Raw genomic sequence first — 226,188 nt, forward strand, 5'->3', positions numbered from 1 at the left:
ACGCGGCCGCGCTCTCCGCGACACGCGCGCTGCTCGATCTCGCCGTGACGCACGAAAAGTCCCCGTTCCACGGCATGGACCGGAATCAGGTGCGCTACGAACGCGGCGACGTCGTGGGCCCCAAGCGGCGGATCGCTTTCGGCACCTTGCTCGGCATCACGGATCGCGCCGGGATCGACGCCACCGAAACCTCGGCGCTCGGGCCGGAACGCGAGCGGTTCGCCTTCACCTCCTTCGGCGCGCACTTCTGCGAAGTGGCGGTCAATCGCTGGACCGGGGAACCCCGCGTGCGCCGCGTGACGACGGTCATCGACGCCGGCACCATCGTCAACGAGAAGACCGCGCGGAGCCAGATCGTCGGCGGCGTCATCTTCGGCGTCGGCCAGGCCTTCCTCGAGAACACCCACGTCGAACCGGATACCGGCCGCATCGCCAACGCGAACCTCGCCGACTACCTCGTCCCGGTCGGCGCCGACATCCCGCCGATCGACGTTCGCTTCCTCGACCATCCCGACACCGTCTTCAACCCCCTCGGTGTCCGCGGGATCGGCGAGCTGGGCACCGTCGGTATCGCCGCCGCCCTCGGCAACGCCGTTCACCACGCCACCGGCCGCCGCGTCCGCGATCTCCCCATCACCCTCGACAAGATCTTCGACGCCTGACCGTCTGAATGCCTTAGGGTTCTTCGGGTGATGGACGTTATCGAGCTGCGGCAGTACACCCTTCGGCCGGGACAGCGCGAGGTGTTGATCGAGCTGTTCGACCGGGAGTTCGTCGAGACCCAGGAAGCCACCGGGATGCGTGTCCTCGGGCAGTTCCGCGACCTCGACCGCCCGGACCATTTCGTGTGGCTGCGGGGTTTCCCCGGCATGCCCGCGAGGTTCCAGGCCCTGACGAGCTTCTACACCGGTCCGACCTGGAAGGCCAACTCGGCGGCGGCCAACGCCACCATGATCGACACGGACGACGTACTGCTGCTGCGGCCGGTCCGCCAGGGCGTGTTGCCCGGCCTCGACCCGGTAGTCCGGGACACGCCCGCTTCGTCCTTGGTAACGGCCACGATCCACTATCTTCCTTCGCCGCCAGACGAAGAGTTCGTCCGGTTCTTCGACGAGACCGTTCTCCCCTTGCTGGCGAAGGCCGGCGCGACACCGCTCGCCTTGCTGCGGACGGAGTACGCGGAGAACGACTTCACCGGTCTGCCGGTCCGCACGGGTGAGCACGTGCTCGTCGTGCTCGCGTCGTTCCCCGGGCAGGACGCCTACGCCGAGCGCATCGACCGGCTGGCCGCGCTCCCCGAGTGGCGGGACGACGTCGAGCCCCGTCTCCCGGAACGGGTCGAGCGGCTGATGCTCACCCCCACCGACCGGTCGATGCTCCGCTGAGCTCCGAGGAGAGCCTGCTGACCAGGCCGGGCAATTCGGTGCCCGATGCGCGGGCCGCGAGCGCCCGCAGGGTCAGGCATTCCTCGCGATACCAAGCGAGGCCGGCCCCGCGGTTCGCCGCGAGGCGGGCAAGCTGGTCGCGCACCGCGCCTTCGTAGTACCCGAGGACGCGGTGCGTCGCGGCGCGTTCCTCGTCCGCCGTGACGTACTCGCCGCGCGCGAAGAGCCGCACGAGCCCCGGCACCCGGTACCGGTCCATCCGCAGCGTCTCGACGAGTCCGGCGTCGACGAGCCGCTCCGCGGCGGATTCGGCCGAGGCGACGGGAATGTCGAGCGCGGCGGCGAGTACGGCCGTCGAGACGACCGGCAGGTCCAGCACCCCGAGCCTGCCGAGGACGCGCGTCGGCAGCGGATCGGCGGAGTGCCGCAGCAAACGGACGCCGGCCCGCAACGCGGCGTGGACGCTGAGCCCGTCGCAGGTCAGCTGTTCCAACCGGCGCCGGGGATCGCTCAACCGCGAAACGAACTCACCGACCGTCCACTCCGGACGCCGCGCGAGCCGGGTGGCGGCGGCCCGCAAGGCGAGCGGCAGATGGTCGCAGAGCCCGGCGAGCCGGACGGTGGCGGCGAGGTCGGCGTCCACCCGGGCGGCGCCGGCATAACGGCGGATCAGCGCCGTCGCGGCCGTCGCCGGGAGCCTGCCGAGGCGAAGCAGCCCCGCCCCGTCCACCGCGGTGGAGGCCGGGCGGCTCGTCAGGATCACCGCGCAGCCCGGCGCGGTGGGCAGCAGATGCCGGATCTGAGCGGAGTCGGCGACGTCGTCGAGGACGAGGACCGCCCGTCGATCGGCCAGCACGGTCCGCAGCAGCGCGCCCGCCCTGTCCCCCTCCGGCGGGATGTCCGCGGCCGGTACACCCAGCGCGGCGAGCAGCCGCCCGACCGCGTCCGCCGGTGACGCCGGACCGTGCGCCGCGGACGCTCCGAGCCCCAGATACACCTGACCGTCCGGAAAGGACCCGGTCATCCGGTGTGCGGCGTGCACCGCCAACGCGGTCTTGCCGGTACCCGCCATACCGTGCACCGCGCAGCGCTGCTCCCCGCTCGCCAGCCGGCTGGTGATCCAGGCCAGCTCCCGCTCCCGGCCGATGAACGCGGGCACGTCGGGAGGCAGGGTGCGCGGCACGGCAGGCCGCAGGATCGCGGTCGCGGGTGTCGCGCGCCGCGGCGTCTCCAGCAGCAGCGGGTCGTCACGCAGGATCCGGCCCTGCAGCTCCCGCAGCGGTTTGCTCGGCTCGACACCGAGCTCCTCGACCAGCAGGCCGCGCAGATCCCGGTACGCGCCAAGGGCTTCGGCCTGCTGGCCCGAGCGATACAGCGCGACCATCAATTGCGCGTGCAGCCGTTCGCGCAACGGGAACTGCGAGACCATCAGCTTCAGTTCGGGCAGCAGCGTCTCGTGTCCGCCGAGCCCGATTTCGGCCTCGATCCGCGCTTCCACCACGGCCAGGCGTGCTTCCTCCAGCCGCGCGGACTCGGCGAGGACGGACGGGACCATGGCCACATCCGCCATCGGCGTGCCGCGCCACATCCCGAGCCCTTCGGTCAGTGTGCCGACCGCGGCGGACAGATCACCTTCGGCGAGGCTCTTCCGGCCCGCCGTCACGAGCTTCTCGTACTCGTCGACGTCGGTCGCGCCCGCGGGCAGCACGAGCCGATAACCGGGTGCCCTCGTGCTCAGCATCCGGCCTCCCGGATCGCCGAGGCCGTTGCGCAGCCGCCAGACGTAGCCCGCCAGCAGACCGGCCGCGCTCGGCGGCGGCCGCTCGCCCCACAGCTCCGCCATGAGCTGATCCGCAGAAACCACGCGGTTGGCGTTGATCAGCAGGACGGCCAGCAGTGCGCGTTGCTTCGGCGCACCGATCGAGGACCACTGCCCGCCGTCGAAGAATTCGAGCGGGCCGAGGTACCGGAACCTGGCCGGTGACGATGACTCGTTCGCTTCGCCGTTAATTGACGACCACCATTCTCCGGTGCTCTACTCGCCCTTCCGGAATACCGAGGGTGAGGTGCAGGATGGACAACGCTGAATCATGGTTGCTGGAGATCCGGCTGTTCAAGGTGAAGCCGGGAACCCGGGCGGAATTCGACCGGATCAGCCGGGAGGGCACCATTCCGCTGATGCGCAGCCTGGGGATCACGGTCCTCGCGCACGGCCCGTCCTTGAACAACGAAAACGGCTATTTCCTGCTTCGCGCCTTTCCGTCCGAGGAAGAGCGGGTCGAACGATCCCAGTTGCTCTACGCCACGGACGAATGGCTGGCGAAATACGACGGCCCGGTCTCGTCGATGATCGACGACTACGACACGTCGGTGTTCGCCGCGGGGCACGACTTGGGCCGGCTCATCCGGTAGGGCGGCCCAGCCCGGCCAGCATGAGCGCCTCGGCGAGGCAGACCCGGGCGAACTCGCCGAGGTGCAGGCTCTCGTTCGGGCCGTGTGCCCGGGTCTGCGGATCCTCCACACCGGTCACCACGATCGTGGCGGCCGGGAACTCCGCCTGGAACGTCGAAACGGCCGGAATCGAGCCGCCGACACCGATCTCGACCGGCGAAACCCCGTCCCACGCGATACGCAACGCAGACCGGACCGTCTCATACCGTGGCCCGGTGGTGTCGATGACGCACGGCGCTCCGCCACCGTCCAGGGAGACCGAGATGGTGGCGCCCCAAGGACAGTAGGCCTCCAGATGCTCCCGGAGCGCGGCGAACGCCTTGACCGGATCGTCGCCGGGAGCCAGCCGGGCGCTGATCTTCGCCCTGGCCACCGGAACCAGCGCGTTGCCCGACTCGAGGACCGACGGCGCGTCGACACCCAGGACCGACAGCGAAGGCCTGGTCCACAACCGATCCGCCAGCGAACCGGTGCCGGTGAACCGGACACCGTCGACCATCCCCGCCTCGACCCGTACTCGCTCGGTGGGAAGCTCCACAGTGGACTCCGGCCCCACGGCGAGGCCCTCCACCGCGACGTCGCCGTCGTCCGTGTGCAGTGTCGACAGCAACCGGACGAGCGTGGTCAGCGCGTCCGGCACGGCACCGCCGAACATTCCACTGTGGACCGGGTCGCGCAGGGTACGCACCTCGACCACGCAGTTGACGATCCCGCGCAGCGAAGTCGTCAGCGCGGGCACCCCGACGTCCCAGTTGGCCGAGTCGGCGATCACGACGACGTCGGCGAGGAGCCTGTCGTGATGCAGCCGGACCAGCTCGGAGAGCGACGCCGAACCGTACTCCTCCTCACCTTCGACGAACACCACCACCCCGACCGGCAGGGCGTCGCCGAGCGCCCGCAGCGCCACGACGTGCGCCATGAGCCCGGCTTTGTCGTCCGCGGCGCCTCGGCCGTAGAGCCGGCCGTCGCGCTCCACCGGCTCGAACGGGTCGCTCTCCCACAGCGCCTCGTCTCCCGGCGGCTGGACGTCGTGATGGGCGTAGAGCAGTACGGTCGGCGCGCCGGGTGGCGCGGGTTTGCGGCCGATGACGGCCGGTTGCCCGCCGGCCCGGACGACGCCGGTCTCCAGTCCGCAGCCGCGCAGCACCGTCGCCACCGCCTCCGCGGAACGGTCCACCTGCGCGTGGTCGAATTCGGGAAAGGCTATTCCGGGAATGCGGACCAGATTCTCAAGATCGGCACGCGCCGGAGCCATTTCCCGTTCGACGGCCGTTCTCAATTCGGCCTCCGTCGGAAGATTGTTCTTCATGAATCGGATCGTACGGCGCGACGGCCGGAAAAAGACCCGGTCAGCTGCGCGGTGAATCGAGCGCCGGGAGGCGGTACTGGGCGGGAACGCGGCTCGAAATGACGTTGTGACGCGGGGGTCGTGAGTGGCAATGATCGTTCTAACAGCATTTTTCACTCACGACCCCCGCCTTGCCCCTCACCAGAACGCCGCAGGCGGCGTTAATCTCGGGCCATGTTGCTCGGTATCGACCACATCGGACTCGTCACCGGAGAACCCGCGGGACTCGTTCCCGCCATGACCGCACTCGGGATGTCCAAACTGGACAGCGGGATCGCCGCCGCCTACCGGGTGGCGTGCGAGTTCTGGCAGCCACCCGGACCCGGCGGCCGCCCCCTGATCGAACTGGTCTCCCCTGCTGGGCCCGGTTCGGCGCTCGACGGCCACCTGGCCAGATCCGGCCCTGGCCTCCACCACATCGCCATCGAGGTCGATCACCTCGAACCGGAGCTCGACCGCCTGCGCGGCGCGGGATTCACCCCGGTCGACCGCGAACCCTGCGCCGGCGCGCGGCCGGGCATGCTGGTCGCCTTCACCTACCTGGCCCGGCCCGCCGGTCTGCTGGTGGAACTGGTCCAGTACCGGGATAGCAGCTCATCGGAGCAACGCGGTGGCCGCCACCCGGCTCGCCGCGACCACGGTCTTCGCAGCGCCACCCGATCCGCCGGTGAAGGTGAACACCCCTGGCACGACCTCGCGTAGTTCGAGACCGGGCGGATCGTGGTAGCAGTCGGACGAAACGGTCGTCCGATGTGGACAGTGCTCGGCGAGTGGATGCCCGAGCAGGCGGCGGGCCTCGCTCGCGACCCGGTCGACGAGCGCGACGTCCGGCCGCGGACCGGCCGGGTCGACGTCCCACCGGTCACCGGGCAGACCGAGCAGGAAGCCCGCGTCGCCCGCCGGGCGGCCCCACATGCCGGTGCCCTCCCACACGAACGTGCCGAGCCCCGCGGGCCCTCCTTCGTAGACGGTGTACTGGATCTGTTTGACGCGCAGCCCTCCGGCAGGCAGCCCGCTCGCCGCCAGCAGGGCGGGCGTCCACGGACCGGCGGCCAGCACGACCGCGTCGTAACCCGCGGTCGCGCCGTCGGCCAATCGCAACGCCGGGGCGGGGTCCACGGTCGCCACCGGCATCCGCCGGACCGTGGCGCCGCGGTCGGTGAGCCAGCCCAGCACGGCGTCCCGCAGCCCGGCGGGCGACACGAATCCCGCGTGCCGTTCGACCACCGCGGTGACCCCGGAAGGCAGGCCGCGGAACGGATATCGGGCGGCCAGCTCGGGCGCGGTGAGCAAGGTCGCCGAACCGGGCAGTGCCTCCTCGATCACCCGGACCGGATCGGCGAGCCCGTCCCCGGAGAGCGCCAGGTACACCGAGCCGACTTCCCGGTAGTCCGACGCCGCCCGTAACGCGGGGTTGGCGCGCAGTTCGGCGAGACCGGTCGCGGCCAGCCGGCCGGCGGGCTCCAGCCGCTCGAAGCCGCGGACCAGCCCGCCGGACGCGCTCGTCGCGTCGCCGTCGGTCGACCGGGCGGTGTACACGTCGATCGTGCTCCGCGGCGCCGCCTGGCGCAGCCGCCAGGCGAGCAGCGCGCCCGCGACGCCCCCGCCGACGATTCCCACCCGCACCGTGACCCCCCTCCCCCGGCTCAGCCGCTGACGCCGGTCCGGGCGGCCACGGCCCGGCGCAGGTCGCCGGTGAAATCCGCGACCCGCCTGCGCAACGGCAGTTCGACGTCGGGGCGGGCGAGCAGTTCGTCGGCCAGCCGCAAGGTCTCCGCCGAGGCGGCGTAGCGCGGGTAGAGGAACCGCACCAGCACGTCGAGGACGAGGTCACCGCGCGACCGGGCGGCCGCGGGCATCTCGGCGAAGAACCGCGGGACGTAGCCGGCGGTCAGCTCGGCCTGTTCCGGTTGCCAGAATCCTTCCGCCAGCGCCCAGAGCCCGTAGCTGGACATCTCGGTGTCGCCGATGATCGCCTCCCACGCCGCCGCCTTGGCAGCCGGATCCGGCCTGGCCGCCCGGCATTTCGCCGCGAACTGCTCGCCGCGGGTGCTGGGATCCGCGGCGTGGGCGGCGGTGATCTCGTCCTCGGAGAGCGCGCCGAGCACGGCGAGCCGGTACCTCGTGCGCCAGGCCAGATCCGCGTCGAGGACGAGCCCCGCCGGCAGCCGGGTGCCGTCGAGCCAGCCACGCAGCTCGTCGACGTCCGTGCTGAACTCGACGAGTCCCCGGCACAGGCACAGCCAGATCTCGTCGGACGGCTCGACCTCGGCGATCCGGTCACGAAGAGCATCGGCGACGGCGGCGAGCGCGGCGGGCCGCCGCTCCGGGTGCAGGAAGCGGTCGGCGACGTCGAAACGAGCCTGCTCCAGCACCTCGACGACGATGGACGGATCCGTTTCGACGGCGAGCATCCCGGTCACCAGTTCGAGGTGCTCCGCGGCCGGGTACACGCCGTCCTGCACCGCCATCAGCAGCGCGCACCACACCATCGCGCGGTTGACCGGGGACAGCTCGGGAAGGAACCCGGGCAGCGCGGCGCGGGAACGATCGTCGAAGCGGATCTTCGCGTAGGTCAGGTCGCCGTCGTTGAGCAGCAGGAAGTCCGGCGCCGGACGGCCCACCAGTTGCGGCAGCGCGGTCCGCGGTCCGTCGATCGTGACCCGGATCGTCGTGGACTCCTCGCCGTAGCAGCCGATGTCCAGGGTGTGCGGCCGCGGCACCGGATGCTCCTCCGGGACGTCTTGGCGGACGGCGGCCGCCGTGATCACCCCGCCGGACACCGTGATCTCCGGGGTCAGCGTGCCGACGTCGCAGGTGGAGAACCACACCCGCGCCCATTCCGTCAGGTCCGTGCCGGCGGCCTCGCTCAACGCGGTGAGGAAGTCGGTGAACGTCGCCGTGCCGTACGCGTGACGGGTGAAGTAAGTACTCAGGCCCGCGCGCAGCGCCGGGGTACCGACCCGGGCAGCCAGCTGACGCAGGACCGACGAGCCCTTGAAGTAGGAGATCCGGTCCAGTTCGAGCAGCACCGTCCGCACGTCCGGTCCGGCCAGGCTCACCGGATGGGTCGACGGCCGCTGATCGGCCACATAGGCCTGGGCCTTGCGCCGGACCGCGAACGTGGTCAGCGGGCCGGAAAACCTCGTCACGTCGCCGGTCACCCGATGGGCCATGTAGTCAGCGAAGGCCTGCCCGAGCCACAGGTCGTCCCACCAGGTGTTGGTGACCAGACCGGCGAGCCACATCAGGGACAGGCCGTGCGCGATCACCACGGCCCTGGTCTCGCGTTCGCTCCGCGGCACCGCGGAGCCGAAGAGGTACAGCTCGCGCAGCAGCACACAACCGGGGTGGTCGAGGGAAAGCACGCTGAACTCGGGTACGAAGACCTGGTCGAACTTTTCGAACGGGTAGGACACGCCGAACAGCCGCCGGTACTCGTCGAGACACTGCCCGGTGATCTCGAAGACCTCCTCGACGTCGGCCTTGAGCCCGTCCGCCAGCGACGCACGGCAATGCAGGCCCAGCGGCACTCCGCCGTGCTCGGCGTGGAACGACTCGTACGGGCCGGCGACCAGCGTCGTCAGATAGGTCGCGAGTGGCGCGGTTTCGGCCAGCCGCCAGTGTCCCGGGCCGAGCCGGGTCGACGGCGCGTTGCCGAGCACCTGCCAGTCGTCGTCGGGAACCGTGACGTCGAAGGTGAAGGGCGCCTTGAGATCGGGCTGGTCGAAGCAGGCGAAGATCCGCGGCGCGTTGTCGATGAACACGTAGGCGTAGAGGTAGACGCGGCCGTCGGCGGGGTCTACGTACCGGTGCAGCCCTTCACATTCCCGCGAGTAGGCCATGTCCGCGACCACGACGAGCTCGTTCTCCCCGGCGAGGCCGTCGAGCGGGAACCGGCCGTCGTCGAGTGCGGCCGGGTCCAGTTCCCGGCCGTTGAGGATCACCGAGCGCAGCTCGCGGGGACGCACGTCGAGGAACGTGGCACCGGGGCTCGCGTCGAAGACGATTCTCGTGGTCGAGCGAAAGGTCTCGTCGCCGGTCGTCAGATCGAGATCCACCCGATACGACCGGATCCGCAGCAATGCGCCGCGCTCTTTCGCTTCGGCCTGCGTCAGACTGGGCATTTCCTCGGCCCTCCAAATAGCTGCATCGCGGCCGCCGAACAGCTCAGGCGGCCGCCGAATAGACAATCACCCGGCCGCCGGACAGCGCATTCCCCGCGCAACCGTGCCGCCCGATCCAGTTGAACACCGCACCGCGCTCGGACGCCGATACGGCGGGGCCGGGGACTCAGTTGAGCACCTAGTTCACCGTCGACCGACGACATACCCTCTGACCAGGAGCGCGGGGAGGGGAAACAGTGATCACGCAGTTCATGAGTTGAACGACGCCGATCCAATGGGGACATTTCAGAGGGGACGCGGCGGTCGTTGATTCGACATCCTCGCACTGCCGTACAAATCGAACTTTCCGGTCCGAGGCGACCTCGCCCGAAAACAGTGAAGAGTCGATATTCGGTAATCGGTTCAGGCGCCCAGGACTCATTGAAGAGTAAGTCGCAGGTTTGCCGTACACAACCCGACGGGGGTGCCCATTGACCGGGCAAGCTGACCACGCCTCGAGCCAGGAACATTCGGCTGATTCGAATGACCAAGACGAACCGTCGACCGGGTATCCGAAGGCGGATCAGGTCACCTACAGCGTCCCGGTGGCCGCGTTGCGGCCGGCGGACTCGCCGCGGCTGATCGGCGAGGACGCCGAGCACATCCGGGTGCTGGCCGAACCGGACCGGGCGCTGCCGCCGATCCTGGTGCACCGGTCGACCATGCGGATCATCGACGGGATGCACCGGCTCGGCGCGGCCCGCCTGCGCGGCCAGAGCACCATCGACGTGGTCTTCTTCGACGGCAGCGAGGAAGACGCGTTCGTGCTGGCGGTCAAGGCCAACGTCGCGCACGGCCTGCCGCTGTCCTACGCGGACCGCGAGGCCGCGGTCGCCCGCATCGTCATCTCCCATCCGGACTGGTCGGATCGCGCCATCGCCGCGGCCGCGGGCCTCGGTCCCCGGACCGTCGCCGCGGTTCGCGGCCGGATCGACGGGTTGCCGCGGACGACCGCCCGGCTCGGTCGCGACGGCAGGGTCCGCCCGCTGGACAGCACCGATGGCCGTCGCGTCGCGAGCCAGCTGATCGCGGCCTTCCCCGACGCGTCGCTGCGCTCGATCGCGCGTGCGGCGGGGATCGCCCCGGCCACCGTCCGTGACGTACGGGAGCGGATCCAGCGCGGCGAGGATCCGGTGCCGCCACGCCGTCCCCGCGCCGTCCGGGAGACCGTGGCCGACCGCCGCGACGCCGGCCCGCCCGCGCACGACCACACCGAGCGTCTCTCGACGAAGGAGCGCAACGCGGTCCTTCGGAACCTGGAACGCGATCCGTCGCTGCGGTTCGCCCAGTCCGGCACCCGGACCCTGCGCTGGCTCGTCCACCGGGTGATCGCCGAGGAGGAGTGGCGCGAACTCGTCGACACCGTCCCGCCACACAGCGTGTACGTCCTCGCCGCATTGGCCCGCCGGTGTGCCAACGAGTGGATCGAGTTCGCGCGACAACTGGAACAGCGGGTCGGCACGCAGAAGTCATAACCCGGATACCGCGAGTGAATACGACCGGTGTTCAACCGGGCACCGGGGACGCAGTTGAACGTCGAGCAGTTGTCGGCGCGCGAGGCGTGCGGCACTATTCCCGGGCACCACGCCTTGTGGCCGAAACAGTTTCGGAAATCGCGCCGCGCCAGACCACGAGAAGTGACCACCATTGCCCGATAACTCCCGTCGTCCTTGAATGGCGTGCGGCGGTTTTCGAATACAGCCGCCCGCGATATCGACTCATGATTTCTCATCGGATGACCGGCTCGGCATGAGGAGAAGAAATGGCAGCACCGCTCGCCGAATTCGGCATCGCCGGCTTCGGTTACGCGTTCGGCGAAGACCAGGACGTCGAACGCACCGCCGGTTCCTACGTCACCGACCCGGAACGCGTCGTCGGCTGGGGTTACCGGACCTTCCACCGTGCCGCGGACGGCGTGACCTCGACCGCGCTGGCGGCGGAGGCGGCAGGCCACGCGCTGGCCAGGGCGTCGGTGGACCCCGAGGACGTCGATCTGGTGGTGGTGGCCAACTCCGAACTGGCGGAGTACCCGTACTGGGACTCCTCCGCGGCGCTGGCGAGGGAGCTGAAGATCCGGGAGCGGCAGACGATGCTGCTGACCGAAGGCTGCGCCTGCGGGGTCACCGGTCTCGGCGCCGTCGCCGGACAGCTGACACTGCAACCGGAACTCGGCACGGTGCTGTTCACCGCCGTCAACCGGGTCAGCGAATTCCACCGCAACCGGATGAACGTCAACAACGCGGTGCACAGCGACGGCGCGGTCTCGGTGGTGCTGCGCCGGGGCCACGACCGCGTCACCTGGCTGGCCACCGAACAGTTCACGGATTCCGACTTCTGCGACTGGTTCCGCACCGACGTCGGCGGCAGTGTCACGCCGGTGCCGCCGCCCGGCTGGTCGAGTGCGACGGCGCCGAGCGGGACCGAACGTGTGCAGGCTCATTTCCGGAAGGATCCCCGGCGGCTCGCGCACTTCAGCGAGCAGCTCAACGCACGGGTCATCGAGGTGATCGACCGGACCTGCCGCCGGGCGGGCGTGCGACGCGCGGATCTCGCGCGGTTCGTCTACATCAACGATCCGGACGGCATCGCCGAACTGGCAGGCCTGATCGATATCCCGCTGGCGAAGACGAACCACGATCTCGCCGCCGAACACGGCCATATGGGAGCGGCCGACCAGTTGATCGCGCTCGGGACCTACCTCGATCGCGGCGAACTGAATTCCGGCGATCTCGTCGCGCTCGCCGGAATCTCCATCGGCATACGCTGGTATTGCACGATTTTCCGAGTCTAGGCAGGGGTCGATGAACGATTTCACGGAATTGCTCGACGGCCTGCGAGCTGCGGTCGACGGCCGGACGGCACCGGCACCGGGGGTGCGCCGGCTCCTCGCGGAGGTCGAGGACCCCGCGACGATGCGCCGCGCGGGCCACGTCCTGGCCGATCTCCCCTCGCTCGCGCCGGATCTCCGCCCGATCAGGGTGACCGTGCTGGCCACCGGCACGATCGGCCCGTTCGAACACCTGCTGCGCGCCGCGATGGTCGCCGTCGGCGCGCAGCCCACCCTGCTCCTCGGCGACTACGGCACGTTCGACCTCACGCTGGCCGCGGGTGAGATCGACGGCTCCCCCGACCTCGTCACGTGCCTGATGGACGAGCGGTACTTCTTGCCGCGCGAGTGGGGCGCCGTAGACACCGAAGGCCTGGCCGCGCACATCGAGGCCCGGTTCGCCGAGTTCCGGGGAGCGATCCTGGCCTGCCTGCGGCGTACGCCGGGCACGTTCGTGCTGCACACCGTGCCGGTCCCGGCCGAGCTGCGCGATTCGCTGATCAGCTGGCGGGCGCGCGCCGCGGCCGCGCGGGCCTGGCACCGGCTCAACGCGGACCTCCTCGGCCTCGCGGAGGAGGACGGCCGGATCACCGTCGTGGACCTGGCGGGCGAACTCGCCGACGTCGCGGTCGCGGCCAGGGACGACCGGCTGCACCGGTACGCCGACCTGCCGTACACCGACGGCGCGCTGCTCACGCTGGCGCGGCGGGTCGCCAGGGTGGCCGCGGCCCGATCCGGGTTGTCCCGCAAGGTGCTCGCCGTCGATCTGGACAACACCCTCTGGGGCGGCGTGCTCGGGGAAGCGGGCGAGGCGGGGCTGCAGCTCGGCGGGTTGTACCCGGGGAACTGCTACCAGGATCTTCAGCGAGCCGTGCGCCGTCTGCGCGAACAAGGCGTCATCCTCGTACTGGCCAGCAAGAACGACGCCGGGCCGGTGGACGAGGTGCTGACCCGCCATCCGGAGATGCTGCTGCGGCCCGACGATTTCGCGGTCCGCGCGGTGAACTGGTCGGCCAAGGCGGACAACCTGCGGCACGCCGCCGAGACGCTCAACCTGGCCGCGAACGCGTTCGTCTTCATGGACGACTCCCCGTTCGAACGCGGGCACGTGGCCGCCGAGCTTCCCGAGATGGCCGTGGTGGCGGCCGACGGAGACCCCGCCCACCTGGTCCGCTCGCTGCTGCGTCCCGGCTGGTTCGACGTACCGGAGCTGACCGACACCGACCTGAAACGTCCGGCGCTGTACCGCTCGCGGGCGTTGCGCACCGGCTTCTCCACCGGGTTCGCCTCCTCGGAGGACTACCTGCACGCGCTGCGGACGCGGCTGATCGCGCATCCGGTCACCACGTTCGAGATCGGCCGGGTCGCCCAGCTTTCCGCCCGCACCAACCAGTTCAACCTGACCGGGATCCGGTTCGACGAGGGCGCCACGACCGCGATGTGCGCCGACCCGGACCGGCTGGTCGCCTCGTTCGCGGTGTCGGACCGGTTCGGCGACGAGGGAATCGTCGGCGCCGCGTGGATCGAGAGCCGCGGGCGGGTGTGGTGGGTGCTGAACCTGGTGCTGAGCTGCCGGGTGTTCGGCCGGGGCATCGAATTCGCGATCGCGGACTGGATCGTGCGACAGGCCCGCGACGCCGGAGCCACCGCGGTGGCCGGCCGCTACGTGCCGAGCGAGCGCAACAAGGTGGCCGACGGCTTCTGGGAGAAGGCCGGCTTCACCCCGTCCGACGAGGACGGCACGTACACCGTGGTGCCCGCCACCGCGCCGACCTGCCTGCCCACCTGGATCGCCTACCCCGGAGACGAGTGATGACCGAACTGGAAGACACGGCGTCCGTCGTGCTGAACACGCTGAGCGAAGTGCTGGGCAAGCCGATCGGCGAACTGCGGGCCCGCGAGGCGCTCGCGACGCACGGCTGGGACAGCCTCTCGTCGCTGGAAGCCCTCTCCCGGCTGGAAAGCAGGCTGGCGGTGACGCTCGATCTGCGCGCCTACCACGCCGCTCACACGGTGACGGCCTTGATCGACCTCGTCGCGGCCGCCGCGACGACCAACGCGGGCGCCGGACGGCGCGGATAACCGGGGAGGATTGCGGTGCGATTTCAAGAAGTAGAGCTGCTGGCGATCGGGGCGGGACCGTCCGGCCTCGCCCTCGGCGTCGCCGTCGAAGAGCTCGCGAAGGCGGAGCTCGCGAAGGACACGCTCATCGTCGAGCAGCAGGACGACGTCGTCTGGCAGCGCGGCATGCTGATCCCGTGGACGCAGAGCCAGGTCTCCTTCCTCAAGGACCTGGTCACCCAGCGGAATCCGCGCAGCGCCTTCAGTTTCGTCAACTACCTGCACTCGGTGGGACGGCTGGACCAGTTCATCAACCTGGGCAGCTTCACGCCGTACCGGATGGAGATCTCCGGATATCTGGGCTGGGTGGCGAAATCATTGCCGAACGTGCGGATCGACTACGGGCGGCGGTGTGTCTCGGTCCGGCCGTTCGGCGTCGCGGACGGGGCCGGCGAGTGGCTGGTCCAGATGGCCGACGGCAGTGCCGTGGTGTGCCGTCATCTGGTGGTCGCGGCCGGGCGGGATCCCTACGTCCCGGACACCTTCTCGTCCATCCCGCGCGAGCTGATGATCCACAGCACCGAATTCGCGGCCAGGATCGGCGAACTCGATCCCGAACGGACGCGCCGGATCGTCGTCGTCGGCGGGGCGCAGAGCGCGGCCGAGATGCTCTGGACGGCACACCAGACGTTCCCCGGGGCGCGGTGCACGATGGTGATGCGCTCGATCGGCCTCAACGCCTACGAGGCGAGCAAGTTCACCAACGAGCTGTACTACCCGTCCTTTGTGGACGAATTCCATTCGGCGCTGCCGGAGGCCAGGGCGCAGCTGCTGCGCGAGATGCACCGGACCAACTACGCCGGGCTCGCCCCGGACATGCTCGACACGCTGTACCGCCAGATGTACATCGAGCGGCTCACCGGCACCGAGCGCATCGAAATGATCCCGATGGTCGACGTGGCGGGCGCCGAGATGGACGGCCGCGAGATCGTGCTCACCCTCGTCGACCGCAAATCCGGACGCCGGTTCACGCAGCGCTGTGACGTGGTGCTGCTCGGCACCGGTTTCACCAAGCGGATGCCGGGGATCGTCAAGGACCTCGCGTCCGCGGTCGGGGTGGACGAGATCACCGTCAACCGCAGCTACCGGATGAGCCTGCCGCCGTCGTTCAGCGGGACCTGCCATCTGCAGGGGGTGAACGAGGCCACCCACGGTATCGCCGATTCGCTGCTCAGCGTGCTGGCCGCGCGGGCGGCGGAGATCGTCACCGATCTGCTCGCCGACCGCCGGATGCCGCCGCTGCCCGCCGTCACCGAAGCCGATGCCCGCCCGCTCGCCGCCACCCAAGGAGCGCAGTGACCATGATGGAGATCCGCAAGTTCGACAGCGCGCGGCTCAAGCCGGACAACGGTCTGGCCGCCACCCGGCTGCTGCCGTGGCCGGAACTGAACGCGCCCTTCGAAGGCTCCTGGTGCGTGGTGCCGCCGGGCGCCGAGTCCGGGGCGCACAGCCACCACGAGTACGAGATCTGGGTCGCCATGGCCGGATCCGCGGAGATCGTCTGCGACGGGCACCGGACGCCGTTCGCCGCCGGGGACATCGTGCATTTCCCGCCCCGTTCGCACCACCAGGTGGTGAACAGCGGATCCGAGGAGTTCCGGATGTACGCGGTCTGGTGGGACAAGGACATGGCCGGGCGGTTCACCACCCGCGACGAGGCCGGCGTGTAGATGTCCACGACCATCGTGGTCGCCGCGACGCCGACGTCCAACGGCGACCTGCACATCGGACATATGGCCGGGCCGTACCTGGCGGGCGACGTGTACGCCCGGTATCTGCGGGCCACCGGCGCCTCGGTGATCTACACGACCTGCACCGACGACAGTCAGAGTTATGTGGTCACCACCGCGCGCCGGACGGGCACCACGCCGCGGGAACTGTGCGCCGGGTCGACCGAGGCGATCGCCCGTTCGCTCTCCGCGATGGGCATCTCGACGACCGGTCTCCCGCCGATCGACGACGTGTACCGGCGCGCGGTGCTCGAGTTCGTCACCGCGCTGTACGACGCGGGCCGGTTCCGGAAGCGGACGGTGCGGCTGCCGGTCGCGACGCGTTCGGGGACCTACCTGTTCGACGGACTGGTCAGCGGAACCTGCCCGGTGTGCCTGGCGGGCAGCAGCGGCGGGGTGTGCGAGGCCTGCGGGCACCCGAACAACTACGACGAGCTGCTCGACCCGCACTCCACAATGGACCCGGACGACCCGGTCGCCTACCGCGACACGGAGATCCTGGTGCTGCCGATGGAGGAGTACCGGGACCGGCTGACCGCCTACTACACCGCTCAGGCGGGACGGTGGCGGCCGCACGCGATGCAGCTCATCGGGGAGTTGCTGGCCAAGCCGCTGCCCGACGTACCCGTGACGATCCCGGCGGCGTGGGGAATTCCCGCGCCGTTCCCGGAGACCCCCGGGCAGATGCTGTACCCATGGATCGAGGCGATGCCCGCGGTCATGTACAGCACCTGGTGGTCGGTCGGCGACACCACGCTGCCGCTCGACGAGCACTGGCGCGCCGAACACGAGGCCGACGTCGTCTACTTCCACGGTTACGACAACGTCTACCACTGGGGCCTGATGGATCTCGTGTTCCTGCTGGCCCACGGCGACCGGTACGTCACGCCGTCGGCCAACGTCTGCAACGAGTTCTACGACCTGGCCGGCGAGAAGTTCTCCACCAGCCGCGACCATCTGATCTGGACCGCCGACCTGCTCGCCGAGGTCCCGCGCGACCTCGTCCGGTTCCATCTGGCGTATACCGCGCCGGAGCTGTCGCGCACCGGTTTCACCCGGGAAGGCCTGCGCGACAACGGGTACCGGCGGCTCAGCACCCCGTGGAACGCGCTGGCGGAGGCGATCTCGGAGACGGCTCGCGGGCTCTCCGGCGCGGTGCCGGTGACCCCGGACGGGCGGCGGCGCGCCGCGGCCATGGTGCAGCGGTTCCGCGGCTGCTACGAGTTGCCCGGCTACAGCATGAACCGGGCCGCCGAAACGGTGCTCACCCACCTGAACCGGCTGCGTGACCTGGCCGCCGGCTCGGCGATCGCCGCCGGCGACCTGATGCTCGAAGCGCGCACGTTGCTGGCCGGCGCCGCCCCGATCCTGATCGACGCGGCCGGCGCGGCGGCCGCGGCCGGGGCCGACCTGTCCCTCACGGCCGAAACGCCCACTTCCGTTCCCGTGTTCCGACTCCCGCGGCTGCCCGAGGAGGCTGGCCATGAAGCTGCTGACCATCGAGACCCGTCAGTACCTGACCTACTACCACTCCCGCTATCGGCAGGTGCAGGCGTTCGGCGTCGATCTGTACGTGATGAACGGTGAAGGGACGGCGGATTTCTGGCCCGCCGACCACTACCGGCTCGTCGGTTCGAAGAAGATCGACGAGATGATCGCCTGTGCCGAGGAATGGCACGCCACCGAGCATTTCGACGGGGTGATCACCTTCTCGGAGGCGGCGGTGATCGCGGTCGCCTCGGTGGCCGAGGCGCTCGGGCTGCCGGGCATCGGCGTCGAGGCGGCACGCAACAGCCGCAACAAACTGCTGATGCGCCAGGCCTATGAACGGGCGGGCGTGCCGATCCCCGCCTTCCGGTACGTCACCGAACTCGACGACGCGCTGGCGGCGGGTGCCGAGTTCGGCTATCCGGTCATCCTCAAGCCCACCCTGGGCGCCGGAAGCCATCTGGTGTACCGGGTGGACGGTCCGCAGGAAATGGCGCGGGACTTCGCGACGGCGAGCGAGGGCCTGCGGAACATGTTCTGGATCAACGCCGAGGCGGACGACGTCGACCTCGGTCCGATCGGGTTGCTCGTCGAGTCCTTTCTGGACGGACCCGAGTACCTGATGGAGGCGCTCGCCTGGGACGACGAGGTCTACCTCGGCTCGGTCGTCGACCGGATCACCGCGGAGGGCCGGAGTTTCGACGACGACGTGCACCACGCGCCGACCTCCCTGCCCGCCGAGGAACTGGCCAGGGTGCACCACGCGGTCAAGGCGGCCGCTCGTGCGCAGGGCTTGCGGCGCAGCGTGATGCACGCCGAAGTGCGCTACCACGAGGGCAAACCGCATCTGCTGGAGATCGCGGCCAGGGTGGGCGGCGGCGGGCTGGACACCATCGCCCGGATCACCGCGGACTACGATCCGATCCGGTCCGTGGTCGACGTCGGCCGGGGTGTCAAACCGCCCGTCCGTCACTACTGGCCGACCGGGACGCATATCACCGCGATGTGCCTGATCTGCGACGGCGGCGTGGTCGAGAGCATCGAGGTTCCGCCCGAGGTGACCGAGTCGGACCGGGTCTTCCTCCAGCAGATCACCGCCCGCCCCGGCGACGTCATCCTCAGGCCGCCCGACGGCAACACCATCTTCGGCTTCCTCGGCACCACCGGAACGTCCAAAGAGGACGCTTTCGGGCTCATGACCGAGCTCGCTGGGAAGATCACCGTCACCTTGGAAGGTGACCGGTGAGAACAGCCCGTCCGCGGCGGTTCCTGATGTGCCCGCCGGAACATTTCGAGGTCAGCTACTCCATCAATCCGTGGATGGAGCCGGACAAACCGACCGACGCGCCGCTGGCGCTCGTGCAATGGGACCGGTTGCGGGCCCGGCTGGTCTCGCTCGGCCACCGGGTCGACGTCGTGCCGCCCCGGCCCGGCCTGCCCGACATGGTGTTCGCCGCCAACGCCGCCACCGTGATCGACGGGCGGGTACTGGCGGCCAGGTACCGCCACCCGCAACGGTCCGGCGAGGAATCCGCGTATCAGGCATGGTTCGCCGAGCACGGCTACCCGGTCCGGCAGGCCGGGTTCGTCAACGAGGGCGAGGGCGACATGCTGCCCACCGGTGCCCGGATCCTCGCCGGCACCGGCTTTCGCACCGACCATCGCGCGCACGCCGAGGCGGCGGACCATTTCGGGCTGCCGGTGGTCACCTTGCACTTGGTCGATCCGTACTTCTACCACCTGGACACGGCGTTGGCGGTGCTCGACCACGAGGAGATCATGTACTACCCCGGCGCCTTCTCGCCGGACAGCCAGGCAGTGCTCCGGGAGCTGTATCCGGACGCGATCCTGGCCGACGAGGCGGACGCCGCCGTCTTCGGCCTCAACGCCATCTCCGACGGCGAGCACGTGCTGCTCCCCCAGTCCGCCGTCCATCTCACCGAAAGCCTGCGGGCGGCCGGTTTCACCCCGATCGCCGTCGACCTGTCCGAACTCCTGAAGGCCGGTGGAGCGGCCAAATGCTGCGCGTTGGAGCTCCGCGAACCCCTCCCCTCCACAGAAAGGCGCCGCGAGTCATCATGATCAACTACGAAGGACGGCGGTTCAGTCCGGTCGCCGTCGACGGCACCGACGACGGCAGCGAGGACCGGGTGGCGGTCTACCGGCAGAACGGCGACCTGATCTGGGGCGAGTTCTCCGGTGGCAAGGCCCGCCACGGTTCATTGACCGGGACCTGCGGCCCCGACGGGAAACTCGACTTCGCGTACTGCATGGTCCTGGAGAGCGGCGAGGTGATCTCCGGTCACTGCACGAGCATCCCGCGGATCCTCGACGACGGCCGGATCCAGCTCGACGAGGTGTGGCAGCGCTACGGCCCGCACCAGTCCGTCGGGGTCTCCCGCCTGCAAGAGATCCGGTGACGGCGATGACCCGCACCAGCGCGATGCCGTCGGTCCGCGAAGGCGAACCCCGCCGCGGCGGCACGGTCACCTGGGCCTGCGCACCCGGCTTCCCGCCGGCGGTGATCTTCCCGTTCACCCCGGCAGAACGCATGGGCATGCGCAACGTCCTGGAGTTCCAGGCCCTCATGTACCGCACCCTGTACTTCTTCGGCAGCGACGGCACACCCGAGGTCGACTACGCCTCGAGCATCGGCGAGCCTCCCGTGTGGAGCGAGGACGGGCTGACCGTCACGGTCAAGGTCAAACCGTGGAAATGGTCCAACGGCGAGACGTTGTGCGCCGACAACGTGTTGTTCTGGGTGAACCTGCTCAAGGTCAAGGGCGAGCGGTACGGCGAATACACCCCCGGCTATTTCCCCGACAACTGTACGGACTACGGCAAGCTGTCCGAGGACACCTGCTACTTCACCTTCGACAAGGTCTACTCCCGGCGCTGGGTCCTGATGAACCAGCTCAGCCTGATCATCCCGCTGCCGAAGGCGTGGGATCGCACCGCGGCGAGCCCGGCGAACGCCTCCGGCGACCTCGCCGACGTCGAGGCGGTCTACGACTACCTGATGGCCGAGCAGGGCGACATCATCGACGAGGGCAACGAGCACCGCACCCGCTGGGCCGACAGTCCTGTGTGGAGTGTCGTGAGCGGGCCGTGGCGGTTGAAGAGCTACACCCTGGACGGGGTCGTGACGTTCGTGCCCAACGAGCACTACTCCGGCCCGAACAAGCCGTATCTCGACGAATTCCGGCAGATCCCGTTCTCCTCCGACGAAGAGGAGTACCGCAGGCTCGAAGACGGGCCGGACGGCGAGGACGCGGTCCAGGTGGGTTACCTGCCGCTGAGCTTCGCCACCGGGCACACCGACGATCCCACCAAGGGCGGCGTCAACCCGTTGGCTGAGCACTACACGATGGTGCCGCAGGTGGCGTACTGCATCCGGTACACCAGCCTGAACTTCAACAACCCCACCGTGGTCGGGAAGATGTTCGCCCAGACCTACCTCCGCCAGGCGCTGCAGTGCACGCTCGACCAGGACGCCGCGGTCCGGGACATCTACCAGGGTTACGCCTACCGCCAGAACGGGCCGATGCCGATGCTCCCGGTGACGGACCTGGTGTCGCCGCCGCAGCGCGGCGGAGCGTGGCCGCTGCCCTTCGATCCCGGGCGAGCCAAGAAACTGCTGACCGAAAACGGCTGGGACACCAGCGTCACGCCCGCGGTGTGCGTCGACCCGGAGCTCGCGGGCGAAGGGATCCCACTCGGTACGAAGCTGAGCTTCCGGTTGCGTTACGTGGAAGGACGCCCGGCGCTGACCCGGCTGATGACCCAGTACAAACGTGACGCCGCAGCCGCGGGTATCGAGCTGCGGCTCGAAGAGGTCTACGGCTCGATCCTGGTCGCGGAGGACGCGCCCTGCTACCCCACCGACGAAACCCCGTGCACCTGGGAGATGTGCTGCTGGAACGGCGGCTGGGTCTACCACCACCCGACCGGCGAGATCCTGTTCAGGACCGACGCGGGCGGCAACTTCGGCCACTACCACGATCCGGTGGCCGACGAGCTGATCGAGCGCACGGTCACCACCGACGATCCGGACGTCCTCTACGAGTACCAGGACTACATCGCCGAGCAGGTGCCGGTCGTCTTCAACCCCAACTTCCCGATCCGGTTGTTCGAGGTAGCCCGCTCCCTGCGCGGCTTCGAACCGGTCAATCCGTTCGGCATGATCAGCCCGGAGAACTGGTACTACGTCGATGACTGACCCCGTCGCCCCCATCAGCGCGCACGCCATGCTGCTGTTCCTGCTCCAGCTGGGACTGCTGCTCGGGCTCGCCTTCGCCCTCGGACGGCTCGCCATCCGGCTGAAGATGCCGGCGGTGGTCGGCGAGCTGACCGCCGGTGTCCTCATCGGACCGTCGGTGCTCGCGCATCTGGCGCCAGGTCTGTCGGGCTGGTTGCTGCCGCGTGACGCCACCCAACTCAATCTGCTCGACGCCGTCGGGCAGCTCGGTGTCCTGCTGCTGGTCGGCATCACCGGCATGCACATGGACCTGAAACTGGTGCGCCGCAAGGGCGGACCAGCCGCCTGGACCAGCGCGGGCGGCTTGCTGGTGCCGCTGGGACTCGGCGTCGGGCTCGGCTTCGTGCTGCCCGCGTCGCTGATCCCGGCGGGGACCGACCGGGCCGTGTTCGCACTGTTCCTCGGCGTGGCCATGGGTGTGAGCGCGATCCCGGTGATCGCGAAGACCCTGCTGGAGATGCGGCTGCTGCATCGCGACATCGGCCAGCTGATCATCAGCGCCGCGGCCGTGGACGACATCGTCGGCTGGCTGCTGCTGTCGGTGGTGTCCGCGCTGGCCGTCACCGGGCTGGTCGCCGGTCAGGTGGCGTTCTCGATCGCCGGTCTGCTGGTGGTCTTGGTCCTCACCGTGGTCGCCGGACGGCCGCTGGTCAACGCGTCGCTGCGTCTGGCGAGCCGTTCGTCAGAGCAGGGGCCGGGTATCGCCACCGTCGTGGTCCTGCTGCTGCTGGCCGCCGCGGGCACCCACGCGATCGGCATGGAACCGGTGCTGGGGACGTTGCTGTGCGGCATCCTGATCGGGTCGTCCAAACACGTCGACCTCGCGCGGCTGGCCCCGTTGCGCACGATCGTGCTGGCCGTGCTCACCCCGATCTACTTCGCCACCGCCGGGCTGCGGATGGATCTCACGGCACTGCGCGACCCCGCCGTGCTCGGCTCGGCCGTACTGGTGCTGGCGGTCGCCGTCATCGGCAAGTTCGCCGGCGCCTACCTCGGGGCCAGGGTGGGCAGGCTCAGCCACTGGGAGGGGCTCGCGCTCGGCAGCGGTCTCAACGCGCGCGGCGTCATCCAGGTGATCGTGGCGATCGTCGGCCTGCGGCTCGGCGTCCTGACCACCGCCACCTACACGATCATCGTGCTGGTGGCGATCGTGACCTCGCTGATGGCGCCGCCGACCCTGCGCCGCGCGGTGGGCCGGATCGCCGTCACGGAGGAGGAACGCGTACGGGAGAAGGGGTTCCATGTCCAGTGAGCGACCACGACTGCTGCTGATCGCGACCGGCTGGCAGGTGTTCCGGGAATACCTGCTGCGGTCGATCGGTACCCGGTTCCGGGTGCACTTGTTCCACACCGCGGAGCCGACCTGGGAACGGGAGTACATCACCGGCTGGACCGTGCTGCCCAGCACGATCGACGGTCTCGCGATGGCCCGCGAGGCGGTCCGGCTGCACGAGGCCGAGCCGTTCGCCGGAGTGCTGTGCTGGGACGAGGGGCGTATCCACGCCACCGCCCACGTCGCCGAAGCGCTCGGGCTGCGGTGCGGCGACCCGGCGATGATCTGGCGGCTCCGGGACAAGGCGCAGACGCGCGCCGCGCTGGCCGAAGCAGGTGTTCCCCAGCCGCGGTCGGTCGCGGTCAGCACCCTCGCGCAGGCGCTGGCCGCGGCGGAAGAGGTGGGCTACCCGGCGATCCTGAAACCGCGCGGCCTCGGTGCGAGCCTCGGTGTGGTCCGGGTCGACAGCCCGGAGCGGCTCCGCGAGATGTTCGCCTTCACCCGCGACACCAAGGCACCCGACCCGGTGGTCTACGCCAGTGACCATCCGGTCCTGGTCGAGCAGTGCGTGACCGGCGAGGAGGTCAGCGTCGACTCGGTCGTCGCGGACGGCAAGGTCACACCGCTCTTCCTCGCCCGCAAGGTGGTCGGTTTCCCGCCCTACGCCGAAGAGATCGGTCACTACGTGGACGCGGACGATCCGCTGCTCACCGACTCCGCGTTCACCTCGATCCTGCAAGCTACGCACACCGCGCTGGGTTTCCGCGACGGCTGGACGCATACCGAGTACATGCTGACCGGGACCGGTCCGAAACTCATCGAGGTCAACGGCAGGCTCGGTGGCGACCTGATCCCCTACCTCGGCGAGCTGGCGACCGGCATCGACCCCGGCGTCCTCGCCGCCGCGGCGGCCTGCGGTCACGAGCTGGACCTCCGGCCCACCCGGCGGCGTGTGGCCGGGATCCGGTTCTGTTACGTCGACCGGGACGACACCACCATCGCGGCGATTCGCTTCGATCCGACGACCCTGCCGCCGAACGTGGATCAAGCGGTCACCATCGCCAAGCCCGGCGCCGTGATGTCCCCTCCGCCGCAAGGGACGGTCTGGGGCCGGGTCGCCTATGTCACCGCGGTCGCCGATTCGATCGCCGAATGCGCGCGGACCCTCGACGCCGCCCAGGCGTCGCTGCGCATCACCACTCCGCCGGTAGGTGTCGGTCGTCACGTGGCGCCGCGCCGGTGACATCCAGGCATCACGGACTAGAGCGTCGGTGCTCAGCACCGCCCCCGGAACCAGCATCGGTCGCCGACCGAAGTGGATAGGGAGCCGCTCGCGCCACGCACTCATGACCACAAGGTGGTGAGGATCGAAGTCGCGGTCCTGCTGGAAGCGATCGATATCGCCAACCCGGCCAGACACGCCAACTCGCGCCTCAGGGAACTGGAACAGCGTCATCTCGACGCGCTGCTGGCTTCAAGTCCAGGCACTCGAAGCCAGCAGTGCGGACGCGTGTCCGATTAGCAGCCTGTAAGCAGGGAGCTGATCGTCTTGTCCATGCGTGGCATCGACTCGCCTGCTCAGCAGCCGCGCAGCGAGCTGATGCGGTCGTTCATGTGGGCGGGCACGTTTCCTCGCCAGTCGACGGAAACACGCCACAGGGTGCCGCGGTAGTCGGCGTCGGTGTAGGTGCACCAGATTCTGTTGGTGCGGTTGTAGACGGAGGAGATCTGGTCATTGAAGTTCTGCCCCTGGAGATTGGCGGAGCCGGTCTGGAAGCGAACCATTCGGCCCTGAGCGTTGGCGTGCTCCCACGCGCAGAACCAGCCGGACGGGCAATCCGAGTAGGCGGTGATCGACACACCACCTTCTTGCGACGCTGGGGCGGCGCCTCCCGTCGTTTCGGCACTTGCCGTTCCGACGAATGCCACGCCGGCGGACAAGGCCGCACCAGCGGCGATCGTGGCGAAGAGTTTCTTCATTTCATCTCCTATTTGTTGTTGGTGCGCCGTCGTCTGTAGCGGCGCGGATTTCCGGTCCTCAGCTCTTGGCCGGGACGACGAACACGTGGCTCATGCCGGCGTCGTGAGTCGTGGTCGACCCGCGTGAGTCGGTCAGGTCTACCGCGGTGCCCTGCACTCCGCCGTCCATGCCGTCTTTCCACTTCACCAGGACGTAGGCGTTGAACCGCTGTTCGCAGTCGGGCCGGACGGTGAAGTCGGGCAGGTGCAGTGGCACGTAATGGTGGTGCACCGAATAGGACATCTGGCGGGTCGTCGTGGTGGCGTTGCTGGTCTGGCAGAGTTTGTCGCCGTTCCACTGGTTGACGAAGAGGGTGAAGGTGGCCATCGAGGCCGGCGGTTTGGTGCAGTCCTTGTCCTTCACCGGGTAGCACGTCTTGTACTCGGTGTCGGCGAAGACACTGAGTTTTGCGAAGCCCGGCGCGAGTGTGAAGTACGGCAACGCGGGCTCACGCGCCACGACCTCGGGGTCCGGCCCGACACGGACAAGGCCACGGGGCGTGGCCCGCTGGGCGGGAAGACCGTTCGCGGTGTTGGCCACGGACGTGTCGGCGAACTCGAGGAATCCGTCGTACAACTGGAACCGGGCGTCGAGTTCCTTGCGCATCGTGGCGGCACGGACGTACGCGGTGCAGGTGACCTTCGTGTCGACACCGGGGTGCACCAGGAAGCGAGTGGTGAGCTGGACGTCCTCCTTCTCCGGCTCCAGGGACGCGCCCTTCTGCAGGATGTTCTGTCCCGTCACGAAGCTCTGTTCACCGCCTGGCCAGGTGCACCGCACCTCGTTGTCGAACAGCGAGCGGTAGGTGGCGGAGTTCGCGCGCATCACCGATCTGACGTAGGCGGTCTGCGTCGCCGACATCTGCAGGTACACGCTGCCCAACTCCTTGACCTCCTGGTCGAACTTCACCGGCTCACCCGGCTTTGTCTCGGGCACCTTCGGCGCGAGCACCTGTTGCGGCGTGAACTTGACATAGGTGGCGTCGCTCGCGGTCGCCGCCGGCGCGAGCACGACAAGCACCACGGCACCGAGAATGAAGGACAGGATTCGCCTCACCGAGGTCTCCTTTCACCAGTGAGAATTTAGCGTGACGAACTATTTCGGCGATAACACATGGCCGCTTCGTTAAGAGGCGAGGTGGAGTTTCGGTGGGTACGGACACTCCTGAAGTGAAACTGATTCACGACCCACCAGGGGTACGGAACAACCATGTCGCGTAACAGGCAGCGGCGGCAAGGCATACCGGAATGTGTGTCGTCCCGGCATGCGTGAAACGGTCCTGAACAGGGGTTTCCCGAAGGGCGCGGGACGGTGCCATACTGGCTTGCGGCACCGGAGACTTGGGGAGGGTCGATGGATGTGTCGAGTGCGCGCAGCGAGCTTGCGCGACTTCTCACTGCACTCAAGGAGCGCAGCGGCCTGAGCTATTCAGAGCTAGGCCGAAAGTCGCATATCAGCAGTTCAACCCTGCATCGATACTGCTCCGGAGTAACAGTTCCACCCGATTACCGGACGATTGCAGCAATCGCCACCGCCTGTGAGGCGACTGACCAAGACCTCACCGATCTGCTACGGCACTGGCAGGTGGCCAACGGCAAAATGACCGCGGAGACACCGGTTTCCTCAGCCGAAACTTCGGACCTGTCCTCCAGCTCTCGCCAGCGACGCCCACGATCACTCGCGGCCGCCGCTGCGATCCTCGTGGCGATCGTGATCCCGTCGAGCACGGCATTCAACGATGCCGACCCCTCAACCCCCGCGCCCGCCGCCGCCCCCGCCGACACCGTCATCCGATACGACTTCACGCCACGTCGCATACTCGCACCGCGGATGCCCAAGGCAATGCCGGGCGAATCCGGGAAGCCCGATCATGAGGTGGTGGCGCTGGGCAGCGTCGAGCTCGAGATGGCGACGACCCAGACCGCGTACGTGGTATCGGTGATGCGCGCAAGCTCGGCGACCCACCTCTCGCTGTTCGACAACGAGGTCCGGTGCAGGTGGCCCGGCGGAGAGCAGAACTTCGTGACCGGGCAGAACATCCTGGAGGAAGGCGCCTCGTCGGAGCGGGAGAAGGAAGAGGTCCAGCTCACCACCCGCTTCCTGCTGCATCCCGGTGTGGCCACCAAAGTCGCCTGCACCGCCTACCTCCGCGCCGCCACCCTCAGGGAAGACCTCGACGCGCAGTTCCGGCTGGACAGCGGGCGGATCGAGGTCGCCGACACGTCCGTCGGCAACACGACCACAGGCGCGCCGGCCCAGGGTGCGGTGCCGCGTGGCCTTCTGCACGTAGGACCGGACCCACGCATGATCGCCCGGGAACCGGTACTCAGGTCCGTCACCTTCGCACCGGGATTCACCCACCTCAGCGTCGTCGCCGACACCCAATACCAGACCTGTTACCCGCAGAAGGGCAAGCACTGCGACACGCTTGACCCGACCGCGTCGAGGGCTACCTTCACGCTGTACGTCACCCAGTGGAAGGGCAACGAGGTCTGCCACAAGAACCGGGCGACCGGGGAACTCCGCGAGATGTCCCACACGGTGCACCGCCACCACGTACCACTGCACCTGCCCGACTTCACCATCCGCGCCGACTGTGACCCCCGGTTCAGCGCCTACGTCATGGTGAAGTGGGTAGACGGGATGGACGGCGCGGTACAGGGCGCCGCGGAAGGCCTGACCGACTCACGCGGATCCACCACAATGCACAACGCCGACATGAGCCACATTTTCATGATCCCCCACAAGGGCTTGCGCTGAGTCTCCGCGGCCCCGCTTCACCAGCGCCGGCAAAACGGAGGGATTCGCACACCCGACGCGGTGAAGCCACGCCTTCCGTACAGGCCGCTCTGGCCAGCGTTCGCGGTCACCCGCGGCAGCGACCTCGGCGCCGAGGTCTGGCTCGGCCCGTCCCAACTCGGGCACGATGCGATCGACGTGAGCCAGCTACCGGCATCGCGAACGCCCTGGGATCCGGCCGAGCACGCCGCACCGCCACCAGGTTCGTGACCCCCGAGCAGTTCCTCGACTGCCTGCCCGTCACGGTGCGGATGAGCATGGTGAAGTCCGCCGTCGTCGACGCGCTGGCGGCCGACGCCGACGGCGTCCTGCTGAGCTTCGAGATGCCCGGGTTCTACCGCGTCCATGTCGCGAACGTGTTCAACCGAGACGTGGCCGTAGACGAAGAGGAGACCACCCTCGTCTACGACGCCTTCACCGCCTCACTCTGCCCTGACCTCCGGGCCCCTTCCCCGGGGACACGGGAAGCGCTAGCCGTACGGGTTCTCCCGCGGACGACCGATCTGCGCCTCGAACATCGGTGCGTTACCCCCGGCGCCGCACCCGAAGCAGTGGGACGTGCCGTATTCCGGGCGGACTCTGAACACCCGCGAACCGCAGAAGGGGCAGTCACCCTGCAACTGGGTGTTCCCGAGCGAGCTCAGCTACACGTACGGCGAGACGGCCTCCACGACGTGGCTGGCTGGTAAGAGTCGGCCTGAGCGGCAACTTACCCGACCTCGATCACCTTGACGTTGGTGATTGCGGCCTGACACGAGGTGCTGGTGTTGCCTTTGAATTTGAGGAAAAGGGTGTCGGTGTACGCCTTGAAGGTACGGAGCACTGCCTTTCGCCAGTGCGCCTTCCCGTCCGCGTCATGTGGCTTGATGTCGGCTGACAGCACGGTTGTTCCGTCGTCGTCGGCGAATTCGACGGTGAAGTCGACGTTCTGGCCGACGCAGTTGCCCCAAGCGTCGGGGCTGTGCTGGAAGCTGAGCCGGTACCAGGCGCCCGGGTCGGGCGTGAGGCGCTGTTGGATACCGCCGCCGGTGAACTCGGGGCCGAGATCCACCGCCTGGTAGCCATTGGGGTGCTGGGCAAAGTCTGCGCTGAGCAGGTCATAGCCGGCGCCGACCTTCTGCCACGGGGCGGCAGGACCGTTGTTGCGCCACGTGACCCCGGACAACGTGGGATTGGTGACGAAGGTCCCGTTCTCCACCAGGTTTTCTTCTGGTGCGGCGGAAGCGGGTGCCGTTTGCACGGTCAACGGGACGGCCAGAAGCATTGCCGTGGCCGCGACGACGATACGACTGCGTATTTTCCTGTGTTCGGTCATGATCGAGTGATAGGTTCCCGTGCCATCACTTAAACGGTTTTCGGTTGCTCGTCCCCTCTGTGTGTGAACGGCTTCGCCCAAAAGTGGTTCGGGAACCCGAATATCGATGAGTAAGTCCCCGGTGTCTGGAGCGGCCAGGAACGCGGGTGCAATGGTTGCCGGAGCTTGATCGTTAGCTGGTTTCGTGGAGCTGCTTCGCGGCATCGCTTGCGGTGAGACGGGTCGGGGATTGGTAGAGGTCGAAGTCTGGACGGTCGGCGCCGAGAGTGCGATGGTGGCCCAGTCGACGGTGGTGAATGCCTTGAGTGGCACATTTGTCGTCTGGCCGGCGAGGCGTCCGGCAAGGTGGGTTGGCGAGTCCGAGGTAGCGGGCCGTGGACAGTGCGGTGAGTTCCCAGACGTTTGATGCTGGCGGCGACAACGCGGACACGCGGAAATTGAGGTGCCAGGACAGGCCGAGCATCCCTACCGTCGGCCCCATGCACCATGGATCCGCCCTGCTGAACGTCATCGATGTCGAAGCCACCTGCTGGGACGGGCAGCCGCCGCCCGGCTCGGTGAACGAGATCATCGAGATTGGTCTCACCGTCGTGGATGTGTCGGCGGGGCGCCGTGTGTCCCGGCATCGTGTCTTGGTCCGGCCTGTCCGGTCGACGGTGAGCGACTTCTGCACTGAACTGACCGGACTGACGCAAGCTGAGGTGGAGCGGGGCGTCTCCTTCGGCGAGGCATGCCGAATCCTCGTCGAGGAGTACGAGGCTGGGGAGCGGCCCTGGGCGAGTTGGGGCGAGTACGACCGTCGGCAATTCGCGCGGCAGAGTCACGCTGACGGGGTGGCCTACCCGTTCGGCTATCCGACTGAGCGCACCCACACCAACGCCAAGGCCGTGTTCGCCGCGGCCTACGGGCTGCGCAAGAAACCCGGCATGGATCGCGCTCTGCAGATCGCCGGACTGCCGCTGGAGGGACGCCATCACCGCGGCGAAGACGACGCGTGGAACATCGCCGCACTCGTCCTCGATCTTGTGGGCCGTGGGGCATGGCCGGTCACGGCCACAATCAACGGAGAGGCTGATACTGCCCCGGTTCTCCGGACATCCCTTGGAAAGCAGCAACTTTCGTAACCGACGTTGTACGGCGCGCTTCGCGTCCGGGCGTTCAGGTGGTTGTCCAGGGTAGCCGTATCGCTTCGATCTCGGAGTCGCTCACCAACGCGTCGACCAGCACCTGCGGGCCGGCGACCTTGGTGGCCCACAGGTCGTAGTCGGTACACAGGCACCACGATTTCGTGGTCCTGCACGCCGGGTCGCTCACTCCCCCGCCTCCTGGATCAGTCCCGTGTTGCGATGATTCCTTACCCGGGCCGACGACCCGGGCAATGGCGGCGGAGACCAAGCGGCGAACTCGCGTGATCGCGTGGACGACACGCGTGACTGGACGGACGACACGCGCATTCCGGGGTCGCCGAAGTCGGCGGAGGCATCAAGGTCGCCGTCGTCCGCGCTCCCGACGGCAACCCAGCCTGATCCACAACCCCACTTCAAAGCCGAGTAGCCCACTCAGCCGATGTCCAACACCGCTTTGCCGTGCAGGCGCCGTTCGAGCAGGGCCGTAACCGCCTCGCCGTAGGAGGTCCACGGCGCCCGCATGCTGATCCCGGGGTCGAGGCGGCCAGCGGCGATCTCGGCGGCGAGCCAGGTCAGGTCCGCGGAGAAGTCTTCGGCCGGGTCGGCGAGCAGGAAGTAGGTGCGGATCGACCGGTCGTGCCGTCCGTCGGTCGGTGTCAACGCTGCGGCGGGGAAAACCGAATCCGCTCCGGACGACCGGCCGACGCTCACCACCGTCCCGCCCGCCTCGACGGCGGCGAACGCGTCCACGAGCTGCTGTCCTCCGACGTTCTCCAGCACCGCGGCCACCGGGCGCTCCACGTGGGCGGGGTCGGCGTGGACCTCGTGCGCTCCCAGCGCCCGCAGGCCGTCCTCCAGCGCGGGATTCCCGCTGATCGCGACGACCTCGGCGCCCGCACGGGCCGCGAGCTGGATCGCGTAACGGCCGACGCCGCCGGAGGCGCCGGTGATCATCACCCGGCGGCCGAGCAGCTGTCCCATGCGGCGCAACACCTGCAACGCGGTCAGCCCGGCGACCGGGATGGTGCTCACCGCGCCGAGGTCGGCGCCGTCCGGCACGACGCCGAGCCGCTTGGCCGGGACCGCCCGCAGCTCCGCCCATCCGGCGGTCTCGCCGAGCGTGACCACCCTGGTCCCGGCCGCGGGACCGGAACCGTCGGCCGCCGGCTCGATCACGACGCCCGCCGCGTCCCAGCCGATCACGGATCCGTCCGGAGTGGACGGATCGATCGCGCCCTTGACCTCGCCGTAGTTGAGGGAAACCGCCTCCACCCGGACCAGCGCCTCGCCGGGCGCGGGTTCCGGATCGGCCACGTCGGCCTGGGACAGATGGGCTTTCGCGGTGTGGTCCACGACTAGTGCGCGCACGATCCGATCTCCTCCGAGTCAAAGTGCCACAGTGTGGCGTTTGCTCCATTGAAGCATATGCTCGCTCGGGGCGGGTCCGCTAGACTTCGGTCCATGACGACCCCCGGGGAGCCCGCGACGCTGCGCGAGCGCAAGAAACTGCGCACTCGCCAAGCCCTGGCGGAGACGGCGATCGTCCTGTTCGGCGAACACGGTTTCGACGCCACCCCGCTCGACGCGCTGCTCGAAGCGGTGGAGGTGTCGAGGCGGACCTTCTTCCGCAACTACCGCTCGAAGGAGGACGTCGCCCTTACCGCCGTCAAGCAGCTCTGGAGCGATTTCCTGGTCACACTGGACGAAACCGGGAAGTCCGGGTCCCTTGTGGACGTTTTCCGGGACGCGCTGCTGACCACGTTGGCCCGTATGGACGACGACTGGTACGAGCGCTTCCCCGCGACGCTCAGGTTGATCGACCAGTCGGCCTCGCTGAACGGCCATTCGCTGCGGCACTGCGCGGAGATCCAGACCGAGGTCGCGCATCGGCTCGGCGATCCGCGCGACCTCGAACTGCGCATGCTCATCGAATTCTGCGTGGCCACCTGGCGGTGCGCGCTGGACGAATGGCTGCCCGACTGCGCTCCCGGCGAGCTGCCGGGCCACGTGCGGCGCGCGTTCTCCGCCATGAACGACAGCTTGCTGCTGCGAGCCTGAGGCCCCGCTCAGCGTACGAGGCCGGATTCCCAGGCCCACACGGCGATTTCCGTGCGGTTGCGCGCGGCGATCTTGCGCTGGATCGAGGCGAGGTGGGTCTTCACCGTCGACAGGGAGATCGTCAGCTCGTCGGTGATCTCGGCATTCGTCCGGCCGCGCGCGATGGCCTTGGCCACGTCGAGTTCGCGCTGGGTCAGCGCGGGCTCGGCACGGCGGGCGCGGCGCCGGGCCGAGGTGGCGGTGAAATGGGCCAGCAGCCGCGTGGTGATCGACGGCGAGACCAGCGCTTCACCGTTCGCGGCCGCGTGCACCGCCTCCACCAGGAGTCCGGGACCGGCGTCCTTCAGGAGAAATCCGCAGGCGCCGGCGCACAACGCCTCGTGGACCAGCTCGTCGAGGTCGAAGGTGGTGACGACCAGGACGCGCAACGGGTCTTCGACGTCAGGGCCCGCCAGCCGCCGCGTGGCGGCGAGGCCGTCGACGAGCGGCATGCGGATGTCCATCAGCGTGACGTCCGGCCGCAACCGCTGGGCCAGCCGGACCGCCTGCTCGCCGTTCTCCGCCTCGCCGACCACTTCCAGCCCCGGCACCCGTTCCAGGATCAACCGGAAACCCGTGCGTACCAAGGCCTGGTCATCGGCCAGCAGGACTCGCACCGTCACCGCGCGGCTCCTCCTTCCGGTGCCGCGGCGGCCGAAACGCCACCCGGCAAAGGCAATTCGGCGAGCACTCGCCAGCCGCGCTCGCCATCCGCCCCGGCGGTCAGCGTGCCGTCGAGCGCCCCGATCCGCTCGGCCATCCCGATCAGGCCGTAGCCGCCGGGCGATCGGCGCACCCGGCCTGGCCGGAGTCCGTCGTTGGCGACCTCGACCCGGAGGTACCGGCGGCCGTCCACCGGCTCGACCCGCACGGTGACACTGCGGGCGTCGGGCGCGTGCCTGCGCGCGTTGTTCAGCGATTCGAGGACGACGCGGTGGACGGTGGACACCGTTTCCGGCGCGACCGCGAGTTCGGCGAGCCCGTCCGCCAGCCGCACCGTGACGCCCTCGTCGTCGCCGACCGCCGCTTCGATGGTCTCCACCAACCCGCCGGCGGTGACCTGCGACGCGAGTTCGGGGCTGCGCAGCATCATGACGAGCCGCCGCACCGCGCCGAGGGCTTCCGCGCCCGCTTGCTCGATCTCCTTGATCAGCTCCTGTTCCGGCCCGTCCGCGAGGATGACGCCGGCGGCTTGCGTACGGACCACGACCCCGGTGATGTGGTGCGCCACCAGATCGTGCAGTTCCCTGGCGAGGGCGAGCCGCTCCCGGTCGCGGGCCGCGGCCAGCGCCGCCTCACGACGGGCTTCGCCGTCCCGCAGCATCAGCCCGACGATGACGCTGCACCCCCACAGCAACGCCCAGACCACCGCGATGGACAACGTCGTGAACGTGTCGGTGAAGCGCAGGACCGGGGCCGCCGCCATGGTCAGTCCCCCGAGCACCGCGAGCACGGCGGCATGCCCGCGCGGCAGCCGGTGGCACGCCGCCCCGACCAGGACAGCCAGCGCCAGCGCCTCGGCGTCACCGCTCGGCGCCGCGGCAGGTTCGAACAGGAAACCGACCGCGCTGCAAGCCAGCGAGAGGACGATCCCCGACGCGGTCAGCGTCGCCGTCCGCGCCGGGAAACGGCGCCGCAGCAACGCCAACGCCCCGAGCACCAGACCGGCCGCGAAGTAGAGGACCTCACCTGCCGGAGCCGGGCCGTCCAGGATCAGGCGGCGCACCAGCTGTTCGATGTTGAGCCCGGCCAGCACCACGATCTCGGCGATCACCAGACCGCGGACAGGAGGCGGAGTGGCGGTCGGAAGCACGCTGCCGTCCTTCCTCGTTCGCTGGTCCGGTGATCATCATGCCTCAGCGGTGCCGGGGACGCCGGATGCGCCGGCGTCCCCGGTGTTTCATCGTGGTTCGGCCGCGCACGCCAGGTCGTGCTTCGGGCGCTGACCCGTCAGCAGGAACGTGGTCGCCGCCGTGTCGGCGCATTTGTTGCCGACGTAGGGATAGACGCCGTGCCCGCCCGCGTCGACGGTGACCATGCGGGCCCGGTCGCCGAACGCGCGCCGCAGTTTCTCGGCACCGGCCAGCGGGGTCGCCGGGTCACGCTGGTTCTGCAGCATCAGCACGGTGGACGGGCCCCGGTCACCGACGCGCACGGGCGGATCGGCGGGCGCGGACCAGAACGCGCACGGCTGGACGTTGGCCCCGGCGGCGCCGAACATCGGATGCCGGAGCCGGTCGATCGCGACGGTGCGCTGATAGGTTCCCACCGAGCCGGGCCAGCGGGAGTCGTTGCAGATCATGTAATAGCGGCCGGAAACCAGGTTCTCCACGCCGGGCACTTCGCCGGGGCCCAGCGGAGGGAGCGGCTGGTCCTTGTCGAGCGCCTGCCAGATCTTGCCCACGAGCGGCATTCCCGCGTCACTGAAGAGGAAACCCCAGGTGAGCATCCGGAACGTCGGGCCGTCGATGTCACGCACCGGGGCCTTGTCCAGCCGCGCGGCGAGGTCGAAGTACTTCGCGGTGACCTGCTCCGGCGTGCTGCCCAGACCGTAGGTGGCCGAGTTGGCCGAGGCGAACTTGGCGAAGTCCGGGAACCGGTCGTCGAAGCCCTGGGCGTACAGCCGGTCGTTCGCGTAGTCCCAGCCGTCCGGGCCCACGTTGCTGTCGAGCATGATCCGGTCGCTGCGCTGCGGGTACAGCGTCGTGTACACGGCGCCGAGGTGGGTGCCCCACGAGTACCCGGCGAAGGAGATCTTCTTCTCTCCCAGCGCGGCCCGGATGCTGTCCATGTCCCGCGCGGTGTTCGCCGTGCTGACGTGCGGCAGCATCCACGCCGACTTCGAGGTGGCGCACTGCCGGGCGATGGCCTTCGACTGCTCGGCCCGCTTCGCCACGTCGGCGGCGTCGCGTGCGTACGGCGGGACGTTGCCCACCGCGCTCTGCTCGGGCGTCAGGTCACAGGTCACCGGCGTGCTGTGCGCCATCCCGCGCGGGTCGAACCCGATCAGGTCGTAGCTGTCGAGGACGGCCGGCGGCAGCTTCGCCGTCCTCAGGTCGGCGGGGAACTTCAGCCCAGCCGACGGACCACCTGGATTGGTGAGCAGCACGCCGCGACGCTGTCCCGGGTTCTTGCTGGCCAGCCGGGAGATCGCGATGTCGATCCGCTTGCCGCCAGGGTCGTCGTAATCGAGTGGGACCTTGATCGTCGAACATTCCAGGCCGGGTGCCGCGGCGTCGGCCGGACACGGCCCCCACTTCACTGTCTCCGGCGACGCCTCCGGTGCCGCCCCGGCCGGTGCCGCCGCCGCGGCGGCCGCCAGGATGGCGATCGCGAGCGCGATGGACCACGTCTTTCTCATCCGAGACCCCTCTTCCGTCTGTTGGCGAATCCCCATCCTGTTCACCACACGGTGAACGCACATCGAGCGCGCGAATGGTTCCTTCATCGCCTTTGGTCGGCCAAAAGGACTAGCCCGAAGGAGCATGGGGCGAGCGAGCAGGCGGGGCGCCGGTACGGAGTGGGTCGGGGTGGTCGTGAGTGGTAAGTGACGTTAGAACGTCACTTACCACTCACGACCCGCTCGCGCTCAGAGCATCGCGTTCACGCCTGTGAGATCCCGGCCGATGAGCAGTTTCTGCACCTGGCTGGTGCCTTCGTAGAGGGTCAGCACGCGGGCGTCGCGCAGGTATTTGCCGACCGGGAACTCGTCGATGAACCCGTAGCCGCCGAAGACCTGGAGGCAGTTGTTGCTGACCCGCACCGCGGCCTCGCTCGCGTGGTACTTCGCGATGGACGCGTCGGTCGCGTAATCCTTGGGCGAGACACCGGAATCGGCGATCCGCGCGACGTGATGGGTGAGCAGGCGGGCGGCCCGGACGTCCACCGCGGACTCGGCGAGCAGCTCCTGCACCAGCTGGAACGACGCGATCGGGCGGCCGAACTGGGTGCGCTCGGTGGAGTACCGCACGGCGGCGTCCACGGCTGCCTGCGCCAGCCCGACGGCGCCGGCGGCGACCGAGACCCGGCCGCGGGACAGCGCGCCCAGCGCGATGCCCAGACCGCGATCCACCTCGCCCAGCCGGGCCGAGTCGGGTACGCGCACGCCGTCGAAGGTCAGCTCCGCGGTGGCCTGGCCGCGCAGGCCGAGTTTTCCGTGGATCTCCCGCGAGGTCAGCCCCGGCGAGTCGGTCGGCACCAGGAACGCGGTGAGGCCACGCTCGCTGGTGCGGGCGAAGGTCAACGCCACCTGCGCCCAGGTTCCGTTGGTGATGAACATCTTTCCGCCGTCGAGGATCCAGTCGCCACCGTCGCGGGTGGCGCGGGTGCTGACCGACGCCGCGTCGGAGCCGGTGCCCGGCTCGGTGAGGGCGAAACAGCCGAGAGCCTCGCCGCTGACGAGACGGGGCAGCCACTGCGCCCGCTGCTCGTCCGTCCCGTGCGTCACGATGGTCTTGGTGACCAGGCCGAGCGACACCGAAACGATCCCGCGCACCGCGGAGTCACCACGCCCGAGTTCTTCCGTCACCAGGACGTAGGACAGCATGTCCGAGTCCACCCCGCCGTAGACCTCGGGGACCATCAAGCCGAGGAAACCCAGTTCTCCCAAGCGTTTCACGATGCCGCGATCGACCTGTTCGGCGCGGTCCCACTCCGCCGCGTGCGGGGCGATCTCGTCGTCGACGAACCGCGCGGCCATGGCGCGGATGTCGCGTTGTGTCTCGGTCAGGCCGAAATCCGGTGAAATCACGGTGTTTCCTTCTCCAGCGGGTAGGCGGGGGCGGTCAGGGGCAGGCCGAGTGCGGCGCGTTCCCGCAGCCAGCGCGTCGGCCGGTAGCGCGGGTCGCCGGTGCTCTCGTGCAGCCGGTCCTGGAGTTCGAGCAGCCGGACGGCCCCGACGCGATCACCCCAGGCGAGCGGTCCGGCCGGGTAGCCGAGCGCGGCCGTGACGGCCAGGTCGATGTCCTCCGGGGTGGCCAGCGAACGCTCCGCGATCGACGCGGCGACCGAGACGATCGACGCGAGCAGGCGCTGGGCGACCGAACCGGCGGTGTCCCGCACCACCGACACCGCTTCCGCGCCCACCGCCAGCACCCCGGCGGCGGCGCGGACCGCCTCCGGGTCCGACGCCGGGGTCACCGCCAGCACCCGGCGGCGAGTGGCCAGCGAAAGCGGATCGCCGCCGAAGGTGCGGGACGCGGGCAGCCCGTGCTCGGCGATCATCGCCGAAACCGTGGTCCCCCAGGTCGGCACGAGCACGACGGCCTCGGGGGTCAGCTCGTCCGACGCCGTCGGCAGCGTCGCGCGCAGCGCATCGGCGTCCGGCCCCGATCCGGCGATCCACAGTGGACACTCAGCGGCGACGACCGGTGTTTCCGTGGGCTCCTCGGCGCCGGGACGGTGGTCGTAGAACCCGCGGCCACTCTTGCGGCCGAACAGCCCGGCCGCCACCCGGTTCGGGGTGAGGAACGACGGCCGGAGCCGGTCGGAATACCGGAACCCGGTCCAGATCGAGTCGATCACGGCGGCCGTCACGTCGAGACCGGTCAGGTCCATCAGCTCGAACGGGCCCATCCGCAGGCCGAGCACGTCACGGGCGATCCGGTCGATGACCACTGGTTCGGCGGCAGAGTCCTCCAGCAGCGCGAACGCCTCGGTGACCAGTCCGCGCCCGGCGTGGTTGACCAGGAAACCGGGGGTGTCGGCGACCGTCACCGCGCGGTGGCCGGACGCGTGCACCAGCTCGGCCAGCACGCCGGGGATGTCGGGGCGCGTGGCCGCTCCCGGGACGACCTCGACGATCTTCATCAACGGCACCGGGTTGAAGAAGTGCAGCCCGGCCAGCCGCGACGGATCGGCCAGGGTGGCGGCGATGCGGGTCACCGGCAGCGAGGACGTGTTCGTCGCGAAGATCGTCGTCGGCGGCAGCACCGCTTCCAGCCCGGTGAACAGCTCCGCCTTGGTGTCCAGATCTTCGCGGACCGCTTCGATCACCAGATCGACGTCGTCACCCGGCGCCGCGACCGCGTCCAACGGCACGAGCCGGGCGCGGACCTGGTCCGCTTCCGTCATACGCCCCTTGACGACCGCGCGATCCAGCAGCTGCCCGACGAAGCCGATCGCCTCGCCGACCGCCTCGCGCCGCGCGTCGGCGAGCTCGACGGTGTGCCCGGCGGTCGCCGCCCACTGCGCGATACCCCGGCCCATCACGCCGGTTCCGATGACCCTGATCCGCATGTCCGCTCCTCAGCGCAGGTAGACGCGACCGGGGTCGACTTCTTCGCGCAGCCGCCGGAGTTCGGCGGCCGCGGGTGGTTCGATGGTGGCCAGATCGGCGGCGACGTCCAGCGGCCACCCGGTGGCCGAGCGCACGTGGTCGGCCGTCACGCCGGGATGGACGGCGACCAGCCGCAGCGGCTCGCCCACCCCCTGCCGCGCGAGGATGCCGAGTTCGGTGATCACCCTGGTGACCCCCGCGCCGAGCGGGCGGATGCCGTCCGCCAGCGCACGGTCCGGGCCAGGCGACGTACAGAAGTCCAGTTCCTCCACAAAGGACCTCGGGTCGTGGCGGCGCATCACCACGAAGACCTCGCCGGAGTTCGCCATCACCTCCATCGCGCCGCCGGGGCCGGGGAGCCGCACCGAGGGTTCGGCCCAGTCGCCGATCACCGACGAGTTCAGGTTCCCCCACCGGTCGATCTGCGCGGCGCCGAGGAAACCGACGTCGATGTGCCCGCCCTGCAACACGTTCCCGAAGAGTGCTGGCATCGACAGCACCGCCTCGGCGCCGGTGATCAGCACGGCGTCGGCGATGGTTTCCGGCAGCTGGGAAGGATGCGCGCCGCAGACCCCGGACTCGTAGACGATCTCCAGGTCCGGCGCGACCGTGAGGTGCGCCAGCGAGGCGGCCAGGGTCGGCAGGCCGATCCCCGCGAACACGGTGCGTTTTCCGGCCAGCTCCCGGGAAGCGACCACCGAGAGCAGCTCGGACGAGGTGGTGTCCTTTGTGGACGTCATCGTGCGTTCTCCCGTCGCTTGCCGTAGTTCACCGGCAGGCTCAGCGCGTCGTCGACGGCGAGGCCCGCCCAGTACCGCTCCCCCAGTTTCGCCACGTATTCCGCGTGGTCCCGGGTGCCGAGCACCCATTCCGCCAGCCATGCCCGCAGGCGTCCGGGATCCGCGCTGATCGCCGACCACCCGCGATAGAAGGCGTTGTCGCGGTCGTAATAGCCCTGCGCGAACGACGGATGCGCGCCACGCGGGCAAGCCACCACGGCGTCGACCGCGTGTGAGGGGATGAGCGTCCGGTTGGGATCGCGGCGGATGACGTCGTCGTCCACTATCTCCTCGACCACCACCACGGCCTTCTTCGCCGCGTACACGGCTTCGGCCTGGATCCCGGTCAGGCCCCAGACCTGGGTGTTGCCCGACCGGTCCGCCCGCTGGGCGTGGACGATGGTCACGTCCGGGTTCACCGGCGGCACCACGTAGACCTGCTCGCCGTCGTCGTAGGGCGAGCGCACCTTGCGGAGGCCGGGGTTGACCGACGGGAGATCGCTGCCGGCGTACGAGCGCACCGGGTAGAACGGCAGCCGCTGCGCGCCGGCCAGGTACCGGCCGATCATGCCGTAGTGGCTGTACTCCTCGAACTCCAGCGGTTCGGGGTCGGCGCGCTCGATCCGCCGCCGCAGTTCGCCGAGCGAGCCCGCCGAGGAGTTGCCGACGAACGACGACACCAGCTTGCGCACGCAGCCGCCCGCGAGCATCTGGTCCACGACGATGTCCGCGGTCATCCGGACCACGGTGAGGTCGCGGCGGCCCTGCCGGATGATCTCGTGCCCGGCGGCGGTCGGGATCAGATGCGTGAACCCTTCGAGCGCGACGGTGTCGCCGTCGTGGACGAAGGCGGCAATGGCCTCGGCCATCGTGGTGGTCTTGTCGGTCACGGGTTCACCGTGCCAGGCGGCATTGTGCAGAGTCCAATACCGAATTAAGGTCAGATTGATATCGAACAATGAATAATCGAGGTGCGACATGGAGTTCCGTCATCTGAACGCCTTCCTGGCGGTGGCCGAGGAACTGCACTTCGGCCGGGCCGCGAAGCGCCTGCAGATGGCCCAGCCGCCGCTGAGTCAGCAGATCCGCCAGCTCGAACGCGAACTCGGGGTCGCCCTGTTCGAACGCAACACCCGGTCGGTACGCCTCACCAGCGCGGGCGAGTCCTTCCTCGCCCCGGCCCGCACCGTGCTCGACGACCTCGACCTGGCCACCCGTGCCGCGAAGGCGGCGGGCCGCGGCGAGTTCGGCCGGGTGACCGTCGGTTTCGCCGGGGCGTCGAGTCACGAGTCGCTGCCGCTGCTGACCAGGGCGGTCCGGGCCGCGCACCCCGGGCTCGAACTGGTGATGCGCGGGCAGACCTACGCCAACGTGGCGCTCGACCGCGTCGCGGACGGCTCGCTGGACCTCGGCTTCGTCCGCCTCCCGGTCACCCAGCCGGGTGTGCGGGCCAGGGTGATCGACGAAGAGGAGCTGATCTGCGCGCTGCCGTCCGATCACCGCCTGGCGGGGCGCGAGCGCATCCCGATCGAGGAACTGGCCTCCGAGGTGTTCGTCAGCTTCCCCGCGAACGCGGGCTCGACGGTCCGCGAGGCCACCGTGAAGGCCTGCGCCGAGGGCGGATTCACTCCGAAGGTGGTCCAGGAGGCGCCGGACTCGTACACGATCCTGGCGCTCGTCGCGGCAGGCGTCGGCGTGACGCTGACCCTGACGTCCTGCCAGCACATCCAGCAGACCGGGCTGGTCTACCGGCGCCTCGAGGGGAAGGCGATGCGCCTGCACGCGGCGCTGGCCTGGCGTGCCGACAACCCGTCCGCCGCGCTGCGGACCGTGCTCGCGGTCGCGCAGAAGGCGCTGCCCACACCCGCGTCCGGCACCGATTGATACGCCGCGGCACTTACTGACTGGCCTATTCAGTATTGGACGTGTCTCGGTGACGGCTGGCATGGTTCCGGCCAGAACAGGGACGTTGGCGCCGGGGGTCGCCGTGCCCGGGAACAACGGCGATCCAAGGAGACGGCATGGGTGCGGCGAATGCGACCGCGAAACGCGCGGGAATCGGGGCGTTCATCGGGTCGACCATCGAGTGGTTCGACTTCTACATCTACGGCACCGCTTCCGCGCTGGTGTTCGACAAGGTCTTCTTCCCCGAACTCGACGGAGCCATCGGCACCCTGGTCGCGTTCGCGACCTTCTGGGTCGGGTTCCTCGCCCGGCCGCTCGGCGGCATCATCTTCGGCCACATCGGTGACCGCCTCGGCCGCAAGAAGACGCTCGTCATCACGCTGCTGCTGATGGGCATCTCGACCACCCTGATCGGCGTGCTGCCCGGCTACGCGACCATCGGGGTCGCCGCGCCGATCCTGCTCGTGGTGATCCGGATGATCCAGGGCATCGGGCTCGGCGGTGAATGGGGCGGGTCCGTGCTCATCGCCTCCGAGCACGCGCCCAAGGGGAAATCGATCCTCTACGGCGCCTTCGCGCAACAGGGTTCGCCGGTGGGCAACACGCTGAGCACGGTCAGCTTCCTCGCGATCAGCCAGCTGCCGGACGCGGCGTTCGTCAGCTGGGGCTGGCGGATCCCGTTCCTGGCCTCGGCGCTGCTGGTCGTGGTCGGGCTGTTCATCCGCCTGAAGGTCACCGAGTCCCCGGCCATGGCGGGGCTGATCGAGGCCAAGAAGGTCGCCAAGCTGCCGTTGACCGAGGTGATCCGCAACCACCCGATGCTGATCGTGCTCGGCATCGGCGCCTGCACCATCGGCCTGTCCGCCACCTACTTCAAGTCCACCTTCGCGCTTTCGTGGGCGACGTCGGACATCGGCTTCAGCCGCAGCTCCTTCCTCACGATCATCCTGGTCGCCAACATCACCCAGATCCTGGTGCAGCCGTGGGGCGCGGTGATCGTCACGAAGATGACCAGCTGGCGCCGCGCGGTGTCGGTGATGCTGCTGCCCGAACTGGTGCTGATGCCGCTGATGTTCCTGCTGATCAGCACCGGGGACTACGCCTCGGCGATGGCCGGCGTCGTCATCGCCACCATCCCGCACTGCCTCTACTACGCCGCGCTCGCGGGCATGCTGGCCAGCCGGTTCCCCGCGCACGTGCGCTACACCGGGATCTCGCTGTGCTACCAGCTGTGCGGCACGCTGCTCGGCGGTACGACACCGATCGTCGGCCAGTTCCTGCTCAACCTCACCGGCTCGATCACCGCCGTGATCGTGTTCGCGGTCTTCCAGGTCCTGCTGACCATGGGCTGCATGCTGGCCCTGCTGAAGCGGCCCAACTACGACGAGCGTGCCGAAGAGCGGACGCCCGACGCCGCGGCGGTGACCCGGTGATCACCGCGAACGGCCTCGAAGAGATCCGGGCGCTGGCCGGACGCGATCTCGGCACGTCGGCCTGGCGGACGGTGACGCAGGACCTCATCGACACCTTCGCCGAGGTTTCCGGTGACCACCAATGGATCCACACCGATCCGGTGCGCGCCGCCGCGGGCCCGTTCGGCAAGACGATCGCCCACGGCTACCTGACGCTGAGCTGGGGTATCCCGATGTTCGCCGAACTGCTGCACGTCACCGGCATGGGCATGGCGTTGAACTACGGGCTCAACAAGGTGCGGTTCCCCGCGCCCGTCCCGGTCGGCAGCCGGGTGCGGCTGCACGCGTCGGTGCAGGAGGTGACGCCCGTGCTGGGGGACGGCGTGCAGATGGTGCGTGCCTTCACTTTCGAGCTCGAAGGTTCGCCCAAACCGGCCTGTGCTGCGGAATCGGTGACGCGCTACTACCTGTGACGCCTGCCGGGCGAAGATCGGCGAGGTGCTTCGGGCGCGTTGCGAAAGCCACTTTCGCAACCTTCAACGTTGCGAAAGTGGCTTTCGCAACGCCCGAAACCGGGAGGCGGGCGAGTCAGGCCCGCGCCACAACGCCATAAATCCGTGAAGGCCTCCTTCCCTACCCTGAAGGTAGCGAAGGAGGCCTTCACGGACAGGCGTCCGACACCCCCGCCAGGTCAGGAAGCGACGGTGTCGAGCAGCCGGTTGAACCGCAGTCTCGTGGCGCGTTCGACGGCGGAAAGCACCCCGGCGACGGTCAGGACGATGGTCCCCCACGTCGGCAGATCGACCGGCGAGACGAACCTGCCGACGTGCTCGGCAACGGCCGGGACCCGGGTGACGGCCTCGGCACCGTGCATGAGGCTGACGACGAGCGCCGCCAGGAGAACGAGGAGGCTCACCACACCGACAAGGGCGCTCGTACGCGGAAACCGCCGCCCGAATCGCGCCCGCAGTCCTTCCTGCGAACGATCGTGCGGCCGCAGCGCGCTTTCGGTGCCGTCGTCGGCGACGAAGTGGATCCGTTTCATCCCGAACGCGCTGGTGGCGACCTCGATGACGCCGCCGGGCACCGGAAACGACGTCGGCAGATTGGACCGATGGACCTGGACACCGTCCCGGTACAGCGCGGCGGGGCTCTTCCCGGACGCGTCTTCGTGCTGCTTCCGGGTTTTCGCCTCGGCCAGGTGCCGGACATCGACCGCGTACACCTGCGTTTCCCCGGACGGCGTCACGAGATCGAGGAAGAGCACCGAGCGGGAAAACAGTTGCCAGAGCCGGTATTCGGGGAGCGCGCTCCCGTCGCCGGGCCTGACTTTCCCGAGCTGCCACTGTCGTTTGAGGTTCTTCATGGTCCTTTCTCTTCCTGTTGGAGCAGGGCGTTCAGCCGCCGCAAGACGTCCAGTTGGGCCGGGTTGTAGAGCTCCGCCAAGCCCCTGACGACCATCGGCACGGCCAGCGCCGCCTGCGTCGTCGCGTCCACCAGGGACGGCTGCGCCTCGATCTGACCGCGCGCGACCGGCAGGAGTTCCTCGGCCACTCGCCGCCTCGTGACTTCGTCGGCGTCGGCCGGTAGCGCGTCCAACTCCGCTTGTGCCGGAGAGCGCGGCACCGCGTGCAGCTCCCGCACCGCCTCCATGGCCTTGGCGTCCAGCACGCGCGAGAAGACCATCAGCATCGAACGCTCCACTTCGGACAGATCGGCGACGTCCCCGTCGAAGCCCGGCGGGAGGTCGACGAGGCTGCGGCGCTCCAGGATCAACGCCAGTTCCTTCCGCATCCGTTGCTGCCGTTCGATGCTCGCCTTCAGTTCGGCGTCCAGCGCGCGTAGCGTCCGCTCCGCGTTCCCCTCCGACTCCTCCATCGCCTCGATGTCGGACAGCGGCACCCCCAGATCGACGAGCCGCCGGATCCGCAGCAGCCGGATCAGATGCGTGACGCGGTACCGCTTGTACCCGTTCGCCCCGCGTTCGGGCTCGTCGAGCAGACCGATCCGGTGGTAGTAGCGGACGGTCTTCAGGGTCGTGCCGGCCAGGTCCGCCAGCTCACGTGTGCTCCAAGCCATCTCCCGAAGTGGACACCATGCCCCTGGGGCACAGTCAAGGAAGATCACCGGATGGCGCCCGCGGCGAACGTCTTTCTTGACCATGCCCCGAGGGCACGGTCTCTACTCGAAACGGACAGACGCCCGACGCGCCACCCGAGGGGAACCATGCGGAGAGCCTTGACCATCGTCGTCGCCGCGACCACGGCCGCGGTGATGTTCGCACCACCAGGACTCGCTCAGACCGGCCTGGAGTGGGGCGAATGTCCCGCCGACGTCGCCAAGCACGGCCTGCGATGCACCACCATCGACGTCCCGCTCGACTACCGGGACCCGGACGGGCAGCGGATCCAGCTCGCGGTCTCCCGCCTGGCGAGCAAGAACCCCGACAAGCGCCGGGGCGTGCTCCTGACCAATCCCGGCGGACCAGGTGGCAGCGGCCTCGACTTCCCGAGCGGGCTCGTCGACCTCAAACTGCCGCAAAGCGTCCTGGACAGCTACGACATCATCGGCTTCGACCCGCGTGGGGTCGGCCGAAGCACCCCGGTCACCTGCGATCTGACCACCGAACAGCAGTACAGGGGCAACATCCCGCCCTACGCGCGCAACGCGGCCGACGTGCTGACACAGGCCCGGAACGCGAAGACCGTCGCCGGGCAGTGCGCCGAGTCCAAGACGGCGAACCTGCTCCCCCACGTGTCGACCGCGGCCACCGCCCGCGACATGGACCGGATCCGCGAGGCGCTGCACGAGGACAAGCTCTCCTTCCTCGGCTACTCCTACGGCACTCATCTCGGCGCGGTCTACACCACGTTGTTCCCCGACCGCGGCGACCGGATCGTGCTCGACAGCAACCTGGGCCCGGGTGGCCTGGACCGGACGGGCAGCAGGCTGTTCGGTCCGGGCATGGAGAAGCGATTCCCGGACTTCGCCGAGTTCGCCGCGGCGCGTCCGGAGTACGACCTGGGCACCAGCCCGGAAGCGGTGACCGCGAAGTACTTCGATCTCGCCGCCCGCCTGGACAAGACGCCGGTGCAAGGCTACGACGGCAACCTGTTCCGGCTGGCGACCTTCGGCTCCCTGTACCGCGACAGCCGGATGCCCGCGCTGGCCGAGCTCTGGAAGGCGCTCGACACGAATCAGCCGCCACCCCCGGCGGCCGCGGCCGAGGCGCAGCCGAATCTGGAGAACGCGGTGGCCAGCCACCTCTACGTCATCTGCAACGACTCCCGCTGGCCGAAGTCGGTGGGCAGCTACCTGCACGACGTCGCCGTCGACCGGAAGCACTACCCGATGTTCGGCGCGTCCGGGGCCAACATCCGCCCGTGTGCCTTCTGGCGGTCCGAGCCCGCCGAACCGCCCGTGCGGGTCGGTGACCAGGGCCCGTCGAACGTGCTGCTGGCACAGAACACCCGCGACCCGGCGACGCCGCAGGCGGGCGCCGAGCAGATGCGGCGCGCCCTCGGTGACCGGGCGCGGATGGTCACCGCCGACCAGGGTGGCCACGGTGCCTACCTGATCGGCGCGAACAAGTGCGCCAACGACACGGTCACCGCGTTCCTCACCACGGGCGAGCGTCCCCAGGACGATCGCGTCTGCGCGGCGGAACCGGCCCGGCACCCTCCTGCGGGCGCCAGCCATTCGAGCGAACCGGTGACGTATGACGTGGTGTCACTGGTCCCGCCGCCCCTCCCGTAAGACCATCGGAAGGCGCCCACTTCCCGTGGGCGGTGTCCAGAACGGGGAGAACAGTGCGGAACGACCTGCTGATCGTCGAGGATCTGCTCTTGCTGCTGCTCGACGACGAGACCGGGACGCCCGCGGCGGCGGGCACGCTGCCGTACACCCTCGGCGGTGCCGTGCTCGCCGAACTCGCCCTGCTCGGCAGGGTCGAGACGGGGAAGCCTTCCGCGTTGAACGGTCCCGAAATCATCGCGGTGGGTGACGGGCCGCTGCCCGATCCGGTGCTCCAGGCCGCGTACGACCGGATCGCCGGAAAATCCCAGCGCGTACAGCCGCTGCTGCTCGCGATCGGCGGAGACCTCTGGAAGACACTGACTGACAGGCTGATCGAACGCGGCCTCATCCGGCGCGAGAAGAAGCGGGTGCTCGGCCTGTTCCCCGTGACCCGCCTGCCCGCGGCCGACACGCGGCACGAAGCGGAACTCCGGGACGAGATCCGTGCCGTGCTGGTGGAGGACAAGACTCCCGACGCGCGCACCGCCGCGGTGACCGCTCTGCTGTCCGCGAGCGGCGCGTTGCCCACGCTCCGGCCGCCCCTCGCGTGGTCGGCGAAGGTCTACAAGCGTGCGAAAGACATCGAGAACGGCAACTGGGGTGCCGAGGCCGTCAACGCCGCCGTGGTGCGGACGGCCGCGGCGATCGCGGTGTCCACGGCCGTCGTGGCGGTCACCGCCACCACCGCCGCGACGTAGCCGGGAGCCGGGTCAGCGCACCAGACGGGCCGCCCGGATCGCGGCGTGGAGAATCTCCAGTGCGCGGCGCACAGGAGGCCCTGAGCTCTCCTGGCCTCTACGGGTCAGTAGCATCTAGAGGTACGTCGTCACCGATTTGGGGATCTATCCCGTGCTTTGTACTACTAACAACCGCTTGGTTTGTCTCGGTGATTCGTTCACCGAGGGTGTCGGCGACGAGGACCCGTCGTCCCCCAACGGCGTCCGCGGCTGGGCCGACCGCGTCGCGGGCACGCTCGCGGCGAACCACGAGGACTTCCGCTACGCCAACCTCGCGATCCGCGGCAAGCTCCTCGGTCAGGTCCTCTCGCAGCAGCTGGGGCCGGCGCTCGCGCTGAACCCGGATCTCGTGACGCTCTACGCCGGCGGCAACGACCTGATGCGGCCGAAGGTCGACATCGACGCCCTCATCGAGGATTACGACGACGCGGTCGGCAAGGTGGTCGCCACCGGGGCGCGGGTCATCCTGTTCACCGGTGTCGACGGGGGCGAAGACGCGTTGTTCCGCAGGATCCGGGGCCGCGTCGCGATCTACAACGAGCACGTCCGCGGGATCGCCGCGCGCCATGGAGCGCTGCTGGTGGACATGTGGGCGATGCGTCAGTTGCGGGACAGGCGACTGTGGGCGCCGGATCGTCTGCACCTGAACTCGTTGGGGCACAACGAGATCGCCATCGCCGTCCTCGACGCGCTCGGCGAGCCGCACAAGCTGACGCCCGCCGCGCTCGGGCCGCGGCCGTCGCTGAGCCCGCAGGCGCGGCGAACCGAAAACCTCCAGTGGGGTAAGGAACACGCCGTCCCGTGGATCAAACGCAGGCTGCGCGGCGAGTCCTCGGGCGACGCGCTCATGCCGAAGCGGCCGACGATGGACCCCTACACCTGACGCGGCCGAAGTCCGTCGAAGAGGATGCAGATCGTCCGGGCCCGGAATTCGGGTCCGGCATGCTCCGCCGCCTTCGCGGTTCCGATGATGACCGCGATCAGTTCTTCGACGCCGAGGTCCTTGCGGACGTCGCCGGTGTCCTGTGCCCGGCGGAGCAGCACGCCGAGCGCGTCCTTCAGGCGGACACCGATGACCGACCCCGCCGACGGCACGCTGACGCCGGCCGCCGACAGGGCTTCGAAGTAGGCGTTCTTGGCGCCGGACATCTCGATCCAGCCGGTCAGGAAGCCGAAGAACGCGGCGCCCGGGTCGGCCGAGTCGGCGGCCACCGTGGCCTCCGCTTCGTCGACGAAGCGGTGCAGGCGCGCGAAGAGCACCGCTTCCAGCAGGGCTTCTTTCGTCGGAAAGTGCCGAAACACCGTACCGACGCCGACGCCTGCTTCGCGGGCGACCTCTTCGGTGGGCGCACTGGTGCCTTTGGCCGTGAAGACGCGCTCCGCGGCCTCCAACACCCGTGTGCGGTTACGGCGGGCATCGGCTCGGAGCGGTTTCTCGTCCGTCACAGCGGGGATCCTAGACCCGTTGTCGAGCGCCTAGTCGGGCATCTCGTCCAACACGCGCGCCAGGGCCTTCGGGACGCCGGTGCGCCAGCCGCCGCCCATGATCCGGCGCGACATCCGTTGGAAGTCGTCGTCCGGGTCGAAGCCCTCGTGACTCAGGAACAGCCGGGTCCCATTGCCCTCCGGCACGAGCCGCCAGGTGACCGTCCACTCCGGACCCCAGCTGATGCTGAGCAGCCGCTCCGGCTCCACGGCCAGCACCTCGCAGGCGACCGGGCCGCCCGCGAAACCCGCGGCGGGAACGGGATCCGCCAGCAGCTCGAACCGGTGTCCCACAACGGGTTTGATGTCGTTCGGCATCCGAAGCCAGCGTTCCAGCAGAGGTGGTTCGGTCAGCGCGCGCCACACCTTGCGCGGCGGATGCGCCAGGAACTGGTCGACGTGAACGGCCGTCGGATCGTCGTCGTTCAGAAGTCCTCCTCGTCCAGCAGGTCGCGCAGGTTCCCCAGCTTGCCGCGCCAGTACCGCTCGTAGGGCGAAAGCCAGTCGGAGACCTCTCGCAGCGGCGCGGCGTCCAGAGAGTAGACGCGATTGCGGCCCTGCCTCTCCTCCCGGACGAGCCCAGCCTCACGGAGCACCCGAAGGTGTTCCGACAGGCTCGGCCGCCGCATGTCGAACCGTTCGGCGATCTCCCCCGCCGCGCGCGGACCGTCGAGGAGGATGCCCAGCACTTCACGCCGGGCCGGATTGGCGAGCGCGGCGAAGACGTCGTCGTTGACCGGCACTAGCGCGGCCAATTCCCGTAGCCCGAAGCTTCGAGCAGCCCCATCGCGTTGCCGTCAGGATCTTTCAGTGACGTCACTCGCCCCCACGGCATCTCCTCGGCGTCACCGACCTCGACGCCTTGGGCGCGGAGCTCCGCGATGTCGGCGTCGACGTCCGTGGTGGTCAGCTGGAAATGCACCCGCGTGTCGTGATCCAGCCCGCCGACCGCGCGATCGACGAGGACGAGCCCGGTGTCCGCCCCCTTGGGGCCGACCATGACGAACGGACCGTGCGGGCCGCTGACGTCGACGAGCAGGTCGAAACCGAGCTTGCCGAGGTAGAAGTCCCGCGCCTCGGTCAGATCGGAGACCGGCACGGTGAGGAACTGGATGCGGTCGATGTTCATGGCCCGACCATACGTAGGAGATTTCCTACATGTCAACTTTCGACGGCCGTACTACCTCGACATAGATCGAGGTCCAGGGTTCGTGACCAGCGCCGCAACGGCTTGAGTTCGCCTATGGACGAACTTTTAGCGTCGTCGTCATGAGCACAGAAACCACCACGCAGTCCCCCATCCGCCTCGCCGTCATCATCGGCAGCGTCCGGCACGAACGCTTCGCCGACGCCATCACCGGCTGGCTGCTGACCGAACTCGCCACGATCGACGGCGTGGAGGTCGATCCGATCGACCTCGCCGACATCGACCTCCCGTTGCAGGGAACGCGGCCCGGCGGCACCGAGACGGTGATCAGCGACAGGCTTCGCGACGCGGACGCCTTCCTCGTCGTCACCCCCGAGTACAACCACAGCTTCCCCGCGGCGCTGAAGAACGCGATCGACTGGCACTTCACCGAATGGGCGTACAAGCCCGTCGCGTTCGTCGGCTACGGCGCGGGATCGGGCGGCATCCGGGCGATCGAGCAACTGCGGTTGATCTTCCCCGAACTGCGCGCCACCACCATCCGCGACGCGGTCCTGCTGAACGCTCCGTGGACCCGCCTCGGCCCGAACGGCTACGAAGGAACCGAAGGCGAACGCGGCGCGCTGGCCGCCACGATGACCGAGTTGGACTGGTGGGCCCGCACCCTGCGCGCCGGACGCGTCGCGGCTCAGGTGAGTGCGTCATGAACCGCCTGACCGGACGGGAGCTGCGCATCGCGGCGGTGATCGCGCTCGGCGGGCTGATGGCCGTTCTCGACACCACGATCGTCGCGGTCGCACTGCCGCGGTTCATGACCACCTTCTCCGCCTCGCTCACCACGATCCAGTGGATCGCGACCGGCTACGCGCTCGGCATGGTCGCGGCGATGCCGCTCGCGGCGACTTTCGCGCAACGGTGGGGAGCACGCCGGGTGTACCTGGCCGCGCTGCTCGTGTTCGCGGTGGCGTCCGTGGCCGCCGGAGCCGCCGGTGATCTGGGCTGGCTGATCGCCGCACGGGTCGCGCAAGGTCTCGCGGGTGGCCTGATCAACCCCTTGGGGATGACCATCGGCTTCGGCGCGGTGGCCCCGGAACGCCGGAGCCGGATGACCACGATCACCGGACTTCCCTTGCTGATCGGGCCGATCCTCGGCCCGATGCTCGGCGGGATCCTGCTCGACGGGCTGTCGTGGCGGGCGCTGTTCTTCATCACCGTTCCGCCCGCCCTGCTCGCCGTCGCGGGAGTGCTCCGCTGGGTGCCCGCCGATATCCCGTCGGCCGAACGCACTCCGATCGACGTCGCCGGCGGTCTGCTGCTCGTCCCCGGTGTCGTCGCGGTGGCGTACGGATTCAGCGAAGAGACGGCCGGTCTCGAGGTCCGGGCGGCGATCGTCGCCGTCGGGCTGGCGCTCATGGCGGTGTTCACGCGCCGTTCGTGGCGTCATCGCGCACCGCTGCTGAACGTCCGGCTCCTGCGCGACCGGACGTTCGGGCGCAACGCCGCCATCCTCGTCCTGTACGCCGGGCCGTACTTCGGTTCGATGCTGCTGATGCCCGCCTACATCCAGGTGATCCGCGGCGACTCGGCCCTGATCAGCGCGGCGATGATGGTGCCGGGCACGATCGGGATGGGCATCGCCATCCAGTTCGCCGCCCGCCTTCTGGAACGCTTCGGCCCGCGGATCGTCGTCGGGACGGGGCTGAGCCTGGCGGTCGCCTCGACCGCGCTGACCGTCCTCGTCCTCGCGCCGGACACGTCGTACACGGTGCTGGCGATCTTGGGCGTGGTCCAAGGTGCGGGCACCGGAGCGATCATGATGCCCACCATCGTGAGCGCGGGCCGCGATCTGCGGGGGCCGGATCTCGCGTCCGGTTCCGCGATCCTCCCGCTGGCCAGCACCATCGCGAGCGCGGTCGGCACCGCGGCGGTGAGCGCGGTGTTCACCGGGCTGATCGCGGGTGCCACCGGAGGACAGGGGCTCGCCGCGGTGCACGGTTCGCCGGCGCTCACCGGGGAGATCGTCGACGCGTATCGTCTGACCCTCGTCGGCGTGCTCGCGGTCATGGTGCTCGCCCTGGTGGTCAGGCTGCAAACCCGGCCCACCATCCCGACAGCGGAACCCACGACGGTACGGAGCGCGGCATGACGACAACGACACTCGGTGCCCACCTGACCATCGGCGAGGTCGCGAGCAAGGCCGGGGTCTCGGCCAACGCCGTCCGGTACTACGAGCGCTACCGCGTCATCACCGCCGAGCGCACCGCGGGCAACGCACGCCGCTTCACGGTCGACGCCATCTGCCGGATCCGGCTCGCGGTCGCCGCCCAGCGGGTCGGGCTCAGCCTCGCCGAAAGCGCGGAGATCCTGGCCGAGATCCCGCCGATGTCCCCCGATCTCGAGCAGTGGTCGCGCGCGGGGCAACGGCTCATCGACGCCGGACAGGCCCGCATCGCCGAACTCGCCTCGGTGGTCGACGAGTACCGGACGCTCGAGTTCCTCAGGAGCTGAACGGTGCGTCGGCGGGATTCGTCCAGCGGAACACCGGACGGTTCTCCAGACCGGGGTAGGCCACGGCCATACCCCGGTCCGGGGACATCGACCACAGCCGCGCGTCCGGCGATGCGGCATGCTTCGCCCAGTCCGAAGACCAGCCGGGGATGTAGCGCTCATAGATACGGCGGATCCGGGCGAGGTCCTTGGCTTCCAGCCTCGCGGGGCCGTTCGTCCGCACTTGCCGGACGTCGTCGGGCGGATCGAACGTCGCGACCATGACGGCGACTTCGCGATGGTCGCGAGCCGCGGCCAGGAACGGTGACGGCAGGCCGTCCGACACCGGGGTGTGGAACCAGAACCTGCCCTCCTCGGCCACGAACCACATCATCGCCAGCGCCGGATTGCCCCGGCCGGTGGTGGTGGCGACGCTGGCAGGCAGGCGCGGCTCGTCGAGAAGCTCTCGTACCGCGAGAATCGGTCGGTCCATGAGGCAAGCCTGCAACCTCGACCGCGATCGAGGTCCAGCGCCCGTGGCCCAAGTCCGTGAAGGCCTCCTTACCTACCCTGAGGGTAGTGAAGGAGGCCTTCACGGACTCGCCGATCTCCCGCAAGAAACACGAAAGAGGGCCGCCCCCAACGGGACGGCCCTCTCTCACGTCGAAGACGCTCAGCGCTGCGGCGGCGGACCACCCTGCGGACCACCGAACGGACCCTGCTGCGGGAACGGCCCACTGCCCGGCCCCTGCGACGGCGGACCCTGGTACGGACCGCCCTGCGGACCCGCGGGCGGCTGCGGCTGCGGCAGCCGCGAAGGCGGCGGGGCCTGCGGAGGCTCCGGAGCGGCCTCCGGCTCCGGAGCCGGAGCGGCCTTCGGGACCTGACGCGGAGCGGGCGGCTCCTGCCGCGGCGTCGCGACACCGAGCGCCGGAACTTCCTTGCGCGCCACGGCTTCCGCGGCCGCGACGGCCTCGGCGACCTTCGGGTCACTGGAGGTGTCGAACCAGCCCTGGACCTCTTCGTCCTCCAGGTCCGGCTTCTCGACCGGGTCTTCCTTCGGCGGCTCGTAGCGGAACACGCCGTCGTCGCCGGGGGCGCCGAGCGCGCGGGCGAAGCCTTCCAGGGCCTTGCCGTAGTCGCTCGGGATCATCCAGACCTTGTTCGCGTCGCCCTGCGCCATCTGCGGCAGGGTCTGCAGGTACTGGTACGCCAGGACCTCGGGCGTCGGGCGCCCGGCCTTGATCGCCGCGAAGACCTTCTCGATGGCCTTCGCCTGCCCCTGCGCCTGCAGGTACCGGGCGGCACGTTCACCCTGCGCCCGCAGGATCCGCGACTGCCGCTCCGCCTCCGCGCTCAGGATCGCGGCCTGCTTGGCACCTTCGGCCGCGAGGATCTGGCTCTGCTTCTGACCTTCCGCGGTCTTGATCGCCGATTCCCGCTGACCTTCGGCGGTCAGGATCATCGCGCGCTTCTCACGGTCGGCGCGCATCTGCTTCTCCATCGAATCCTGGATGGAGGGCGGCGGGTCGATCGCCTTCAGTTCGACACGGGCGACGCGGATGCCCCAGCGGCCGGTGGCTTCGTCGAGCACACCGCGCAGCTGGCTGTTGATCGAGTCACGCGAGGTCAGCGTCTGCTCGAGGCTCATGCCACCGACGACGTTACGCAGTGTCGTGGTGGTCAGCTGCTCGACACCGACGATGTAGTTCGAGATCTCGTAGACCGCGGCCCGCGAGTCGGTGACCTGGAAGTACACGACCGTGTCGATGGACACGGTCAGGTTGTCCTCGGTGATCACGGGCTGCGGCGGGAAGGAGACGACCTGCTCGCGGAGGTCGATCCGCGCCCGCACCTTGTCCAGGAAGGGCACCAGAAACGTCAGGCCGGGAGAAGCCACCGTCCGGAACCGGCCCAGCCGTTCGATCACGGCTGACTGCGCCTGTGGCACCACCATGATCGCCTTGACCACGACGACGACCACGAACAACGCGAGCAGTCCGACGACGATGAACACCACTGTCTCTGACAACTACCTTCCCCTTACGTAGAAACCTGTTGCGGTGCGGCCGTCCGGCTCACAGCTCGGCCGAGACGACCGCCGTGGCGCCCGAGATCTCGACGACCGTCACCGATGTCCCCGGGGCGATCGGTTCCCCTTCGGTCATGCATCGTGCCGACCAGACGTCGCCCGCCAGCTTCACCTGGCCCGCTTCGACGTCCACTGTGGACACTACTACCGCTCGTGCGCCGATCAGCGCGTCGGTGTTGGTCTTGATGTCCGGCCCCGAGAGGAACCGGCGCTTGAGGGTCGGCCGGACGAGCGCGAGCATCCCGACCGAGACGACGGCGAACACCGCGACGTCGATGAACGGGTTGCCGGTCAAGGCGGCCGAGCCCGCCCCGAACAGGGCCCCGACGCCGACCATGAGCAGGAACAGATCACCCGAGAGCAGCTCGGCGATGATCAAGAGGATGCCGGCGATCAGCCAGATGAGAGCGCCTGTCATGCGTTCATGCTCCCAGATCGCGTCGATTCATACCGAGGAAGCGAAACCGACGTGACCGACGCGTGACCTTGAGTGACCTCGCGCAAATCGGTCATTCAGGACTCTTCGCCGGGGTCGGAGACGAAGTCGATGAGCCGTTCCACCGCTCCGATCAGCGGCGTTTCCAAATCGCGGTAGCTGCCGACGGCCGCCAGGATCCGCTGCCAGCCCTCCCACGGCTCGCCCCAGCCCAGCGCTTCGCACACACCCTCTTTCCACTCCGTGCCGCGCGGGATCTTCGGCCAGGCGCGGATACCGACCACCGACGGCTTCACGGCCTCCCAGATGTCGATGTACGGATGCCCGGTGATCAGCACGTTTTCGTCGCGGATGGCGTCGACGATCCGGGACTCCTTGCTGCCCGCGACCAGGTGGTCGACCAGCACGCCGAGCCGCCGTCCTGGGCCGGTGCCGAACTCGTCGATCCGGTCGGACAGCACGTCCACACCATCGAGTGGTTCCACGACCACGCCTTCGACGCGCAGGTCGTGTCCCCAGACCCGCTCCACGAGTTCGGCGTCGTGCTTGCCCTCCACCCAGATCCGCGAATCGCGCGCGACCCGGGCCTTGAGTCCCTGGACCTGCACCGACCCGGACGCGGAGATCCGGCGGACCGGGGTCTTCGGGGCCGCCTTCGCCGGCACCAGCGTGACCGGTTTGCCTTCGAGCAGGAAACCCGCGGGGTTGAGCGGGAACACCCGATGCTTGCCGTGGCAGTCTTCGAGGACGACGTTGCCGTACTCGATCTTCACCACGGCACCGCAGTAGCCGCTGGCGGGGTCTTCGACCACGAGCCCCGGTTCCGCGGGCACCTCGGGGATCTTCCGCTTGCGCGGACCGGACAGCACGTCGTCGTACGAATGGGAGCGCACGGCGCCCGACGCTAGCGGCGCCCGGGGGCGGCGTCTCCCCGCCACGCCGATCAGGCGGCCATCCGCAGCATCGTTTCGACGAACGGGGTCCGCTCACCCCGCTCCAGCGGGCGCATCACGAACAGCGGCGCGAGCGCGACGCACCACGCGCGTACCCGTTCGGCGTCGAAACCCGGCAGATACGGCGCGAGCGCGTCGAAACCGTATTCGAGCGTTCCGCCGTCGCGCATCGGCAACGTGACCCAGTCGGCCAGATCGAACCACGGATCACCGACGCTCGGCCGCGGATCGATCGCGACCGCACCCCTCCCGGGCCCGCCGTCGAGGACGTTGCCCGGATGCAGATCGCCGTGCACGATCGCGAGCCCTCCCCCGCCGGTCGCCAGCGCGAGCGCCCGCCGCCTCGCCCGATCGAGGGTCTCCAGCGAAAGCGTGGCTTCGGCCACCGAACCCCGCAGCCCACGCTCGGCCAGGTCGTACATGAAGACGACACGGTCTTCCAACGTCGAGAACTCCGGCGGCGGAGCCACCGCGTGGATCTGGACCAGCAGATCGCCGACCTCGGCCCACGGGACGTTCGCTCCCGCCTCCAGCAGCTGCGTGCCCGGGTCGATGCCTTCCAGCAGGATCGCCCCGTCGGCGAGTGCGGTGTCCAGCACCTGCACGACGCGCGAGCAGCCGTCCCACGCCCGCAGCGCGGCGGCCTCCGACGCGGCGATCGCGTGATCCGGCGTCAGCTTGAGGACCTTCTTGACTCCGTCGTCCCCGGCACAGATCAGGGTCCGCCCGGTGTTACCTGGTTTCGCGTCGACGACGGTGAGCCCCCACCGCGCCGCCAGCCGCGCCACGAGAGCGGGCACTTCGTCGCACCACGCCGCGACCTCCGCCCCGAACCGCGTGACCAGACGCGCACGCGCCTCGTCGTCGATCAGAACAACGGCCACGGGATGGCACGCCAGTCGTCGCCCGGCTCCGGGAAGACAGCCTCGGCCAGGAGCAGTTCGGTTCGCTCGGCCAGCGCGCGGATCTCGAACCCGGTGAGATGCTCGCCGAGCGCGTCACCGAGTTCGCCGTCCAGCTTCTCGCGCAGGCCACGCAGCTTGCCGATCTCGTCGTCGGTCAGCCGCTCGCCGATCCAGCCCCAGAGCACCGTCCGCAGCTTCGGGTCGGTGTGCAGGCAGATCCCGTGGTCCACGCCGTAGACGCGGCCGTCGGCGCCGGCGAGCACGTGCCCGCCCTTGCGGTCGGTGTTGTTGACCACGATGTCGAGTACGGCCAATTCCCGCATTCCCTGCCGGTTCGCGTGCGCGAGCACCGCGGGTTCGCCGTCACGATCGTGCGCGTGCAGCACGACGCGCCAATCGTCCGGCACGCTGTCCGGGGACCGGACGTCGACCAGTTCCTCGTCGGTGGTCTCGATCCACAGCTGCACCATGCCGGGCCCGAACGGACCGTCGCGCAGCACCGTGGGCGGGATCGCGCCGAGCCCGGAGGCGTCGGCGATCATCGCCGTCGCGACCTCACGGCCGGCGAGCGTCCCGTCCGGGAAGTCCCACAGCGGCCGCTCACCGGAAACCGGCTTGTACACGACGTTGCCGGTGACGCCGTCGAGCTCGATCGTGCAGAACAGCGTGACGTTGGAGGCGTCGACGAGCCTGCCTTCGACGTCGATCTTGCCGCGCGTCACCAGGTCCCGCGAAGTCTCCGTCACCTCGTCAGTCCTCGAGGACGTCGACGTCGCGCCGGTACCCGTTCTGGCGCGGGCAGATGTGGCCCGCCGGGTCGAGCGGTTCCGCGCACAGCGGGCACGGTTTGCGGCCGGCGTTGACCACCCGGTCCGCCCGTTCCGCGAAGGCGCGCGCCGCACCGGGGCTCAGGAAGACGCGGACGGCGTCCGGCCCCTCTTCGGTGTCGTCCAGAACGACCGTTTCGTCCACCTCGCCTTCCGTCATGGCGAGCAGTTCGATGACGACGGCGCTGCTGTCGGCGTCCCAGCCGAGCCCCATCGTGCCGACGCGGAACTCCTCCTCGACCGGGACGGTCAGGGGGTCGACGTCGAGGAGCTCGTCGGGCGCGTCGTCCGGAACGTCCGCGCCGAACCGGCTGGCGACCTCTTCCAGCAGCGAGCTGAGCCTCTCGGCCAAGACCACGACCTGCTGTTTTTCGATCGTCACACTGATCGTGCGGACGTCCTCGGACGCCTGGAGGTAGAACGTGCGGTCGCCGGGCTCACCGACGGTTCCTGCGACGAACCGGTCGGGCTGGCGGAAGACGTGGATTACGCGAGACATGGCACCTTTGACCCTAGGCCACGGCCCCATGATCGGCATCCGCCGCCCCACGGTTCAGCCCAGGGCGAAACCGCTGCGCCCCGAGCCGTCATAGGCAAAGAGCCGAACCTAGGCTTCCCCTGTGGTTGAGATCGCCCCTTACGGCACCTGGACGTCTCCCCTGTCGGCCGCCGACGTCGCGGCCTCGGGAGTCAGCGCGCAATGGCTCGGAACGGCGGGAAACGAGGTCTGGTGGGCCGAAGCGAGAACAGGTGAAGGCGGTCGCGTGACCCTCGTGCGGTCCCGCGCCGACGGCACGGTCGAAGACGTCCTTACCGCTCCCTGGAACGTTCGGAACCGGGTCCACGAGTACGGCGGCCGTCCCTGGCTCGTCCTCGACGACGTCCTGGTCTTCACCCACTGGACGGATCAGCGCGTCTACCGTCGCGACCTGACCACCGGCGAAACGACGCCGCTGACCCCGGAACCGGCGACGCGGCACCAGATCCGCTACAGCGACCTCCGGCCCGGCTTGCCCGGCGAAGTGTGGCTGGTCCGCGAGCGCAGCACCGGCCCTCGCCGCGTCGACATCGCCCGCGACCTCATCGCGGTCCCCCTCGACGGCGGTCCGGAACGCGTGCTGACCGCCAGCCATCACTTCCTCACCGCACCGCAGCTCTCGCCCGACGGGAAACGTGCGGCGTGGCTCGGCTGGAACCATCCCGCGATGCCTTGGGACGGCACCGAACTGTGCGTCGCCGAACTCCGCGAAGACGGGACCTTCGGGCCGCACCGCGTACTCGCCGGCGCGGCCGACGTCTCCGTCTGCCAGGTCGACTGGGAGTCGGCGGACAGCCTGCTGGCCCTGCTCGACCCGCACGGGTGGTGGAACCTGCACCGGATCGGACTCGACGGCGGCATCACCAACCTGGCTCCGGCCGAACAGGAGATCGGCGGTGCGCAGTGGAAACTCGGCGCCCGCTGGTTCACGCCACTCGGAGGCGGCCGCTTCGCCGTCATCGCCTCGGGCAAGCTCGCCGTCCTCGACGAGGCGACGCGGGAACTGACCCCGGTGGCGGCCGCCGCCGACCTGACCGCGTGGTCCACCAACGGGCTGGCCGTCCACGAAGGCTGCGTCGTCGGCGTCGCGGCGGGCCCGAAACGCGAAGCCGCCGTCGTCAAGGTCGATCTCGCCGGTGGGACGGTGACCGAACTGGCTTCGGCACCCGAACCGCCTTCGCCCGACTACCTGTCGACGCCCGTCGAACGGATCTTCAAGACCGACGACGGCGACCGGATCCCGGCCTTCCTCTACCTCCCCGCGAACCCCGACTTCGCCGCGCCGGACGGCGAACTGCCACCGTTGTTCGTGTACCCGCACGGTGGTCCCACCGGCCGCGACAGCGCGGTGCTCGATCACGAGATCGCCTACTTCACCAGCCGCGGGATCGCCGTCGTCACCGTGAACTACGGCGGCTCGACCGGCTACGGCCGCGCCTACCGCGAACGGCTGCGGGAGCAGTGGGGCGTCGTCGACGTCGCCGACTGCGTCACCGTCGCCGAAGCCCTTGCCGCCGAAGGCACCGTCGACGGCGACAGGCTCGCGATCCGCGGCGGAAGCGCGGGCGGCTACACCTCCGCCGCGTCGCTGACCACTACGACGACCTATCGCGCGGGCACCGTCATGTATCCGATCCTCGACCTCACCCAGTGGACCGGTGACGGCGGCGAAACGCACGACTTCGAGTCCCGCTACCTCGACGGGTTGATCGGGCCGCTGCCGGAGACCGAGCAGCGCTACCGCGACCGGTCACCGATCAACAACGCGGGCACTCTCGCCGGTCCCCTGCTGTTCCTGCAGGGGCTGGAGGACGAGATCTGCCCACCCGAGCAGGCGGACCGCTTCGTCGCCGGACTGGCCGGACGCGGCATCGAGCACGCGTACCTGCGGTTCGAGGGCGAACAGCACGGGTTCCGGAAGGCGGAGACGATCGTGGCCGCGCTCGAAGCGGAGTTGTCGTTCTACGGTCAGGTCTTCGGCTTCGAGACACCCGGCGTGCCGAAGCTCCGGCTGAGCCGGTGAGGCCACCGAAGACGCGACCAGGCGACACGATCGCCTTGGTCGCCCCGGCGGGCCCGGTCCCGCCGGACCTCGTCGAGAAGGCGCTGCCGGTGCTCCGCAGCTGGGGCGTCGAGGTCCACGTCGGCGACTGCGTCCGCGCGACCTCCGCCGGTTACCTGTCGGCTTCCGACGAGGACCGGGCCGCCGAGTTCACCCGGGCCTGGCTGGACCCGGGAGTGACCTGCGTCCTCGCCGCCCGCGGCGGCTACGGCTCGCAGCGCATGCTCGACCTGATCGACTGGGCGGCGCTGAAGGCGGCCGGGCCCAAGATGTTCGCCGGGTCGAGCGACGTCACCGCGCTGCACCGGGCGGTGAACGTCCACATGGGACTGGAGACGCTGTTCTCCCCGATGCCCGCGACCACCCTGTTCGACGCGGTGGCCGCCGAACACCTGCGGCTTTCGCTGTTCGAACCGGAAGGCGTCCGGCTGATCACCTCGCCGACGTCGTCGCCACTGGTGCCGGGCGCCGCGACCGGGACGCTCATCGGCGGCAACCTCGCCCTGCTGACGGCCGGTCTCGGCGCGCCGGAACAGGGCTCGGCGCGCGAGTCGATCGTGCTGCTGGAGGACGTCACCGAGAGCCTCTACCGGATCGACCGGATGCTCACCCAGCTGCTGCGTTCCGGCTGGCTCGACGGTGTCCGTGGCATCGTGCTCGGTTCGTGGAAGTCCTGCGGTGATCCCGAGGAGATCCGCGCCCTGATGCTCGACCGGCTCGGGCCGCTCGGCGTGCCCATCGCGTGGGACTTCGGCGTCGGACACGTCCCGGCGTCGCCGACCATCCCTCTCGGAGCACGGGCCACCCTCGACGCCGACGCGGGAACGCTCCAACTTTTGCCATAACGGCAACGGAACTTGCGGTGACGGCCGGACCGAGGGCATCTTGCGGTCATGGATTCGACACAGCAGTTCTGGGAAGACTTCTACCGGGACAAAGACCAGGTCTGGAGCGGGAAGGCGAACCCGATCCTGGTGAACGAGGTCGCCGCCCTCACGCCGGGCACCGCGCTCGACCTCGGCTGCGGCGAGGGCGGTGACGCCATCTGGCTCACCCAGCAGGGCTGGCGCGTCACCGCCGTCGACATCTCCGACGTCGCGCTTCAGCGCGCCGCCGCCCACGCGGCCGAGGCCGGCGCCGAGGGCATCACCTGGGAGCGCCACGACCTGGCGAAATCGTTCCCGGAAGGCCGTTTCGACCTCGTCTCCGCTCAGTTCTTCCACTCCCCTGTCGCGGTCGACGGCGAGCGGGACAAGGCGCTTCGCCGCGCCACCGAGGCGGTCGCACCTGGCGGCACCCTGGTGGTCGCCGGCCACGCGGGCTGGCCGACCTGGATGGACGAGCCGCCGCACAAGGACGTCCGCTTCCCGACGACCGCCGAGGTCCTCGAAGCGCTGGCGTTGGCCGACGGCGAATGGACCGTGGAGCGGCAGGAAGTGATCACGCACGACTTCCCCGGTCCGGAGGGGCAGCACGGAACGCGGTCGGACAACGTGCTCCGCGTGCGCCGCTCGGGCTAGGTACCGTCATGGCATGCGGATGTCGCCTGCCGAAGCCCGGTCACGGTTCGAAGGCGAGCGGATCGCGCGGCTCGCGACGGCCGGCGCGGACGGCGTCCCCCATCTCGTGCCGGTGACGTTCGTCGTCGAAGGCGACTCGGTCGCCTTCGCGATCGATCACAAGCCGAAGAGCACGACGGCGTTGCGGCGACTGAAGAACATCGCGGAGAACCCGGTGGTCAGTTTCCTGACCGACCGCTACGACGAGGACTGGGCCGGGCTGTGGTGGGCCCGGGCGGACGGCGTCGCCCGGGTGCTGACGGATCCCGACGAGCAGGCCCTCCCGGTGCGGCTGCTGCGGGAGAAGTACCCGCAGTACGAAGCGCAGCCTCCTCCGCACGCCGTGGTCACCACGCTCGTCCATTCTTGGAGCGGATGGCGTTCTTCCTGAGCTTCTCTGGCCGTGTTGCCGTTTTACGGCAACACGGCCTTCGCCACGCCGTATAGGTCGTTATACACTTTGGTGGGCAAAGTCCGTGAAGGCCTCCTTGAGGGACTCTGGGTCTCTCAAGGAGGCCTTCACGGAACGCCAGATCGCCTCAGGAGCGCGCGCCAACCCAAGTACTGAAAGTCAGGAGCGAGGAGCCTCAGCCGGCAGGAACTGCTCCACCGGCTTCCCCCGCCAGGCAGCGATGATCCCCAGCGGATCCGGCCGAAGCAGCGAAGCGGCCGCGTACACGCTCGCCGCGACGACACCGGCCATGAACCACCAGTCGTACAGCGCCTGCTCCCCCGTCGGGTAGTAGACCAGCGTCACGAACACCGACACCGCGACGACGACCGCGAGGTTCCGACGACGCCATTCGAAAGCCGACAGGACCACGAAACCCCAGGTCAGGTACCACGGCAGCGAGGGCGGCGGGACGATCGCGCCGGCCAGCAGGACGATCGCCATCCGGTGGATCGCCGGGTAACCGCCGTCGCGCGCCAGCCACCACTGCCAGCCGGCGAAGACGAACAGCCCGACCATCGCGATCGCCCGGAACACCGTGACGAACGGCGAGACCTCGACGTCGATCACCAGGTTCACCAGCGAGTAGAAGATCTCGCCGATCCCGGTCGGGAAGTTCATCCAGTTCGCGATCAGCGTCGGCGCCTTGAGGCCGGTCAGCCAGCCCAGGTTGACCGACCCGAGCGAGAGCCAGGTGCCCGCGACGAACACCGGCAGGAAGATCCCGACCGACGCGGCGCCCGCGCGGAAGAAGTTGACCACCTTCCGGTCGCCGGGAAGGTGGTTCGCCCACACCCAGACCAGGAACGGCAGCGCCCACGCCGCGGTCGGCTTGATCAGCATGCCGATGGTGACCAGGACGATCGCGACGACGTGCTTACGCTCCAACGCGGCCAGCACGCCCACGGTGAGGAAGCCGAGCATCAGCAGGTCGTTGTGCGGGCCGCCGACGAGGTGGATCACCGTCATCGGGCTGGCGATGGCGAGCCACAGGGTGATCGGCAGCTTGCCGCCGAGGTGCTTGACCAGCCGCGGCAGCGACCACAGCATCCCGACCAGGCCGATCATCAGCACCAGCCGGGTCGCGATGACACCGGCGATCATGTCGTTGCCGGTGACCGAGACGATCCCCTTGGCGACCAGCAGGAACAGCGGACCGTACGGCGCGGGCGTGGTCTGCCACAGCGGGTGGACGTTCTGCACGACGTCCGGCAGCACGACCAGCTCGGCCGGGCCGTTGGCATACGGGTCGAGGCCGTTGAGCAACTGCGCGCCCTGCGCGAGGTACGAAAAGACGTCGCGGGTGAACAGCGGCGGCGACACCAGCAGCGGCGCCATCCAGCAGGCGGCGGCGATGACGATCGGACGGCTGCCGATCCGGCCGGCGAGCGCGTAGCGGCCAAGCCGGACCCACGCCCAGATGATCAGCGCGAAACCCGTGTACAGCATCGCGTTGGCGAGGATGCGGCCGTGGCCGTAGCGGATCCACGACAGTGGCCCGTGCCCCAGGATCGGGTCACGGACGAGGATGCCACCGGCGCCGAGCGCCGCCAGCATCAGCAGCGTGCTGCCGATGGTTCCCATCGCGATGGTGCGGTACGGGAACCGGGAAGGCACCCGTAGCCGCTCGCCGAGGGAACCGGCCGAGGGCGTCTGCTGGGGGTCTGTCGTGGTCGCCATTTCGAGATTGGAGGTTACACACCGCGCCTGTGCGAGTGCGCGGCAATGGGGGTTTCCCGCGCGGTTCCACCGGGCAACGCGGCGAGCAGCGACTTCGTGTAGTCGTGCTTCGGATCCAGCAGAACCTCCTCCACCGTGCCGACCTCCACCAGCTCCCCTCGGTACATCACGGCGGCCCGGTCGGCGATGTTCCAGGCCAGCCCGAGGTCGTGGGTGATCACGAGCCCGGCGAGGCCGAGTTCACGCCGCAGGCGCAGCAACAGCGCGAGGATCTCCCCTCGCACCGACGCGTCGAGCGACGCCACCGGTTCGTCCGCCACGATCACGCCGGGGTCCAGCGCGAGCGCGCCCGCGATGACGACCCGCTGCCGCTGCCCGCCGGACAGCTCGTGCGGAAGCCGGTCGAGGAACTTCTCCGCGGGCCGCAGTTCGGCCGCTTCCAGCGCCTTGACGACGATCTCGTGCTCGTTCGCGCCCATTCCGTGGATACGCGGGCCTTCAGCGACGGCCTCGTACACCGTGTGGTTCGGGTTCAGCGCGCTCGTCGGGTCCTGCAACACGAGCTGGACCTGCCGTCGGTACGCCTTGAGCCCGGCGCCACCGAGCGGGACCGGTTTGCCGTCGTAGCGCACCGTTCCGGAATCGGGTTTCTGCAGCCCGAGCAGCGTCCGGGCCAGCGTCGTCTTTCCGGAGCCGGACTGGCCGACGAGCGCGACGATCTCGTCCTTCCGCACCTGCAGGCTCACCCCGGCGACGGCGTCGATGCGCTTGCCGCTGCGGTCGCGGAAGCTGACGCGCAGGTCTTCGGCTTCCAGCAAGGCGGGCTGGTCGGCGCCGCGTTCCGGTTCGGGCGGCAGCGGTGTGCTGGTCGCGGGCGCGAATCGGGACACCGGGTCGCCGACGATCGGGAACGCGGCCGCCAGCGCCTTGCTGTGCTCGTGGTGCGGCGCGCTCATCAACTCGGCGCTCGGCCGCTCCTCGACGATCTCACCGTCGTACATCACCGCGATCCGGCGGCAGGTCGCGGCGAGCACCGACAGGTCGTGACTGATCATGATCAGCCCGATCCCCTGTTCGGCGACGAGCCTGCCCAGCAGGTCGAGCACCTGGGCCTGGACGACGACGTCGAGCGCGGTCGTCGGCTCGTCCGCGATGATCAGCCGCGGCGAGCAGGCCAGCGCCATCGCGATCATGACGCGCTGCTTCTGCCCACCCGACAGTTCGTGCGGGTACGCACCGGCCCGGCCGGGCGGCAGGTCGACCTGTTCGAGCAGTTCCTTGACCTTGGCCTGGATCTCGCCGTCCGACAGCGCCTTGCCGCCGGGCGGGTGCAGCCGGATCGGCTCCGCGATCTGCTCGCCGATCTTCCGCACCGGGTTGAGCGCGTGCATCGCGCCCTGGAACACGACCGAGGCCTCGGCCCAGCGCACCGCGCGCAGCCTGCCCCACTTCATGGCGGTGACGTCTTCGCCGTCCAGCAGGATCTCCCCGCTGACCTTCGCCGAACGCGGGAGCAGCCGCAGCACGCTCATCGCGACCGTCGACTTCCCCGACCCCGACTCCCCCGCGACGCCGAGGGTGTCGCCGGGTTCGAGCACGAGGTCGACCCCGCGGACGGCGGCGACCTCGCCGCTTCCGGTGGCGTACGTGACGCCGAGGTTCTTCAGTTCCAGCAAGGGGCTCATGAGTGCTGTCCCTTCAGGCGCGGGTTCAGCACGGTCTCCAGCGCGCGTCCGACGAGGGTGAAGGCGAGGACGACCACGACGATCGCGAGCCCCGGCGGCAGCAGGTTCCACCAGGCGCCCTTGCTGATCGCACCGTTGTTCAGCGCGGTCTGCAGCATGGCTCCCCACGAGACGGTGTTCGGATTGCCGACACCGAGGAACGCCAGCGTCGCGTCCGCTATGACCGCGTTGCCCACGACGAGCGTGGTGTTGGCCAGCACCAGCGGCATGACGCCGGGTAGGACGTGCTTGCCGACGATGTGCAGGTGACCGCCGCCGAGCGCCTTCGCGCGCTCGATGTACGGACGGCCTTCGATGGTCAATGTCTGCGCGCGGACCAGCCGGGCGGTGCTCGGCCAGGCGGTGACACCGATGGCGACGATCACGGTCATCGCGCCCTGCTCCAGCACCGACGCCAGCGCCACGGCGAGGACGAGCGACGGCAGTACCAGGAAGAAGTCCGTGAACCGCAGCAGCAACCCGGACAGCCAGCCACCGAAATGCGCAGCGGCGATCCCGATGATCGTGCCGATCAGGACCGAGAGGAAGGCCGCCGAGAACCCGACGAGCAGCGAGATCCGCGCGCCCCAGAACGTCATCAGCAGCACCGAGCGGCCGTCGATGTCGGTGCCGAGCCAGAATTCCCCGCTGGGCGGGTTCAGCGAACCGCCGTGAGCCTTGGTGACGTCGAGGCCGGATTCGTCCGAGATCACCGGCGCGAGGATGGCCAGCACGGTGAGGATGCCGAGGAAGGCCAGCCCGAAGACGCCCGCCTTGTTCGTCGTGAACTCGTGCCAGCGCTTGGCCACGGCCTCGCGGCGGCGGCGCCAGACGATCGAACCGGGTTTTTCCGCTGTGGTCATGCCGTCCGCACCCTGGGGTCGAGCACGCGGTAGAGCAACTCCGCGAGCAGGTTCATCAGCACCACCGCACCGGCGAGGGTGACGAAGACTCCTTGCAGGACAGGCAGATCAGGTCCGCGGAGCGCTTCGTAGAGCAATTGCCCGAGCCCCGGCCAGCTGAACACGGCCTCGACCGAGACCGCGCCCGAGACCACCATGCCGAACTGCATGAAGACCAGCGTCACCGTCGGCAGCAGCGCGTTGGGCACGGCGTGCCGTTTGCGCACCAGGTCGTCGCGCAGGCCCTTGGCCCGCGCGGTGGTGAGGTAGTCCGAGTTCATCTCGCCGATCAGCGACGACCGCATGACCAGCATGTACTGCGCGTAGAACACCACCAGCAGGGTCACGCACGGCAGCACCAGATGGTGGAGGACGTCGAGACCTTCGCTGAAGAAGCCGGGCGCGACGTCCGGGGAATGCATGCCCCGGCTGGGAAAGAGCCCGTCGGTCGCCACGAGCAGCATGAGCCCGAGCCAGAACTGCGGAACCGACCACAGGGTCAGCGCGATCCCGGTCTGCGCCTTGTCGAACCCGCTCCCCCGGCGCCAGCCCGCGCGGATGCCGAGCCACAGGCCGAGCGCGACCGCGAGCACCGTCGCGCTGCCGACGAGCAGGATCGTCGGCCACAACCGTTCGCCGATCATGTCGAAGACGGGGCGCCGCTGCAGGTACGAGACGCCCATGTCGCCCTGGAGCAGGCCGACGACGTAATCCCAGAACTGTTGCAGCAGAGGTTTGTCCACGCCCATCTGGGCGCGCAGCTCCGCCATCATCTTCGGATCGGTCGGCCGGTCGCGGACCATGAACCGCACGGGATCACCGGGCAGCGTCCGGAACAGGAAGAACCCCAGCACGACGACGAGCGCGAGACTCGCCAGCGCGCCGCCGATCTTGGAGAGCACGAACCGGGCGGTGCCGGTCCCGCCCCGGCGCTCGTCGGGATCGACGAGCGCCGCGGACTGGTCGAGGGAACTGAGTGCTTCGGTCAACGCTGCTCTTACTCCCGGTCGTCAGCCGACTTGCCGCGCCGCCCGAGCAGCACGCCGCCGCCGACGAGTACCACGAGCACGACCGCGCCGATGCCGATCCACAATCCGGTGTTGCTGCTCTCCTCAGCGCCGGCCGCCGCCGCATCGGCCGGGGTGGCGCCGTAGACGCCCCAGTAGCCGGACTGCTCGAGGATCGCGCCGTCGGGCTGCGGCTGCTTGGTGAACGAGGAGAACTTGTCCGAGCGGTATGCCTCGAGCACGTTGTCGTAGTCCAGGACGACGTCGACGTACTCGCCCGCCAGCACGGCCTGCGCCTGCTTGACGAGCTCGGCGCGCTTGGCCGGGTCGAACTCGGTCAGCTGCTTCTTGTACAGGTCTTCGTAGCGCGGGTCGCAGAAGAACGTCGCAGAGCTGCCGCCGTTGCCCTCCGCGTTCGGGCGGCCGGCGCAAGTGTTCAGGCTCAGCGCGTAATCCGGGTCGGGCGAGGTGCCGTAGCCGGAGATCGCGAGGTCGTAGTTACCCGCCGTGGTGCGGTCGTCCAGTTCGTCGTCGGAGACGAGTTCCTGCTTGACGCCGATGCCGGCGTCCTTGAGCCAGCCGGTGACGAACTGCGCGACACGCTGGTCGAACGGCCGGTTCGCGTGCCCGGCGAGGCGGAACTCCAGCTTCGCGCCGCCGGGGGCGACGCGGATGCCGTCCGCTCCCTTGGCGTAGCCGGCCTGGTCCAGCGTGGCGTTCGCGGCCGCGATGTCGAACTTGGTCTTCTCGGCGTCGGACGGCGTCCAGGTGTAGGCCTTGTAGATCGCCGGCACGACACCGGTCCCGGCCTGGCCGTAGCCGTTCATCACCTTTTCGACGATGGTGTTGGTGTCGATCGCCTGCGCGATCGCCTTGCGGACGCGGAGATCCTTGAGGATCGGGTTCCCGTCACCGATCGGCTTGTCGAGCACGTTCTTGACGCCGAAGTTGATGATGAGCTCGTTGTACCGGCGGCCCGGCGCCTTGTTCGTGGTGATGTTCTTCTCGCCCTTGAGCGCGTCGAACTGCGTCGGCGTGAGGCGGTTGATGACGTCGACCTCGCCCTGCTTCAACGCGTTGACCGCGGCCTCGGCGTCCTTGAACTGCAGCAGCTGCAGCTCGTCGACCTTGGGCGCGCCGCGCCAGTAGTCCTTGTTCGCCTTGAACTTCACGAACTCGTTCTTCTTGTACTCGGTCAGCAGGTACGGCCCGCTGCCGACGCCGACTACGGCCATGTCGTCGGTCGAAGGCGCGTTGAGGTCCTTGATCGGCTCCCAGATGTGCTTGGGCACGATCGGGACGTCGAGTGAGGTCATGCTCGACTGCGGGGCCTTGGTCTTGATGACGAGCGTCTTGTCGTCCGGCGCCGACACCGAGGCGAAGTTGGTGACGTAGCTGCCGTTCGCGGTGCGGGCGTTCTCGTCGTCGAGCATCCGCTGGAAGGTGTACGCGGGGTCCTGCGCGGTGATCGGCTTGCCGTCGGACCACTTCATCCCCTGACGGATGGTGAAGGTCCAGGTGAGCTTGTCGTCCGACGTCTTCCACGACTCCGCGATCCCGCCCGTGGGCTGGGTGTCCTCGGCCGAAGGCAGCGTCAGGAACTCGTAGTTGAACCGGCCGACCTGGGTCGACGCCGCCAGCTGGGCGGTGAAGGGGTTCAGGTGGTCGATGCCGGTCGTGAGCGCCACCCGGAGGACCTTGCCCTGCTGCTGTGCCGCCGCGGCGGGCACGAAAGGCACCGTCGCGACCGCCGAAGCGGCGAGGACGGCGACCACGCGAAGACCGCGCCGTCGCCTCGGAAAACGCTCTGTGCGCACGAAGACCACCCCATCGAAACTCGCTGTAACCCAACCCCCGAGGCGGAAAAGTAACCACATGTCGCGGTAACCGCGCAATGACTCGCCAATACCGATCGTGCACGGCGAATGTCGTCGCGTGGTCGACAGCTACTTTACGTCTCATCGACGTTGCACTGCGTCACCATTTCGGCGCGCGAACCGGCGACACGTGCGGTGTCCTGGGTATTCAAGGGAAGCGGGCTTGCAAAAGTCTTGCGCGCGATGATGCCCAATCGATACGTGCGACGAAGTGCGAGCAAAGCGTTTCGTCCTCTGGATGCGGTCGTTGCACGCGCAAGTACCGCATCCAGAGGACGAAACGCGGGGGCGTCAGCCGACGGAGACCTCACGCCGCCGCGCGGTGGCCGCGGCCGCGTAGAGCCACGCGAACAGCGCCCACATCCCGGCGAAGATGAGCCCGACGGTCACGTACGCGACCGTCCACAGCACCGCGGGCGTCTCCGACTTCCGCTCCCGTTGCAGGAACTCGATCTCGGACATGAACGGGCGCGTGCCGGACGTCGCGTCGATCGACGGCGCGTTCGCGGCCGGGTCGGCGGGCGCGTAGATCGGGGCGAGCCCCATCACCCGGTTCGGGACGTGCACGCGGATCCCGGTCTTCCACTGGCCGAACACCGGCAGCGGCTGGGCCGTGCGGTACACCCCGTCGCCGATCTTCTCCAGCGGCGCGGTGAAGAAATCGCCGCCCTGCCAAGCGAAACCGTTCAGCCATACGGCGTCTTCGGCCAGGTCGGGCCGCGAGATCGTGACGGTCGCGTCGACCCAGCGTGGCGTGCCGCCGCCGTGCGGGTTCGAGATCGGCAGCCCGGTCGCGGCCTCGGTCAGCCGGACGTCCGCGGTGAACCCCGGTTCCGGATCGGCCGGGACGGCGACCGCCGACATCAGCGCGACCGCGCCCAGCGCGCCGACGAGCCCGACCGAATGCCGGGGGCCGGCCGCGGGCACCCGCGTCGCCGTCTCCTCCACTCGCTGGTACTGCCAGACCCCGATGAAAGCGCCCGCGAGCGCCGCGCCGGTCCCGAATAGGACGAACAACGGCAGATGCGCCGTGGGCCAGGGGTTCGGCATCAGCCATCGGGTGAACGCCGCCTCGGCGAGCATCCCGGCCGTCCCCACGAGCAGACCGGCGACGGCGGCGAACGTGTAGCCCTGACGGTTCCGCATCGCGAAGGCGACGACCTCGATGATCACCGCTTCGGCGACGTACGGCAGCAGCGACGCCACGTGCAGGTCGGCGAACAGCGGGATGACGGCGAACGAAGCACGGGAGGTGAGGAAGACCGCGAGGACGATCAGTGCCCCGCCGGGCCCCCAGGAAAGCCGGCCGTAGGTCAGCGTCCAGGCGCCGATCAGGCCGACGAGCACGACCTGCGACAGCATCGGGAACTGCGGGACGCCGAGATCGAACTCCATGAGGAACGCCGAAGCGCCCATCATCCAGGCACCGGCGAGGACGGGGCCGAGCAGGCGCACGACCGGTCCGGTCGCACCGACCTGGCGCGCCTCGCCGAGCAGCAGTTGCAGGCCCAGCACGACGCACACACCGCCGCCGATCATCAGGACATGCGTCGGCCCCCATTCGGTGACGTCCTGGCCGAACAGGCGGTGCCAGACGTCGTCGAGCGGGAAGCCCGCGATGCCGACCAGCCCGGTCGCCATCATCTGGATGGACCCCATCGGCGCCCGCCAGTGCGGGCCGATCTTGAACGTGCGCTTGGGCAGATCCTTCGTCGCCAGGGTCGCGCTGAGCACGCCGCTGGCGAAGATGCCCATCAGTCCGAAGTAGATCGGGTAGTGCGACGGGTTCGCGAGCGGGCCTTCGTCGCGACCGAGTTCCATGTGGATCGGCACGTCCCAGTAGACGCCGATCAGCGCCGACATCCCCGACAGGAAGGCGACGAACATCGGCAGTGCCGCCCAGCGCGGCAGACCGGTGAGCCCGGCCATCCAGTCCGCGACGCGACCGAAGACCGTCCGCTTCCCCGCGCGCTCGCGAAGCACGAAAAGGGCCAAGGGCAGGAAGACCGCCGTGAACATCAGGCCCGCGATGACGATCTGCCCGAATTGCGCTCCGCCGGCAGGCGGGCTCTCCTGAGCCATGAACACCGATCTCGCCTTCCTGCTAACCTGAGTAACTGTTACCTTGGGGTAACACGATAGGTGCAAGGTCCCGGCCGGGCAAGCCGGGGCGTACGACTTGGAGGGACCTCGATGCGGAGGATCGGCGGGATCACCGTGGCCGCACTGTTGGCCGTGACCGGCTGCTCGGGAACGACCGGCCCCGAACCGGCCACCGGCACCCGGACTGTCAAGTTCTCGATCACCGAGGGCAAGCGCACGGCGGGTCCCGAGGAGGTCGCGGTGCGCACCGGCGAGAACGTCGCGCTCGAAGTCACCTCCGACCAGCCGGACGAACTCCACGTCCACGGCTACGACAAGGCGGCCCAGCTCTCCCCCGGAGTCCCGGCGACGGTCGCCTTCACCGCGAACATCGATGGGATCTTCGAGGTGGAACTGCACAAGAGCGGCGCGGCGGTGACCAAGCTCCGGGTGAGCGGATGATCCTGGCGCACGGGCTCGGCGGCCGGTCCGACCTGCCGGTCCCGCTGTGGCTCGCGCTCTACGCGGGAGCCGCGGCCGTCGTGGTCTCGTTCTTCGCGCTCACCGCGCTCTGGAAGAAGCCCAAACTGCGCGGCGCCGACGCCGGGCGGCCTCTTCCCCTTGGCCTGCAACGGTTCATCGACAGCGCGTTCTCGCGGGTCGCGTCGGGCGTGCTCGGGGTGGTGTTGTTCGCAGGGTTCCTGGCGATGGCGTGGGCTGGTCCCGACAGTTCGGCCGACAATCCGGCTCCCGCCTGGTTCTACGTCTGGTTCTGGGTCGGACTGGTTCCGCTTTCACTCCTGTTCGGCCCGGTCTGGCGGCGATTGAATCCACTGAGGACGGTCGCGTCGCTCATCCCGTCCCGGCACCGCGAACTCCCGGACCGGCTCGGCTATCTGCCCGCGATCGTCGGCCTCCTGGCGTTCTTATGGCTGGAACTGGTGTTCCCGCACTCGGATTCGCCTCGCGCGATCGCTCTTTTCGGCACCGTGTATGCCGTTATACACATTGCGCTCGGCGTGGTCTTCAGTCCGCGCTGGTTCGACCGCGGTGACGCTTTCGAGGTCTACGCGCGCCTGATCGCGGCCCTCTCCCCGTTCGGCAGGCGGGCCGATGGACGGCTGGTGGTCCGGAATCCGCTGGACGGCCTGCTCACCATCTCCCCCGCGCCGTGGCTGACCGCGCTGGTGCTGGTGGTGCTCGGCTCGACCGCGTTCGACGGTCTGACCCGACTCCCGTTCTGGACGTCGCTGGACGCCGGCGTCCTCGGCGGCACCGCCGGGCTCGTGGTCTGTATCGCGCTCACCTATGGCGCCTACGCGGGCGCGATCAGCCTGACCAGGCCGTACCTGCGCCGCGGATTCGATCCGTATCCCGCGTTCGCGCCGTCGTTGATCCCGATCATGGTCGGTTACACGGTCGCGCACTACTTCTCGTTCGCCGTGTTCTCGGGGCAGCAGGGCTTCGGCCGCGCGATCGACTACACGGTCGTGTCGACCGGCGTGATCGCGCTGGTGCAGATCGCCGGAATCGTCGCCGGGCACGTGCTGGCCGTAACCTCGGCACATGATCGTTCCGTCGGCGTGCTGCGCGCGAACTACGTCAAGGTGGGCCAGTACCCGATGCTGGCGCTGATGATCGGCTACACCGCGCTCGGGATCGCGCTGGTCTCCGGCTCATGAGCATCGCGGCGCGAGTGGTGATGATGCACCAGGGCGGCTGGGACGAGATCCTGATCTTCGTCGGCCCCGTGGTGATCATCGGGCTGCTCATCTATGTGGCGCGCAAGCAGGTCCCGACTACCCCTGAGGACGACGAAGACTGAGGGGGACGTAGTCACCGCCAGCCAGCGCCGCGATGAGATCAGGGTACGTGGACGCGCTGCCCATGAAGCGTCCTTGGACAACGCGGAGGTAGGCACCGTCCAGGGGAAAGACGACCACGAACTTCGACCCGGCGTTTCCCCGCAGCACCGCTCCCTTTCTCAGGTTGTCGAGGAACTCGATGATGTCGCGTTCGATCTCCTGCGCGAACTCGCGCTGATCGTCCCGCGTCAGGTCGTACAGGTCGGTGTCGATGTCGTAAGTGGCGCACTTGCCGGTCACGGGGTCCAGTGCCTCGAACGCCAGCCCGAGCCATCGGCGCGGCTCGACGTCCACGACGGCACGCCAGCCTGAGCCGCCGAGCTCCCACCTCGATTCCGCGACCTCCACCGCTTGAAGCTCACGCAGGAAAGCGAGGAGCCGTTGACCCGTCTCAAATTCCATGACCGGGTCCGCCGCCGAGAAGCAGCGCCCCGGCCAGCTCGGTGACCTCGTCCCGCGACCGGCCACCGTGGTCCGCGGCCATGAAATGTTTGCCGATGAGGAGCGAGAACGCGAGCAGGCAGCGGGCTTCGACCTCGTCCTCGTCGGTGAAGATCTCGCGCATGAGGGAACGCAGGTAGTCCATCCGCTGGTTGTCGACCCGCCGGAGCCGGTCGGCCACCGCCTCGTCGCGCCGGGCCCAATCACGGACCGCGAGGTCGATCGGCAGCAGACGCTCGCCGGCGAGCAACCCCGCGCGCCGGATCTTCGCCCTGGCGTCGCCGCCTTCGCTCTCGACGCTTTCGAACAGCAGCTCGGTGCTCATCCGTTCCCAGGTGGCGAGCATTTCCTGCAGGAGCGTGCCTCGATCGGCGAAATGCCCGTAGAAGCCGCCCTTGGTGACGCCCAAGGCTTTCGCGAGCACTTCGACGCGGACCGCGTCGGGACCTCCGGCGGCGAGGGCGGTCAACCCCGCGTCGATCCAGGCGCTCGGCGGGGTCCGGGTTTCGGCGGCCATGGGATCACCGTATCTCCCGTCACTCCAGCACCACGAGGACGATATATACGCTACCGTACAGATGGCGGAAGTACTGGGAGGAACTACGACGATGACTGTCGGATTCGTGGTGGCGGCATGAAACTCGCGGAAACGGCCCACACCACCCGCGCGTGGCGGATCCACGAGATCGCCGGGGACTTCGACCTCGAAGACGTCTGGGCGCTCGAAACACCCGGCGGACCGGACGACTTCGGCAAGCTGGTGAAGCAGTTCTCGTCGGGGAACTTCCCGGACGGGTCGCCACTACCCGTCCGGGCGTTGTGGGCGCTGCGCTGGAAGCTCGGCGGACTGCTCGGCCTGGATAAGCGGAGTTCCGGCCTCGACACTCGAGTGGGATCGCTCCGCGGCAAGCTGCCGCGAGAACTCCGGGACACACCTACCGGCCCGGATGAAGACTGGTTGCCGTTCACCCCGCTCTACCGGCTCGAAGACGAGTTCGCCGCCGAAATGGCGAACCGGACCATGCACGGCGTCATGCACATCGCGTGGGTCGAAGACGGGAAGGGCGGATACCGCGGTCAAATGGCGGTGCTGGTCAAACCCAACGGCCTGTTCGGCCGGATGTACATGGGATTCATCAAGCCGTTCCGGTACCTGATCATCTATCCGGCGCTCATGCGGATGATCGCGCGGGAGTGGAAGAGCAACCCCCAGCCCTCGTGAGCGCTAAGAGATAAGTCGAACATGACGGGATTGAACCCTTGCCACGCGCCGGGGGGGGGACCCGACGCGATGTGTCCACAACGGACACCGTGCGCGGACTACGCGTCCGATTGATGTCATGATGTCCATTTCCCGCGCGGGTCGTGAGTGACAAAGAGGGTTAGAACGACAATTGCCACTCACGACCCGCGGGCGATACTGCGCAAAGTGCCCAAATCAGACGCCTTGATCTCGAAAGGTGTCCTTTTTGGACAGCCTGAGGGGCATGCCATGTCAAGGAGGCCTTCACGGACAGTTCAAGAGCGGCGCGTGCTCCGCACCAGCGTCATGTCCTTGTCCCGCACCGGTTCATGGCAGTGCGCGCACACGGTCTCCGGCGCGAGCACCTCACCGCACGAATGCCGCCACACCGTCGGCGGCGGCCCCTCGGTGACATACGCGTCGCCCCACGCCATCAGGTTCAGCAGCACGTGGTTGAGCGCGCGCCCCGCCTCGGTGAGCACGTACTCGTAGCGCGGCGGATGCTCCTCGTAGAGCCGTTTTTCGAGAATCCCCGTCTCGACGAGCTTCCGCAGCCGTGCGGTCAGGATGTCCCGGCTCGCCCCGGTGTTGCGGACGATCTGGTCGAACCGCCGCGCCCCGAAGAACACCTCACGCAGCGCGAGCAGGCTCCACCGCTCCCCGATCACCTCCATCGCGTTGGCGATCGAGCAGTCCCTCGGTCCTTCGGTCATGCGACCAGCGTAAACCCAGTGAGTCTTGATTTCCAACCCACTCGGTGCCACAGTGAGTTGGAGATCCCAACTCACTACTGGAGGCAGCCGTGCACGACGCGGTCATCGTCGACGCCGTCCGTACCCCGATCGGCAAGGGCAAGCCCGGCGGCGCCCTGCACGAGATCCACCCGGTCCAGTTGCTCGCCCACACATTGCGGGCGCTCGTCGAGCGCAACGGACTCGACCCCGAACTGATCGACGACGTCATCGGCGGCGCGGTCGACCAGGTCGGTGAACAGGCCCAGAACGTCACGCGGTGGGCGGCGCTCGCCGCCGGACTGCCGGAATCGGTGCCCGCCACCACCGTCGACCGGCAATGCGGGAGCAGCCAGCAGGCGGTGCACTTCGCCGCGCAAGGGGTGATGGCCGGCGCGTACGACGTCGTCATCGCCTGCGGCGTCGAGTCCATGAGCCGGGTCCCGATGTGGTCCAACGTGCTGCCGGGCACCGATCCGCTCGGCCCGGGCGTCGCGGAGCGCTATCCGGAAGGTCTGGTGCCACAAGGGATCAGCGCCGAACTCATCGCCGCGAAGTGGTCGCTCAGCCGGGAAGCGATGGACGAGTTCGCGCTGTCCTCGCACCGGAAGGCGGCGCGGGCACACGAACTCGGGCGATTCGCGAGCCAGATCGTGCCGATCGAGACGCCGTCGGGCCGGGTGTCCACCGACGAGTCGGTCCGGCCGGGCACCGACCTCGAAACCCTCGCCAAACTGCGCCCGGCGTTCCAGGACGCGGACGTGGCCGCGCGCTTCCCGCAGATCGACTGGTCGGTGACCGCGGGCAACAGCAGCCCGATCAACGACGGCGCCTCGGCCGTACTCATCACCTCCAGCGAGACCGCCGCCCGGCTGGGCCTCCGGCCGCGCGCCCGCCTGCACAGTTTCGCCGTCACCGGATCCGACCCGCTGCTCATGCTCACCGGCGTCATCCCCGCGACGGAGAAGGTGCTGCGGCGCGCCGGGCTGACCCTGGCGGACATCGACCTGTTCGAGATCAACGAGGCCTTCGCCAGTGTCGTGCTGGCGTGGCAGCAGGAAACCGGAGCCGACCCGGCCAAGGTGAACGTCCACGGCGGCGCGATCGCGCTCGGCCATCCGCTCGGCGCGAGCGGGACCCGGCTGATGGGCACGCTGGTCAACGCGCTGCACCACCACGGCGCCCGGTACGGCCTGCAGGCCATGTGCGAAGGCGGCGGCCAGGCCAACGCGACCATCCTGGAGGCGTTGTGACCGACCGGCTCCCCAGGAAACTGAAGGAGCACCCTTCGGTACAGGCGGTGCTCGCGAAACCGCGGGACAAACCGTCGCCGGTGATCGACGCCGCCTGGCTCAAGGAGATCTGCCTCGCCGCCGGAGCCGACGACGCGGCCGCCGTCTCGCTCGACCACCCGGATCTCGTGGGCGAACGCGAGCACGTCCAGCGTGCGCTGCCCGGCACCAAGACCCTCGTCTCGCTCGTGGTGCGGATGAACCGCGACGACGTCCGCTCCCCCGCCCGCAGTGTCGCCAACCAGGAGTTCCATCGGACCGGCGAGATCATCAACGAGGCCGGGCACGCGATCGTCCGGACCCTGCAGGACGCCGGATACCGCGCGATCAACCCGTCGGCGACGTTCCCGATGGAGATGGAGCACTATCCCGGCCGGATCTGGGTCGTCGCGCACAAGACGGTCGCCGTCGCGGCCGGACTCGGTGCTATGGGGCTGCATCGCAACGTCATCCACCCGAAATTCGGCAACTTCGTGCTGCTGGCGACCCTGCTCGTCGACGCCGAAGTGTCCACTTACGGCGAGGCGATCGACTACAACCCTTGCCTGGAGTGCAAGCTGTGCGTCGCCGCCTGCCCGATCGGTGCGATCTCGAAGACGGGCGAGTTCGACTTCCTCGCCTGCTCGACGCACAACTACCGCGAGTTCATGAGCGGCTTCACCGACTGGGCGCAGACCGTGGCCGACAGCGAGGACGCCGCCGACTTCCGGTCCAGGGTGAGTGATTCCGAGAACGTGTCGATGTGGCAGAGCCTCGCGTTCAAACCGAACTACAAGGCCGCGTACTGCATGGCGGTCTGCCCGGCGGGCGAGGACGTGCTCGGGCCTTATCTCGAAGACCGGCGCGGCTTCCTCGGAACCGTGGTGAAACCCTTGCAGGACAAGGTGGAAACGCTGTACGTGCGGGAAGGTTCCCCGGCGAAGGCCTACGCCGAACGCCGCTTCCCCCACAAACCGGTGAAGGAGGTCGACGGCGGCTACCCGCGGCGGTAGGGCCACCCCTACCCCGTGCCCGGGGGCCTGTCCCCTGTCCGGCGCCGTCCGTGTTCCCTAACCTGACGGCAAAGCCTGGGGAGGACCTTCCATGATCGCGACCAAGCTGGCGTTCTCGTCACTCCGCCGCCGTCCCACCGGATTCATCGCGAGCTTCGTCGCGATGTTCTTCGGCGCCACGATCCTGATGACGTTCGCGTCCCTTTTGGACACTCGGACGACCGCCGATCCGGAGACCGCGAAGACCTTGCTGATCATGGCGGGTGTCGTCGGCGGCTGGGGGTTGGTGATCGTGCTGTTCGCGACGCTTTCGACGCTCTCCCTGCTGATCCGGCAGCGTGCTCCGGAGATGGCGTTGCTGAAGAGCGCCGGCTCGACCCCGTCACAGATCGGACGGATGATCGTCGGCGAGGCGGCGGTCCTCGCCGTCCTCGCCGCGGCCACGGCCGTCGTGCCATCGGTCTTCGCCGGGCGGTGGCTGGTCACGCTGCTCGGTGACACGGGCCGCGTACCGGCCGGGCTCGAAGCACGGTTCGGCCCGATCGCGGTGTCCATGGGCACCGGCATCACCCTGCTCGCCGCACTTGCCGCCGCGACGGTCGCCGCACGGCAAGTAGCCCGGCGCGGAGCCATCGAGGCTGTTCGCGAGGCGGGGATCGACACCCGGCCGACCAGCCGGCTCCGGATGATCGGCGCCACGATCGCCCTGGCCGCCGGCCTCGGGTGCGGAGTGCTGACGATGACCGTGTTCACCGGAACGGAACCCGCGTTGATGGCGGTCGCCGGACAGGGCGCGATCCTCGCCGCGATCGGTTTCGCGCTCCTCTCCCCCGCGTTGCTCGGCCCGATCGCCGCGGTGCTGGCCGCTCCGCTGCGGCGCGCGGGCGTCAGCGGTCATCTCACGGCGGCGCACCTGCGGGTCCGGGGCCGTCAGCTGGCCGGGGTGCTGGTGCCGATCATCCTGTTCACCGGTATCGCGACCGGGACGCTGTACATGCAGGCCATCGAGAACTCCGTGGGTACCGCGCCCGCGACGATCGCGGACAGTATCGAGACCCTGAACTACGTCGTAGTCGGCATGATCGCGCTGTTCGCCGCCGTGATGCTGGTGAACACCGTGGTCGCCGCGCTCATCGGACGCCGCCGCGAGTTCGGGCAACAACGGCTCATCGGTTCGACACCATCGCAGGTCCTGCGGCTCGTCGGCACCGAAGGCACCGTCCTGGTGGCGGTCGGCGTCCTGTTCGGCTCGCTCTCCGCCGTCGTCACCGTCGTCCCGTACAGCGTCGCCAGGACCGGGAGCCCGGTGCCGGACGAGACGATCGGGGTCTACCTCGCCGTCGTCGCCCTAGCCGTGGTCTTGACGCTCGGTTCGCATATGGGCGCGGCGGCCAAGGCGATGCGGACCCCGGCGATCCAGGCGGGCACCCGCGGCTGAAGGCCTGTCACATCTGCGTTCCCCCACGCGTCAGGGTTACGACTGAGCGATGAAGGATGGGGACCGTGGACGAACACGACTGGCTGGCGCGGCGTTTCGAAGGGCACCGGACGCATCTGCGGGCGGTGGCGTACCGGATGCTCGGTTCGCTGAGCGAGGCGGACGACGCCGTGCAGGAGGCTTGGCTGCGCCTGAGCCGGTCGGATTCCGGCGAGGTGGACAACCTCGGCGGCTGGCTGACCACCGTCGTCGGCCGGATCTGTCTCGACATGCTGCGCTCGCGCAAGTCCCGGCCGGAAGAGCCGGTGGGCGCCCAGCTGCCCGACCCGATCATCGGCCGTGCGGGCGGGATCGATCCGGAGCACCAGGCGCTGCTGGCGGATTCGGTCGGGCTGGCGCTCCTGGTCGTGCTCGACACGCTGGACCCCGCCGAGCGGCTGGCGTTCGTCCTGCACGACATGTTCGCTCTGCCGTTCGACGAGATCGCGCCGATCGTCGGCCGGTCTTCCGCGGCGACGCGGCAACTCGCCAGCCGCGCGCGCCGTCGTCTGCAGGGTTCGCCGACGGTCCCGGACGCGGATCTGGGCCGTCAGCGGGAAGTCGTCGACGCGTTCTTCGCCGCCGCGCGGGGCGGCGATTTCGACGCCCTCGTTTCGGTGCTCGACCCGGATGTCATCCTGCGCGCCGAGGGCGGCGCGGCTCCGGCGGGGACTTCGCGGTTCGTGCGCGGGGCCGCCAAGATCGCGAGCCAGGCGCTCATGTTCCGGGCCGCGGGCGAGGGCGGGGAGCTGCGGCCAGCGCTGGTCAACGGCGCGGCCGGGATGGTCGTTACCAAGGACGGCGTGCCGACGACGGTCTTCGCGTTCACCGTCGTAGGCGGGAAGATCGCGGCCATCGACATCCTCGCCGACCCGGACCGCCTCGCCACACTGGACTTCGAACCGCTCGGCTGAAGTGTCAGGAAAGGGTCGTTCAAGACGTTTTCCGTCCTGAACGACCCTTTCCTGACGTGCGTGCTGCCGGGGTCAGGAGGTCGGGAAGTTGTCCGCGGTGCGGATGCGGTCCCGGATCCAGACACCGGCGGGCTTCAGCGGAGCCGTGCCGGTGAACGAGCTGCCCGAGCAGGTGCCCGGCTTGAACACAGCGCCCGAACGGCTGTCGTCGGAGAAGTTCCAGTTGGTCCAGCTGATCTTCTTCGACGCCAGGAAGTCCAGGTACTTCTGGGAGTTGGTGAAGTCGTTGCCGCCGTCACCGCTGGCGGTCTGGGTGCCGAACTCGGTCACGAACAGCGGGATCTTGCTCGCGGCGCGGCTCAGCGCGTTGAAGTACTCCGTTTTGTGCGACGCCGCGTAGAAGTGGAACGTGTACATGAAGTTGCTGGCGCGCACCGGGTTGTTGATGATGTCGGTCTCGTTGCGGCCGTCGGAGATGCCGAGCGAGCCCCAGCCGTGGGTGCCCACCAGCACGACGCCGTCGGAATCCTGGGCGTGGATGACCGGGATCATCTGCTCCGCGTAGCTGCGGACGCGGTCCCAGCTGACGTTGTTGGGCTCGTTGGCGATGTCGTAGATGATGTTGGTCTTGTCCTTGTGCCGCTGGGCGATCTCGGTGAAGAACGTCTTGGCGCGGCTGAGGTTCGCGTTCGGGTCGCCCGGCGTGAGCTGGTGCCAGTCGACCAGGGCGTACATCCCGCGTTTGGTGGCCTCTTCGATGTACCCGTGCACCATGTCGGTGAACTTGCGCGGGTTGGTCTCGTAGCCGCCTTCCTGGATGTACATGGAGATCCGGAGGACGTCGGCCTTCCAGTCGTTGGCCAGCGCGTCGAGCGAAGCGGTCTTCACGCACTGGCTGAACCACTGGATCCCGTGGGTGCTCATGCCCCGGAGCTGGATCGGCTTGCCTGCGGAGTTGCAGAGCTGGAGGCCGCAGACCTTCAGCTGTCCGTTGATCGCCGCCGGACTGCCCGGCGGCAGCGCGGCGGCGGCCTGCGTCGCGGGTTCTGCCGCGGTCTCGGTCGCCATCGAGGTGCTCGCGGCGGCGACCGGGGCCAGCAGCCCGGCGGCCAGTGCGGCCGTCACCCGGAGTCGGATCTTGTCCCAGCGCATTCGGCTTCTCCTCTCGCGTCGACGGCACCGACGTTGGCGCGCCGACGGTCAGGGCGGCGGAGTTAAATAGGAAACTTTCCTTACTATTGGAAAGTAAAGGGAAGATTACCCACAGGGTCGACGGACGGTCAAGAGTCGACCACCCACGGTTCCGGCGACCTCGGGCATGCTCGGAGCGTGACGACGATCGTGGCCTTCCACGCCCACCCTGACGACGAAGCCCTGCTGACCGGCGGCACCCTCGCCCGCGCCGCCGCGGACGGCCACCGGGTGGTCCTCGTGGTCGCCACCATCGACATGCGGGGCGCCGACGCGGCCCGCCGGGCCGAGCTCGAAGCGAGCGCGAAGGTGCTGGGCGTCGAACGGGTGATCCATCTCGGCTACGCGGGCAGTGGCCACGGCGCGATCCTCTACCCGGATCCGCCGGGCTGGGTCCGGTTCGTCCGCGCGAGCACCGAGGAAGCGGCGGCGCGGCTCGTGGCGATCCTGCGCGAGGAGAAGGCGTCCGTCCTGCTGAGCTACGACCGCAACGGCGGCTACGGCCACCGCGACCACGTCAAGGTGCACGAGGTCGGCAAACGCGCGGCGGAACTCGTCGGCGACGTCCGGCTGCTGGAGGCGACGATCCCCCGCGACGTCGTCGCACACCTGGTGAGGATCGTGCGCCTGGCGCGGATCCCGTTCCGCTACGACGCCGACGCGCTTCTCCGCGCGTACAGCGCCCGCTCGGAGATCACGCACACCTTCGACGTCCGGCGTTTCGCGCGCCAGAAGCAGGCCGCGATCGCCGCCCATTCCTCGCAGGTGAATGGAAACGGCAGGCTGGCGCCGCTGATGCGGGTCGTGACCCGGCTCCCGGCGCCGCTCTTCGGCCTCGTGTTCAACCGCGAGTGGTACGTCGACGCGACACCGCGCGGCTCACGATCCTGACCGGCGGGCCCGATACGCGGCCGCCTTCACCCGGTTCTGGCAGGCGAGCCCGCAGAACCGCTTGATCTGCGCCTGGCTCGCATCGATGTACACCTGGTCGCAGCGCGGCGCCGCGCACAACCCGACGCGATGCGGGATGTGCTCGCCGAACGCCGCGGCCACCGACACCGCGAGTCCGGCCGCCCACTGCTGGACGAGGTCGGCTTCGGGACCGTGGAAATGCAGATGCCAGGACTGTTCGCCGTGGCGTTGCAGGGAGGGGCGGGCCTTGCTGTCGTCGAGCATCCGGTTGAGCAGGCCCGCCGCCTGGTCGTGCTCCCGCCGGGACAACGACTCGATGATCTCCCGCAGCCGCGCCGCGAGATTCCGCAACCGCTCCGCGGTGAGCAGGTCGATCTGCCCGTTGCCGAGCGTTTCGGTGGCGACACGGACGAGATCATGGCCGCCGAGCGCGGGTTTCGGCCTGCCGTGGACGTGGTCGCCGGTCAACGCGTTGATCAGCGCGACCCCGGTTTCCAACCGCATCGCGTGATGCCCGTCGGGCTCGTCCACCATTCGACCCCTCCCCCGCGCGTCACTGGTTCGCAGGACGCCCGCGGTGACGCTACCAAAGGCGAGCGGCCCCGCAAGGGCGATGAAGTCGTTCGGAGCAACGGAATCCTACGGACGGCGCAGCGCCGGTCCACTATGGACAAAGACGGCCGCCCAGTACATGAAGGCCCCCATCCTTGCGCCTGGGTACAGGAAGGGGGCCTTCATGTACGGCCACTCACCACCGAGGCGGACCGGCGTCCACGATCTTCTGTGAAAGCTCCAGCGGGTCGAGATGCATCAGCGACTCCATCCACCAGGTCATCCCGGCCTGCCCCAGCGCGGGCAGATCGACCTTGATCGGCTCCTCCCACGCCGGGCTCGCGTTGCCTGCCACGGCGACGTCGAAGGGACGGCCCGGTTCCAGCCCGGCGAGCCCGAGCGCGCGGTGGGTCTCGGCGATCTCCTCGGCGGTCGGCGTGTGGTCCTCCGGGTTCGGGAAGATCCCATCGCACAGCGCCGCCCGCCGGACGACACGCGGGTTGTCCGTGGAGCTCGCCACCCAGATCGGGATCGGGAACGGCTCGGGCGGCGCCTCGGCGAGCGCGACCTGGTAGTGCGCGCCGTCGTGGTCGAACCGCTTGCCGGACCAGATCGCGCGGATGACGTCGAGGCCTTCGTCGAACATCGCCGACCGGGTCAGCAGGTCGGTCTGTTCACCGAATCGGCTGAAGTCACCGGATTCGTCCGAACCCAGCCCGGTGCCGAGGATCAGCCGGCCACCGGAAAGGCGGCTGACGGTCGACGCGTGCCGCGCGACCACCCACGGGCGCCGCCGGGCGGGCGGCGTGATCATCGGGCCGAACAACAGCCTGCTGGTCGCGTGCGCGATGGCGCCGAGCGTCGTCCAGGGATCCGCGATGGGCATGGTGTCCGCGACCACGTGGTCCCACAGGAAGAACCCGTCCCAGCCCGCCGCCTCGGCGCGCACGGCGAGGTCGACGAGCACTCCCGGCTCACCGAACGGGCCGAAAGGCGGCAGATAGACGGCATGGCGGACCGTGCTGCCGGTCAAGTCGATCATCTCCCCAACGTCATCGTCGAAGTCCCCGGACGGCCGCTTGTTTACACCGTTCACCCACGTTAACGTCCGGAAGATGGCGGACGACGGTGAACGATCGACGAAGTGGCCGGAGCATCGGAGAAGGTTACGCCGGGTGTTGTCGTCGGTGGTCGCCGTCTCACTATGCGCGACACTTTCCGCCGTGAACGCGTCCGCATCGCAGGATGACGACTGGTCCCGGGACTTCTACTGGGGTGTCGCGTCGTCGGGTTACCAATCCGAGGGCGACGCTCCGGACAGCAACTGGAAGCGGTTCGTGGACCGCTCCGCCGGCAAGGACGGCGTCGACGAGTACCGCGACTCCGTGGACTTCCGGCACCGCTACGCCGACGACATCCGCCTCGCCGCCGGTCTCGGCGTCAACACCTACCGCTTCGGTGTCGAATGGGCTCGCGTCGAACCCGCGCCCGGCCGGTGGGACGAAACCGAGCTGGCCTTCTACGACGAGGTGTTCCGGCAGGTCCGCGCCGCCGGCATGACGCCTATGATCACGCTCAACCACTGGGTCTACCCGGGCTGGGCGCTCGACCAGGGCGGCTGGGCCGAGACGCGGACGGCCGACGCGTGGCTGGAGTTCAGCCGGAAGATCGTCCAGCGCTACGCCGGGCAGGACGTCCTCTGGGTGACGTTCAACGAGCCTCTCATCTTCCTCCGGAACGAACAGAAGGTCGGCGCCCTGGACGCCACGCGGTACTTCGCGGCGCAGTCCAACGTCGTCCAGGCGCACCGCCGGGCCTACGACCTCATCCACGAACTCGACCCGGCCTCGAAGGTCACCAGCAACCAGGCCTACATCACCGGGGTCAACGGGATGGCCGACTGGTTCTTCCTCGACCAGGTCAAGGACAAGCTCGACTTCATCGGCATCGACTACTACTACGGCCTCAGCATCGACAACTGGACGGTGTTCGCCGCCGCCAGCGACAAGTTCTGGGACGTCAAGCTCCAGCCCGAAGGCATCTACTACGCACTGCGCAGCTACCACAATCGCTTCCCGCGCATGCCGCTCTACATCGTCGAGAACGGCATGGCGACCGACAACGGAAAGCTCCGCGACGCGGACTACACGCGCGGCGATCACGTACGCGACACCGTGTACTGGCTCCAACGGGCGAAGGCCGACGGGATGAACCTCATCGGCTACAACTATTGGAGCCTCACCGACAACTACGAATGGGGCAGCTACCGCGCCCGGTTCGGACTGTACACAGTGGACGCCCTGGCCGATCCCGCGCTGATCCGGCGCCCCACGGACGCCGTTCCCGCGTACCAGGATCTGGTGACCGCGGGCGGCGTACCGCAGGGCTTCCGGCTCAAGCGCGAGCCCGGACTCTGCTCGCTCGTGGACGGGCTGAACAGCTGCCTCAACCCGGCCAAGGTGGACGGACCGCTCACGCCGCTGAAGTGACGAGTTCGAGCCGCCTGCCCTCGAATGTCCGCCGCATCCGCCGATCGTGGGTGACGACCACGAGCGCGCCGGAGTACGTCGCGAGCGCCTGCTCCAGCTCCTCGACGAGATCCGGGGAGAGATGGTTGGTCGGCTCGTCGAGCAGCAGCAGGTCGGTCCTGGCCGTCACCAATCCGGCCAGTTCCAGCCTGCGCCGCTGCCCGATGGACAGCTCCCGCACCGGTTTGCGCAGATCCGGCGCCCGGAACAGCCCCAGCGACAGCAACCGCTCGGCCGCCTCGTCCTCGTCGCCGTTTCCGGCGAAGACCGTCAGGACGGTCCGCGCGTCGGCGGCGAGCCCGCCGTTCTGGTGCAGGAACCCGATCCTGCCCGCCCGCTCCGCCGATCCCGTCGACGGCGCGAGCTCACCGGCGAGCACCCGCATCAAGGTCGTCTTGCCCGCCCCGTTGGGACCGGTCACGAGGATCCGTTCGCCGGGCAGCACGCTGAGCGACATCCGCGGCAGACGGCCGTCGACCGACACGTCGTCCGCCTTCACCACGTACTGACCGGCCTCCGTCTCCCCCGCGGCGATCCGCGCGGTGAACCGGAGCGGCTCCGGCGGAGGCGGGACCGGGTTCGTCTCCAGCCGCTGGATCCGCTCGCGGGCCGACCGGATCCGGCTCATCGCCCCGTGCGCCCGGGAACGGGCCCGGAACGCGCCCGCCCCGCTGAAGGCGGCCGGGGCCTTGCGCGGGATCGCCGAGAACCGGTCGATGTTGACGTCCGCCATCCGTTCGTAGCGGGACTTCTCCAGCCGCCACTCCTCGTATTCGCGGACCCATCGGGCCCGCGCGGCCTCCTTCGCCGCGAGGTAACCCGAGTACCCGTCGCCGTGCCGCTGCACGGAACGACGGTCGGCGTCGACCTCGAGGATCGTCGTGGTCACACGGCTGAGGAACGTCCGGTCGTGCGTGATCGCGACGATCCGGCCGCGATGGCCGCGGAGATGGTTCTCCAGCCAGGCGACGGCGTCGTCGTCGAGATCGTTGGTCGGCTCGTCCAGCAACAGCAGTTCGGGCGACGCGGCCAGGGTGGCCGCGAGCACCAGCCGGGAGCGCTGGCCGCCGGACAGGCTCCCCAGCGTGCGGCCGCGATCGAGGCCGGGCTGTCCGAGCCCGTGCAGGGCGACCTCCACCCTGGCGTCGGCCTCGTAACCGCCGCGGGCTTCGTACGCGGTCATGAGGTCGCCGTACGCGGCCAGGTCTTCGGCGGTTTCGAGCGACTTTTCCGCCGTCCGCAGCCGGGATTCGAGCTCCCGGATGTCGGCCAGCGCGAGGTCGATCGCGTCGCCGACCGTGGCGGTGCCGGGCAGGTCCAGCGTCTGCGGGAGATAGCCGACGCCTCCGGGCGCGGTGACGGTCACGGTGCCGTTGTCCGCCCGGTCGCGGCCGGCGATCAGCCTGAGCAGGGTGGACTTGCCCGAGCCGTTGTCGCCGATGACGCCCGCCTTCTCCCCCGGTTTGACGGTGAAGGAGATCTGGTCGAGCACGACGTGGTCGTCGAAGCGTTTGGTGACACCGGAGAGCACGAGTTGTGTTCCGGGATTTCGATGCGGGGTACGCACAGGGGCGTCCTCCTGATTCTCGCGGGGAAGAAGAGCAGACGAGGAAGGACGCGACCCGGCGGAGCGAAGGCTCTACGCCAGGGCCGCGTCGAAGGCGAGAATCACAGAGTGAAGAAAATCCCCATGCCGAAGACGGTAGCGGGAGAACCCGGACGGGCAAAACGAATAAAAGGTTGTGTACGGGTTCACAGAGTGGTCTGTGTCCCCATACCGCGACAGCGGCGCCCCGGTGAACGAGAATCGACGATGGAGGTATTTCGCGGTCTGAGGGAATGGGGTTCCTCGTGCACGGGTCCAGTGGTCCGATCGCCCGCTTCCGGCGACGGCTCTTCCCTGGTCACAATTCGCTGGCCCGTGGCTCCGACCGGTTCGAAGCCCTCCTCCTCAAACTCGTGATCCTCGCGGCGGTGCTCGCCATCCCGGTCGCGGCCGCCGCCGGCTCGGCCAACCACGGCAGGCAGGTCGCCGCGGCCGCCGCCGACTCGACCGGGCGCACACCCACCACCGCGTACCTGCTGGAGGCGGCGCCCGTCCGCATCGTCGACAGCGAGAGCGTCGGGACCGACACCTCCACCACCGAGGCGACCTGGACCGACTCGCGCGGCGCCCGGCACACCGGTGGCGTCCTCGCGGCGCCGGGCAGCCCCGCCGGATCGGCCATGCCGATCTGGATCGACGCCCGCGGTGAACTCACCACCGCCCCGAGGAACGCGTCGACGGCCGTGTTCGATTCCGTGCTCGTCGGCCTGTGGCTCTGGTTCGCGGTGGTCGCCGGACTGGTCCTGGTGCAGCGGGTCGTCCGGCTGGTGCTCGACCGGCAACGGGCAGCGGCCTGGGAGCGCGCTTGGGCGGCCTACCCGCGTTCCGGTTCCTGGCCCTGATCCCGGCGGCGGGGGCAAAGAGCCTCGGCTAGGGTGCCCCGCATGCGCATCATGATCTCGGCGGACATGGAGGGCGCCACCGGCGTCACCTGGACCGACGACGTCATCCCCGGCACCGAGCAGTGGCAACGATTCCGCCGCCTGTTCACCGGCGACGTCAACGCCACCATCGCGGGCCTGTTCGACTCCGGCGCCACCGACGTGCTGGTCAACGAGGCGCATTCCTCGCAACGGAACCTGCTGCTCGAAGACCTCGACGGCCGGGCGCGCATGCTCACCGGCAGGCACAAGCCGCTCTCGATGATGCAAGGGATCGACAGCGGCGTGGACGGCGTCGTCTTCCTCGGCTACCACGCCGGCGCGGGTTTCGACGGCGTCCTGTCCCACACGTACCTGGAGAACCAGATCACTGGCGTGTGGCTCGACGACGTCCCCGCCAGCGAAGGCAGGCTCAACGCGGCGATGGCCGCCGAGTACGGCGTCCCGGTGCTGGTCGTCTCCGGTGACGACAAGGCCTGCGACGACGCGCAGGACTACGCGCCCGAAGCCGAACTGGTCACGGTGAAGGAGTGCGTCAGCCGCTACGCCGCGATCTGCCTGCCGCCCGCCAGGACGGCCGAACTGCTGTCGTCGGCGGCGGCGGACTCGATGAACCGGGCGGGCCGGGTCGAGCGGTACACCACTCCGCACCGGATCGAGGTCGAGTTCGACGCGAGCCATCTCGCGCAGGCCGCGGCGGTGATCCCGACGGTGGAACAGATCGGCGTGCGACGGGTCGGCTTCGACGCGCCGGACATGACCGAAGCGATGAAGGCGTTCAAGATCGTCACGGCGATCGCGGCCGGGGCGGTGCAGGGTATCTATGGCTGAGTTGGATGTAGTCGAGGTCTGTTCGCGGTTGATCCGGTTCGACACCACGAACCGGGGCAACGGGGACTCCGAGGGCGAACGCGAGGCCGCCGAGTACGTGGCATCGCTGCTGTCGGGTCTCGGGATCGACTCGAAGATCATCGAGTCCGCGCCCCGCCGCGCGAACGTGATCGCCCGGGTCCCTGGCACCGATCCGAGCCTGCCCGCGCTGCTCGTGCAGGGGCATCTCGACGTCGTCCCGGCGGACGCCGCCGACTGGTCGGTGGACCCGTTCTCCGGCGAGATCCGCGACGGGTTCCTCTGGGGCCGCGGCGCCGTCGACATGAAGGACTTCTGCGCGATGGTGCTCGCCGCCCTCGCCACCGGAGTCCGGCCACGGCGGGACATCGTCCTGGCGTTCGTGGCCGACGAGGAGGACAAGGGCGAGTACGGCGCGCACTGGCTCGCCGCGGCGCACCGGGACCTGTTCGACGGCTGTGCGGCCGCGATCAGCGAATCGGGCGCGTACACCTACCACGTCCCCGCCGCCGACGGCCGGATCGTGCGGCTCTATCCGGTCGCGACGGCCGAGCGCGGCACCGCGCACCTGCGCCTGACGGCCAAGGGCCGCGCGGGACACGGCTCGCGGCCCAACGACGAGAACGCGGTCACCCGGCTGGTCACCGCGCTCGGCAAGATCGCCGCGCACCGCTGGCCGGTCCAGCTGACCCCGACCGTCCAGGCCTTCCTCGAACGCACCGGGGAAGCGCTCGGCGTCCCGGTCGATCTGTCCGATGTGGACGGAACGATCGCGCGGCTCGGGCCCGCCGGGGCACTCGTGGTGCCGACGGTCCGCAACAGCACGACGCCGACCATGCTCGACGCCGGCTACAAGGTGAACGTGATCCCGACTTCGGCCGAGGCACAGGTGGACGTCCGCGTCCTGCCTGGCGCCGAACCGGAGCTGCTCGCCGAGATCGACGCGATGCTCGGCGAAGGCGTCACCCGCGAGTTCGTCGCGCACCAGCCGCCGGTCCAGGCGCCGGTCGATTCGCCGTGGTTCGACGCGATGGCCGACGCTCTGCGATCGGAGGACCCCGAAGCCGTCGTCGTCCCGTACTGCATGGGCGGCGGAACGGACGCGAAGGCGTTCAGCCCCCTCGGTATCGACTGCTACGGCTTCGCGCCTCTGCTGCTGCCGGAAGGCTTCCCGTACCGGGCGATGGCGCACGGCGTGGACGAGCGGGTCCCGGTGGAGGGACTGCGGTTCGGCACGCGGGTGCTGCGGCACTTCCTGGAGAACTGCTGAGCCACAGCTCGGTACCTGGCCGCTTTGGTCGCCAGTCCGTGAGACCCCCAGCCTGGCGCCTGGGCCCCGGCAAAGTGGTCTATCCACTGGTCAAGCGGGCGGCAGAAGGGCTTGCCAGGTGACCTGACGTCCATGGGGACACTTTCGGGATGATCGTGCCCGATTCGGGCGTTTCACGAGGGGGTCGTGAGTGATAAAGAGCGTTAGAACGCTCTTTATCACTCACGACCCCCTCGAAAACCGCACCTATACGCATCAAACGGACACCTACCTGCCAACTTGTGTCCTTTGTGGACCCCGCCTATGTACGCCACCCCGGGCGACGTCGTCTATTCCTGGTACGTCGAGCGGAACGAGGACACGAACTACTACGTTTGCGGTTGGCTCGACTACGAATGACCACAGGAGGCCGCCGATGAAAACGGTCGCGCGACTCGCCAGGGACGAGCGGGCGGACTTCGCCGCCTTCCTCCGAACGCTGTCCCCTCGCCACTGGGACGCGCCGACCCTGTGTTCGGAGTGGACGGTTCGCGAGGTCGTCGCGCACGTCGTCGACTACGACGCCCAGCGTTTCCGCGATCTCGTCGGCCAGGCCGTCCGCGGCGGGCTGCGGCTGAACCGGATGAACGCCCTCGGCGTCGCGCGAAAGCCGGACAGGACGCCGGAGGAGCTCATCGCGAGGATCGAGCGACACCTCGAACCGCGCGGCCTGACCTCGGCGTTCGGCGGACGGGTGGCGCTGCTCGACGGGCTGCTCCATCACCAGGACATCCGGCGGCCGCTGGGGTTTCCGCGGGAGGTACCGCCGGAAAGGCTGCGTCATGCACTGGCTTTCGCCCGCTACGCGCCGCCGGTCAAGGCGGGCAAGCGCGCACGCGGACTCCGGCTCGTCGCCACGGACCTGGACTGGTCGGCCGGATCCGGGCCGGAGGTGCGCGGCCCCGGCGAGGCGGTCCTGCTGTCGATCGCCGGCCGGGACGTGGCACTGGACGAACTTTCCGGACCCGGCGCGGCGATCCTCGCGTCCAGAATGGACGGTTGAGGCGCGGTCAGCCGACGGCCGCGACGGGCACCGCCGTGGTGGCCATCCGGCGCCGGACCGCGTTGCCGAGCAGCAGCTGGCCGACGGCCGCGGCCAGGCACAGGCCCAGGCAGACGGTCCACAACACGGGCGCGCCCAGTACCAGCAGCTGGGTGCCGCCGAGCGGGGCGACGAACGCGGCGAGGCCCGCCGCCGTGCCGTACGCGCCGTTGTACCGGCCACGCAGATGCGGAGGGGCGAGCTCGGCCACGATGGCCACGCCCACCGACTGGATGACGATCTCGCCGAGGGTCCAGAACACCGCGCACGCCGCGTACGCCGGTGTCGTCGACGCGAAGGCGGTGGCCCCGAAACCCAGGCCCGTCAACAGGATCCCGAACGTGAGCACCCGCGACGGATCCCACCGGCCCAGCCGATGCCCCACCAGCGGCTGCACGACCACGATGACGATCCCGTTCACCGCCATCACCAGCCCGTACCCCGCCGGGGAAAGGCCGTCCTCGCGCATCGCCAGCGGCAACGTGGCCAGGCTCTGCAGGAACACGAACGCGACCACCAGCGAGACCAGCATCAGCCCGGCCATGACCCGGTCGCGCAGCACGATGGTGAAGCCGCCGCGCTCCCTGGGCCCGCCGCCACCGCGGGTCTCCGGCACCGCCCGCCAGACCAGCAGCCCGAACAGCACGCACGTCGCCGCGTCGACCCAGAACAGCGTCGTGAATCCCGCGCGGGCCAACGTGCCGCCCAGCACCATCGCGATCGAGAAGCCGAGGTTGATCGCCCACAGGAGCAGCCCGAAAGCCCGCGTGCGGTCGGCGCCGGGTACCAGATCCGCCACGATCGACTGGGTGGCCGGACGGAACACGTCGAGCGCCAGCCCGAGCAGCAGCGCGGCCACCGCGATCAGTTCGAGCCGTTCGACGTACCCCAGCACCAGCATGAGCGCGCCGGTGGCGAGCATGCCGCCGGTCAGCGTCGCCCGCCTGCCGATGCGATCGGCCAGCATGCCGCCGATCAGCTGCGAGAACACCTGGCCGATGCCGAGCAGCGCCAGCACGGTTCCCGCCGTCGCCACCGAAAGGCCGCGTTCACTGGTCAGGTACAGCGCCAGGAACGGCAGGACCATCGTGCCGAGCCGGTTGACGAGCGTGCCCGTCCACAGCACCCAGAACGATTTCGGCAGGCCGCCGAGCCGGGTCCGCAGGAACCCCGGCGCCGTCATGGTTCGAGCTCGTAGCAGCCCACGCCGTCGAGATACCGCAGCGTGCCGAGATCGCGCTGGACGTACTCCTCGATCTCGTGCATGAACGTGACCACCACCGGGAACGTCGTGTCGTCGACGGTGCGGCGCAATGGTTTTCCCGGCCGGGTCAGCACGAACATCTCGTGGAAACTCTCCAGCCGCTCGATCTCGTCGAGCACCGTGTACCGGCGGAGCGTGCCTTCGACCGGCGAGAGCAGCGCGGACCAGGCGTAATGCCGCCGGATCCGGTAGTCCTCGCCCCACCGTTCGCGGAACCGCTCCGGCCGCAGCACCGCGTCCGCCATCCAGTCCAGCTGCGACTCCCCGATCGCGAGCCGCGCCAGATGCGGCAGGTCGCCGCCCGAGAGGCGGGCCCCCACCTCGATCAGGCGCGGGCCCTGTGGGGTCCGCTTGACCTCGACGTGAGCGGCGCCGTGCCGGATACCGAGCGCGTCGAGCACCGCGAACGCGTAGTTCACCAGTTCGTCGTGGCCCGGCCCGCGCCTCGGCACGATCTGGCAGGCACCGAGCAGGTCGGAGACGCCGTTGATGGCGAAGCGCGAGGTCTTCCAGATGTCGCACACCTGGTGCAGGCCGTCCATGCTGACCGTGTTGATCATGTATTCGGTGCCCGCGAGGTATTCCTGCGCGATGACGAGGTCGTTGTCCTCGGAGAACACGTTCTGGCGGCCGGTGATCGTGCGCAGCGCCTCGACGGATCGCTCCGGAGTGTCGCAAAAGGACACACCGTCGCCGCCGGCGCTGCGGTTCGGTTTGACGACGATCCGCCCGCCCACCCGCCGGTGCCATGCGGCGAGTTCGGCCTCGTCGGAGGTCGAGAGCTGCCGCGCGACGGGCAGGCCCGCCGCGGCGACGGCCTCGCCCATGGCGGCCTTGTCGCGCCTGGCGCGGGAAAGCGCGGTTCCGTTCGACGGCACTCCCAGCGCTTCGCTGAGCTCGTCGGTGAACGCGACGGCGTATTCGCCGCCTGCCACGACCGCGACCGGCCGGTGCGCCGCCAGCGCGTCCACGGTCTTCGCGAGGTCGCCGTCGTGGACGATGTTCTCGCGATAGTTGCTCATGGTGGGTGCGGAATTCCGGTACTGCCCGGGTGCGTCGGGCGCGCTCTGCACGCGCACGCATTCCGCGCCCAGCGCCAAGAACGCCGGCGCGATGTGCCGGGCGGTCTGCGGCAACCCGTGGTCGGCCGTTTCGTAGGTGTCCACGAGCACGACACAGGGCTTCGTCGACAAGAGGTTCACCTCTCAACCGGTGGATCGGAACACCGACGGTCCCAGCACCGCGATCACCGGGCATCTCCACGCTTGCGCTCCCGCGCCGGGCTTCTTCCGGCGGGCGATTCAGCGCACGAATGGAGAGGAAATGACCTTTTCGAAGATGCGACGGTTTTCGGCACCCGCCCCCAGTGCCCCAGAACCGAAGTGAGGTCACATGACGTCGACGTCCACCTTGGAACCTTGGGAGAGAAACGCGGTAAAGCACTCCGACGAGCGGCTGAACGGAGCCCGCGATCCACAGTGGTGGTACACCGGGGTCCGTCCCGAACCCGGCCGCTGCCCTGGCGTGGCCGAATCCGGCGAGATCAGAGCGCTGCCGCTGCCCGACCTCTCCGTCTGCAGTCGCGAAGAGGTGCTGGACTACTTCGACAACGCGTGGACGCTGCACGAGGTCCTCTTCGCCGGGTTGAAGGGCGCGGAAGCGTTCTATCGCCCGCCGGACCACAACCTGCGGCACCCGATGATCTTCTATTACGGGCACACGACCGCGCTGTACGTCAACAAGCTGCGGGTCTCCGGACTGCTGGACGCGCCGATCGACGCCTATCTCGAGCACGTCCTGGAAATGGGCGTCGACGAGAACTCGTGGGACGACATGTCGAAGAACGACATGGTGTGGCCGTCGGTTTCGGAAGTGAAGGACTACCGCGCCGAGGTGTACCGGACGGTCGTCGGCATCATCGAGAGCACCCCGTTCGCCCCGGATCTCGGGCGTCCGGTGACGATGGACGACCAGGCCTGGGCCCTGCTGCTGGCGATCGAGCACGACCGCATCCATCTGGAGACCAGTTCGGTGCTGGTCCGCGAAATGCGGTCGAGCCTGGTCGAACGTCCCGCCGAGTGGCCCGCGCCGTCGCCGCTGCGCCGCACCACCGAGACCGGTAAACCCGAACCTGGTTCCGTGCCCGCCAACGGCACCGTCACCGTGCCCGGCCGCACGGCCCGGCTGGGCAAACCGCAATCCTTCCCGTCCTACGGCTGGGACAGCGCCTACGGTTCACGCCGTCAAGAGCTGCCGGACTTCGAAGCGGCCCGCTGTCTGGTGAGCAACGGCGAGTTCCACGGTTTCGTCGCCGACGGCGGCTACCGGCGGCCGGAGTTGTGGTCGGCGGAAGGTGAGGCGTGGCGTCGTTTCCGCAACACGAAGTGGCCGCGGTTCTGGGTGCCCACCGGGCCGACCGGCCTGCACGCCTTCCGGTTGCGGACGCTGTTCGACGAGATCGACATGCCATGGGACTGGCCGGTGGTGGTGAACTACCACGAGGCCAAGGCCTTCGCCGCCTGGCGGTCCGAAAAGGACGGACGGGAATACCGGCTGCCGACCGAAGCGGAGTACTTCCTGCTGCGCGACCTTCCGGAACGTCCTGGTGTCGCGGACGACGTCGTCATGCGGCTCGACGGCGCACAGCTGCGGGAGACCGGTATCAACCTGGGCCTGGCCTGGGGCTCGGAAGGCCCCGTCGACCACTCGCCGACGACGTCGCAGGGCCTGCACGACGCCGGCGGCAACCTGTGGGCGTGGAGCGAGGACACCTTCAACCCGCTCGAAGGTTTCACCCCGCATCCTTACTACGAGGACTTCTCGGTACCCAGTTACGGCGGTCAGCATCAGCTGATCCTGGGCGGCGCCTACATCAGCACCGGCGAGCTGGGCAGTATCTGGGCGCGGCACTTCTACCGGCCGCATTTCCTGCAGCAGGCGGGAATCCGGCTGGTCGTCGCACCGGAGTCCACTCTGGACGGTGCGGCTCGGGCGGAGCTCGACCAGGCCCTGCTCAGCCAGTACGGCACCGCCGAACAGGTCTTCGGCCGGGCCGGGCATCCGCTGGCCGCGACCGTCGGCCACCCGGACCGGCTGGCCAGGACGTTCTTCGAAGCCGCCGACGAAGCCGGGGTCGAACTGCGGCGGGTCGCCGATCTCGCCACCGCGGCGGGCGGGTTGGCGTTCTCGCTGGCCGGGCGGCCGATCGACGTCGTCGGCCTCGACGACCGGCCGACGTTCGTCGCGACGGCGAAACGGCTGGCCGAGGGCTGGGACGTCGGATACCGGGTGCCGGGGCGCGGGAAGCCGCACGCGCGGCGGCCGTCGATCGCGCCGGACGGCGACGTGTCCTTCACCCTCGCCGAGGCCGGACGCCCGCCCGCCGCGCTCGGCACGTTCGACGGCGTGGTCGTGGCGGACGCCTTCGACCGGCTCGGCGGCACGGCGGGCTACCTGCGCCCACTCGCCGGCTCGGAGACCTTCCTGCGCGCCGGCGGGCTGCTGCTCGTGGCGCTCCCCCGGGCGTCGGCCGTCGAGCTCGCGAACGTCCTCGGCGAGGCGTTCGAGCTGCTGTCGGAAAGCACGGAGCCGAGCCTGACCAAGGCCGACGGCCACCGGTACGAGATCACCGATCTGGAGGTCTCCGTCTGGCGCAAACGCTGATTCAGAGGGCGGTGGAGCGGCTCAGCTCTTCCCAGGCGGCCAGTTCCGCCGCCCTCGCCTCGTGCGTGGCACGCAGCCCGTCGACAGCGTCGTCGCCGAGCGCGAGCCGGAGCGGAGCGTCGTCGCTGTCCAGCACCTTCAGGATCGCGGCGGCGGCCTTCGCCGGGTCGCCGGGCTGCGAACCGTCCATCCCTTCGACGAAATCCCGGATTTCCCCCGTGGACTCGCGATAGGCGTCGATCACCCGGGAGCGGTGCAACCGGCTGCCGCCGAACTCGGTCCGGAAGGCGCCAGGCTCCACGATCAGCACTTTCACGCCGAACGGTGCGACTTCGGCCGCCAAAGACTCCGACATCGCCTCCAGCGCGAACTTCGCCGAGCAGTAAGCCCCGAAACCGGGCGGGCTCTGCTGACCGCCCATCGAGCTCATCTGCACGATCGCACCGCTTTCCCGCGCCCGAAGATGCGGCAAGACCGCTTTCGTCACCTCGACGGCGCCGAAGAACATCACGTCCATCAGCGACCGCAGCTCGGCCATGGTCAGTTCCTCGACCGCGCCGACCGAACCGTGGCCGGCGTTGTTGACCAGGACGTCGATCCGGCCGAACCCGACGAGCGTCGCCTGCACGGCGGCCTCGATCTGTGCCGGGTCGGTGACGTCGAGCGCCGCGGTGCGCACCCGGCCCTGGCCCAGCTCTTCCAATTCGGCCAGCGTCTCCGGACGGCGCGCCGTCGCCATCACGCGGTCACCGGCGTCGAGCGCGGCCAGCACGAGATGCCTGCCGAACCCGGACGAGCAGCCGGTGATCAGCCAGACGCGGCCGTCGGTTTCCTTCGTCATTCCTGTTTCCTCCAGTGAAGTTCCTGCGACCCATCCTGCGAAGGCTGTGCCTGTACCGCCAACACCGGTTTCCTGGTGCGGCTACAGTCGGAGCCTGTGACCCCCGAGTTGCGGCAGTTGCGCTATTTCGTCGCCGTCGCCGAGGACGCGAGCTTCACGAAGGCCGCGCGGCGCCTGCACATCGCCCAGCAGTCCCTTTCGCAGCAGATCACCGTGCTGGAACGGGTTCTCGGCGCGAGACTGCTGCGGCGCGACAGTCGCGGGACCCGGCTCACCGAGATCGGCTCGCTGTTCCTGCCGGAGGCCCGCGCGGTGCTGGCTCGCAACGACGAGGCGCTGGCGGTGCTGGACCGCGCGGTACGCGGCGAACTCGGCACGCTGCATCTCGGCTTCCTCACCACCACGGCCAACTATCTGCTCCCGCCGGTGGTGCGCGCGGTCCGCGAGCGCCTCCCCGATCTCACCCTCACCACCGACGACACCCAGATCGCGCCGCTCGTCGACGGACTCGGCAGCGGCCGTTACGACCTGATCTTCACCCGGCCTCCGCTGATCGAGGGCTTCGAGACCCGCACCCTGATCACCGAGGAGGTCTGCGCCGTCCTCCCGGAGGCACATCGGCTCGCGTCCGCGACCGAGCTGAAGCTCTCGGACCTGGCGGACGAGCCGTGGGTGCTCACGCCACGAAGTTCCTGGGAGCCCTGGCATCGTCGCTACGACGACGAATTCGAAGCCGCGGGTTTCACGCCGCGCGTCGTCCAGCGGGCCGCGACCGTACAAGGACTGCTCGGTCTCGTCGCCGCGGGGATCGGCGTGACCAGACTTGCCCGGTCTTCGCGCAGCCTGCGCCGGAGCGGCGTGGTGTTCGTCCCGCTGACGGGCGACACCGCGCGGACGGTGGTGGCCTGGTCGCCGGAGAACGACAAACCCGCGCTGCCCGGTGTGCTCGACATCGTGACGGAGCTGGCGGCCGGAACGGATCTGACGGAGGCCGGCTGACCGGGCATCGCGACCGTCACACCGCCATGATCACCCTCTCGGGCCACGGGGTCCGTAGAATCCGGTGACGATGCGACGTTTCCGGTGGTGGTGGGGTGCTCTCGCGCTCACGTTCGTGGTGGTTCTCGTCGGGTTCATTGCCTTTACCGGGTCGGAAAGCCGCCCAGGGCAGCCGTCCCCGCGCCAAGGGCCGCCGGGGACGGGGCCGCTGACGGTCGTCTCCATCGGCGACAGCACCGTTTCCGGTGAGGGCGCGGGCGACTACACGCCCGCCACCAACGGGCAGGGCGGCAACTGGTGTCACCGCTCCCCCAACGCCTTCGTCGAGCAGATCAAGATTCCGGACGTCACCGCGCGCGTGAATCTCGCGTGTTCGGGAGCGCCCTCGGAGCAGATCGCCTTGGGCGAGGCCAAGCAGTGGACGGAGCCGTCGCAGGCGCAACAGCTCGCGAATCTGATCAAGGATCACCGGGTCGCCGCGGTGGTGATCGCGGTCGGCGCGAACGACGAGCCGAAGTTCTCCGCTCAGGTCAACGAGTGTTTCAAGGCGTGGTTCTCGCCGCAGAACCCGCCGTGCAGCGCGGCGCTTCGCACCACCTGGAAGTCCAAAGTGGACGCCATGGTGCCGAAGGTGACCAACGCGGTCGCCGACGTCAAGAAGGTGCTGGCGCAGGCGGGTTACGTCCCGGCGGACTACCAGCTCGTGCTGATGTCGTACGCCTCGCCTGTCGGCCCGCAGATCCCGGAGGCGCTGCGCAGCCTGAACGGCTGCCCGTTCCGCACCGAGGATCTGGAGTGGATGCGCCGTGACGGCGTCTCCGTCCTGTCGGACGGGCTCAAACAGGCCTCGAGGGCGACCAGCGCGCGATTCCTCGACCTCTCGCGAGCCGGAGCCGGGCACGAGGCGTGCAGCAGCGAACCGGCGAACGAGTGGTTCAGCAGGCTGACGCTGCAGTTGCGCGACCTCGGCCAGGTCGACCGCGCGAGCCACGCGCTGCAGGAGTCCTTCCACCCCAACGCCAACGGTCACGCGCAGATCGCGAACTGCCTCAACGAGTTCCTCGCCGCGCGCGCGGGCAACGCGTCGTGCCTCTCGGGCCCCGACGGCAAACTGCACGCGGCACCCGAGGTGGTCGCGCGCTAGACGCTAGAGATCGAGCGCGGCGCGCAACGCGATGTCGATGCGCTCCTGGACCTCTTGGTCGATCTCCGCGATCTTCTCGTCGAACCACGGCCGGTACAGGCGCGTGAGGTTCAGCGTGGAGACCCAGTACCGCGCGTCGACGGCGACACCGAGGATGTCCTGCGGATCACGGTCCAGCAGTTCGGTACCGAGCAGCCACGGCCGCTCGGATTCGTTCACCCCGTCCGAGGACAGCAGGACGACGGTGCGCTGCCGTGCCGGTTCGGTCGGGGGGTGGTACGTCCAGACTTCACCCCTGTGCACGCAGATCCTTCTCCGCGGCGGTCAGCTCGGCCTCGTCCGATTCGGCGGACGGTTCGACCGGGGCGCGCTGCGGGGTGTATCCGGTGCGCACGGCCTCCCTGCGGGCCGCTTTGGACAACCACGACGAGACCGAGATCCCGTGTGCCTTCGCGGCCCGCTCGGCGAACTCGAGCGCACCACTGTCGAGTGAGAGAGTGACCTTACGTGTTGCCATACCTTTTATCGTACCAGCGCCGCGCAAGCCCACCCCTCCTCTCGTCTCACAGGGTGGGCGAGCGCCCCTCGAACGGCGTCGACAGCACCACCGTGGTCCGGGTCGAGACCTTGGCGGACTCACGGATCCGGCGGAGCAGATCCTCCAGGCCGAGCGGCGACGCCACCCGGACCAGGAGGATGTACGACTCGTCGCCGGCGACCGAGTAGCAGGACTCGATCTCCTTGATGTGCTCCAGACGCTGCGGATAGTCGTCCGGCGCGGCCGGATCGTTCGGCGTCAGCGAGATCAGTGCCGTGAGCGGCAGGCCGATCTGCTCGCCGTCGAGCCGCGCCGTGTAGCCGAGGATGACCCCGCGCTGCTCCAGACGGCGCACCCGCTGGTGCACCGCCGACACCGAAAGCCCGACCCGTTCGGCCAGATCGGTGAAACTGCGCCGCCCGTCGGCGGCCAGTTCCTGCACGATGGCCTGGTCCAGCGGCTCCAGGGAACCGGTCATGCGTCGAGCACGATCAGGTCGTGCGGACGCTGGTTGACCGATTCGACGCCGTCCTCGGTGACCACGACGATGTCCTCGATACGGGCACCCCAGCGGCCGGGCTGGTAGATGCCGGGCTCGACGCTGAAGGCCATGCCCGGCTCGAGCGGCAGAGCGTTGCCCTTGATGATGTAGGGCTCCTCGTGCACGTCGAGGCCGATGCCGTGACCGGTCCGGTGGATGAAGTACTCGCCGTACCCGGCCTCGGCGATGATGTCGCGCGCGGCGGCGTCGATCGACTCGGCGGTGGCACCGGGGCGGACGGCGTCGACGGCGGCCTTCTGGGCGCGCTGCAGCACGGCGTACGTCTCGGCGACGTCGGCGTCACGCGGCTCGCCGACCGCGTACGTGCGGGTGGAGTCGGAGTTGTAGCCCTCGGCGATCGGGCCGCCGATGTCGACCACGACGACGTCGCCGCGCTCGATCACCCGCTCGGAGACGTCGTGGTGCGGGCTGGCGCCGTTGGGGCCGGAGCCCACGATCACGAAGTCGGCGTGGGTGTGGCCCTCTTCGACGATGGCGGCGGTGATGTCCGCGCCGACCTCGGCCTCGGTACGGCCGGGGCGCAGCCATTCGTGCACGCGGGCGTGCACGCGGTCGATCGCCGCTCCCGCGTCGCGCAGCGCCTGGATCTCGGCCGCGTCCTTGCGCATCCGCAGTTCGCGCACGATCGGTCCGGCCAGCGTCTGGTCGGCGTCGCCGAGCGCGCCGCGGAAGGCGAGCACGTGCAGCGCCGGGGTGAAGTCGCTGACCGCCACGCGGCCGGGCTTGCCCAGCCGGTCGGCGACCAGTTCGTAGGCGTTGTCGCCGTCGACCCAGGTGACGATCTCGATGCCGAGTTCGTCGGCGGGGACGTCGGCGTAGCCGGGGGCTTCCAGCTTCGGCAGCACCAGCGCCGGGACGCCGTCGGCCGGGATCACCAGCGTGGTCAGCCGTTCGAAGGAGCCCCCGGCCTGGCCGATGAGGTAGCGCAGGTCCGAGCCGGGTGCGATCAGCAGGGCGTCGGTGTCGGCGGCGGCCGCCGCGGCGCGGGCCCGGTCGAGGCGGGCGCGGAGGCTGGCGGCGTCGGGGGCTGGGTTGTGAAGGGAACGGCGCGACATGATGGCGAGCCTAGTCGGTCCGCGCCCCTTGGCTCACCGGCCGGTCACCCCCGATCGGGGCGGGATCGTCGAGTCCGCGCCAGACCCGGAAGATCGCCGGGAACGTACCGGCGATCAGGTACAGACCACCGAACACGGCGAGCGCGCCGACGAGCCCGATCCCGTCCAGCAGCAACCCGGCCGCCATCGAACCGAGCGGCATCGCGGCGAGCACGCCGCCCACGAGAAGGCTGAGCACGCGGCCGCGGACGGCTTCGGGAACCCGTTCGTACACCACGGGGAGCAGGATCGGATTGAGCGCGCCCGCCCCGATCCCGGCGACCACCAGACCGGCGAGCAAGACGGCCGGTGCCGGTTCCAGCGCGAGCAAGGCGAATCTCGGCGCGCCTTCGATACCGACGGCGACGATGATCGCCGTCCGCCGCGAAAGGCAGTGGCCCGCCCAGCCGTAGAGCGCCGAGCCGATGAGCGCGCCGACCGCGACCGCCGTGATCATGGCCCCGATCAGCGCGGTGCTGTGCAGGACTTGGTCGCCGTAAGCCGGATACAGGACGCCGAGCAGCCCGAAGTCGAGGCTGTTGGTGAGCATCAGCATGCCGACGATCGCCCGCAGCACCGCGTCGCGTTTGACGTATCCCAGTCCTTCGCGCAGTTGCTTGAGATAGCCGCCCGATGGCGGTCTCGGCGGACCGGCCGCGACCGGGATGAGCGCGAACACCAGCGCCGAGGACAGCATGAGCGTGCCCGCGTCCACGAACAGGACCGGAATGGGCCCGATCAGCGCGATCAACGCGCCGGCGGCGGGTCCGCCCACCATCCTGCCGGTCCTCATCGCCGCCTCGACGGCGCTCGCCGCCCGGCTCACGCGGACATCGCCGAGTTCGGCGACACCGGGAAGCAGGACCTGCTTGGCTGTGTCGGCAGGGCCACGGGAAACACCCATCACGAACGACAACGCGATGAGCCCGGGCAGGCTGAGCCCGGTGGTGGCCGTCGCGAGCGGAATCAGGAGCACCGTCACCGTGGTCAGCAGATCCGCGCCGACGCTGGCCCGGCGCGTGCCGACCCGGTCCACGACCGGCCCGCCCAGCAACGCGGCGACCATCAGGCCCAGCACCTCGGCCGCGGTGACGATGCCGGTCTTGGTGCCGCTCCCGGTGCTCTGCAGGACGAACCAGGGAATCGCGAGCAGCGTCATCATCACCCCGGCCGAGGAGAACCCCGACGCCACGACCAAGGCCCCCAGTGGCATCCGGCTCATGGCGTCTCCGGCCGGGTTTTCCTCGGGAACGCGGCCCAATGCACCCGGACCGGGGTGTCGCCGTCCTTCTCCGGACGGCGGTACCGGCTGATCACCTCGAGGATTTCGTCGCTCAACGCGGCCGCCTCGCCGGGCGTCAGCGGGAGCGACGAGTCGTGGAAGTTAACCTTGTCGATCCAGTCGTCGGCCCAGTCCCGCACTTCGGCCACGAACTGCGATTCGGCGGCGTAACGCCGCTCGATCATCGTATGCGCGTACGCGTTGAGCGGACCGGCCAAGTCGGGATCGTCGATGAAATCCGCGGCGCTCATCCGATCGCCTTCGTGCACCGCTTTCCACCACCTGTCGCGCCTGCTGCCGCGTTCGGTGTCCTCGGCGATCAGCCCGGATTCGGCCAGCTGGCGCAGATGCCAGCTCGTGGTCCCGGAACTCTCCCCCACCCGCTTCGCCAGCCCGGACGCCGTCGCCGGACCGTCCTCTCGCAGCAACTCCAGGATTTCGACCCGCAACGGATGCGACAACGCCCGCAAGATGCGGCCGTCGACCCGCGCGAGATAGCGCTCGGTCTTCCCCATACCAGCCACCCTACGACCGCAGAGCTCTCTTTGCAAAGACTTCTCTGCGATTAGTCCCCAGTATGCGGTGATTCTGGAGTTTGACTTCAACTTAACTCTAAGTTTTACGGTCTGTGCCATGACAACGAACTCGCCTTACCAGCTCGCCGTCGTGATCAGCAGCGTCCGCGAGGGCCGCTTCGCCCCCGTCGTCGCGAGCTGGTTCCTCGACCGCGCCAAACAGCGCGGCGACGTCACCCTGTCCGTCATCGACCTCGCCGAAGCCCCAGGCGACCTCTCCCCCGGCGTCGCCGGCGCGGACGCCGTCGTCGTGATCGTCCCCGAGTACAACCACAGCTACCCCGGCCCGCTCAAGACCGCGCTCGACGCCACCGGCCCCGAATGGCACGGCAAACCGGTCGCCTTCGTTTCCTACGGCGGCATCTCGGGCGGCCTGCGCGCGGTGGAGCACCTGCGCCCGGTCTTCGCCGAGCTCCACGCCGCCACCATCCGCGAGACAGTGAGCTTCCCGTACGCCTGGAACCACTTCGGCCCGGACGGCGCGCACGACGACTTCGAAGGCGCGTCCGCCGCGGCCACCACGCTGCTGGACCAGCTGAACTGGTGGGCCAACGCCCTCCGCGACGCACGCCAGGTGCGGCCCTACGCGGCCTGACGGGGTCCGTGGAGGACTCGGCTGGGGGTCGGGTCCTTCACGGACATCCGGGGCGGAACATGGCAGGCTGTCCGCGTGACCGGACCACTCGCTCTCCTCGATTCCGCGAGCCTTTACTTCCGCTCGTTCTACGCACTGCCCGATTCGATGACCGCCCCGGACGGGACACCGGTCAACGCCGTGCGCGGGTTCACCGACACGATCGCCCGGATCCTCGTCGACCGTCGCCCTTCGCGGCTCGTGGCGTGTCTCGACGCCGACTGGCGGCCGAAGTTCCGCACCGATCTGCTGCCCAGCTACAAGGCGCACCGGGTGGCCGAAGAGGTCCCGGAAGGCAGCGACGTCGAAGAGGTGCCGGACACCCTGACCCCGCAGGTGCCGATCATCCTCGAACTGCTGGAGGCCTTCGGCATCGCGACGGCCGAGGCGGACGGCTACGAGGCCGACGACGTCATCGGCGCCCTCGCGATCCGCGAACAGGAGTCCCCGGTCGAGGTCATCACCGGCGACCGCGACCTGTTCCAGCTGGTGCGTCACGAGCCGACGTCCACTGTGGTCATCTACGTCGGCAAGGGCTGGAACAAGGCCGAAGTCCTCGGCCCGGACGAGATCGCCGAGAAGTACGGGATCCCGGCCGGGAACGCCGGCCCCGGATACGCCGACATGGCCGCGCTCCGCGGCGACCCGTCGGACGGGCTGCCCGGTGTCGCCGGGATCGGCGAGAAGACCGCGGCGAAGCTGATCACCCAGTTCGGTTCGCTGCAGGAGCTGATCGAGGCGTCGAACGCGGGCGACTCGCGGGTTCCGCTCAAGACCCGGCTGCGGCTGACCGACGCCGCGGACTACCTCGCGGTGGCGCCCACCGTCGTCCGGGTCGCCGCCGACGCGCCGGTCGAGCAGTCCCGCCCCGACATCGTCCCGTCCGAGCCCGCCGACCCGGACAAGGTCGCGGAACTCGCGGAACGCTGGAATCTCGGCCGTTCGGTGGAGCGTCTGCTGGCCGCGCTCCCGAAGTCATGAGCAACACCGAGGCCGACCCGGCCGAGCTGCTGTGCTCCGAGCGGCCGGGCGAAGGCGTCACCGTGCTGACCCCGCGCGACGTCCCGCTCGGCGGCCCGCGGGCGATCCGGGTCCGCCGGACACTTCCGCAGCGGCAACGATCGCTGATCGGTGCGTGGTGTTTCGCCGACCACTACGGTCCGCAGGACGTTTCGGCGTCCGGCGGGATGGACGTCGCACCGCATCCGCACACCGGGTTGCAGACCGCGAGCTGGCTGTTCAGCGGCGAGATCGAGCACCGCGACAGCATCGGCACCCACGCCATGGTGCGGCCCGGCGAACTCAACCTGATGACCGCCGGGCACGGTATCGCGCATTCCGAAGTGTCCACACCGGACACTGCGACCCTGCACGGAGTCCAGCTCTGGATCGCGCTGCCGGACGAACATCGCGACACCACACGGGATTTCCGGCACTACGCGCCGCCGCTGCTCGATCTGCCCGGCGCCACGGCGCGGGTGTTCCTGGGCAGCCTCGCCGGGACCACCTCGCCGGTCCCGGCGTTCACTCCCCTGCTGGGCGCCGAACTCACCGTCGAGACCGGCGCGACCTTGGCCCTCGACGTCGATCCGGCCTTCGAACACGGTGTCCTGCAGGACATCGGCTCCGTCACCGTCGCCGGAGTCGCGCTGGACACCGGGGAACTCGCCTACCTCGCGCCCGGCGCCGCGCGGTTGGAGCTGGCGAACCCCGGCACCGAACCGGCTCGGGTGCTCCTGCTCGGCGGGACGCCGTTCACCGAGGAACTCGTCATGTGGTGGAACTTCGTGGGCCGCAGCCACGACGACATCGCCGAGTACCGCGAGGCGTGGCAGGCACAGGCGGACCGGTTCGGCCGGGTGGAGGGCTACCAGGGCGGCACGGCTTGGCTGCCCGCGCCCACGCTGCCGCAGGTGCGGATCAAACCGCGGCGGAATCCGTCCTAGCCCTGTAAGCGGTAAAGCCCGTTAGGGCCGAGGCTGTCTCGGCACCTACTGAATGTGGGTGACTGGCCGCAGGTCCGTGAAGGCCTCCTTCCCTACCCTGAAGGTAGGGAAGGAGGCCTTCACGTACTTCGAGGGCGCGCGTGCCTAGAAGAACGTCCCGCACCACGGCGAGCGCGCGGTGTGGAACAGGGCGTCGGCCCGGGCGACCGCCGCCTCCTCCAGCACCTCGACCCGCCCGGACAGGGCCAGATCGCCGAAGAGACCGTGGCCGAGGTACAGCGACGACAAGGTCGCCACGTCCAGCCGCAGATCCGCCTCGGCGGTCGTGCGTTCCACGCCGTCCGGACCGACGGCGTAGCGGCCGTTGTTGTCCGGAAGCTGCTTGTCGTGCACTTCGAGCACCACGGGTTCGGCTGTGCCGTAGGAGCGCGCCCGCAACGCCGCGAGGACGTCGACGAGCCGCAGCCACAGATCGTCGATGATCTCGGTGGTGTTCACCGCGCGCGGATCGGTGAGCAGTTCGGCGATCGGCTCGTCCAGCGGGCGGCCCCGTCCGGAGACCTCGGAGACCAGGTCGACCGACAGCAGGAAACGCCACAGCCCCGCCCATGCCTGTGGCGTGGCGGCATGGAGTTCACGGACGTCCAGGATCGCCCCACGTTCCGGCGCCTGCCGGTCGCGCGCGTCGATGGTCTGGTAGACGACGAAACCGTCGTCACCGTCGGGTCCACTGTGGACCGCCACCCGGTAGCCGCCGTCCCCCTTCACCACGCGTTCGAAGAAGCCCGGCCACCAAGCCCGCGGCCGGGAGACGAAGCCCGGTCGTGCTCCCTCGAAGCGGTGGTACAGCGCGGGAACGCGCTCCACCGCCTCGTCGGGGGTGATGAACCTGACCTCACCGGTCCGGCCGACGCCGTCCCGAAGCCGGGCGCGCGGGCGTTCGATCGACACGCCCTTGCCGAAGGTCGCCGCGCCGTACCCGAAGCGGCCATAGATGACCGCTTCGGAGGCGTGCAACGCGGCCAGCGGGACACCACGCGCCGCGAAGTCCTCCAGCTGTACGGCCATCATCGTGGTGAGGATCCCGCGGCGGGTCCAGTCGGCACGGACGCCGACACCGTCCACGGCCGCCGTGACCAGCTTCTGTCCACCCGGGACGGTCAGCTCGACGTCGAACGAACTCGCGATTCCCACCGGGGCGCCGTGCTCGTCGAACGCGGCGAATTTGCCCGCGGCGGTCCAGGACGGAGCCATCTTCGCCCAGACCTCGTCCGTGGCGGGCTTGCCGTGCAACGACTCCGACAGGACGTCGAGACAGGCTCGCTGTTCGCCTTCGGCCACGGCACGCACAAGGAATTCGCTCATACCGTGGATCCTGCCGTCCGGACCGGGGAGCCCCAACCGGTTTTTCAGGCGGGGGCGCCGACTTCGTAGCGGCCGTCTTCACCGGTGACGGTGATCGTGACGGTCTTGCCCTCGCCGCCGACCTGCACGGTGCAGGTGAACGTGCTGCCGTCCTCGACCTTCTGGTTCGACGGGCAGAGCACGTCGCCGACCTCTCGCACCTGATAGGTCTCGGTGAGGATCTTCCGCACGTCCGCCTGCATCGTCCTCGGGTCGAAGACCCTGCCCGGAGCGTTGGAGGACGAACCGCCGGAGGTCGCGGGCGCGCTCGACGAAGCTCTCGACGTCGGCGGTACCGTGACGGTCTTCGTCGCCGGCGCGGGCGCCGGGGTGTCCGAACACGCCACCAGCACCGCGAAAGCGGCACCACACAGACCGACCGTCGCGACGGCTCGCCTGCTCAAGCTTCTGCACCCCCACCGGTGTGATCATCCAACGTCAGAAGAAGGTACCGCACCAGGGGTTCACCCGCGTGCCGAACAGCTGGTCCGCTCGCTCCAGTGCGGTCTCCCCGGTCGCGCGGACGCGTCCGGCGAACGCGAGATCCGAGGGACGCCAGCCGCCGAGGTAGACCATCGACAGGGTGTCGGCGTGCAGTTCGAGATCCGCTGGATCGGTGGTCCGGGCGGCGCCGTCCTCGGAGAGGCGATAGCGGCCGGAGTTGTGCTCCAGGAAGGGATCGGTGACCTCGACGACGACCGGCTCGCCCCGGTACGTGCGGGCGCCGAGCATCGTCTCGACGTCGACCAGCCGGAACCAGCCCTCGTCCTGGACCTTGTTCACCGCCACGTCACGCGGGTCCGTGAACAGCAGCTCGACCGGTTCGTCGAGCGGCCGCTTTTCGGCGGTGATGCGGTCGACCAGGTCCACAGAGAGCAGGTAGCGCCACAGCCCGGCGAACGCGTCCGAGTTCGCGTAATGGAAGGAATGGATCTTCAGCCGTGCCGGGTCGCCGAAGTGGGCTCGCTCGACGGTGTAGGTGACGAATCCGTCGGCGCCGTCCGCGCCGGTGTGCACCGCCGTCGTGACCGGCGTTGTCGCCCGCCGCACTTCGCGTTCGTAGCCCGGCCACAGATGCGGGCTGCGCGCGATCATGCCGGGCCGGGTGCGCGGGAGCGCGTCGAAGAGCGAAGGCCATTGCTCGATGGTGCTCTCGAGATCAAGGAGGGAGATCTGCCCACCGGCGGGCACTTCGGGACGGAACCGCGCGCGGCGCTTGTCGATCTCGATCGACTTGGCACGCACCGCGACGCCGTACCCGAACCTGCCGTAGATGGCGCCCTCGGACGCGTGCAGCATCGCCGCGGGAATCCCCCGGGCGGCGAAATCCTCGAACTGGGCACGCATCAGCGCGGTCAGCACGCCACGACGGATGCGATCGGCGCGGACGCCGACCAGGCTGACCGCGGCGAGCGGCGTGGTGCCGCCACCGGGCAGCGTCACCTCCGAGTCGAAGGACCGGAGGGTGCCGATCAGCTCCGAGTCGAACGCACCGAACCCGCGATCCGGCTGCATCGACGGGGCGATGGCCGACCATTCCTCGTCGGTCATCTCCTTGACGTGCAAGGCCCGCCTGAACAGATCCGTCGCGGCCCGTTCCTCGTCGGACCGCAACGGCCGCACTGAAAAGTCGCTCATGACACGATCATGCAGGATCGACCGTGCCCGGCGCCCGCGGTTTACTTGGTGGTGGCGGGTGGCGAGACCTCGTAGTTGCCGGTGTCACCCTTCACGGTGATCGGCACCTCCTGCGGCTTGCCCTCGATCGTGGCGGTGCAGGTGAACTTCACCCCGTCCTTGACCTCCTGTCCGGAGGGGCAGGTGACCGCGCTGATCTCCTTGATCCCGTAGGTCTCGGTGAGCAGCTTCTGCACGTCGGTCTGCATCTGGGTGTTGTTGAAGACCTGGGTGTTGAACCAGCCCGGCGTGACGAACCCGAGGATGCCGACCGCGGCGATGATCACCACGAGCGCGCCGATGCCGATGAAGAGGCCCTTCTTGGACTTCGGCTTGTCCTGCGTCTCGCCCTGGGTGCCCGGGAACTGGCTCTGGCCGTAGTCGTACTGGCCGGGCTGCTGCTGCCCGTACTGGGGCTGCTGCTGCGGGCCGCTCTGCGGGTAGCCCGGCTGCTGCTGGGGCCCGCTCTGCGGATATCCCGGCTGCTGGCCGTATTGCGGTTGCTGGCCCCACTGCGGCTGCTGTTGCTGCGTCTGGGAGGGATCCTGCTGCGGATACCCGGGCTGCTGCTGGGACGGGTCGTACGGCGCGGGCTGCTGACCCCACTGCGGCTGTTGCTGCTGGGTCTGCGACGGGTCGTACTGCGGCTGCTGGCCCCACTGCGGTTGCTGCTGCGGGCCACTTGGCGGTTGAGCGCCGCCCGGCTGTTGGCCGTAGCCCGGCTGCTGCCCCCACTGGGGCTGCTGCTGCGGGTCGTTGCCGCCATACGGCGTGCTCATCGTTCGCCTCCGCCTTTTCCGCCATCGTCACCGGCCGACCTGCATGGCCGTCGTGGGCGATCCAACCACAGGTCGGCGCCCCTGCCCACTGTTCCCGGCCGGTGTCGGGTCAACTCCCCGCGACCGTGCTCACACCGGAGGCGCGTCCGTTCCGCCGGTCAGCCCAACGCCGCACTCACGTGATCGAAGCCGGAACTCGCGTGATCAGAGGCGGAACACCGCGAGTGCGGCCTCCGATCACGCGAGTCACGTCCCTGATCACGCGAGTCACGCCTCCGGTCACGCGCCGCCGGCCGCCACGACTCCGCGGCGCAACGCCTTCACCGCGTCCGAAGCCGCCGCCCCGACCGGATCCGCCTTGCCGAGGACGTCGCGGATCTGGTCGAGCAGGTCGATGACCTGCCGCGACCACCGCACGAAGTCACCGGCCGAGAGCTCCTGGCCGTTCGCTTCGGCGGCGGTGAGCACCTTCTCCAGCGATTCGCCGCGCGCCCATCGGTAGACGGGCCAGGCGAAACCGGCGTCGGGCTCGCGCGTGCGGTCCAGCTTGTGCCGCCGCTCGTCTTCGGTGAGCTCCATCCACAGGCGCGTGGTCGCCTGCCAGGCGTCGACCACCTTGCCCGCGGGCAGACGCGGCTCCCCCGCGGTGTCCCGGCGCGCCTCGAAGACCAGCGTCGAGACGACGGCCGCGAGTTCGGCGGGGGCCAGGCCCTTCCAGACGTCGTGCCGGATGCATTCGGCGGCGAGCAGATCCGACTCGCTGTAGAGCCGGGTGAGCCGCTTGCCGTGTTCGGTGACCCGGTCCTCGCCGTCGCCCTTCGACGCCGGGCCGAGGTAGCCGCGCTCGCCGAGCAGCCGCAGGATGCGATCGAAGGCGCGCGCCAGCGAGTGCGTGGTCGCGGCGACCTTGCGTTCCAGTTGCTCCGTCTCGGCTGTGAGCCGCTGGTACCGCTCGACCCAGCGCAGGTTCGCCTCGCGTTCGGCCAGACCGTGGCATGGATGCGCGCGCAGCGCCCGCCGCAGCGCGGCCAGCTCACCGTCCTCATTGGCTCCGGCGCGGCGCTTTTGCCTGCCGGGCAAGGAGATTCCCGCGTTGCGCAGACTGGAGGCGATGTCGCGCCTTGTCTTGGGCGAGCGGAGCTCGATGTGCTTCGGCAGCTTGATGTTCCCCAGCGCCTCGACCGGCGACGGGAAGTCCGAGACCGACAGTGGTCCGGACCAGCGGTCCTCGGTGACCACGACGGGCCGCGGTTCGCGGATCGGGTCGAGCCCCGGATCGACGACGACCGCGAGCCCGGCGCGCCGTCCCGCCGGCACGGCGATGACATCGCCCTTGCGGAGCTTCTCCAGCGACTCGGCGGTGCCCGCCCGGCGAGCGGAGGTGTTCTGCCGTGAGAGCGCCTTCTCCCGCGCCGAGATCTTCGCCCGCAGCTCGACGTACTCCAGCATCTCGTCGAAATCGCCGGTGATGGCGGAGGTGTAGCCCCGCAGGGCCTCCTTGTTCCGCTCGATCCGCCGCGCCGTCCCGACCACCGACCGGTCGGCCTGGAACTGCGCGAACGACTGTTCCAGCAGGTCACGGGCCGCATCGGCGCCGACCTGGGCGACCAGGTTCACCGCCATGTTGTACCCGGGCCGGAACGACGACCGCAGCGGATACGTCCTGGTCGAGGCCAGGCCGCCGACCTGCTTCGGGTCGATCCCCGGCTGCCAGACGACGACCGCGTGGCCTTCGACGTCGATCCCGCGCCGCCCGGCCCGCCCGGTGAGCTGGGTGTACTCCCCCGGTGTCAGGTCGACGTGCGCCTCGCCGTTGTACTTGACCAGCCGTTCCAGCACCACGGTGCGCGCGGGCATGTTGATGCCGAGCGCGAGCGTCTCGGTGGCGAAGACGACCTTCACCAGCCCTTGGACGAACAGCTCCTCGACGGTTTCCTTGAACGCCGGGAGCAGCCCGGCGTGGTGCCCGGCGATACCGCGTTCGAGCGCCTCGCGCCATTCCCAGTAGCCGAGGACGCCGAGGTCGCCTTCGGGCAGGTCCTTGGTGCGCTCGGCGACGATCCGGCGGACCTTCTCGACCTCTTCGGGGCCGTTGAGCCGCAGGCCGGACCGCACGCACTGACCGACGGCGGCGTCGCAGCCGGCGCGGGAGAAGATGAACACGATGGCGGGGAGCAGACCGGCGTTGTCCAGCCGCTCGACCGTGTCCGTGCGGGACGTCGGCCGGAACCGCGGCATCCGCGACGGCGCGCCTCGCCGCCCGCGTGGTCCGCGCAACCCGGCCGGGGCGAACCGTCCGCCGATCTCCTCGGTGCGGCGCAGCAGGCCGGGGTTGATCCGCAGTTCGGCGCCGGGCGCGTGTTCCTCCTGACCGGCGAACAGGTCCAGCAGCCGGTTGCCGACCAGCATGTGCTGCCACAGCGGCACGGGGCGGTGCTCGTCGACGACGACGGTGGTGTCGCCGCGGACCTCGACGAGCCATTCGCCGAACTCCTCGGCGTTGCTCACCGTGGCCGACAGGCCGACGACGCGGACGTGCTCGGGCAGGTGGAGGATGACCTCTTCCCAGACGGCGCCTCTGAACCGGTCGGCGAGGTAGTGGACCTCGTCCATCACCACGTACGCGAGCTCGCCGATGGTCGAAGACCCGGCGTACAGCATGTTGCGCAGGACCTCGGTGGTCATGACCACGACCTGTGCGTTGCCGTTGATCGACGTGTCACCGGTCAGCAGCCCGACCGCGTCGGCCCCGTAACGGCCGACGAGGTCGGCGTACTTCTGGTTCGACAACGCCTTGATGGGTGTCGTGTAGAAGCATTTGCGCCCCTCGGCGAGGGCGAGGTGCACCGCGAACTCGCCGACCACGGTCTTCCCGGCTCCGGTGGGCGCGCAGACGAGCACGCCGTGACCGTCTTCGAGCGCCTCACAGCCGCGGACCTGGAAGTCGTCGAACTCGAACGACGATTCGGCCGCGAAGCGGGTCAGCTGGGGATATCGAGCGCGGCGCTGGGAGGCCGCGTAGGCCTCGGCCGGGGTCTGAGAAGGGCTATTGACCACTTCGTCAGGGTTCCATACCCCACCGACAGTTCGCACTCGGTGTGACGATCTCGGGAACGGCCGCCACGCCTGTGTCATCCAAGGGGCGGATTCGTGATCGAGAGGGGACGCCATGGAGATCGCTTGCCCGCAGTGCGCGCAGGTCGACCAGGTGCAGAGCGTGCCGGCGGTGTTCCAGAGCGGGCAGACGACCTACCGCGTGCAAGGCGGTATGACGGCCATTCCCGCCGGTGACGGCGTGGTCTACACCGCAACGACGCACACGGGTGTGTCGGTGACCGCGACCGCGGCCTCGCTCAACCCGTATCCGGTGCTTCGTGGCGGCGGGTGCTTCCTGTCGCTCGCTTTGGTGCTGCTGATCCCCGCGTTCGTGTTCCTCGCCTTCGCCGACGACGTGCTGGACGAGAACGTCGCGCCGACCACCGACGGCAGGGTCGCGCAGATCATCGGAGCGTCGATCTTCCCCTTCGGCGGCTTCGCGCTGGTCGCTCTGTTCGCCGTGCTGTTCGTGCTCCGGCTACGACGCAACGCGCGGATCCGGCGAGGTATCCCGGACGCGCTGGAGTATTGGCGACAGGCGTGGTTCTGCCATCGCTGCGGCGGCGTGTTCTTCCCGCGCGGCGACCTGATGTCGCCCGCGGCGTTCCGCGGGCAGGTGTGGCGGGCGGGTGACTACGCCGGGCTCACCCGACGACAGTGAGCGCTCCGGGCACGCAGGTGACGTCGATCGGCAGCCCGCCCAGCGGCTCACCGTCGGCGTAGACGGGCAGGTCGCTGCCGGCCAAGTGGATCTGGGCGGCCTTGAGGGTCCGGACCGCCGGATGCGCGATGTGCCCGCCGGAGCGGACACCGGGCAGCATGCGGAGCAGGTCGCGCCGGGTCGCGTTGCCCACGACGGTGACGTCGAACAGCCCGTCCTCCGGATCGGCTCCGGGACAGATCCGCATGCCGCCGCCGTAGAACGGGGTGTTGCCGACGGCGATCATGGTGGCGTCGAGTTCAAGGGTCTCGACGTCCGTGCGGAGCACCACCGGCCGAGGCCGGAACGCGGCGAGTTCGGCCAGGATCGCGACGTCGTAGCGGCGCGGGCCGCGCGGCCAGGTCAGCCGGTTGGCGCGTTCGGTGACCAGTGCGTCGAAGCCGGAGCACAGCACGGTGGCGAACCATTCGCCACCGGCCCGCCCGAGATCGACTCGTCGCCGTTTCCCCGCCGCGATCCGCCTGGCGACGAGATCGGCGGCGGCGTGCGGCCGTTCGGGGATGTCCAGCGCCCTGGCGAAGTCGTTGCCGGTGCCCGCGGGGACGAGCCCGAGCGCGACACCGGATTCGGCGCAGAACTGAACGCCCTGGTGTGCCGCACCGTCACCGCCGAGCACGACGAGGACGTCCAGCCCGGCCGCACGCGAGTCGGTCATCAGCGCGCGGGATTCTTCGACCGTGTGCGCGACGAGGACGTCGAGCCGGTCGACGACGGGCCGCAGCCGCGCCGCGACCGACTCCATCAGCCGTTCCGCGGCCCCGTTACCCGAGGCGGGGTGAACGGCCAGCGCCGCGTGCATCCCCGGCTCAGGTGACGTCGTCGGTGCTGGTGCGCTTGCCGTTCGTGGCGGCCGACGGCTCCTCGTCGATCGTGCTCGGCGTGTAGTCGAACGGCGCGGCTTCGTCGTCGGCGAGCTGGTCCCAGCCCTCGGTGCCGCGTTCCTTGTCGAGCTTGCGGTCGTGGAAGCGCGCGATCTGGATGGACAGCTCCAGGAGCACCACCAGCGCGCCCGCCAGGGCGAGCATCGAGAACGGGTCCGAACCAGGTGTCGCGAAGGCGGCGAAGACGAACACGACCATGATCAGGCCGCGGCGCCACTTCTTGAGCGTCTGGTACTTCAGGACACCGACGCGGTTCAGCATCACCACGAGCAGTGGGAGTTCGAAACTGACGCCGAAGATCACCAGCAGCGACAGGATGAACGAAACGTACTTGTCCGCAGTGAGCGCGGTGATGAACTGGTCGCCACCGAAGTTCATCAGCAGTTCGAGAGCGTGCGGGACGAGGAGGTACGCCAGCACGGCGCCCGCGGCGAAGAGTGCCGAAGCGAACGCGACGAAGGTGAGCGCGTACTTGCGCTCCTTCGAGTAGAGGCCGGGCGCGATGAACGCCCAGATTTGATAGAGCCACACCGGCGAAAGCAGGACCGCGCCACCCGCGAGACCGACCTTCAACTGCGTCATGAACGCTTCGAAGGGCACGGTCTGCAGAAGCTTACACTCGCCTTCGCTCCCGCCGAACCGACGGTCCGCGGGAATGGCGCAGTACGGATCGACCAGCAATTTGCCCAGCGAGGGGACAGGGCCCAGCGTCGTCTGGAACCAGATGAAACCGAAGATCCCGCCGACGACGAGAGCGAGCAGTGCGAAGCCCAGACGGCGCCGGAACTCGTAGATGTGCTCGATGAGCGTCATCGTGCCGTCGGGGTTGCTCCGACGGCTGCGCTTGCGCCGCTTCGAACCGCGGCGCTCCTCACCGGAGGCGGAATCCGCCACTGGACAGTCCGTTCTCGTCAGGGTCCACCATGAGCGCGCCGGTACTTCGGCGCGCTCATCCGCGAACAGGCTCCGCTTGGCTAACTAAAGACCGCTCAGCTGGCGTTCTTCTGCGCCTGCTCGGCCGGAGCGGGCGTGGCGGCCTGCTGCTTCTTGAGCTCGTCGAGCTGACGCTGGAGGTCGGCGACCTGCTTGTCCTGCGCGCTCGCGGCGGGCGCGGGCGTGGTGGCCTGCGGCAGCTGCTTGGTCTCGACCTCTTCGGTCTCGGCGGCCTTGTCCTTGTCCCCGGCCATGTCCTTGGTCTCGGCCTTGAAGATCTTCATGGACTTGCCGATGGACCGCGCGGCGTCCGGAAGCCTCTTGGCGCCGAACAGCAGAACAACGACGAGCACCAGGATGATGATGTGCCACGGCTGCAGCGCGTTCATCGTTTGCGGCCTCCTTCTCGAGTCTCTCGTGTGTGATGTTACCGGTCTTCGAGCCCACGTCGTTGCGCGATCGCCACGCGGAGCGCGGCCGACCTGGCACGAAGGAGCCCTGTCCGTTTTCGGGTGTTCGTAGCCACCATGCTCACCGTATGGGTGAGCACGCGCAAGACTCTGCGTAATTTGATTAGCAAAACGAAGAGCAGGATCAGCCCGGCGACGGCGAGCGCGACGCTCGGCAGGTACGACACGGCGTCACCCTACTGCTCGTAGGTTGACGTTAGGTGACGAGCCCGGGCCAGTGCGTCGGCCGCTCGCTGACGAACTGCCTCGCCCAGCGCGGCCGGGCTCTCGACCTGCGCGTCCCCGCCGAGACCGAGGATCAGCCGGACCATCCACGACTCGTCGGCATAGCGCATCCGGATGCGCAGCCGCCCGCCGTCGAGCTCGTCGAGCTCCTCGCAGGGGTAGTACTCGGCTACCCAGCGTGTGTCGGGATCGAGGACGAGGACGGCTTCCTGCTGATCGGGACGCGGCCGGAAAACACCATCGGAAATGTCAGTGGGCCGGGCGTGCGCCGGCGGGACGGCGGGTTCGTCGAGCACGGTCAGTTCGTCGATGCGGTCGAGCCGGAACAACCGGACGCCCTCGGCGCGACGGCACCACGCTTCGAGGTAGCCGACCGCCTGGACGATGAGCAACCGCATGGGATCGACGGTCCGTTCGGTGATCTCGTCCTTCGACGCGGTGTAGTAGCGGATCCGCAGCGCACGTTTGGCGGTGAGGGCGGCCCGGACGGCTTCACGCGTCCCGGCCGTCTTCTTGCCCTCGCGCACTCCCCCGCCGACGACGATCCCCGACGGCTGCGCCTGCCCCGCGGCGGCCTCGATCTTCGCGATGGCGCGGCGAACGGCGTCGGCGTCGACCACTCCGGGCGTCTCGGCCAACGCCCGCAGCGCGACGAGCATGGCCGTCGCCTCGCCGCCGGTGAGCCGCAGCGGGCGGTTCATGCCGGCGTCGTGCGTGACGACGATCGTGTCGCCCTCGAAGGAGAGGTCGATCAGGTCGCCGGGCCCGTAACCGGGCAACCCGCACATCCACAGCAGCTCGAGATCCTTGCGCAGCTGCTTGGGCGTGACGTCGAAGTCGTGGGCGGCGTCGTCGATCTTGATGCCGGGCCGGGCGAGGAGATAAGGCACGAGCGCGAGCAGGCGCGGCATCCGTCCGGTGGTGCTCATCGGGCACCGCCCGCGTGCGCGATGGCTTCGAGACGGCTGAAGACCGACTTCGCGAGCACCTCGGGTTCGAGGACGAGGACGTCCGGGCCGTGGGCGGTGAGCCAGTCCGCGGCGGATTCCGGGTAGTACAGCTCGATCTCCACGAGGTCGCCTTCTTCTCCCCCGGCGTCGCTACGGCCGACCACCCGGCCGCGGCGGCGGACCCCGGCGGCCCGGCCGTCGGCGACCCAGACACTGGCGATGGTCGGCGCGGACGGGTCCTCGCCGCTGCTGGCGGAGACCATCTTCAGCAGGTTGACCCCTTCCGGGCGTTCGACGACGCCGGTTTCCCCGAAGGCGTCGACCTTCCCCGTCACGCGCGAGAGGCGGAAGCAGCGGGACGCGCCACGGTCCCTGTCATGCCCGACGACGTACCAGCGGCCCTTCCACGACACCACGCCCCACGGTTCGAGGGTGCGGATCTTGCGCTCGGCCGAACCACTGCGCCGGTACTCGAAACGCACCGCCTGTCCGGCTTGGACGGCGGCCAGCAGCGGGCCGAACGCCGGCTCGGCCCGGACACGGGGCTCGACGACGGTCGGGGCATGGTCGTCGACCTCGACCCCGGCGGCGCGGAGTTTCACCAGTGCCCCTTGGGCTTCACCGGTCAGTTCCGGGGAATCCCACAGCCGGACGGCGAGCCCGACCGCGGTCGCTTCGTCGGGCGCGAGGTCGATCTCGCCGAGTTCGTAGTCGCGCCGCGCGATGCGGTAGCCGTCGATCGCGTCGAACGCCGAGTTGCGGCCCGTCTCCAGCGGGATGCCGAGCTCGCGCAGTTCGGTCTTGTCGCGCTCGAACATGCGGAAGTACGCCTCGTCGCTGGCCGCGTCGGCGTACCCGGGCACGATGCCCCGGATCCGCTCGGCGGTGAGGTACTGCCGGGTGGACAGGAGGGCCAGAACCAGGTTGACCAGACGTTCGGCGCGTGCGGTGGACACCCGGCTACCCTAGCCCGCGCCGTCCGACCCGATGGTGACAGCCGCCGATCGCGCGTCGTAACGATCCCTGGCGCTCTCCACCTCGTCGAACCGGGTCTCGGCCCAGTCCTTGATCCCGGCCAGCAGCTGCCGGAGACTCCGGCCGAGTTCGGTCAGTTCGTAGTCCACGCGCACCGGCACGCACGGAGTGACGGTGCGGGTCAGCAGACCGTCCCGCTCCAATGTCCGCAGGGTCTGCGTGAGCATCTTCTGGCTGACGCCGGCGATCCGGCGGGAGAGGTCGCTGTAGCGCTGGGGCCCGTCGCCGAGCGCCACGAGGACGAGACTGACCCATTTGCCCGAGACCTCGTCGAGCAGTTTCCGGGCGGGGCAGGCCGCGAGATAGGCGTCGTAAGCCCGTTTCTCCTCGTCCCGCCGTTCCTGTGCCGTGCGCGTGACCACGGTGCGCGTACCTCCGTGTGGGTTGGGCACCTCGAAGTGCGTACTTCCCGATGGAGAGTAACTCCCCATACGTTCGCCGGGAACGATCCCTGGAGGAGAACAATGCGTGCAGTGGTGGTCCGCCGGTTCGGCGGCCCGGAAGTCCTGGAATTCACCGAAGTCCCGGTGCCGTCACCGGGTCCCGGTCAAGTGCGGGTGAAGGTGGCCGCGGCCGCCGTCAACCCGGTCGACGCCGGGACCCGGACGGGTTTCCTGACCGAGGCGGGGATCGTCCCGCCGCGTGAGGTGCTCGGGATCGGGTGGGACGTGGCGGGGACGGTCGACGCCGTGGGTGACGACGTCACCGGATTCGCCGTCGGAGACAGTGTGATCGGCCTGCGGGACCGGCCGTCGGCGGCGCTCGGCACGTACGCCGAGTTCGTCGTCCTCGACGCGGACGCGCTAGCCGCCGCACCGCGGACGGCGTCCCCCGAGGAGGCCGCGACCCTGCCGTTGAACGGTCTCACCGCGGTCCAGGCGCTCGATCTTCTCGATCTCCCGCCGGGAGCGACGGTCCTGGTGACCGGCGCGGCGGGGGCCGTCGGCGGCTACGCGGTCACCTTGGCCAAGGCACGCGGCTTCCGGGTGGTCGCGGTCGCCGGTTCCGCCGACGAGGCACTGGTCCGCGGGTTCGGCGCGGAGGTTTTCGTGCCCCGCGGGGATTTCCTCGCCGATCGCGTGCGGGCGGTGATCCCCGGCGGTGTCGACGCCGCACTGGACACGGCCCTGCTCGGGCTCGAAGCCCTGGACGCCGTGGCGAGCCGTGGCCGGTTCGTGGTGTTCGCGGCCGGAGCGGCACCGATCCCCTTGCGTGGCATCGAGGTCGAGCATGTCTGGATCCGCGCCGACGGAACCGCACTCGCCGGGCTGGCGACCTTGGTCGACGACGGCACGCTCGCTCTGCGGGTCGCGGACACCCTGCCGTTGGGCGAGGCGGTGAAAGCCCACGAACTCCTGGCGGCCGGCGGGCTCCGCGGACGGCTGGTTCTCATAAGTTGACGCTTAATTAAGTCCACGGTTATCTTCGCGTCATGGACAACGACGTGACCCGGCTCGAACTCCGGCGTGAGTACCCGGACCCGATCGAAGACGTCTGGTCGGCGCTCACCGAACCCGCCCGGACGGCCCGCTGGATCGGCCCGTGGACGGGCGAGGCGGGGGTCGGCAACACGATCATGCTGACGATGACCGCGGAGGAGGGTTCCGAACCGGGACCGGCCGTCATCCGCGAATGCGATCCGCCGAAGCGGCTGGTGATGGATCTGGGCGTGACCGATCAGCCCGCGTGGCGGGTCGAGCTGACCTTGACCGAGCGCGGCGAAGGAACGGTGCTCGATTTCGTGCACCTGCTGCCCGAGACCGAGTGGGACACCTCGGACATCGTCAAGGGCTGGCATTTCTACCTCGACCGGCTGGGCGCTTCGCTCGTCGGCGAACCGGTGCCGGAGTGGGACACCTACACGCCGCCTAGTTTGGAGGCATGAACGATCGAGTACTGCTGATCACCGGCGCCTCCCGCGGGCTCGGCGAAGCCACCGCACGCCGGGCCGCGGCGGCCGGGTTCCGCCTCGCGTTGCTCGCCCGCAACCGCGAGGCACTGCTCCCGCTCGTCGCCGAATTCGGCGATGATCGCGCGCTGGCGCTCGCGGCCGACGTCACCGACTGGACTTCGCTGTCCGCCGCGGTCGAAACGGTGAAGGACACCTTCGGCAGGCTGGACGCGGTGTTCGCCAACGCGGGGCAGAGCGTCGTCGTCTCGTTCTTCGGCGACGGCGGCGCGGACCCGGAACAGTGGCGGGACATGGTGCTGACGAACGTCTACGGCACCGCCCTCACCGCGCGGGCGACCCTGCCGTCGCTCGCCGAGTCGAAGGGGCACCTCGTGCTCACCGGCTCGGTCGCCGGGCGCTACCACCGGCCCGGCAACCTCTACTCGGCGACGAAATGGGCGGTGACCGGGCTCGCCGGCTCCATCCGCGAGGAGGCCGTCGGCACCGGCGTCCGGGTCACGGTCGTGCAGCCGGGCCTGGTCGACACCTCGATGATCCCCGAGGACTCGAAGTCCAAGCCGAAACTGGAGCCCGACGACGTCGCGAGGGCGGTGCTCTACGCGCTGGAGCAGCCGCCCTCGGTCGACGTCAACGAGATCGTGGTCCGCCCGACCGGCCAGCTCCGCTAGCGCGGCAACAGGGACTCGGCCAGCCGCCGCCAATGCGGCATGGCCGATTCGCCGGGTTCGACACCGATGACCTGGACGCCGACGTGGTCGGCGCCGGCGTCGAGATGTCCGTGCAGTTTCGCGACGATGGTGTCGAGGTCGCCCCAGAACACGAGGTCGTCGACGAGCCGGTCGCTGCCGCGGCCGCCGTCGATATCGGCCTCGGTGTAGCCGAGACGACGGAACTTGGCGACGTTGTACTCCGAAGTCAGGTAGTCGTGCAGGTGTTCACGGGCGATCTCGCGCGCCTTGCCCGGATCGGTTTCGAACAGCACGGCGTGCTCGACGCCGAGGAAGGCCTTCTCCCCCAGCACTTCCCTGGCTTGGGCGGTATGCGACACCGTCACGTGGTAGGTGTGCGCGCCCTCCGATCGGTCGCGGGCCAAGCCGAGCATCTTCGGTCCGTACGCCGCGAGCAGCCGCCGGATCGGCGCCTCGGGCAGCGGGTTCGCGCTGGTGACGGAGTCGAGTTCGTCGAGGTATTCGCTCATCGCGTCGAGCGGCCTGACGCCGGGCTGCGCGCCACCGAAGCCGAGCCCCAGGACATGCCTGCCCGGATACGCGTCGGCGAGCAGCAGTGCCGCGCCATGGGTCCAGCGCGCACCGCGGGAACCGATGCGCGCGATCCCGTTGACCACGGCCATCCGCTCGGTGGACGCGAGCAGGAATCCGGCATGGGTCAGCGCTTCGCGCCCGTCCCGTTCCGGGATCCAGATCGCGGGCCAGCCGAGTTCTTCCAGTTCCCGCACGGAATCCCGCAGCATGCTCGCGGGCTGATCCTCGAAGTCGAACGTCCAGATCCCGAAACGCCCCAGTTCCATCTCTCTCTCCTCAGGTCGAGTCCAACATATCGAAGTATCGCAGATTTTCGATATGTTATTCCCGGTGAGGTCAGATGGAGCGTCCCAGCAGGTCGACGAGCTGCGCGATCCGGCGCTCGTCGCGGCGGTAGTGCGTCCACTTCCCCACCCGCGTGGACTCGACGAGCCCGGCGCGCTGCAGCAACGCCATGTACGCGGACACCGTGGACTGCGCGAGCCCCAGCTTGGCCTGGAGATGACTGACGCAGACGCCGACCTCGTTCTGGTCGGCGATCGCCTTCTCCGGCGGGAAATGGCGGTCCGGCTCGCGCAGCCACCCGAGCACCTGGAGCCGGATCGGGTTGGCGAGCGCCTTCAGCACCTCGACCAGCTGCTCGGTGGTCTGCGGGACCGGTTCGGCTTGTGCGGTCATAGTCCTTCGAGCTTAGGCCGTCCCGAGGCGAGCGGCCCGTCCCTTCGCCCCACTCGCCCAACACGCACCGCGGGCGCAGTCGACGGAGTCCAGCGATCCGGTGTCGAACGACTTCCAGTGCCGCCCGCCGTCCGGGCTCACGTCGCTTCCTCCGGGGCCGACGGCGAGCACCGTGTTCCCCAGCCACGCCAGACCCGAGCGGTAGCCGACCGGCGCCTCGGACGGCGTCCGCCAGGTGCGGCCCTTGTCCGCGCTGAGCGCGACCGCCGGGCCGGGCGCGTTCGGCGCCGCGTAGTCGCCACCGATCGCCACGCCGTGCCGCGGATCCCGGAAGGTCACCGAAAAGACGCCCGCGGACGCGCCGCTGGGCAACGGGGTGTCGGCCGCCTCCCAGGTCGTCCCGCCGTCGCCGGAATGCAGGACCCGGGCGCGGGCACCGCCGCCGGTGGCGATCCACGCGTCACGCGGCCCCGACGTCGTGAGGCACTGACCGCTGGCGGCGAAGCCGAACTCGCCGTCGAGTGCGGGGACCATGCCCTCGGCGGGGACGGGCTTCCAGGTGCGGCCGCCGTCCGAAGTGGACTGCAACCGGAACTTGCCGTCCACCGGGTCGCTCATCGCGAGACCGCGCCGGTGGTCGAAGAACGCGAGACAGTCGTAGAAGGCGGCCGGCTCGCTGTTCTGGAAGGACAGTCGCCAGCTCGCGCCGCCGTCGTCCGTGCGGTAGATCCGGGACGCGTCGCCGGGCCCGATCGACAGGGCGACCGCGTGCTCGGCGTCGAAGGCCTCGATGTCGCGGAAGTCGAGCGCCTCGGTACCGGCCGGAGCGACCGGCTGCCAAGTGCGGCCGCGGTCGGTGGTGCGCAGGATGGTGCCTCTGCTGCCGCTGACCCACGCCGTCCGGGAATCCACCGCGGACAGCCCTCGAAGCTGGGCGTCCGTGCCCGTCGGGGTCTCCACCCACGCGGGATCCGGACACTCCGGCGCGGCGTGCGCGACGCCGGAGAACGCCAGCGGGACGACCGCTCCCAGCAGGACCAGCAACGCACGGCGCATCGGCGCACCTCTCCCTCGAAGATCCGTGAAGGCCACCTTAGAGCGCGCGGCGCCCTCCAAGATGGCCTTCACGGAGTAATTCAGAGCGAGGAGATGAGCCTCTCGACGCGTTCGTCCACCGAGCGGAACGGGTCCTTGCACAGCACGGTCCGCTGCGCCTGGTCGTTCAGCTTGAGGTGCACCCAGTCCACGGTGAAGTCGCGCCCGGCGGCCTGCGCGGCGGCGATGAAGTCACCGCGCAGCTTCGCCCGCGTGGTCTGCGGCGGGGTGTCCTTGGCCAGCTCGATCTCGCCGTCGTCGGTGACCCGCCGCACGAGCCCCTTCCGCTGCAGCAGGTCGAAGATGCCGCGGCCACGGCGGATGTCATGGTAGGCCAGGTCGAGCTGGGCGATCCGCGGGCTCGACAGATCGAGGTCGTGCTTGTTGCGGTAGCGCTCGACCAGCCGGTGCTTGATCGCCCAGTCGATCTCGGTGTCGATCTTGCTGAAGTCCTGCTGCTCGACCGCCTCCAGCGCCCGGCCCCACAGCTCGACGACGCGCTCGGACTGCGGCGACGAACCCGTCTCCTTGACGTGCTGGACGGCGCGGGCGTGGTACTCGCGCTGGATGTCCAGCGCCGACGCCTCGCGACCGCCGGCGAGCCGCACCTGGCGGCGGCCGGTGAGGTCGTGGCTGATCTCGCGGATGGCCCTTATCGGGTTGTCCAGCGTGAAGTCGCGGAACTGGACGCCGGCCTCGATCATCTCCAGTACCAGGTTCGCCGAGCCCGCCTTGAGCATCGTGGTCGGCTCGGCCATGTTCGAGTCGCCGACGATCACGTGCAGGCGCCGGTAGCGCTCCGCGTCGGCGTGCGGCTCGTCGCGGGTGTTGATGATCGGCCGCGAACGCGTGGTGGCGCTGGAGACGCCTTCCCAGATGTGTTCCGCTCGCTGGGACAGGCAGTACACGGCGCCACGCGGCGTCTGCAGCACCTTGCCCGCGCCGCAGATCAGCTGCCGGGTCACCAGGAACGGCAGCAGCACGTCGGCGATCCGCGAGAACTCCCCGGCACGGGTCACCAGGTAGTTCTCGTGGCACCCGTAGGAGTTGCCCGCCGAGTCGGTGTTGTTCTTGAACAGGAAGATGTCGCCGCCGATGCCCTCGTCCGCCAGCCGCCGCTCGGCGTCGACCAGGAGGTCCTCGAGGATGCGCTCACCGGCCTTGTCGTGCGTGACGAGCTGGACGAGGTCGTCGCATTCGGCCGTCGCGTACTCGGGGTGGGAGCCCACGTCGAGGTAGAGCCGCGAGCCGTTCGACAGGAAGACGTTCGACGAACGCCCCCAGGACACGACACGCCGAAACAGGTAACGCGCCACCTCGTCCGGGGAGAGCCTGCGCTGCCCGTGAAAGGTGCACGTGACCCCGTACTCGGTCTCGATGCCAAAGATCCGCCGCTGCATTCCACCAGAGTAGGCGGTGAGGACCCACTGACGGTGCGCCGTTCGGGCGGCGACACGCGGTCGGTACGTTGCATTCGGTGAAAGGTGTGCGGGAAGTCCCGATCGGGTATCACGCGCATGACGTCCCGGCCCGGAAGTGGGGAACCCGTGTTAAAGCAGCTCAAACGCCCTTTCCGCAAGGTCGGACGGACCGATCGGCGGTTGATGGCCCGCAGTGCGGCCCTGCCGAGGACCAGGGCCGACGACGTGATCACCTCACTCTCCAAAAGTGCGGACAAGTCCAAGCTCTGGTGGTGTGTCGCGATCGCCCTCGCGGCGAAGAAGGGCCCGACGCGCCGGGGCGCGCTCCGCGGCGTGGCCGCCATCGCCGGGGCGAGCGCGGCGGCGAACCTGATCGGCAAGCCGCTGTTCCCGCGCCGCCGTCCCGCCGCCGAGGAGGTGCCGATGCACCGGCGCCTCGTCCGGCGCCCGACGTCGTCGTCGTTCCCGTCCGGACACTCGGCGTCGGCGGCCGCCTTCGTCACGGCCGTCGCGATGGAATCGCCCAAGACGGGTGCCGCCCTCGTGCCGCTGGCCGCCGCGGTCGCCTACTCCCGGGTCCACACGGGCGTCCACTGGCCCAGTGACGTCGGGGTGGGGATCGGCATCGGCGTCGGCGCGGGCCTGCTGACGCGGCACTGGTGGCCGCTGAACGACGACGTCCCCGGCCGCACCGCGCACACCGCCGAGGCGCCGGAGATGCGCGACGGCGAGGACATGCTCGTCCTGGTCAACCCGCATTCGGGGATCGACGGCCAGGACCCGACCGAGGAAGCCCGTTTCGCCTGGCCCAAGGCCACCATCCTGTACCCGGACGCGAAACGGGACCTGCGCGATCAGCTCTGCGACGAGATCGCCGCCCGCGACAACACCGTGCGCGCGCTCGGTGTCGCCGGTGGCGACGGGACCGTCGCCGCGGTGGCCGCCGTCGCGGCCGACCACGATCTCCCGCTCGCGCTCATCCCGGCGGGCACCCTCAACCATTTCGCCCGCGACGTCGGCATGCGTTCGATGCCCGACGCGGACGCCGCGACCGAAGCGGGCAACGCCGTCGGAGTCGACCTCGGCGAGGTCGAGATCAACGACGACGATGACCACCGCTACTTCGTCAACACCGCCAGCCTCGGCGGCTACCCGGAGATGGTCCGCATCCGGGAAAAGCTGCAGAAGCGGCATCCGAAGTGGCCGTCCGCGGCGATCGCGCTCGCCCGTACCCTCCGGCGCGCGAAGCCGCTCGAAGTGACCCTCAACGGCAAGCACACCAGCATCTGGCTGCTGTTCGTCGGAAACGGCACCTACTCGCCGAAGGGTTTCGCGCCCTCACGTCGCCCAGCCCTCGACACCGGCCTGCTCGACGTGCGCTACCTGCGCGCCGACGTGCCGTACTCGCGGGCGCGGTTCATCCTCGCGACGATCACGAACAGCCTCAACGCCAGCCACGTCTACCAAGAACTCGACGTCCCGGAGCTGCACGTCCGGCTGCTCAACGGCAACCGCCGGGTCGCCACCGACGGCGAGGTCGGCCCGCTCGGGAACGACTTCCGCTTCCGGTCGCGGCCCAGCGCGCTCACCATCTACCGGCTCTAGTTACCCAACAGCGCGGTGCCGAGCGGCGTCAGCGCGTGCAGCACGGCGTTGCGGTCCCGTTCGGTGGTGATGAGCCCCGCGCGCCGCAACACGGCGGCGTGCTTACTGGCCGCCGACGGGGTCACGCCCAACCGGGCGGCCAGCTCCGACGTGCTGCAGCCGACCGCCAGGACCGCCAGCGTCGCCGCCCTCGTCGGGCCGAGCAGGTCGGCTAGGGCGGTGTCCGGCGATCTCCGCACGTCGCGGCCGTAGCCGGTCGACGGGGCCGCCTGCCGCACCGAGGGGTAAAGCAGCCGGACCGGTGATCGTCCCGCCGCCGGGACGATCACCGGGCACACCGCGAAGTACGTCGGCGAGATGATCAGCCCGCCGCCGTCCGTGCCGCAGGAACCGACGATCCCGTCGCCGACCTCCAGCACCGGCGAAGACCAGCGCACCAGCGGCCGCAGACTGGTGAGCATCGCGTCGGCGCCGTCGTGCAGGAGCAGTTGCGCCCGCATCCCCCGGTCCGCGTCCACCTGTGCCCGTGCCGGCTCCCAGCCCGGCGCCAGCGACAGTTCGAAGTAGTCCTGCATCGCCTGGACGAGCTTCGGCAGCCCGGCCGTGTCCCCGTCCGGCAATCCGGCCGCCCACGACGGCAGCTCCCGGTTCACCGGGAAATCCCGCAACGCCGATTTCAAGCACAGCGGCTCGGTGCGGGCGACTTCCGCGAGCCCCGCTTCCAAACCGCTTTCGTCCACGCCCGGCACGAGGAACGCGGGAATCGGCGCATACGGGCGGCACAACCACAACAGCACCGAAGCCGACTCCCCCAGGCCGAGCCGGACCCGATGCCGCCATCGGTTGAACAACGCCGAACCCGCGTCACGCCGCTGCAGGATCTGCAGACTCGAAACCAGCTCGGCCAAGGGATCGGCTTCGGGCGCGAGCCGAACGCGCGTCAGGTCCTGCAACGTCAGCTCGATGCGCACGGATGTCCTCGCCTTGCTCGAAGTTGTCGCCGTGTGATCGCGAGGCGGGCCATTCCGTTACATCGCTGAACAGCCTTATTGCCGCTATCGGAAATCTCCTCGACGGCCGTGGTTCAGACCTGAATGATGTTCGGAGAAGGCCCGCTTCTCGGGGGTTTACGCGGAGCCTTCCAACGAGGGGGATTCACCGGCTTGGCCTGCGGGCCGCGTTTCGTCGCGGCCTGTCGTCTTCCGCCGTTCCCCTTCGCTCACTGGGAGAAAACGCTTTCCACAAAGGGGAAAGAAAATGACGAAAATGAAGCGCCTGGCGGGAATCATCGCCGCCGCCGCGGGTGTCCTGACCCTGGTCACCGCTCCGGCCGCGACCGCGGCCCCGAAGCCCGCCGGCGACGGGTTCAACACGGTCACCGTCCACGGCATCAAGCTCATCCCGGTCAAGCGCACCTCGACCGGCGCGCGCACGCAGGCCGCGGGTGTCGCCGACGCGGACATGTACCTCATCCCGTCCGGGCTCAACCCGAACAAGTGCTGGGACGCCGACCTCAACACCATCAACCGCAACGGCACCAAGATGCAGCTCTGGGACTGCAACCTGAACGCGGACCACCAGGCGTTCTACATCACCGACAACCCCGAGGGCTACTCCCGCTTCCAGAACGTGGCCAGCGGCCGCTACCTGGACGCGGACCTCAACAGCATCAACAAGAACGGCACCATCGTCCAGCTCTGGGACTTCATCGCCGGTGCCAAGAACCAGTGGTGGGGCGGCACCGTCAACCCCGAGGGTTACGTCCGCTTCCAGAGCCCGGCCAGCGGCCGCTACCTGACCGCTGAAGGCAACTCGTCGACCAACGGCACGCGGCTCCAGCTGTGGAGCTTCATCGCCGGCGGCCGCAGCCAGTGGTGGGGCGACACCCCCGCCTGATCTCGGCTGATCGCTCCGTGAATGCCTCCTTCCCTACTCTCAAGGTAGGGAAGGAGGCCTTCACGGCGTTCCACTGTGTACAAACGTGGGGTGAGAACTCGAAGGGCCCCTTCCCAACGTGGGAAGGGGCCCTTCGCGTACAGAGGCTCAGTCCTTCTTGGACTCACCTTCGGGCTTGTCGCCGTCGGCGTCGTCCTTCTTCGGCTCTTCGGGCTCGGCGGGCAGCAGCGCCTCCAGTGCCGCACCGGCGACCCGGCGGAACTTGCGGCCACGCCGCTCCCGCTCCAGCACGGCGACCTCGAGCTTCACCGGGTCCGAATCGCCGTTCGCGGGCGTGGGAGTGTTGTCGCGCAACGCCTTCACCGCGACACCGAGCGCCGCGCCCAGCTCCATGTCCGGCTCGAAGCTCTCCTTCAGCTTCGTGGTGAGCGTGTCGGCCTGACCGCCCATCACGACGAACTTCGGCTCGTCGAAGATCGAACCGTCGTAGGTCAGCCGGTACAGCTGGTCCTCGGCGGCGGTGTCGCCGACCTCGGCGACACAGACCTCGACCTCGAACGGCTTCAGCTGCTCGGTGAAGATGCTGCCCAGCGTCGCGGCGTACGCGTTCGCCAGCGCACGCGCGCTGACGTCCCGCCGGTCGTACTGGTAGCCCTTCAGATCCGCGTGCCGGATACCGGCGACACGGAGGTTCTCGAACTCGCTGTAGCGGCCGACGGCCGCGAAACCGATCCGGTCGTAGATCTCCGACACCTTGTGCAACGTCGCCGAGGGGTTCTCGGCCACGAACAGCACGCCACCGCGGTACTTGAGCACGACCACGCTCCGGCCACGCGCGATGCCCTTGCGCGCGATCTCGGAACGCTCCCGCATCAACTGCTCGGGAGAGGCGTACAACGGCATCGTCACTGTGGTGCTCCGCTCTTTCGGGCTCTCATCGGGAAGGGGACAGGGAGAAGGGCTAGGCCGTGTCCTGCAAGTCTTGTTCGCGGTCTCCGCGCCCAGGTCGTCCCTGACGGCACGGGCGGGTGCGGCCGAGTACGACCCGGTACGAGGCCGCCCCGCCCGCACCGCCAGGAACCACCTGGATCACGAAGCCCATCGAACAGACTCACAGGACACGGCCTAGCGTCCGCGCTCGGCTCGTCCGGCCACGACCGCCTCGGCCACCGCGGTCGTCTGCTCGACCGGCAACGCCACCGCACCCTGCTCCGCGGTGACCGTCACGATCGTCGGGAAGATCCGGCGCACCAGATCCGGTCCGCCGGTCGCGCTGTCGTCGTCCGCCGCGTCGTACAGGGCCTCCACCGCCGTCCGGATCGCGCCTTCGGCGTCCGCGTCGGGGTCGTACAGCTTCTTCAGCGAGCCCTTGGCGAACAGCGAACCCGAACCGATGGCGTGGTAGCCGGCGTTCTCCTCGTAGCGCCCGCCCGTCGCGTCGTACGAGACGATGCGGCCCGCGTGCTTCGCGTCCTCGGCGTCGAGGTCGTATCCGACGAACAGCGGCAGCACGGCCAGCCCGGCCATCGCCATCTCGAGGTTGGACTTCACCAGCCCCGCGAGCTTGTTCGTCTTGCCGTCGAGCGAGAGCGAAACGCCCTCGATCTTCTCGTAGTGCGCCAGTTCGACCGCGTACAGCCGCACCATCTCGATCGCCAGCCCGGCCGAGCCCGCGATGCCCACCGCCGAGTACTCGTCGGTGACGTGGACCTTCTCCATGTCGCGTGAGGCGATCAGGTTGCCCGACGTCGCCCGCCGGTCACCGGCGATCAGCACCCCGCCCGCGAACTTGACCGCGACGATCGTCGTGCCGTGCGGCGCGTCCAGCCCGCCCGCGCCCGTCGCGACCCGCCGCTCCGGGAGCAGCTCGGGCGCCTGCGCCCGAAGGAAGTCCGAGAACGACGAGGTCGCCGACGAGAAGTACGCGGCGGGCAGCGCCGACTTACCCGAGGTGTGTTCCATACGTGCTCAAAGTTCCAATCTGTGTGATCCGCCGGCTCCGCACAGGCGGCCCCGGCCCGGGGCCGCCGGAAAACGAGCTACTCGCCGCCCTTTTGCACGTACGCGCGCACGAAGTCCTCGGCGTTCTCCTCGAGCACGTCGTCGATCTCGTCGAGGATCGTGTCGACGTCCTCACCGAGCTTCTCGCGCCGCTCCTGGCCCGCCGGACCGCCGCCCTCGAACTCTTCGTCCGAGTCGCCTCCGCCGTGCTTTTCGATCTTTTCCTGAGCCATCTCGCCTCCCGGTGTGGCCGATGTTTCCTAGCCTACCCAGCGGTCCCGACATTCCGTGGGATCCGTGATCGCTTAACCCCGATGAAAGGAAATCCCGCTAGTCCGAACCGGTGAGCGCCTCCACCAGCTCCTCGGCGGTCGCGGAGTCGTCCAGCAACTTCCCCACGTGGGCCTTCGTGCCCCGCAACGGCTCCAACGTCGGGATCCGCACCAGCGATTCCCTGCCGACGTCGAAGATGACCGAATCCCACGACGCCGCGGCGATGGAGTTGGCGTACTTCTCCAGCGTGCGGCCCCGGAAATAGGCCCTGGTGTCCGAAGGCGGGGTCGTGACCGCCTCCAGCACCTCCTCCTCGGTCACCAGGCGTTTCATCGAACCCCTGGTGACGAGCCTGTTGTACAGGCCCTTGTCCAACCGGACATCCGAGTACTGCAGGTCGACCAGCCGCAACCGCGGCGCGCCCCAGGCCAGCTGGTCCCGCGCGCGGTAGCCCTCGAGCAACCGCAGCTTCGCCGGCCAGTCCAGCCTGTCCGCGCATTCCTGGGGGTCCCGTGCCAGCGCGTCGAGGATCTCGCCCCAGACCCGCAGGACCTCCTTGGAGGCTTCGTCCGCGCCGGTGCGCTCCAGGTTCGCCGACGCGATCTCGTGGTAGGCGAACTGGAGGTCCAGCCCGGTGTACTTGCGCCCGTTGGCCAGCGACACCTTGGCCTTCAGCGTGGGGTCGTGGCTGATCTGGTGCACGGCCCGCACCGGCTCGTCCAGTTTCAGGTCGTCGAACCGGATACCCGCCTCGATCAGGTCCAGCACCAGCGCCGTCGTGCCGACCTTGAGATACGTCGAGTACTCGGCCAGGTTCGCGTCGCCGATGATGACGTGGAGACGGCGGTACTTGTCCGCGTCGGCGTGCGGCTCGTCGCGGGTGTTGATGATGCCGCGTTTGAGCGTCGTCTCCAGGCCGACTTCGACCTCGATGTAGTCGGACCGCTGCGAGAGCTGGAAGCCCGCTTCCTCGCTCTGCTGCCCGACGCCGACCCGGCCGGAACCCGTGATCACCTGACGGGAGACGAAGAACGGCGTCAGCCCCCCGATCACCGCGGTGAACGGGGTCGACCGCTGCATCAGGTAGTTCTCGTGCGTGCCGTAGCTCGCGCCCTTGCCGTCGACGTTGTTCTTGTACAGCTGCAACGGGGGCTGCCCGGGAACGGTGGCCGCCTTGCGCGCCGCCTCCTCCATGACCCGTTCGCCCGCCTTGTCCCAGATGACCGCGTCACGCGCGTTCGTCACCTCGGGCGCCGAGTACTCCGGGTGAGCGTGGTCGACGTACAACCGCGCCCCGTTGGTCAGGATCACGTTCGCCGCGCCGAGGTCCTCGACGTCCGGATCGTGCCCTGGGCCGCTCGGGCCGGTCAGGTCGAACCCGCGGGCGTCGCGCAGGGGTGATTCCACCTCGTAGTCCCAGCGTGCCCGCCTCGCCCGCGGGATGTCCGCCGCGGCCGCGTAGGCGAGCACGACCTGGGTCGAGGTGAGTACCGGGTTCGCCGTCGCGTCGCCCGGCACCGCGATGCCGTACTCGACTTCGGTTCCCATGATCCGCCGCATACCCACCACCCTACGGGGTCGGAGCCGTGCGACGATGCCCCCCATGTCAGGCAGTGACGAACTCGTTGCGCTCTATGACCTCGACGGAACCGCGGTGGGAGCGGCCACGCGCTCCCGGGTCCGCGCGGAGGGGCTCTGGCACGCCGCGGGCGTGGTGTTGGTCCGTTCGAGTGACGGAGAGCGTGTCTACGTGCATCTCCGTACGGCCACCAAGGACGTCTATCCCTCCACATGGGACTGCTGGGCGGGCGGCATCGTCGCCGCGGGCGAGACCCCGGAGGAATGCGCACGCCGGGAACTGGCCGAAGAACTGGGTGTTCACGGAGTGGAACTACGCCCGCTTTTCGTCCACGTCACCGACGACGACACGATCCGTGCCCACAACTTCGCCTTCGAAACGCGCTGGGACGGCCCTTTCGTGCATCAGCCGTCCGAAGTGGTCGAAGGACGCTGGCTGACGCTGAGCGAGTTGCGTTCGTGGCTCGACGATCCGGAGAGCCGGTTCATCCCGGACGGCCGGCTGGGCGCCCTGGAATGGTTTCGGCGACGGGACTCGCGCTAGGCCGAACGGAGGCGCTGCGCGACGATCGGCAACAACCGCTTCGCCGCGTCCGTCGCCCGCGCTTCGGTTCCGGCGGTCACACTGAGGGCGGAGACGAGTTTCCCCTTGGCGAGCAACACGGTGCAGGTCTTGTCCTCGCACCAGGCGCGCTGGACCTCGATGCCGGTCTGCTTCGCCAGGGTGAGTTTCCTGCCTTCGCACTCCGCCTGGGTGACGACATCCGAAGCATCACGGTCGGTGTACTCGGTGACCTGGTGTTCCAGCGTCGAGCCGCTCGGGTACGACCACGACGCCGAACGGCTCGTGCCGCGGGTCAGACCGGTCAGACAGCCGGACACCTTACTCTCGCCGGGAACGACCTCTTCCTCGGCGACGTCCTCGTCGGTCAGCAACGCGGCGGAGACGGCGGCGGGGATGGGAGCCTGGGTCGACGACGGCGGAACCGGGTTGGCCTGCGGCTTGACCGAAGGCTGCGCGGGCTCGACCGTGGGCGTCGGTGTCGGGTCGTCGTAGTAGGTGTCGAGGTCGTTGGGACGGTCGGCGCAACCCGACAGACCGAACAGCGCGACCGTCGCCACCGCGAGCACCTGCCGATGACGCACTCTCGAGTCCTCCCCGATGTCCCGCCTGACGTTTGCCGCGAGAGTAGTCCAGCCCTTCACCGCCAGCCGAGGCAGGACCTGTGCCGCCAGTACGCGGACGGCTCCTCGGCGAGCGTGGCGAGTTCCGCGAGTTCGTCGGCGGTCGGCTTCACCTTCGCGGCAACGAGATTCTCCCGCAGCTGTGCCGTACTCGACGGGCCGATGACCGCGACCGGCCGCCAGTCCTGCGCGAGCACCGCCGCGATGGCCACCGCGTCCGGCCCCGTCCCGTGCTCCCGCGCGATCCGCGCGAGCGGTGACGGCGGCTCGACCACGAGCCGTCCGTTCGCGACGGTTTCCTTGACCAGCACCCGTTTCCCGGCGGCGTGCGCTTCCGCGAGCGCCGGGCCGACCGAGGGTTCGAGCAGGTTCCACGTCGACTGCACGGCGCTGAACACCGGCGTTCCGGCCACTTCCAGCTCGAACGCCCGCCGCACCGCGTCCGCCTGGGCGGGCCCGGACGTGGAGAAGCCCACCGGGACACCGCCGGCGGCGAGTTCGGCGAGCGCGCCGATCAGCCGGTCGTCGGTGAACAGTGGACTGTCCACAGTGAGCGAGTGGACCTGGTAGAGCGAGACCGCCTTCCCCAGCAGGTCAACGGTTTCCGCCCACTGCCCGGCGAACCGCGCCGCGGTGTGCTCCTTGACCTCGTGCACCGGCGCGTCGAGCTTCCACTCCCCCACGTAGCGATAGCCCCATTTGCTCGACACCGTCACGTCCGCGTGCCCGCGGTCGGCGAGCCAGCCGGCCAGGAACTCCTCCGAAGAACCATACGAACGGGCGACGTCGATCCAGCGGACGCCCGCGCCGTACGCGTCGTCCAGCACGGCGTAGGTCGCCGCGCGCATCGCCTCGAACTCGCGTCCCGGCGGCAACGCCTCGGCCCGGCCGAGGTTGATGTAGGCGGGCCTGCCGAGTGCCGCCAGCCCGACGGCGATCCGGTCGCCGACGGGGATTTCCGTGTCCGTCACCGGGCTCCTTCGTTCTTGTGGCGGAGGATCGCGAGCCACTGGCTCGAATTCTGCGCCTGCCGGTGCAGCTTTTCGAGGCGGGCCGCCGGGGCCCGAACGTAACCCTTGCCGAACACCGGCGCGATCTGGCGGAGGCTGGCGCCCTCCTCCCGCGCGGCGAGCAGTGCCCAGTCGGAGGCGTCGGCGCAAGCCGCGGAGGCACGGCGCAACTCGCCCAGCAGCTCGATCAGTTCGGGCGCGCTCACTTCGCCCGCCCGGACGGCGGCGGCCGTGGTTTCCAGCCAGGCCAGGACATCGGCTTCGGTGATCGGCGCTCGCGGGCGCCCGGAGGATTCGCTCACGGCCCGGAAGTATAGGTCGTTATACGGACGATTCGGCCGAGCGCCACGCGGGAGGCGTCGGACACAACGTCCGAAAACCGCTGGAGCGCAAGGGGGATGCCGGGATTCACTGGGCGCGGACTTGCGGAATCAGGAGAAGGACAATTGGGACGTTTCAGTATCGCGATCCGGTTCGCGGCGCTCGCGATCGTATGGGGTGCGAGTTTTCTGTTCATCAAGGTCGGTCTCACCGGCCTGTCGCCCGCTCAGGTGGCGCTCTCCCGCGTCTGCCTCGGCGCGGCGGCGTTGATAGCCATCGCCGCCTGGCGTCGTAAGCCACTCCCCCGCGATCCGGCGCTCTGGGGCCATCTCGCGGTCGTCTCCGTGCTGCTGTGCGTCATCCCGTTCCTGTTGTTCTCCTGGGCCGAGCAGTACATCTCCTCCGGGCTCGCCAGCATCTTCAACGCGACGACACCGCTGATCACCATGCTCATCGCCGCCGCGGCCCTGCCGTCGGAACGGTTCACGAAGGCCCGCACGACCGGGCTGATCCTCGGATTCCTGGGAGTGCTCACCATCGTCGGGGTCTGGCAAGGGATCGACATCTCCCACGAGCTGACCGCGCAGCTGGCCTGCCTGGGCGCGACGACCTGCTACGGGATCTCGTTCGTCTACGTGCGACGGTTCATCTCCTGGCGGAACCTCGACGCGCCGACCATCGCGCTCGGGCAGGTCTGCTGCGGCGCCATCGTGATGCTGGCGCTGGCGCCGTTCATCGCGACGACGCCGGTACGCCTCGACACGCCGATCGTGCTCAGCATGATCGCGCTCGGGGCGCTCGGCACCGGACTGGCGTACGCCTGGAACGCGTCGATCATCGCGGCGTGGGGCGCGTCGAACGCTTCGGCAGTGACCTACCTCACACCCGTTGTGGGTGTCCTGCTCGGCGTTCTCGTGCTCGACGAACCCCTGGCGTGGAACCAGCCCGTCGGCGCGCTGCTCGTCGTCCTGGGCATTCTGGCCGCGCACGGACGGCTGAGCCCGCGCAAGAAGGTCGAAGAAGCCGTAGCCGTGTGACGCGAAGGGGCCCTTCACCGCAACGTATGCGGCGAAGGGCCCCTTCGGCTCGTGCTACAGGTACTGACCGGTGTTCGTGGCGGTGTCTATCGCCCGCCCCGAATCCTGGTTCTTACCGGTGACGAGCGTGCGGATGTAGACGATCCGCTCGCCCTTCTTGCCGGAGATCCGGGCCCAGTCGTCCGGGTTGGTGGTGTTGGGCAGGTCCTCGTTCTCCGCGAACTCGTCGACGATCGCGTCCAGCAGATGCTGCACGCGCAGGCCGGGCTGCTTGGTCTCCAGCACCGACTTGATGGCCGACTTCTTCGCCCGGTCCACGATGTTCTGGATCATCGCGCCCGAGTTGAAGTCGCGGAAGTACAGGACTTCCTTGTCACCGTTGGCGTAGGTGACCTCGAGGAACCTGTTCTCGTCCGTCTCTTCGTACATCCGCTCGACGGTGTGCTGGATCATCGCGTCGAAGGTCGCCTTCACGTCCCCGCCGAACTCGGCGAGGTCGTCCGCGTGGATCGGGAGACCGTCGGAGAGGTACTTGGAGAAGATGTCCTTCGCGCCTTCGGCGTCCGGACGCTCGATCTTGATCTTGACGTCGAGCCGGCCCGGCCGCAGGATCGCCGGGTCGATCATGTCCTCGCGGTTGGAGGCGCCGATGACGATGACGTTCTCCAGGCCCTCGACACCGTCGATCTCCGAAAGCAGCTGCGGGACGATCGTGGTCTCCACGTCGGAGGACACGCCCGAACCGCGGGTGCGGAAGATCGAGTCCATCTCGTCGAAGAACACGATCACCGGGGTGCCTTCGGATGCCTTTTCCCGAGCCCGCTGGAAGATCAGGCGGATATGCCGCTCGGTCTCCCCGACGAACTTGTTCAGCAGTTCCGGACCCTTGATGTTCAGGAAGTAGGACTTCCCGTCCGCCGAGTCGCCGCGGGCTTCCGCGACCTTCTTGGCGAGCGAGTTGGCCACCGCCTTGGCGATGAGGGTCTTTCCGCAGCCAGGAGGCCCGTAGAGCAGCACGCCCTTCGGCGGACGCAGCTGGTACTCCTGGTACAGATCCGCGTGCAGGAACGGAAGCTCGACGGCGTCGCGGATCTGCTCGATCTGCCGGGTGAGGCCACCGATGTCCTCGTAGCGGACGTCGGGCACCTCCTCCAGCACGAGATCCTCGACCTCCGCCTTCGGCACGCGCTCGTAGGCGTAACCGGCCTTCGAGTCCACCAGCAGGGAATCGCCCGGCTTGAGGGGCTGTTCGGCCAGCGGGTCGGAGAGCAGGACGACCCGCTCCTCGTCCGCGTGACCGACCACGAGCGCACGGGGGCTGCCGCCCTCGACGTCCGGGGCCAGCACCTCGCGCAGCGCGCAGACCTCGCCGATCCGCTCGAAGTCACCGCCTTCGACGACGGTGAGCGCCTCGTTGAGCCGCAACGCCTGTCCGCGCCGCAGCGACGAGACCTCGACCGCGGGTGAGACCGAAACCCGCATCTTGCGGCCCGCGGTGAACACGTCCACCGTGTTGTCCTCGTACGCGGTCACGAACACGCCGTAACCGCTCGGAGGCTGGGCCAGCCTGTCGACCTCCTCCCGCAACGCGAGCAACTGGCCACGCGCCTCGCGGAGCGTCTCGACCAGTTTCGTGTTGCGTTCCGTGAGTTGGCTCACGCGTTCCGACGCCTCGGCGAGTCGCTGCTCCAGCACTCGGTTCTGACGTGGGGAATCGGTGAGCTTCCGGCGCAGCAGGGCGACTTCCTCCTCGAGGAAGCGGATTTGACGTGCCTGCTCGTCGGACGTGGTTCCAGCTCCGGTCGTTTCTGAAGGGTCGGCCTCCTCGCGCCGACCTCCGGGAAGGTCATGATGCATCGGGCACCTCCTCGGAGTGCTTTTCATTCCACGGTACCGGCGATCACCGACAATAAAAGGCCTTTCCGCATCACAAGATCGGCGCGTCGCGTTCCGGACGACCCGCCAGCACGTACCTTCGCGACGCGCAAGGGGCCATCCCGGTGCCGGGTCCGGCGCACTCATGGTCACAATCCGTCCACCTGGCCTGACCTGCGACGGAATACCCGGCTCCGTCCGGGTGCAAACGGGTTTCCGGTCTCAGTTCGGCCCTAATCGAGCGGCGATCCGGCTCGATGGCTAGCATCGGGCGACGTTCGCCGGGGAGGCGGACCCGCAGGTCATGTTGAGCATTTTCGCAGAACAGCTAGGGGGCACCAGCCATGACATACCCGCCGCAGCAGCCCGGCGGCTACGGACAGGATCCGTACGGCCAGCAGGGCGGGTACCCGCAGAGCGGCCCCCAGCCGCAACAGGGATACCCCGGCGCCGGCCAGTACGGACAACAGGACCCGTACGGCCAGCAGCAAGGTGGTTACCCGCAGAGCGGTCCTCAGCCCCAGCAGGGATACCCCGGTGGCACGCAGCAGTTCGGCCAACCGGATCCGTACGGGCAGCAGGGCGGCTTCAACGCGTACCCGCAGGAAGGCGGTTACGGCGGCGGAGAGCCACCCAAGAAAAAGAAGACCGGCCTGATCGTCGGCATCGCGATCGGCGCGGTCGTGCTGGTCGGTGGCGGTGTCACCGCACTGGTCATCGCGCTGAACTCCGGCGACGACAACCCGGTCGCCGCGCCGCCCTCCAGCAGCGCCGCCCCGTCCGAGGCCCCGTCCTCGTCGCAGAAGCCGAGCTCGACGCGCACCAGGTCCAGCTCGCCGAGCACGTCGTCGACCAAGAGCTCCGGTCCGGCGCCGGGTGGCAAGGCCACGCCGCAGGAGGTCTTCGAAGGCGCCGCGACGTCTTATAGCGCGGGTGACAAGAAGACGTTCCTCGACCTGATCTGCCGTAGCGAGAACACCAAGGACGAGGGCAAGCCGCTCGACCCGATCAAGCTCGAAATCATCGAGCCCGCCAAGGAAAGCGGCGACCGGGCGACCGGGCGTTACCGCGCCACCCAGGGCACCAAGACCGCGGAAGGCACCATCACCGCGGCCAAGGAATCGGACCTGTGGTGCCTCAAGGACATCAAGGCCGACAAGAAGTGACCTACCCGTGACGGTGAGCCACAAGCTGACCGCCGTCGCGGTGGTTTGCGGCGCGGTCGTGGCCGGGGTCGTGGTGGGGCTGCTGCTGGTGGCCCCGTCCGGCTCCGACCCGGCCGCGTCGAGCACTGTCACGCCCGAGCCGCGGCCGGGTTCGTCCCGTCCGGTGCCGGTGGATCCGGACGTGGCCGCGGTCGAGGTCGTCGGCAAGTCGATCGCCGCGGCCATCGTCAACCACGACGCGACCGCGTTCGGGAAGCTGACCTGTGTCCAGCAGTCCTCGGCCGATCTGGCCGAGCTCGGCCGGAAGTGGGCGGCCGCGGGGAAGATCACCGCGACCGTCCCCGATCCGCCGTCGATCAGCGGCGACTCCGCCTCCGTGACCGTTCACGTCGAGGGCGCGGGCGGGCAGAAGGACACGCCGTTCCCGCTGAAGAAGCACGACGGCAAGTGGTGCGTGAGGTGATTCGCCGCTAGCCCTTGCCGGAGCGACGGTGGACCCGCGGCGACACGGTCCCGTCCGCCAGACGGCGCGCCGTCAGCAGGAACGCGGTGTGCGCCACCATCCGGTGATCCGGTCGCACCGCGAGGCTCACGACGTGCCACGGCCGCATGAGGGTCTCCCACGACTCCGGTTCGGTCCAGCACTGCTGATCCCGCAGGGCTTCCGTGATCCGCGAAAGCTGTGTGACCGTCGCCACATAGACCGTGAGCACGCCGCCGGGCACCAGATGCGCGGCGACCGTCTCCAGCTGGTCCCAAGGCGCCAGCATGTCGAGGACGACGCGGTCGACCTCGCCGGTGTGCGTCGACAGGTCCGCGACCGTCAGCGACCAGTTGTCCGGCTTGTGGCCGAAGAACTTCTCCACGTTCCGCTCGGCGTGTTCGGCGTGGTCGTCCCGGATCTCGTAGGACTGCACGGTCCCTTCCGAACCGACCGCGCGCAGCAGCGAGCAGGTCAGCGCGCCGGAACCGGCACCCGCCTCGAGCACCCGCGCCCCCGGGAAGATGTCGCCCCACATCACGATCTGCGCGGCGTCCTTCGGGTAGATCACCTGCGCGCCACGCGGCATCGACAACACGTAGTCCGGCAGCAGCGGGCGCAGCGCCAGATAGTGGCTGCCGCCGGCCGAAGTGACGACCGAACCCTCCTGCGCACCGATCACGTCGTCGTGCGCCAGCGCGCCGCGGTGGGTGTGATACTGCTGTCCCTCGGCGAGCACCATGGTGTAGTGCCGCCCTTTGGAGTCGGTCAGCTGAACCCGGTCACCAACACGAAACGGCCCACGGACCGACACTGAACCTCCATACACGCGAATGCTGAGCCCATGCGTCCTCGGCGGGAAAGAGTGCCTCGGACGGGACGACCGATCCTCGCAGGTGGCCGTGCCGCGCTACGCCGGGGGTCGGCTCCGGGTCATCGCGGCGCGCAGGTCTTCCCGCCGCAGCACCCCCGCGGGCCTGCCTTCGTCGTCCACGACGAGGAACTGCCACGCGGCGGTTTCCCTGACCCGCTCGGCGATCTCCTCCCCCGACTCCGAGGAGAGCAGCACGGTGTCGGCGCGGATCGGCTCCGCGGCCATCTCCGCGGGCGCGTGCGGCGACGTTCCGGCCAGTTGCGCGGCGGCCGTCTCGTCGAGCAGCCCGGCCGCGACGCCGTCGGCGCGCACCAGGACCACCCCGCGGCCCGCGGAAGCGGCCAGCGCGTCCGAAACGGGACTCTCCGCGGGAAGCTGGAGAACGGGCCGGATGAGTTCGCTCAGCCGTACGCCTTCCGGCCAGCCTCGGCGTGTTTCGGCGGCGAGTTCGCTTCGCGCGCCGAGGACCACGAACCACGCCGTCACGACGCAGACACCGAGGCGGAGCCAACGGTCCTCGCTGCCCGCCGCCAACCCCCACAGCGCCCAGACGACCAGGCCCGCCGCGACGACACCGCCGCCGACGACCGCCGCGCGCGTGCCCTTCTCGCGGCGTCCCGTGGCGGCCCAGACCCCGGCGCGGACCAGCCGTCCGCCGTCGAGCGGAAGTCCGGGAAGGAGGTTGAAGATCCCGACGGCGAAGTTCGCGACGGCGCATTCGGCGATGAGCAGCCAGGCGGCGCTCTCCGGCGGGACGGCGAACATCAGCAGCCCGCAGAATCCGCCGAGCAGCAACGAAACCACCGGTCCCGCGGCGGCGACGAGCCCTTCCTGCCGAGGCTGACGGGGAGTCCTGGCGACCTCGGAGAGGCCGCCGAGCAGGAACAACCGCAGGCGCCGGACCGGGATGCCGAGGCGCAGCGCGACCAGGCAGTGCCCGAGTTCGTGCGCGAGCACCGACAGTCCGAGAAGGACCGCGAACGCGGCGGCCAGCAGCCAGGAGGTCAGCGTGGTGACCCCGGGCAGGATCCGGCCGACCAGTGGCGTGTAGAGCACCACGATGATCAGGGAGCCGATCCACCACGAAGGGGCCAGCAGCACGGGGATCCCGGCGACCCGGAACAGCAGGAGCCCACCCTCTGGTGCCACGCCTCGTCGAGGCGGGCCCTGCTCACCCGTCACCGCCATGTGTCGAAGCGTAGATGCCCAGGTGTGGGGTGCCGGTAACCCGCCCTTCCCGTCCGGGTGGTGTCGGTCATGCCGCTTCGGTCCGTTGCGGTCCCGAAACTGTCGGTACCCGGCGATACGCTTCCCCCATGCCCGACACCGACACGGTCACCGCCGATCCGCCGCCCGGCGCCGAAGTCCCGCGCCGTCGGCCGGCCCTGTCCCCGTCGCGTGCCAGCGACTTCAAGCAGTGTCCGCTGCTCTACCGCTTCCGCGCGGTCGACAGACTGCCCGAGATCCCGACGAAGGCCCAGCTGCGCGGCACGCTGGTGCATTCCGTGCTGGAGCGCCTGTTCTCCCTTCCGCAGGCCGATCGCACGCCGCCGCAGGCCAAGGAGCTGCTCGCGCCGGCGTGGGAGGAGCTGTCTTCGGAGCGTCCGGAGTGGATCGAGCTGTTCGATCAGGAGGATCCCGAGGCCGTCACGTCGTGGCTCGCGTCGGCCGAGCAGCTCGTCGACACCTACTTCGGCCTCGAGGATCCGCGCCGCCTGGAGCCGGAAGCGTGTGAGCTGCACGTCGAGATCGAACTGGGCTCCGGAGTGCTGCTCCGGGGCTACGTCGACCGGCTCGACGTGGCGCCGACCGGCGAGATCCGCGTCGTCGACTACAAGACCGGTGCCGCGCCTCGCGAGATCGGCGAGGCCAAGGCGATGTTCCAGATGAAGTTCTACGCCGTGGTCCTCTGGCGGCTTCGCGGTGTCGTGCCGCGCCAGCTGAAACTGATGTACCTCACCGACGGGCAGTCCTTGGCCTACACGCCCGACGAGGGCGAGCTGATCCGCTTCGAGCGCACGCTGGAGGCGATCTGGCAGGCGATCCTCAAAGCGGGCAAGACCGGCGACTTCCGGCCGAATCCGAGCAAACTCTGCGCGTGGTGTGATCACCAGGCCCTCTGCCCGCAGTACGGCGGCACTCCCCCGCCGTACCCGGGCTGGCCGGAGCCGGATCCCGGCGAGGAGTCCGTATTGGACCGTGCGGATTAGAGTGCTTCTGTGACAGAAGCTTTTTACGTGCCGTCGGGTGACAGCGTCTTCCTCCCGACCCCGCACACCGCCGGCCCGTGGACCCCGGACGCGCAGCACTTCGGGCCGCCTTCGGCGTTGCTGGTCCGCGCGCTCGAAGAGGTCGAGGCGCCCCACGCGAGCCAGCTGGCACGGGTGACGGTCGAGATCCTCGGGCCCGCGCCGCTGAAGGAGCTGTCGGTACGGGCCCGGGTGGAACGACCTGGCCGGTCGGTCGAGAGGCTGACGGCCGAGCTCTCCCACGGCGAGCGGGTCGTCGCCCGTGCTTCGGCGTGGCGCATCGCGACGTCGGACACCACCGCGGTGGCGACGGCGGATGCTCCCGCGCTGCCGTCGCCGGACGGGCTGCCCGCGTCGAACTGGCCGGAGGGCTGGCTCGGTGGGTACCTGCAGGCCGTCGAGTGGCGCAGCGTCAAGGGTGCGCTGGACGAACCCGGCCCCGCGACCGTCTGGGGCAGGCAGCGCGTCGCGCTCGTGGACGGGGAGAAGCCCAGCCCGCTGCAGCGGTTGTTCGTGCTGGCGGATTCCGGCAACGGGATCTCGAACTTCCTGGACCCACGGGAGTGGTGGTTCATCAACTCCGAGCTGACGGTGCACCTCCGCCGCCCGCCTCTCGGCGACTGGATCGGCGTCGACGCGGCCACCCTGGTCGGCCCGAACGGGATCGGCACGGCGACCACGACGCTGCACGACGCGTCGGGGCCGATCGCCTCCGGGGCGCAGGCCTTGCTGGTGCGACCGCGACAGGCGGGCTGATAGACGCGCTTTCTCGGCGGGTTTCCAATAGCCTTCCCGGAACAACAGACACAGGGAGCGCTTCGGCATGCAGATCACCTCGGTGGTCAACCAGAAAGGCGGGGTCGGCAAGACCTCACTCAGCGTGGGCGCGGCGGCCGCACTGGCCGAACGCGGCCGCCGGGTGCTGCTGATCGACCTCGACCCACAGGGCCACGCGACCACTGAACTCCTCGGCCTGGACGAGGTGGCACCGGACATGCCCAGCCTCGCGAAAGCCCTGACCAAGGTGTGGAAGGGCCCGATCGAGGAACTCGTCGTCCGGCATCCGCGCAGCAATCTCGGGCGGGGCGGCGCGTTCGACGTCATCCCGACCTCGCCGGGGATGTTCGACCTGATCCGGCGGCTGGACCAGTTCCGGGTGCCCGGCTGGCAGCTGGCCAGGGTCATCCAGTTCGCCAACTACGACCACATCATCATCGACTGCCCGCCCGCGCTCGACGTGCTGACCAACAACGCGCTCGCCGCTTCGCACGGGATCCTCGTGCCGGTGCAGCCGGACCGGACGAGCATCCGCGCGCTGCGCCTGCTTTCGGACCAGGTGCGTTACGTCGAACAGACCGTCGGCCGTCCGCCGATCGCCTACTACGGTCTCGTGCCGGGGCTGTACCGCCGCCCGATCTCGCATTACGCGGCCGCGGCGTTGCAGGAGCTGTACGCGTTCGGGATCCCGATGCTGTCGCACGTCCCGCTCGGCGTCGTGATGAACGAAGCCGCCGCGCACGGCGTTCCCGTGACGACGTACGCGCCGGAAACGCTACAGGCACTGTCGTTCCGGGAGATCGCGGAGACGCTCGACGGCTACCTGCGGAACCATCCGGCCGCGGCGATCGTGCCCGCGGACGAGGAGTTCGTCTTCGAGGACTTCATCACCGAGGTCTCGGTGACCCGCAGCGCGAAGGACAACGGGGCGCGCAAGAAGCTCTACGACCTGATGCCCAAGAAGCCCAACCGCCCCCGCTAGCCAATGCCATGAAAGGTCCTTTCCTTGCAAATTTTGCAAGGAAAGGATCTTTCATGGCGTCTGGAGTCAGAGGCGGCAGGCCCGGATGTCCGAAGCGAGGACGGCCTTGGCGCCGGTCTCGGCCAGTTCGTCCATGATCCGGTTGACCTCCTTGCGCGGCACCATCGCCCGCACGGCCACCCAGTCCGCGTCGGCCAGCGGCGCGACGGTCGGCGACTCGAGCCCCGGCGTGATCGCGATGGCCGCGTCGAGCAGCGACCGCGGGCAGTCGTAGTCCAGCATCATGTAGTGCTGGGCGAAGACGACACCCTGCAGCCGCGCCTTCAGCTGATCCTTGGGCCGGGTGTGCTCGGTGCCCGCCCGCTGCAGCAGCACCGCCTCCGACACGCAGATCGGGTCCCCGAAGGCCACGAGGTTGTGCTGGCGCAACGACCGTCCCGACTCGACGACGTCCGCGATGGCGTCGGCCACGCCGAGCTGGATCGAGATCTCGACGGCGCCGTCGAGGCGGATGACCTCCGCCTCCACCCCGTGCTGCTTCAGGTTCTCGCGCACGAGCCGCGGGTACGACGTCGCGAGCCGCTTGCCCTGCAGGTCTTCGGCCCGCCACTCGCGGCCCGCCGGCGCGGCGTACCGGAAGGTGGAACCGCCGAAGCCGAGGCCGAGGATCTCCTCGACCGGGGCGCCGGAGTCGAGCGCGAGGTCGCGGCCGGTGATGCCGAGGTCCAGTTCGCCGGATCCGACGTAGATCGCGATGTCCTTGGGACGCAAGAAGAAGAACTCGACCTCGTTGACCGTGTCGAGCACGGTCAGGTCGCGGGCCTCATGTCGCTTGCGGTAGCCGGCCTCTCCGAGCATCTCCGACGCGGCGGCGGCGAGGGCTCCCTTGTTCGGCACGGCGACACGCAGCATTGCTTCTCCTTGGTTCTCCGGACGCGAACGCATCACAGGTACCGGTACACGTCCTCTGTCGACAGTCCTCGGCCGAGCATGAGCACCTGTACGCGGTACAGCAGCTGTGAAATCTCCTCGGAGAGCCTGTCGTCGGATTCGTGCTCGGCGGCGATCCACACCTCGCCCGCCTCTTCGAGCACCTTCTTGCCCTGCGCGTGCACTCCCGCGTCCAGCGCGGCGACGGTGCCGGAACCGTCAGGGCGCGTGCGGGCGCGCTCGGCAAGCTCGGCGAACAGCTCATCGAAGGTCTTCACGGTCTGGAGATCCTTCCATCCGCGCCCGCGTCGCGCTGCCCCGGGCCGGTGTGTTGCCGCTCGCGTCACACTTCAGAACAGCGCGACGCCGCCCCGCTCGAAGTCGAGCAGGTGTCGTTTCCGTTCGACACCACCGCCGTAGCCGGTGAGATCGCCGTTGGACCCGATCACGCGATGGCAGGGCACGATGATGCTGATGGGGTTCTTCCCGTTCGCGAGGCCGACCGCGCGCGACGCGGTGGGCCTGCCCAGACGGTCGGCGAGCTGACCGTAGGAAAGCGTCTCGCCATATGGGATCCCGAGCAGGCCTTCCCAGACCATCCGCTGGAATTCGGTGCCGCCGAAGCTCAGCGAAAGATCGAATTCCTTCCGCTGTCCGGCGAAGTACTCCTTCAGCTGCTTCTCGGTCTCGACGAAGATCGGCGCGCCCGGGTCCGGGTGGCCGAAGCTCTCCTCGGCCGGACGGTGCCGCTGCTGGACCATGTAGACCCCGCAGAGGCTTTCGCCGTCCGCGACCAGGGTCAGCTTGTCGTACGGGCTGTCGATGACGGTGTGCGTGCGCATGGCGCTCCTCGGACTCAGGCGGCGGGCAGTCGGTTGATCGGGTGATCCCCGGTCGCCCAGAGGTGCTGGACGGCGTAGGCGCGCCACGGGCGCCAGCGTTCGGCGTGCGCGACGAACGCCGCCGGGCCGAGCCCGAGCTCCTTCGCGGCGACTTTGACGCCGAGGTCGGTCGGCAAGAAGGCGTCGGGGTCGCCGAGCGAGCGCATCGCGATGCTCTCGACGGTCCACGGGCCGAAGCCGGGCAACGCGTGCAGGCGCTCGCGGGCGGACTGCCAGTCACTTCCCGCGCCGAGGTCGAGCCCGCCGTCGTTCAGTTCGGCGACGAGGCCGAGCAGGGTCCGCTTGCGGCTCTGCGGCATGGCGAGGCTTTCCGGGTCGATTTCCGCCAGCGCGGCGGCGTCCGGGAAGACGTGGGTGAGGCCACCGTCCGGATCGTCGACGGGCTCACCGTGCGCGAGCACCAGCCGGGCGGCGTGGGTCCGCGCGGCCGCGGTGGACACCTGCTGACCGAGGACCGCGCGGACGGCGAACTCGTCGCCGTCGACCGTCCTCGGCACCCGCCTGCCGGGCGCGGCGGCCACGAGCGGGCCGAGCAGCGGGTCCGCGCCCAGGGCTTCGTCGACCGCGGCCGGGTCGGCGTCGAGGTCGAGCAGACGGCGGCAGCGGCTGATCGCGGTCGAGAGATCCCGCAGATCCGACAACGTGAGCCGGCAGCCGATGTACCCGTCTTCCGGCTTGAGCGCGACGACGGCCGCGCCATGCGGGAGCCGCAGCGTGCGGCGGTACGCGCCGTCGCGCCATTCCTCGACACCGGGGACGCCGGTCGCGACGAGATGCCCGAAGAGGTTGTCCGGGAACAGGGGCTTCCGGTACGGCAGGCGCAGGTTGAGCGTCCCGGGCGCGGTCGCCGGGGTGGTGCGGACACGGGCCCGCAGTTCCGTCGGCGACAGGGCGAAGACCTCGCGGACGGTGTCGTTGAAGGTCCGGACGCTGCCGAATCCCGCGGCGAGGGCGACGTCGATCATCGACAGGCCGGTCGTCTCGATCAGCAGTCGCGCCGTCTGTGCCCGTTGCGCACGGGCGAGGCTGAGCGGGCCCGCGCCGAGTTCGGCGCGCACGTGCCGCTCCACCTGCCGGACGCTGTAGCCGAGCCGGGCGGCCAGCCCGCTCACGCCGTCGGTGTCGACGACGCCGTCGGCGATCAGCCGCATCGCCCTGGCCACCAGGTCCGCGCGCTCGTTCCACTGCGGCGAACCTGGGCTCGCGTCCGGGCGGCACCGCTTGCAGGCACGGAACCCGGCCTCCTGCGCGGCCGCCGCGCTCGGGTAGAACGTCATGTTCTCCGGCTTGGGCGGGACGACCGGGCAGCTCGCCCGGCAGTAGATCCGCGTCGTCAGGACGGCGGTGAAGAACCAGCCGTCGAACCGGGCGTCCTTCGCCTGGACCGCCCGGACGCAGCGTTCGAAATCCTCATGCACCAGGCCAGCATCACCGACCGCACCGGGTGCGGTCTAGCGGAAATGCGACATGGCGGTCAGGGCAGGAGCGCGGTCAGCGCCGGCACGTCGAGCCCGACCAGCGACGAACGGAACACCCGCCGCTGTCCCGGTTCGACGTCGACGTCGTTCGGGATCACCACCACCGTGCAGCCCGCGGCGGCCGCGGAAGCCGCGCCGGGCGGTGAATCCTCGATCGCCACACACCGGGAAGCCGGAACTCCCAGCAACTCCGTGGCCAGCTGATACGGCCTCGCGTGCGGCTTGTTCAGACCATCGACCTCGTCACCGCAGACCGTGGCGGCGAAGTAGTCGCGGCCGATGGTGTTGAGCGCGAGTTCGGTCAGCGACCGTTCGGTGGAGGTGACCAGCGCCATCGGGACACCGTTGGCGCGCAACAGTTCGAGCAGCTCCTGCGCGCCGGGGCGCCACGGGAGCGGACCGTCGAAGAGGTTGGCCGTGCGGCGGCGGATCCACTCCCCCATCTCCGCGATCGACTCGGGGGTGACGGGCCTGGCGCACACTTCGAGCAGGAACGCGGCCGTGTCGTCCATATTGGACCCGACGAGACTCAGGCGCTGCTCCTCGGTCAGGCTGCCGCCGAGGCTTTCGACGGCCTCGTAGAGCGCGACGTCCCACAGCTTCTCCGAGTCGACCAGCGTGCCGTCCATGTCCCACAGCACGGCGGCGAGTCCGTCCGGTGTGGACGGTTCGGTCACGGCTCCCCCTCACGTTCGGTCAGGCCTTCCGGAGCCCACGGTAGCCGAGACGGATTCATGTCGACGGCCAGGTAGGTGCCCGAAATGCCGCATTGTGTCGGCTCCGCGCGATTCGCGCCCGCGAAACGCCACCGGACATGCCCAACGGCGCACGGCCGCCTGGTCGTAGGCTGGTCCGGTGAGTGAGCCCGTCGACGAGACCCAGCGGCCCGGCCGCGACCACCCGGATGACACCAAGCCGATCATGATCGTCGCCTTCGAAGGATGGAACGACGCAGGTGACGCGGCCAGCCGGGCGGTCGAGCATCTCCAGCTCAACTGGGATGCGACCCCACTGAGCGAGCTGAGTCCTGACGAGTACTACGACTTCCAGGTCAGCAGACCGACCGTGCGCATGGTGGACGGCGTCACCCGGCGGGTCGACTGGCCGACCACGCGGCTCTCGGTGTGCCGCCCGGAGGGCTTCAGCCGGGACATCGTGCTGGTGCAGGGGCCGGAACCGAACATGCGCTGGCGCGCCTTCTGCGCCGAACTGCTGGAGCACATCCAGCAGCTGGAAGTCTCCACCGTCGTCACCCTCGGCGCGCTACTGGCCGACACCGCGCACACCCGGCCCGTCCCGGTCACCGGGACGGCGTACGACAAGGACACCGCTTCGCAGTTCGGGCTGGAGCTGAACAACTACCAGGGACCGACCGGCATCGTCGGGGTCCTGCAGGACTACTGCGTGCAGGCGGGTGTCCCGGCGGTCTCGATCTGGGCGGCCGTGCCGCACTACGTCTCGCATCCGCCGTCGCCCAAGGCCACGCTGGCGCTGCTGCACAAACTCGAGGACGTCCTCGACGTCGAGATCCCGCTCGGCGCCCTTCCCGAGCAGGCGGAGGAGTGGCAGCGGACGGTCACCGAGATGGCCGAGGAGGACGAGGAGATCAGCGAGTACGTCCGGGGGCTCGAGGAGCGCGGCGACGCGGAGACCGAGTTCACGCTGGACGACGTCAGCGGGGACAAGATCGCGGCCGAGTTCGAGCGGTACCTGCGGCGTCGCCGTCCCGGCCAGGACGGTCCCGGACGGGGCTGAGCGCACCCTCCTGCCGCAAATGTCATGAAAGGGCCGTTCCTGACGTTTTTCGTCAGGAACGGCCCTTTCATGACATTAGAGACTCGCGCCCCCGTTGAAGCGTCAGAAGATGCGCCGCAGCGGGATCGGCCCCCGCGCCCGCTTCCGCCACTCACGCGGATAGCCGAGCGAGACCTCTTCGAAGCGCACGCCGTCCGCCTCCGTGGAGCGCGGGATGTGCAGATGCCCGTAGACGGCGACCTCGGCACGGAAGCGCAGGTGCCAGTCCTCGGTCTCGGTCGTCCCGCACCACAGCGCGAACTCCGGGTAGTACAGCGGTTCGGTCGGGTGGCGGTGCAGCGGCCAGTGCGACATGAGGATCGTCCCGTGGTCCTCGGGGATCGCCTCCAGCCGCTCCGTGCTGATCTTCACCCGGTCGGCGCACCACGCCTGCCTGCTGGGATACGGATCGGGGTGCAGGAAGAACTCGTCCGTGCACAGCACGCCCGCCTCGCGCGCCTGCTCGATGGCCGCCAGCATCGGCAGCCCGTCGGCCAGCGGGGTCCGCCAGCTGTAGTCGTAGAGGACGAACAGCGGCGCGATCGTCAGCGGTTTCCCCTGGTGCTCCCACACCGGGTACGGGTCCTCCGGGGTGAGGACGTCGATCTCGCGGCAGCGTTCCACCAGATGCTCGTAGCGCGCCTGTCCGCGCAGCTGACATTCATCCTTCTGGGTGGTCCACAGCTCGTGGTTGCCGGGCACCCAGACGACCTTCGCGAAACGTTCGCGCAAGGTCTTGAGCACCCCGATCACGGATTCGGCGCGTTCGGCGACGTCACCGGCCACGAGCAGCCAGTCGTCGGGGGTCCTGGGGACGACCTCGTCGACGAGCGGGGCGTTGCCCTCATGGGTGACGTGGAGGTCGCTGGTGGCGAAGAGATGCGGCACTCCACCACCGTAGCTTCACCCGGTCCGGGGAACCGCCGGAATTGCCTTACCGTGCAGCCTTCCCGAAGCCGACACGGCCAGCACGATCAACGCCGAGAGGGTGTGCAAACCCGCCTGGACGTTCAGCAGGACCCCCGTGCCCAGCACGTTCAGCAGCCAGCCGGTCAGCAGCGCGCCCAGCGCCGTGAACCCCGCGGTCCCGGCGAAGACAGTGCTCAGCACGCGACCGGAGCGTGCCGGGGACGCGGCGGTCTGGACCAGCGAGAGCAACCCGGATCCGGCGAGCACACCGGGTGCGCCGACCAGGCCGAAGAGCCCGATGAAGACGCCCAGCGAAGCGGTCAGCGCGGGCAGGTTCCAGATCAACGCCGACAGCAGGCCGAGCGCGAGGCCGCCCCAGCCGAGCAGTGCGGCGGGCGCGACCTTGCGGGCGACGGTGGCGACGGCGAATCCCGCGGCCAGCCCGCCGAGCGCCTGTACGCCGCGCAGGAGGCCGACGTCGCCTTCGGTGCCGTCGAGGATGTCGAGCACGAAGACCACGAACAGCACCAGGAACATCCCTTGTGCCAGCGACGTCAGGACCACGACGACGCCGGCGAGGCGAAGGCGTCCTTCGCAGCCGATCTCGCGAAGCCCGTCGAGCCACGCTCGCAACACCGGTTCGCGCGGTCCGGCCGGTTTCGGCGCAGCGACGCGCTGGAACGGGCGCGCCAGCAGGGCGGAGCCGACCACCAGCACGCCGAGATAGGCAACCACGACCCAGCCCAGGCCGCCGAACCCGAGCAGGAGACCACCCGCCCAGCCACCGGCGAGCCGAGCGACGCTGCCGTTGATGCTCATCAGGCCGTTGGCGCCGATCAGCTCACCGGGAGGGACCAGTTCGGGGACGAGCGCGTTGCGCGCGGGCTCGAACAACGAAGCCAAGCCCGCCTGCGCGGCCATCACCGCGTAGATCACGTGGACCGGGCCGCCGGACGCGACGAACAGCAGCGGCAAGGCCACGAACGCCTGTCCTGCGCACACCACGCACAGCACCAGCCGCCGGTTCCAGCGATCCGCGATCACGCCGGCGACGGGGCTCAGCAGTACCGCGGGCACCAGGCCCAGGACGATGCTCAACGCCGTGGTCGCCGCCGAACCGGTCGCCTGGAAGACGAACACCGGCAACGCGATCTGCAGCATCCACTCGGCGGTCTCGGAGAAGAACGCGGCGATCCACAACCGCGCGAACGCGGGTTCCCTCAACGGTTTCATCTGCCCGGTTTCCCCTCGGCGTCGATGCGGAGGAACGCCCGCAGCCCCAAGTGGACCGGGAGTGCCTCCGCGGGAGCGTCTTCGCGGATCGCGCCGACGTAGGGCCGCACGAGCGCGTCGATCCGCCGGACCAGCTCGTCCAGCTCGCCGGCGGTCACCCGCAGCGAGTAGTTGTTGATCCCCGACGCGTCCCGCCACTCCTTGCCGAGCCGGTCGGCGGCGTCGAGATAACGCTCGGTCAGCTCCTTTTCCCGCGCGAGGGTGGTGCCCACGACCGCCAGCTGCGCCCCGTGCAGCTCCGGGTCGTCACCGAACTCGATGCCGACCTGGCACGCCCGCCACGGCCGCTCCCGCCCGTCCTCCCCCTCGACCCGCTCCACGAGGCCGTGCCGCGCCAGCTGACGCAGATGCCAGCTGCAGTTCGAGGCGGTCGAGCCGACGGCCGCCGCGCACTCGCTCGCGGTCCGCGGGCCGACCGCCATGAGGTGGTCCACCAGCGCCGAACGCAGCGGATGCGCCAACGCCCGCATCAGCTCGACGTCTTCGATCCGCTTGCGCGGCGGTAACCCGGCCATCGCCCGATCCAATCTGAAAGACTTCTTTCGAAAGTTCTCTTTCAGATTCACAGGCGACCGCCGCGCTGTCAAGCTCCCCCGAGCCGGGCGTGTTCCGCCCTCAGTCACGCGAATCCCGCCCCCAATCACGCGTGTTCCGCGCCCAAGCACGCAAGTCACGTCTCGACACACAAGAAGGGGGTTGACTAATGCTACTGGTGTTGCGTTAGACTCTCCGCATCATGGACAACTGACATCGCACCTTCCCCGTTCCGAGGCGGCTCCGGTCGAGCACAGCTCCCGCAAGCCACGAAGCCCGGCGGGGTTCTCCCATGTCCGAAGAAACACGGTGATGTCGTATGTCTCTTTCCCTGATCGCCAAGGACCTCGTCCACTCCTACGGTGCCCGCGTCGTCCTCGACGGCGTGAACCTCACGGCTTCGGCCGGGCAGCGGCTCGGGCTGGTCGGCGAGAACGGCGTCGGCAAGTCCACGCTCCTGCGCCTGCTGGCCGGAGTGGAAGAGCCGCAGGGTGGCGAGGTGCTCCGCGGCGACGACCTCGGATTCCTCTTGCAGGAGTTGCCTTTCCCGCTCACGGCGCGGTTCTCCGACGTCATCGACGACGCGCTCGCCGAAATCCGGCGGGCGTCGGCGAGACTCGACGAACTGACCGCGGCGCTCGCCCGCCATCCGGACGACGCCGCCGTGCTCGACGAGTACGGCACGGTGCTCGAATGGGCCCAGGCACACGACCTGTGGGACGCCGACCGGCGCGCCGAGGTCGTGTGCGCGGGGCTCGGGCTGGCCGGGATCGACCCGGCCCGCGAACTGGGCACGCTGTCGGGCGGACAACGGTCGCGGCTCGGCCTCGCCGCGTTGCTGATCCGGCGGCCGGGCACCCTCGTCCTGGACGAGCCGACGAACCACCTCGACGACGCCGCGATGGAGTTCCTCGAACAGCATCTCGCTTCGCTGACCGGGGTCCTCGTGCTGTCGTCGCACGATCGCGTGTTCCTCGACGCGGTGTGCACCGACATCGTCGACCTCGACCCGGCGCTGGGCGGCCCGACCCGGTACGGCGGCACGTATTCCGACTACCTGGACCAGAAACGGGCCGAACGGGCGCGCTGGGAACAGCGGTACGCCGAGGAGCAGGACGAGCTCAAGGAACTACGGGAATCGGTGGCCGTCACCGCGCGCAACGTCGCGCACAACCGGCCGCAGCGTGACAACGCCAAGATGCTCTACGACTTCAAGACCGGGAGGGTGCAGAAGCAGATCTCGCGCCGGGTCCGCAACGCCCAGCTGCGGCTGGACGAACTGGAACGCGATCAGGTGCGGAAACCGCCCGCGCCGCTGCGGTTCCAGGGCGATCTGACCGGCGAGCCCGGTGAGGGGAAGACGGCGATTTCGGTACGGGACATCGAGATCGCGGGACGGCTGCGGTTGTCGACCTTGGACATCACGACGACGTCGAGGCTCCTGATCACCGGTGGCAACGGCGCCGGGAAGTCGACTCTGCTGTCCGTCCTCGCCGGCTCGCTGGCCCCGGACTCCGGCACCGTCCTTTCCGGACGCGGTGTGCGGATCGGCCTGCTGGCACAGGACGTCGTGTTCGCCGAACCGGAGAAGACCGCGCAACGGACCTACGCCGAAGCCCTCGGCGAGGACGCTCCCCCGTTGCGCGGGCTGGGGCTGCTGGCCCCGCGCGATCTCGGGACCCGGGTGGGCGCGTTGTCGGTCGGGCAGCGACGGCGGCTCGCGCTGGCGCTGCTCATCGCCGATCCGCCGGAGGTGCTCCTGCTGGACGAGCCGACGAACCACATCTCGCTCACCTTGGCTGAGGAGTTGTTCACCGCGCTCGATTCCGCGCCGGGTGCCGTCGTCATCGCGTCTCACGACCGATGGCTGCGGCGTGATTGGACGGGTGACCACCTCCGGCTGGAAGCCGGTCGTGTCGCCGTGTAGGGCGTTATACGGATGTCAGGAAAGGGTCGTTCAGGACGAAAGATGTCCTGAACGACCCTTTCCTGACGTTCCTCAGAGCTCGATGCCGAGCAGTGCGTCGACCGCGTTCCGGATCAGCCCGGGCGCGGCCGGGTCGGTGCCGGAGCGGTTCAGCGCCTGCTCCACCCAGGCGTCGACGGCCGCGAGCGCCTTGGGCGTGTCGAGGTCGTCGGTGAGGTGTTCACGCAGCCGCGCGACGGTGTCCTCCGCGGCGGGGCCCGTGGCGAGAGAGACAGCTTCACGCCAGCGCGCCAGCTGCGCCTCGGCATCCGACTGCAACTGCGCGGTCCACGGCCGGTCCTCGCGGTAGTGGCCGGCGAACAGCGCGAGCCGGATCGTGCCGGGGTCGACCTTGTCGGCGCGCAGCCGCGAGACGAACACGAGGTTCCCGCGCGACTTCGACATCTTCTCGCCGTCGAGGCCGATCATCCCGGCGTGTACGTAGTGCCGCGCGAACGGCCTGTCCCCCGCGACGGCCTCCGCGTGCGCGGCGCTGTACTCGTGGTGGGGGAAGATCAGGTCCGAGCCGCCGCCCTGGACGTCGAAACCGAGACCGAGCCGGTTGACTGCGATCGCGCTGCACTCGATATGCCAGCCGGGCCTGCCCGCGCCCAGTTCGGACTCCCACGATGGCTCGCCCGGCCGCGCCATCCGCCACAGCAGCGCGTCCAGCGGGTGCTGCTTGCCGGGACGGTCCGGGTCGCCGCCGCGTTCGGCGAAGAACTTCGCCATGGTCTCGGCGTCGTAGTTCGACTCGGAACCGAAGTGCCCGGTGGCGTTGTGGTCGAAGTAGATGTCCGGGTACTCCGCGTCGTCCGCGCGGTAGGCGCTGCCGTTGGCCAGCAGCTTGGCGATGACCTCGACGATCTCCGGGATGCTCTCGACGGCCCCGACGAACTGCCGCGGCGGCAGCACCCGCAACGCGGTCATGTCCTCGCGGAACAGCGCCGTCTCACGCATGCCGAGGACGACCCAGTCGTCCTTGTCCCGTTCGGCGCGCTCCAACAGGGGCTCGTCGATGTCCGTCACGTTCTGCACGTAGTGGACTTCGTGCCCGGCGTCCCGCCACAGGCGGTTCACCAGGTCGAACGTCAGGTACGTGGCCGCGTGCCCCAGATGGGTGGCGTCGTACGGCGTGATGCCGCAGACGTACATCCGGGCGGTGGGCCCGGGCGCGGTGGGACGGATCTGTCCCGTCGCGGTGTCGTGGAGCCGCAGCGGACGGGGGGTGCCGGGGATACGGGGCACGTCGACCGATGACCAAGTCTGCATACCCCGACTGTAAGCGGAGCCGCCGCGCCGTTCCCGCCCGGTGGGAGACGAACACGGCCGGAGTAACCGGACCGCTATCCGGCGGCCCGGTCCGCGTTGGCGTGAACGGCGTCCCGGATGTACTCGCCGAGGCCCGGCCGCTGGTCCGGCTCGCGCACCAGGAAGCCGAGCTGGACCGGTTCGGTCGCGTACAGCCGGGCGAGCTCGCGGTGCGTCGTGAGGTCGCAGTCGCCCATGAACGCCGCGAGCATCCGACGGTGTTCTTCGGCGAGGTCCATCGCCGACGAACTGTCGGCGGGCGCGCCGGAGTCGAAGACGGCGAGCAACCGCCTGACCCAGTCTTCCCGGCTCTTCTCCGCTTCGAGCCATTCCTCCTTGGACCGCGGCCGGGCCGCCGCCCGCCACTGCGGGGTATCACCCCATCGACGGACGGCCTCCTCCGCGTAGCCCTCCGGCTCACGGAACTCGCCGAAGACCTCGAACCGCTCCTCCGGGGTCAGCGCGTTCCCGGCCTCCTTCGCCGCGATCACCCGCTCGACGGATTCGGCCATCCGCGTCAGCTCGCCGATCCGGTCGGCGAGTAACGCACGCTGACGCCGCAGGTGCTCCAGCGCGTCCACGCCCGGATCTTCGATCACCTTCGCGATCGTTTCGAGGCCGAAGCCGAGTTCCCGGTAGAACAGGACGCGCTGGAGGCGGTCGAGGTCGTCGTCGCTGTAGCTGCGATACCCCGCGGCCGTCCGCCCGCTCGGGGACAGCAGGCCGATCTCGTCGTAGTGGTGCAGCGTGCGCACGGTGACGCCCGAGAGCGCCGCCACCTTCCCGACCGGATACCCCATCGGGCCAGCGTAGGCGAGTTCAGCGCTTCCTGGTCCGCAGGTAGTCGCCGACCACGGCGGCACCGAGCCCGTCGAGGTCGGGAGCGACCACCCGGCCGCCGGAGCGGCGGGCGAGCAGGTCGACGAACTCCGTCAGCCGCGGGTCGTCCCCGAGCCGGAACACCGTCACCGACGCACCAAGCTTCGCCATCCGGTCCACTTCGGACAGGGTCTTCAGCAACGTCCTCGGCTGGGGCGGATAGTCGAATTCCGCCGATCCGTCCGGTTCCAGATGCGCGGTCGGCTCGCCGTCGGTGACCATCAGGACCACCGGCTGCGCGTCGGGATGCCGCCGCAGATGCCGTCCGGCCAGGAGCAGCGCGTGGTGGGCGTTGGTGCCCTGTTCCCAAGCGCCTTCCAAGCCCACCAGTTCGGCCAGCTCGACCGATGTCGCGTAACGGCCGAAGGTGATCAGCTGGAGAGCGTCGTTGCGGAACCGGGTGCTGATCAGCTGGTGCAGCGCGAGCGCCGTCCGCTTCATCGGCAGCCAGCGGCCCTCCTGCACCATCGACCACGAGGTGTCCACGAGCAACGCCACCGCCGCGCGCGACCGGTGCTCGGTCTCGATCACCTCGACGTCCGAGACGTCCATCCGGACCGATCGCTCCCCCACCGAAACCGAGCGCAGCACGGAGTTGCGGACCGTCCTGGAGACGTCCCACGGCTGCATGTCCCCGAACCGCCACGGCCTGGTCGCGCCGGTCGGTTCGCCCGCGGCGCCGGCGGACTCGGTCTCCCGCTGCCCGGTCTTGCCCCGCAGCGTGTTCACGACGTCCGCGAGAGCCGTCTCGCCCAGCCGCCGCAAAGCCTTGGGCGACAAGCGAAGCGTGCCATCGGGAGCACGTTCGAAGAGTCCTTGCCGCCGGAGTTCACGTTCCAGTTCGGACAGCCGCCGCGCGTCGACACCGGCGTCCGGCCCGAGCTGACGTTCGAGCGCGTCGACGTCGATGTCCTCCAGCCTGGCGCCGGGATACGACTGGCCGAGCTGTTCGGCCAGCGCGTCCAGTTCGGCGAGATCGGACATCGCCCGGGCACCCTCGCCGAGACCCATCGGATCGTTGCCACGGAACCGTTCCGAAGACGTCCAGTCCTCGCCGGGCCGCAGCGACCGCAGCTGGGCATCCAAAGTGGACAGTTGCTGCGCGAGCCGGGGGTCGCCGAACGCCTGCTGGGACAGTTCGGCCAGTTCTGCCCGCTGTTCGGGGGTCAATGAGTTCAGCATCCGTTGCGCGGCCGCAGCGCGGGCGGCGAGGACGTCGATCAGCTCCTCGACGTTCTGCGGGTTCTCCGGGAAGAACTCGCCGTGCCGGCGCATGAACTCCGCGAACCGTTCCGGGACGTCCTCACGGCCCTGGGCGTGCGCCGCCAGGAGGTCGTTGAGGTCGGCGAGCATGCGGTTGGCCTGCTCGACCTGCTCCGGCCCGGCGTTCCGCAGCGCCTCCTTCATCCCCTCGAACCGGGAATCCAGCAGCTCACGGCCGAGCAGGTCGCGGATCTTCTCGTAGTTCTCCCTGCCCTCCCGCGAACGCCAGTCGTACTCGGCGAGTTCGCGCACCGCCGCGGCCGTCCCCGGCGGCAACGCGTCCAGCTGCGCCTCGCGGAACCGGGCGTCGTCGTCCGGATCAGGGAACAGTTCGCGTCGCTCGGCCTCCAGCGCCTGGTCGAGAAGCCGCTGAACCTCTTGGAGCGTGCCGTCGAGCCGGTGCCGCCGCTGGATCTCCGACCGGCGCTGCCAGAGCCGCCTGGTCAGTTCGTCGAGCCCGGCGGTGCGCGGGGTGCCGCGCCGCAGCAGCTCTTCGAGCGCGGATCGGGGCGACGCGCCCGCCATGACGTCGCGACCGATCTCGTCGAGCGCGTCCCGCAGATCCGCGGGCGGCGCCAGCGGATCGGGACCGTCGTGCCACGGCCCGTACGAATAGCCTTCCGGGAGGAAACTCATCGGCCGTAGACGGTCGTCGAGTCGTCCGAGTCCTTGGCGAGTCTCCTCGACAGGAACAGGGATTCCAGCGCCAGCTCGACCGCGGCCGCGATACGCCCGGCCGGTTCGTCCGGTGCGACGCCCGCACGCGCGGCGACGTCGTGCAGGACCGGCAGTTCCGGCAGCGCGGCGAGGACGTCCTTGCCGGGTACGCGTTCCCCGGTGGCGACAAGATGCCCGGACTCGACGGCGTCGGCCAGTGGCAGCAGGTCCAGGCCGGCGAACCGCGAGCGGGCCGTCTCCGCGACCGCCCGGCGCAGCAGATGCACGAGGTGTTCGGTCTCGCGTCCTTCCTCCCCCGGCTCGAATTCGAGCTTGCCGCGCAGGACGGCGGGCACGGCGTCGAGATCGACCGGGCGCGCCACCGCAGGCTCCTCACCGGTCAGCGCGGACCGGCGCAACGCCGCGGCACCGACCGTTTCCGCCGCGGCGACGGCGAACCGGGCCGAAACGCCGGACCGCTGGTCGATCACCGGCGACTCACGCAGGTTCCGCACGAACCGGGCGAGCACCTCCAGCAGTGGCTCGCCGACCTCGGCGACCAGATGGGCCTCCTGCCGCACGACCGCGATCTCCGCCTCGACGTCGAGCGGGTAGTGGGTGCGGATCTCGGCGCCGAACCGGTCCTTGAGCGGGGTGATGATCCGGCCGCGGTTGGTGTAGTCCTCGGGGTTGGCGGTCGCCACCAGCAGCACGTCCAGCGGCAGGCGCAGGGTGTAGCCGCGCACCTGGATGTCGCGTTCCTCCATCACGTTCAGCAGCGCGACCTGGATGCGTTCGGCGAGGTCCGGCAGTTCGTTGATCGCCACGATGCCGCGGTGGGCGCGCGGCACGAGTCCGAAGTGGATGGTCTCGGGATCGCCGAGGCTGCGGCCTTCCGCGACCTTCACCGGGTCGACGTCGCCGATGAGGTCGCCGACCGAGGTGTCCGGCGTGGCCAGCTTCTCCGTGTACCGGTCTTCGCGGTGACGCCAGGTCACGGGGAGGGCGTCGCCGAGTTCGGCGGCGCGACGGCGCGATTCCGGGGTGATCGGGTCGAGCGGGTGCTCACCCAGCTCGGCACCCTCGATGACGGGCGTCCATTCGTCGAGAAGTCCCACGAGGGTGCGCAGCAGCCGGGTCTTGCCCTGGCCGCGTTCGCCGAGGAGGACGACGTCGTGGCCGGCCAGCAGCGCGCGTTCCAGTTGCGGCAGCACCGTGCGGGAGAAGCCGACGATCCCGGGCCAGGCGTCTTCGCCGTCACGCAGCTTGGCGAGCAGGTTGTCGTGCAGTTCTTGGTTGATCGACCGCGGCAGGTGACCCGCCGCGCGGAGGTCCCCGGCGGTCCGGGGCAGGTTTGCGGGAACATCGTTCACCCGTTCGACGCTACGTCGCGGGCGTGGCCGCTGTCGACGTGAAGCAACTCCAGCTCCACGGCGAACGGCCAACGCGACCCTTTCCTGGTTTCGCCGAAAGCACGACTAAAATCAGCCCGGTGTGCCGTCCTAGTGCGACCCTCGCGGTCTGGTCCTCGGCGTGGCTGAACGGAGCCGCGGCCTCCGACGACATCCTTGACGCCCTGCAGGTCTGGGGCGAAGCCCACGACTTCGTCGCCGCGGACGCGGCCGCCGCCGAGGCGTTCGACCTGCCGCTCGCGTTCAACCGGGCCGCGACCCCGGTCCAGCTGCTGCTCGCCCTCCGTTCGCAGGGGGCGAAGAGCATGCAGCTGGTGCTCCCGGTGCCCGGGGACGTGCGGGGGCTGGGTGGCGGCGGGCCGTTCGCCGAGGCGGCGCTGCGGACCGGCGAGGCCGTCGTGCTGCCGGATCTCGGCTACGGCGTGGTCCCCGAGGCGATCGCCGAAGGTCTCATGCGCTGGACCGTGTACTCGGTGCCCATGCCCGGCGTCCTCGAATACCGCCCGCTGGGTGAGGCCGAACACGGCCTGACCGACGCGATCCGCGCGAGCGCGGGTGCGCTGCAGACGCTGGACGTCGCCAGCGAACGGCCAGGGGTGCGTGCCGAGCTCTCGGCACGGCTCCGCGCGGCCACCGACGCGCCCTGGCCCGCCGGAATGCCCAGCCGGGCGCTGCGGGTGCTCCAGCGGTCCCAGGAGATCGCGGCGATCCTCGCCATCGCTGAATCCGATGACCCGGGTGGCGCGCTCTCGTCGTCGGCGGCGCTTCGGCGGGCGGAGGCCTTGCGGCCGCTGACCGAGGCCGTCCGCAACGCCCGGTGCGCGGCGATCAACGAAGCGGTGCGGGTGTTCGCCGAGCAGGGTGACAGGCACCCGTAGCCGGGTTCAGGCGGCCACGGTGTGCTTGCGCTGGATCCGTTCGGCATACCGGACGGACCACAGCGAAAGGCCGCCGATGACGGCCAGCAGCAGGATCACGCTGAGCGCGTTCATCACGTCGGCGGACAGGGTGTAGACCAGCGGCACCCGGACCGCGGCTTCCAGCAGCAGCGCCACTCCCCACACCGCCGACATCCGGGTGAACGCCCGCCGGAAAGCGGGGACCTCGTCACTGAGGCGGTCGATCTCCGCGCGTTTCGCAGCGCTGGAACCGGCGCGCACGGCGACGAGCACCATGGGCGTGCGACTGAAGCAGCTCAGCAACAGCACGATCGCGGCGGTCGCGGTGGCGAAGGATTCCTTCAGCAGCAAGAACTTCGCGTCACCGGTGACCAGCGAGAGCACGAGCCCGACCCCGAGCACACCGGCCAGCAACGCGGCGAAGCCGTCGAACGACCGGTCGCGAACGGCGACCCACGCGATCCGCGCCGCCGCCAGTCCCGCCCCGGCGAGCAGCGAAACCTGCTCGCTCTGGCCGGCCAGCCGGAGCCCGTAGTACGCGGCCAACGGGAGCGCCACGTCCCAGAGCAGCAACGACAGCGTGGGATTCCTGCCGCGCGCGGTCACGAGCCCGCTTCGCAGTCGGCCAGGAACTTCAGGACCCGCGTGTTGACCTCGGCCGCGGATTCCCCGGCGATGGCGTGGGTCGCCGACGGCCACAGTTCGACCTGTCCCCGCGGCAGAAGCTCACGGGCGCGGGCGGCCGCGCGGTCCGGGTCGTGGATGACGCTGCGCCCGGCGATCAGGGCCAGCACGGGCATCCGCAGCGAGCGCAACTGCTCGTCGGTGAACAACTTCGGCGACGGCAGGGCGATGCGGTAGGTCCGCATTCCCTCGTCGATCACCCGCGCGACCGGATCCGTGGCGTCGACCTCCGCGCCGCCGGAGATCCAGTTGAGGAACGACGGCCGGGCCCAGCGGTTGACGACGGGGATCGCGGTGAGGGTGGCGCGGACGACGAGTCCCGGGGTCAGTCCGCCGAAGGTCAGCACGGGGTCGATCACGGTGAGCGACCTCAGCCGTTCCGGCGCCCGCACCGCGAGGTTGGCGGCGAGCCAGCCACCGAACGAATACCCGATCAGGTGCACCGACGGCAGGTCGAGCTCCGCGAGCACCGTGGTCAGCCATGCGGCCTGATCCGCGCCGTCGCGGATCGGGACGGTCTGTTCGCTGCGGCCCGGCTCACCGATGAGGTCCACCGCGTAGACCTCGCCGTGCCCGAGCAGCGCCTTGAGGTTGGGCTCCCACATCACCGCGGTGCCCGCGCGACCGGGCAGTAGCACGATCGGTGTCCCGCCCGGTTCCCCGAACCGGTACACGCGCGCCACCCCGAACGCCGTCTGGATGTCGTGCACACCGGCCGGCGCGGGCAAGGCCGCCAAACCTCGGTCATAGACGGCCTCGTACTCGGCTCGCGCCGCCAACGAGGCGAAACCGCCCACCTTCATTCGCACCCCTCCTCTTTACGGTACGATCGGATTGTAAACAGTCGGTGAGAAGTTTGCAATCCGATCGGACTGCCAAAAGGAGGAGTGGGTGCCCAAGCGAGTCGATCACGAGGACCGGCGGCGGCAGATCGCCGCGGCCGTTCGCCGCATCGCGGCCGACCGGGGACTCGAAGGGGTCAGCCTGAACGAAGTCGCGGCCGAAGCCGGTATCTCGAAAGGCTTCGTCCAGCATTACTTCGCGTCACGGGACGACATGCTGCGCTTCGCGGCGACCACCCTGCGAGGCGGGATCGAGGAGCGCATCGCCACCCCATTTCGTGTCCGCGACCTGCTCGTCGCCTTGCTCCCCCTCGACGACGCCGGGCGGGACGACGCGCTGGTCGCCAACGCCTTCCTGGTGCGCGCGCTCAAGGATCCGGAGATCGCGGGTCACTTCCGGACGGGCCACGGACTGCTTCGCGACGCGGTGGCGGCCCTGATCGCCGCTGCCCAAGCGGACGGCGATCTCGCCCGGTCCGTCGACCCGGCCGCCGAAGCCGCCCTTCTGCTGGCGCTGGTCGCCGGTCTCGGTGATGCGGTGCTGCTCGGCTACCAGTCCGGCAATGAAGCGATCGCCCTGATCGATCTGCATCTGTCGAGGATCGCCGCCTGACCTTCACACCTTCCCAAGTACGTGAAGGCCCCCTTCACTGCGTCTAGCGCAAGGAAGGGGGCCTTCATGTACTTCAAGCCACTTACGGGCGCGCAGGCCTCTTCGCGGGCTCACAGCACCCGACCGCACAAGGCGCCCCGTTGATCGTGCACCCGGCCGCCGGGAACGACGACAGCTTCCGCGCCGGCGCCCCGTCGATGTGCTCCCGGATCAGCTCCACGACGAGCTCCGCGAACCGCGGATCGGTGTCCGGAGTCGCGGCCCGCGCGAAGCCCATACCGTGCTCCGCGGCCCGCTCGGCGGCCTCGTTGTCGAGGTCCCAGATCACCTCGAGGTGGTCGGACACGAACCCGACCGGGCAGACGACCACCGACGTGACGCCTTCCGCGTGCAGCGCGTCGATGTGGTCGACGATGTCCGGCTCCAGCCACGGCACCTGCGGCGGGCCGGAGCGCGACTGCCAGACGACGTCGTAGGTCTCGATCCCCGCTTCGGCCGCGACGAGCCGGGCCGCTTCGGCGATCTGGCGCGAGTAACGCCGTCCGCCTTCCGAAGGCGGGCCGGACGCCTTGTCGGCGGACTCGGGCACCGAGTGCGCGCAGAACACCGTCCTGGTCCCGGGCTGGTTCCCCAGCTTCGCGTGCGCGGCCCGGACGGCGTCGGCGAAGGCGGCGATGAACAGCGGGTGATCGAAGAACTGCCGCAGCTTCACCAGTTCCGGCGCACCGTCGCCAACCGACGCGCGGGCACGCTCGATGTCCTCGTCGTACTGGCGGCAGGCGGAATAGCCGCCGTACGCGCTCGTCGGGAAGACCAGGACGCGCTGAGCACCCGCCTCGGTGATTTCGGCCAGGGTGTCCTCGACCATCGGCCGCCAGTTGCGGTTGCCGAAGTGGACGGGCAGATCGATCCCGGCCGCCGCGAGTCGCTTCTCGACCGCGGAGATCGCGTCCCGGTTCAGCCGGTTGATCGGCGACACCCCGCCGAAGTGCTGGTAGTGCTCGGAGACCTCGAGCAGCCGTTCCCGGGGGACCCCCCGGCCCCGCGTGACGTTCTCCAGGAACGGCATCACCTCGTCGGGTCCCTCGGGACCACCGAACGAAAGCCAAAGCAGCGCGTCGTAACCCACCCCGCCATCTTGCCGTTGTGGCGCCCCGCACGCTGACCCGGCCCGTTTTGAACCGACCGATCCAAAACCTGGTACGGCCGCTTCCATGGCCAGGCCGAAGGAATTCGACGAGCGCGCCGCGGTCGGGCGCGCCATGGACGCGTTCTGGGCACGCGGTTACGAGGGCACGTCGACGCAGGCCCTCTGCGAAGCCACCGGTTTGGGCCGCAGCAGCATCTACAACACCTTCACCAGCAAGCACGCCTTGTTCATGCGCGCGCTCGACCACTACGCCGAACGCGGGATCACGGCCAGGACCGCCTTGCTGGAGGAATCCGGGACCGGCGTCGAGCGGTTCCGCGCCCTGTTCGCGTACACGATCGACGAGGAAGTCGAGCATCCCGGCCGGGGCTGCCTCGTGGTCAACACGGTGGCGGAGTTCGGCGAGCGCGATCCCGAGATCAAGGCGCGGATCGACGCCGACACCCGGCGGCACATCGCCCTTCTTTCGGCCTGCGCCAAGGAAGGGCAGCTGGACGGGACGATCGACGGCGGTCGCGAGCCCGGCGCCGTCGCCGAGTTCGCGCACAGCACCGTCGCCGGGCTCAGGCTGATGTCCCGGCGCGGCGCCGGACGAGCGGCCATGGAGGCCGTCGCGGCCATTGCCCTGGATGCGATCGCCGCGAAGTAGATCGAACGAACCCTGTGCGCAACGCTGCCCACATTTTGGACCGAACGATACAAAACTGGAGGGATTTCCCGTGCCTTTGGCGGTCTGCGTACTCGGGCTGAGCGTGTTCGCGCTCGGCACCTCCGAGTTCATGATCACCGGCCTGCTCCCCGGGATGGCGGCCGATCTGAACGTCGGCATCCCGGAGGCCGGGCTGCTCATCTCGGCCTTCGCGATCGGCATGGTCGTCGGCGCTCCCCTGCTCGCGATCGCGACACTGAGGGTGCCGAGGCGCGCCACCCTGATGGCCCTGCTCGTCGTCTTCGGGCTCTCGCACGTCGTCGGCGCGCTGGGCTCGGGGTACGCCCTGCTCTTCGCGACGCGCGTCGTCAGCGCCGTCGCGTGCGCCGGATTCTGGGCGGTCGCGGCGGCCACCGCGGTCGCGCTCGTCCCGGTCGAGCGCCGCGGCCGCGCGCTGGCCATCCTGGTCGGCGGCCTCACCGTCGCGAACATCGCCGGCGTCCCCGCCGGGACCTTCCTCGGCCAGCACGCGGGCTGGCGGGCGGCGTTCTGGGCGGTCACGGCGCTGACCGTGATCGCGCTGATCGGGGTCTTCGCCCTGGTCCCGGAGACCCAGAACGGTGAGGACAAGACCGACGTCGCGACCGAACTGCGGCTCTACCGGGGCGGCCGCTTCTGGCTGGCGCTCGGCGTGATCGCGCTCGCGCAGGCGATGATCTTCGCGACCTTCAGCTATCTCGCGCCCCTGCTGACCGAGGTCGCCGGGCTGCCGGAAAGCTGGGTGCCGGGCGTGCTCTCCCTGTTCGGGCTCGGCGCGCTGATCGGGATCACCGCCGGCGGCAGGCTCGCCGACGCGAGGCCCTTCGCGACCCTCTACGGCGGCCTAGCCGTAGCCCTGCTCGCTCTGGTGCTGCTCGCGGTCTCCGGTCCGGCGACGCCGGTCGCGATCTTCGCCGTCTTCCTGTTCGGCGTCGCCGGGTTCGGGGTCAATCCCGCCCTGAACGTCCGCGCCTTCGCCGTGGCGGGCAACGCGCCCACGCTCGTCGGCGCGAGCACGACCGCCGCGTTCAACGTCGGCAACACCGTCGGCCCGTGGCTCGGCGGCGAGTCGATCGACGCCGGACTCGGCTACCCGAGCGTGGCGTGGGTGAGCGTCGGGCTCGGGGTCGCCACCGTCGTCGCACTCACCTTCGCCGCCGGTGTCCAGCGCACCGACGACACCCGGCTGCTCCGCGAACCCGTTACCCAGTAAGGAGAATCATGTCCGAACGCACCAAGGCCACCCTCGACGAGTTCTTCCGCCGAATGTCCACAGGAGACACTGACGGCGCCACGGAACTCTTCGCCGACAGCGTCGCGTGGGACATCCCCGGCGCGACGGATCTGGTCCCGTGGATCGGCCCGCGCCGGAACCGGGCGGAAATCCGTGAGTTCTACGACCTGCTCGACAAGGGCCTGATCAAGGACCGGTTCGACGTCGAACGCGTCTTCGTCGACGGGCCGCACGCGGTCGCGGTCGGCCGCCTGCGCTCGACGATCCGCAGCACCGGCAAGGTGATCCAGACGGCCTTCAGCCTCGAGTTCGAAGTGGACGACGACGGCCGGATCACCAAGTACCTGATGCTCGAGGACTCCTGGCACGTCGCGAACGCCGTCCAGCCCTGAGGTACATGAAGGCCCCCATCCTTGCGTCAGGCGCAAGGATGGGGGCCCTCATGTACTCGCGAACTCAGATGCCGAGGGCGTGCACTCCGCCGTCGACCATGATCATCGAGCCGGTGGTGGCGGGCAGCCAGTCCGACAGGACGGCGCAGACGGATTTCGCCGTCGGGTCCGGGTCGGAGCTGTCCCAGCCGAGCGGCGCGCGGTCGCCCCAGCCCTCCTCCAGCTCGGAGAAGCCCGGGATCGACTTCGCGGCCATGGTCTTCATCGGACCGGCGCTGACCAGGTTGACCCGGATCCCCTTCGGCCCGAGGTCGCGCGCCAGGTACCGGTTCACCGACTCCAGCGCCGCCTTCGCCACGCCCATCCAGTTGTAGACGGGCCACGCGACGCGCGCGTCGAAGTCCATGCCGACGATCGACGAACCGCGCGAGAGCAGCGGCAGCGTCGCGACGGCCAGGGCCTTGAAGGAGAACGCCGAGACGTCGACGGCCACCTTCACGTCCTCGCCCGGGGCGTCCAGGAACGGCGCGCCGAGGCAGGACTGCGGGGCGAACCCGATCGAGTGCAGCACGCCGTCGAGCCCGTCGACGTGCTCACGCACGCGGTCGGCGAGCGAGTCGAGGTGCTCCTGGTTGGTGACGTCCAGCTCCAGCACCGGCGCCGGCTCGGGGAGCCGCTTGGCGATGCGCTCGACGAGCGACAGCCTGCCGAAGCCGGTGAGCACGACCTTCGCGCCCTCCTGCTGCGCGATCTTGGCCGCGTGGAACGCGAGCGAGGCGTCGGTGATGACGCCGGTGATCAGCAGGCGCTTGCCTTCGAGCAGTCCTGGCACGGGACCTCCAGTCCGGAGTGGTTTGCGATCGGTACGGGAAAACGGGGACGTCAGTGGCCCATGCCGAGGCCGCCGTCGACCGGCAGCACCGCACCGTTGACGTAACCCGCCTCTTCGGAGGCGAGGTAGCGGACGGCGGCGGCGATCTCCGACGGCTCGGCGTACCGGCCGGAGGGAACCTGGGCGAGGATCTCCTTCTTGCGGTCCTCGCCGAGCTCGTCGGTCATGTCCGTGGCGACGAAGCCCGGCGCGATGACGTTCGAGGTGATGTTGCGCGAGCCCAGCTCACGCGCGAGCGAGCGGGCGAGACCGACGAGGCCCGCCTTGCTGGCCGCGTAGTTGACCTGACCGGCCGAACCGGTGAGGCCCACGACGGACGAGATGAAGATGTAGCGGCCCCACTTGCCCCGCAGCATGCCGCGGGAAGCGCGCTTGGCGACCCGGTACGCGCCGGTGAGGTTGGCGTCGACCACGCGGGTGAACTGCTCCTCGCTCATGCGCATGAGGAGGGTGTCGTCGGTCATCCCGGCGTTCGCGACGAGGACCTCGACCGGGCCCTGGTGCTCCTCGACGAGCTTGAACGCGGCGTCGATCTGCTCGGCGTCCGTGACGTCGGCCTGCACCCCGAAGAGGCCTTCGGGCGCGCCGGAACCGCGGTGCGTGATCGCGACCTTGTGCCCCTGCGCCGCGAGGTCCTTCGCGATCGCCAAACCGATGCCGCGGTTGCCGCCGGTGACCAGTACCGACCGTCCCACAGAGCTCTCCTCGCCTCGTCCTGTCGCGCTGACGGCACTGAGGTTATCGGCTCGCCAGGTTCACGCCGGAGCCGCGCCACCCCTACCTTCGGGTAACCGCGACCGTCCTAAGCGGATGTTAGGAACCGCGCCGAAACCTTGCCCGGCGGTCACGGATTGTTCACCGTGAGCCGGAACACAGGAGGTCAAAGATGACAACCCGGATCGGCGAAGCGTCGCCGCCCGTGAGCGAACGTCGAGTCGTCGGCAACGTGCTGCGCGGCTCGATCGGCAACCTGGTCGAGTGGTACGACTGGTACGCCTACGCCGCCTTCACCACGTACTTCGCGAAGTCCTTCTTCCCCACCAAGGACACGACGGCGGCCTTCCTCGGCACCGCGGCGGTGTTCGCGGTCGGCTTCCTCATGCGGCCGCTCGGCGGCTGGATGCTGGGCCGGTTCGCCGATCGCTTCGGGCGACGAAGCGCACTCGTGCTTTCCGTCACGTTGATGGCGACGGGGTCGCTGATGATCGCCGTGACGCCGACCTACGCCACGATCGGGATCGCCGCGCCGATCCTGCTGCTGGTGGCCCGGCTCATCCAAGGACTCTCGGTCGGCGGCGAATATTCGACCTCCGCGACCTATCTGTCCGAAGTGGCCACTCCGGGCAAACGCGGCTTCTACTCCAGCTTCCAGTACGTGACGCTGTACGGCGGTCAGCTGCTGGCGCTGGGTCTCCAGCTGCTCCTGCAGGCCGTGCTGACCGAGCAGCAGCTGACCTCGTGGGGCTGGCGGATCGCCTTCGTCGTCGGCGCGCTCGCCGCGGTCGTGGTGATGATCCTGCGCCGCGGGATGGACGAGTCGGCCAGTTTCGAGGAGACCAAGGCCTCCGGCACCGGCAAGGACGCGGGCGACAAGGGCACCCTGCGCGCGCTGATCAAGTACCCCAAGGAGATCGCGCTCGTCGTCGGCCTCACGCTCGGCGGCACGGTGTCGTTCTACACCTTCGCCACCTACAGCCAGAAGTTCATGGAGAACACCGCGGGCATCCCGCGCCGGACGGTCACGCTGATCCTGTTCTGCGCGATCCTCGTCGCCGCGATCCTGCAGCCGTTCGCGGGCAAGCTCTCCGACCGCATCGGCCGCCGTCCGCTGCTGATGTTCTTCGGGATCGCCGGCACGCTGCTGACCGTCCCGATCATGACGCTGATGGGCGGGACGAAGCAGCCGGTGCTCGCCTTCCTGCTGATGCTGGCCGGGCTGGTGATCGTCACCGGGTACACCTCGATCAACGCGATCGTGAAGGCCGAGCTGTTCCCGACGAAGATCCGCGCGATCGGCGTCGGTCTCCCCTACGCGCTCACCGTGGCGATCTTCGGTGGCACCGCCGAGCTCATCGCGCAGGCGCTGAAGGGCGCGGGCCACGAATCGGTGTTCTTCTACTACGTCGCGGGCTGTGTCCTGGTGTCGCTGATCGTGTACGGCACAATGCGGGAAACCTCGAAGACCTCGGAGCTGGAGAAGAAGCGGCCCGAGTCCGAGCTCGTGTCCGGCCGCGAAGGCTAGGCGGGAAGGTGTGGCCGTGCGGGTGCTGCTCGTCGAGGACGACGCCGGTGTCGCCGACGCGCTCGCCGAAGCGCTGCAGTCACGCGGCCACACCGTCTCCCACGCGATCCGCGGCAGCGACGCGCTGCACCGGCATCGCGCCGCCGACGTGATCCTGCTGGATCTCAACCTGCCCGACATGCACGGGCTCGACGTGCTCAGGAAGGTCCGTCAGGTGTCGCCGGTACCGGTTCTCGTGCTCACCGCGAGCGGGGACGAGCGGTCCGTGGTGCGCGGGCTGCGGCTCGGCGCCGACGACTACCTGACCAAACCCGTCCGCCTCGCCGAACTGCTGGCGAGGATGGACGCGGTCGTCCGTCGTGCCTCCGTCTCCGCGGCACCGCAGGACGGTGTCGTGCGTGTCGAGGACGTCGAGATCGACCTCGGCGCGCGGCGAGTGCTGGTCGACGGGCACGACATCGGGCTCACCGCCAAGGAGTTCGCCGTCCTGGCGGTACTCGCCGCCCGGCCGGGCACCGCGGTGAGCCGCCAGCAGCTGATGGACGAGGTCTGGGGCGACGCGTACCTCGCCGTCTCCCGTTCGCTCGACGTGCACCTGACCCAGCTGCGCGCGAAGCTCGACCGGCCGGGACTGCTGACCACCATCCGGGGTTTCGGCTACCGGCTCGGCCGGGGCTGACCGGTGCGCACCCGGCTGCTGGTCGTCCTCGTGGCCCTCGCGCTGACGGTGGTCGCCGCGTTCGCGATCCCGCTGTTCGGGTCGACGGCCGCACAGCGCACGCAGCAGCTCGTGATCGCCCGCAACGCCGACGTCGACCGGTTCGTCGTCCTCGCCCAGCAGGCGGTCGACGCCGCCGACCCGACCGCGCTGGCGGTCGACGCCGCGCGGTATTCGTCGTTATACGGCGAAGCGGTCGTGGTGGTCGACGCGCGCGGCGTGCCGCTGGTCGAAACCGGCGGGATGACCGCCGCGGAACCGGTGGTCCGCTCGCTCGTCGAGGCGGCGCTGCGCAACCAGCCCGCGAAGGGACCGGAGCAGCTCAGCCCGTGGTCCGCTGATCCGGTCCATTTCGCCCGTCCGGTGGGCACCGGGACCCGGGTGGCCGGTGTGGTCGTGCTCCGCGCGTCGGTGACCACGGCGGCGGCCGACGTCGCCGCCCGCTGGGCCGCGATCGTCGCGGGCGCGGTGCTGGTCGCGGCGGTGTTCGTACTGCTCGCGGTCCTGCTGGCCCGCTGGATGGTGCGGCCGCTGCACGAACTGGAGACCGGCGTGCAGGCGGTGACCGAAGGACATCGCGCGCAGGTCCCCGAGCGGGCCGGGCCCCGGGAGCTGCGGTCGCTCGCGACGTCGTTCAACCGGATGTCCGACGCCGTAGTCGAGTCGGCCGAACAGCAGCGGCGGCTGGTCGCGGACGCGTCGCATCAGCTGCGGAATCCCATGGCCGCCTTGCGGTTGCGGGTGGATTCGCTCGCCGCGCAGGTCGACGGCGACGGCCAGCGGGCCTACCGGGCGACCGTCGCGGAGGTCGAGCGCCTGGAATCCCTGCTGGACGGGCTGCTCGCACTGGCGCTCGCCGAAAGCGCCGCGACCCGGCTCGCCGCGGGCGAATCCGGTGACGAACCCTGCGATCTCCCCGCCGTCCTGGCGGAACGGGTCGACGCGTGGCGCCCCTCGGCCGAAGACGCGGGAGTGGGCCTCGCGGCGTCGGAAGGCCACGACGAGCCGGTGCCCGTGCGGTGCGAGGAAAGCGAACTGGCCCAAGTGCTGGATGTCCTGCTGGACAACGCGGTGCACTACGCGGGACGCGGCGCCACGATCACCACCGGCTACGAAACCGGCGACACGACGGCGACGCTCTTCGTGTCCGACAACGGTCCTGGACTGTCCGAAGAGGACAGAGAACGCGCGACCGAACGCTTCTGGCGTGCCGGTGGCGACGGCGCCCCGCGCGGTACGGGTCTCGGCCTCGCGATCGCGAGCCAGCACGTGCTCGCCAGGGGCGGGAAACTCGAACTGCGCGAGGCGGAACCGCACGGCCTCGAAGTCCGCGTCGAACTCCCTCTAGCGGCAGGGGAAAAGCCATGACCGTCACCAGGCGCACCGCACTCCTCGCCGGGCTCGCGCCACTCGCGGGCTGTTCGACCGCGGGCTACCGGGGCCCGGAGCGAGAGGTCGTCATCGCGGCAGGCGAGAACGGCGGGTTCTATCTGGCCTTCGCGGAACTCCTGGCCCAGCAGCTGAACCGGGCGGAACCACGGCTGCGGGCGAGCGCCGTCGCCACCGAGGCAAGTGTCGAGAACCTGCGTCGGCTACGGGACGGCAGGGCAGATCTCGGGCTCGTCCTCGGAGACGTCGCCGAGTCCGCTTTCCTCGGCGCGGAGCCGTTCTCCGTCCCGATCGCTTTCTCGGCCATCGGCCGCGTCTACGAGAATTACCACCAGCTCGTCGTCCGGGTGGACGGCGGTGTGCGGTCGCTCGCCGACCTGTCCGGGCGGCCGGTGGCGATGGGCGCGAGCGGATCCGGCGTCGCGGTGTTCAGCTCGCGCCTGTTCGCCCGTGCCGGGGTGCCCGTGAAGGCGAGGAACCTGCTCCTGGGCGAAGCGATCAACGCGCTGGCCGCGCACGAGGTCGACGCGCTGCTCTGGTCCGGCGGGATCCCGACCCCCGCGCTCACCGAACTGAACCGCACCACCCCGATCACGCTCCTCCCGCTCGACGGTCACCTTCCCGCCCTGCGTGCCGGCTACGGCCCCGTGTACGACCAGGTCCACGTCCCGGCGCAGGCCTACCAGGGTGTCGGCGAGCTGCGGACGATCGGCGTCGCGAACCTGCTGCTGGCCGCTCCGTCACTGCCCGACGACGTCGCGGCCGCGGTGGCGCGCGTACTGGCCGGGCACGCCGCCGACCTCGTCCCCGCGGCCGCGGTGGGAACGCAGTTCCTCGACGTCCGGACGCTGATCGGCACGGGAAAGGTCCCGCTGCATCCCGGAGCCGCTTCGGCCTACCGTGCCCTGCACGGGTGATCACGGCTCCATCTCAAGAGGGATGCGCGTCGCACCCGGGCGCTGCCAGGGTCGGAAACAGGCGGCCACCAGGCCGCTCCGATCCGAAAGGACTCCAGCAGTGGGCGGATTCATGCGGTCGTCGCAACATGGCCGACATAGGACAGTGTCATCGAGACACACCAGGGTGGTGCGGGGTTCGGCGCTGATCGCGGGCCTCGCGCTCGCGGGCGGGCTCGCCACGGCGGCCCCCGCCGTCGCGGCCGACCAGGCCAAGCTCACCGCACCGGCCCTCATCGGCCCCTACGACGTCGGCACCACCGACCTCCACCTCGTCGACCCGTCCCGCCCCGATCCATGGAAACCGGAGCGGCGACGGGAGCTCATGGTCACCGTCACCTATCCGGCGGACCGGTTCGCCGACGGCCCGCGAGCGCCGTGGCTCGCGCCCGGGGTGGGCTCCGTCCTCGACCAGGTGCTGGCGAGCGAGGACTACCTCGGTCTGCCGGCGGGCTCCATCGACTGGGCCTCGGCGAAGCGGCGGGCCGAACTCGGCGTGCCCGTCGCGCATGGCGCGCCGAAGCCCGTCACGCTCTTCTCCCCGGGCTTCGGCGGCCCTCGTGAGACGTACACGGCGATCGTCGACGACCTGGCCAGCCGTGGTTACGTGGTCGTCTCGCTTTCGCACACCTACGAGAGCGCCGCGGTCGAGTTCCCTGGCGGAAGGCTCGAAACGGCCGTCTCGGGCGAAGGTCCCGAGTTCATGAAGAAGGCGCTCGACGCCCGCGTCGCCGACAGCCGGTTCGTCCTCGACCAGCTGGCGAAGATCACCCGCGGGCAGAACCCGGACGCGGAGAACCGGCCGCTCCCCCGCGGGCTCGGCTGGTCGCTCGACCTGTCGCGGGTCGGCGCCTACGGCCATTCCTATGGCGGGTTCACCGCGGGCGAGACAATGGTCCACGACCGGCGTGTCGATGCCGGGATCAACCTCGACGGCGCGATGGCGAGCGCGATCGGCTACCCGCCGGGCAGCGTCTACGTGCCCGGAGAGGTCACCAAACGCGGCCTCGACCGGCCGTTCATGCTGATGGGCGCCGAGGGCACCGACGAGACCGGCAAACCGCTCGAACACACGCACCGGCACCCCGAATTCGACCGCAGCTGGGCGGATTTCTGGGCCAACCAGCGGGGCTGGAAGCGTGATCTGTACTTGCGCGGCGGCAGCACGCACATGGCCTACAGCGATCTGCAGGTCGTCGTGCCACAGCTCGGTTCGCGCGTGACGCCGGAGAAGCGGGAGGCGGTCATCGGCACCATCGATCCCCGCCGTTCCGTGGCCGCGCAGCGGGACTACATCGGCGCGTTCTTCGATCTGCATCTGAAGGGCCGGGACCGGCACCTGCTCGACGGCGAGTCGCCGCGTCATCCGAATATCGATTTCATCGACTAGGGAGCTGTGCCACGCTCCGGGAAGGCGGCCGTCCGGTCGTCTTCCCGGAGCGAAAGGGCTCTTTCAGTGTCATCGGGGCACACCTCGGGCTCGGCCGGCTCGCTCTCGGCGGCCCCCGTCGAGCTCACCATCCCCGCGCCTGCCGGTGGCCTGACGATCGGCACCACCGAACTCCATCTGGTCGACACCTCCCGGCCCGATCCTTGGAAACCGGATCGCCCGAGAGAACTCATGGCCACCGTGACCTACCCCGCGGATCGCCACGACGGCCCGCGGGCGCGCTGGCTCACCGACGGTATGGCCGCCGCGCTGGGCGACCGGCCCGACGGCCTTGCCGGCCTCGGCATCCCGCCGGGAGCAGTGGACTGGACCTCCGCGCGGCGGCACGCCCGTACCGGGGCCCCGGCGAACGCGGAGGACGGTCCGTACCCGGTCGTCGTGTTCTCACCGGGCTTCTCCATGCCGAAGGAGTTCGCCTCCGCCCTCACGGACGATCTCGCGAGTCGCGGATATGCCGTCGTCTCGCTTTCGCACACCTACGAAGCCTCGGCCGTCGAGTTCCCCGGCGGCAGGATCGAGCAGGCCCCGACGCGGGAAGTGAATCCCGGGACCATGAAGACGGCCGTCGACGCGCGAGTGGCGGACAGCCGATTCGTCCTCGACCGGCTGCCCCTCCTGGCCCGCGACACCGAGCGTCACGTGCTTCCCCAGGGACTCGGCCGTTCGCTCGACATGTCCCGCGTCGGGATGTTCGGGCACTCCTACGGCGGTTTCACCGCGGCCGAGACGATGTACCGGGACGATCGCGTCTCCGCCGGGATCAACCTCGACGGGGTGCTCGCCAGCGCGTTCGGCTTCCCGGAAGGCACTCCGTACGTTCCCGGCGAGGCGGTGAAGCACGGGCTGGACCGGCCGTTCCTGCTGATGGGCTCGGAACTCACCGACCCGGTCACCGGCGACGTCGACCGGCACTCCCACACGGATCCCTACGATCGCAGCTGGGCCGAGTTCTGGACGAACCATCGAGGCTGGAAGCGTGACCTGTTGCTCCGAGGGAGTGCTCACCTGGGCTACAGCGACCTGCAGGCCGTGGTGCCTCAGCTGTCTTCGCTGATCGAGCCGGCCAGGACGCGGGAGCTCGTCGGCACCATCGATCCGCGTCGATCCGTGGCAGCGCAACGGGACTACGTCGGCGCGTTCTTCGATCTGCACCTTCGTGGACGCGACCGGCGCCTGTTCGAGCACGAGTCGCCGCACCGCCCCGAGGTCCGGTTCACCGACTGATCTTCACGTAGGTTGGAACCGTGACAGTGCCACGGAAACCGATCGTCGAGATGCCGCTGCGCGTGCGCTACCACGAATGCGACGGGCAGGGCATCGTGTTCAACGCGCACTACCTCGCCTACGTGGACATGGCGATGTTCGAGGCGGAGAAGGCCCTCTTCGGCTCCCACCAGGAGGCGCTGGCCGCCGGTGTCGACGTCGTCGTCGCCGAATCGAATCTCCGCTACCGCGCGCCTTGCCGTTACGACGACGAACTGGTCGTCGCCGTGTACCTGAACCACCTCGGCACGACGTCGCTGATCATCGACTTCGAGATCACTCGCGACGGCCGGCTGTGCGCGGAAGTCAAGACCCGCTACGTCTTCGTCGACCCGTCGACGCTCACGAAGGCGGCGCCGCCCGCGGCGGTACGCGAGGCGTACGCCGCCTTCGTGCCCGCTCAGGCGGACTGAACGCCGGGCCGCCGGTCTTCGACGACGTAACTGGCCCGCGTGCTGATCGGCGCTCCGGGGGTGTTGACGAACGGAACCACCCGGAAGTCGCTCCGCCAGCGCTGCCGGTTGACGTTCACCCGGACGTAGCCCCGCTGGCTGTTGAAGAACTTCATGTGCGGGTTGGCCTTCAGCAGAGTCTCACCACCGGGCGTCATGTCCGCGCCGTTGCCGCCGCTGGTGATCGACGTCCCGACGAACTCGCTCGCCACGGTGGGTGAGCCGGGGTCGTTGAAGTCGCGCTTGAGGTCCCAGGCGTAGTTCTGGTGCCTGTCGCCGGTGATGACCACCAGGTTCCGCACCCCGCGGTCCTGCGCCGCGGCCAGCACGCGGTCGCGGTCGGCGACATAGCCGTCCCACGGGTCGAGGTAGACGTTCGTCGCCTCGCCCGCGTCGGTGTCGGTCTGGCCCATCGGCGCCTGGTTGCCGAGGATCTGCCACCGCGCGCGGGACCGCGAGAACCCGTCGAGCAGCCACTGCCGCTGCTCCGAACCGAGCAGGGTGCGGTTCTCGTCGAACCGCTCGGTGCAGTTCGCCGACTGGCCGTCGCCGCACGGCTGGTCGTCGCGGTACTGGCGGGTGTCGAGCATGGTGAAATCGGCCAGCGTGCCGTAGCTGAGCCGCCGGTGAAGCCGCGCGTCCGGCCCCTTCGGCAGCTGGGCGATGCGGTACGGCAGGTGCTCGTACATCGCCTGGAACGCCTCGGCCCGCCGCTGCCGGAACACCGCGCGGTCCTGGTCCGGTTCCTTGTCGATCTGCGAGATGTCGCCGGCCCAGTTGTTCTCGACCTCGTGGTCGTCGTTGACGTGGATCCACGGGAAGGCGGCGTGCGCGGCCATCAACGGCGCTTCGGACTTGTAGAGCGCGTACTGGAGCCGGTAGCGGGCCAGGTCGAAGGTCTCGCCCTTGAACTGCGATCCCACCGGCGTCCCGCGGCCGACCCCCGTGACACCGCTTTCGTAGAGGTAGTCGCCCAGGTGCACGACCAGGTCGAGGTCCTCGGCCGCCATGTGGTCGTACGCGGTGAAGTGCCCTGCCTCCCAGTTCTGGCACGACGCGAACGCGAAGTTCAGCTCACGCGGCGACGACCAGGCGACCGGCGCCGTCCGGGTGCGCCCGACCGGCGAGATCACGCCGCCCGTGCGGAAGCGGTAGAAGTACTCGTGATCCGGCGCGAGACCGTGGACCTCGGGGTGCACGGAGTGACCGAGTTCGGGCGTGGCGACCACGGAGCCGCGGCGGACGACGGCGCGGAAACGCTCGTCGAGCGACACCTCGTACTCGACGCGGACCGGCGTGCGCGGCATACCGCCGAACCCGTCGGCCTCATAGGGCTTCGGCGCGAGCCTGGTCCAGAGCACGACGCCGCCAGGCAACGGGTCGCCCGAAGCGACACCGAGGGTGAACGGGTCGCCGGCACCGCGAGCGAGCGGCATCGCGCCGGCGGCGTTCCAGGCACCGGTCCCCAGCAGGACGGCGGCAGCGCCGGCGGAGCCATAACCGAGGAAGCGACGCCGCGACAGGGGGTGAGGGAGCGAAGGCATGTAAGCCCTCCTGTGGTGGGATGGTCACGGGCGGGCCTCATGCTCGTCCGGCTTGATGGCCGCCCGGCCGCGCTCAGGCGAAGCGCCCGTGAACGAAAGACGATCAACCCTCGTGTTCCGCATCCTGTTCTACCGCCCCGAAATCCCGCCCAACACGGGTAACGCGATCCGCTTGACCGCGAACACCGGCTGCGAGCTCCACCTGGTGGAGCCGCTCGGTTTCACACTGGAGGACAAGCAGTTGCGGCGCGCCGGGCTCGACTACCACGACCTCGCGCGCGTCCACGTCCACGCGGATCTCGACGCGGCGTGGGCGGCTTTGCTGCCCGCCCGGGTCTACGCGTTCAGCGCCTCGGCGACGCGGCTGCACACCGACGTCGCGTACGAGCCCGGCGACGTCCTGATGTTCGGGCCGGAGTCGGCGGGGCTGCCCGCCGAGATCCAGGAGTCCCCGCAGGTGACGGACCGGGTGCGGCTGCCGATGCTGCCGTCGAGCCGGTCGCTGAACCTTTCGAACACCGCTGCGATCAGCGTGTACGAGGCTTGGCGGCAGAACGGCTTCGCGACCCCGTAGCCGCCCGGATGTCATGAAAGGGCCGTTCAGGACATCTTTTGTCCTGAACGACCCTTTCATGACACGTCGCGAGACGGCTAGGGCAGGCGCTGCCCCAGGAAGAGCGAAGCCGCGGCCCCGATCATCAGCACCAAAGTCCCGAGGATGACCCAAGGACGACTCGCGTCGGCATCCTTGAGCTCGTACCCGATCTGCTCGCCGAGGTCGTCGTACACGCGTTTCAGCTCGTCCGCGCTCGCCGCCTTGTAGAAGTCACCGCCCGAAAGCCGCGCGATCTCCTCCAGCGATTCGTCGTCGACCTTCACGTCCTGCGGTTTGCCGTCGATGTCGACCGAACCGTGCGTGGTGCCGAACGAGATCGACGAGATCGGCACCTGCGCCTGCTTCGCCGCCTGCGCGGCCGTGTAGCCGCCACGCGGGGCGTACAGGTCGTCCGGGACGGTCTGCTTGCCGTCACTCATCAGGACGATCCGGGCGGGCGGCGGTCCTTCCGCGCCACCGACGATCGCCGAGAAGCTCTCGATCGACTGCAACGCGGCGAAGATCCCTTCACCGGTGGCCGTCGACTGCGCCAGCTTCAGGTTGTCGATCGCCTTCACCACGCCACCGCGATCGGTGGTCGGCGCGACCAGCACGGTCGCCGTCCCCGCGAAGGAGATCAGCCCGAGGTTCACGCCCGGAGTCATGTTCTGCGCGAACGACCGCGCCGACTCCTGCGCCGCTTTCAGCCGGGTCGGGGCGACGTCGGTCGCCTCCATCGACAGCGAGGTGTCGATCACCAGCATCACGGTGGCCCGGTTGCGGGGCACCTTCTGCTCGGCCGTCGGCCCGGCGAGCGCGACGGTGAGTACCAGCAGCGAGAGCACGATCAGGATCGCGGGAACGTGCCGCACCCAGCCCTGGCTCTTCGGCGCGACCTTCTCCAGCAGTTCCAGGTTGGCGAACCGCATGGTGCGCTTGCGCCGCGCGCGCTGGGACAGCACGTAGCCCACGACCACCCCGGCGACCGCCAGCAGCAGCAGGAACCACCACGGCGACGCGAATCCGGTGAGGCTCACGCGACACCACCGGACCAGCGGCGCTTGCGGGCCACCACGAACCGGACCATGTCGGCGATCCAGTCCGAATCGGTGCGCAGCACCAGATGCGCGGCACCGGCCCGGCGCAGCGCGGCCGCGACCTCCTGCCGGTGTGCGTGCGCCGCGGCGCCGAATTCCTTGCGCAGCAAGGCCGAAGCGTGCACTTCGCGCTGTTTCCCTGTCTCCGGGTCGGCCAGCACGACGGTGCCCACGTCGGGCAGGTCGATGTCGCGCGGGTCGAGGACTTCGATGGCGATGAGGTCGTGGTGCCCGCCGAGCGCCCGCAACGGACGCTGCCATTCGGTGTCGCCGAGGAAGTCGGAGATCACGACGGCGAGCCCGCGACGGCGCGGCGGACGGCGCAGTTTCTCCAGTGCCGCCGCGAGATCCCCGCGGACACCTTCCTCGGCACGCGGGGTCTCGGCGATCTTGCGGACCAGCCCCCGCGCGTGCGGGAGCCCGCCGCGCGCCGGGATGCGCGTGATGCTGCCCGCCCCGTTGGAGACGAGCGCGCCGATCCGGTTGCCGCCACCGCCGGTCAGGTGCGCGACCGCGGCCGTCGCGCAGACGACCAGGTCGCGTTTCTCGCACAGCGCCGTACCGAAGTCGAGGCTCGCGGACACGTCCGCCACCAGCCACGTCTCCAGTTCGCGGTCGGCGACGGTCTCCCGGATATGCGGGCTCGTCGTGCGCGCGGTGACCGCCCAGTCCATCCGGCGGACGTCGTCACCGGGCTGGTACGGCCGGGCCTCCCCCGGTTCCGAACCGGGCCCCGGCACCAGGCCGAGATGGTTCCCCTGCAGCAGCCCGTCGAGACGGCGGCGCACGTCGAGTTCGAGCGTGCGCAGGCCCGCCTCCATCCGCTCCCCGCGGAGTACCGGCGGAGCCCAGGAAGGACGTTCGCCCTTCTCGTTCTTCACGCGAGTTCCTTACCTGACGGGTGCGCCGGCCGGGACCGGGCCGCCCTGCCCGGCGCCGCCCTGCGGACGGGCCGAGACCTGCGGCAGCGGCACGGTCTGCAGCACCCGCGTGATGATGTGGTCGATGGGGACGCCGTCGGCCAGCGCGTCGTAGGACAGCACGAGCCGGTGACGCAGCACGTCGGGAACGACGTCGACCACGTCCTGCGGCAGCACGTAGTCCCGCCCGCGGACCAGCGCCAGCGCGCGGGCCGCGGCGATGATGCCGAGGCTGGCACGCGGCGAAGCGCCGTAGGAAACCCAGCCCGCGACGTCGGCGAGGCCGTGCTCGTTCGGCGTACGGGTGGTGAGCACGAGGCGCACGACGTAGTCGACCAGCGCGTGGTGCACGAAGACCTGCGAAGCGACGTTCTGCAGCCGCACGAGCTCCGCCGGGCTGAGCACCTCTTGCGGGGTGGGCGGGGTGACACCCATCCGGTAGATGATCTCGCGCTCTTCCTCGGCCGTCGGGTACTCGACGACGATCTTGAACAGGAAGCGGTCACGCTGCGCCTCGGGCAGCGGGTACACACCCTCGTTCTCGATCGGGTTCTGCGTGGCGAGCACGAGGAACGGGTCGGGCATCGGGAAGGTCTGGCCGCCGATCGACACGTGCCGCTCGGCCATCACCTCCAGCATCGCCGACTGCACCTTGGCGGGCGCGCGGTTGATCTCGTCGGCGAGCACGAAGTTCGCCACCACCGGGCCGAGCTCGACGTCGAACCGCTCGGCGCCCTGCCGGTAGATCCGGGTGCCGAGGATGTCGGCGGGGACCAGGTCCGGGGTGAACTGCACACGCGAGAACGAGCCGCCGACCACTCGCGCGAAGGTCTCGACGGCGAGGGTCTTCGCGACACCGGGCACACCTTCGAGCAGGAGGTGTCCCCTGGCCAGCAGGCCGACCAGCATCCGCTCGACCAGCCTGTCCTGGCCGACGATGATCCGCTTGACCTCGAACACGGTCCGCTCCAGCAACTGGGCGTCCCGCGCCGGCGTTCCGGGCTGCTGCTGCGCGCCGTCGGCGTAGCCGGGCTCGGTCACTCGTGCCTCCTGTGTTCCCCGCTTGCGTTCTTGCGTCCGGATGTGACCGTAGTGGTCGGTGACACAGCCGTTCGTGACGGTAGCCAACCCGATCAGCGGTATGACGGCTGTGAAGGGGCCTCGCCGCGGAATTTCACCAGGTCGTCCCACGCCTGTTTCGGATGCATCGCCATCCGCTGGCGGACGACGGCGAGCCGGTGCAGGCCGGGCGTCAGCCGGTCGCCGGTCAGCGTGTCGTCGAAGACCTCCAGCACGGTCGCGCAGAACAGCACGAAACAGCCGCTGTGCCAGCGCAGATCGCTGATCGCGGCGGCGTCGGTGTCGCCGCCGGCCACCAGCCGTTCGGCGATCGCGGCCAGCGCTTCCGGCTCCTCCGTGCCCGGGATGCCGAGCAGTTCCGTGGTCAGCGCGACCAGTTCCGGCGAGCGGTCCAAGGTGGCCGCGGTGGCGATGAAGGCACGGGCCTTGCCCGCCAGCTCCCCCGTGACGAGGCTTCGCGCGACGATCTCCAAAGACGGCTGGTAGACCTCGTTCGCGAGATCGACCATCTCGGTGGCGCAGCGTTTGAGGTCGCGGGGCAGGCCTCCCGACAGGCAATGCGCCAGGTAGCAGAACTGTTCGGAGATCCCCCGCAGCCGCAAGGCGATCCAGAGCCTGCTTTCGTCCAAAGTGAACGGTTCGAGCCGCACCATCTCCGAGAACGCGCTGTCGAAGGCGTCCCGGACACCGAGCCCCCGCTGTTCGAAACCGAGGACGGCGTCGTCCGAAACGGACACGAAGAACAGGCACCCCGGAACGTCGAAGACACCCTTCACGTCGTTGATGAACTGGTGCGCCTTGTCGGGCTCGCCGATCTTGTCCAGTTCGTCGATCGCGATCACGACCCGGCCGGCGACCCGCTCCACGTCGAGCCGCCGAGCCGCCTCTTCGGCGAACTCGCGGAACTTGTCCACGACCTCCGGATGGGTGAGCTGCTGTTCCGCACGCTGAGTCGACCAGGTGCGACCGGCTTCCCCCTTCAGCGGCATGCTGAGCTTCCCGGACCACCCGGTCGTGTAGGTCTGCAGGAACCGGATCCGGTCGAGTTGCTGTTCGGTGAGGCGGCGGAAGCCCGCCAGGCGGATGTCCCGGCGGCGTGCGATCAGCAGCCGGACGACCGCGGCCCCGGCCACCACCACGCCGAACACCAGCCGCAGCAGGAACAGCGACACCACCCCGAGGGCGACGAGCTTCGCTGTGGACTGTCCCGTCCACACCTGCTGAGGCGTCACCCGCCCGTTCACGACATCGAGGGCGAGCGTCCAGAGGTCCGGCCACGGCGTCCCGCCCCACAGCAGCCAGACGGCCGACGCCGCCACTCCCCAGAACACCAGGAACGCCAACGCCTTCCGGAATGAGCGCCCGAGCATCCGCCGACGACGGAGCCGGCCGGACACCGTTCGCGAACCCTTCGAGATCTTCGCCAGCACCGCCTTGCAGAGCAACGCGTGCAGGTGCAGCACGAAGTCGCGGGCCTCGTACGCGGCGGGCGCGGAGGCGACCACGACCAGGGGCGCCGCCCGGTCCGACCGGCTCAGCAGGCCCTGTTCCAGCGAGCGGATCGACGTGGTCTTGCCGGTCCCCCGGTGCCCGGCGAGCGCGACGGCCACCGAGTCGGCCCGATCGACGATCCGCCGCAGCCGTTTCACCGCGGCCGTCCGCACGAGCCCCGCTTCCAGCTCCGCCGAGGCGTCCGGTTCCTCGAAGACGAGCTCCAGGCCCGAGCGGATCCGCCGGTGATCCCGCAGATGGTCCCGGAGCGCGGGCAGGACGATCTCGCGCAGCGCGAACTCCCACCGGTCGCCCAAGCCGACCATCTCCGGATGCGCCCACTCCTCGGTGCGCTGCCAGCCCTCGGTGACGAAGAGCCCGGGGATCCGGCGGCCGATGACCAGGACGGCCATCCCGATCACGCCGCCGAGTCCCAGCACGCCGACCAGCTGGAACGGCAACGGCATCGACGACCACGTCAGCTGCAGGATCCGGAGGTACCCGACGAGAAGCGCGCAGGTCACGAGCAACCAGCCCGCCTCACGGAAGGTCACCCGCCGGACTGGGAGGCGCCGGGGCCGTTCGAAGGTCACGTCCGCCCGTTCCCGCTCCATCCGGATCCGCGCGAGCGCGGTGACGTCGCCGAGCACGGCCGTGCGGGCGTCTTCGGCGCGAAGTCCCTCCCTGCGGAGTCCCGAAGCGATCTCAGGTTCGGAGAGCGCCTCGTCGAGCACGGCCTCCAACGCGAGCAGCGCGGACCACGTGTCGAAATCCTCGATGAAACCCTCGCCGTCGCGCAGGAGGTCCGACTCGTACTCGTCCGGATGCAGGTCGCTCACCGGCTCATGATGCCGAACCGCCCGCCCGCGTTCCCCGGCTTCGGTCAGGAAAACCGGTCCAGATCCTCCGGCGTGTCGATGTCGGCGCTCTCCCCGGGCTCTTCGGGCACGTCGACGATCTCCAGCCCGCCCAACGTCCGCCGAAGCGACGCGTTCTCCACCGTTTCCGGCAGGGCGTCGCGCAAGGCCTCCGCGCGCCAGGCGCCGAGCAGCCACTGCCGCTCCCCCGAGGCGTCGACCAGCACCGCCCCCGCGGCCCGGCCGAGCCCCGCCAGCAAGCGGTCCACAGTGGATTTCCGGACGCCGGCGAGATCACCGGCCAGCACCACGACGAGCTCCGTGCGCACCAGCGCGAGCCCGGCCGCCAGCGCGGCCACCGGACCCGTTCCCGGCGACGTTTCCCTGGTCCAGACGACGTCGCCGAATCCCGGCCGTTCCGGGCCGACGACGACCACCGGATCCGCGTCCGCGAGGGCCGTCAAAGCCCTGGCCAGCAACGGTTTCCCGCCGACGGGGAGCGCGGGTTTGTCCACACCGGACAGCCGGCGCGCGGCGCCGCCCGCCAGCACGATCCCCGCGTACGCCACACCTAGCCTCTACTTCTCGAAGCGCGCTTTCGGATTTCCGCAGCCGGGCCGCGGCATGGGGGAGCTACTCGCTCAGCCGTGTCAGCGGCCCGCCTCCGCAAATCCGAGGCCTCCGGCCGAAAAGAAACGCGCGCGCGTGCCCTCGCCCGACCTGCCGCCTTCAGTTCGGGAGACACGCTCTAGCCGATCAAGCGGGTCGCGTACGGCATGATGCCGCCGTACCGCACCGGCGCGATCCGGACCCGCAGGCCCGACTGCGGCGCCTCGACCATCTGGCCGTTCCCGAGGTACATCGCGACGTGGTGGATGCCCCGCGCGCTGCCGCCCCAGAAGAGCATGTCGCCGCGGCGCATCTGGGAGAGCGGCACCTTGCGCCCGGCGTTGTACTGGTAGCCGCTGTAGTGCGGAAGCGACTTCACCCCGGCGAACGCGTAGATCATCAGACCCGAGCAGTCGAAGCCGATCTTGTTGTAGTCGCCGTAGCGGTCGGCCGTACCACCGTCGCGGATACCGCGGGTGGGGCCGGAGGTGTTGCCGCCACCCCACGCGTAGACCACTCCGAGCTGCGCGAGCGCCCGCCGGACGACGGCCTCGACGCTCGCCCCGGCCGGAGCCGACTGGACGGGCCTGCCGGACGGACGGCCACCGCCGCCCTGACTGGGCCTTTCCGCGGCGAGAGCGGCCTGACGGGCGCGCTCCTCGTCCTCGCGGGCCTTCTGCGCCTTCCAGTCCTCGTAGCGCTGCCGCTGCCCTTGCAGGCCGTTGACCTTCTGCTGTGCTTCGAAGAGCTGCTTCTCGACACTGGCCTTGTCGGCTTCGAGTTTCTGGTTCTGCGCGGCCTGGGTGTCCTGGGCGTGCTGCGCGGCGCTCTGCGCGTTGTCGGCCTCGTGCTTGGCCGCCTCGGCCGCGCGCTTGCGCTCCTGCGCGATCTCCAGCTTCTTGCGCGCGGTCGCGTCCTTGTTGGACTTGTCCGTCTGCGCGCGCTTCATCGCGTCGAGCGCGTTGAGCCTGCTGCCGCCGACCGCGTCGAGCATCTGGGCTCGGCCGAGGAGTTCCTTGGGGCTGTTGGCGGTCAGGTACGCCGACACCGAGCCGATCGTGCTGCCCTGCTGGAAGCTCGCGGCGGCGAATTTGTCGAGATCGGCGCGGGCCTTGTCGATGGTCGCCTGCGCGGCGTCGGATTCGGTGCGCGCGGACCGCGCCTCGCGATCGGCCTGCGCGGCTTCGTCCTGCGCGGTCTCCGCGTCGACCCTGGCCTTGTTGGCCTCTTCCATCTTCAGCTCGACGTCGTCGTTGAGCTGCGCGAGCTTCGACTCGGCCTGGGCCAGCTGGTTCGTGAGCCTGCCGACGTCACCCGCCTTGGCGTTGGCGTCGGCCTTGCTGGAGTTGATCTCGGAGTCGCTGGGATTCGGCGGAGGCGGCGGTACCGCAACGGCGGTACCCGTCACCCCGAGCAACAGGGCGATGCCGAGGGCGCCGATGGTCATGCCACGGCGGGCACCGGTCCCCGACCCGGCTTCACCACGCACGATCCACCCACCTCCTGATCTTGAACAATGAGCTCACTGTGCCACTGCCGTCACAGCATTACCAGAAGCACCACCAGGAACTTACACACCGTAGGCACCATTTCCCCTCAACGGGGGACGAACAGACGAACGTTTCGTCACTCGAACGGCCGCAGGTCGATGAGACCTTCGCGACCCGCGTGTCGGCTTGCCAAGCCAAACAGGACGGGCGTACTGTTTGAAAGGACGAACGAGGTGTGCCATCCCGGGTCCGGACCTACGGTGGGGGTGCGCAACACTCGCTCCGGGTCGGCCCGAACGACCTGGAGAACACACCGAACTGACCCGCCACTGGAGTTAGAAGTGACCGCACCCGCCAGCAAGGACAGCTTCGGCGCCAAAGACACGCTGAAGGTGGGCGACTCCTCCTACGAGGTTTTCCGCCTGAACAAGGTCGAGGGCTCCCAGCGCCTTCCCTACAGCTTGAAGATCCTGCTCGAGAACCTGCTGCGGACCGAGGACGGCGCGAACATCACCGCCGACCACATCCGCGCGCTCGGCAACTGGGACGCCAAGGCCGACCCGTCGATCGAGATCCAGTTCACGCCCGCGCGCGTGATCATGCAGGACTTCACCGGCGTGCCCTGTGTCGTCGACCTCGCCACCATGCGCGAGGCCGTCACCGACCTCGGCGGCGACCCGGACAAGGTCAACCCGCTCGCCCCCGCCGAACTGGTCATCGACCACTCCGTCATCATCGACGTCTTCGGCCGGGCCGACGCCTTCGAGCGCAACGTCGAGATCGAGTACGAGCGCAACCGCGAGCGCTACCAGTTCCTGCGCTGGGGCCAGGGCGCCTTCGACGAGTTCAAGGTCGTCCCGCCGGGCACCGGCATCGTGCACCAGGTCAACATCGAGCACCTCGCGCGCACGGTGATGGCCCGCAACGGCCAGGCGTACCCCGACTCCTGCGTCGGCACCGACTCGCACACCACCATGGTCAACGGCCTCGGCGTGCTGGGCTGGGGCGTCGGCGGCATCGAGGCCGAGGCCGCCATGCTGGGCCAGCCGGTCTCCATGCTCATCCCGCGCGTCGTGGGCTTCAAGCTCACCGGCGAGATCCCGACCGGCGTGACCGCCACCGACGTCGTGCTCACCATCACCGAGATGCTGCGCAAGCACGGCGTGGTCAGCAAGTTCGTCGAGTTCTACGGCGAGAGCGTCGGCGCGGTGCCGCTGGCGAACCGCGCCACCATCGGCAACATGAGCCCCGAGTTCGGCTCCACCGCGGCGATCTTCCCGATCGACGAGGAGACCGTCCGGTACCTCAAGCTCACCGGCCGCTCCGAGGAGCAGGTCGCGCTCGTCGAGGCCTACGCCAAGGAGCAGGGCCTCTGGCACGACCCGTCGCACGAGCCGGAGTACTCCGAGTACCTCGAGCTGGACCTGTCGACGGTCGTCCCGTCGATCGCCGGCCCGAAGCGCCCGCAGGACCGCATCGAGCTCACCGACGCGAAGAACTCGTTCCGCAAGTCGATCCACGACTACGTGGGTGGCGAGCAGGTCCCGCACACCAACGTGGACGAGGCCGTCGAGGAGTCCTTCCCGGCCAGCGACCCGGCCGCCCTGTCCTTCAAGGACGAGGGCGCGGTCGACATCCAGTCGGCGGCGAACGGCCACAGCGGCCGCCCGACCAACCCGATCAAGGTCAGCACCTCGGACCGCGGCGAGTTCATCCTCGACCACGGCGCCGTGGTGATCGCCTCGATCACCTCGTGCACCAACACCTCCAACCCGTCGGTCATGCTCGGCGCCGCGCTGCTCGCGCGGAACGCGGTCGACAAGGGCCTCGCGGTCAAGCCGTGGGTCAAGACCTCGATGGCGCCGGGTTCGCAGGTCGTCACCGACTACTACGACAAGGCCGGCCTCTGGCCGTACCTGGAGAAGCTGGGCTACCACCTGGTCGGCTACGGCTGCACCACCTGCATCGGCAACTCCGGCCCGCTCTCGGACGAGATCTCCGCGGCGATCCAGGAGAACGACCTCACCGCGGTTTCGGTGCTCTCGGGCAACCGGAACTTCGAAGGCCGCATCAACCCCGACGTGAAGATGAACTACCTCGCGTCGCCGCCGCTGGTCATCGCGTACGCGCTCGCCGGCACGATGGACTTCGACTTCGAGACCCAGCCGCTCGGCCAGGACTCCGACGGCAACGACGTCTTCCTGAAGGACATCTGGCCGTCGGCCAAGGAGATCCAGGAGACCATCGACTACGCGATCACGCAGGAGATGTTCACCAAGGACTACGCCGACGTCTTCGACGGTGGCGAGCGGTGGAAGTCGCTGCCGACCCCCGAGGGCAAGACCTTCGACTGGGACGCGGAGTCCACCTACGTCCGGAAGCCCCCGTACTTCGAGGGCATGCAGGCGGAGCCCGCCCCGGTCACCGACATCGCCGGCGCGCGCGTGCTGGCGAAGCTGGGCGACTCGGTCACCACCGACCACATCTCCCCCGCCGGCGCGATCAAGCCGGGCACCCCGGCCGCGCAGTACCTGACCGAGCACGGCGTGGAGAAGAAGGACTTCAACTCCTACGGCTCGCGTCGCGGTAACCACGAGGTCATGATCCGCGGCACCTTCGCGAACATCCGGCTGCGCAACCAGCTGCTGGACGACGTGCAGGGCGGCTACACCCGCGACTTCACCCAGGCCGACGCCCCGCAGGCGTTCATCTACGACGCGGCGCAGAACTACGCGGCGCAGGACATCCCGCTGGTCGTCCTGGGCGGCAAGGAGTACGGCTCCGGATCGTCGCGTGACTGGGCGGCCAAGGGCACGCGCCTGCTGGGCGTGCGCGCGGTGATCACCGAGTCGTTCGAGCGCATCCACCGGTCGAACCTGATCGGCATGGGCGTCATCCCGCTGCAGTTCCCGGCGGGCGAGTCGGCCTCGTCGCTCGGCCTCGACGGCACCGAGACGTTCGACATCTCGGGTATCACGAAGCTGAACGACGGCGAGACCCCGCGCACGGTCCACGTCACCGCGACGAAGACCGACGGCACCAAGGTGGAGTTCGACGCGGACGTCCGCATCGACACCCCGGGTGAGGCGGACTACTACCGCAACGGCGGCATCCTGCAGTACGTCCTGCGGAAGATGACCCAGGCGTAAGCACACCCGCGAAGGCCCCTTTCCCCGCACTTTCGGGAAAGGGGCCTTCGTGCGTTCTTCGGTAGCGTGGACGTATGGCCCACGGTCGAATCCAGGTCGGGAACGGCGAGCTCGCGTACGAGATCCGGGGCGAGGGTGATCCCGTCGTCCTGCTCCACGGCGGCATGCTCGACTCCCGGATGTGGGATGCCGAGATGCGCGAACTCGGACGCCACCACACCGTCATCCGGTACGACGCGCGCGGACACGGCGAGTCGTCCACTCCGACGGAACGGTTCAGGCACTACGAGGACCTCCGCGCGCTGATGACCGCGCTGGAACTCCCCCGCACGTCACTGGTCGGCCTGTCCGGCGGCGGGCGGATCGCGGTCGATTTCGCGCTGACGTATCCGGAGCTGGTCGAGAACCTCGTCCTCGTCGCGACCGGCCTCAGCGCGATGGTGACGAAGGATCCGTTCGTCCTGGAGCAGAACAAGAAACTCGAAGAAGCGGGCGCGCGGGGCGATCTTCCCGCCGCCATCGAGTGCCTCCTGCGCATGTGGGTGGACGGGCCCCGGCGTGCGCCCGCGGACGTCGATCAACGGGTCCGGCTGCTGTGCCAGGAGATGTACACGCAGACGATCGTGCGCCACGGACTCGCCGGTTTCACGCTGATGGACGAGCTACGGGCCATCGAGCGCACCGGCGAGCTGACCCCGCGCACCCTGACCTTGGTGGGGGATCTGGATTCCTCGGACATCATCGCCATCGCGGACCAGATCGAAAACGAGGCACACGACGCCCGGAAACTGGTCGTCCCCGGGGTCGCGCACATGATCAATCTGGAGAAGCCCGCGGAGTTCTCCCGGATATTGCTGGATTTCCTTTCCTGCTCGTGAGTGGCGTTCCGCAAGTCCGTGAAGGCCTCCTTGAGGGACTCTGGGTCCCTCAAGGAGGCCTTCACGGACCGAACACCGGACGTTTCTAAGCGTCCTTACCACTCACGAGGTCGTCTTCCCTGTTCTCCGGGCGACGGTCGACGACGCGGCCGAGCGGGCGCAACAGCACGTTGACCCCGACGATCACCGCCGTCCCGGCGAGTGCGACGACGTAAAGTCCCGCTCCCGCAAGGGATCCGACGGCGGCGGAGCACCAGAGGGTGGCCGCGGTGTTGAGCCCGCGCACGTTCAGGCCGTCGCGCAGGATCACGCCGGCGCCGAGGAAACCGATCCCGGAGACGATCTGGGCCGCGACTCGCGTCGGGTCGGCGTCACCGCTGGTGTTCAGCCCGCCGAAACCGTGCGCGGACAACAGGACGAAGAGTGTCGCGCCGACGGCGACGAGGGCGTTGGTGCGGAGTCCGGCCATCCGGGCGCGGTACTGGCGCTCGATGCCGATGACGGCGCCCAGGCCGACGCCGGTGCCGACCCTGAGCAGCATTTCGAAGGTGTTCATGATTCCGGCTCTTTTCTGGCGTGCGTACACAAAGCCAGACAGGGAAAGGAGACCGGAGAAGGTCAGCGCACCGCGCACCCGGGTGAACGGCGACCACGTCCGGTCGGTCCAGAACTGTCTTCCGGCATGTGCCGCTCACCTCGCTTTCGTACTCGATCGGTGTTGATCAACCTTCGGGACTCTACCACCGGACGGCCCGAGCGCGGCGTGGATCGTGTCACGCAGCCAGCGCTGGGCCGGATCGGCGTCGAGCCGCGCGTGCCAGAGCTGGCAGACCTCGATCCGCGGAAGCTCGGCGGGGATCGGGAACCAGCGGATGCCGAGTGACCGGCCGTAGTGCTCGGCGAGCCGCTGGGGCGCGAGCCCGACGTAGTCGCTCGACGCGACCAGGAACGCGGCGACCGCGGAGGTGGGGACGACCGCGGCGACCCGGCGCTGGAGTCCGGCCGCCTCGAGCACGTCGTCGAGCGGTCCCCTGCCCCGGCCCCGCCGTGACGCGGAAACGTGGGGATAGCGGCAAAGCTGCGCCAGCGTCGGACGCCGTACACCGCCGAGCGGACCGTCCGCCCTGACGATCGCGACCACACGTTCGTGGTACAGCAGCTCCGAGTGGATGTCGGGGGCCGTGATGTCACCCGCGCCGATGTCCAGGTCCACCGAACCGTCTCGCAAGGCTTCGGTACTTTCGCTGCCTTCCGCGACGAAGCGCAGGACGACGCCCGGAGCGACGGCGGCGGTCGCCTCGACGGCGGCCGTCGCCAGTGTCGCGGCGACGCCGTCGTTGATGCGGATGGTGAAAGTGCGTTCGAGGTCGCCGAGCGACAACTCGCGGTCCGCGCTGATCAGTGCCGACGCCTCGTCGAGCAGCGATCGCACCCGCGGGGCCGTGCGGAGCGCGAACGGCGTCGGCACCATCCCGCGGCCGGCGCGCACGAGGATCGGATCCCCCATCGCGCGCCGCAACCGGCCCAGCGCCCGGCTCGCCGCCGGGATCGACAGATGCAGTCGTTCGGCGGCCGCCGTCACGCTGCCCTCCCGCAGCAAGGCGTCGAACACCCGCAAGAGGTTCAGATCCAGCTGATCGGCCATAGTTGCATTGTACGCAACTCACTGTTGCCAATGTTGCGTGGCGCGAAGAACCCGCAGTCCCATAGCGTCGTGGACATGCCACTCCGACTCCAAATCCGCGACGCTCCCGAAACCGCGGCGAACCGACGCGGCCTGTTGACCGCCATGTGCGCCTGTGTCGTACTCGTCGTCGGGATGGTCGCCGCGATCAACCTCGCCGTCCCGATGCTCGCCGCGAGCGACCTCCACCCGTCCGCGTCGGCGCTGATCTGGATCGTCGACACCTACGTCGTTTTCTTCGCCTGCCTGGTGATTCCCGGTGGAGCGGCGGGCGATCGCTTCGGCCGCAAGGGGGTCCTGCTCGCGGGCCTGGCGCTTCTCGCGTTCGGCGCACTGCTGTCGGCGATCGCGCCGAACGTGCCCTTCCTGCTGGCGGGCCGGGCGATCACCGGGATCGGGGCCGCCGCGGTGCTGCCCAACACGCTCGCCGTCCTGCTGCACGCCGTCCCCGCCGAGCGCAAGGGCGTGACCATCGCGACCTGGGCCTCGATGACCGGGATTGGCGGTGTCGTGGGGAATGTCGGCGGCGGTGCCGTACTGACGAGCGGATCGTGGCGTTGGCTGTTCGCGGCCGCCGTCCCGCTCTCGCTGGTGCTCGCCGCGCTCGTCGCCCGGATCGCGCCGGTCTCCCCGCGACACGAGCGGCCGCTCAGCCCGCTCGGCGCCGTCCTGCTCGTCGGCGCGTCGGTCGCGCTGCTGCTCGGCATCGTCGAAGGTCCGGAAGCAGGCTGGACCAGCCCGATCGTCCTGGGCGGATTCGCCGGTTCGCTCGTGTTGTTCGCCCTGTGGACGTTCGCGGAACTGAAGGCCGAGCACCCGTTGCTCGATCCCCGGTTGTTCCGGGTGCCCGCGCTGCGCAGCGCCTGTCTCGGCATGACCGCGATCTTCTTCGGGATGTTCGCGCTGTTCTACGTCAACGCGTCCTTCCTCCAGTACGGCAAGGGTTTCGGGGTACTGCCGACCGGGCTCGGGATCATCCCGCTGACCGTCCCGGTCGTCCTCGGCGCGCGGCACGTGGGCAAGCTCGTCCAGCGCTTCGGCGTCGACGTCGTCGTCGCCATCGCGTTCCTCTTCTGCGGCTGCGGCCTCATCGGACTGTCCACAAGCGACACTTCGACGCCGTATCCGGTCTACGCGGCCTGGCTCGTGGCGACCGGGATCGGTGTCACGCTGGCCCTCTCGACGTTGTCCGCCGCGATCTCCGGTTCACTGCCCCCTGCGCAGGCCGGTGTCGGCGCCGGACTTCAGGCCACCACGCGCGAATTCGGCAGCGCGCTCGGGGTCGCGGTCATCGGCACCGTCCTCACCGGACGCTTCGTCGCGGCGCTGCCGGAAGACATCCGCGAGACCCACGATCCGCACACCGTCGCGCAGGCGCTGGCCGCCGTACCCGGCCGCTCGCCCGAGGTGATCTCCGCGTTCGTCACCGGCGCGAGCACGGCACTCCGGGTGATCGGGGTGAGCGTGCTCATCCTCGGGACGCTCGTCGTCCTGCAATCACGACTTTCCCGCACCACCAAGTAGAAGGAGCATTTCCCATGCACGTATTCGTCACCGGAGCGACCGGCTGGATCGGCTCGGCCGTCGTGGACGAACTGCTCGACGCCGGCCACGAAGTCACCGGCCTCGCCCGATCGGACGACTCCGCCGCCACGCTGGAGCGGAAGGGCGCCCGGATCCGTCGCGGCGACCTGGACGATCTCGACGGCCTCCGCGCGGGAGCCGAGGCGGCCGACGCCGTCATCCACCTGGCGAACAAGCACGACTGGGGCGACCCCGCGGAGTCCAACCGGGCCGAGCGGGCGGCCGTCCAGACCTTCGCCGATGCCTTGACCGGCACCGGCCGGGCCTTCGTCCTCGCCGCGGGCCTCTCGACCCTCGCCACCGGACGGCCCGCCACCGAGACCGACCTCTCCCCCGCCGTCGGCCCCGACTCCCACCGTGGCGGCGCCGAGAACCTCGCGCTCGAGTACGCCGAAAAGGGCATGCGGGTGATCAGTGCCCGCTTCGCACCGTCCGTGCACGGCGTGGGCGACCACGGTTTCGTCGCCGCCCTCGTCGCGGCCGCCCGCAAGCATGGCGTTTCCGGCTACCTCGGCGACGGCACCGCCGCCTGGGCCGCCGTGCACCGCACCGACGCGGCCCGGCTCGTCCGGCTGGGACTGGAAGGCGCGCCCACCGGCTCACTGCTCCACGCGGTCGCGGAAGAAGCCGTCACCACGAAGGAGATCGCCGAAGCCATCGGACGGACGCTCGACGTCCCGGTGGTGTCCGTGGCACCGGAGAACGCCGCCGAGCACTTCGGGTTCGTCGGCCGGTTCTTCGCGCTGGACATGTCCGCGTCCAGCGCGCGCACCCGCGAACTCCTGAAGTGGACCCCGTCCGGACCGAGCCTGGCCGAGGACATCGAAGCCGGCGCTTACGCCTGATCGAGAGGAAGCACCATGTCGGCAGTGACCGCTTTCATGCTGGTGAAGACCACACCCGAGTGGCTCGGCCTCACCGTCGAACAACGGGTGGCGGCCTTCAAGACCGACGTCCTCCCCGCCATCGAAAGCAAAGTGAAGGGCGTCCGGTCCCGCTTCTTCGACACCGAGTTCTACTCCGCGCGAGTGACCGATGTATGGGTGTGGGAGGCCGACGACCACCACTCGTACCAGCTGCTCGTCGAGGCGCTGCGCGAGACGCCGTTCTGGGACCGGTACTTCGAGGTGGTCGACCTCCTGGTCGGGGTCGAGAACGCGTATGCCACGAACTACGGTCTGGACGCCTACGCGAGCGTCGAAACCTGAGCCCGATGGGTGAGCCAGGCGCACCGGCGGCCGCGACCAAGCCGAAGCCGGTGCCCTGGTTACCCACCCGGATCTCCTGGACGAGCAAATCGTCCGGCCAATCCGGCCCTCCCCGTCCGGAACCCTAGGGCCGGAAGTTCGGGACCGGTCCCCGGACGCCGCGAAGGCCACCGCCGAGACGGTGGCCTTCGCGGTGTTCAGCCCGGGATCAGGCGGTTTCGAACGGCTGGACGTTCGGCTGGAAGACCTGGCCGTTGGCCGGGACCTTCAGATCGATCAGGTAGTCGGCCGTCACCTTGTCCACCCCGAGCGAGTCGCCCAGGATGCAGTGCCCGAAGGCGTCGACCGAGAGCAGCCGGGCGTTGCCCAGCTCGTCGGCCATCCGCTTCGAGAACAGGTACTGGGTCGCCGGGTCGTAGAAGTTGCCGACGACCAGGACCGGGGTGTCGGTCTTGGCCTGCCACGGGCCGCGGTAGACGTCCGGCTTCTTCACCGGCCACACCGGGCAGCCCGCCACGTCCGAGAACGCCTGGTAGCGACCGAAAGTGGGCGATTCCTTCTCCCACTTCGCGGCGATCTCGGGGACCTTCTCCTGCTTGATCGTGATCTTCTTGTCCGAGCAGTTCACGGCGAAGTACGAGTCGTCGCCGGTGTACGGGCTGTCCGGGTTCGCGTCCGCGCGCCCGTTCGCCCCGGACCGCAGCACCTTCAGCTCGACGGCCTGAGCCGTCTGTGCCTGCGCGGCGGGCGGGTGGACGACGTTGTACAGCGCCTGCAGATCGTCGGCCAGCGGCGGGAACGACGTCGGCGAGTACAACACCCCGGCCACCGTGCTGGTGAACGCGTTGATGTCGTAGCTGCTCCCGTCCGGCAGCTTGACCGGCTGCTGCCGCAGGTGGTCGCGGATCTCGTCGAACTTCGCCCGCGGCGTGCCCGCGCTGAAGGAGCACTTCGGCCCGACCTGCGCGCACTTGCGCAGGAAGGCGTCCAGCGCGATCTCGAACCCGCGAGCGCGCTCGCGGTCGTACTGCACGCCGTCGCTGGTGCGCAGCGCCGGATCGACGTTGCCGTCGATGACGATCGCCCGGCTCTGCTTCGGGAACATCGACGTGTACGTCGACCCGATCAGGGTCCCGTACGAGAAGCCGACGAAGGTCAGCTTCTGGTCGCCGACGGCCGCCCGCATCTTGTCGAGGTCACGCACGACGTCCTTGGTGGACATGTGGTTCAGCAGCGCGCCCGCGTTGTTCTTGCAGAACTGGCCGTAGTCACGGTACGAGGCCAGCGTCCCGGAGATCTCCTGTCGCGACAGCGGCACGGGGACCTGCGCGGCGAAGACGTCGTCCGCGTCCTCCTGCGTGGTGAAGCATTTGAGCGGGTTGCTGGCGCCGACCCCGCGCGGGTCGAACCCGATCAGGTCGAACCGGTCCAGCACCTGCGGCTGGAAGTAGTTCGCCGCGCCGATCGGCATCCGGAACCCGGAGCCGCCGGGGCCGCCCGGGTTGAGGAACAGCGAACCGACCTTCTTGTCGGGCGTCTTCGCCGCCCGCTTCAGCATCGCGATGTCGATCGTGCCGAGCGCCGCGTTGTCGTGGTCGATCGGCACGCGATACCGCGAACAGCTGTAGAACTTCACCTGATCGGCCGGAACACCGCGGAGCTGGTCCGCCGTGCAGGCACCCCAGTTCACCGGCGCCGTCGCACCGACCTGGGCGGCGGGCGGCCCGGCCTCCTGGGCGGCGACCGCCGTCCCGGACGCCCCGGTCAGCGCGGCGCCGGCCACGAGTGCCCCTACCAGTGCGAAACCGCGCACCGGCCTCCTTGTGGATCTCGGCAAAACGACTCCTCCCTCGGCTGGCGACGTGTCGGACCACGTCGCGCGATGCGCCGCCGACGTCACGGCGCGTAACACCCAAGGAGCCTCGCACAGGCCGGTAACCCAGTCACCGGCCGAAAGGATGGTACGAACCTATCGAGTGGTTGTCTTCAACTCGAAAATCGGTAACACACGGCAAGCGGCTTTCTCCTCCATGGAGTAACCGGGCCAGAACTCCAGCAGCCGTTTCCACATCGCCTCGTACTCGTCTCCGAGTAGTTCCCTGGCCCTGACCGGGATCTCCTTGCCCGCCAGCGCGACGACCGCGTCGGGATGCGAGCGCAGATTGTGCGTCCACGCCGGATCGTTCGGCCTCCCCCAATTGGAGCCGACGAGCACGAAACCTTCCTCGTGCGGGAAGTACAGAAGATTGGTACTGCGGGGCAGCCCGCTCTTCCGGCCGGTCGTGGTCAGCCGCAGGGAAGGGAGCCCGGCCAGCGCGACCAGGCTCACCTTCCCCTTGAACAGCCGGTGGAGTCTCTTGTCCACCCAGATGATCCCGCCCGCGAGCCCCATCAGCCACGGTTTGGTGCCGAGCACGCGGGCGAGCGAAGTGAGAGGGTTAGCCACGGACAGATCTTGCCAGGCTCACCCCGAACCGCGATTCCGAGTCCGTCCACCATTTCTCCACGGAGAAACCGGCTTCGGCCAGTTCCGCGGCGATTCCCTCCCGCCGGAACTTCGCGGAGATCTCGGTGCGCACGTATTCGCCCTCGTCGAACTTCACCTGCAGGTCGGCACCCGGGATGTCGACGGTCAGCGGCTCACGTGCCCGCAGCCGCATTTCGATCCATTCGTTCTCTTCGTCCCAATACGAGACGTGGTCGAACGCGGCCGGGTCGAAGTTCGCGCCGAGGCCGTTGTTGATCACGTGGAGCATGTTGCGGTTGAACTCGGCGGTCACCCCGGCGGCGTCGTCGTAAGCACGCTCCAAGGTCTCCCGGTCCTTCACCAGGTCCGTCCCGAGAAGGAACCACTCCCCTTCGTCGAGCACCTCCCGGACCGAGCGCAGGAAGGTGGCGCGGTCGGCGGGGAGGAAGTTGCCGATCGTGCCGCCGAGGAAGACCACCATCCGCGGCCGGTCGCCCGGCAGCAGGTCCAGATGCTGGGTGAAGTCACCGACCACGCCTCGGACCTCGAGGGACGGGTAGTCGGCGGTGATGGCTTCCGCGGCCTCGGCGAGCGCGGTCTCGGAGACGTCGAGCGGGACGAACTCCTTCAACGTGCCGTGGCTCGTGAGCGCGTCGAGCAGGAGCCTCGTCTTCTCGCTCGATCCGGAGCCGAGTTCGACGAGGGTGTGCGCGCCCGAGCTTTCGGCGATCTCGCCGCCGCGCGTGGCGAGCACCTCCCGTTCGCTCCGGGTCGGGTAGTACTCGGGAAGGGCGGTGATCTTTTCGAACAGCTCGCTGCCGCGCGCGTCGTAGAACCATTTGGGCGACAACCACTTCTGGTCCGCCTCCAGGCCGGCACGGACGTCCGCGCGCAGCTGCTCGGTGATATCCGATTCGCTGTGGTGTACGTCGAGGTCGAGTTCGGTCATCGTGCCTCAGGGCTCCGATCGGCTTCGAGGGGCAGGATCTCCACGCCGGCGCCGGTGACCCGGACGGCGTGGTGGTCGGGAACGGGGGTCCAGCCGGGATCGTCGTCGCACGGTTCCGACGCGACGAGCACACCGTCTCCGGTGTCCCGATAGGACAGGGAATGCGTCCACGCGGTACCGATGAGCGTCCGGCCGTCGGTCAGCAGGAGATTGAGCCGGGAACCCGGGCCCGCCTCCTCGACCACTCCGGTCAGCCAGGTGACGGCCGCGAGCGGGTCTTCGCCCGCCTCGAGCCGTTCACGCAGCAAAGCCCACAGCAGTACCGAATCCGTGGTCGCCTCCAGCGTCAGCAGCCGGGTGATCGGCAGCTTCGCGGCGAGCTCGGCCATCGAGTCCGGCCAGCCCCGCACCAGCCCGTTGTGGCTGAAGAGGTAGCCGCCGCCGGTGAACGGCGCGTTCGCCGCCTCGACCACGGGCATCCCCGTCGTACCGTTGCGGACCGCCGCCAGGAAGGCGTGCGACCGAACCGATCCGGCGAGGGCGGGCAGATCCCCGTCCGTCCACAAGGGAGCGGACCGGCGCAGCCGCAGCGGCTCGGGGCCTTCGGCGTACCAGCCGAGGCCGTATCCATCCGCGTTGACCGAGCCGCCGCCCCGCATGTCGCGAGGGGCGTACGACTGCACAAGCAGCGAATGAGGGGCGTGAAAAAGCGTCTCGGCGGGCGAGCGCGGCTCGCCGAGATACGCGACGTGACGGCACATGCCGCTCAGGCCACCTCGCTCGGCCGCGCGTCCCGGGCACAGCGGAATCCGGAGAAGATCTGCCGCCGGATCGGGTGATCCCAGTTGCGGAACGTGCCGCGGATGGCCGCCGCGTCCGTGCCGAACGAGCCACCGCGCAGGATCCGGTAGTCCCCGCCGAAGAACACCTCCGAGTACTCCTTGTACGGGAAGGCGGCGAATCCCGGATACGCCTCGAAACCGCTGCTGGTCCACTCCCAGACGTCACCGATCAGCTGATGGACGCCCAGCGGCGACACACCCGCCGGGTACGCGCCGACCTCCGCGGGCCGCAGATGCCGCTGCCCGAGGTTGGCGTGGTCGGGGGTGGGTTCCTCGTCGCCCCAGGGGAACCGGCGCGACCGGCCGGTCGCCGGATCGAACCGGGCGGCCTTCTCCCATTCCGGCTCCGTGGGCAGGCGCCGTCCCGCCCAGGCCGCGTACGCCTCAGCCTCGTGGAAGGAAACGTGGACCACGGGCTCCGCGGCGGGCACCTTCTCGTAGACGCCGAACCTCGTCCGCCACCAGCCGTCCTGCTCCCGTTTCCAGAACCGCGGCGCGTCGATGCCGTGCTCGCTGCGGTACGCCCAGCCGCGCTCGCTCCACCACTTCGGGTCTTCGTAACCGCCGGAGTCGAGGAACTCGGCATACGCCCCACAGGTGACCGGCGTGGTGTCGATGAAGAACGCCTCCACCACGACATCGTGCGCCGGACGCTCGTTGTCCAGGGCCCACGGCTCGGCGGAGGTCCCCATGGTGAAGGCACCGCCGGGTACGAACACCTCCGCGGGCAGCGGCCCGGACCGCGACGGCGGCGGGGCGGGCGCGTGCAGCACCGGATCGCCCTTGCGCAGCTGATGGGTGGCCAGCATCGTCTCGTCGTGCTGCTGCTCGTGCTGGGTGATCATGCCGAAGGCGAAGGCGTCCTCGGTGAGCCGCCTGCCTTGCAGGGGAACGGTTTCCAGGATGTCGAAGGATTTCTCCCTGACCTCGCGGACGTACTTGCGAGCCTCCTCGGGGCCCAGCAGCGGCAACGCCGGGCGATCCGCGCGGGCGTGCTGGAACGCGTCGTAGATGTCGTCGATGTCGGGCCTGAGCGCCTCGCGGCCGCCGACGTCGCGCACCAGCCAGAGCTCCTCCTGGCTGCCGATGTGCGCGAGATCCCAGACCAGCGGTGACATCAGTTTCGAATGCTGGCGGACCAGGTCTTCGTCGTCGACGCTCGTCAGCGCGACACTGCGCTCACGGGCCCTGGTGAGGGCCTCGGCCGCGTGAGCCCGCAGGTCTTGCGGGCTCAGCGCGCGAAGCGGGTTGGTCTCAGTGCTTTCCACGCTCATGACTGGTGGCTCCTCGAACCCCTCACGAGGGATTGCACGCCCTCGCTGATCTCGGTGATGGTCTCCGGCGGCAGACCGGTCGTGCCCAGTTCGGCACAACCGAGGTCCACCACCTTGCTCGCGACGTCGGCGATCGCCCGGTCGGCGAGGCCGAACCGGGCCGCGCACTCCCATCGGCCTATGACCGGTTCGCACAGTTCGAGCACCTTGTCCACTGTGGACGGGCGCGCGAGCAGTGCGGCCAGCAGGGCCACCGGGTGCAGCCAGCTGGCGGCGGGCTGGGCGTCCAGGTAGCGGATCTCCAGATACCCCTGTGGACGGACCGGGGTGAAGAACGTCGTCAGGTGGTAGGCCAGGTCGTCCTCGGTCGGCCTGCCGAGCCCGGCGCCCTCGCCCCGGCCGTCGATCCAGTCGGCGAAGGTCAGGGAATCGGGCGCGTCCCAGCGGCCGTCCGGTCCGGGAAGGACCATCAGCGGGGTGTCCATGATCCTGCCCGCCCATTCCGCGGCCGGATCCTTGCCCGGTTCCGCCGACCGGGTGCGGGCCTTTTCCGTTTCCATGACGGCGAGCCAGCGTGCGGACGCGTGGCCGGTGTCGCGTCCGGCGTGGATCCGGGAATTGGCGAAGGCGGCGAGCAGGGGCGGACCGAGCGCGTGGACGGCCGCCCAGCGCACCGGCAGATCGTGCGCCTCACCGGCGTCCACGCAGACCTGCAGGCCCGCGGTGCTGCACATCATCGTGGCGCCGCCGTCGCCCATCGGGGCGAAGCGGCGTTCCATCGCGGCGTAGCGCGGGGTGCCCAGCTTGCGGGCGGGGGCACGATACCTGTCTATCCCGGTGTCCCCCAGGTACAGGCCTCGTGCGGCGAGAAGACTTTCGAGATGGGCCAGATCGGCCGAGACGACGGCGTCCAGGTGGCGCAGCGTGGTCTGGGGTTGAGCGGAGATCTCCACCTGGCATCCGGGCTCGAGGCTCAGCGGTGAACCTGCCGGAAGCGGGAGGGCGGGGCTGTCGGGGCGCAGCGTCCGCGGCGTGTGCGGGCCGAGCGCGGCAGCGAGATCGTCGGGATCGAGGGGCCGGGCGGGTTCGTCGGCGTAGTGCACGGTGAATTCCAGCTCTACGCCGAGAAGTCTCGGCGGCCCGTGTTTGAAGCACACGGAAGCCACATACGCCTCACCTTCGGCGCGGTCCGAGAGGACCTTCGCCGTCGCGTTCGACGCGCTCCCGGACTTCTCGGGGAAATCATGAACAGTAGTCATCTTTCCGCCGTCCAGTCGGTTGTCCGATAACTGAGATGCCTTGACTTCGGACGCTACACGCGGGGTCCGACAAAATCAGTCCGGTTCTTGCCGGGCAGGATCGCCGGACCACGTTCCGGGACGGGACGATCAGGGCAAAGCGGGCTCCGTGCCCAGGCCCAGCGCCGCCGCCGCGTTTCGCACCGCCTCGATCACCAGCTGCAGCGCCGGGCGCCGCGACGAGGTCGTCCGGTAGGCGATCGAAACCGTCCGGAGCAACGGTGTGGTCAACGCGACGACGTCGATCCCCGGCGGCCGGAGCCCGAGCCCGAGGTCGGAAACGAGGGTCACCCCGAGCCCCGCCCTGACCATCGCCATCGCCGTGGACTGCTCCTCGACCTCGTGGTTGATCTTGGGTTCGAACCCGTGCCGGTGACACGCGGTGCGCACCGCGCGGCCGAAATGACTCTTCGGGCTGGCGAGGATCCAGGGATGTTCACCCAGTTCGAGTAAAGACGCGCTTCCGGCGGGCACCGCGCCGGCGGGTACGGCGGCGTGCAGCCGTTCGACCGCGATCACCGCGCGCTCCAGGCCCGCGTCCCACGGCATCGGCGCGTCGGAGTAGTCGAGGACGAACGACAGATCCAGCTCGCCGTCACGCACGGCGTCGGCGGTGTCCTCGGGAGCCAGCTCACGGGTCCGGACCTGGATGCCCGGATGCTCACCCGCGAGCGCGGCCAAAGCGTGCGGCAACAGCCCCGAAGCGACCGACGCCCACACTCCGGCCATGAGGCGCACCGAAACGGTCTCCTGCGCCTCTTCCAAGGCCAGTGTCGCCCGTTCGACCGACCCCAGGATCTCCTCGGCGTGTTCGGTGAGCAGCAACCCCAGTTCGGTCAGCTGCACCCGTCTGCCGAATCGTTCGAACAGCTTCGCGCCCACGTCCCGCTCCAGCTGAGCCAGCTGCTGCGATACCGCCGAAGCGGTGTAATGCAACGAAGCGGCGGCCGCCGTGACGGTGCCGCGCCTGCTCAGCTCGCGGAGCATCCGCAGGCGGTGCAACGAAAGCTCCATGGCCCCAACGTAATCGGGTGCGATCGTGCACGCCGGGTGACGCGTTACACCAGTTTCTCTGCACATCATCGTTCAGATTCGGTAAATGGACGCGCGCGCCCGCCGGGGCGCACCCTCGGAAGTGGCGCAGGAACGACCCCGAATCCACGAAGGAGGTGGCCGCATGACCGCGAGGAACGCCGAACCGCTGATGAGGCTCGTCTGGACCGACCCCGTCACCGGTGCCACCGGCTACCTCGTAGTGCACAGCCTGGTCTCCGGTATCGCGACCGGCGGGACCCGGATGCGCGCGGGCTGCACGATGACCGAGGTCGAGGACCTGGCGAGGGGGATGGCGAACAAGACCGCGACCTTCGGCCTGCCGGTCGGCGGGGCCAAGGGCGGTATCGACTTCGATCCGAAGGACGAGCGTGCTTTCGGTGTGCTGGAACGGTTCTGCTCGTTCCTGCGGCCGTGGATCGACAACCACTGGGTGACCGCCGAAGACCTCGGCGTGCCCCAGCACCTGATCGACGAGGTGTTCGCGAAGCTCGGGCTCGAGCAGTCGTACCACGCCGCGATCCGGCGTTCGGCCGATCCGGCGCACACCCTTCGCCGGGTGCAGGCCGGGCTGAACACCCCGGTCCCCGGCGGGCTCCTGCTCGGCGACGTGATCGGCGGCTACGGCGTCGCACAGGCCTGCCTCGGTGTCGCCGACGCGTGGGAATGGGCCGCCGAGAAGACCACGGTCGCCATCCAGGGCATCGGCACCATGGGCGGCGGCGCGGCCTGGTACCTGCACGAAGCCGGGATGAAGGTCGTCGCGGTCGCCGACGCGGCCGGGACGCTGTACCGGCCCGAAGGTCTCGACATCCCAGCGCTGCTGGAACTGCGGGACTCCTACGGCGAGATCGACCGGAGCCGGCTCCCCGCCGACGTCCGGCTGCTCCCCCGCGACGAGATCGTGGCGACGGAGGCGGACATCCTGGTCCCGGCGGCGATCTCCTACGCGCTGCGCGCCGGGAACCAGGGCGTCGTCAAGGCGAAGGTCGTCATCGAAGCGGCCAACGCGGCGACCACGCCCGACGCCGAGGCGGGTCTGGCGGCCCGTGGCATCCCGGTGATCCCGGACTTCGTCGCGAACGCCGGCGCGGCCGCGTGGGCCTGGTGGCTCCTGCTCGGCGAGGTCGGCGCCGATCCCGCGGATTCGTTCCTGCGCCTGAGGACCGAGATGCGGGCGAAGGTGGCGCTGCTGCTGAGTTCGTGGAACCTCGACCGGATCGCACCCCGCACCACCGGGCTGCGGCTCGCCGAAACCACCCGTTCGGACGCCACCACTCCCGAAACCGCCCCCGCGTTGGTCATCCCCTGAGATTGCGCGTGAAGGCCTCCTTCCCTCGGCTGAGCCGAGGGAAGGAGGCCTTCACGCGCGATCCGTGGCTCAAGAAGCGAAGCGGTCCGTCGCCCCGATGAGGACTTCGCGCATCGGCTCGTCCTGGGTGCTGTGGCCGACCTCGTCGATGACCACCAGTTCGCTGCCGGGCCAAGCGTGCGCCAGCTCCCACGGGGTGCCGATGAGATTGCCCAGGTCGAGACATCCTTCGGCGAGCACGGCCGGGATGTGGGCCAGTTTCCCGGCCTCCCGCAGGACCACGCCCTCGTCCAAAAAGGACCCCTGACTCCAGTAGTGCGTGACCAGCCTGGCGAAGGCGAGCCGGAACTCCGGGCTCTCGAAGCTCTTGTACGGCGGGGAAGTCGGGATGATCGCGTCCTCCCAGGCACACCAGTCGGCCGCCGCCTTCCCGTGCACCGCCGGATCGGGGTCCATCAGCAACTTGAGGTAGGCCGCCGCCAGGTCACCGTCGCGATCCTCTTCGGGTACGCCGTCGCGGAACTTCGCCCACGCCTCGGGGAAGACGCCGCCGAGGCCGCGGGTGAGCAGATCGGTCTCGCTCCGCCGTCCGGTCGCCAAGCCCATCAAGACCATCTCCGTGACCCGGTCCGGATGACGCTCGGCGTAGACCAGCGCGAGCACCGAGCCCCAGGAACCGCCGAAGAGCAGCCACTTCTCGATGCCCAGATGCTCACGAAGGCGTTCCATGTCGGCGATCAGGTGGTCGGTGGTGTTGGCGGAAAGGTCGGCTTCAGGCTCCCCTGCGTGAGGGGTGCTCCGGCCGCAGCCTCGCTGGTCGAACAGCACGACGCGGTACTTGGCCGGGTCGAAGTACCGGCGAAGGCCGGTACTGCAGCCGGTCCCGGGACCGCCGTGCAGCGTGACGGCGGGTTTGCCGTCGGGATTCCCGCAGACCTCCCAGTACACGAGGTGCCCGTCGCCGACGTCGAGCATCCCGTGGTCGTACGGTTCGATTTCCGGATACAGCCGTGTCACGTTCTCGTCCTCCCAGACCCCGCCAGAAATACAACAGCGCTGTCACAATAGCGGGGAGCGTGTCCTGGCGCGCGGGATTAAGCAGTCCGTGAAGGCCTCCTTGAGGGACTCTGGGTCTCTCAAGGAGGCCTTCACGGACTTGGCGCTCCCGATCTTCCGCGAAATTCCCTGCACCGAGTGTCTGTTCCGGCGCCAGTGATTCGTGGACAAGGTGAGCGGCCGCCACGAGAGCGCCGCCACGAAGCCCCAGGGGATGAGATGTCGAACGCCCGCCGCATGTACGACCTGGTCGAGCCCATCGGTCTGGTGCCCTACTTCGCCGACGAGTCGGACGAGGCCCTGATCGCGCTCGGCCTGCGCGGCCCGTGGGACGCCTACTTCGCCGGCCGTGCCGCGCCGTTCGGCCGGTCGGTGCCCGCCGAGGTGATCCACGCGATCTTCTACAACTTCGCCCCCGGCGAGGTGGCCCGGCACATCCCGAAGGTCTGGGAGCTGACCACACCCGAGGAGGCGCTGGCCGCCCGCGAACGAGGATGCGTCGCGGGGATGCGGCGGATCCTCGGCGAACTCGCCGACGCCCCCGGAGTCACCCGCGCAGGCGACCTCCTGCTGAAGGCGGCGACCAGCGCGCCGGTGGAGGGGCGTGCCCTCTACGCCGCCCTCCGCACTGTCCCGGTCCCGCAGGAGCCCGTGGCCAGGCTTTGGCACGCCGCCACTCTCCTGCGTGAACACCGCGGCGACGGCCACACCGTCGCTTTGCTGGCCGAAGGCGTCGGCGGCACGGAGTCCCATGTGCTCCACGCCCTGTCCGTCGGCACCCCCGCGAACGAGTTCGGCCGGGTCTGGCACCTTCCCGCCGCCCAGCTGACCGCGGTCGTCGACGGTATGCGCGACCGCGGTCTCATCGGGACGGACGGCTGGCTCACCCCGGCTGGGCGCGCCACGAAGGAACGCGTCGAGGCCATGACCGACAGGCTCGCGGAGACGCCGTACAACGCCCTGAACGCCCAAGAACTCGAGCGTCTCGTCGCCGACCTCGAACCGATCTCGGCCGCGCTCAGGGCGGTGTTTCCGTGGTGACGGCCTAGCCAGCCAAGGTGCTGGAGACGTGCTTGAGCGCGTCTGCCAGCTCCGCCGGGCCGGCCGGTCCGATGTGGACCACGGCGTCGTTGCCATGGCCGGTCGTGTAGCTCAGGTACCGGCCCCAGTCCGTGTCGGCGAAATGGAGCGGATCCTCGGCGGCCATATGCCTGCCGACCTCGTCCCGCTTGCCGACGTAGAGCTCGCCGCTCCCCTCGACCGGCCGCTGCACGAGGCTGACGATGTCCGCGATCACCGGCGGCAGCGAATGCGTGTCCGGGCCGCGGCGAGCCGCTTCTTCGAGCTCGTACGCGCGGACAGTGCGCAACCTTCCGCCGCCCGCCGGGACGGGCGGCAGCTGCTCGATCAGCGTTTCGGGCAGCCGTCGCCGATCGATCTCCTGCAGCCCGACCCAGTCGTCCGACGCCACCGCCAGGACCGCCTGCAGCCCCAGCGAAGCGGCGAGGACGCCGTAGGTCTGGCCGCCGGTGTTCACCCAGCCGTAGTACTCGATGGCCGGTTTCGTGAGCACCGGAAGCCAGTCCAGGAAGTCGACCGACGCGCGGCCGCTCGAATCCAGCAGCCCGGCCTGTGCCAGCGCCGCTTCCACGCGCTTGTCCGCCTCCGCGCGGGCCGTCCTGGACAGCCAGCGCGGTTCGGGACGCAGCGTGATGTGCAGTTCGCCGACGCGTTCGCGTTCGGCGAGCACCGCCAAGGCTTCGACCGGGACGTCCACCCGGCCTGTTCTCACGGTCATCCGTTACTCGCCGATGACCGGCGGACTGGTCCGCTGGTCGGTGCCGAAGATCGCGTCCGGGTCGGCCTCGATCAGGTAGTCGGGACGCTGGTGCTCGTCGTCCTCGTCGCCGTCGGCACGCCGGCCGCCGGCACCCATCGGACCCATCTGCCCGCCGCCACGACCGCCCGCTCCGCGACCGCCGGCCAGGTGGTCCGCGCCACCGATGCCGCCGAGACCGCCCATGCCGGAGCCCCTGCCCGAGCCGAGACCGCCGGAACCGGGAGCGCCCGCCCGGCCGCCGGTGCCGCCCTCGCCACCGAGCAGCCTGCCCGCGGCGCTGTTGGACGGGGGCACGTTGCGACCGCCGGTGCTTCCCGGCGGGTTCTGGCCGGGACCGTTCGGGTTGTAGTTCTGGCCGGGGCCGTTCGGCAGGCCGATGACGTTGTCCGAGTCGCCGCCGGGACCCCGTCCGGGGATCCTGCCCGGGATTTCGGTCGTCGGCCCGGGCTTGCCCTTGCCACCGCCGGTCGGGCGTGTGGTGTCGTCCCCGTCGCCCGGCTTGCGCGTCGTGGGAGGCGGGATGGTGGGGTCGGGCCGGTCCCTCGGGATCACCGGGCGGTCGTCGTTGGGGCCCGGTTTGGTCGGGGTGCGATCGTCGCCGCCCGGCCTGTTCTGATTCGGGTTGGTGCCGTTGTCGTCCGTGCCGCTGGTGTCGGTGCCGTCGTTGTCGTCCCCGCCGCCGTTCCTGATCGGCTTGACCGGGATGACCGGCGGGTGGACCGGGGGCGTACCGCCGGGGGTCTTGACGCTGACGTCCGCGCCGTCGCTCTTCAACACGCCGTAATCGGTCGGCAGGCTGGAACTCGTGCTGCTGGTGACCGAGTCGTACTGGTCCATCACGCGGACGTTGTTCTGGTTCGCCGCCTCGTGTTTCGCGACGCCCTCTTGGTAGTTCTTGATGTCGTTGTTGACCATGAACGGCCCGGCGATCGGGATCGCGCCCTTCAGGCCGGTGGTCCAGGGGTTGGGCTTGTCCGGTTTCGGCGGCACCGGGACGACCGTCTGCCCGGAGTCGTCGAAGCTGTCGGCCTGCGTCGTCACCGAATCCCTGGTCTGGAACAGCGGCTCCGCGGTCTCCTTGAAGGCCTGCTCCAGCGGGCCCGCACCGGCGTTCGCCGCGTCGGCCGCGGAACCGGTCCAGGACGCCGTCATCCGCGTCTGCAGGGACTTGATGGCCATGCCGCGCTCGACGTAGGCGTCCGAGAGTTCGGCGATGCGATCGGCCGCCGAACGCAGGTTGCGGGTGTCGCCCTGGGTGAAGTTCTCGAAGATCTGTTTGCCGTCCACTCTCATGCCCCCTTGAGTGTCTTGATCACGGCCGACGCGAGTTTCTGCGCGGTCCCGCACGAATTCTGTTCGTCGCCGTAGCCGGCGGCCAGGGTGTTGATCGTCAGGTCGTCCGCGACGCCCACCGCGAGATCGCAGTTACCGCGCGCCCGCCGGTCCTGGATTCCGTAATAGACGGTCGGGTAGCCGTCGACCTCGGGGCCCGGCTCCAGAAACCGCAGCTGCCCGGATTCCTTGGCCTTGTACATTCCGGCCAGGCCGCCCGTGCCCTTTTCGCGGTTTCCGCTGCCGAGGATGACCTGCAGCGTCTCGCCTTTGCCCCTGATGAACCAACCGCAGCTCGGATTGCTCGACTCGGACCTGGGCTCGCCGGGCTCGGTGAACCCCAGCTCCGCCGCCGAGGCGGCGGGAAGCAGCTTGCAGGCGTCACCGACGTACGCCGAGGCGTCCAGCGGATTCGCCACCTTCGGGACGTTCGGATCCTCCGGCGCGGCGGAAGACTCCGACGACGGCGCCGACCCACTGCTGGGCGACGGTTTCCCGGGGTTCTCCCCCGTGCAGCCCGCCACCGCGACGGATACAAGCATGAGCGCCGCCACGGCGGCGCGTTTCCTCAACACGTTCGGCATCCTCAGGTCGTGCGCATGGTGTTGGCTTGGTCGGTGACCATCGTCTTCGTCCTGGCGATCTCGAGCTTCGCGATGTAGCCGGTGATGTATTCCTTCATCGAGTCGTTCTGCTTCTGCAAGGCGAGCAGCGAATCGACGCCGGAATCGACATAGCTGGAGCTGGCCTCGTCCCGGCCAGGCGGACTCAGATCGGCGAGGATGTCCTCGATCTTCATACCGTCTTCGGAGACCTTCTTCAGCTCGTCCTGCCACAGCCCGATGACGGTCTTCAGCTCCTCGGGGCTCATCTCGAACCCGCCGCCACCGCCGCCCCCACCGCCGTAAACGGTCGGTTCCTTCGGCGTGGTGAGGTCACCCCAGACGGCCTTGATCGCGCTCGCGGCGTCGCCGATGATGTTCAACCCGCACCTTCCCCTCAGCACTCACACACGGTGATGGACAAAGAGTAGCCAAGCGGCGGACGGCGTGTCAGCCGATCCGGCCGAGTGGTCGGACGTGTCTCGGAGCCGTCCGGTTCCCGGTCGGGCGGATCATCCCGCGAACTGGTCACAGTACGTACGTACGGATTGCATTGACCGGGTTCCCGGTGACAGGATCCCAGGATGCCACGGGTCAGCCAGGATCACCTCGACGCACGCCGGCGCCAGATCCTCGACGGCTCCCGCGTGTGTTTCGCACGCCACGGCTACGAGGGTGCCACCGTCCGGCGGCTGGAAGAAGCCACCGGACTGTCCCGCGGCGCGATCTTCCACCATTTCCGCGACAAGGAGTCCCTCTTCCTGGCCTTGGCCGAGGACGACGCGGTGCGCATGGCCGACATCGTCGCCGAGCAGGGCCTCGTCCAGGTGATGCGCGAACTGCTGACGAACCGCAGCGAGCACCCCGCCGACTGGCTCGGCACACGGCTGGAGGTCTCCCGGCGGTTGCGCACCGACCCCGAGTTCCGGGCCCGCTGGGCCGAGCGGTCCCACCAGCTGACCGCCGCGACCCGCCGCCGCCTGGAGCGCCAGCGCGACGCCGGGATCCTGCGTGACGACGTCGACGTCGACGTCCTGACCGCATACCTCGAACTCGTTCTCGAGGGTCTCGTCTCCCACCTCGCGATGGGCCAGCCCGGAGACGATCTCGGCCCCGTTCTCGACCTGGTCGAGGAGAGCGTGCGGCGGCACCGTGCCCACGCGGCCGGGGGAACACGTTAAGATTGTCCCATCGCCGCAGTACAGCGGCGGTGTCAGTTGATTCCGATCGAGGAGTGACTCTTTTCGTGCGCGACGCGCAGTCACCTGGTGACAGTATCGAGCCGGGTGGCACACCCGGCTGTTCCGCGGCTCTTCCCGCCGACCCCGCCGGCAGGAAATGATGGAAATCCTGCTCGCCGTTCTCGGCATTCTCCTGTTCCTCCTGCTGACCGTCGGCACCGGCCTCGCCGTCGCCGCCGAGTTCTCCCTCACCGCGCTCGAGCGCAGCACGGTCGACGCGAACGTCCGCCAGGTCGGCGACAAACGCGCGCACACCGTGCAGAAGGCGCACCGCACGCTCTCGTTCCAGCTCTCCGGCGCGCAGGTGGCGATCACCATCACCACCCTGATCACCGGTTACCTCGCGGAACCGGTGATCGGTGACCTGCTGCATCCGCTGTTCACCGCCGTCGGGTTCTCCGAAGGCGTGGCGAACGGCGTCTCGCTGGCGGTCGCGCTGATCCTGGCCACGTCGCTGTCGATGATCCTCGGCGAGATGATGCCGAAGAACCTCGCGATCGCCCGGCCGCTGCAGACCGCGCGTGCCGTCGCGGGGTACCACTCGCGGTTCTCGTCCCTGTTCCGCTGGCTCATCACCCTGATGAACAACAGCGCCAACTTCCTCGTCCGCAAGTTCGGCGTGGAGCCGCAGGAAGAACTGCGGTCGGCCCGGTCGCCGCAGGAACTCGGCTCGATCGTGCGCTCCAGCGCGGAAAGCGGCACGCTCGACACGTCGACGGCCGAACTGCTGGACAAGTCGCTGCGCTTCGGCGAGCGGACGGCCGACGAGCTGATGACGCCGCGCGTCCAGCTCGAATCGCTGACCGTGGACGACACGATCTCCGACCTCATCGAGATCTCGCGCCGCACCGGCTTCTCGCGTTTCCCGGTCTACACCGAGGATCTCGACGACGTGCAGGGCGCGGTGCACATCAAGCAGGCGTTCACCGTCCCGGCCGCCCAGCGCGCCACGGTACGGATCGGTTCGGTCATGCGGCCGATCCCGACGGTGCCCGAATCGCTGCCGGGGGACTCGCTGCTCAACCGGCTGCGTGATTCCCGCTTCCAGCTCGCGATCGTCGTCGACGAGTACGGCGGCACAGCGGGCCTGGTGACCCTGGAGGACGTGGTCGAGGAGATCATCGGCGACGTCCGCGACGAACACGACGAACGTGAAGCGCCGTCCTCCCAGCAGGTCGGCGCCGACAACTGGCTCGTGTCCGGACAGCTTCGCGCCGACGAGGTCACCGACGAGACCGGGTTCCGGATGCCCGACGGCGACTACGAGACCATCGCCGGGTTGATCCTCGAACGGCTCGGCCGGATCCCCTCCCCCGGTGACGCCACCGAACTCGACGCCTGGCGGCTCACGGTGACCAAAATGGACCGTCTCCGCATCGCCGAGGTCGAAGTCCGCCGGGTCGGCGAAACCGCGACCTCCGCAGAGCAGGAGCCCGCCCGATGAGCGACTGGTTCAACATCTTCCTCGTCGTGGTCCTGTTGCTGGCCAACGCGTTCTTCGTCGGTGCCGAGTTCGCGCTGATCTCGTCGCGGCGTGACCGGCTGGAAGCCTTGCTGGAGCAAGGGAAGACCCGCGCCAGGATCGTGATCAACGCGAGCAGGAACGTCTCGCTGATGCTCGCGGGCGCGCAGCTCGGCATCACCATCTGCTCGCTGCTGCTGGGACGGCTCGGCGAGCCCGCCGTCGCGCACCGGCTTGCCGGGTTCTTCGAGTTGTTCGGGATCCCCGAGGTGCTGCTGCACCCGATCTCGTTCGCGATCGCGCTGGCGTTCATCACCATCCTGCACGTCCTCATCGGCGAGATGGTGCCGAAGAACCTCGCGATCGCCGAGCCGGAACGGCTGGCGCTGTGGCTGGTCCCGGTGCACGTGGCCTGGGTGAAGGTCGCCAACCCGTTCATCTGGCTGCTGAACTTCGTGGCGAACTCGCTGCTGCGGGTGTTCAAGGTCGAGCCGAAGGACGAGCTGGAGACCGCCTACACCTCCGACGAACTCGCCGAACTGCTCAGCGAGTCGCGCCGCGAGGGCCTGCTGGAGCACTCCGAGCACCAGCGTCTGAGCAAGACGCTGTCCTCGGTGGAGAAGACGGTCGCGGACGTGCTGGTCCCGACGGCCCAGCTGACCACGCTGCCCTGCTCGCCCACGCTGGGCGACGTCGAACGCGCGGTGTCCTCGACCGGGTTCTCCCGCTTCCCGGTGTGCACCGACGACGGGACGCTGACCGGCTACATCCACGTCAAGGACATCCTCGACCTCGTGGGCGAGGACCCGACCACCGTGGTGCCGTCGGACAAGACGCGGGCGCTCACCGAACTGCACGCCGACGCCCGGCTGGACGAGGCGCTGTCGGCGATGCGCAAGGAAGGCAGTCACCTCGCGCGGGCGTTGAGCCCGGCCGGGGCCGCGGTCGGCGTCGTCGCGCTGGAGGACCTCGTCGAGGAATACGTGGGAACTGTCCGCGACGGTACCCACGTCATGTCATGACCGGCCTGATCGTCCTTCCCGAGTCCGTGTGGCGGGCTCGGGAGGACGACCACGTCACGCGGATGCGGCGCTGGACGACACCGCACCAGCGCCGCCGCTCGCGGGGCGAGAAGCATCCGGTGCTCGACTTCCTCTTCAGCTACTACTCGCACCGGCCAGGGCATCTGGAGCGCTGGCAGCCGGGTCCGGGTGTCGTGCTCGAAGGCGCGTCCGCGCACCGGTTCCTGGAGCGGAAGGGCTACGTGGAGACTCCGGACGGCGTCATGCTCGATCCGGCTGGCTTCACCGAAGGCCGAGCCAAGACCGCGGAATTCGTTCTCCGGCTGCTTTCCGCGACCGCGTCCCGCTCGCCGAGACTCAGTTGTTTCGGGCTTCACGAATGGGCAATGGTTTACCGGGAATCGGCGAATGAGGTTCGCCACTCACAGCTTCCGCTCCGGCTCGGCTCGGCCGGGACCGACGGCGTCGTCGAGTCGCTGGAGATCCGATGCGGACATTTCGACGCGTTTCGGTTCTTCACCGAGCCCGCCCGGCCGCTCAACACCCTGCGGCCGGCGCGGGAGGACCAGGTCGACTTCGAGCAGCCGGGCTGCCTGCACGCCAACATGGATCTGTTCAAGTGGGCGTACAAACTCGATCCGTTCGTCCCGGCCGAGCTGGTCGGTGACTGCTTCGAGCTGGCCGCGGACATCCGTGAGCTGGACATGCGGGCCAGCCCGTACGATCTGGCGTCGTTCGGGTACTCGCCCGTACGGATCGAGACCACGGAAGGCCGTGCAGAGTACGCCCGCGCGCAGGCCGCGTTCGCCCGGCGGGCGGCGCCGCTGCGTGAGCACCTGATAGCGCATTGCCAACGGCTCCTGGCCGAGTTAAGGAAAGTTCCCGCGACACGCGGAAAACAACTGTGAGTCGTCGCATTCCCCGTAACATCCTCCCCTGTTAGAGTGATAACGGTTTGATTGCATACGCAGCGCGAGCGCGCACGTTTCGAAAGGACAACGATGGGGCGACACAGCGCGGTCGAGGAGCCGGTGCCGCATCCCCTCGACCCGCCGAAGCGGCCTCAGGGTCGCGGTGAGGCGACCGGTTCGCACCGGATCGTCGGGAAGAAGGCCCCGCGGCGGCGGATCGCCAAATGGCCCATCGCCTGCCTGGTCCTCGTGGTCCTGGTCGCGATCGGCGTGCTGGGCTGGAACTGGGCGGACGGCGAGCTCAACACCCGCGCCGAAGCCCAGGCCAAGGCGTGCAGCGCCGGCGACACCCCGATGCGGGTCATCGTCACCCCCAGCATCGAGAAGCCGGTCCGCGCGGCGGCCGAGCGGTGGAACAACGCCGCGACCGTGGTCCGCGACCACTGCGTGATCATCCAGATCGACGCGCTGTCCTCCGCTTCGGTGCTCGACGGCCTCGTCGGACGGACCAACCTCGACTCCATCGGCGGCCTGCCCGCCGCCTGGATCCCCGAGTCCTCCTACTGGGTGACCGAGCTGAACACCGCCAAGCCCGAGCTGGTCGGTTCGCCCGCCCAGTCGGTCGCGACGGCGCGTTCGGCCGACTACCCGCTCGTCGGGCTCGCCGGCAAGAACATCGACGAGGTCCAGATGCGCGCCGCGCAGACGTTCCGCCAGTACCTCCAGCAGCCCGCCCAGCAGGCCGACTTCGCGGCCGCGGGTATCAAGGCCACCTGAGGCCCCGAACCACGGGAAAGGCCCCTTCGCCGCTCGGGAAGGGGCCTTTCCCGTACCTCCGCCTCGTGAGCGTTGGACGGTTAGAACCAAGGGTGTCTTGGACTTCTGCTGAACTCGACCTTCGCACCTTCCCAAGTACATGAAGGCCCCCTTCACTGCGCTAGACGCAGTGAAGGGGGCCTTCATGTACCCAGGACGCCAGTACCAGCGGGCCAAGTCCTCGTGAGTGGTGAGAGCGGTTAGCACCAACCGTGTCCGACGGTTCGGCGTGATCCGACGGACGACACACGTGACGGAATGGACGACACGCGTGCCCAGACGGACGACTCGCGTGATGTCCCTCCAGACACTCGTGTTGTCCGTCCGATCACGCGTGTCGTCCACCTGATCACGCGAGACTCCCGATTCGGTCCCAGCCTCGTGAGTGTTGAGGACGGTAAGAGCCGTCCTCAACACTCACGAGGAGAAGGTGTCCGGGTCCGGGCCGGTGCGCGTCCCGTCGTCGAACTCGGCGAGCGCGGCGAGATCGTCTTCGGCGAGTTCGAAGTCGAAGACGTCGAAGTTCTCGCGGATCCGGGACGGTGTCACGGATTTCGGGATCGCGACCGTGCCGAGTTGCAGATGCCAGCGCAGCACGAGCTGTGCCGGGCTCTTGCCGTATTTGGCGGCGAGGGCGGTCAGCGTCGCGTCCGAGAGCAAAGATCCCTGCGCCAGCGGGCTCCACGCCTCGGTGACGATGCCGTGCTCGGCGTGGAACTCCCGCAACGCCTTCTGCTGAAGCCGGGGATGCAGCTCGACCTGGTTGACCGCGGGCACGATCCCGGTCTCGTCGAAGAGCCGCCGCAGATGCGGGACGTGGAAGTTCGACACCCCGATCGCGCGCACCCGGCCGTCCGCGTAGAGCTTTTCCAGCGCACGCCAGGTTTCGACATACTTCCCGCGGGCGGGCATCGGCCAGTGGATCAGGTAGAGGTCGACGTGGTCCAGCCCGAGCTCCGCGAGGCTCGCGTCGAACGCCCGCAGCGCCTCGTCGTAACCGTGGCCCGGATTCGGCAGTTTCGTGGTGATGAACAGTTCCTCGCGAGGGACGTCCGATGAGCGGATCGCCTCACCGACACCGGCTTCGTTCCGGTACGACGCGGCGGTGTCGATGCTGCGGTACCCGGCCTCGATGGCGGTCCGGACGACCTTGGCCGTATCGCCCGCGGGCACCTGCCAGACGCCGAAACCGAGTTGTGGGATGGCTACCTCGTTGTTCAGGACGACGGAAGGCACGGCCATGGAAGGGAAATCCTCACTGGGTTCGGCGGCAGGGCTTCTTGCCACGCATCATTCCACCCCGCGCGCGGCATACGCGCGCAAATACTCCGCCGTGTCCGCGTCCGCCGGGAAGAACGACTCGATCACCAGCTCGGCGACCGTGACATCGAGCGGCGTGCCGAAGGTGGAGACCGTGCTGAAGAACGTGAGTTCGGCGTCCTCGTGCCGCAGTCTCAGCGGGACGAAGATGTCACCCGGTCCGGGGACCTCCACCTCGGGGACGGGATCCGCGCACGGATAGGCGCGCAGTTCCTCCAGCAGTTCGGTCAGCATCGGGTCGGCGGTCTGGATCACCTGACGCCGCAGCCTGCCGAGCAGATGGGCCCGCCACTCCCCCAGATTCAGCACATGTGGCGCCATCCCGTCCGGATGCAGCGTCACCCGCAGGACGTTGACCGGCGGCGTCATCAAGGCGGGCGACACCAGGTCGGTCATCAGCGAGATGCTCGCGTTGGCGTCGACGAGGTTCCACCAGCGGTCGACGACGGCGGCCGGGTACGGCTCGTGGCCGGTCATCAGCTGGCGCACCGCCTTGCGGACCGCTTCCAGCTCCGGGGCGGCCAGACCGGTTTCGGCGTACGCGGGCGCGTATCCCGCGGCCAGCAGCAGCTGGTTGCGTTCCCGCAAGGGCACCTCCAGATGTTCGCCGAGCCGCAGCACCATCTCGCGGCTGGGCTTGGACCGGCCGGTTTCGACGAAGCTCAGGTGCCGGGTGGAGATGTCCGCCGAGATGGCGAGATCCAGCTGGCTGATCCGGCGGCGGTCACGCCATTCACGGAGGAGTTCGCCGACGGGGCGGCCCGCGCTCACTGTGGTCGTCACGATCACGAACCTACGGCTCCGCGCGCGGAGCCGCCATTACCTCAGGCGTAATCGACGGGACCCGCTCCCGGCCGACAGAGTTGCGGCATCGGTTACCCCACAACAGAACGAGGAGACACCATGTCGGACATCCAGCGCGTCGCCGAGCAGTACATCGCCGTGTGGAACGAGACCGACGCGGACAAGCGCCGCGCCCTGATCGCCGAAGTCTTCACCGAGGACGCCGCCTACACCGACCCGCTCGGTGCCGTGACCGGCCACGACGGTGTCGACGGCTTCATCGCCGGCGCGCAGGCCCAGTTCGCGGGCTTGAAGTTCAGCCTGCCCGCGGCGCCCGACGCGCATCACGACATCGCGCGGTTCCAGTGGTACCTCGGCCCGGAAGGCGCCGAGGAGCCGCTGGCGATCGGGTTCGACGTCATCACCGTCGAGGACGGCCGGATCAAGCAGGTGCTGGGCTTTCTCGACAAGATGCCCGGCTGACGATCAGGCGAAGGCCTCCGGCGGCGGACAGGAGCAGACGAGGTTGCGGTCCCCCGCGGCCCCGTCGATCCGCCGCACCGGGGGCCAGATCTTCGACGCGGTGAAGCCGGCCGGGAAGACCGCGATCTCCCTGCTGTACGGGCGATCCCACTCGCCCGCGAGACAGCGCGCGGTATGCGGCGCGTTCCGCAGCGGGCTTCCCTCCAGCGGCCACTCCCCCGCGGCGACCTTCTCGATCTCGCCGCGGATCGCGATCATCGCGTCGCAGAACCGGTCGAGTTCACCGAGATCCTCGCTCTCGGTGGGCTCGACCATGAGCGTTCCCGCGACCGGGAAGGACATCGTCGGCGCGTGGAGCCCGTAGTCGGCCAGGCGCTTGGCGACGTCGTCCACGGTGACGCCGGTCCGTTTGGTGAGCGCGCGGAGATCGAGGATGCATTCGTGCGCGACCAGACCGTCGTGCCCGGAGTACAGCACCGGGTAGTGCGCGGCGAGACGTTTGGCGACGTAGTTGGCGTTCGCGACCGCGGTCAGCGTCGCCCGCTTCAAGCCTTCGGCGCCCATCATCCGGACGTAGGCCCAGGAGATCGGGAGGATCGACGCGCTCCCCCACGGCGCGGCGCTGATCGGCCCCACCCCGGTGGCCGGGCCCGCGTCCGGCTGCAGCGGATGGTTCGGCAGGTACGGCGCCAGATGCGCACGGACGCCGATCGGCCCGATGCCCGGCCCGCCGCCACCGTGCGGGATGCAGAAGGTCTTGTGCAGGTTGAGATGCGAGACGTCGGCGCCGAATTTCCCGTACTGCGCCACCCCGATCAGCGCGTTCAGGTTCGCGCCGTCGACGTACACCTGGCCGCCCGCGTCGTGCACCAGCGCGCAGACCTCGCGGACGGTGTCCTCGTACACGCCGTGCGTGGAGGGATAGGTGATCATGATCGCGGCGAGGTCGTCCGCGTGCTCGTCCATAGTGGACTTGAGATGACCGAGGTCGATGTTGCCCTCGTCGTCGCATTTCACGACGACCACCCGCATTCCGGCCATCACGGCGCTGGCGGCGTTCGTCCCGTGCGCGCTGGAAGGGATCAGGCAGACGTCACGTGCGGCGTTCCCGTGTTCGCGGTGGTACGCGCGGATGGCCAGCAGCCCGGCGAACTCGCCCTGGCTTCCGGCGTTCGGCTGCAGGGAGACCGCGTCGTAGCCGGTGATCCCAGCGAGCCAGCGCTCCAGATCCTTCACGACGGTGAGCAGGCCGGCCGCGTCCTCGGCGGGCGCGAACGGATGCAGACCGGCGAACTCGGGCCAGGTGATCGGCTCCATCTCGGCCGTGGCGTTGAGCTTCATCGTGCAGGAGCCCAGCGGGATCATGCTCCGGTCGAGCGCGACGTCCTTGTCGGACAACGCCCTCAGGTACCGGAGCAGCGCAGTTTCCGAACGGTGCGCGTGGAAGACCGGATGGGTCAGGTAGTCGCTGGTGCGGCGCAGATCCGGCGGGAAGCCGTCCGCGGTGTCCGCGTCGAGCGAGTCCACATCGGACACCGCGACCCCGAACGCCTTCCACACCAAGGAAAGATGCTCACGACTGGTCGTCTCGTCGCAGGCGACGGCGACGTGGTCGGAGTCCACGAGCCTCAGGTTGACCCCGAGTTCCCGCGCCGTGCCGACGATCCCCGCCGCGCGGCCCGGGACGGAAACCGTGACGGTGTCGAAGAATTCGCAGTGCACGACGTCGACACCGCTTTCGGCGAGGCCCGCCGCGAGCACCGTGGCCATCCGGTGCGCGCGGTTCGCGATGGCGCGCAGCCCTTCGGGACCGTGGTACACCGCGTACATCGACGCGATGACCGCCAGAAGCACCTGGGCGGTGCAGATGTTGCTCGTCGCCTTTTCGCGGCGGATGTGCTGTTCACGGGTCTGCAGCGCGAGCCGGTACGTGGGAGCGCCGTCGGCGTCCTTCGACACCCCGACCAGCCGTCCGGGCAGCTGCCGTTCGAGCCCCTGCCGGACGGCGAGGTACGCCGCGTGCGGCCCGCCGAAGCCCATCGGGACCCCGAACCGCTGCGTCGACCCGATGGCGACGTCGGCGCCGAGTTCACCGGGCGACCGCAGCAGGGTCAGCGCGAGCGGATCCGCGGCCATCACCACGGCGGCGCCGAGCGCCTTGACTTCGGCGATCGTGTGGTCCCATTCGCGGACGACCCCCGAGGCGCCCGGATACGACAGCAGCACCCCGAAGAAGTCGCCGCCGAGCCCGAGCCCGGTGATGCCCTGGGACAGGTCCGCGGTCACCAGGTCGATGCCCAGCGGTTCGGCACGGGTGCGCAGCACCTCGATCGTCTGCGGAAGGGTGTCCTCGTCGACCACGAACCGGCTCGATTTCGCCTTGCCCGCCCGGCGGACCAGCGTCATCGCCTCGGCCGCGGCGGTCGCCTCGTCCAGCATGGACGCGTTCGCGATCGGCAGCCCGGTCAGATCGGCGACCATGGTCTGGAAGTTGAGCAGCGCTTCGAGGCGCCCTTGCGAGATCTCCGGCTGATACGGCGTGTACGCGGTGTACCAGGCCGGGCTCTCCAGCACGTTGCGGCGGATCACCGGCGGGGTCACGGTGTCGTGGTAGCCGAGGCCGATCATCTGGACCATCGGCCGGTTGCGCGCGGCCAGTGCGCGGAGCTCGGCGAGCGCGCCGGTCTCGGTGGCGGGTGGCGGCAGATCCGGCGGGGTCGCGGACTCCCGCAGCGACGCGGGGACGGCCCGCTCGGCGAGCTCTTCGAGGGAGGTGACGCCGACGACGTCGAGGATGCGCGCGAGCTCTTCGGCACCGGGACCGATGTGCCGGTCCGCGAAGGGGGTTCCGGATTCGAGAGCGGCCAGTGAAACAGGCTCCATCGGGGACCTCCCAAGACGCGGGGGTGGGGCCGGGACGGATTGTCCTGGCCCTCCCCACTCTGTCCGTACCCCCGAGGGGGCGCCTGAGAGTTTCGCCCGAGTGTTGAGCCGGGCTTGCACCGTCGGCGGGGCCGCCAGGCTGTGACCTGGCGAACCACTTTCCAGAGGCGTCTCTTCCGCGCGGTCCAGGGTGCCTGAGAGGTTCCGGGGAGGACTTGCTCCTTCGGCGCCGAGCTCAACGGTTATCGACTCGGTCTCTCCCGCGCGGATTCGTCGACCGCGGAAGTGAGCCTACCCTGCCGCTCGCGCGGCCTCATGATCAGCCGGTGCGACGGGCGTTGCGGCGCTGCGTGAGCTCGTCCGGCGTGACCGTTTCGATCACGCCGCCGTCGGCCCGTTCGGCCGGGAACTCGTGGATGGTGCCGCTGATCTCCTGCATCGCCCCGCTGACCGCGATGCCGAAGACGCCCTGCCCGCCCTGGAGTAAATCGACGATCTCTTCGGGCGAGGTGCACTCGTAGACGGTGGTGCCGTCCGAGAACAGGGTGACCTTGGCGAGGTCGCGGACGCCTCGCAGGCGCAGGTGGTCGACGGCGACGCGGATGTTCTGCAGGGAGACGCCGGTGTCCAGCAGCCGCTTGACCACCTTCAGGACGAGGATGTCCTTGAACGAGTAGAGCCGCTGCGAACCGGAACCGTGCGCCGTGCGGATGCTCGGCGCGACCAGCTTCGTACGGGCCCAGTAGTCGAGCTGCCGGTAGGTGATCCCGGCGATCTGGCAGGCGGCCGGGCCGCGGTAGCCGACGAGTTCGTCCGGGAGGGAAGAGTCGGGGAACAGCTCGCCCTGCTCGCCGTCAGCGACCGGAACGAGCGGCTCTTGAGGGCTACCAGCCTCGACCACGCCATGCCTCCCCTCGCCCGACCTGGCGGCCGGCGAACAAAGCCGCGCGGACCCACGGGAGTCCGCACCGGAGTTCCTCGTCAAGACGAATGCCCCAGACATCCGAATCACACCTTGGCGATTCACCTTCATTGACGGTAAGCGCGTCCGGCAAACCGGTCAACGCGACGCGCGGTCGGCCTCAAGCTCTTCTTGAGGCTTGTCGAGGACAGTCCCCCGTTCGGCCGCATGGTTGCCGGATTTACTCAGCCGTGTTAATTTTTACTCATGCAAGTAAATCCCTCCACCCAGAGTGCCCTGCAAGAGGTCCAGGCGGAGCTGGGGCTCTCGGTCACCGAGGCGGCCCGGCGGGCCCAGATCGTCGGGGCCGCGATCGCGACGATCGCCGACTTCGGCTACCACAAGACGTCGTTCGCGAAGATCAAGGAGCGGGCCGGGCTGTCCAGCACCCGGATCATCTCCTACCACTTCACCAACAAGGCCGGCCTGATGCAGGCCGTGGTCACCACCGCGACCGGGATGAAGGACAAGTTCCTCGAGGAGCGCATCGAGGGCACGACCGACCGCGCCGGGCTGCTGCGCGGCTACATCGAGGCGGAGATCGCCTTCCTCGGCTCGTACCCGGAACTGGTACGGGTCATGGTCGAGATGGCTTCGAGCGGCTCGGACGCCGAGGGCTGGTTCATGTCGGCGCCGCTCGTCGAGGAGTTCCGGACCGGACGGCTCGAACGTCAGCTGCGCCAGGGCCAGCAGGAAGGCGCTTTCGGCGACTTCGCGGCGGACGTGATGGCGCTGTCGATCGCGCAGGCCATCGACGGCGTCGCGGCGAAGTTCGCGGCGGATCCGAAACTGGACCTGGAGCGGTACGGCCGGGAGCTGGCGGACCTGTTCCTCAAGGCGACCGCCGCCTGATCCGCATTCAGAGGACTAAACGCATACGAAGAAGGGGCGGCACCACCAGGCGCCGCCCCTTCGATCGAGTTCTCGGGATCAGGTGTCCGCGCCGCGGAAGTCCTCCGGCGAGACCGAGTCGAGGAACTCGCGGAACTTCTCGACCTCGTCCTCCTGCTCGTCGGGGATGATGAGGCCCGCCTCCTCCAGCACCGCGTCGACGGCGTGGATGGGCACCCCCACCCGCAGCGCCAGCGCCACCGAATCGCTCGGCCGCGCCGAAACCCGGATGTCCCCGTCGAAGACCAGTTCCGCGAAGAACGTGCCTTCCTTCAGGTCGGTGATGACGACCTGTTCCAGCTCACGGCCCAGTGCGCCGATGACCTCCTTGAGCAGGTCATGGGTCAGCGGACGGGCCGGGCGGACTCCCTGCTGCTCCAAGGCGATGGCGGTGGCCTCCACCGAGCCGATCCAGATCGGCAGGTAACGCTCGCCTTCGGTTTCCCGCAGCAACAAGATCGGCTGATTCGCGGGTAGCTCCACCCGCACGCCGACGACGCGCATCTCGCTCATCGGGCTTCGCCTCCCTCTCGTGCGCACGGGCTGCAACGCTTGTCTCGACGACCAAGCGACGGTAGTCCCGACGCTACCCGTCTTCCGAGCGCTGTGCTCGCTGTCTCCGACATTCTCGGTTCGCCCGTGGCAAACCCGACTCTCACGGTACGGCATAGGGTGCCGAACATTCAGGCATTGACAAGTGGCCGCACAACGGCTCCCGGTCCCCTGGAACCGTTCAACCGCCCGTGACAGCCCGTATTCCGGCCTTCACCAAGAGCGTGTGCAACGCCACGGTCAAGGCGGCGAGCTCCCGGACGACTTCGTCGCCCCTCGCCTGGGCGTCCTCGTCACGATGCCGATACACCGGGGTCACGATCTGCTCCAGCAGGCCGACCTCGCGGTCGGCCGCGGCCCGGAAGGCACGCAGATGTCTCGGCTCGATACCGAATTCGGTCATCGCTTTCACGGTCTTCGCCACGAGGACCGCGTCGGGGTCGAAGAACCCCGCCGCACCTGGGCGCACCAGACCGTATTGCCGCAGCTCAGCCAGGGTGGCGGCGTCGATGCCGGCCTGGCGGAGCAGATCTTCCTCGGTCAGCCTGATCTCGCGATCGGTCTCGAAGTCCCCGGGGGACGGCAGTCCGCCGTTCTCCCCGGGGGCGTCGAGTGAAACGAGTTTCCGCGGCAGCCTCGGCATCGCCGCTTCCGGCGCGGCGCCCCGATCCGCCGCGTCCAGCTGTTCCTTGATGACCTTCAGCGGCAGGTAGTGATCCCGCTGGGCGGACAGGACGAACCGCAACCGCTCCACGTCCGCCGGAGCGAACTGCCGGTACCCCGACGGGGTCCGGCCCGGCTGGACCAGACCCTCCGCCTCGAGGAACCGGATCTTGGAGATGGTGACATCGGGGAAGTCGCCGCGCAGCTGCGCCAGCACGGCCCCGATGCTCAACCCATCGCGCTGCGAAGCATCCCGATCAGGCCGCCCGGCCGCCGTCACCGTGCCCCCTGGCCCCCGGAACCCGGGCCGGTCAGGAAGACCAGGCGGAACTTGCCGATCTGCACCTCGTCGCCACCGGCGAGGACGGCCTGGTCGACCGGCTCGCGGTTGACGTAGGTGCCGTTGAGGCTGCCGACGTCGATGACGACGAACTCGCCGCCCTCACGGCGGAACTCGGCGTGCCGCCGGGAGACCGTGACGTCGTCGAGGAAGATGTCGCTGTCCGGGTGCCGTCCCGCGCTGGTGGTGTCGCGGTCCAGCAGGAAGCGCGACCCCGCGTTCGGGCCCCGCTTGACGACCAGCAGCGCGGAACCCGCGGGCAGCGCGTCCACACCCTGGACGGGGGCCTCGGCAGCCGGAGGAGCCTCAGTGCCTTCGACGTCGGCCAGGAAGTCGGCCCGGAAGACAGAAGTCCGCTCCGGAGACTGCTCCGGGGGAACGCCGGGCCCGTCGTTCGTGCTCACCTGAGCTCTCCTAACGCATGTGTGTTGCCACTACTCAAGAACGTGTGGAGGTCAAACGTACCGTGCCTGATCGAATCTCCGGCCCGCGGCTCCCCCTACTCTTCCCGAAGGGCCACGGCCTGCGGCTATTCCTTGATCAGCGCCTGGTACGCCTCGGCCTCCAGCAGGGATTCCACCGAGCTCGCGTCGTCGAGACGGAGCTCGATCAGCCAGCCTTCGCCGTACGGGTCGCTGTTGATCAGCTCGGGCGACTCGGTCACCGCGTCGTTGACCGCGACCACCTCGCCGTCGAGCGGGGCGAACAGCTCCGAGACGCTCTTGGTCGACTCGACCTCGCCGAACGCGTCGCCCGAGCCGACCTGCTTGCCGACCTCGGGCAGTTCGACGAACACCACGTCACCGAGCTGGTCCTGGGCGTACTCCGTGATGCCCACGCGCACGAGCCCGCCGTCGCGCACGGAGACCCACTCGTGCTCCTCGGTGTACCGCAGTTCTTCTGGAGTGGACAACGCCGCTCCCCTTTCTGATGCCCTCACTCGAAACCGACGCGCGCAGTTTCCCATCCCGCCGGGTCACGCGCCCGGCGCCTCCCGCGACACGCCGGGAGCGGCCGGGCGCAGCGCCCGTACGGTCTGGACGACGTACAGCACGCCTGAATAGACGTACAGGACCGCACCCCATGCCGTGAAGGCGTAGCCGATCGGCCGGGCGATCGCGGCGATGTCGGAGCCGCCCTGGGTGAGCAGCAGGAACGGGAAGGCGTACATCAGCACGAAGGTGGCGCCCTTGCCGATGTAGGTGACCTCCGGCGGGGCGAACCCCCGCCGCCGCAGCAGCAGGACGCAGACGCCGAGGACGGCCTCCCGGACGACCAGCGGGACCACCAGCCACCACGGGATGATGTCGCGGATCAGGAAGGCGATGAGGGTCGCGAGGATGTAGAGCCGGTCGGCCGCGGGGTCGAGCAGCTGGCCGAGCCGCGACATCTGGTTGAGCCAGCGGGCGAGTTTGCCGTCGAGCCAGTCGGTGAGCGCGCTGAACACCAGCAGCGCGAGCGCCCAGCCGTCCTCCTTCGGGCCGAGGAGCAGCCACAGGAAGACCGGCACCCCGGCGAGCCGGAGGATCGAAAGCATGTTGGGGACGTTCAGGGCCTGCCGCAGCAGGGAAGGTTCTTCGCTGGTCACGCTCGGTTCGGGGGGCGTACTCACCCGCTCAGCCTAGCCAGCGGCGGCAGGTCCTCCCGCGTCAGCTGGCCCGGGTGTGCGTCCAGCCGCGGCGTTGCAGGTCCGCGCTGGTCAGCGCCACGGGCCTGCCCCGGTGGTCGGTGCCCATCCAGCGATGGTGGCCCGCCGAGTTCTCCAGGACGTACGGGCGGCCGCCACACCAGACGACGGTGCACGGGGCCGTCGGGGGAAGCTCCGTGCTCGCCGGTGCGGTGGCCTGGGGTGACGCGGGGTCGGTCTGTTCGTCGGTCTTCATCGCTCTCACGGTTTCGGTGACGGGGACTGGGACACGCCGGAGCGCTACTTGTCTTTTCGGCAGAACGGGGCCGCGCGTTAACGGCTCGGCGCCGGATTCGTCCGATCGGTTCGCGACGACAGCAGGGTGTTGCCGCGCCGTGAACGGCATATTAATTGTCCACAGTGGACAGTGATTGCCCGGTCCTCGCGTATCGCGGCGACGGGGCCGCGATAGCCTCCCGCGAACCGAACGTGGCTCAATGCCACGACATCGGGCCCGGCCGGGTCAGAATGGGCCGGCCACGACCGGCCGACGAAAGGATCGCCTTGCCCGTCTCGACGACCACGGGGACGTGGCGGCGCCTGTTCGCGGTCTGCGCCGTCGCCGGAACGCTCGCCGCCTGTTCGGGCGAAGCCCCGCCACCGCCTGTCACTTCGACGCCGGTCTCATCGCCCGCGATCCCCACGACCGCGTCCAGCGTTTCGGTGCCGCCGATCCCGTCCCAAACCGCGCCGAGTCCGTCCGCCGCCCCGACTCCCGCCCCCAAACCGAAACCCGCTGAACCGGTACAGGGTTCCTGCGGGACGGTGACCGCGGCGAGCGGGCTGACCTTGCAGGTGCTCAACGGACCCGGCGTCTCCTGCGCGGAGGCGACCGGGATCGTCGACGCGTTCCACAAGAGGATCGCCGGCCGTCAGTCCGCGGGCTCGGACGAGCCGGTCAGCGAGACCGTGGACGGCTGGCTGTGCGTCTCCGGAGCTCCCGCCGCACAGGGCGGCACGAGTTGCAGCAAGGGCGAGCAGAACGTGTTCGCCGCCGTCGTCCCCGTCGAATGAACCATCCCGAGAAGAAGGGCCCATGAAGAGCCTCGCCGTGCTTCCCGCCGCGTTCGCCGTCGTCCTGCTGAGCGGTTGCGGCGCCGATCCCGCGCCCGCGGCCGCACCGCCCCCGTCCTCCTCCCCCGCCGCCGCCGACCAGGCCCTCGCCGGATCGCCGTGCGGAGAGGTCGCCGGATACCAAGGCGCGAAGAACAAGGTCGTCGTCCGAGGGAAGACCGACTGTGCCGAGGCTACGCAGGTGCTCAAGGACTATTTCGCCAAGCTGACACCCGCCGAAGCGACGTCGCCGCAGGGGCCAGGTCCGGTCGTGGTCGGGGCCTGGACCTGCGGCAGCGGGCCGAACGATCCGGTGACGAGCTGTTCGACCGAGGACGAGCGGCAGATCGAGGCCACCCGGAGCTGAGCACGGACGGCGGCGTCACTTCCCGCGACGCCGCCAGGTCCGGGTCTTCCGGTACAGGACACCGAGTCCGATCAGCATGCCCAGCAGGACCAGGCCGCACAACGCGACCATCACCAGGCTCAAAACCCGATTCGACCTTGACGGGTAAGCGAATCCGTCACCGGCGAAGATCCTGTCGCCTTCCGCGACGCTCTCGCCGTTGATCCTCCCCTGTCCGGTGCGCCCGTCGTCGAACCGCCACCCGGCCTCGCAGTAGGGAAACCGGCCGCTCATCGGCGGCCCGTCCTCGACACATCCGGAGACGACGGTGACCGTGACGTCCTCTCCGGTGTTCAGTTCACGCACGCGGTCACCGAGGGCGCCCCCGGTCACCCACAACAGGAAAACGAGCGGGATCCCGCCCAGCAGCGTTCGCAGCGGAATCCTGGAATTTCCCGGTTCACCTGACAAGAAAGTCCCTTCTTCTCGGCCGTTCCAGGCTATTCGCCGAAGCGACGGAGCTGCACGGGATTTGTACCCACCCCCTTGCCAGCCGAAGTAAGAGTCGTCTAGACTCAAACTATGCTCACCAGGGAAGACGCCATGAAGGCGGTCGAGGACGCGGCCGGTCCGGCCGCGCTGTTCGCCCGCCATCGCTACCGCGAACTGGCGGCCGTGCTCCACCCCGACCGCAACCCCGGCGACGTGCGGGCCCACCGCGCGGCCGCCACGCTCAACCGCCTCCACGACGAGTGGAAGCGGGCCCGGCGGCAGACGGTCACCACGGCGACGTCGGCCTACACCCTCGTCGCACCGCACGCGGTGGGCAGTGTCGCCACGACCTACCGGACCACCGGCCCACATCTGGTCAAACTCGTCCGCGATCCGGCGCTCAACCCGTTGATCCACGCCGAATGGGACGCGTTGCGCGCACTGGACGGCTTCACCGAACGGCATCGATGGCTCCGCCCCTACTACCCGCGGCTGCTCGACACGTCGGGGCCGGTCGCGAGGGGCGATCGCGCGTTCAGCGTCCTCGACCCGCTCGTCGACGGCTTCCTCACCCTCGCCGACATCGGGAAGGCCTTCCCCGGCGGGCTCGACGGCCGCGACTACGCCTGGATGCACCGTCGCCTCCTGCGTGCCGTGGCCGGCGCGCACCGGGCGGGTGTCGTCCACGGCCATCTCACCGCGGACAACGTGCTCGTCCATCCCGGACAGCACGGCATCGTCGTGACCGGCTGGTCGTTCGCCGTCGAAGACGGTGCGCTCCCGCTGGCGGCGGACAAATCCGTCCACTATCCACCGGAAGTCCACAAAGGACAGCCGATGACCGCCGCCACCGACGTCCACATGCTCCACCACATGATGCTGGAACTCCTGGCACCGGGCGAAACCCGCCAGCGCGAATTCGCCAAGTGGTGCCTCCAGGAGATCCCGGCACAACGACCCGAGGCCGCCGATCTGCTCGACGAGTACGACGAACTGCTCGCCGACCTGTACGGCCCTCGCACCTTCCGACCGTTCATCATCCCCGAGACAGGAGCCTGACCATGGGACACGGACACTGGGACGACAACGCCTACGCCGCCGCGAAGACCTTCCGCGCGGCCAAGGGCGAGGACGATTTC

General features: G+C 69.4%; 228 protein-coding genes, 1 pseudogene and 1 riboswitch (2 of these 230 only partly in view). Of the genes and pseudogenes, 100 read left to right on the plus strand and 129 right to left on the minus strand.

The features are described 5' to 3' along the window. Positions 1-662 carry the 3' portion of a xanthine dehydrogenase family protein molybdopterin-binding subunit gene (locus tag DMC64_RS15335; protein WP_125734062.1) on the plus strand. Its footprint begins 1,543 nt before the window's first position, so 662 of the gene's 2,205 nt are visible here — the last part of the coding sequence; its start codon lies off the left edge, out of view; its stop codon occupies positions 660-662. Between the two features lie 30 nt (positions 663-692). After that, entirely contained in the window at positions 693-1,385 is a 693-nt protein-coding gene (locus tag DMC64_RS15340) for an NIPSNAP family protein (protein ID WP_125734282.1), read from the plus strand. On the opposite strand, the gene DMC64_RS15345 is transcribed toward DMC64_RS15340, so the two are convergent. Further along, the gene (locus DMC64_RS15345) at positions 1,354-3,396 is read right to left on the minus strand and encodes a BTAD domain-containing putative transcriptional regulator (protein WP_370324127.1); all 2,043 of its coding nucleotides are present in this window, start codon (positions 3,394-3,396) and stop codon (positions 1,354-1,356) included. The two genes, DMC64_RS15340 and DMC64_RS15345, sit on opposite strands and share 32 nt — an antisense overlap. Positions 3,397-3,458: 62 nt before the next feature. Here DMC64_RS15345 and DMC64_RS15350 point away from each other — a divergent pair, with 62 nt between their 5' ends. Continuing rightward, on the plus strand, positions 3,459-3,797 hold the full coding sequence (locus DMC64_RS15350; RefSeq protein ID WP_125734064.1) for an NIPSNAP family protein: 339 nt from the start codon (positions 3,459-3,461) through the stop codon (positions 3,795-3,797). Here DMC64_RS15350 and DMC64_RS15355 read toward each other — a convergent pair. Further along, complete coding sequence (locus DMC64_RS15355) at positions 3,787-5,145, minus strand: dipeptidase (protein WP_125734065.1); 1,359 nt, start codon at positions 5,143-5,145, stop codon at positions 3,787-3,789. The genes DMC64_RS15350 and DMC64_RS15355 overlap by 11 nt on opposite strands. 213 nt (positions 5,146-5,358) lie before the next feature. On the opposite strand from DMC64_RS15355, the gene DMC64_RS15360 reads away from it, so the two are divergent. Then, the gene (locus tag DMC64_RS15360; RefSeq protein WP_125734066.1) at positions 5,359-5,886 is read left to right on the plus strand and encodes a VOC family protein; all 528 of its coding nucleotides are present in this window, start codon (positions 5,359-5,361) and stop codon (positions 5,884-5,886) included. Here the strand turns inward: DMC64_RS15360 and DMC64_RS15365 are convergent. Both DMC64_RS15365 and pepN read right to left on the minus strand, forming a co-directional pair. Further along, positions 5,779-6,810 (minus strand): FAD-binding oxidoreductase, encoded by a 1,032-nt coding sequence (locus tag DMC64_RS15365; protein WP_125734067.1) that lies wholly within the window; start codon positions 6,808-6,810, stop codon positions 5,779-5,781. The two genes, DMC64_RS15360 and DMC64_RS15365, sit on opposite strands and share 108 nt — an antisense overlap. Before the next feature lie 20 nt (positions 6,811-6,830). Continuing rightward, positions 6,831-9,311, minus strand: a complete 2,481-nt coding sequence (gene pepN, locus DMC64_RS15370) for an aminopeptidase N (protein ID WP_125734068.1) — start codon at positions 9,309-9,311, stop codon at positions 6,831-6,833. A gap of 584 nt (positions 9,312-9,895) precedes the next feature. On the opposite strand from pepN, the gene DMC64_RS15375 reads away from it, so the two are divergent. From DMC64_RS15375 to DMC64_RS42680, 14 genes are all read left to right on the plus strand, one after another. Beyond that, entirely contained in the window at positions 9,896-10,825 is a 930-nt protein-coding gene (locus tag DMC64_RS15375) for a ParB/RepB/Spo0J family partition protein (protein ID WP_037339934.1), read from the plus strand. A 287-nt stretch (positions 10,826-11,112) separates the two neighbouring features. Further along, entirely contained in the window at positions 11,113-12,141 is a 1,029-nt protein-coding gene (locus DMC64_RS15380) for a 3-oxoacyl-[acyl-carrier-protein] synthase III C-terminal domain-containing protein (RefSeq protein ID WP_125734069.1), read from the plus strand. 10 nt (positions 12,142-12,151) lie between these two features. Then, entirely contained in the window at positions 12,152-13,990 is a 1,839-nt protein-coding gene (locus DMC64_RS15385) for an HAD family hydrolase (protein ID WP_125734070.1), read from the plus strand. Then, positions 13,990-14,259, plus strand: a complete 270-nt coding sequence (locus DMC64_RS15390; protein WP_125734071.1) for an acyl carrier protein — start codon at positions 13,990-13,992, stop codon at positions 14,257-14,259. The genes DMC64_RS15385 and DMC64_RS15390 overlap by 1 nt, the downstream gene beginning before the upstream one ends. A 15-nt stretch (positions 14,260-14,274) precedes the next feature. Beyond that, positions 14,275-15,597 carry a lysine N(6)-hydroxylase/L-ornithine N(5)-oxygenase family protein gene (locus DMC64_RS15395; RefSeq protein WP_125734072.1) on the plus strand — a complete coding sequence of 441 codons (1,323 nt, stop codon included), beginning with the start codon at positions 14,275-14,277 and terminating at the stop codon, positions 15,595-15,597. A 2-nt stretch (positions 15,598-15,599) separates the two neighbouring features. After that, entirely contained in the window at positions 15,600-15,968 is a 369-nt protein-coding gene (locus DMC64_RS15400; protein ID WP_199754995.1) for a cupin domain-containing protein, read from the plus strand. Further along, the gene (locus DMC64_RS15405; RefSeq protein ID WP_125734073.1) at positions 15,969-17,615 is read left to right on the plus strand and encodes a class I tRNA ligase family protein; all 1,647 of its coding nucleotides are present in this window, start codon (positions 15,969-15,971) and stop codon (positions 17,613-17,615) included. Beyond that, entirely contained in the window at positions 17,512-18,762 is a 1,251-nt protein-coding gene (locus DMC64_RS15410; RefSeq protein WP_125734074.1) for an ATP-grasp domain-containing protein, read from the plus strand. The genes DMC64_RS15405 and DMC64_RS15410 overlap by 104 nt, the downstream gene beginning before the upstream one ends. 26 nt (positions 18,763-18,788) lie before the next feature. Beyond that, the gene (gene ddaH / locus DMC64_RS15415; protein ID WP_125734284.1) at positions 18,789-19,598 is read left to right on the plus strand and encodes a dimethylargininase; all 810 of its coding nucleotides are present in this window, start codon (positions 18,789-18,791) and stop codon (positions 19,596-19,598) included. After that, positions 19,595-19,936, plus strand: coding sequence for a hypothetical protein (locus tag DMC64_RS15420; RefSeq protein ID WP_037337764.1), 342 nt, complete (start codon positions 19,595-19,597; stop codon positions 19,934-19,936). The genes ddaH and DMC64_RS15420 overlap by 4 nt, the downstream gene beginning before the upstream one ends. 5 nt (positions 19,937-19,941) lie before the next feature. Beyond that, the gene (locus DMC64_RS15425; protein WP_125734075.1) at positions 19,942-21,735 is read left to right on the plus strand and encodes an ABC transporter substrate-binding protein; all 1,794 of its coding nucleotides are present in this window, start codon (positions 19,942-19,944) and stop codon (positions 21,733-21,735) included. Further along, complete coding sequence (locus DMC64_RS15430) at positions 21,728-23,026, plus strand: cation:proton antiporter (protein WP_125734076.1); 1,299 nt, start codon at positions 21,728-21,730, stop codon at positions 23,024-23,026. Before DMC64_RS15425 ends, DMC64_RS15430 begins: the two co-directional genes overlap by 8 nt. Beyond that, positions 23,016-24,290 carry an ATP-grasp domain-containing protein gene (locus tag DMC64_RS15435; protein ID WP_125734077.1) on the plus strand — a complete coding sequence of 425 codons (1,275 nt, stop codon included), beginning with the start codon at positions 23,016-23,018 and terminating at the stop codon, positions 24,288-24,290. The genes DMC64_RS15430 and DMC64_RS15435 overlap by 11 nt, the downstream gene beginning before the upstream one ends. Positions 24,291-24,407: 117 nt before the next feature. Then, positions 24,408-24,569 (plus strand): hypothetical protein, encoded by a 162-nt coding sequence (locus tag DMC64_RS42680; RefSeq protein WP_158634219.1) that lies wholly within the window; start codon positions 24,408-24,410, stop codon positions 24,567-24,569. Between the two features lie 56 nt (positions 24,570-24,625). Here DMC64_RS42680 and DMC64_RS15440 read toward each other — a convergent pair whose 3' ends face one another. Both DMC64_RS15440 and DMC64_RS15445 read right to left on the minus strand, forming a co-directional pair. Continuing rightward, positions 24,626-25,027, minus strand: coding sequence for a peptidase inhibitor family I36 protein (locus DMC64_RS15440; RefSeq protein ID WP_125734078.1), 402 nt, complete (start codon positions 25,025-25,027; stop codon positions 24,626-24,628). A 58-nt stretch (positions 25,028-25,085) separates the two neighbouring features. Continuing rightward, the gene (locus DMC64_RS15445) at positions 25,086-26,123 is read right to left on the minus strand and encodes a hypothetical protein (protein ID WP_125734079.1); all 1,038 of its coding nucleotides are present in this window, start codon (positions 26,121-26,123) and stop codon (positions 25,086-25,088) included. A 297-nt stretch (positions 26,124-26,420) separates the two neighbouring features. Between DMC64_RS15445 and DMC64_RS15450 the strand changes: the two genes are divergently transcribed. Continuing rightward, complete coding sequence (locus DMC64_RS15450; RefSeq protein ID WP_125734080.1) at positions 26,421-27,827, plus strand: helix-turn-helix transcriptional regulator; 1,407 nt, start codon at positions 26,421-26,423, stop codon at positions 27,825-27,827. A gap of 509 nt (positions 27,828-28,336) precedes the next feature. Here DMC64_RS15450 and DMC64_RS15455 read toward each other — a convergent pair. Together DMC64_RS15455 and DMC64_RS15460 are read right to left on the minus strand one after the other, a co-directional pair. Further along, a complete protein-coding gene (locus DMC64_RS15455; protein ID WP_233629669.1) occupies positions 28,337-28,453 on the minus strand; it encodes a hypothetical protein in 117 nt (38 codons plus the stop codon). Between the two features lie 122 nt (positions 28,454-28,575). Continuing rightward, positions 28,576-29,181, minus strand: a complete 606-nt coding sequence (locus tag DMC64_RS15460) for a DUF642 domain-containing protein (protein WP_125734081.1) — start codon at positions 29,179-29,181, stop codon at positions 28,576-28,578. Between the two features lie 479 nt (positions 29,182-29,660). On the opposite strand from DMC64_RS15460, the gene DMC64_RS15465 reads away from it, so the two are divergent. Beyond that, positions 29,661-30,305, plus strand: a complete 645-nt coding sequence (locus tag DMC64_RS15465) for a 3'-5' exonuclease (protein WP_233629670.1) — start codon at positions 29,661-29,663, stop codon at positions 30,303-30,305. Positions 30,306-30,339: 34 nt separating this feature from the next. On the opposite strand, the gene DMC64_RS42685 is transcribed toward DMC64_RS15465, so the two are convergent. Both DMC64_RS42685 and DMC64_RS15470 read right to left on the minus strand, forming a co-directional pair. Next, complete coding sequence (locus DMC64_RS42685) at positions 30,340-30,495, minus strand: hypothetical protein (protein ID WP_158634220.1); 156 nt, start codon at positions 30,493-30,495, stop codon at positions 30,340-30,342. Positions 30,496-30,740: 245 nt separating this feature from the next. Further along, positions 30,741-31,676, minus strand: coding sequence for a zinc-binding dehydrogenase (locus DMC64_RS15470; RefSeq protein WP_125734082.1), 936 nt, complete (start codon positions 31,674-31,676; stop codon positions 30,741-30,743). Positions 31,677-31,769: 93 nt separating this feature from the next. Here DMC64_RS15470 and DMC64_RS15475 point away from each other — a divergent pair, with 93 nt between their 5' ends. Next, positions 31,770-32,366, plus strand: a complete 597-nt coding sequence (locus DMC64_RS15475; RefSeq protein ID WP_125734083.1) for a TetR family transcriptional regulator — start codon at positions 31,770-31,772, stop codon at positions 32,364-32,366. 8 nt (positions 32,367-32,374) lie between these two features. Here the strand turns inward: DMC64_RS15475 and DMC64_RS15480 are convergent, their stop codons facing one another. From DMC64_RS15480 to DMC64_RS15510, 7 genes are all read right to left on the minus strand, one after another. Further along, positions 32,375-33,028 (minus strand): response regulator transcription factor, encoded by a 654-nt coding sequence (locus DMC64_RS15480; protein ID WP_037337741.1) that lies wholly within the window; start codon positions 33,026-33,028, stop codon positions 32,375-32,377. Next, positions 33,025-34,218, minus strand: coding sequence for a sensor histidine kinase (locus DMC64_RS15485; RefSeq protein WP_125734084.1), 1,194 nt, complete (start codon positions 34,216-34,218; stop codon positions 33,025-33,027). The genes DMC64_RS15480 and DMC64_RS15485 overlap by 4 nt, the downstream gene beginning before the upstream one ends. A gap of 87 nt (positions 34,219-34,305) precedes the next feature. Further along, the gene (locus tag DMC64_RS15490; protein WP_125734085.1) at positions 34,306-35,766 is read right to left on the minus strand and encodes an alpha/beta hydrolase; all 1,461 of its coding nucleotides are present in this window, start codon (positions 35,764-35,766) and stop codon (positions 34,306-34,308) included. Between the two features lie 228 nt (positions 35,767-35,994). Next, complete coding sequence (locus DMC64_RS15495; protein WP_125734086.1) at positions 35,995-37,155, minus strand: acyl-CoA dehydrogenase family protein; 1,161 nt, start codon at positions 37,153-37,155, stop codon at positions 35,995-35,997. Continuing rightward, entirely contained in the window at positions 37,152-38,642 is a 1,491-nt protein-coding gene (locus tag DMC64_RS15500; RefSeq protein WP_125734087.1) for a 3-hydroxyacyl-CoA dehydrogenase NAD-binding domain-containing protein, read from the minus strand. The genes DMC64_RS15495 and DMC64_RS15500 overlap by 4 nt, the downstream gene beginning before the upstream one ends. 9 nt (positions 38,643-38,651) lie before the next feature. Next, positions 38,652-39,422, minus strand: a complete 771-nt coding sequence (locus tag DMC64_RS15505) for a CoA-transferase subunit beta (protein ID WP_125734088.1) — start codon at positions 39,420-39,422, stop codon at positions 38,652-38,654. Next, on the minus strand, positions 39,419-40,330 hold the full coding sequence (locus tag DMC64_RS15510) for a CoA transferase subunit A (RefSeq protein WP_125734286.1): 912 nt from the start codon (positions 40,328-40,330) through the stop codon (positions 39,419-39,421). Before DMC64_RS15510 ends, DMC64_RS15505 begins: the two co-directional genes overlap by 4 nt. A gap of 109 nt (positions 40,331-40,439) precedes the next feature. On the opposite strand from DMC64_RS15510, the gene DMC64_RS15515 reads away from it, so the two are divergent. The 3 genes from DMC64_RS15515 to DMC64_RS15525 all read left to right on the plus strand — a co-directional run bounded on the left by DMC64_RS15515 (position 40,440) and on the right by DMC64_RS15525 (position 43,251). Further along, complete coding sequence (locus DMC64_RS15515; RefSeq protein WP_125734089.1) at positions 40,440-41,345, plus strand: LysR family transcriptional regulator; 906 nt, start codon at positions 40,440-40,442, stop codon at positions 41,343-41,345. Positions 41,346-41,482: 137 nt separating this feature from the next. Further along, entirely contained in the window at positions 41,483-42,799 is a 1,317-nt protein-coding gene (locus DMC64_RS15520) for an MFS transporter (protein WP_125734090.1), read from the plus strand. Then, positions 42,796-43,251 (plus strand): MaoC family dehydratase, encoded by a 456-nt coding sequence (locus tag DMC64_RS15525; protein ID WP_125734091.1) that lies wholly within the window; start codon positions 42,796-42,798, stop codon positions 43,249-43,251. The genes DMC64_RS15520 and DMC64_RS15525 overlap by 4 nt, the downstream gene beginning before the upstream one ends. A 218-nt stretch (positions 43,252-43,469) precedes the next feature. On the opposite strand, the gene DMC64_RS15535 is transcribed toward DMC64_RS15525, so the two are convergent. Both DMC64_RS15535 and DMC64_RS15540 read right to left on the minus strand, forming a co-directional pair. Continuing rightward, positions 43,470-44,144: a hypothetical protein gene (locus DMC64_RS15535; RefSeq protein WP_125734093.1), complete on the minus strand. Its 675-nt coding sequence runs from the start codon at positions 44,142-44,144 to the stop codon at positions 43,470-43,472. Next, positions 44,141-44,857, minus strand: coding sequence for a MerR family transcriptional regulator (locus DMC64_RS15540; RefSeq protein ID WP_125734094.1), 717 nt, complete (start codon positions 44,855-44,857; stop codon positions 44,141-44,143). Before DMC64_RS15540 ends, DMC64_RS15535 begins: the two co-directional genes overlap by 4 nt. A 147-nt stretch (positions 44,858-45,004) precedes the next feature. Between DMC64_RS15540 and DMC64_RS15545 the strand changes: the two genes are divergently transcribed. The 3 genes from DMC64_RS15545 (at position 45,005) to DMC64_RS15555 (ending at position 48,193) form a co-directional block, all read left to right on the plus strand. Further along, positions 45,005-46,534: an alpha/beta hydrolase gene (locus DMC64_RS15545; RefSeq protein ID WP_125734095.1), complete on the plus strand. Its 1,530-nt coding sequence runs from the start codon at positions 45,005-45,007 to the stop codon at positions 46,532-46,534. A 53-nt stretch (positions 46,535-46,587) separates the two neighbouring features. Then, positions 46,588-47,271: a GPP34 family phosphoprotein gene (locus DMC64_RS15550; protein ID WP_037337707.1), complete on the plus strand. Its 684-nt coding sequence runs from the start codon at positions 46,588-46,590 to the stop codon at positions 47,269-47,271. Positions 47,272-47,446: 175 nt separating this feature from the next. Further along, positions 47,447-48,193 (plus strand): SGNH/GDSL hydrolase family protein, encoded by a 747-nt coding sequence (locus DMC64_RS15555; protein ID WP_125734096.1) that lies wholly within the window; start codon positions 47,447-47,449, stop codon positions 48,191-48,193. Here DMC64_RS15555 and DMC64_RS15560 read toward each other — a convergent pair. The 4 genes from DMC64_RS15560 to DMC64_RS15575 are packed head-to-tail and all read right to left on the minus strand — an operon-like array spanning position 48,184 to position 49,924. After that, positions 48,184-48,756 (minus strand): TetR/AcrR family transcriptional regulator, encoded by a 573-nt coding sequence (locus DMC64_RS15560; protein WP_037337704.1) that lies wholly within the window; start codon positions 48,754-48,756, stop codon positions 48,184-48,186. The genes DMC64_RS15555 and DMC64_RS15560 overlap by 10 nt on opposite strands. 30 nt (positions 48,757-48,786) lie before the next feature. After that, positions 48,787-49,299, minus strand: coding sequence for an SRPBCC domain-containing protein (locus DMC64_RS15565; RefSeq protein ID WP_370324130.1), 513 nt, complete (start codon positions 49,297-49,299; stop codon positions 48,787-48,789). After that, the gene (locus DMC64_RS15570) at positions 49,221-49,538 is read right to left on the minus strand and encodes a metalloregulator ArsR/SmtB family transcription factor (RefSeq protein ID WP_038513714.1); all 318 of its coding nucleotides are present in this window, start codon (positions 49,536-49,538) and stop codon (positions 49,221-49,223) included. The genes DMC64_RS15565 and DMC64_RS15570 overlap by 79 nt, the downstream gene beginning before the upstream one ends. Beyond that, positions 49,538-49,924: a VOC family protein gene (locus DMC64_RS15575; protein ID WP_038513717.1), complete on the minus strand. Its 387-nt coding sequence runs from the start codon at positions 49,922-49,924 to the stop codon at positions 49,538-49,540. Before DMC64_RS15575 ends, DMC64_RS15570 begins: the two co-directional genes overlap by 1 nt. Before the next feature lie 140 nt (positions 49,925-50,064). Here DMC64_RS15575 and DMC64_RS15580 point away from each other — a divergent pair, with 140 nt between their 5' ends. Genes DMC64_RS15580 through DMC64_RS15590 form a run of 3 tightly spaced genes read left to right on the plus strand, consistent with a single transcriptional unit; the run spans position 50,065 to position 52,450 of the window. Then, positions 50,065-50,649 (plus strand): NADPH-dependent FMN reductase, encoded by a 585-nt coding sequence (locus tag DMC64_RS15580; RefSeq protein ID WP_125734098.1) that lies wholly within the window; start codon positions 50,065-50,067, stop codon positions 50,647-50,649. After that, positions 50,646-52,088: a DHA2 family efflux MFS transporter permease subunit gene (locus DMC64_RS15585; RefSeq protein WP_125734099.1), complete on the plus strand. Its 1,443-nt coding sequence runs from the start codon at positions 50,646-50,648 to the stop codon at positions 52,086-52,088. Before DMC64_RS15580 ends, DMC64_RS15585 begins: the two co-directional genes overlap by 4 nt. Then, positions 52,085-52,450: a MerR family transcriptional regulator gene (locus DMC64_RS15590; protein WP_125734100.1), complete on the plus strand. Its 366-nt coding sequence runs from the start codon at positions 52,085-52,087 to the stop codon at positions 52,448-52,450. Before DMC64_RS15585 ends, DMC64_RS15590 begins: the two co-directional genes overlap by 4 nt. Here the strand turns inward: DMC64_RS15590 and DMC64_RS15595 are convergent. The 7 genes from DMC64_RS15595 to DMC64_RS15625 all read right to left on the minus strand — a co-directional run bounded on the left by DMC64_RS15595 (position 52,440) and on the right by DMC64_RS15625 (position 58,141). Continuing rightward, positions 52,440-52,922, minus strand: a complete 483-nt coding sequence (locus DMC64_RS15595) for a pyridoxamine 5'-phosphate oxidase family protein (protein WP_125734101.1) — start codon at positions 52,920-52,922, stop codon at positions 52,440-52,442. The genes DMC64_RS15590 and DMC64_RS15595 overlap by 11 nt on opposite strands. Before the next feature lie 180 nt (positions 52,923-53,102). Continuing rightward, on the minus strand, positions 53,103-54,449 hold the full coding sequence (locus DMC64_RS15600; RefSeq protein WP_016334240.1) for an SPFH domain-containing protein: 1,347 nt from the start codon (positions 54,447-54,449) through the stop codon (positions 53,103-53,105). 58 nt (positions 54,450-54,507) lie between these two features. After that, positions 54,508-54,939, minus strand: a complete 432-nt coding sequence (locus DMC64_RS15605; protein WP_038513731.1) for an NfeD family protein — start codon at positions 54,937-54,939, stop codon at positions 54,508-54,510. 95 nt (positions 54,940-55,034) lie between these two features. Continuing rightward, on the minus strand, positions 55,035-55,850 hold the full coding sequence (locus DMC64_RS15610; protein WP_125734102.1) for a DUF3097 domain-containing protein: 816 nt from the start codon (positions 55,848-55,850) through the stop codon (positions 55,035-55,037). A 50-nt stretch (positions 55,851-55,900) separates the two neighbouring features. Next, complete coding sequence (locus DMC64_RS15615; RefSeq protein WP_125734103.1) at positions 55,901-56,794, minus strand: aminoglycoside phosphotransferase family protein; 894 nt, start codon at positions 56,792-56,794, stop codon at positions 55,901-55,903. Next, complete coding sequence (locus DMC64_RS15620; RefSeq protein WP_037337671.1) at positions 56,779-57,561, minus strand: SCO1664 family protein; 783 nt, start codon at positions 57,559-57,561, stop codon at positions 56,779-56,781. The genes DMC64_RS15615 and DMC64_RS15620 overlap by 16 nt, the downstream gene beginning before the upstream one ends. A gap of 4 nt (positions 57,562-57,565) precedes the next feature. Further along, positions 57,566-58,141, minus strand: coding sequence for a DUF3090 domain-containing protein (locus DMC64_RS15625; RefSeq protein WP_037312366.1), 576 nt, complete (start codon positions 58,139-58,141; stop codon positions 57,566-57,568). Between the two features lie 121 nt (positions 58,142-58,262). On the opposite strand from DMC64_RS15625, the gene DMC64_RS15630 reads away from it, so the two are divergent. From DMC64_RS15630 to DMC64_RS15645, 4 genes are read left to right on the plus strand one after another with little or no spacing between them, the layout of a single operon-like run. Next, complete coding sequence (locus DMC64_RS15630; protein WP_125734104.1) at positions 58,263-60,203, plus strand: prolyl oligopeptidase family serine peptidase; 1,941 nt, start codon at positions 58,263-58,265, stop codon at positions 60,201-60,203. Then, positions 60,200-61,087 (plus strand): LD-carboxypeptidase, encoded by an 888-nt coding sequence (locus tag DMC64_RS15635; RefSeq protein ID WP_125734105.1) that lies wholly within the window; start codon positions 60,200-60,202, stop codon positions 61,085-61,087. Before DMC64_RS15630 ends, DMC64_RS15635 begins: the two co-directional genes overlap by 4 nt. Before the next feature lie 48 nt (positions 61,088-61,135). After that, on the plus strand, positions 61,136-61,762 hold the full coding sequence (locus DMC64_RS15640) for a bifunctional 2-polyprenyl-6-hydroxyphenol methylase/3-demethylubiquinol 3-O-methyltransferase UbiG (RefSeq protein ID WP_125734106.1): 627 nt from the start codon (positions 61,136-61,138) through the stop codon (positions 61,760-61,762). 13 nt (positions 61,763-61,775) lie between these two features. Then, complete coding sequence (locus DMC64_RS15645) at positions 61,776-62,192, plus strand: TIGR03668 family PPOX class F420-dependent oxidoreductase (protein WP_125734107.1); 417 nt, start codon at positions 61,776-61,778, stop codon at positions 62,190-62,192. Between the two features lie 180 nt (positions 62,193-62,372). Here the strand turns inward: DMC64_RS15645 and mptB are convergent, their stop codons facing one another. From mptB to DMC64_RS15675, 6 genes are all read right to left on the minus strand, one after another. Beyond that, positions 62,373-63,932: a polyprenol phosphomannose-dependent alpha 1,6 mannosyltransferase MptB gene (mptB, locus tag DMC64_RS15650; protein WP_125734108.1), complete on the minus strand. Its 1,560-nt coding sequence runs from the start codon at positions 63,930-63,932 to the stop codon at positions 62,373-62,375. Between the two features lie 14 nt (positions 63,933-63,946). Next, a complete protein-coding gene (gene nikE / locus DMC64_RS15655) occupies positions 63,947-65,617 on the minus strand; it encodes an ABC transporter ATP-binding protein (protein WP_125734109.1) in 1,671 nt (556 codons plus the stop codon). After that, complete coding sequence (locus DMC64_RS15660) at positions 65,614-66,519, minus strand: ABC transporter permease (protein ID WP_037337650.1); 906 nt, start codon at positions 66,517-66,519, stop codon at positions 65,614-65,616. Before DMC64_RS15660 ends, nikE begins: the two co-directional genes overlap by 4 nt. Further along, positions 66,516-67,547 carry an ABC transporter permease gene (locus tag DMC64_RS15665; protein ID WP_125734110.1) on the minus strand — a complete coding sequence of 344 codons (1,032 nt, stop codon included), beginning with the start codon at positions 67,545-67,547 and terminating at the stop codon, positions 66,516-66,518. The genes DMC64_RS15660 and DMC64_RS15665 overlap by 4 nt, the downstream gene beginning before the upstream one ends. Positions 67,548-67,555: 8 nt before the next feature. Further along, a complete protein-coding gene (locus DMC64_RS15670) occupies positions 67,556-69,340 on the minus strand; it encodes an ABC transporter substrate-binding protein (protein ID WP_037337645.1) in 1,785 nt (594 codons plus the stop codon). A gap of 393 nt (positions 69,341-69,733) precedes the next feature. Next, positions 69,734-71,524: a hypothetical protein gene (locus DMC64_RS15675; RefSeq protein WP_233629672.1), complete on the minus strand. Its 1,791-nt coding sequence runs from the start codon at positions 71,522-71,524 to the stop codon at positions 69,734-69,736. Between the two features lie 111 nt (positions 71,525-71,635). Between DMC64_RS15675 and DMC64_RS15680 the strand changes: the two genes are divergently transcribed. The 3 genes from DMC64_RS15680 to DMC64_RS42970 are packed head-to-tail and all read left to right on the plus strand — an operon-like array spanning position 71,636 to position 73,349. Next, entirely contained in the window at positions 71,636-71,986 is a 351-nt protein-coding gene (locus DMC64_RS15680) for a hypothetical protein (protein WP_125734112.1), read from the plus strand. Further along, positions 71,983-73,206, plus strand: a complete 1,224-nt coding sequence (locus tag DMC64_RS15685) for a hypothetical protein (protein WP_125734113.1) — start codon at positions 71,983-71,985, stop codon at positions 73,204-73,206. The genes DMC64_RS15680 and DMC64_RS15685 overlap by 4 nt, the downstream gene beginning before the upstream one ends. After that, the gene (locus DMC64_RS42970; protein WP_199754987.1) at positions 73,203-73,349 is read left to right on the plus strand and encodes a hypothetical protein; all 147 of its coding nucleotides are present in this window, start codon (positions 73,203-73,205) and stop codon (positions 73,347-73,349) included. Before DMC64_RS15685 ends, DMC64_RS42970 begins: the two co-directional genes overlap by 4 nt. Here the strand turns inward: DMC64_RS42970 and DMC64_RS15690 are convergent. Together DMC64_RS15690 and DMC64_RS15695 are read right to left on the minus strand one after the other, a co-directional pair. Beyond that, the gene (locus DMC64_RS15690; protein ID WP_233629673.1) at positions 73,324-73,791 is read right to left on the minus strand and encodes a hypothetical protein; all 468 of its coding nucleotides are present in this window, start codon (positions 73,789-73,791) and stop codon (positions 73,324-73,326) included. The genes DMC64_RS42970 and DMC64_RS15690 overlap by 26 nt on opposite strands. After that, positions 73,781-74,347, minus strand: coding sequence for a TetR/AcrR family transcriptional regulator (locus tag DMC64_RS15695; protein ID WP_125734114.1), 567 nt, complete (start codon positions 74,345-74,347; stop codon positions 73,781-73,783). The genes DMC64_RS15690 and DMC64_RS15695 overlap by 11 nt, the downstream gene beginning before the upstream one ends. Positions 74,348-74,464: 117 nt before the next feature. On the opposite strand from DMC64_RS15695, the gene DMC64_RS15700 reads away from it, so the two are divergent. After that, positions 74,465-75,052: a DUF2867 domain-containing protein gene (locus DMC64_RS15700; protein ID WP_125734115.1), complete on the plus strand. Its 588-nt coding sequence runs from the start codon at positions 74,465-74,467 to the stop codon at positions 75,050-75,052. A 296-nt stretch (positions 75,053-75,348) separates the two neighbouring features. On the opposite strand, the gene DMC64_RS15705 is transcribed toward DMC64_RS15700, so the two are convergent. Continuing rightward, positions 75,349-75,786 carry a helix-turn-helix domain-containing protein gene (locus DMC64_RS15705; RefSeq protein ID WP_037337628.1) on the minus strand — a complete coding sequence of 146 codons (438 nt, stop codon included), beginning with the start codon at positions 75,784-75,786 and terminating at the stop codon, positions 75,349-75,351. Positions 75,787-75,875: 89 nt separating this feature from the next. On the opposite strand from DMC64_RS15705, the gene DMC64_RS15710 reads away from it, so the two are divergent. The 4 genes from DMC64_RS15710 to sigJ all read left to right on the plus strand — a co-directional run bounded on the left by DMC64_RS15710 (position 75,876) and on the right by sigJ (position 80,479). Then, complete coding sequence (locus DMC64_RS15710) at positions 75,876-77,057, plus strand: thiolase family protein (protein ID WP_125734116.1); 1,182 nt, start codon at positions 75,876-75,878, stop codon at positions 77,055-77,057. After that, a complete protein-coding gene (locus DMC64_RS15715) occupies positions 77,054-78,088 on the plus strand; it encodes a 4Fe-4S binding protein (RefSeq protein ID WP_125734117.1) in 1,035 nt (344 codons plus the stop codon). Before DMC64_RS15710 ends, DMC64_RS15715 begins: the two co-directional genes overlap by 4 nt. A 91-nt stretch (positions 78,089-78,179) precedes the next feature. Continuing rightward, entirely contained in the window at positions 78,180-79,526 is a 1,347-nt protein-coding gene (locus DMC64_RS15720; protein WP_125734118.1) for an FtsX-like permease family protein, read from the plus strand. Positions 79,527-79,591: 65 nt separating this feature from the next. Beyond that, positions 79,592-80,479 carry an RNA polymerase sigma factor SigJ gene (gene sigJ / locus DMC64_RS15725; protein WP_125734119.1) on the plus strand — a complete coding sequence of 296 codons (888 nt, stop codon included), beginning with the start codon at positions 79,592-79,594 and terminating at the stop codon, positions 80,477-80,479. 72 nt (positions 80,480-80,551) lie between these two features. On the opposite strand, the gene DMC64_RS15730 is transcribed toward sigJ, so the two are convergent. Then, positions 80,552-81,631 carry a glycoside hydrolase family 5 protein gene (locus DMC64_RS15730; protein ID WP_125734120.1) on the minus strand — a complete coding sequence of 360 codons (1,080 nt, stop codon included), beginning with the start codon at positions 81,629-81,631 and terminating at the stop codon, positions 80,552-80,554. Between the two features lie 177 nt (positions 81,632-81,808). Here DMC64_RS15730 and DMC64_RS15735 point away from each other — a divergent pair, with 177 nt between their 5' ends. After that, a complete protein-coding gene (locus DMC64_RS15735) occupies positions 81,809-82,561 on the plus strand; it encodes a PIG-L deacetylase family protein (RefSeq protein WP_125734121.1) in 753 nt (250 codons plus the stop codon). On the opposite strand, the gene DMC64_RS15740 is transcribed toward DMC64_RS15735, so the two are convergent. Next, complete coding sequence (locus DMC64_RS15740) at positions 82,550-83,116, minus strand: CGNR zinc finger domain-containing protein (RefSeq protein ID WP_125734122.1); 567 nt, start codon at positions 83,114-83,116, stop codon at positions 82,550-82,552. The genes DMC64_RS15735 and DMC64_RS15740 overlap by 12 nt on opposite strands. Positions 83,117-83,330: 214 nt before the next feature. After that, positions 83,331-84,176: an LLM class flavin-dependent oxidoreductase gene (locus tag DMC64_RS15745; protein WP_037337610.1), complete on the minus strand. Its 846-nt coding sequence runs from the start codon at positions 84,174-84,176 to the stop codon at positions 83,331-83,333. A 181-nt stretch (positions 84,177-84,357) separates the two neighbouring features. Between DMC64_RS15745 and DMC64_RS15750 the strand changes: the two genes are divergently transcribed. Beyond that, on the plus strand, positions 84,358-85,623 hold the full coding sequence (locus tag DMC64_RS15750) for a family 1 glycosylhydrolase (protein ID WP_125734123.1): 1,266 nt from the start codon (positions 84,358-84,360) through the stop codon (positions 85,621-85,623). On the opposite strand, the gene abc-f is transcribed toward DMC64_RS15750, so the two are convergent. Further along, positions 85,607-87,229 carry a ribosomal protection-like ABC-F family protein gene (gene abc-f, locus DMC64_RS15755; protein ID WP_125734124.1) on the minus strand — a complete coding sequence of 541 codons (1,623 nt, stop codon included), beginning with the start codon at positions 87,227-87,229 and terminating at the stop codon, positions 85,607-85,609. The genes DMC64_RS15750 and abc-f overlap by 17 nt on opposite strands. A gap of 284 nt (positions 87,230-87,513) precedes the next feature. On the opposite strand from abc-f, the gene DMC64_RS15760 reads away from it, so the two are divergent. The 4 genes from DMC64_RS15760 to DMC64_RS15775 all read left to right on the plus strand — a co-directional run bounded on the left by DMC64_RS15760 (position 87,514) and on the right by DMC64_RS15775 (position 91,310). Continuing rightward, positions 87,514-88,110, plus strand: a complete 597-nt coding sequence (locus tag DMC64_RS15760) for a hypothetical protein (RefSeq protein WP_233629674.1) — start codon at positions 87,514-87,516, stop codon at positions 88,108-88,110. Positions 88,111-88,152: 42 nt separating this feature from the next. Beyond that, positions 88,153-88,980, plus strand: a complete 828-nt coding sequence (locus DMC64_RS15765; RefSeq protein WP_037337603.1) for a M55 family metallopeptidase — start codon at positions 88,153-88,155, stop codon at positions 88,978-88,980. Next, positions 88,973-90,268 carry a M20/M25/M40 family metallo-hydrolase gene (locus DMC64_RS15770; protein WP_125734126.1) on the plus strand — a complete coding sequence of 432 codons (1,296 nt, stop codon included), beginning with the start codon at positions 88,973-88,975 and terminating at the stop codon, positions 90,266-90,268. The genes DMC64_RS15765 and DMC64_RS15770 overlap by 8 nt, the downstream gene beginning before the upstream one ends. Positions 90,269-90,683: 415 nt before the next feature. Then, positions 90,684-91,310 carry a maleylpyruvate isomerase family mycothiol-dependent enzyme gene (locus tag DMC64_RS15775; RefSeq protein ID WP_125734127.1) on the plus strand — a complete coding sequence of 209 codons (627 nt, stop codon included), beginning with the start codon at positions 90,684-90,686 and terminating at the stop codon, positions 91,308-91,310. Positions 91,311-91,317: 7 nt separating this feature from the next. Here DMC64_RS15775 and DMC64_RS15780 read toward each other — a convergent pair whose 3' ends face one another. Continuing rightward, a complete protein-coding gene (locus DMC64_RS15780; RefSeq protein WP_125734128.1) occupies positions 91,318-92,532 on the minus strand; it encodes an MFS transporter in 1,215 nt (404 codons plus the stop codon). Continuing rightward, on the minus strand, positions 92,529-93,806 hold the full coding sequence (locus tag DMC64_RS15785; protein WP_125734129.1) for an ATP-grasp domain-containing protein: 1,278 nt from the start codon (positions 93,804-93,806) through the stop codon (positions 92,529-92,531). The genes DMC64_RS15780 and DMC64_RS15785 overlap by 4 nt, the downstream gene beginning before the upstream one ends. 199 nt (positions 93,807-94,005) lie before the next feature. On the opposite strand from DMC64_RS15785, the gene ovoA reads away from it, so the two are divergent. Continuing rightward, a complete protein-coding gene (gene ovoA / locus DMC64_RS15790; RefSeq protein ID WP_125734130.1) occupies positions 94,006-96,276 on the plus strand; it encodes a 5-histidylcysteine sulfoxide synthase in 2,271 nt (756 codons plus the stop codon). A gap of 1 nt (position 96,277) precedes the next feature. Here ovoA and DMC64_RS15795 read toward each other — a convergent pair whose 3' ends face one another. Then, positions 96,278-97,117, minus strand: coding sequence for an oxidoreductase (locus DMC64_RS15795; protein ID WP_125734131.1), 840 nt, complete (start codon positions 97,115-97,117; stop codon positions 96,278-96,280). Positions 97,118-97,213: 96 nt separating this feature from the next. Between DMC64_RS15795 and DMC64_RS15800 the strand changes: the two genes are divergently transcribed. Both DMC64_RS15800 and DMC64_RS15805 read left to right on the plus strand, forming a co-directional pair. After that, positions 97,214-98,116, plus strand: coding sequence for a LysR family transcriptional regulator (locus tag DMC64_RS15800; protein WP_125734132.1), 903 nt, complete (start codon positions 97,214-97,216; stop codon positions 98,114-98,116). A gap of 70 nt (positions 98,117-98,186) precedes the next feature. Further along, positions 98,187-99,260 (plus strand): GDSL-type esterase/lipase family protein, encoded by a 1,074-nt coding sequence (locus DMC64_RS15805; RefSeq protein WP_199754988.1) that lies wholly within the window; start codon positions 98,187-98,189, stop codon positions 99,258-99,260. 3 nt (positions 99,261-99,263) lie between these two features. Here DMC64_RS15805 and DMC64_RS15810 read toward each other — a convergent pair whose 3' ends face one another. Genes DMC64_RS15810 through DMC64_RS15835 form a run of 6 tightly spaced genes read right to left on the minus strand, consistent with a single transcriptional unit; the run spans position 99,264 to position 103,251 of the window. Next, on the minus strand, positions 99,264-99,563 hold the full coding sequence (locus tag DMC64_RS15810; RefSeq protein WP_005150941.1) for a hypothetical protein: 300 nt from the start codon (positions 99,561-99,563) through the stop codon (positions 99,264-99,266). Beyond that, positions 99,550-99,777, minus strand: a complete 228-nt coding sequence (locus DMC64_RS15815; protein WP_007035425.1) for a hypothetical protein — start codon at positions 99,775-99,777, stop codon at positions 99,550-99,552. Before DMC64_RS15815 ends, DMC64_RS15810 begins: the two co-directional genes overlap by 14 nt. A gap of 46 nt (positions 99,778-99,823) precedes the next feature. Then, positions 99,824-100,276, minus strand: coding sequence for an Lrp/AsnC family transcriptional regulator (locus tag DMC64_RS15820; protein WP_016334198.1), 453 nt, complete (start codon positions 100,274-100,276; stop codon positions 99,824-99,826). Continuing rightward, positions 100,273-101,415, minus strand: coding sequence for a Xaa-Pro peptidase family protein (locus DMC64_RS15825; RefSeq protein ID WP_037337587.1), 1,143 nt, complete (start codon positions 101,413-101,415; stop codon positions 100,273-100,275). The genes DMC64_RS15820 and DMC64_RS15825 overlap by 4 nt, the downstream gene beginning before the upstream one ends. A 10-nt stretch (positions 101,416-101,425) precedes the next feature. Beyond that, positions 101,426-102,676 (minus strand): MFS transporter, encoded by a 1,251-nt coding sequence (locus DMC64_RS15830; protein ID WP_125734133.1) that lies wholly within the window; start codon positions 102,674-102,676, stop codon positions 101,426-101,428. Then, positions 102,673-103,251, minus strand: coding sequence for a transcriptional regulator (locus tag DMC64_RS15835; RefSeq protein ID WP_125734134.1), 579 nt, complete (start codon positions 103,249-103,251; stop codon positions 102,673-102,675). The genes DMC64_RS15830 and DMC64_RS15835 overlap by 4 nt, the downstream gene beginning before the upstream one ends. 118 nt (positions 103,252-103,369) lie before the next feature. Here DMC64_RS15835 and DMC64_RS15840 point away from each other — a divergent pair, with 118 nt between their 5' ends. From DMC64_RS15840 to DMC64_RS15850, 3 genes are all read left to right on the plus strand, one after another. Further along, positions 103,370-103,906 carry an NADPH-dependent FMN reductase gene (locus tag DMC64_RS15840; protein ID WP_125734135.1) on the plus strand — a complete coding sequence of 179 codons (537 nt, stop codon included), beginning with the start codon at positions 103,370-103,372 and terminating at the stop codon, positions 103,904-103,906. A gap of 75 nt (positions 103,907-103,981) precedes the next feature. Beyond that, positions 103,982-104,926 carry a 5'-3' exonuclease H3TH domain-containing protein gene (locus DMC64_RS15845; RefSeq protein WP_037337579.1) on the plus strand — a complete coding sequence of 315 codons (945 nt, stop codon included), beginning with the start codon at positions 103,982-103,984 and terminating at the stop codon, positions 104,924-104,926. Then, the gene (locus tag DMC64_RS15850; RefSeq protein ID WP_125734136.1) at positions 104,923-105,891 is read left to right on the plus strand and encodes a pirin family protein; all 969 of its coding nucleotides are present in this window, start codon (positions 104,923-104,925) and stop codon (positions 105,889-105,891) included. Before DMC64_RS15845 ends, DMC64_RS15850 begins: the two co-directional genes overlap by 4 nt. Positions 105,892-106,035: 144 nt before the next feature. Here DMC64_RS15850 and DMC64_RS15855 read toward each other — a convergent pair whose 3' ends face one another. The 5 genes from DMC64_RS15855 to DMC64_RS15875 all read right to left on the minus strand — a co-directional run bounded on the left by DMC64_RS15855 (position 106,036) and on the right by DMC64_RS15875 (position 112,808). Further along, the gene (locus tag DMC64_RS15855) at positions 106,036-107,256 is read right to left on the minus strand and encodes a GNAT family N-acetyltransferase (protein ID WP_125734137.1); all 1,221 of its coding nucleotides are present in this window, start codon (positions 107,254-107,256) and stop codon (positions 106,036-106,038) included. Positions 107,257-107,300: 44 nt separating this feature from the next. Further along, positions 107,301-107,699, minus strand: a complete 399-nt coding sequence (locus tag DMC64_RS15860; protein ID WP_125734138.1) for a DUF4333 domain-containing protein — start codon at positions 107,697-107,699, stop codon at positions 107,301-107,303. 34 nt (positions 107,700-107,733) lie between these two features. After that, positions 107,734-108,933, minus strand: a complete 1,200-nt coding sequence (locus DMC64_RS15865; RefSeq protein ID WP_125734139.1) for a GNAT family N-acetyltransferase — start codon at positions 108,931-108,933, stop codon at positions 107,734-107,736. Positions 108,934-108,974: 41 nt separating this feature from the next. Continuing rightward, positions 108,975-109,751, minus strand: coding sequence for a DUF4333 domain-containing protein (locus DMC64_RS15870; protein ID WP_125734140.1), 777 nt, complete (start codon positions 109,749-109,751; stop codon positions 108,975-108,977). 279 nt (positions 109,752-110,030) lie between these two features. Then, entirely contained in the window at positions 110,031-112,808 is a 2,778-nt protein-coding gene (locus DMC64_RS15875; protein WP_125734141.1) for an RNA helicase, read from the minus strand. 112 nt (positions 112,809-112,920) lie between these two features. Here DMC64_RS15875 and DMC64_RS15880 point away from each other — a divergent pair, with 112 nt between their 5' ends. After that, on the plus strand, positions 112,921-113,508 hold the full coding sequence (locus DMC64_RS15880) for a hypothetical protein (RefSeq protein WP_125734142.1): 588 nt from the start codon (positions 112,921-112,923) through the stop codon (positions 113,506-113,508). On the opposite strand, the gene DMC64_RS15885 is transcribed toward DMC64_RS15880, so the two are convergent. The 7 genes from DMC64_RS15885 to DMC64_RS15915 form a co-directional block, all read right to left on the minus strand. Next, a complete protein-coding gene (locus tag DMC64_RS15885) occupies positions 113,492-114,367 on the minus strand; it encodes a diacylglycerol kinase family protein (protein ID WP_125734143.1) in 876 nt (291 codons plus the stop codon). The two genes, DMC64_RS15880 and DMC64_RS15885, sit on opposite strands and share 17 nt — an antisense overlap. A gap of 7 nt (positions 114,368-114,374) precedes the next feature. Further along, positions 114,375-115,343, minus strand: coding sequence for a twin-arginine translocase subunit TatC (gene tatC, locus DMC64_RS15890; protein ID WP_125734144.1), 969 nt, complete (start codon positions 115,341-115,343; stop codon positions 114,375-114,377). 95 nt (positions 115,344-115,438) lie between these two features. Further along, on the minus strand, positions 115,439-115,771 hold the full coding sequence (gene tatA / locus DMC64_RS15895; protein WP_037337552.1) for a Sec-independent protein translocase subunit TatA: 333 nt from the start codon (positions 115,769-115,771) through the stop codon (positions 115,439-115,441). 38 nt (positions 115,772-115,809) lie between these two features. Further along, positions 115,810-116,019, minus strand: a complete 210-nt coding sequence (locus DMC64_RS15900) for a bacteriophage holin (RefSeq protein ID WP_125734145.1) — start codon at positions 116,017-116,019, stop codon at positions 115,810-115,812. Between the two features lie 9 nt (positions 116,020-116,028). After that, complete coding sequence (locus DMC64_RS15905; RefSeq protein WP_125734146.1) at positions 116,029-117,006, minus strand: YafY family protein; 978 nt, start codon at positions 117,004-117,006, stop codon at positions 116,029-116,031. After that, positions 117,003-117,983 carry a YafY family protein gene (locus tag DMC64_RS15910; protein WP_016334181.1) on the minus strand — a complete coding sequence of 327 codons (981 nt, stop codon included), beginning with the start codon at positions 117,981-117,983 and terminating at the stop codon, positions 117,003-117,005. The genes DMC64_RS15905 and DMC64_RS15910 overlap by 4 nt, the downstream gene beginning before the upstream one ends. A gap of 9 nt (positions 117,984-117,992) precedes the next feature. Further along, positions 117,993-118,424 carry a helix-turn-helix domain-containing protein gene (locus DMC64_RS15915; protein ID WP_037337545.1) on the minus strand — a complete coding sequence of 144 codons (432 nt, stop codon included), beginning with the start codon at positions 118,422-118,424 and terminating at the stop codon, positions 117,993-117,995. 102 nt (positions 118,425-118,526) lie between these two features. Between DMC64_RS15915 and DMC64_RS15920 the strand changes: the two genes are divergently transcribed. The 3 genes from DMC64_RS15920 to DMC64_RS15930 are packed head-to-tail and all read left to right on the plus strand — an operon-like array spanning position 118,527 to position 120,642. Next, complete coding sequence (locus DMC64_RS15920; protein ID WP_125734147.1) at positions 118,527-119,462, plus strand: NADP-dependent oxidoreductase; 936 nt, start codon at positions 118,527-118,529, stop codon at positions 119,460-119,462. Between the two features lie 32 nt (positions 119,463-119,494). Beyond that, positions 119,495-119,947: an SRPBCC family protein gene (locus tag DMC64_RS15925; protein WP_125734148.1), complete on the plus strand. Its 453-nt coding sequence runs from the start codon at positions 119,495-119,497 to the stop codon at positions 119,945-119,947. Then, the gene (locus DMC64_RS15930) at positions 119,944-120,642 is read left to right on the plus strand and encodes an SDR family oxidoreductase (protein ID WP_125734149.1); all 699 of its coding nucleotides are present in this window, start codon (positions 119,944-119,946) and stop codon (positions 120,640-120,642) included. The genes DMC64_RS15925 and DMC64_RS15930 overlap by 4 nt, the downstream gene beginning before the upstream one ends. On the opposite strand, the gene DMC64_RS15935 is transcribed toward DMC64_RS15930, so the two are convergent. The 4 genes from DMC64_RS15935 to pafA all read right to left on the minus strand — a co-directional run bounded on the left by DMC64_RS15935 (position 120,639) and on the right by pafA (position 124,409). Beyond that, the gene (locus DMC64_RS15935; protein WP_125734150.1) at positions 120,639-121,502 is read right to left on the minus strand and encodes a TIGR03620 family F420-dependent LLM class oxidoreductase; all 864 of its coding nucleotides are present in this window, start codon (positions 121,500-121,502) and stop codon (positions 120,639-120,641) included. The genes DMC64_RS15930 and DMC64_RS15935 overlap by 4 nt on opposite strands. Before the next feature lie 70 nt (positions 121,503-121,572). Continuing rightward, entirely contained in the window at positions 121,573-121,914 is a 342-nt protein-coding gene (locus DMC64_RS15940) for a helix-turn-helix transcriptional regulator (RefSeq protein ID WP_037337530.1), read from the minus strand. 12 nt (positions 121,915-121,926) lie between these two features. Continuing rightward, positions 121,927-122,970, minus strand: a complete 1,044-nt coding sequence (locus tag DMC64_RS15945; protein ID WP_125734151.1) for an oxidoreductase — start codon at positions 122,968-122,970, stop codon at positions 121,927-121,929. Between the two features lie 80 nt (positions 122,971-123,050). Continuing rightward, a complete protein-coding gene (pafA, locus tag DMC64_RS15950) occupies positions 123,051-124,409 on the minus strand; it encodes a Pup--protein ligase (protein ID WP_037337524.1) in 1,359 nt (452 codons plus the stop codon). 147 nt (positions 124,410-124,556) lie between these two features. On the opposite strand from pafA, the gene DMC64_RS15955 reads away from it, so the two are divergent. Continuing rightward, positions 124,557-126,035, plus strand: a complete 1,479-nt coding sequence (locus tag DMC64_RS15955; protein ID WP_125734152.1) for a bifunctional phosphatase PAP2/diacylglycerol kinase family protein — start codon at positions 124,557-124,559, stop codon at positions 126,033-126,035. On the opposite strand, the gene DMC64_RS15960 is transcribed toward DMC64_RS15955, so the two are convergent. Next, positions 126,032-127,006: a helix-turn-helix transcriptional regulator gene (locus DMC64_RS15960; protein ID WP_125734153.1), complete on the minus strand. Its 975-nt coding sequence runs from the start codon at positions 127,004-127,006 to the stop codon at positions 126,032-126,034. The genes DMC64_RS15955 and DMC64_RS15960 overlap by 4 nt on opposite strands. Positions 127,007-127,292: 286 nt before the next feature. Here DMC64_RS15960 and DMC64_RS15965 point away from each other — a divergent pair, with 286 nt between their 5' ends. Next, complete coding sequence (locus tag DMC64_RS15965) at positions 127,293-127,931, plus strand: RICIN domain-containing protein (RefSeq protein WP_125734154.1); 639 nt, start codon at positions 127,293-127,295, stop codon at positions 127,929-127,931. A gap of 147 nt (positions 127,932-128,078) precedes the next feature. On the opposite strand, the gene prcA is transcribed toward DMC64_RS15965, so the two are convergent. The 4 genes from prcA to dop all read right to left on the minus strand — a co-directional run bounded on the left by prcA (position 128,079) and on the right by dop (position 131,765). Beyond that, positions 128,079-128,840 carry a proteasome subunit alpha gene (gene prcA / locus DMC64_RS15970; RefSeq protein ID WP_125734155.1) on the minus strand — a complete coding sequence of 254 codons (762 nt, stop codon included), beginning with the start codon at positions 128,838-128,840 and terminating at the stop codon, positions 128,079-128,081. Positions 128,841-129,056: 216 nt separating this feature from the next. Next, positions 129,057-129,893, minus strand: a complete 837-nt coding sequence (prcB, locus tag DMC64_RS15975; RefSeq protein ID WP_038513874.1) for a proteasome subunit beta — start codon at positions 129,891-129,893, stop codon at positions 129,057-129,059. A gap of 77 nt (positions 129,894-129,970) precedes the next feature. Continuing rightward, complete coding sequence (locus DMC64_RS15980; RefSeq protein ID WP_005150863.1) at positions 129,971-130,165, minus strand: ubiquitin-like protein Pup; 195 nt, start codon at positions 130,163-130,165, stop codon at positions 129,971-129,973. Between the two features lie 97 nt (positions 130,166-130,262). After that, on the minus strand, positions 130,263-131,765 hold the full coding sequence (gene dop, locus DMC64_RS15985) for a depupylase/deamidase Dop (RefSeq protein ID WP_016334163.1): 1,503 nt from the start codon (positions 131,763-131,765) through the stop codon (positions 130,263-130,265). 43 nt (positions 131,766-131,808) lie between these two features. Here dop and DMC64_RS15990 point away from each other — a divergent pair, with 43 nt between their 5' ends. Further along, on the plus strand, positions 131,809-132,327 hold the full coding sequence (locus DMC64_RS15990) for an NUDIX hydrolase (protein ID WP_037337505.1): 519 nt from the start codon (positions 131,809-131,811) through the stop codon (positions 132,325-132,327). Here the strand turns inward: DMC64_RS15990 and DMC64_RS15995 are convergent. Genes DMC64_RS15995 through DMC64_RS16005 form a run of 3 tightly spaced genes read right to left on the minus strand, consistent with a single transcriptional unit; the run spans position 132,324 to position 134,280 of the window. Further along, positions 132,324-132,929 carry a hypothetical protein gene (locus DMC64_RS15995; RefSeq protein ID WP_125734156.1) on the minus strand — a complete coding sequence of 202 codons (606 nt, stop codon included), beginning with the start codon at positions 132,927-132,929 and terminating at the stop codon, positions 132,324-132,326. The genes DMC64_RS15990 and DMC64_RS15995 overlap by 4 nt on opposite strands. A gap of 56 nt (positions 132,930-132,985) precedes the next feature. Beyond that, the gene (locus DMC64_RS16000; RefSeq protein ID WP_125734157.1) at positions 132,986-133,939 is read right to left on the minus strand and encodes an aldo/keto reductase; all 954 of its coding nucleotides are present in this window, start codon (positions 133,937-133,939) and stop codon (positions 132,986-132,988) included. Further along, complete coding sequence (locus DMC64_RS16005; protein ID WP_037337498.1) at positions 133,936-134,280, minus strand: hypothetical protein; 345 nt, start codon at positions 134,278-134,280, stop codon at positions 133,936-133,938. The genes DMC64_RS16000 and DMC64_RS16005 overlap by 4 nt, the downstream gene beginning before the upstream one ends. A gap of 144 nt (positions 134,281-134,424) precedes the next feature. On the opposite strand from DMC64_RS16005, the gene DMC64_RS16010 reads away from it, so the two are divergent. Beyond that, positions 134,425-135,336 (plus strand): DMT family transporter, encoded by a 912-nt coding sequence (locus DMC64_RS16010; RefSeq protein ID WP_125734158.1) that lies wholly within the window; start codon positions 134,425-134,427, stop codon positions 135,334-135,336. 54 nt (positions 135,337-135,390) lie between these two features. Here the strand turns inward: DMC64_RS16010 and arc are convergent, their stop codons facing one another. Continuing rightward, a complete protein-coding gene (arc, locus tag DMC64_RS16015; RefSeq protein ID WP_125734159.1) occupies positions 135,391-137,193 on the minus strand; it encodes a proteasome ATPase in 1,803 nt (600 codons plus the stop codon). 362 nt (positions 137,194-137,555) lie between these two features. On the opposite strand from arc, the gene DMC64_RS16020 reads away from it, so the two are divergent. Next, entirely contained in the window at positions 137,556-138,377 is an 822-nt protein-coding gene (locus DMC64_RS16020) for a hypothetical protein (RefSeq protein WP_038513892.1), read from the plus strand. Between the two features lie 7 nt (positions 138,378-138,384). Continuing rightward, positions 138,385-138,840, plus strand: coding sequence for a hypothetical protein (locus DMC64_RS16025; protein WP_125734160.1), 456 nt, complete (start codon positions 138,385-138,387; stop codon positions 138,838-138,840). Between the two features lie 7 nt (positions 138,841-138,847). Here DMC64_RS16025 and DMC64_RS16030 read toward each other — a convergent pair whose 3' ends face one another. Together DMC64_RS16030 and DMC64_RS16035 are read right to left on the minus strand one after the other, a co-directional pair. Then, a complete protein-coding gene (locus DMC64_RS16030) occupies positions 138,848-139,672 on the minus strand; it encodes a tRNA (adenine-N1)-methyltransferase (protein ID WP_007035384.1) in 825 nt (274 codons plus the stop codon). Between the two features lie 96 nt (positions 139,673-139,768). Next, positions 139,769-140,920, minus strand: a complete 1,152-nt coding sequence (locus tag DMC64_RS16035) for a M50 family metallopeptidase (RefSeq protein ID WP_125734161.1) — start codon at positions 140,918-140,920, stop codon at positions 139,769-139,771. A gap of 128 nt (positions 140,921-141,048) precedes the next feature. Between DMC64_RS16035 and DMC64_RS16040 the strand changes: the two genes are divergently transcribed. From DMC64_RS16040 to DMC64_RS16050, 3 genes are all read left to right on the plus strand, one after another. Continuing rightward, positions 141,049-141,942 (plus strand): RecB family exonuclease, encoded by an 894-nt coding sequence (locus DMC64_RS16040; RefSeq protein WP_037337482.1) that lies wholly within the window; start codon positions 141,049-141,051, stop codon positions 141,940-141,942. 9 nt (positions 141,943-141,951) lie between these two features. Next, entirely contained in the window at positions 141,952-142,737 is a 786-nt protein-coding gene (locus tag DMC64_RS16045; RefSeq protein WP_125734162.1) for a thioesterase family protein, read from the plus strand. 67 nt (positions 142,738-142,804) lie between these two features. Next, entirely contained in the window at positions 142,805-143,740 is a 936-nt protein-coding gene (locus DMC64_RS16050; protein ID WP_037337476.1) for a ParA family protein, read from the plus strand. A gap of 66 nt (positions 143,741-143,806) precedes the next feature. On the opposite strand, the gene hisG is transcribed toward DMC64_RS16050, so the two are convergent. The 5 genes from hisG to DMC64_RS16075 all read right to left on the minus strand — a co-directional run bounded on the left by hisG (position 143,807) and on the right by DMC64_RS16075 (position 147,727). Beyond that, positions 143,807-144,652 (minus strand): ATP phosphoribosyltransferase, encoded by an 846-nt coding sequence (gene hisG, locus DMC64_RS16055; RefSeq protein ID WP_037337473.1) that lies wholly within the window; start codon positions 144,650-144,652, stop codon positions 143,807-143,809. A gap of 32 nt (positions 144,653-144,684) precedes the next feature. Next, the gene (locus DMC64_RS16060; RefSeq protein WP_016334149.1) at positions 144,685-144,948 is read right to left on the minus strand and encodes a phosphoribosyl-ATP diphosphatase; all 264 of its coding nucleotides are present in this window, start codon (positions 144,946-144,948) and stop codon (positions 144,685-144,687) included. Positions 144,949-145,020: 72 nt separating this feature from the next. Beyond that, positions 145,021-145,512: a methylated-DNA--[protein]-cysteine S-methyltransferase gene (locus DMC64_RS16065; protein WP_125734163.1), complete on the minus strand. Its 492-nt coding sequence runs from the start codon at positions 145,510-145,512 to the stop codon at positions 145,021-145,023. A gap of 14 nt (positions 145,513-145,526) precedes the next feature. Then, the gene (locus DMC64_RS16070) at positions 145,527-146,990 is read right to left on the minus strand and encodes an AlkA N-terminal domain-containing protein (RefSeq protein ID WP_125734164.1); all 1,464 of its coding nucleotides are present in this window, start codon (positions 146,988-146,990) and stop codon (positions 145,527-145,529) included. Between the two features lie 56 nt (positions 146,991-147,046). Then, complete coding sequence (locus DMC64_RS16075; RefSeq protein WP_125734165.1) at positions 147,047-147,727, minus strand: HAD family phosphatase; 681 nt, start codon at positions 147,725-147,727, stop codon at positions 147,047-147,049. 178 nt (positions 147,728-147,905) lie between these two features. Here DMC64_RS16075 and DMC64_RS16080 point away from each other — a divergent pair, with 178 nt between their 5' ends. Then, positions 147,906-148,805 carry a PAC2 family protein gene (locus tag DMC64_RS16080; protein ID WP_037337460.1) on the plus strand — a complete coding sequence of 300 codons (900 nt, stop codon included), beginning with the start codon at positions 147,906-147,908 and terminating at the stop codon, positions 148,803-148,805. A gap of 102 nt (positions 148,806-148,907) precedes the next feature. Here DMC64_RS16080 and DMC64_RS16085 read toward each other — a convergent pair whose 3' ends face one another. Genes DMC64_RS16085 through DMC64_RS16095 form a run of 3 tightly spaced genes read right to left on the minus strand, consistent with a single transcriptional unit; the run spans position 148,908 to position 151,561 of the window. Beyond that, on the minus strand, positions 148,908-149,732 hold the full coding sequence (locus DMC64_RS16085; RefSeq protein WP_125734166.1) for a metallophosphoesterase: 825 nt from the start codon (positions 149,730-149,732) through the stop codon (positions 148,908-148,910). Positions 149,733-149,747: 15 nt separating this feature from the next. Further along, positions 149,748-150,986, minus strand: a complete 1,239-nt coding sequence (locus DMC64_RS16090) for an MFS transporter (RefSeq protein WP_125734167.1) — start codon at positions 150,984-150,986, stop codon at positions 149,748-149,750. Continuing rightward, positions 150,983-151,561, minus strand: a complete 579-nt coding sequence (locus DMC64_RS16095) for a helix-turn-helix domain-containing protein (protein WP_125734168.1) — start codon at positions 151,559-151,561, stop codon at positions 150,983-150,985. Before DMC64_RS16095 ends, DMC64_RS16090 begins: the two co-directional genes overlap by 4 nt. A 338-nt stretch (positions 151,562-151,899) precedes the next feature. Here DMC64_RS16095 and DMC64_RS16100 point away from each other — a divergent pair, with 338 nt between their 5' ends. Further along, positions 151,900-153,507 (plus strand): ABC-F family ATP-binding cassette domain-containing protein, encoded by a 1,608-nt coding sequence (locus DMC64_RS16100; protein WP_125734169.1) that lies wholly within the window; start codon positions 151,900-151,902, stop codon positions 153,505-153,507. Between the two features lie 72 nt (positions 153,508-153,579). On the opposite strand, the gene mshC is transcribed toward DMC64_RS16100, so the two are convergent. From mshC to DMC64_RS16120, 4 genes are all read right to left on the minus strand, one after another. Next, positions 153,580-154,818, minus strand: a complete 1,239-nt coding sequence (gene mshC / locus DMC64_RS16105; RefSeq protein WP_125734170.1) for a cysteine--1-D-myo-inosityl 2-amino-2-deoxy-alpha-D-glucopyranoside ligase — start codon at positions 154,816-154,818, stop codon at positions 153,580-153,582. A 74-nt stretch (positions 154,819-154,892) separates the two neighbouring features. Then, positions 154,893-155,657: a MerR family transcriptional regulator gene (locus DMC64_RS16110; protein WP_037337443.1), complete on the minus strand. Its 765-nt coding sequence runs from the start codon at positions 155,655-155,657 to the stop codon at positions 154,893-154,895. A 19-nt stretch (positions 155,658-155,676) separates the two neighbouring features. Continuing rightward, complete coding sequence (locus tag DMC64_RS16115) at positions 155,677-157,635, minus strand: VWA domain-containing protein (protein WP_125734171.1); 1,959 nt, start codon at positions 157,633-157,635, stop codon at positions 155,677-155,679. Further along, positions 157,632-159,029, minus strand: coding sequence for an ATP-binding protein (locus tag DMC64_RS16120; protein WP_037337436.1), 1,398 nt, complete (start codon positions 159,027-159,029; stop codon positions 157,632-157,634). Before DMC64_RS16120 ends, DMC64_RS16115 begins: the two co-directional genes overlap by 4 nt. A 119-nt stretch (positions 159,030-159,148) precedes the next feature. On the opposite strand from DMC64_RS16120, the gene DMC64_RS16125 reads away from it, so the two are divergent. Next, a complete protein-coding gene (locus DMC64_RS16125; protein ID WP_125734172.1) occupies positions 159,149-159,946 on the plus strand; it encodes a hypothetical protein in 798 nt (265 codons plus the stop codon). Positions 159,947-159,952: 6 nt separating this feature from the next. Here DMC64_RS16125 and DMC64_RS16130 read toward each other — a convergent pair whose 3' ends face one another. After that, positions 159,953-160,573, minus strand: coding sequence for a VC0807 family protein (locus tag DMC64_RS16130; protein ID WP_125734173.1), 621 nt, complete (start codon positions 160,571-160,573; stop codon positions 159,953-159,955). Continuing rightward, positions 160,570-161,454, minus strand: a complete 885-nt coding sequence (locus tag DMC64_RS16135) for an alpha/beta fold hydrolase (RefSeq protein WP_125734289.1) — start codon at positions 161,452-161,454, stop codon at positions 160,570-160,572. The genes DMC64_RS16130 and DMC64_RS16135 overlap by 4 nt, the downstream gene beginning before the upstream one ends. Before the next feature lie 88 nt (positions 161,455-161,542). Between DMC64_RS16135 and DMC64_RS16140 the strand changes: the two genes are divergently transcribed. Further along, positions 161,543-162,106: a TetR/AcrR family transcriptional regulator gene (locus DMC64_RS16140; RefSeq protein WP_125734174.1), complete on the plus strand. Its 564-nt coding sequence runs from the start codon at positions 161,543-161,545 to the stop codon at positions 162,104-162,106. 82 nt (positions 162,107-162,188) lie between these two features. On the opposite strand, the gene DMC64_RS16145 is transcribed toward DMC64_RS16140, so the two are convergent. Next, entirely contained in the window at positions 162,189-163,235 is a 1,047-nt protein-coding gene (locus tag DMC64_RS16145) for a ferrochelatase (RefSeq protein ID WP_125734175.1), read from the minus strand. An 85-nt stretch (positions 163,236-163,320) separates the two neighbouring features. Between DMC64_RS16145 and DMC64_RS16150 the strand changes: the two genes are divergently transcribed. From DMC64_RS16150 to DMC64_RS16160, 3 genes are all read left to right on the plus strand, one after another. Further along, positions 163,321-163,905 carry a TetR/AcrR family transcriptional regulator gene (locus DMC64_RS16150; RefSeq protein ID WP_125734176.1) on the plus strand — a complete coding sequence of 195 codons (585 nt, stop codon included), beginning with the start codon at positions 163,321-163,323 and terminating at the stop codon, positions 163,903-163,905. 70 nt (positions 163,906-163,975) lie between these two features. Further along, positions 163,976-165,157, plus strand: a complete 1,182-nt coding sequence (locus DMC64_RS16155; RefSeq protein ID WP_125734177.1) for a Cmx/CmrA family chloramphenicol efflux MFS transporter — start codon at positions 163,976-163,978, stop codon at positions 165,155-165,157. 8 nt (positions 165,158-165,165) lie between these two features. Further along, entirely contained in the window at positions 165,166-165,570 is a 405-nt protein-coding gene (locus tag DMC64_RS16160; RefSeq protein ID WP_073842842.1) for a nuclear transport factor 2 family protein, read from the plus strand. Positions 165,571-165,634: 64 nt separating this feature from the next. Here DMC64_RS16160 and fabI read toward each other — a convergent pair whose 3' ends face one another. Together fabI and fabG are read right to left on the minus strand one after the other, a co-directional pair. Continuing rightward, a complete protein-coding gene (gene fabI / locus DMC64_RS16165) occupies positions 165,635-166,402 on the minus strand; it encodes an enoyl-ACP reductase FabI (protein WP_016334126.1) in 768 nt (255 codons plus the stop codon). A 50-nt stretch (positions 166,403-166,452) separates the two neighbouring features. Next, on the minus strand, positions 166,453-167,157 hold the full coding sequence (gene fabG / locus DMC64_RS16170) for a beta-ketoacyl-ACP reductase (RefSeq protein WP_016334125.1): 705 nt from the start codon (positions 167,155-167,157) through the stop codon (positions 166,453-166,455). Between the two features lie 191 nt (positions 167,158-167,348). Here fabG and DMC64_RS16175 point away from each other — a divergent pair, with 191 nt between their 5' ends. The 7 genes from DMC64_RS16175 (at position 167,349) to DMC64_RS16205 (ending at position 174,893) form a co-directional block, all read left to right on the plus strand. Continuing rightward, positions 167,349-168,704, plus strand: a complete 1,356-nt coding sequence (locus DMC64_RS16175; protein ID WP_125734178.1) for an MFS transporter — start codon at positions 167,349-167,351, stop codon at positions 168,702-168,704. Between the two features lie 10 nt (positions 168,705-168,714). Further along, entirely contained in the window at positions 168,715-169,383 is a 669-nt protein-coding gene (locus DMC64_RS16180; RefSeq protein WP_125734179.1) for a response regulator transcription factor, read from the plus strand. Positions 169,384-169,386: 3 nt separating this feature from the next. Beyond that, positions 169,387-170,790 carry a HAMP domain-containing sensor histidine kinase gene (locus DMC64_RS16185; RefSeq protein WP_037337408.1) on the plus strand — a complete coding sequence of 468 codons (1,404 nt, stop codon included), beginning with the start codon at positions 169,387-169,389 and terminating at the stop codon, positions 170,788-170,790. Beyond that, the gene (locus DMC64_RS16190) at positions 170,787-171,728 is read left to right on the plus strand and encodes a TAXI family TRAP transporter solute-binding subunit (protein ID WP_125734180.1); all 942 of its coding nucleotides are present in this window, start codon (positions 170,787-170,789) and stop codon (positions 171,726-171,728) included. The genes DMC64_RS16185 and DMC64_RS16190 overlap by 4 nt, the downstream gene beginning before the upstream one ends. A 145-nt stretch (positions 171,729-171,873) precedes the next feature. After that, positions 171,874-173,157: a lipase gene (locus tag DMC64_RS16195; protein ID WP_125734181.1), complete on the plus strand. Its 1,284-nt coding sequence runs from the start codon at positions 171,874-171,876 to the stop codon at positions 173,155-173,157. Between the two features lie 66 nt (positions 173,158-173,223). Then, positions 173,224-174,441, plus strand: coding sequence for a lipase (locus DMC64_RS16200; protein WP_233629675.1), 1,218 nt, complete (start codon positions 173,224-173,226; stop codon positions 174,439-174,441). Between the two features lie 20 nt (positions 174,442-174,461). Then, positions 174,462-174,893 (plus strand): thioesterase family protein, encoded by a 432-nt coding sequence (locus tag DMC64_RS16205; protein WP_125734183.1) that lies wholly within the window; start codon positions 174,462-174,464, stop codon positions 174,891-174,893. On the opposite strand, the gene DMC64_RS16210 is transcribed toward DMC64_RS16205, so the two are convergent. After that, positions 174,881-176,476, minus strand: coding sequence for an alkaline phosphatase (locus DMC64_RS16210; RefSeq protein ID WP_125734184.1), 1,596 nt, complete (start codon positions 176,474-176,476; stop codon positions 174,881-174,883). The two genes, DMC64_RS16205 and DMC64_RS16210, sit on opposite strands and share 13 nt — an antisense overlap. Before the next feature lie 112 nt (positions 176,477-176,588). Here DMC64_RS16210 and DMC64_RS16215 point away from each other — a divergent pair, with 112 nt between their 5' ends. After that, positions 176,589-177,050, plus strand: coding sequence for a tRNA (cytidine(34)-2'-O)-methyltransferase (locus tag DMC64_RS16215; protein WP_037337394.1), 462 nt, complete (start codon positions 176,589-176,591; stop codon positions 177,048-177,050). Positions 177,051-177,127: 77 nt separating this feature from the next. On the opposite strand, the gene DMC64_RS16220 is transcribed toward DMC64_RS16215, so the two are convergent. The 6 genes from DMC64_RS16220 to DMC64_RS16245 form a co-directional block, all read right to left on the minus strand. Further along, entirely contained in the window at positions 177,128-178,108 is a 981-nt protein-coding gene (locus tag DMC64_RS16220) for a VWA domain-containing protein (RefSeq protein ID WP_037337392.1), read from the minus strand. Next, the gene (locus tag DMC64_RS16225; RefSeq protein ID WP_225950060.1) at positions 178,105-178,989 is read right to left on the minus strand and encodes a DUF58 domain-containing protein; all 885 of its coding nucleotides are present in this window, start codon (positions 178,987-178,989) and stop codon (positions 178,105-178,107) included. The genes DMC64_RS16220 and DMC64_RS16225 overlap by 4 nt, the downstream gene beginning before the upstream one ends. 69 nt (positions 178,990-179,058) lie before the next feature. Beyond that, positions 179,059-180,129, minus strand: coding sequence for a MoxR family ATPase (locus DMC64_RS16230; protein ID WP_125734185.1), 1,071 nt, complete (start codon positions 180,127-180,129; stop codon positions 179,059-179,061). A 92-nt stretch (positions 180,130-180,221) separates the two neighbouring features. Beyond that, the gene (locus tag DMC64_RS16235) at positions 180,222-182,498 is read right to left on the minus strand and encodes a hypothetical protein (protein WP_125734186.1); all 2,277 of its coding nucleotides are present in this window, start codon (positions 182,496-182,498) and stop codon (positions 180,222-180,224) included. A 44-nt stretch (positions 182,499-182,542) separates the two neighbouring features. Then, positions 182,543-183,085 carry a molybdenum cofactor guanylyltransferase gene (locus DMC64_RS16240; protein ID WP_125734187.1) on the minus strand — a complete coding sequence of 181 codons (543 nt, stop codon included), beginning with the start codon at positions 183,083-183,085 and terminating at the stop codon, positions 182,543-182,545. Between the two features lie 179 nt (positions 183,086-183,264). Continuing rightward, on the minus strand, positions 183,265-184,614 hold the full coding sequence (locus DMC64_RS16245; RefSeq protein WP_037337381.1) for an NlpC/P60 family protein: 1,350 nt from the start codon (positions 184,612-184,614) through the stop codon (positions 183,265-183,267). Between the two features lie 342 nt (positions 184,615-184,956). On the opposite strand from DMC64_RS16245, the gene DMC64_RS16250 reads away from it, so the two are divergent. Then, complete coding sequence (locus tag DMC64_RS16250) at positions 184,957-187,764, plus strand: aconitate hydratase (RefSeq protein ID WP_125734188.1); 2,808 nt, start codon at positions 184,957-184,959, stop codon at positions 187,762-187,764. Positions 187,765-187,838: 74 nt separating this feature from the next. After that, positions 187,839-188,642: an alpha/beta fold hydrolase gene (locus DMC64_RS16255; protein WP_125734189.1), complete on the plus strand. Its 804-nt coding sequence runs from the start codon at positions 187,839-187,841 to the stop codon at positions 188,640-188,642. A gap of 112 nt (positions 188,643-188,754) precedes the next feature. Here the strand turns inward: DMC64_RS16255 and DMC64_RS16260 are convergent. Both DMC64_RS16260 and DMC64_RS16265 read right to left on the minus strand, forming a co-directional pair. Next, positions 188,755-189,198, minus strand: a pseudogene (locus DMC64_RS16260) (MgtC/SapB family protein); the annotation flags it as partial. A 135-nt stretch (positions 189,199-189,333) separates the two neighbouring features. Further along, positions 189,334-190,287 (minus strand): LysR family transcriptional regulator, encoded by a 954-nt coding sequence (locus DMC64_RS16265; protein ID WP_037337370.1) that lies wholly within the window; start codon positions 190,285-190,287, stop codon positions 189,334-189,336. Positions 190,288-190,431: 144 nt separating this feature from the next. Between DMC64_RS16265 and DMC64_RS16270 the strand changes: the two genes are divergently transcribed. The 3 genes from DMC64_RS16270 to DMC64_RS16280 are packed head-to-tail and all read left to right on the plus strand — an operon-like array spanning position 190,432 to position 193,118. Continuing rightward, positions 190,432-191,850, plus strand: coding sequence for an MFS transporter (locus tag DMC64_RS16270; RefSeq protein ID WP_199754997.1), 1,419 nt, complete (start codon positions 190,432-190,434; stop codon positions 191,848-191,850). Positions 191,851-191,864: 14 nt separating this feature from the next. Continuing rightward, positions 191,865-192,755 carry an SDR family oxidoreductase gene (locus DMC64_RS16275; protein WP_125734192.1) on the plus strand — a complete coding sequence of 297 codons (891 nt, stop codon included), beginning with the start codon at positions 191,865-191,867 and terminating at the stop codon, positions 192,753-192,755. Between the two features lie 15 nt (positions 192,756-192,770). Then, positions 192,771-193,118: a darcynin family protein gene (locus DMC64_RS16280; protein ID WP_125734193.1), complete on the plus strand. Its 348-nt coding sequence runs from the start codon at positions 192,771-192,773 to the stop codon at positions 193,116-193,118. A 208-nt stretch (positions 193,119-193,326) separates the two neighbouring features. Here the strand turns inward: DMC64_RS16280 and DMC64_RS16285 are convergent, their stop codons facing one another. The 7 genes from DMC64_RS16285 to DMC64_RS16315 form a co-directional block, all read right to left on the minus strand. Next, the gene (locus DMC64_RS16285; protein WP_125734194.1) at positions 193,327-194,931 is read right to left on the minus strand and encodes an alpha/beta hydrolase; all 1,605 of its coding nucleotides are present in this window, start codon (positions 194,929-194,931) and stop codon (positions 193,327-193,329) included. A 156-nt stretch (positions 194,932-195,087) separates the two neighbouring features. Beyond that, complete coding sequence (locus tag DMC64_RS16290) at positions 195,088-195,510, minus strand: nitroreductase family deazaflavin-dependent oxidoreductase (RefSeq protein WP_125734290.1); 423 nt, start codon at positions 195,508-195,510, stop codon at positions 195,088-195,090. A 46-nt stretch (positions 195,511-195,556) separates the two neighbouring features. After that, positions 195,557-196,534 (minus strand): L-histidine N(alpha)-methyltransferase, encoded by a 978-nt coding sequence (gene egtD, locus DMC64_RS16295; RefSeq protein WP_125734195.1) that lies wholly within the window; start codon positions 196,532-196,534, stop codon positions 195,557-195,559. Continuing rightward, positions 196,531-197,295, minus strand: coding sequence for an ergothioneine biosynthesis protein EgtC (gene egtC, locus DMC64_RS16300; RefSeq protein WP_125734196.1), 765 nt, complete (start codon positions 197,293-197,295; stop codon positions 196,531-196,533). The genes egtD and egtC overlap by 4 nt, the downstream gene beginning before the upstream one ends. 5 nt (positions 197,296-197,300) lie before the next feature. Continuing rightward, positions 197,301-198,650 (minus strand): ergothioneine biosynthesis protein EgtB, encoded by a 1,350-nt coding sequence (egtB, locus tag DMC64_RS16305; RefSeq protein ID WP_125734197.1) that lies wholly within the window; start codon positions 198,648-198,650, stop codon positions 197,301-197,303. Further along, positions 198,647-199,909, minus strand: a complete 1,263-nt coding sequence (locus tag DMC64_RS16310) for a glutamate-cysteine ligase family protein (RefSeq protein WP_125734198.1) — start codon at positions 199,907-199,909, stop codon at positions 198,647-198,649. Before DMC64_RS16310 ends, egtB begins: the two co-directional genes overlap by 4 nt. A gap of 129 nt (positions 199,910-200,038) precedes the next feature. Further along, positions 200,039-200,962: a LysR family transcriptional regulator gene (locus tag DMC64_RS16315; protein WP_037337353.1), complete on the minus strand. Its 924-nt coding sequence runs from the start codon at positions 200,960-200,962 to the stop codon at positions 200,039-200,041. Positions 200,963-201,125: 163 nt separating this feature from the next. Here DMC64_RS16315 and DMC64_RS16320 point away from each other — a divergent pair, with 163 nt between their 5' ends. Beyond that, the gene (locus tag DMC64_RS16320; protein WP_125734199.1) at positions 201,126-202,313 is read left to right on the plus strand and encodes a Glu/Leu/Phe/Val dehydrogenase dimerization domain-containing protein; all 1,188 of its coding nucleotides are present in this window, start codon (positions 201,126-201,128) and stop codon (positions 202,311-202,313) included. 69 nt (positions 202,314-202,382) lie between these two features. On the opposite strand, the gene pip is transcribed toward DMC64_RS16320, so the two are convergent. Then, positions 202,383-203,288, minus strand: a complete 906-nt coding sequence (gene pip, locus DMC64_RS16325) for a prolyl aminopeptidase (RefSeq protein WP_370324134.1) — start codon at positions 203,286-203,288, stop codon at positions 202,383-202,385. Positions 203,289-203,606: 318 nt separating this feature from the next. Here pip and DMC64_RS16330 point away from each other — a divergent pair, with 318 nt between their 5' ends. Then, on the plus strand, positions 203,607-204,410 hold the full coding sequence (locus tag DMC64_RS16330; RefSeq protein ID WP_199754998.1) for a MarR family transcriptional regulator: 804 nt from the start codon (positions 203,607-203,609) through the stop codon (positions 204,408-204,410). Between the two features lie 4 nt (positions 204,411-204,414). Here DMC64_RS16330 and DMC64_RS16335 read toward each other — a convergent pair whose 3' ends face one another. From DMC64_RS16335 to DMC64_RS16350, 4 genes are read right to left on the minus strand one after another with little or no spacing between them, the layout of a single operon-like run. Continuing rightward, positions 204,415-205,146 (minus strand): ESX secretion-associated protein EspG, encoded by a 732-nt coding sequence (locus tag DMC64_RS16335; RefSeq protein ID WP_125734291.1) that lies wholly within the window; start codon positions 205,144-205,146, stop codon positions 204,415-204,417. A 24-nt stretch (positions 205,147-205,170) separates the two neighbouring features. Further along, complete coding sequence (locus DMC64_RS16340) at positions 205,171-206,502, minus strand: hypothetical protein (RefSeq protein ID WP_125734202.1); 1,332 nt, start codon at positions 206,500-206,502, stop codon at positions 205,171-205,173. Beyond that, a complete protein-coding gene (locus tag DMC64_RS16345; RefSeq protein WP_125734203.1) occupies positions 206,499-207,125 on the minus strand; it encodes a DUF3558 domain-containing protein in 627 nt (208 codons plus the stop codon). The genes DMC64_RS16340 and DMC64_RS16345 overlap by 4 nt, the downstream gene beginning before the upstream one ends. Positions 207,126-207,127: 2 nt before the next feature. Next, positions 207,128-207,526: a hypothetical protein gene (locus DMC64_RS16350; protein WP_037337342.1), complete on the minus strand. Its 399-nt coding sequence runs from the start codon at positions 207,524-207,526 to the stop codon at positions 207,128-207,130. 201 nt (positions 207,527-207,727) lie between these two features. On the opposite strand from DMC64_RS16350, the gene DMC64_RS16355 reads away from it, so the two are divergent. The 5 genes from DMC64_RS16355 (at position 207,728) to DMC64_RS16375 (ending at position 212,556) form a co-directional block, all read left to right on the plus strand. After that, positions 207,728-208,324, plus strand: a complete 597-nt coding sequence (locus tag DMC64_RS16355; RefSeq protein ID WP_037337340.1) for a TetR/AcrR family transcriptional regulator — start codon at positions 207,728-207,730, stop codon at positions 208,322-208,324. A 157-nt stretch (positions 208,325-208,481) separates the two neighbouring features. After that, entirely contained in the window at positions 208,482-209,828 is a 1,347-nt protein-coding gene (locus DMC64_RS16360; RefSeq protein ID WP_125734204.1) for a hemolysin family protein, read from the plus strand. Continuing rightward, entirely contained in the window at positions 209,825-210,868 is a 1,044-nt protein-coding gene (locus DMC64_RS16365) for a hemolysin family protein (protein WP_125734205.1), read from the plus strand. Before DMC64_RS16360 ends, DMC64_RS16365 begins: the two co-directional genes overlap by 4 nt. Next, entirely contained in the window at positions 210,865-211,776 is a 912-nt protein-coding gene (locus tag DMC64_RS16370; RefSeq protein ID WP_125734206.1) for a 3-methyladenine DNA glycosylase, read from the plus strand. The genes DMC64_RS16365 and DMC64_RS16370 overlap by 4 nt, the downstream gene beginning before the upstream one ends. Before the next feature lie 93 nt (positions 211,777-211,869). Beyond that, positions 211,870-212,556: a hypothetical protein gene (locus DMC64_RS16375; protein WP_037337331.1), complete on the plus strand. Its 687-nt coding sequence runs from the start codon at positions 211,870-211,872 to the stop codon at positions 212,554-212,556. A 456-nt stretch (positions 212,557-213,012) separates the two neighbouring features. Here the strand turns inward: DMC64_RS16375 and DMC64_RS16380 are convergent, their stop codons facing one another. Both DMC64_RS16380 and DMC64_RS16385 read right to left on the minus strand, forming a co-directional pair. Beyond that, the gene (locus tag DMC64_RS16380) at positions 213,013-213,837 is read right to left on the minus strand and encodes an aldo/keto reductase (RefSeq protein ID WP_125734207.1); all 825 of its coding nucleotides are present in this window, start codon (positions 213,835-213,837) and stop codon (positions 213,013-213,015) included. Positions 213,838-213,885: 48 nt separating this feature from the next. Further along, positions 213,886-214,704: a helix-turn-helix domain-containing protein gene (locus tag DMC64_RS16385; RefSeq protein ID WP_199754989.1), complete on the minus strand. Its 819-nt coding sequence runs from the start codon at positions 214,702-214,704 to the stop codon at positions 213,886-213,888. A gap of 114 nt (positions 214,705-214,818) precedes the next feature. Here DMC64_RS16385 and DMC64_RS16390 point away from each other — a divergent pair, with 114 nt between their 5' ends. Next, positions 214,819-215,181, plus strand: a complete 363-nt coding sequence (locus DMC64_RS16390) for a nuclear transport factor 2 family protein (RefSeq protein WP_125734208.1) — start codon at positions 214,819-214,821, stop codon at positions 215,179-215,181. 3 nt (positions 215,182-215,184) lie between these two features. On the opposite strand, the gene gcvP is transcribed toward DMC64_RS16390, so the two are convergent. Together gcvP and DMC64_RS16400 are read right to left on the minus strand one after the other, a co-directional pair. Then, positions 215,185-218,064: an aminomethyl-transferring glycine dehydrogenase gene (gene gcvP / locus DMC64_RS16395; protein ID WP_125734209.1), complete on the minus strand. Its 2,880-nt coding sequence runs from the start codon at positions 218,062-218,064 to the stop codon at positions 215,185-215,187. A 171-nt stretch (positions 218,065-218,235) separates the two neighbouring features. Then, positions 218,236-218,337: riboswitch (glycine riboswitch) on the minus strand. A 46-nt stretch (positions 218,338-218,383) separates the two neighbouring features. After that, positions 218,384-218,965, minus strand: a complete 582-nt coding sequence (locus DMC64_RS16400; protein ID WP_005150040.1) for a MerR family transcriptional regulator — start codon at positions 218,963-218,965, stop codon at positions 218,384-218,386. Positions 218,966-219,232: 267 nt separating this feature from the next. Here DMC64_RS16400 and DMC64_RS16405 point away from each other — a divergent pair, with 267 nt between their 5' ends. Beyond that, the gene (locus tag DMC64_RS16405; protein ID WP_016334079.1) at positions 219,233-219,877 is read left to right on the plus strand and encodes a TetR/AcrR family transcriptional regulator; all 645 of its coding nucleotides are present in this window, start codon (positions 219,233-219,235) and stop codon (positions 219,875-219,877) included. Between the two features lie 78 nt (positions 219,878-219,955). Here the strand turns inward: DMC64_RS16405 and DMC64_RS16410 are convergent, their stop codons facing one another. The 7 genes from DMC64_RS16410 to DMC64_RS16440 form a co-directional block, all read right to left on the minus strand. Then, entirely contained in the window at positions 219,956-220,429 is a 474-nt protein-coding gene (locus DMC64_RS16410) for a bifunctional nuclease family protein (protein WP_005150031.1), read from the minus strand. Positions 220,430-220,649: 220 nt separating this feature from the next. Continuing rightward, a complete protein-coding gene (locus DMC64_RS16415; RefSeq protein ID WP_038514056.1) occupies positions 220,650-221,411 on the minus strand; it encodes a MerR family transcriptional regulator in 762 nt (253 codons plus the stop codon). Then, entirely contained in the window at positions 221,408-221,875 is a 468-nt protein-coding gene (gene garA, locus DMC64_RS16420) for a glycogen accumulation regulator GarA (protein WP_016334077.1), read from the minus strand. Before garA ends, DMC64_RS16415 begins: the two co-directional genes overlap by 4 nt. A gap of 125 nt (positions 221,876-222,000) precedes the next feature. Further along, positions 222,001-222,384: a glycine cleavage system protein GcvH gene (gcvH, locus tag DMC64_RS16425; protein ID WP_005150021.1), complete on the minus strand. Its 384-nt coding sequence runs from the start codon at positions 222,382-222,384 to the stop codon at positions 222,001-222,003. Positions 222,385-222,447: 63 nt separating this feature from the next. Further along, complete coding sequence (locus DMC64_RS16430) at positions 222,448-223,083, minus strand: CDP-alcohol phosphatidyltransferase family protein (protein WP_052120514.1); 636 nt, start codon at positions 223,081-223,083, stop codon at positions 222,448-222,450. A gap of 37 nt (positions 223,084-223,120) precedes the next feature. After that, the gene (locus tag DMC64_RS16435) at positions 223,121-223,354 is read right to left on the minus strand and encodes a hypothetical protein (protein WP_016334075.1); all 234 of its coding nucleotides are present in this window, start codon (positions 223,352-223,354) and stop codon (positions 223,121-223,123) included. Between the two features lie 238 nt (positions 223,355-223,592). Then, the gene (locus DMC64_RS16440; protein WP_233629677.1) at positions 223,593-223,883 is read right to left on the minus strand and encodes a hypothetical protein; all 291 of its coding nucleotides are present in this window, start codon (positions 223,881-223,883) and stop codon (positions 223,593-223,595) included. Positions 223,884-223,923: 40 nt separating this feature from the next. On the opposite strand from DMC64_RS16440, the gene DMC64_RS16445 reads away from it, so the two are divergent. Next, positions 223,924-224,172 (plus strand): hypothetical protein, encoded by a 249-nt coding sequence (locus DMC64_RS16445; protein ID WP_037339884.1) that lies wholly within the window; start codon positions 223,924-223,926, stop codon positions 224,170-224,172. A 22-nt stretch (positions 224,173-224,194) separates the two neighbouring features. After that, positions 224,195-224,578 (plus strand): hypothetical protein, encoded by a 384-nt coding sequence (locus DMC64_RS16450; protein WP_125734212.1) that lies wholly within the window; start codon positions 224,195-224,197, stop codon positions 224,576-224,578. 15 nt (positions 224,579-224,593) lie between these two features. Here the strand turns inward: DMC64_RS16450 and DMC64_RS16455 are convergent, their stop codons facing one another. Beyond that, the gene (locus DMC64_RS16455; RefSeq protein ID WP_199754990.1) at positions 224,594-225,028 is read right to left on the minus strand and encodes a hypothetical protein; all 435 of its coding nucleotides are present in this window, start codon (positions 225,026-225,028) and stop codon (positions 224,594-224,596) included. 111 nt (positions 225,029-225,139) lie between these two features. Between DMC64_RS16455 and DMC64_RS16460 the strand changes: the two genes are divergently transcribed. Continuing rightward, the gene (locus DMC64_RS16460) at positions 225,140-226,108 is read left to right on the plus strand and encodes an adenylate cyclase (RefSeq protein ID WP_125734213.1); all 969 of its coding nucleotides are present in this window, start codon (positions 225,140-225,142) and stop codon (positions 226,106-226,108) included. 2 nt (positions 226,109-226,110) lie between these two features. Further along, positions 226,111-226,188, plus strand: the beginning of a protein-coding gene (locus DMC64_RS16465; RefSeq protein WP_125734214.1) for a hypothetical protein. It continues 897 nt past the right edge of the window; the window shows 78 of its 975 coding nt (coding positions 1-78); the start codon lies at positions 226,111-226,113; the stop codon falls past the right edge of the window.

Source organism: Amycolatopsis sp. WAC 04197, assembly GCF_003947475.1.
Classification (GTDB): Bacteria; Actinomycetota; Actinomycetes; order Mycobacteriales; family Pseudonocardiaceae; genus Amycolatopsis; species Amycolatopsis japonica.

Bases quoted from the DNA above. Each gene is read 5' to 3' on its own strand.
- DMC64_RS16255 (WP_125734189.1), top strand. From the start codon at position 187,839: ATGGCCCACGGTCGAATCCAGGTCGGGAACGGCGAGCTCGCGTACGAG.
- DMC64_RS16065 (WP_125734163.1), bottom strand. From the start codon at position 145,512: ATGCGCACGCACACCGTCATCGACAGCCCGTACGACAAGCTGACCCTG.
- DMC64_RS15880 (WP_125734142.1), top strand. From the start codon at position 112,921: ATGGAGATCGCTTGCCCGCAGTGCGCGCAGGTCGACCAGGTGCAGAGC.
- DMC64_RS16365 (WP_125734205.1), top strand. From the start codon at position 209,825: ATGAGCGACTGGTTCAACATCTTCCTCGTCGTGGTCCTGTTGCTGGCC.
- DMC64_RS15360 (WP_125734066.1), top strand. From the start codon at position 5,359: ATGTTGCTCGGTATCGACCACATCGGACTCGTCACCGGAGAACCCGCG.
- DMC64_RS15535 (WP_125734093.1), bottom strand. From the start codon at position 44,144: ATGAAGAACCTCAAACGACAGTGGCAGCTCGGGAAAGTCAGGCCCGGC.
- DMC64_RS16210 (WP_125734184.1), bottom strand. From the start codon at position 176,476: ATGCCTTCGCTCCCTCACCCCCTGTCGCGGCGTCGCTTCCTCGGTTAT.
- DMC64_RS15855 (WP_125734137.1), bottom strand. From the start codon at position 107,256: ATGAGCGAATTCCTTGTGCGTGCCGTGGCCGAAGGCGAACAGCGAGCC.
- DMC64_RS15825 (WP_037337587.1), bottom strand. From the start codon at position 101,415: ATGTCGCGCCGTTCCCTTCACAACCCAGCCCCCGACGCCGCCAGCCTC.
- DMC64_RS15805 (WP_199754988.1), top strand. From the start codon at position 98,187: ATGCGACGTTTCCGGTGGTGGTGGGGTGCTCTCGCGCTCACGTTCGTG.
- DMC64_RS15405 (WP_125734073.1), top strand. From the start codon at position 15,969: ATGTCCACGACCATCGTGGTCGCCGCGACGCCGACGTCCAACGGCGAC.
- DMC64_RS15700 (WP_125734115.1), top strand. From the start codon at position 74,465: ATGAAACTCGCGGAAACGGCCCACACCACCCGCGCGTGGCGGATCCAC.
- DMC64_RS16135 (WP_125734289.1), bottom strand. From the start codon at position 161,454: ATGAAGGTGGGCGGTTTCGCCTCGTTGGCGGCGCGAGCCGAGTACGAG.
- DMC64_RS15675 (WP_233629672.1), bottom strand. From the start codon at position 71,524: ATGGCTCAGGAGAGCCCGCCTGCCGGCGGAGCGCAATTCGGGCAGATC.
- DMC64_RS16380 (WP_125734207.1), bottom strand. From the start codon at position 213,837: ATGGCCGTGCCTTCCGTCGTCCTGAACAACGAGGTAGCCATCCCACAA.
- DMC64_RS16040 (WP_037337482.1), top strand. From the start codon at position 141,049: ATGCCCGACACCGACACGGTCACCGCCGATCCGCCGCCCGGCGCCGAA.
- DMC64_RS15605 (WP_038513731.1), bottom strand. From the start codon at position 54,939: ATGACAGGCGCTCTCATCTGGCTGATCGCCGGCATCCTCTTGATCATC.
- DMC64_RS15830 (WP_125734133.1), bottom strand. From the start codon at position 102,676: ATGAGCCGGATGCCACTGGGGGCCTTGGTCGTGGCGTCGGGGTTCTCC.
- DMC64_RS16435 (WP_016334075.1), bottom strand. From the start codon at position 223,354: ATGAAGACCGACGAACAGACCGACCCCGCGTCACCCCAGGCCACCGCA.
- DMC64_RS16410 (WP_005150031.1), bottom strand. From the start codon at position 220,429: ATGAGCGAGATGCGCGTCGTCGGCGTGCGGGTGGAGCTACCCGCGAAT.
- DMC64_RS15925 (WP_125734148.1), top strand. From the start codon at position 119,495: ATGGACAACGACGTGACCCGGCTCGAACTCCGGCGTGAGTACCCGGAC.
- DMC64_RS15450 (WP_125734080.1), top strand. From the start codon at position 26,421: ATGGATGTGTCGAGTGCGCGCAGCGAGCTTGCGCGACTTCTCACTGCA.
- DMC64_RS16095 (WP_125734168.1), bottom strand. From the start codon at position 151,561: ATGGCCGGGTTACCGCCGCGCAAGCGGATCGAAGACGTCGAGCTGATG.
- DMC64_RS16050 (WP_037337476.1), top strand. From the start codon at position 142,805: ATGCAGATCACCTCGGTGGTCAACCAGAAAGGCGGGGTCGGCAAGACC.
- DMC64_RS15965 (WP_125734154.1), top strand. From the start codon at position 127,293: ATGACGAAAATGAAGCGCCTGGCGGGAATCATCGCCGCCGCCGCGGGT.
- dop (WP_016334163.1), bottom strand. From the start codon at position 131,765: ATGCGGCGGATCATGGGAACCGAAGTCGAGTACGGCATCGCGGTGCCG.
- DMC64_RS15645 (WP_125734107.1), top strand. From the start codon at position 61,776: ATGCGGATGTCGCCTGCCGAAGCCCGGTCACGGTTCGAAGGCGAGCGG.
- DMC64_RS15500 (WP_125734087.1), bottom strand. From the start codon at position 38,642: ATGCGGATCAGGGTCATCGGAACCGGCGTGATGGGCCGGGGTATCGCG.
- DMC64_RS16340 (WP_125734202.1), bottom strand. From the start codon at position 206,502: ATGAGAGTGGACGGCAAACAGATCTTCGAGAACTTCACCCAGGGCGAC.
- DMC64_RS15440 (WP_125734078.1), bottom strand. From the start codon at position 25,027: ATGAAGAAACTCTTCGCCACGATCGCCGCTGGTGCGGCCTTGTCCGCC.
- DMC64_RS16310 (WP_125734198.1), bottom strand. From the start codon at position 199,909: ATGACTACTGTTCATGATTTCCCCGAGAAGTCCGGGAGCGCGTCGAAC.
- DMC64_RS16265 (WP_037337370.1), bottom strand. From the start codon at position 190,287: ATGGCCGATCAGCTGGATCTGAACCTCTTGCGGGTGTTCGACGCCTTG.
- DMC64_RS15490 (WP_125734085.1), bottom strand. From the start codon at position 35,766: ATGAGAAAGACGTGGTCCATCGCGCTCGCGATCGCCATCCTGGCGGCC.
- DMC64_RS15515 (WP_125734089.1), top strand. From the start codon at position 40,440: ATGGAGTTCCGTCATCTGAACGCCTTCCTGGCGGTGGCCGAGGAACTG.
- DMC64_RS15380 (WP_125734069.1), top strand. From the start codon at position 11,113: ATGGCAGCACCGCTCGCCGAATTCGGCATCGCCGGCTTCGGTTACGCG.
- DMC64_RS16275 (WP_125734192.1), top strand. From the start codon at position 191,865: ATGCACGTATTCGTCACCGGAGCGACCGGCTGGATCGGCTCGGCCGTC.
- DMC64_RS16375 (WP_037337331.1), top strand. From the start codon at position 211,870: ATGGGGCGACACAGCGCGGTCGAGGAGCCGGTGCCGCATCCCCTCGAC.
- ddaH (WP_125734284.1), top strand. From the start codon at position 18,789: ATGTGCCCGCCGGAACATTTCGAGGTCAGCTACTCCATCAATCCGTGG.
- DMC64_RS15940 (WP_037337530.1), bottom strand. From the start codon at position 121,914: ATGACCGCACAAGCCGAACCGGTCCCGCAGACCACCGAGCAGCTGGTC.
- DMC64_RS16320 (WP_125734199.1), top strand. From the start codon at position 201,126: ATGACCGCGAGGAACGCCGAACCGCTGATGAGGCTCGTCTGGACCGAC.
- DMC64_RS16175 (WP_125734178.1), top strand. From the start codon at position 167,349: ATGACAACCCGGATCGGCGAAGCGTCGCCGCCCGTGAGCGAACGTCGA.
- DMC64_RS15420 (WP_037337764.1), top strand. From the start codon at position 19,595: ATGATCAACTACGAAGGACGGCGGTTCAGTCCGGTCGCCGTCGACGGC.
- DMC64_RS16360 (WP_125734204.1), top strand. From the start codon at position 208,482: ATGATGGAAATCCTGCTCGCCGTTCTCGGCATTCTCCTGTTCCTCCTG.
- DMC64_RS15865 (WP_125734139.1), bottom strand. From the start codon at position 108,933: ATGAGCGACTTTTCAGTGCGGCCGTTGCGGTCCGACGAGGAACGGGCC.
- DMC64_RS16280 (WP_125734193.1), top strand. From the start codon at position 192,771: ATGTCGGCAGTGACCGCTTTCATGCTGGTGAAGACCACACCCGAGTGG.
- DMC64_RS15990 (WP_037337505.1), top strand. From the start codon at position 131,809: ATGTCAGGCAGTGACGAACTCGTTGCGCTCTATGACCTCGACGGAACC.
- DMC64_RS15350 (WP_125734064.1), top strand. From the start codon at position 3,459: ATGGACAACGCTGAATCATGGTTGCTGGAGATCCGGCTGTTCAAGGTG.
- DMC64_RS16315 (WP_037337353.1), bottom strand. From the start codon at position 200,962: ATGGAGCTTTCGTTGCACCGCCTGCGGATGCTCCGCGAGCTGAGCAGG.
- DMC64_RS15520 (WP_125734090.1), top strand. From the start codon at position 41,483: ATGGGTGCGGCGAATGCGACCGCGAAACGCGCGGGAATCGGGGCGTTC.
- DMC64_RS15745 (WP_037337610.1), bottom strand. From the start codon at position 84,176: ATGATCGACTTGACCGGCAGCACGGTCCGCCATGCCGTCTATCTGCCG.
- DMC64_RS15980 (WP_005150863.1), bottom strand. From the start codon at position 130,165: ATGGCTCAGGAAAAGATCGAAAAGCACGGCGGAGGCGACTCGGACGAA.
- mptB (WP_125734108.1), bottom strand. From the start codon at position 63,932: ATGGCGACCACGACAGACCCCCAGCAGACGCCCTCGGCCGGTTCCCTC.
- DMC64_RS15545 (WP_125734095.1), top strand. From the start codon at position 45,005: ATGCGGAGAGCCTTGACCATCGTCGTCGCCGCGACCACGGCCGCGGTG.
- pepN (WP_125734068.1), bottom strand. From the start codon at position 9,311: ATGCCCAGTCTGACGCAGGCCGAAGCGAAAGAGCGCGGCGCATTGCTG.
- DMC64_RS15840 (WP_125734135.1), top strand. From the start codon at position 103,370: ATGACAACGAACTCGCCTTACCAGCTCGCCGTCGTGATCAGCAGCGTC.
- DMC64_RS16160 (WP_073842842.1), top strand. From the start codon at position 165,166: ATGTCCGAACGCACCAAGGCCACCCTCGACGAGTTCTTCCGCCGAATG.
- DMC64_RS15935 (WP_125734150.1), bottom strand. From the start codon at position 121,502: ATGGAACTGGGGCGTTTCGGGATCTGGACGTTCGACTTCGAGGATCAG.
- tatA (WP_037337552.1), bottom strand. From the start codon at position 115,771: ATGAACGCGCTGCAGCCGTGGCACATCATCATCCTGGTGCTCGTCGTT.
- DMC64_RS15625 (WP_037312366.1), bottom strand. From the start codon at position 58,141: ATGTCTCGCGTAATCCACGTCTTCCGCCAGCCCGACCGGTTCGTCGCA.
- DMC64_RS15730 (WP_125734120.1), bottom strand. From the start codon at position 81,631: ATGCGCTGGGACAAGATCCGACTCCGGGTGACGGCCGCACTGGCCGCC.
- DMC64_RS16110 (WP_037337443.1), bottom strand. From the start codon at position 155,657: ATGGGGTATCCGGTCGGGAAGGTGGCGGCGCTCTCGGGCGTCACCGTG.
- DMC64_RS15475 (WP_125734083.1), top strand. From the start codon at position 31,770: ATGACGACCCCCGGGGAGCCCGCGACGCTGCGCGAGCGCAAGAAACTG.
- DMC64_RS15945 (WP_125734151.1), bottom strand. From the start codon at position 122,970: ATGCGCCGTGCGTTGCTGGTCCTGCTGGGAGCGGTCGTCCCGCTGGCG.
- DMC64_RS16100 (WP_125734169.1), top strand. From the start codon at position 151,900: ATGTCTCTTTCCCTGATCGCCAAGGACCTCGTCCACTCCTACGGTGCC.
- mshC (WP_125734170.1), bottom strand. From the start codon at position 154,818: ATGCAGACTTGGTCATCGGTCGACGTGCCCCGTATCCCCGGCACCCCC.
- DMC64_RS15575 (WP_038513717.1), bottom strand. From the start codon at position 49,924: ATGAACATCGACCGCATCCAGTTCCTCACCGTGCCGGTCTCCGATCTG.
- DMC64_RS16450 (WP_125734212.1), top strand. From the start codon at position 224,195: ATGAAGAGCCTCGCCGTGCTTCCCGCCGCGTTCGCCGTCGTCCTGCTG.
- DMC64_RS16115 (WP_125734171.1), bottom strand. From the start codon at position 157,635: ATGAGTTTCCTCCCGGAAGGCTATTCGTACGGGCCGTGGCACGACGGT.
- DMC64_RS15590 (WP_125734100.1), top strand. From the start codon at position 52,085: ATGACGACAACGACACTCGGTGCCCACCTGACCATCGGCGAGGTCGCG.
- prcB (WP_038513874.1), bottom strand. From the start codon at position 129,893: ATGGAACACACCTCGGGTAAGTCGGCGCTGCCCGCCGCGTACTTCTCG.
- DMC64_RS16390 (WP_125734208.1), top strand. From the start codon at position 214,819: ATGTCGGACATCCAGCGCGTCGCCGAGCAGTACATCGCCGTGTGGAAC.
- arc (WP_125734159.1), bottom strand. From the start codon at position 137,193: ATGCATCATGACCTTCCCGGAGGTCGGCGCGAGGAGGCCGACCCTTCA.
- DMC64_RS15685 (WP_125734113.1), top strand. From the start codon at position 71,983: ATGATCCTGGCGCACGGGCTCGGCGGCCGGTCCGACCTGCCGGTCCCG.
- DMC64_RS15460 (WP_125734081.1), bottom strand. From the start codon at position 29,181: ATGACCGAACACAGGAAAATACGCAGTCGTATCGTCGTCGCGGCCACG.
- egtD (WP_125734195.1), bottom strand. From the start codon at position 196,534: ATGACCGAACTCGACCTCGACGTACACCACAGCGAATCGGATATCACC.
- DMC64_RS16190 (WP_125734180.1), top strand. From the start codon at position 170,787: ATGACCGTCACCAGGCGCACCGCACTCCTCGCCGGGCTCGCGCCACTC.
- DMC64_RS15425 (WP_125734075.1), top strand. From the start codon at position 19,942: ATGACCCGCACCAGCGCGATGCCGTCGGTCCGCGAAGGCGAACCCCGC.
- DMC64_RS15595 (WP_125734101.1), bottom strand. From the start codon at position 52,922: ATGGACCGACCGATTCTCGCGGTACGAGAGCTTCTCGACGAGCCGCGC.
- DMC64_RS16150 (WP_125734176.1), top strand. From the start codon at position 163,321: ATGGCCAGGCCGAAGGAATTCGACGAGCGCGCCGCGGTCGGGCGCGCC.
- DMC64_RS16020 (WP_038513892.1), top strand. From the start codon at position 137,556: ATGACATACCCGCCGCAGCAGCCCGGCGGCTACGGACAGGATCCGTAC.
- DMC64_RS16345 (WP_125734203.1), bottom strand. From the start codon at position 207,125: ATGCCGAACGTGTTGAGGAAACGCGCCGCCGTGGCGGCGCTCATGCTT.
- DMC64_RS15905 (WP_125734146.1), bottom strand. From the start codon at position 117,006: ATGAGCACCACCGGACGGATGCCGCGCCTGCTCGCGCTCGTGCCTTAT.
- DMC64_RS15640 (WP_125734106.1), top strand. From the start codon at position 61,136: ATGGATTCGACACAGCAGTTCTGGGAAGACTTCTACCGGGACAAAGAC.
- DMC64_RS16225 (WP_225950060.1), bottom strand. From the start codon at position 178,989: ATGGAGGCGGGCCTGCGCACGCTCGAACTCGACGTGCGCCGCCGTCTC.
- DMC64_RS15770 (WP_125734126.1), top strand. From the start codon at position 88,973: ATGGCTGAGTTGGATGTAGTCGAGGTCTGTTCGCGGTTGATCCGGTTC.
- DMC64_RS15340 (WP_125734282.1), top strand. From the start codon at position 693: ATGGACGTTATCGAGCTGCGGCAGTACACCCTTCGGCCGGGACAGCGC.
- DMC64_RS15740 (WP_125734122.1), bottom strand. From the start codon at position 83,116: ATGGTGGACGAGCCCGACGGGCATCACGCGATGCGGTTGGAAACCGGG.
- DMC64_RS15850 (WP_125734136.1), top strand. From the start codon at position 104,923: ATGAGCAACACCGAGGCCGACCCGGCCGAGCTGCTGTGCTCCGAGCGG.
- DMC64_RS15430 (WP_125734076.1), top strand. From the start codon at position 21,728: ATGACTGACCCCGTCGCCCCCATCAGCGCGCACGCCATGCTGCTGTTC.
- DMC64_RS15870 (WP_125734140.1), bottom strand. From the start codon at position 109,751: ATGAGCACGCCGTATGGCGGCAACGACCCGCAGCAGCAGCCCCAGTGG.
- DMC64_RS16355 (WP_037337340.1), top strand. From the start codon at position 207,728: ATGCCACGGGTCAGCCAGGATCACCTCGACGCACGCCGGCGCCAGATC.
- DMC64_RS15815 (WP_007035425.1), bottom strand. From the start codon at position 99,777: ATGGCAACACGTAAGGTCACTCTCTCACTCGACAGTGGTGCGCTCGAG.
- DMC64_RS15355 (WP_125734065.1), bottom strand. From the start codon at position 5,145: ATGAAGAACAATCTTCCGACGGAGGCCGAATTGAGAACGGCCGTCGAA.
- DMC64_RS15765 (WP_037337603.1), top strand. From the start codon at position 88,153: ATGCGCATCATGATCTCGGCGGACATGGAGGGCGCCACCGGCGTCACC.
- DMC64_RS16330 (WP_199754998.1), top strand. From the start codon at position 203,607: ATGTACGACCTGGTCGAGCCCATCGGTCTGGTGCCCTACTTCGCCGAC.
- DMC64_RS15780 (WP_125734128.1), bottom strand. From the start codon at position 92,532: ATGACGGCGCCGGGGTTCCTGCGGACCCGGCTCGGCGGCCTGCCGAAA.
- DMC64_RS15505 (WP_125734088.1), bottom strand. From the start codon at position 39,422: ATGACGTCCACAAAGGACACCACCTCGTCCGAGCTGCTCTCGGTGGTC.
- DMC64_RS15585 (WP_125734099.1), top strand. From the start codon at position 50,646: ATGAACCGCCTGACCGGACGGGAGCTGCGCATCGCGGCGGTGATCGCG.
- egtC (WP_125734196.1), bottom strand. From the start codon at position 197,295: ATGTGCCGTCACGTCGCGTATCTCGGCGAGCCGCGCTCGCCCGCCGAG.
- egtB (WP_125734197.1), bottom strand. From the start codon at position 198,650: ATGAGCGTGGAAAGCACTGAGACCAACCCGCTTCGCGCGCTGAGCCCG.
- DMC64_RS15390 (WP_125734071.1), top strand. From the start codon at position 13,990: ATGACCGAACTGGAAGACACGGCGTCCGTCGTGCTGAACACGCTGAGC.
- DMC64_RS15695 (WP_125734114.1), bottom strand. From the start codon at position 74,347: ATGGCCGCCGAAACCCGGACCCCGCCGAGCGCCTGGATCGACGCGGGG.
- DMC64_RS16035 (WP_125734161.1), bottom strand. From the start codon at position 140,920: ATGGCGGTGACGGGTGAGCAGGGCCCGCCTCGACGAGGCGTGGCACCA.
- DMC64_RS15680 (WP_125734112.1), top strand. From the start codon at position 71,636: ATGCGGAGGATCGGCGGGATCACCGTGGCCGCACTGTTGGCCGTGACC.
- DMC64_RS15510 (WP_125734286.1), bottom strand. From the start codon at position 40,330: ATGGCCGAGGCCATTGCCGCCTTCGTCCACGACGGCGACACCGTCGCG.
- DMC64_RS16090 (WP_125734167.1), bottom strand. From the start codon at position 150,986: ATGAAACCGTTGAGGGAACCCGCGTTCGCGCGGTTGTGGATCGCCGCG.
- DMC64_RS15720 (WP_125734118.1), top strand. From the start codon at position 78,180: ATGATCGCGACCAAGCTGGCGTTCTCGTCACTCCGCCGCCGTCCCACC.
- DMC64_RS15775 (WP_125734127.1), top strand. From the start codon at position 90,684: ATGAAAACGGTCGCGCGACTCGCCAGGGACGAGCGGGCGGACTTCGCC.
- pip (WP_370324134.1), bottom strand. From the start codon at position 203,288: ATGCTCGACGTCGGCGACGGGCACCTCGTGTACTGGGAGGTCTGCGGG.
- DMC64_RS15385 (WP_125734070.1), top strand. From the start codon at position 12,152: ATGAACGATTTCACGGAATTGCTCGACGGCCTGCGAGCTGCGGTCGAC.
- DMC64_RS15540 (WP_125734094.1), bottom strand. From the start codon at position 44,857: ATGGCTTGGAGCACACGTGAGCTGGCGGACCTGGCCGGCACGACCCTG.
- pafA (WP_037337524.1), bottom strand. From the start codon at position 124,409: ATGCAGCGGCGGATCTTTGGCATCGAGACCGAGTACGGGGTCACGTGC.
- DMC64_RS16270 (WP_199754997.1), top strand. From the start codon at position 190,432: ATGTGCGCCTGTGTCGTACTCGTCGTCGGGATGGTCGCCGCGATCAAC.
- DMC64_RS15660 (WP_037337650.1), bottom strand. From the start codon at position 66,519: ATGACCACAGCGGAAAAACCCGGTTCGATCGTCTGGCGCCGCCGCCGC.
- DMC64_RS16460 (WP_125734213.1), top strand. From the start codon at position 225,140: ATGCTCACCAGGGAAGACGCCATGAAGGCGGTCGAGGACGCGGCCGGT.
- DMC64_RS15820 (WP_016334198.1), bottom strand. From the start codon at position 100,276: ATGACCGGTTCCCTGGAGCCGCTGGACCAGGCCATCGTGCAGGAACTG.
- DMC64_RS42970 (WP_199754987.1), top strand. From the start codon at position 73,203: ATGAGCATCGCGGCGCGAGTGGTGATGATGCACCAGGGCGGCTGGGAC.
- DMC64_RS16405 (WP_016334079.1), top strand. From the start codon at position 219,233: ATGCAAGTAAATCCCTCCACCCAGAGTGCCCTGCAAGAGGTCCAGGCG.
- DMC64_RS15400 (WP_199754995.1), top strand. From the start codon at position 15,600: ATGATGGAGATCCGCAAGTTCGACAGCGCGCGGCTCAAGCCGGACAAC.
- nikE (WP_125734109.1), bottom strand. From the start codon at position 65,617: ATGAGCCCCTTGCTGGAACTGAAGAACCTCGGCGTCACGTACGCCACC.
- DMC64_RS15930 (WP_125734149.1), top strand. From the start codon at position 119,944: ATGAACGATCGAGTACTGCTGATCACCGGCGCCTCCCGCGGGCTCGGC.
- DMC64_RS15410 (WP_125734074.1), top strand. From the start codon at position 17,512: ATGAAGCTGCTGACCATCGAGACCCGTCAGTACCTGACCTACTACCAC.
- DMC64_RS16370 (WP_125734206.1), top strand. From the start codon at position 210,865: ATGACCGGCCTGATCGTCCTTCCCGAGTCCGTGTGGCGGGCTCGGGAG.
- DMC64_RS15835 (WP_125734134.1), bottom strand. From the start codon at position 103,251: ATGGGGAAGACCGAGCGCTATCTCGCGCGGGTCGACGGCCGCATCTTG.
- DMC64_RS15690 (WP_233629673.1), bottom strand. From the start codon at position 73,791: ATGGAATTTGAGACGGGTCAACGGCTCCTCGCTTTCCTGCGTGAGCTT.
- DMC64_RS15920 (WP_125734147.1), top strand. From the start codon at position 118,527: ATGCGTGCAGTGGTGGTCCGCCGGTTCGGCGGCCCGGAAGTCCTGGAA.
- DMC64_RS15465 (WP_233629670.1), top strand. From the start codon at position 29,661: ATGCACCATGGATCCGCCCTGCTGAACGTCATCGATGTCGAAGCCACC.
- DMC64_RS15795 (WP_125734131.1), bottom strand. From the start codon at position 97,117: ATGACGAAGGAAACCGACGGCCGCGTCTGGCTGATCACCGGCTGCTCG.
- DMC64_RS15580 (WP_125734098.1), top strand. From the start codon at position 50,065: ATGAGCACAGAAACCACCACGCAGTCCCCCATCCGCCTCGCCGTCATC.
- hisG (WP_037337473.1), bottom strand. From the start codon at position 144,652: ATGCTGCGTGTCGCCGTGCCGAACAAGGGAGCCCTCGCCGCCGCCGCG.
- ovoA (WP_125734130.1), top strand. From the start codon at position 94,006: ATGACGTCGACGTCCACCTTGGAACCTTGGGAGAGAAACGCGGTAAAG.
- gcvP (WP_125734209.1), bottom strand. From the start codon at position 218,064: ATGGAGCCTGTTTCACTGGCCGCTCTCGAATCCGGAACCCCCTTCGCG.
- DMC64_RS15705 (WP_037337628.1), bottom strand. From the start codon at position 75,786: ATGACCGAAGGACCGAGGGACTGCTCGATCGCCAACGCGATGGAGGTG.
- DMC64_RS16290 (WP_125734290.1), bottom strand. From the start codon at position 195,510: ATGGGGCTCGCGGGCGGGATCATCTGGGTGGACAAGAGACTCCACCGG.
- DMC64_RS15435 (WP_125734077.1), top strand. From the start codon at position 23,016: ATGTCCAGTGAGCGACCACGACTGCTGCTGATCGCGACCGGCTGGCAG.
- DMC64_RS15885 (WP_125734143.1), bottom strand. From the start codon at position 114,367: ATGCACGCGGCGCTGGCCGTTCACCCCGCCTCGGGTAACGGGGCCGCG.